Genomic DNA, 230686 nt, shown 5'->3' on the forward strand with positions numbered 1-230686 from the left:
AAATTCAACGGCTTCCTCGCGCTGTACAAGGAAGCGCGCGAAGAGGGCGACTCCAAGGCGCTTGAGGACGAGCAGGCGCTGCCGGCTATCGAACCCGGCGAGCACGCGCCGGTGCGCAGCATCGACCCGACGCAGCACTTCACCGAACCGCCACCGCGCTACTCCGAGGCCTCGCTGGTCAAGGAGCTCGAAAAGCGCGGCATCGGCCGGCCGTCCACCTACGCGAGCATCATCTCCACGCTGACGGAGCGGCATTACGCCGAGCTGCAGCAGCGGCGCTTCTTCCCCACGCCGCTGGGCGAGAGCGTGGAGAAGGTGATGGTGAAGCAGTTCCCGCGCGAGTTCGACGTCGGCTTCACGGCGCAGATGGAAGCCGAGCTCGACAAGGTCGAGGACGGGCAGATGGGCTGGAAGGACGTGCTCGAGGAGTTCTGGGGCCCCTTCGCCCATTCGCTGGAGTCGGTGGACGCCGAGGCGTTGATCCGCGAGGCGCACGACCTCTCGGCGCTTGCCGACGAGAAGTGCCCCGACTGCGGCGGCCGCCTGCTGCCCAAGGGCGGATTCTTCGGGCCCTTCGTGGCCTGCGAGAACCATCCCAAGACCTGCAAGTTCACGCGGCCGCTCAAGGGCAAGAAGGAGCCGCCGGTGCTCACCAAGTATCTCTGCCCGCTCTGCAGCCAGCCGATGGTCGTGCGGCGCTCACGCTCGGGCGAGTTCCTCGGCTGCTCCACCTTCCCCAAGTGCAAGGGCACGCGCTCGATGCCCACCGGCGTGCTCTGCCCCAAGGACGGCGGCGACATCGCGGCGCGGCGCTCCAAGAAGCGCGGCAAGGCCTTCTACGGCTGCGAGAACTATCCCAACTGCGACTTCGTCTGTTGGGACAAGCCGGTGCTGGAGAAGTGTGCCGAGTGCGGCTTCGAAGGCGCGGAGGCCAAGAGCAACAAGACCCGCGGGCATTTCCGGAAGTGCCTCAAGTGCGGGAATGAGTGGGACGTGCAGGTGGCCGAGGGCACGGAAGGCGCGGAGGCCGTGCCGGCGTGACGATGCGACGCGAACTCCACGTCGTCGGAGGCGGCCTCGCTGGCAGCGAGGCCGCCTTTCAGTTGGCGGAGCGCGGCCACCAGGTGCTGCTGCACGAGATGCGCGGTGCCAGCGGCAACCGCGGCACGCCGGCGCATCGCACGGAGAGGCTCGCCGAGCTCGTGTGCTCCAACACCTTCAAGAGCACGGACGTGAGCAACGCCCACGGCCTGCTGAAGGCGGAAATGCGCGCGCTGGGCTCGCTGATCCTCGAGTGCGCGGATGTGGCGCGGATTCCGGCGGGGACGGCCCTGGCCGTGGACCGCGAGATTTTCGCGGCGGCGGTGCAGGCCCGCATCGAGGCGCATCCGAACATCACCATCGTCCGCGACGAAGTCACGGCGCTGCCGGACGTGGGCATCATCGCCACCGGCCCGCTCACCAGCGACGCGCTGGCTGCGGCGATCGCCGCGCGGCTGGGCGAGCGCTCGCTGGCGTTCTATGACGCCATCGCGCCGGTGGTCGCCGCCGAGTCCATCGACACGTCCATCGCCTTCCGTGCGGCGCGCTGGGGCAAGGAGACGATGGCCGAGGCGGGGGCAGAGGGAGCGTATCTCAACTGCGCGATGAACAGGGACGAGTACGACGCCTTCATCGCCGCGATGGTCGAGGCCGACCTGTACCATTCGCACGAGTTCGAGGACATCCCGTACTTCGAGGGCTGTATGCCGGTCGAGGAGATGGCGCGCCGCGGCCCGGAGACGTTGCGCCACGGTCCGATGCGCCCCGTCGGCCTGCGCGATCCCCGCACGGGCAAGCGGCCCTGGGCGGTGCTGCAGCTGCGCCAGGAGGACCGCGCCGGCCGGATGTGGAATCTCGTCGGTTGCCAGACGCGGATGCGCTACCCCGAGCAGACGAAGGTCTTCCGGATGGTGCCGGGGCTGGCCAACGCCGAGTTCCTGCGCTTCGGCAGCATCCATCGCAACTCGTACCTGAATGCGCCGCGCGCGCTGACGCCGCAGCTCTCGCTCAAGGACTCGGCCACCACGCTCTTCGCCGGTCAGCTCACGGGCGTGGAGGGCTACACCGAGAGCACCGCCACCGGATTGCTGGCGGGCATCAACCTCGACCGCTTGCTACGTGGCGAGGCGCCGGTGCTGCCACCGCCGACCACGATGCTGGGCGCGCTGTACCGCCATCTGCGCGAGGCCGACGCGGCGCACTTCCAGCCGATGAATGCCAACTTCGGGTTGCTCGAGGAGCTGGCCGACCCGCCGCGGGACAAGGCGCTCAAGCGCGAGCGCTACGCCGAACGCGCGTTACAGGCGCTGGGGTCGTGGCGTCTGGAGTATGGCATCGTGCCCGCCGCCGTCACCGGAGTCCCCCTATGAAGACGCTGCTCAAACTCGTTATTCTCGTCGCCGTGTTGGTCCTGGGCGGCGCCTATCTGTACGGCCGCGGGCTGCCGCGCGACCACATCGTCTCGAGCAACGTCCTGCTCGTGGCGCCGGCGGATTCGGTGTACAAGATCATCCGGAACATCGAGGCCACGCCGAGCTGGTGGAGCGACGTGAAGTCGGTGTCGAGGATCCAGGGGGCGCCGCGCGAGGCGTGGGTGGAGGACCTGGGCGCGGCGGGGAAGATCGAGATCGAGATCACGCGGGCCGTCCCGAACGCCTCGATGGTCGTGACCATCCTCAACGCCGACGCGCAGGGCTGGGGCGGCGTGTGGTACTACGAGGTGCGCAACACGCCGGCCGGCACCGAGGTTACGATCACCGAGGAAGGCTTCGTGGACTCGCCGATCTTCCGGACGCTGATGAAGCTGCGGGGTAAGCACCGCACCGTGGACTCCTACCTGCGTTCGCTGGGTGCGCATTTCGGCGAGCACGTCACGCCGCGGCACGGCTGAGGCGATGGCTGCGGACGCCGCCGCCGGCGCGCCGCCGCGTGACGCGCTCGTCGCCGAGTTCCTGACGCATCTCGAGAAGGAGCGCGACGTGTCGCCGCACACCGTGGCGGCGTATGCGCGCGACTTGGGCGAGCTGGCCGCTGTGCTGGCGCGGCACTTGGCCGTGGACGAGGTGGACTGGGCGACCGTAGACCGGCTCGCGCTGCGGGCCTGGCTGGCGCATCTCTCGCGGCGCGGGCTCTCCAAGCGTTCCAGCGCGCGGGCGCTCTCGGCGGCGCGCAGTTTCTTCCGCTGGTTGCATCGCAACGACCTCGTCGAGGCCAATCCGGCGCGGGCGGTGAACTCGCCCAAGCTCGACAAGCACCTGCCCGGCCACCTCGACCGCGCGCAGGTCGAGACGCTGCTGCAGGCGGCGGCCACGCGGGCGCAGGAGGGGTCGTTCACCGCCGTACGCGACGTGGCGATTCTCGAGCTGTTCTATTCCGCCGGCCTGCGGCTCTCCGAACTGCGCGGCATCGATTGCCGCGACCTCGACCTGCTGGCCGGTGCGGTGAAGGTGCGGGGCAAGGGGCGGAAGGAGCGCATCATCCCCGTGGGTGGGCCGGCGCAGCGGGCGCTGCACGAGTACGAGCGCGTTCGCGACCAACTCGTCGCCAAGGTCGGGGCCAAGGCCGATCGCGTGGCGTTCTTCCTGAGCTCGCGAGGCGCGCGCCTGAGTGCCAAGGCGCTGCACAACGCCGTCACCGCCTCGTTGGGTGAGGTGGACGAGGGCGCGGGGCTTTCGGCCCACGCGCTGCGGCATACGTTTGCCACGCATCTGCTGGATGGCGGCGCGGACCTGCGGGCGGTGCAGGAGTTGCTGGGGCACGCCAGCGTGAGCACGACGCAGATCTACACGCATACCAGCGTGGAGCGGCTGAAGCAGGTGTATCGCGGGGCGCATCCGCGGGCTTGAGGAGGTGGTCGGTTTGCGTGGCCTAGGTCACGCTTGGGGGGCGCGAGCAAGGTTGCTCTTGACAGCCCCCCCCCATAGCGTGTCGAAACGGGCCGGACCAAGTGAGTCCTCGTGCACGTGGATCAACTCTCAGGAGGAATGCAAATGAAGACGCTTCTCCGTGCGATGGCGGTAGGCTTGTTGATTCTTGGTGTGGGTGCCCTTGATGCAGGTGCTGAGGGACACGACGAGGGTTGCTACATCTGTGGTGGCGATACGAGCTGCGTGATTCGAGATCATCACGATGCGGAGTGCAAGGGGGTGTGTGGCATTCATTCATATGCGGGGGGATGCACGTTGGTAGGGCCGTGCCCGCAGGAAACCATTTGGTGCTACCAACCTTCGTAACGTCCAAGTGAGAGGTTAGGCCCAACCTCACCGGCGTACATCGGTCGGGCGTTTGGGAGGATGCACCATCAGGCATTCAAGCAAGGGGGCGCGTGATGGCCAAGTGGGTGGACACGACCGCGAATATCGTGCTCGCAGTGTCAGCGGCGACCGTCGCTGTCCTGTTGCTGTTGCAGCCCGCGAGAACTCGCGCCCCTAGCGGGTCGCGACCGCCTGCGGACGTGCCTGTCGCCGACGCGGGAACGGAGGCTCTCAACGGCCTGTTCCCGGCAAGCGTTCGCGCCGGCACTCGGATGGTTGTTTTCGTTGACGTAGAGTGCCCGTACTGTGCGCGCTATCACGAGACTGTGGATCGAATTTCGAGAGAGCTTCCCGGGGTCTCCGTCGAGATTGCGCACTTCCCGCTTCCGCAGCACCGTTTCGCTCGGTCTGGTGCGCTCGCGCTCGAGTGTGCACGCGAGTTCGGCCACCTCGAGGCGTTCTTGACCGCAGCATACGCGACCCAAGACTCACTAGGGCTGCTATCCTGGGCACACCTTGCTAATCGCACGCCGATTGACAGCGGACGTTTCCGAGGCTGTATTGAGTCTGGGCGGTACGAGGCGACCGTCGCCCGGCATCTCGAGGTGGCTCACCTGATTGGGGTTCGTGGAACGCCCACGGTTGTTGTCGGTGCTACGATGTTCGGCCGCCCGCCATCGTTTGAAGAGTTGGCGCGGTTAGTCGGCGGCGAGGGAGAACGGCAGTAGGAACAATTCGGAGAACCGCTGTCCGTGCCCTTCGCCTCGTGTATGCTCTCGGAGGTCCGCAATGAGTTCGTGCGCACGACACTGCCTCACCGTTGCCGCGGCTGTACTGGCGATGCTCTGCGCACAGCCGACCTCGGCCAACGCACAGTCCAGCGTCACCGTGTCCATCGTCGACCAAACAGGCGCCGCCGTCCCATTCGCCTATGTGTCCCTGGTCGGCCGGTCGTCGCACACGGCGGATGACAGCGGCCGCGTGAGCTTCGACACGCGTCGCCTTAACGAGCTGCGCTTCAACGTCCGGCGGCTGGGCTACTATCCGCTGGATACCACGCTCAGCAGTCGCAGCGTAGACACGGTGACGCTGCGAATGCGGCCGATCGCGAGGTCGCTCGACGCGGTGACGGTCTCGGCGCGGCCTGAGGACGTCCTCACGCAGCGCGGCTTCTACGACCGGATGATGCGCGTGCAGCGCGGTGCAATGACGGCGGACTTCATCGGCCCCGAGGAGTTGAACGCGCGCAACCCGATGACGGTCTCGCGCGCGCTCAGCGGCTCCCGCTATGCCGCCTCGAGAACCGTAGGCGGCGGGCGTGTCGGGCGGGTGATCATCACCGGACGCGGCGGGTGCTCAATGTCGATTCTCGTGGACGGTCTTCCGATAACTCAGAGCACCCAGGACATCACGCGGGGGGATCCGACGTCGATATCGCCGGGCGGGACTCGGCAGACTGGACAGACCTACGAAGAGGCTCGCCTGCCAGACATCGACGAACTCCTACCCGGGTCGGAGATACTTGCAATCGAGATTTATCCGAGCGTCGCGAACGCGCCGGTCGAACTGCAACGGGTCACCCAGCGCGGCTCCTGCGGCATCGTCGCGATCTGGACCGGGGGGCGCGGGAACCCGTAGGGCACTGTCCCCGGGTGGCCACAGGCGAAGATGCAGAGGGGCGAAACCTGTATATTCCCCCAATGCCACTCCCCGTCTTCCACGCCACGACCATCCTCGCCGTCCGCCGCGACGGCAAGGTCGCCATCGGCGGCGACGGCCAGGTCTCAGTCGGCGACACGGTGATGAAAGCCGGCGCCGTGAAGGTGCGTGCCCTCAAGGGAGGCCGCGTGCTGGCGGGCTTCGCCGGGGCCGCCGCCGACGCCTTCACGCTCTTCGAGAAGTTCGAGGAGAAGCTCGAACGCCACCCGGGCAACCTGCCCAAGGCCGCCGTGGAGCTGGCCAAGGAATGGCGTTCGGACCGCGTGCTGCGGCGCCTGGAGGCCCTGCTGGTGGTGGTGGACGCCCAGCACGGCTTCGTGATCAGCGGCAACGGCGAGCTCATCGAGCCCGACGACGGCCTCCTCGCCATCGGCTCGGGCGGCTCCTACGCCCTCGCCGCCGCGCGCGCCCTGCTGCGCGAGACGACGCTGCCGCCGACCGAAATCGTCAAGCGCGCGCTCACCATCGCCGGCGAGATCTGCGTCTACACCAACACGCACATCACCGTGGTGGAACCCTCGGCCTGATGACGGGACCGCGCACCGAACAGGCGCTGGCCCGCCTCGCCGATCTCACGCCACGCCGCATCGTCGCCGAACTGGACCGCTATATCGTGGGCCAGGCGGAGGCCAAGAAGGCGGTGGCCATCGCCCTGCGCAACCGCTGGCGGCGCCAGCGCGCGCCGGAAGGCATCCGCCAAGAGATCGCGCCCAACAACATCATCCTCATCGGCCCCACGGGCGTGGGCAAGACGGAGATCGCGCGGCGCCTGGCCAAGCTCTCCGGCGCGCCCTTCGTGAAGGTCGAGGCCTCCAAGTTCACCGAAGTGGGCTATGTGGGCCGCGACGTCGAAGGGATGGTCCGCGATTTGGTCGACAGCGCGATCGAGATGGTACGCACCGAGCGCGAGACGGAGGTCGAGGACCTCGCCAACGACCGCGTGGACGAGCGCCTGCTGGACCTACTGCTGCCGCCGCCGATCGCGACGCCGGCCCGCCCGGCCAGCGAGGCCGAGCGCGTGTTCGTCGCCGGCCCCGAAGGCAACGTGCAGCAGGAGCAGACGCTAGCCGAAGAGCGGCACAAGCGCACGCGCGAGAAGCTCAAGCAGTTGCTGCGCGACGGACAGTTGGAGCAGCGCGAGGTGGAGGTAGAGGTCGCCCAGCAGCCCCCGGCGATGGACGCGCTCTCGCAACCCGGCGCGCCGGAAGGAATGCAGAACTTCACCGATATGCTCGCCGACTTGCTGCCGAAGCGCACCAAGAAACGCACGGTGAAGGTCAGCGAGGCGCGGCGCATCCTGCTGGACCAGGAGTTCGACAAGCTCATCGACCTCGACGACGTGGTCGTGGACGCGATCGAACGCGTGGAGTCGTTGGGCATCATCTTCCTCGACGAGATCGACAAGATCGCGGGCGGCAAGGGTGACTTCGGCGGACCGGACGTCTCGCGCGAAGGCGTCCAGCGCGACCTGCTGCCGATCGTCGAGGGCAGCAACGTGCAGACGCGGCACGGGATGGTGAAGACGGACCACGTGCTGTTCATCGCCGCCGGCGCCTTCCACGTCTCCAAGCCCAGCGACCTGATTCCCGAGCTGCAGGGACGCTTCCCGATCCGCGTGGAGCTCAAGCCGCTCACCGAGGCGGACTTCGTGCGCATTATGACGGAGCCCGAGAACGCGCTCACCAAGCAGTACGCGGCGCTGGTGCAGGCGGATGGCTGCGAACTCAGCTTCACGCCCGACGGCATCGCGGCGATCGCCCGCATTGCGGCGCAGGTGAACGCGAAGATGGAGAACATCGGCGCGCGGCGCCTGCATACGGTGATGACGACGCTGCTCGAAGACCTGCTCTACGACCTGCCGGACCGCGGCACCGCGCCGGAACTGGTGGACGCGAAGGTGGTGAAGGCGCGCCTCAGCGCCATCGCCGAGGACGAAGACCTGCGGAAGTACATCCTGTGAGGACGCCGATGCGCTCGTTGCACCACGCCCTGCCGTTGCTTGCTGCCCTCGCGCTCGCCGCCTGCGGCGAACGGCGCGACATCTCCGACCTCGCGGCGGGGCAGGCGCCCTTCAACGAGCTGCGCGGCACCAACGTCGCGACGCTGCGCGCCGGTGAGGTGCGCGCCTTCCGCCGTAACGCCGAGCGCAGCCCGCTCGAGGGCTATCGCGAGCAGGTGGGGGCCTGGGACGTGCTCTACGCCGTGCGCGGGTACGACGGCTCGGACGGCAGCTATCCCGCCGAGGACGTGCAGATCCTTGAAGTAGAGGCGACGCGCGAGTGGCCGTCGGATTCCGTCGCCCTGGCCACCTGGGAAGGCACGGTGCGCGACATCCGCAACGCGACCGGCGCGACGCCGCACTGCCTGACCATCAGCGGGCCGGGCTTCTCGCTGCGCGTCGTGGAGTTCGACCGCGGCGGCCAGTGGCGCCTCGCCGCGTCAGTCGCGCCGTCGGTGCGCCTGCCCAACCGCCAGACGCTCTCGGCGCGGCACGCCGTCGCCGTGCGGAGGCTCTCGCTCACGGAGCGCTTCCCGGAGCAGGGTGGGGCCAACCCGGATTCGCTGCCCACCTGGACCCGCACCGAGTGCCCCGGCCAATGACCGCGCACCGCGACTTCCTCGCCCTCACGGACTTCTCGCCGGCGGAGCTGCGCGCGCTCTTTGCGCTCTCCGACCAGATGCGCACCGGCGCGTACCGCAAGCGCCCGCTCGAGGGAATGGCGCTGGCGATGCTGTTTATGAAGTCGAGCACCCGCACGCGCGTGTCGTTCGAGGTCGGGGCCTGGCAGCTTGGCGCGCACGCGCTGTTCCTCTCGCCGCGCGACGTGCAACTGGGCCGCGGCGAACCGGTGGCCGACACCGCCCGCGTGCTCGACCGGATGGTGCAGGGAATGATGATCCGTACCTTCGCCCACGCCGACGTCGAAGAGTACGCGCGGCACTCGCAGGTGCCGGTGATCAACGGCCTCACCGACCTGCAGCATCCCTGCCAGATCCTCGCCGACTTGCTCACGGTGCAGCAACACCTTGGCAGCTTCGAGGGCAAGACGATCGCGTGGATTGGCGACGGCAACAATATGGCCAACAGTTGGTGCGACGCCGCGCAGTTGCTGGGCTTCACGCTGCGCCTGGCCTGCCCGGAAGGCTACGATCCGGACCCGGCGATCCTTGCGCGCGCCACGGCAGGCGGCAACGTGCAGTTGCTGCGCGACCCGCAGGCCGCCGCCGATGGTGCCGATGTCGTCACCACGGATGTGTGGGCATCGATGGGGCAGGAGGAAGAGCAGGCCACGCGCGCCAAGGCCTTCGCGCCCTTCCAGGTGAATGCGGCGCTGATGGCCCGCGCGAAGCGAAACGGCATCTTCCTGCACTGCCTGCCCGCGCATCGCGGCGAGGAAGTCAGCGCCGAGGTGATCGACGGCGCGCAGAGCCGCGTGTGGGACGAAGCCGAGAACCGCCTGCACGCGCAGAAGGCCGTGATGGCGGTGTTGATGGGCGGCGAGCCCCTGGGCTGAGCGCCGCGTGTACGCCGTGATCGGGGCGGGGCCGATGGGACTCGCCACCGCGCGCGTCCTGCAGAAACACGGCCTGCCGTTCACGGGATTCGAGCTGCACGCCGACGTGGGCGGACTCTGGGACATCGCCAATCCGCAGAGCACGGTGTACGAGAGCGCGCATTTGATCTCGTCCAAGCGGATGACGGAGTTCGCCGAGTTCCCGATGCGGGACGAGGTGGCGCCGTACCCGCGGCACGATGAGCTCCGGCGCTACTTCGCCGACTTCGCCACGCACTTCGACCTGCGGCGCCACTACGAGTTCTCCACGCGCGTCGTGCGCTGCGTGCGCGCCGCCGAGGGCGGATGGGACGTCACCACCGAGCACGCAGGCGCGCAACGCACGCGACGCTTTGCCGGCGTGCTGATCGCCACCGGCACGCTGCACCATCCCTACCAGCCGGCGCTGCCGGGCCACTTTGCCGGCACGCTGATGCACTCGGCGCAGTACAAGTCGCCGGCGCAGCTCGCAGGCCAGCGCGTGTTGGTGATCGGCTGCGGCAACTCCGGCGCCGACATCGCGGTGGACGCGGTGCGCAGCGCGGCGTCGGTGGATCTCTCGGTGCGCCGCGGATATTGGTTCCTGCCCAAGTTCCTGAAAGGCCGCCCGATCGACACCTTGGGTGGGCTCATCAAGTTGCCGCGGCCGCTCAAGCAGCGACTCGACGGACTGATGGTGCGGCTGGTCGTAGGCAAGCCCAGCGACTACGGCCTGCCCGATCCCGACTATCGCCTGTACGAGTCGCACCCGGTGATGAACTCCCTGGTGCTGCATCACCTCGCGCACGGCGATATCACGGCGCGGCGCGACGTGGCGGCGGTGGAGGGACGGCGCGTCCGCTTCACCGATGGCGCGGAGGGCGAGTACGACACCATTCTCCAGGCCACGGGCTATGCGCTGCACTATCCGTTCGTCGCGCGCGAAGAGTTGAACTGGGCCAGCGGTGGCGCGGCACCGGCGCTCTATTTGAACGCGATGCATCCCACCGACGACAGCATCTTCCTGATGGGGATGGTGGAGGCCAGCGGACTCGGCTGGTAGGGACGCTACGAGCAGGCGGAGCTGGTGGCCTTGTACCTGAAGGGTCTCGCGGCGGGGCATCCGGCGGCGCGGGCGCTGCAAGCGGAGAAGCGCCGCAAGTTCGCCGAGCGCGTGGACGGCGGGTTCCGCTACCTCAAGCTCGACCGGATGGCCTACTACGTGCACAAGGACAGCTATCTGCGCGCGCTGCGTCGGCACATCCGCGCGCTCTCGCGCTAGCCGATCGTGGACGACGCGATCCCGCTCAAGTTCGATCCCTCGGGGCTGATGGTGCTCAACGCCATCGTCGCGCTGATGGTCTTCGGCGCGTCGCTGGACCTGCGGATGGCGGACCTGCGTCGCGTGGCGCAGCGGCCCAAGGGCGTGCTCGCCGGACTCTCGGCGCAGGCGCTGCTCACGCCGGGGCTCACCTGTCTGCTCACCTGGGTGTTCCGCGTGGATCCGGCCCTGGCGCTGGGAATGATCCTCGTCGCGGCCTGCCCCAGCGGCGCGCTCTCGAACGTGCTCACCTGGCGCTCGCGCGGCAACGTCGCGCTCTCGGTGGGGCTGACGACCGTATCCAGCCTCGCGGCGACCGTACTCACGCCGCTGAACTTCGCGCTCTACGGCTGGCTGAATCCGCGCACGCGCGAGCTGCTGCAGGAGGTCTCGTTGCCCGTGGGTGGCATTCTCGCGCAGGTGGCGCTGGTGCTGGCGTTGCCCGTGCTGCTCGGGATGCTTGTGGGCGTGAAGTTGCCGGCGGTGGCCGAGCGGCTTGAGCGGCCGCTGCGGCAGCTTTCGTTTGTCATCTTGATTGCGTTCATCGCGGGTGCGTTCTGGGAGAACCGCACGCTGTTCGTGGCGCGCTTCGGCGACTTCTTCTGGCTGGTGGTGCTGCAGAACGCGATGGCGCTCGGGCTCGGCGCTTGGGTGGCGCGGCTCGCGCGCCTGAACGAGGCGGATAGCCGCGCCGTCACGCTGGAGGTGGGCATCCACAACTCCGGCCTCGGCTTGGCGATCCTCTTCACGTTCTTCCCGACGGCCGGCTCGATGATGCTGATCACGGCGTTCTGGGGCGTGTGGCACTTGGTGAGCGGCCTGCTGCTCAGCGGTTACTGGGGCCGGCGGCCTCCGCTCCCGGCGGCCGCGTGACGGCCAAGCGCATCCTCATCACCGGCGCCACGGGCTACGTGGGGCGCATCGTGGGCGCGCGGCTGGCGCAGGAGCATCACGTCGTCGGCACGGACCTGCGCGTCGTCAGCGACCTCGGCTTCGAGACGCTCGCGATGGACGTGCGCGATCCCGCGCTCGCCACGCTGCTCACGGACCGCGGCATTACGCACGTCGTGCATCTCGCGTCCGTGCTCGAAGGGCGCGGCGACCGTGCGGTCGCCTACGACATCGACGTACAGGGGACGAAGAACGTGGTCGACTCCGCCCTCGCGGCGGGCGTGCGGCACCTCACCGTGGCCAGCTCCGGCGCGGCCTATGGCTACTTCGCCGACAACCCCGACTGGATCGACGAGGACTTTCCGCTGCGCGCGGGCTTCGCGTTTGCGTATGCCCACCACAAGCGCCTCGTCGAGGAGCTGCTGGCGGGGTATCGTGCGACGCACCCGGAGCTCGCGCAATTGGTGCTGCGCATCGGCACGGTGCTCGGCGCTGGCACCCAGAACCAGATCACGGCGCTGTTCCAGAAGCGTCGCATCCTCGCCGTGCGTGGCAGCGACTCGCGCTTCGTGTTCATCTGGGACGAGGACGTCGCGGGCGCCGTCGCGCACGGCGTCGCGGGCGACCGCACCGGCATCTACAACGTCGCGGGCGACGGCGCGCTGACCATCCACGAGATCGCGGCGCAGCTCGGCAAACGGACGCTGGTGTTGCCGGCCTTCGTGCTCCAACAGGCGCTCGAGATCGGGCAGTTCTTCCATCTCAGTCGCTACGGCCCGGAGCAGTTGGACTTCCTGCGCTACAGGCCGGTGCTGAGCAACCGGCGGCTCAAGGACGTGTTCGGCTACCGGCCGGCGAAGACGTCGGGAGAAGCGTTCACCGTGTGGGCGCAGGCACAGCGGCATCGATGAATGGGCGGGAAGATGAAGCTGGGCACTGAATACTCGACTGTCCGGGTGGGCGACATCGCGCCCGATTTCACCTTGCCGACCGACGCCGGCGAGCCGCTCACGCTCTCGTCGCTGCGCGGCAAGCGCGTCGTCCTGTTCTTCTATCCCAAGGACTCGTCGCCGGGCTGCACGATCGAGGCCTGCGGCTTCCGCGACCTGGTGCCGCGCTTCAAGCGACGCGGTGTGGCGGTGCTGGGCATCGCACCGGGCACCGTGCGCTCGAAGGCGCGCTTCAAGGCGGCGCAGGGTCTGAACTTCCCCCTGCTCAACGACGCCGAACAGCAGGCCGCCGAGGCCTACGGTGTGTGGCGGGAGAAGCTGCTCTTCGGGCACCGGTATATGGGGGTGATGCGGACGACGTATGTGATCGGGACGGACGGCCGAGTGGAAGCCGTCTGGGAGCACGTGGAGCACGAGGGCCACGCCACGGAGGTGGACGCGTTCCTACGAGGGGCGCCGCCGCCGGTCCGGGCGTCCCAGGTCGGGCGAGCGGCCAAGAAGAAATAGTCGTAGGTTGGAGGCGATGTCGGACGCCTTCCTGTCCACCCTCCAAGCCGCCCTCGGCGACGAGTATGTCGTCGAGCGGGAACTCACGGCTGGCGGGCAGAGCCGCTTGTTCCTCGCCAGCGACGCCGAGTTGCCGCGCAAGGTCGTCATCAAGCTGCTGCCGCCGGAGCTCGCGGGCGAGGTCGCGCTCAAGCGCTTCAAGCGCGAGATTGCCGTGCTCGTCAAGCTGCAGCATCCGCACATCGTGCCGATCATCGGGATGGGCGCCACCGACGACATCATCTGGTACGTGATGCCGTACATCCCCGGCGAATCGCTCGAGGAGCGCCTCCGGCCCGGCCCGCTGCCGCTGCGCGAGGGGTTGCACGTGCTGCACGAGGTGGCCGATGCGCTGGCGCACGCGCACGAGATCGGCGTGGTGCATCGCGACCTCAAGCCGGCCAACGTGCTCTTCCAGTCCGGGCACGCCGTGCTGGCCGACTTCGGCGTCGCGCACGCGCGGCTGGAGATGATGCGCGAGTCCAGTGGCGTGCCGCTGGGCACGGTGCGCAAGAGCCTGGCCGCCAGCGGCGGCCGACTCACCGACAAAGGCTTTGCCGTCGGGACGCCGGGCTATATGGCGCCGGAGCAGTTCCACGGCGACGACCCCGCCGACGCCCGCGCCGATGTGTACTCGTTGGCGATGCTCGGTTATGAAATCCTCACCGGTCGCGCGCCCTTCGCCGAGTACCGTGGGGCGCGGTTGATGGTGGCGCATTTCACCGAGATGCCGCGCCCCGCGCACGAGGTGAACGCCGAGGTCCCGGAGCCGGTGGCGCGGTTGTTCGAGCGCGGAATGGCGAAGGACCCCGACCAGCGATTCGCCGACGCCGGCGAGTTCCGCGAGGCCTTAGGCGCTCACTGGTAGGGCCCGCGCGCCGAAGAGAGGGATCGTTTCCTCGGGCCGAAGCGGATGCGAGAGCAGGAAGCCCTGCACGTGCTCGCAGCCCATCGCGCGAAGCTGCGCCAGCTGTGCTTCCTGCTCCACGCCCTCGGCCACCACGTCCATCGACAGGCTCTTGGCCAACGCGACTACCGAGCGGACGATCTCCAGACACTCTGTGCTCACGTCCATCCGTCCGACGAAGTAGCGATCGATCTTGATGCTCGCGATGGGCAAGCGGTGTAGGTAGCTCAGCGACGCGTGACCGGTACCGAAGTCGTCCATCAGGATGGCGATGCCGCGTGCGCGCAGCGCCTGCAGCACCGTCCGTGCCGTGTCCTCGTCGTGCAGGATGACATTCTCGGTCACCTCGAGCCGCAGGCGGCGCGCGTCGAGTCCGGTGGTCGCGAGGGCGCGCTCGACGATCTCCACGAGCGCGGGATCCGCCAACTGCTTGGCCGCCAGGTTCACGCTCACCCAGGGCGCATCGGGGCCGTTGGGCGCGAGTTCGGCGAGGTGGCGGCAGGCTTCGCCGATCGCCCAGGTGCCCAGCGGCACGATCATCCCCGTCTCCTCGGCCACCGGCACGAACTCGCCCGGGCCGAGTAGGCCGCGCGTGGGGTGCGCCCAGCGCAGCAGCGCTTCGAAGCCCGCCATCCGCGTGGGGCTGCCCTCGCGCGCGGTGAACACCGGCTGGTACCAGACCATCATCTCGCCGCGCGCGATCGCCGTGCGCAGGTCGTGCTCCAGCGAGGCGCGGTGCCGCACGCCCTCGCGCATTTCCGGCCGGTAGTGCGTGTGGCGAGCGCCGCCGAGTCCCTTGGCTTCGGTCATCGCGAGTTCGGCGTTGCGCAGGTAGTCCGTGGCTGATTCCACGCCCGGCTCGTGGAGCGCGATGCCGATGCTTGCCGTGACCGGCACGTCGTGGGTGAGTACGTGCAGCGGCTCCTGCAGCACCAGTGCCACGCGATCGGCGACGCGCTCGACTTCTTCCGGTTCGTGGACGGCGTCGAGGATCAGCAGGAAGACGTCGCTGCCGAGCCGGGAGATGACGTCGCCCGGGCGGACGGCCGTCGCGAGCCGACGGGCGAAGGTGCGGAGCAGTTCGTCGCCAGCGCCGTGGCCCAGCGCGTCGTTATGGCCGGTGAACCGGTCGATGTTCACCATCAGCGCGGCGAAGCGGCGCTCGCCCTGGCGCCGCGTACGCGAGATGGCGCGGCGCAGCAGGTCGAGCGCGAGGGCGCGGTTGGGGAGGCCCGTGAGCGTGTCGTAGAACGCCTCGCGGCGCACCTGCTCCTCGACGCTGCGTTGCGCCGTGGCGTCGCGGACGGAGCCCGCCACGCGCAGCGCACGCCCGGTCGCGTCGCGGACGATGATGCCCGTCCACTGCACCGTCATCCAGTGGCCGTTCTCGTGCCGCAGGCGGTGTTCGCTGCTGAAGCGCACCCCCGTGCCGGAGGTCTGCGCGGCGATGTCCACCTGCACCTGGGCGCGGTCGGAGGGATGCACGCGGCCCAGCCACTCTTCCGTGGAGGCCAGGACCTCATCGGCGGTGAGCCCGAGCATCTCCCGCCAGCGTGGGGAGAAGCGGATGTGATCGTCGGCCAGATCCCAATCCCACAGTGCCTCGTGGGCACTGCGCGCCGGGAGCAGCAGCCACTCGGCGCTGGTGCGCGTCGGTCGGCGCAGGGCCGCGTCGAGGTCGGCCTGCGAGGGAACCACTTGTTGTGCGAGGCGCTCGGTGGCTCGGAGCCGGAGGTAAAGCCACGCGCTCAAAGCCCCGGTTGCAGCGAGCGCGATTGAGAGGGCAAGAACCAGCATCAGTGGAGGTATCGGTCGAGAGGAAGTCTGCCTTGCCCGGAGAAGTAACCTAGGGCAACCTCGGAAAGACTGCGGTATCGGCCGTCACGTTTCAAGACGAATTCCGAGTCATATTCTTGCCAGTGCAAAGCAAGCGAACAGTGCCGCGAAGTAGACTGACGCCTGCCGTTCCGGCATATTGAAGGCTCCCCAGTTCGCCACCCAACGAGTCCTGAGCAATGACCGCGAGCACGAGCCTCAAGCGCACGCCCTTCCACGCCCTGCACCTTGCCGCCGGCGCCAAGATGGTGCCCTTCGCCGGCTTCGAGATGCCAATCCAGTATCCGAGCGGCATCACCGCCGAGCACAACGCCGTGCGCAAGAGCTGCGGTGTGTTCGACGTGTCGCATATGGGCGAGTTCATCGTGCGCGGCCCGCAGGCCATCGACTTCGTCACGTACGTCACCAGCAATGACGTCGCGGCGCTCAAGGACGGCCAGGTGCACTACTCGGGGATCCTCACGGAACGCGGCACCTTCGTGGACGACTGCCTCGTCTACCGCTACGCCGCCGACCACCTGATGATGGTCGTGAACGGCTCCAACAAGGACAAGGACCTCGCCCACATCCAGCAGTACAAGGGCAAGTTCGACTGCACGCTCGAGGACGTGAGCGACGACATCGGCCTGCTCGCCGTGCAGGGCCCGCAGGCGCAGGAGATCCTCCAGGCGCTGACGCCTGCCGCGCTCGACGACATCAAGTACTACTGGTTCACCGAAACCACCGTCGCCGGCGTGCCGATGACGCTCTCGCGCACGGGGTACACCGGCGAGGACGGCTTCGAACTGTACCACGGTGCCAAGGACTCCGAGAAGCTCTGGGCGGCGCTGATGGCCACGGGCCGCATCACGCCGACCGGACTCGGCTGTCGCGACTCGCTGCGCCTCGAGATGGGGATGGCGCTCTACGGCAATGACATCGACGACAGCTACACCCCGCTTGAAGCCGGACTCGGCTGGCTCGTCAAGATGAAGAAGGGCGACTTCGTCGGTCGCGCCGCGCTCGAGGCGCAGAAGGCCGTTGGCGTCCCGCGCAAGCTCGTCGGCTTCACCTTCGAAGAGAAGGCCATCCCGCGCCACGGCTACCCGGTGTTCGTGGGCGGCGAGCCCAGCGGCGTGGTGATGAGCGGCATTATGAGTCCCAGCGTCGGCTGCGGACTCGGCACCGCCTATGTGCCCACCGCGCACGCCAAGGAAGGCAACACGCTCGAAGTCGAGATCCGCGGCAAGCGCGTGGTGGGGACGATTGTCGGGTTCCCGTTCTGGAAGCAGGGGACGGTGAAGCGTTGAACTCGGACGGATGACGGATGACGGACGCCGTCAGCATCCGTCATCCGTCATCCGTCCATCTCTGGGTTAAGCAATGAGCGTCCTCATCACCCTCACAGATGTCGAGCCCGCCGTCCGCCTCAACGCCCTCCTCGAGGCCGACGGGCTGAAGACGACGATGGTCTCGCCGCTCGACGACCTGCCGAGCGAGATCCGGAAGGCGCGCCCGGAGGTGATCGTCTTCACCGGCAGCCTGCTCGACCCGCAGACGCTGGCCATCGCGCGCGACCAGATGTGGGGCGGCGCGGCGGTCATCGGACTCGCCGATGTCGGCGACCCGCAGCTCGAGGCCAAGCTGCGCAACGTGGGCTTCGCCGACGTGCTCGCCAAGCCGGTGACGCCGGAAGCCCTGCGGCAGAGCGTGGAGGAGTTGCTGGAGCGCGCGCGCATCACGCGCGAGACCGGACTCTGGGGCGAGAGCGAGGCAGTGCGCCAGGTGCTGGTGGCTGTCGGGCAGATGGCGCCGGTTTCGAGCACCGTGCTCATCGAAGGCGAGAGCGGCACCGGCAAGGAACTGGTAGCGCGCGCCATCCATAAGATGTCGTCGCGGCGCAGCAAGCCGTTCATCGCCGTGAACGTGGGCGCGCTGCCCGAGACCTTGCTTGAGAGTGAGCTCTTCGGCCACGAGAAGGGGGCCTTCACCGGGGCCGCCGAGCGGCGCATCGGGCGCTTCGAGCTGGCCAACGGCGGCACGCTGTTCCTCGACGAGATCGGCGAGATCCCCGGCAACGTGCAGGTGAAGTTGCTGCGCGTGCTCGAGGAGCGCGAGGTCACCCGCGTCGGCGGTACGCAGGTGATTCCGGTCGATGTGCGCGTCGTCGCGGCGACGAACCGTCCGCTGCGCGAGTCCGTGGCGATGGGCGGCTTCCGCTCGGACCTGTTCTACCGCCTCAACGTCCTGCGCATCTACTTGCCGCCGCTGCGGGAGCGCCGCGAGGACATCCCGCTGTTGGTGCGTCGCTTCGTGCAGGAGTTCGCGCAGGAGCACGGCCGCGAGTTCCACGGCATTTCGGCCGAGGCGATGCAGGCGCTGGTCAACTATGCGTGGCCGGGCAACGTCCGCGAGCTGCGGAACTTGATTGAGTCGATGGTCGTGCTCGCGACGGGGCGGGAGATCGGGCTTGCCGACATTCCGGCCGCGATTCGCGAGGGCGGGGGCGACCGCCTGCTGCCTGTGCCCGTCGGCGCCATCCTCCGGGAGGAGAGCCGGGCCGAGGGGCGGGAACTGGAGTTCATCGTCCGGAGCTTGGTTGAGGTGAAGCTGCAGCTCGAGGAGCTGCGCCGCCGGGTCGATGAGGTGCGGGCCGAGCGGGACCAGTGGGCGGCGATGGCTTCAGGTGCGGGGGTTGGTCTGGCGGGGGCGGGGGGTGGTCCCGGACTCGGCGTGTTGCCGGGACTCGGTCACGGGGGGATTGGGCACGGGGTCGTGCCGGCGGCGCCCTTCGGCGCGTTGGCAGGGGGGGTCGAGCCGCCGGGCGCGACGCCGCCGACGGCCGTGACGATTACCCCCGGGATGACGATGGCCGAGATCGAGAAGGCGGCGATCCTAGCCGCGTTGCGTGAGACGAAGGGGAATCGTCGTAAGGCTGCTGAAATCCTTGATATCGGGGAGCGAACTCTCTACCGAAAGCTCAAGGAGTATCAAGTTCCTGAACAGTTTGGGGAGTGAATGGGGCGTTTTTCGCCTGCAGCCCCTTCCCAAGTGACTAGATATTGCACAGGTTGAAGGGTGCGCGGTGGACTTGTCCGCCGTGCAGCCTAGGCCGACTCCCACCGTCTCGCCCCAGGAATCCGTGACTCGTTCGCATCAGCCCGCTTCAAGCGAGGTCAGCCCGCTGATTGCAGGCAGCGTGCTCCCGCTCCAGCGTGCGGAGGAGTTGATCGCGACGTTGAAGGACGTGGTGTCCGCGCGGATCACCGCGACCGAGAACGGGTCAGTGGATGCGATCCACGTGCTCGTGACGGGCGACACTCCGGCGAAGGCCGTGGTGCGGAACATCGAGAGCGCGCTGATGGCGCAGCTGGGGCTCAAGGTGGATCATCGAAAGATTTCGGTGGCGGCGACGACGCGCCGGCCGGTGACGGGCGAACAGCCGATCGTCGAGGCGCCCTCGGCGCCGCGAGCGGGCATTGGGCGCCCCGTGTACTTCGAGGATGTGGAGCTTCGCGGTTCCCGCGCGCGCGGCGTGACCTGCAAGGTGACGCTGCGGATTGGGGCCGAGCAGTTTGCGGGCGAAGCCGAGGAGACCGTGCAGAGCGACCGCAGCCGCGTGGATGTCAGCGCGCGCGCGGCGCTGATGGCGCTCAGCCTGGCCGGTCCGACGGGCGGGATTTTTTCGCTCGAGGGCGCGAAGCTGATCACCGCGTTCGAGCGGGAGTTCGTGTTTGCGGCGGTGATGGCGCGCAGCGGTCGGGAGCAGGTGTTGCTGACCGGGAGCGCGGAGGTCCGCGATAGCGCCGAGACCGCGGCCGTGCTGGCCGTGCTCGATGCGACGAATCGATGGATGGCGACGTTGGCGGCCGGCGAGACGATGCCGGTGATTGAGGAGCGTCGCGGTCTGCGGTAGGGATGAGTAGGTGTAGGGAACGGAAGGACGAGCGGTCAGAAGGGAAGCGAACCGACGAAAGAGGTACCCCTCGTTCTCTCTGAGAGGAGAGGACACAAGCGGTGCGCCTGACGGCGCGACGAGCGGAGCCGACCTGATGTGATGGGCACCTGGAGACGGGTGATCTCATTGACGGGAGGTGATTCTCGATGACGTACATCTGTTCACTCTGTGCCGCGCTGGCGGCGTTTGTGATGGGTGATTCGCAGAGCTGGGCATAAGAAGGTGCGAGGGCGAGGGGTCCTCCGGTTAGCATCAAAGGAGACGCATGAGGTCCTCTGGGGTGGAGCGGATTGTCGAGGTTGTCGTCGCGGGGGCCATGGTGTCCATCGCGGCTTTTTTTGCTTTGGGTGACGCTCCGAGCGCTTACGACTGGCAGGCCGCAGGTTTCTTCACAGGACTTGGGATTCTCGCGGCTGCTCTGTCGTACCCCGTAGGGCGCGCGACGTCAGGAACCATAGGCTTTCTGCCCTACCTAAGCATATCCATCATCGCGCCAAATCTCGCGGCGGTTCTCTCTGTTGCGATCAGTACGGCATTTGCGGAACTCATTCAGAAGCGCGCACGGCAGAAAGCTGCCTTCAACATCGGTCAGCACACGTTTGCTATCGCCTGTGGGATCTGGGTATACCACTCGCTGGGGGGCACGTCGGTCATCGCTGGCGGTCCGCGAGTCTGGCCGTTTCTTGGTCTCGCTGCGACATACTTTGCGCTCAACAAGCTTGCGGTAAGCACCGTAGTCGCTAAGACCGCCGGTGATAGTGTCCTTCTTCACTGGCTGAAGAGTGTGCGAGGGTCTAGCCTTTACGACGCACTCTCTCTGCCGCTGGTCGTCGTTCTCTCGTTGGTGTTCGTTTCGAAAGGGGCAGCCTGGACAGCGGTTGCAGCGCTACCGATGCTGGGCATTCGTCAGCTCTATCGCATGGTCTTCGCACTTGAGAAGATCAACGAAGAGCTGTTGCAGCTAATGGTGGCCTCAATCGAAGCGAGGGATCCCTACACGTCTGGTCATTCGCAGCGTGTGGCGCGATACGCGCGCGAAATTGCCCGTTCAGCTGGGTTGAGTGCCAAGGGCATTGAGCGTGTCGAGATGGCGGCGCTCCTTCACGACGTCGGCAAGATCCATGAGGAGTTTGCCACGATACTAAGAAAGCCCGGCAGGCTGACAGTCGAGGAGTTTGCTCGCATGAAGCTGCACCCCGTCAGGAGCGCCGACCTCGTGGCAAAGGTATCTCACTTCCGAGACCTAGTGGCGGTAGTGCGCGCTCACCATGAGGCCTGGAATGGCACCGGATATCCCGATCAGCTTCATGGCGACGCGATACCACATCACTCACGAATCATCGCGATAGCTGACACTGTCGATGCGATGACGACATCTCGTCCGTACAGGGCCGGAATGACACCTGCTCGGGTGCGAGAGGAACTCGCAGCTGAGAGTGGGAGGCAGTTCGACCCACGCATCTGCGCTGCATTGCTGGCTCCCGCGAACTGGACTCGTCTCGAGCAGACGATCACATCGGCTCAGGCGGAGTTTCCGGCCAATGAGTCCGGTGTAGAGGGGCAGGGAACGAACGGCAACACGGGAGAGTTCGTTTCGGCGTTAGTCTCAGCTTAAGGCGGCGAGTTCGATGTAGAACGGGGGCACGGGAGGGCGACTGGACTCCCTGAATCGGCGCATGTGGGCAGAGGCAACTTGGTACGCTTTCGAGTCGTCGCCGAGAGTCTTGAGTCCTCGCACGGTAAGTTCCACGGCAAAGTGGCTTCCAATCATGCCGTACGATTTCGGCGCAAGCTCAAGCAACTCATCAGAAAGCGCTGCGGCTTGTCGCGACATCCCCGATTTCGCGAAGCAGTAGCACGCGAGCGATAGCTCGCCGAGTTTGCTCGGTACGTCGCCAAACCTCCGTGCTATAGGCAGTCGCTCGCCGATGCGAACTGCGACCTTCTCGAACAATCCCATCTGCATCCAGAGTCGATCCTGCGCGTGCACCGCAGATGTTCGTGTTGTACCAAAGGCTGCTACTGAATCAAGTTTCATCCCCTTGTCTATCCACTGCTCGGCCCGGCCTGTGTCACAGTAGTCGAGAAACAGAAACGAAAGCGCGTCTGCAGCGACCCGAGCTAAGTGCGGAAGCCCGTGTTCAATTGCGATCGCGAAGGCCGCTTCACCTCGACGAGCAGCGCCCTCGAGGTCGCCAGCGTGTCGAAGAGCATTGCACGCAACTCGCTCGATGTGACAGCGCTCGGCCACATCTGCGGAATCGGGCCACTGAGCTGGCGACTCAGACACAGCAGCAACAATATCCGTTGCGCACCCCAGTTCGGATGCGCCAATCACTCGGGTCAGCCAAGCGGCAACGCTTGGAGCGTCCAGCTTATCCTCCAGCCTTCGTGATTCCTCAACAAGTTCCACAAGAAGAGAGCGGTTGTGTCTGTTCACGGCAAGGCGAGCTCCGACAAGACATGCGCGCAGTCTAGACTCTAGCCCGAGCTGTCCGCTTCTTGCTAGAGAAGCGATCTCCGCCACCGGTCCATCGCTCAACATATCAAGTCGCAGTTCTGCCTCGCCGACCGTCACTAGAGCCGAGAGACGCTCAGGCGCCAACCTAGGATCACGTAGAGCTGAGGACTGGAGGCATTGTTTCGCCACCTCAAGCGCCGTGGCAGGATCGCCGTCGAGTAGGTGGGCGCGAGCGCGGCGAGCAGCGATTCGCGCGTGAGGCGCAGGCGAGCTCGCAAGCTCCGCGAGGCTGTCGAGGCTCGAGAGCGTCTCTGCGACCAGTCCTAGTGCGTATAGAGTGTCTGATGCGCCAATGAGATGCTCAAGTGCGCGCTCCTTCTCGCCGGCAAGGTTTAGCAAGTGGGCAACGCGACGTGAGAGGGAGATGTCATCAACGTGCGCTTCCCGCTCTAGGTCTTCGGCGCACTCGAGCGCGAGTGCCATCGTAAGGGTGGCAGGAGTACTTGACACGACAGCTTCCTTCCAGCAGTCGTGCAGCTGTAAGACGCCAGTGTCGCGAGCGGAAATCATCCCATCGAGTTCGAGAGTTTCTATGGTGTGTTGAAGTGATTCGTGGCTAGTAGCGCACAGTCGGCGCAGACGCGCCAGGGTAGCTGTGTCCCCTAGAAGAGTGATAAGTCGCAGCGTCCGTACTCCGAGCTCGGACAGGGATGCCAGGCGAGAGCTGATTACTTTCTGAAGTGTGTCCGGTAGGAGCTTCGCCGCCACGGCAAGTGACTGGGACAGCGACAGTTCACGAAGGAAGAGCGGATTGCCGCCAGCAGCCTCTACAACGCGGTCCAGCGAGTGCCCGCTTGAAGTGAGATGAAGCTGCGCAAGAGTCTCATGAGCAAGAGTGCGCGACTCCGCCCGGGAGAGGGTGTGGATGCGAACGGTGGTGTGTGCAGACTGCGATAGAGGTGCGCTGAGACGAGCGAGCGCTTCCGGTCGGTACGCACATATCATTGCACAGTTCGTAGAAATCGCAGCGAGTTCAAGTGTGCCGATGAGCACCGCTGAGAATTCATCTGCCCAGTGCAGGTCGTCAATTGTTACAAGCAGCTTCCCCTCCTCCGCAATCGCACGGATGAGACGGCTTGCTGCAGCGGCAATGTGGTCTCGAGTCTGCGCCACCGGACCTGCAACAGCGCCCGGGTCAAACGATCCATCATGATATACGAGCTTGCGAAGAAGGTTGATGTCATTCGGTGGGGCGGCCGCGGCACCTGGAACATCCAGCAGCTGTCTAAGTAGGCCTTGGAAGAGCGCGAGCGGCAAAGTGGTCATGATTGGTTCGGCACTGACTGCAATCGTTCGCGTTCCTCGCACCCTCCCGAACTCTCGGGCCTCGGCAAGTAGCCTCGACTTGCCGATGCCAGGCCCACCGATAAGGTGTGAGTGCGTGCTTTTTCCGGCGATGGCGCCCTCGATGCAGGCAGTGACGATCTGCATGGTGGACTCGCGACCAATCAGCCGTGTATCTCGCGCTGAAGGTGCGGACCAGTCCGCTCGCCTTTCAGCAATGCGACGGCGCATCGAGAGAGCTGGCTTGCCCAGTTCCGATGAGATGTGGCCGACCTCCGTCAGGTACTCATCGAGAATCCCCAGCGCTGCCACCTTCGACCCTTCCATAGCAGTCGCCTCAGCGCGCGCCAACGTCGCCTCCTCATTCAACGGATCCGATCGCAAAATCACCTTCGCCCACCGATCCAGATCCGCCCACCGCCCCTCCCGACGCGCCTGAACCACCTGCCGCTGCGCCGCCCGCCGCTGCTGCGCCTCCACCTCGCTCCGCACCCCGTCAAACCACTCCAGCACCTTCTCCGGCATCCGCCCACTAAACGTCGGCCCCAACGCCAACGACGCCTCCACCACCTCCGCTGGCGCCGACTCCGCCCACTCCGCCGCCAAACACTCCCGCAAATCACTATCCACCCGCGACGGATCCAGCCGCAGGAACTCCCCCTCCTCGTCAAACACCAACCCCTTCTGCCGGAGCCGATACAGCATCTGCCGCATCGCGTGCCGCCGCGCGTCCTCCTCACCCGTGGGCCAGAAGACCTCCAGCAGCTCCTCGCGAGGAATGCGCTCCCCGGCTCGCGTGGTCAGGTACAACGCCAAGGCGAACATCGCCTCGGTGTTCATCCCGATCTTCCGCGACCCGACGTGGATCTCGGCCTTCCCCAGCACGCGGACCCGCACGAGGTCCGGCTTCACCGGTTTCTTCGCCATAGCACCATATCCTCGCACCCCCCGTCACCCGCCCGTCACTCGGCGGATTCTGCGCCTGGGGGCAGCAGTCCGCTAGGGATGCGAAACGCGCCGCCGGTCCTGAGGACCGACGGCGCGCGTGACTGCCGTGAGACGCGGGATCTACCGCCCGGAACGCCCGCCGAGCCCGAGGATCTGCTCGATCCCCACACCCTCGGCCTCGGCCTGGAAGTTGAGCACCACACGGTGCCTGAGCACGCTGAAGGCCACGGCGTCGACGTCCTCGAGGTCAGGGACCGCGCGGCCGTCCATCGCGGCACGCGCCTTGGCCCCCAGCACGAGGTTCTGCCCAGCGCGCGGACCGGCGCCGAAGCTCACGTACTTCTTCACCGCCGGCGTGGCCTCGGGCTCGCCAGGCCGCGTCGCGCGCGCGAGTCCGACGGCATACTGCACCAACGACGGCGGTGCAGGCAGACGACGCACCAACTGCTGCATCTCCAAGACCTCGGCGGCCGTCAGCACCGGCTTCACGACGCCCTTCTGCACGCCGGTGGTGGTGGAGACGATGTCCTCTTCCTCACCGACGCTGGGGTAGCCCATCCGCAACTCGTACATAAAACGGTCGAGCTGCGCTTCGGGCAGGTGGTAGGTGCCCTCCTGCTCGATGGGGTTCTGCGTCGCGAGCACAAAGAAGGGCTCGGGCAAGGTGTAGGTCTTGCCCGCCACGGTCACCGTGTGCTCCTGCATCGCCTGCAGCAGCGCGGCCTGCGTCTTCGGCGGCGCACGGTTGATCTCGTCGGCCAGCACGATGTTGCCGAACACGGGACCGCGCGCGAACGTGAACGCCCGCTTGCCGGTGCCGTGGTCCTCCTCGAGCAGCTCGGTCCCGGTGATGTCGCTGGGCATCAGGTCGGGTGTGAACTGGATGCGGCTGAACTCGAGGTCGAGCGCCTGACTCAGCGTCTGGATCAGCAGCGTCTTGGCGAGCCCCGGCACGCCGACCAGCAGCACGTGGCCCCCGGCGAGCACTGCCGACGTAAGCATATCGACGATCTCGCCCTGGCCGACGATGCGCTGCGCAATCTGCCGCCCCATCTCGCGACGGGCCTCGGCGAGGCGTGCCAACAGCTCCAAGTCTCGCGCGTCCGCGGCGGCGTCGCGCACTGCAGTCTGGCTCACGGGCTCTCTCGGAATGGGTCCGGCGGGGGGTCCGGCAATCTAACGCGCGACGCCCGCAAGTCGCTCAACCCATCGGGATTGGGGAGGCAGAAGCCGCGACAATCGACCACATTGAGAAGGATGCCACTTCCCGTTCTGCCGAAGCCCGCCGCCGACGCCATCGCGGAGCCGGCGTGAGTCCGTTGCCATCCCACAGTGGCCCCAACCGCGCGCCGTCCACCCGCAGCGTCCAAGTCGGGTTCTTCCTGTTGCTGCTGGTCTGCGCCGCCCAGCTCGCGTTCTGGATGTGGGACGAGTGGCGCTACACGCAGGTGATGACGGAGCGTCTGGCTGAGGCGCTCACCGCCACCGGGGCGGGCGCCGAGCAGATCGCCCAGCTGGGCCGCGAACGCGCGCAACGCCTCAACCGCTACGCCTGGGAGGGTGCGTTCTTCCTCGCCGTGCTCCTGGCCGCGATGGCCGTGGTACTGAAGGCGCTGCGCGAAGAGGCCGAGCTGCGCCGCCGGCAGGAGCGTTTCCTCGCCGCCGTCTCGCACGAGTTCAAGAGTCCGCTCGCCAGCCTGCGCCTCTCCGTGGAGACGCTCGCGCTGCGTGAGCCCGCCGCCGCCGAGCGCGCGGAGTTGATGCGGCGCATCGTCGTGGAGCTGGGACGGCTGGAACGGATGGTCGCCAACACGCTGGACACCTCGCGCCTGGCCAGCGGCGGCGAGGCGCACCCCGAGCAGGTCGCGTTGGACGAGGTGGTCGCGGAGATGAACGAAGAGCTCGCGGCGTTCGCCGACGAGTGCGAGGTGCGCGTGGAGACGGCGGTGTCGCACCGCTTGGTGGTGCACGCCGACCGGGATGGCCTGCGCACGGTGGTGCGCAACCTCCTGCACAACGCGATCAAGGCGAGTCCGCGCGGCGGCGTGGTGCAGGTGCAGGCGCAGGCCGAGGGCCACGACGTGGTGCTCGAGGTCAGTGACGACGGTGTCGGGTTCCCCCCGAGGGAGGCAGCGCGGTTGTTCGAGCAGTTCTATCGCCTGGAAGGCGACGGTCGCGGACGGATGCAGGGCACGGGCCTGGGATTGTATCTCGTCGAACGCCTGGTGACGCACGCGGGCGGCCGCGTGCGCGCCCAGAGTGCCGGGCACGGGCTTGGCGCGGTCTTCACGGTGCGCTGGCCGCGTCCGGCCGAGGAACGCTCGTGAGCGCGCCCGGCGGTGCCCGTGTGCTCCTCGTGGAGGACGAGCCGAATCTCGCGCGCGGCATCCGCGAGAACCTCGTGCACGAGGGCTACGCGGTGGACTTCGTCAGCGACGGGCCCAGTGCCCTGGCGCAGGTGCGCGCGCACGACTACGCCGTCGTCGTGCTCGACGTGATGCTGCCGGGGATGGACGGCTTCACCGTGTGCGAGACGCTGCGTCGGGAGGGCAACGACACGCCGGTGCTGTTCCTGACGGCCAAGGGCGGTGCGCACGACCGCATCCGCGGGCTCGAGGCCGGCGGCGACGACTATCTGCCCAAGCCCTTCCACCTGAAGGAGCTGCTGCTGCGAGTGGCAGCCATCGTCCGGCGGCGCACGCGCTTCGATGCGCTGCTCGGCAGCCGCGAGCTGCTGCGCTTCGGCGGAAACGAGTTTGACTTCACCAGCTTCCGCGGCCGCAACTGGGACGGCCAGGAGCAGCAGCTCACGCCCAAGGAAGCGCTGATCCTCGCCGAGCTGGCCAAGCGCGACGGGCGCGTGGTGTGGCGCGAGGACCTGCTGGAGCGCGTGTGGGGCGGGGAGGTGCTGCCGAGTTCACGCACGATCGACAACTTCATCGTGAAGTTGCGGAAGCGCTTCGAGCGCGAGCCGGAGCGGCCGCGGCATTTCCATACGGTGCGCGGCGTGGGCTACCGCTTCACCGCTGCCGGCGAGGAGCCCAGCGAAGGCTGAATGCACGAACGCCGCACCCGAGGGCGCGGCGCTGTCATTCACTGCGGCGGAGCGGCTCCTACTGGACGACGAAGGCGACGCGCTGCTCGACGGGATGGTTGCGCGCCGGCATCGTGGCGACGGCCACGTAGTGTCCGGGCTGCGGATCGCGCCAGGACTCGGCGAAGCGTAGCGTGTCGCTGGCGCGCAGCACGCGCATCTGCACCGCCTGCGTGAACATCCGGCCTTCGCTCCAGCGCCACACTTCGCGGCCGAGCGTGTCGAGCACGACGATGTCGTGCGTGCGTCCGTCGTTGAAGAGCAGCTCGAGCTTGCGCGCGCTGGCGTTGGTGACGTCGAAGCTGAACTGCACGCCGTCGTTGACGGCGACGTCGAGCGAAGGCGCGAGCGGCGCGCGGGAATCGATCGCAGCGTTGCGCTTCACCGTGCGCTCAGTGGTTCCTTCACTTCGTGGACGAGGCCCGCACGCGAATGCGAGCACTGCAATGCACACGAGGGTGAATGGAACCTTTTCACGCATTTGGACCGCACCGGTGGGGAGTGGTGGCTAACTTATCAACAGTTGGACGATTCGTCAAATGCCTAGGTCACGGCTAACTGAATACGCCACGGCCACTTGCCTGCTAGTCACGAAAATTCGTCCAGATTTCGCGGGCCGTGGAAAACCAGTCTTCTGTGTCTGTTCGGGTTTCGTGAATGGTCCCTCGCCGCGTGGACGCACTGCGGTGAGTGGAGGTCACGGCCGCGCACGCAAGGTGGGTGTTTTTTGCTTGCGAAAAATTTCACAAGCCCCTATTTTTCGTGGCTGAAATGGAACAGGAACCCCGTCGAGACGACGACCCGTTAGCCCGGGTCCGAGGAGGGGCTTGGGGAGCGGGTTCGCTGGGGGCCGCGGGCAAGTACGTGGGCCTCGGGTTCCAGATGATGTTGTCCATCCTGCTGTTCCTGTGGGTGGGGCAGTGGGTGGATCGCTGGGCCGGTACCAAGGGCCTGTTTATGCTGCTGGGCGTCTTTGTCGGGGCGGGGGCCTCCTTCTACTCGATGTATAAGAGCCTGATGGCAGACCAGGCCCGCGAAGAGGCGGCCGAGCGGGCGCGGAAGGGCAAGTGAGGCAGACGGCCGGATTCGTGGCCGTGGCGGCGTTGCTGGTCCTCGGCGGCGCCTGGGGCCTCGCGGCGCTCAAGCCGGAGCTGGCGCGGGCGTTCTGGGTCAGCGCGGGGATTGCGATGCTGGTGCAGGTGCTGGCGTTCTCGGTGGCGCGTCCCTTCGTGCGGACGAACCCGATCGCCGGCTGGGGCCTCGGGGCCCTGCTGCGGTTTGCGGCGGTGGGCATTCACGCCGTGGTGGGAGCGAAGGCGCTGGGGCTGCCGTTCGGGCCCGCGCTGATGAGCCTGGTGGGATTCCTGTTCGTCACGATGCTGGTCGAGCCATTCTTCCTGAAATGATCAAGATCCGTACGCTGGTCGCCCTTGCCCTTGCGCTGTTCGCGTCCGCCGCGCCGCTGCGCGCGTCCGAGCCCGCGCAGGGCGAGAAGGTCGACATCATCACGCCGCACATCACGGACGGGGATCATATGGAGATCCCCTGGATCCTGCCCCCGTTCTTCAAGGAGATCCATCTCCCGAAGTACGAGGCGCTGCAGTTCCACGTCGGTGGCGTGCTGGTTGACCTCTCGCCGACCAAGCACGTGTACTTCCTGCTGATCGGCGCGACGCTGCTGGTGCTGCTGATGACGTCGATCTCGCGCTCGCTCACGCGGGCCCGCGCGGCGGGCACGGCGCCCAAGGGCGCGGCCAATGCCTTCGAGGCGATCATCCTCTACATCCGCAACGAGGTGATCCTGCCCAACGTCGGCCACCACGGCGAGGGCTTCGTGCCCTACCTGCTGACGGTGTTCTTCTTCATCCTCACGCTGAACCTGCTCGGCCTGGTGCCCTACGGCGCCACCGCCACCGGCAACATCTCGGTGACGGCCACGCTGGCCCTGCTGACCTTCCTGACGGTCGAGATCGCCGGTATCCGCGCCAATGGCTGGGGCTACCTGAGCACGATCTTCTACTGGAACAAGGACCTGCCGGTCGTGATGCGGCCGCTGATGTTCATCATCATCTCGCCGGTGGAACTGCTCGGGAAGTTCACCAAGCCGTTCGCGCTGGCGATTCGTCTCTTCGCCAATATGACCGCCGGCCACATCGTGCTGCTCGCGATGATGGGCCTGTTCTTCAGCTTCGGCCTCCCGATCGGCGTCGCGCCGCTGGGAATGGCCGTGGCCATTATGTTCCTCGAGATTTTCGTGGCGTTCCTCCAGGCCTTCGTGTTCACGCTGCTGTCGAGCGTGTTCATCGGGCTGATCCGGGAGGCGCACCACTAGAAGACGTGAGAGTTGAGACGGGAGACTTGGGGGCGCGTCCCTCACGTCTCAAGTCCCAAGTCTCACGTCCGTAACTCGGCGAGTGCCGGGTGAAGCTCGCTGAGTCCTCGGACTCGCCGGCGAGCAGCGCAGTAAGACGCGCGCTGGACCACGCTGCACCACACACCTCAAGGGTTTCTTCAATGATCTCGCTCGTTCCGATGCTGCAGGAGGCCGCGGTTGCGGCCGGTAACAACTCGGGTCTCGCGATGCTCGGTGCCGCCGTCGGCGCCGGTCTCGCCGTCGTCGGTGCCGGTATGGGCATCGGCCGCATCGGCGGCTCGGCCGTCGAAGGGATGGCCCGTCAGCCGGAAGCGGCTGGCAAGATCCAGACGGCTGCGCTGATCCTCGCCGCTTTCATCGAAGGCGCCGCGCTGTTCGGCATCGTCGTCGCGTTCTCGATCCAGGGCAAGTTCTAAGCTGGACCGGTGTGCCGGAGCACCGCTCGGTGCTCCGGCGCGCCACCCGGGTGCCGCGCAGGCCGGCGCACCCGTGACGTCGCGCTGGCCCGGCGACGTCGACCATCACCCGACGCAGCTCCCGATCCTCCCTCGGCCTCGCGCCGATTTCCTCTCGGATACTCCGATGCGCACGCTCCTCTCCGCCGTTGCCCTGCTCCTCCTGACTGCCTCGCCGGCGTCCGCCGCGGCCGAAGGCGGCAAGGTCAACCTGCTCCTGCCGCACACCGGGCTGATCTTCTGGACGATCGTCGTCTTCTTCGTGACGTTCTTCCTGCTCTACAAGTTCGCCTGGGGCCCGATCCTCGCCGCCGTGCAGGGCCGCGAGCAGGCGATCCTCGACGCGATGGCCTCGGCCGAGCGTGACCGCAACGAGGCGGCCAAGATGGTCGCCGAGCAGAAGGCTGCGATCGAAGCCGCGCGCACCGAGGCGCAGCGCTACATCGCCGAGGGCCGCGCGACGGCCGAGTCGATGCGCGCCGAGATGCTGGAGCAGACGCGGCAGCAGCAGGCCGAGCTGCTCGAGCGCGCCCGCAAGGAGATCGAGTCCGAGAAGTCCAAGGCCATCGACGAGCTCCGGCGCGAGGCGGTGGACCTAGCCCTCGCCGGCGCCGGCAAGCTCGTCGGGCAGAAGCTCGACGCCGCCACCGACCGCCAGATGGTCGAGCAGTACCTCGCCTCGCTCGGGAAGAAGTAAATGCGCGAGTCCTCGATCGCGCGGAACTACGCCGAAGCCCTGCTGACCCTTGCCGGCAAGGCGAAGGACACGGCCGGCTTCGGCGCGCTCATCGGCGCGCTGGGCGACGCGGTGAGCGGTGACGCGCAGCTGCAGCACTTCCTCGAGGCGCCGCGGATCAGCGCCGCGCAGAAGGGCGCGGTGCTGGGCAAGGCGCTGGCCGACAAGGCGCCGCGCAGCTTCGTGCTCTTCGTGCAGAAGCTGATCACCAACCGCCGGCAGATGCTGATCCCGGCGATCGCCACCGAGTACCACGACCTGCTCGATGCCGCCGAAGGCCGCGTGCACGCGCGCGTGACCGTGGCGCGCAGCTATGACGCCGCGGCGACGGCGTCGCTGGCCAAGGCGCTGAGCGCGGCGATCGGCAAGACCGTGGTGCCGCACGTGACGGTGGACGAGCGCATCATCGGCGGCGTGGTGGTGCGCGTCGGCGACCAGGTGATGGACGGGTCGATGCGGCGGAAGCTCGGCAAGCTGCGCACGGCGTTGGTGGGCGCGCGCTAGGCGACCCCCCGCCCCGAAGTGCAATCGGAAGGCCATCCGCGAAGGGTGGCCTTTTCGTATATGGGGGCTCCCCGCTTGACAGGTCAGTGATAATACCGAGTATTACTCCTATGGCCGACGCCTCCCCGCTTGCCCGCATCAGTATGACGATTCCGCCGGACGCGCTCCGGCGGGCCGACCGACTCGCGAAGCAGGCCGGCCGCTCGCGCAGTTGGGTGCTGGCCGAGGCGGTGCGGCGCTTGGAGCTGTCGGAGGAGGCGCCAGCTCCATCACCATCGAGGGCCCCCGCGTCCATCCCGCCACGTCTCGACGCCTCGCGTCGTGCGCAGCTGCGTGCGGACCTCGCGCTCACGCCGCTCGAGCGCGTCCTCGCCGCGGAGCGGACGGCACGCGAGGTACCGCGGCGACGCTTTGCTGCGCTGTACGCGGGCTTCGATCGCTTCGAGGACTATCTGGAATGGAAGCGCTTGGAAGCGACCGGCCTCCTGTAGGCCCGCCGTTCCGTACGGAACTCGCCGAGGTCTGCTGGCGGCTCAATGCGACCGGTGCCCGCTATCTCGTGGCGGGGGCGCGCGCGCTGCAGCTCTGGGGCAGTGCCCGCGCCACGCGCGACATCGACATCCTGATCGAGCCCACCGAGGCCAACGCTCGGCGCGTGCTCGATGCGCTGTCGACGATGGGGTACGGCTTCGCCAAGGAGTGGGCGGCAGCCGAGGTGGCGAGGAAGTTCGTGACCATCATCGGGGATGACCCGCGCGTGGACATCCTCACCGTGGCCTGGAGCGTCCGTTACCGCGACGCGGTACGCAGCGCCGAGCATTTCGAGCTGGAGGGGGTCGAGATTCCCACGCTGTCGCTCGAGGACCTGATGGCATCCAAGCGCACGGGGCGTCCGCAGGATGACGCAGACCTCGTGGTGCTGGAGGAGATTAGGCGGTTGCGTGGTTAGCTTTCACGGTGCTTTCGCAGCCGGGATTGCCGTGACGGATAGCTCGGGACCGCTCGACCGCCGCTCGTTCTTCTCGCAGGGCCTCACCCGGGCCCTGCGCGAGCTCGTGGGTGCGGTTGAGCACAAGGTCGTGCAGTCGCAGTACCTGCGGCCCCCGGGCGCCTTGCCGGAGGCGGCGTTCCTCGCGGCCTGCACGCGCTGCGGGGCCTGCGCGGACGTGTGCCCGGTGCACGCCATCACCAAGCTGCCACCGAAGGCGGGCTTGGCGGCCGGGACGCCGACGCTGGACGTGGGCCTGACGGCCTGCCTGATGTGCGAGACGATGCCCTGCGCCGCAGTCTGTCCGACGCCGGCGCTGGACGTGCCGCCCTGGGGCTGGCGCGATGTGAAGATGGCGCAGGTGGAGATCGACACGGGGCGGTGTATCACGTACCGCGACGTGGAATGCGGGATTTGTGCGCGGGTCTGCCCGGTGGGCGAGGACGCGCTGAAGATGGACGACCGTGGTCGCCCGGTGATCGGGGCGGCCTGTACCGGCTGCGGGCAGTGCTTGAACGCGTGCGTGACGACGCCGACAAGCCTGAGTGCGCGGCCCTTGGAGATGCTCTGATGAAGCCAGGGTCTGGCCCTCAACCGGTGCGCGTGGTGCCCAAGCCGTGGGGGCACGAGGTGATCTGGGCGCACACGGACCAGTACGTGGGCAAGCTGCTGTACGTGAAGGCCGGGCACGCGCTGTCCGTGCAGTACCACAACACGAAGGACGAGACCCTGCACCTGCTGCGCGGCGAGATGACGTATCGCATCGACCGCGGCAACGGGCTGGAGGAGTACCCGCTGCGCGCCGGCGAGAGCTTCCGGAACACGCCGGGGCAGATCCACCAGATGGAAGCCATCACCGACTGCGAGGTCCTCGAGGCCTCCACGCCGCACCTGGACGACGTGGTGCGGCTCACCGACCGCTACGGACGAGAGGGGACGAGCGCACCGTGAAAGTGATCATCCCGTTGGCCGGCAAGGGCACGCGCCTGAGGCCGCACACGCACACCGTGCCCAAGCCGATGCTCAAGGTGGCCGGCAAGCCGGTGATGGACTACGTGATGGACGACGTCGCCAAGCTCACGGGCGTCGAACAGGTCGTCTACATCACCGGGCACCTGAAGGAGAAGGTCGAGGCGCACGCCAAGGCGACGTACTCGATTCCGGGTGTGTACGTGGAGCAGAAGGTGCAGGACGGCACCGCCGGCGCGGTGGAACTCGCGCGGCCGTACGTGGACCAGCCGGTGCTGATCATCTTCGTCGATACCATCTTCGACGCCGACCTGTCGGTGGTGGAGACCAGCGACGATGACGGCATCATCTGGACGAAGGAGGTCGAGGACTATCAGCGTTTCGGCGTCGTGGTCACCGACGCCAACGGCCATATGACGAAGATCGTCGAGAAGCCGAGCACGCCGATCAGCAAGCGGGCGAACATCGGGCTCTACTACATCAAGAACTGGAAGCTGCTGTACGAGGGCATCGCCCACACGCTGCAGCAGCCGGCGAACAAGGGGGAGTGGTATCTCACCGACGCGTTCCAGTATATGATCGACCACGGGGCCAAGATCCGCGTGATTGACGTGGGCGGCTGGTACGACGCCGGCAAGCTCGACACGCTGCTCGAGACGAACCGCACGATGCTCGAGAAGGGCCGCGCGGCGCAGATGGGCACGGTGAAGGACTCGAAGATCATCGAGCCGGTGCGGATCGAGGCAGGCGCAGTGGTCGAGGGCTCGACGGTGGGGCCGAACGTCGTGATCGGGGCGGGGACGTCGGTGAGGGGCTGCACCCTGCGGGATACGATCGTGGGGGATCGCTCGACGCTGGATGGCTGCACGCTGCACGATTCGATGATCGGGGACTCGGTAGTGCTCGAGGGGGTCACGGGGGCGGTGACGCTCGGGGATAATGCTGAGGTGAAGCGGTAACGGCGGTTCACCACAGAGGGCACAGAGGACTGCGAGCTACTTTTCAACGCAGAGACGCAGAGGGCGCAGCGAACGGCAACAGCAAGTGCTTGGGGGGTCCGCACCGAGGGATTGGTGCGGGCCCTCGTCGTTTCTGGTGCGCGGTGGTGATGGGAGGGGCAATGGACTGAGTACGGCGGAGGTGCAGGCCGCGGAGAAGCTTTCGTCCTATGGCTATCGCTGGCGTCGCCGCCCATATTCCGCCCCAATGCGACTCCCGTGGAACGAGATTCGGCCGCGCGCCGCGGCCTTCGCGAAGAAGTGGGCGGGTAAGGGCTACGAGAAGGGCGAGACCCAGCTCTTCTACCGAGATTTCTTCGACGTCTTCGGGGTCCCGGTGCAGCGCGTGGCACAGTTCGAGCGACCGGTCAAGGCGCTCGATGCCGGGAAGTCGGGGTTCATCGACCTCTTCTGGAAGGGCGTGCTGCTCGTGGAGCAGAAGAGCAAGGGCCGTGACCTGGCGTCGGCGCGCGAGCAGGCGCTCGACTACTTCCCGGGGCTCAAGGACAGCGAGCTGCCGCGGTTCCTGCTCGTGAGCGACTTCCAGAACTTTGAACTCAAGGACCTGGTCACCGATGCTTCGGTGAGCTTTGCGCTGGCGGAGCTCCCCAAGCACGTCGAGAAGTTCGGATTCATCCTCGGCGTGGAGAAGCGGGCCTTCGACGACCAGGATCCGGTCAACATCAAGGCCGCAGAGCTGGTCGGGAAGATCCACGACCGCCTTGAGGAGTCCGGCTACACGGGGCACGACCTCGAGGTCTTTCTCGTGCGCCTGGTCTTCTGCCTGTTCGCGGACGACACGGGTATCTTCGAGCCCCGCGAGAGCTTCCTCGACTACCTGCAGCACCGGACGCAGGACGACGGGTCGGACCTCGGGCCGAAGCTCGCGCTGCTGTTCCAGACGCTCAACACGCCTGAGGACCGGCGCAACAGCACGCTCGACGAGGACTTGGCGCGGTTCCCCTACGTGAACGGCCAGCTGTTCAGCGATGCGATCTCGATCCCGTCGTTCGATGCACCGACGCGGAAGCTGCTCCTCGAGGCCTGTGAGTTCGACTGGGCCGGCATCTCACCGGCCATATTCGGCTCGCTGTTCCAGTCGGTAATGGACGCCAAGGAGCGCCGTGCGCAGGGAGCGCATTACACCACCGAGAAGAACATCCTCAAGGTCATCAAGCCGCTGTTCCTCGATGCGCTGTGGGCGGAGTTCCGCCGGCTCGACGCACTCAGGTCGGATCGGCGCAAGCGGCTGCTCGAGTTCCAGCAGAAGCTCGGCACGCTGCGCTTCCTCGACCCGGCCTGCGGCTGCGGCAACTTCCTCATCATCGCCTACCGTGAGCTGCGCACGCTCGAGATCGAGGTCTTGCGCGCGTTGCGCGGCAAGTCGGATCAGCTCGAAGCTGACACCGCGGTGCTGTCCGTGGTGGACGTGGACCAGTTCTTCGGCATCGAGTTCAGCGAGTTCCCGGCGCGCATCGCCGAGACGGCGATGTGGATGATGGACCACATTATGAACAATCGGCTGTCGTTGGAGTTCGGGCAGTCGTATGCGCGTATCCCGCTGCGGAAGTCGCCGACGATCAAGCACGGGGATGCGCTCGAAATGGACTGGGCGGAGGTGTTGTCGCCGGAGCGCTGCAGCTATGTACTCGGCAATCCGCCCTTCATCGGGAGCAAGTTCCAGAGTCCGGAGCAGCGTGCGCAGGTGCGGCGCGTGGCAAACCTCGGCGGCAGCGGCGGGTCGTTGGACTATGTGGCCGCGTGGTTTATTCTCGCGGGTCGCTATGTGGGGGCGAGGCCGATTGGCATTGGATTCGTGGCGACGAACAGCATCACGCAGGGCGAGCAGGTGGCGCAGCTGTGGCCGCTGCTGTTCGAGCAGAGCAAGCTGGAGATTGCCTTCGCGCACCGGACCTTCGCGTGGGGCAGCGATGCGCGGGGGAAGGCGCACGTGCACGTGGTGATTATCGGGCTCGCGCGCGCCGAGCACGCGCCGCCGGCGCGCCGGCTGTACTCGTATGAGGACATCAACGGGGAGCCGTTTGAGAGCGTGCATTCGGTGTTGAGTCCATATCTGTTCGATGCGTCGCAGTTGGCGAATCCGCACGTGGTGGTGGCGGAGGTTTCGCGGCCAGTCAACGGCTTGCCGCGTCTGCTGAGCGGATCGCAGCCCATTGATGGCGGTCACTACGTCTTCACTCCCGATGAGCGCAGGGCATTCCTGAGGCTTGAACCCGAGGCTCGGCCGCTCTTCCGGCCGTTCGTGGGCGCGGAAGAGTTCCTGAACGGAGGCGAGCGCTATCTCCTGTTCGCGCGCGATGCTTCGCCCGAGACGCTGAAGCGGCTTCCGATGGTCAGGGAACGCGTTGCGGCGGTACGGACGTTTCGTCGAACCAGTAAGCGAGAGGGCACGCAGCAGCTGGCGGACACGCCGACCCTATTCCAGGTCAACGTGATTCCAGACTCGACGTTCCTGGTCGTGCCCGAGGTGAGCTCGGAGCGTCGCGAGTATATCCCCATTGGCTGGCTCGAGCCGCCGGTGATACCGAGCAACCTTGTGCGCGTGATGGAACAGGCCACCCTGGGCCAGTTCGGGCTCCTCACGTCAGCGATGCATATGAGCTGGATGCGTCACATCGGTGGCCGGCTCAAGAGCGATTATCGCTACGCCATCGGGCTCGTGTACAACACGTTCCCGCTACCGGCCGGTGGTACCGCCGTGCTCGCCCAGATTGAACCGATGGCGCAGGCCGTGCTCGATGCCCGCGCCGAGCACCGGGAGGCCACCCTCGCCGACCTCTACGACCCCGACACGATGCCGTCCGCGCTCCGCAGGGCGCACCAGGCCCTCGACCGCGCGGTCGAGCGGCTCTACCGCAAGGCACCGTTCAAGACCGACCGCGAACGCGCGGAGTACCTGCTGGGCTTCTACGAGAAGATGGTGAGCCCGCTCGGCGTCGGCGCAGCCCCGCGGCGCGGGACGCGCAAACCGAGAGGCTAGCGGGACGGGGAAGAACTCGCCGTCGAAAGGTGGGGCTTGATGAAATATGACTATGGGTTATATTCCAATCAGTTATGTCGCTCAAGCCACTTCAATTGCTCCGTGAAGCGCGCGCCGTGACACAGGCCAGCGTAGCCGCTGCGATGCGGTTGACCCAGCCCGCCGTGTCAAAGCTCGAGCGCCGCGCGGACGTGTCGGTGCGAGCGTTGCGCGACTATATCGCGGCGCTCGGCGGGACGCTCGAGGTGACTGCGAAATTCACGGACGGTGCGGTTCCGCTGCTCGATGCTGACGAGACGTACGTGTCGCGAGTTCCGCTGCGAAAGGTCGCGGAGCGCCGGCCCGCGTGGGGCAATACACTGCCCCCTGACTGGATCGCCGAGATCGAACGCGTGCGTCGCCTCACGCCAGAGGACCGCCTCGAAGAGGCCGCTGAGCTCTCGGCGTTCTTGGCGGAGACGCGACGTGTTTGAGCCGCCGGTCTTCCGTCGGTTCAGGCCAGGGGTGTTGGCCGAGGCGCTGACTCGCCATCAAGTGGACTATGTCTTGGTTGGGGCCCTGGCGGGTCGCTTGGCTGGACTGCCACGACTCACGGCGGATGCAGATATCACCCCCGCGCTGGATCGTCCCAACCTAGAGCGCCTCGCCGCCGCCCTCCGCGAGCTCAATGCGAAGGTGTACACGCAGGACCTGCCAGAGGGGCTTCCCTTCGATTGCTCCGCGCCGATGCTCGCGCGGGCTGAGGTGTGGAACCTGACCACAGACGCCGGTCGCGTGGATGTGCTGTTCAAGCCTGTCGGGAGCTCCGGCTACGCCGGCCTGATGGAGGATGCCATCGAGTATCCGGCCTACGGCACCACGCTCTGGGCGGCATCGCTGCCTGCACTGCTCAAGATGAAGGAAGCGGCGAACCGTCCCAAGGATCAGGACGATGCGGCCGTTATCCGCGCGATGATCGAACGCGACGCCCGGCAGGGCTGACGGGTCGGGTTCCCCTCGACCTCCGTCGGTACCAGATTCACCGGGTCAGGACCCCACCGAAATCTCCGGAGCGCACGTGACCGACGCGATGGATCGCCGCGACCTGCTGAAGCAGGCGCTGGCTGCAGGCGCAGGACTCGCCGCCGCATCCGCCCTCACTCCGCTCCCGGCGATCGCCGAGTCGATTGACGCGGTCCGCGCCCCGCAGTCCGCGCCGCCGCGGGCGCGTGGCGTGGCGACGATGAAAGGCGTGCCCTTCGAGCCGCGCGCCACGGTGCGCTTCGCGATCGTGGGCACGGGGCTGCGCGGGCGCTCGATCCTCTCCGAACTACTGGCGATCGACGGCGTGCAGGTCGTTGCTCTCGCCGATATCGTGCCCGAGAAGGCCGCACGCGCCGTGAAGATGTGTACCGACGCCGGACGTCCGGAGCCAGCGATGTACACGAATGGCGAGCGCGATTACGAACGCCTCGTGCAGCGCGACGACATCGACTTCGTCTACACGGCCACGCCCTGGGAATGGCACACGCCGGTGATGCTGGCCGCGATGCGCGCCGGCAAGCACTGCGGGACCGAGTGCCCCACCGGAATCACGCTGCAGGACCTGTGGTCGCTGGTGGACGAGAGCGAGCGCTCGCGGCGCCACTGCCTGCAGTTGGAGAACTGCAACTACGGCTACAACGAGATGCTGGTGAACCGCCTCGTGCACGACGGCGTGTTCGGCGAGATCCAGCACGGCGCGGCGGCCTACATCCACGACCTGCGCACGATCCTCTTCGAGACCCGCGACGAGGGCCTCTGGCGCCGCGACTGGCACACGAAGATCGACGGCAACCTCTACCCGACGCACGGGCTGGGGCCGGTGGCCTGGTATATGGACATCCATCGCGGCGATGCCTTCGACTACCTGGTCTCGATGAGCACGGAGGAGCGCGGCCTCACGCTGCACCGCGAGGCGACGGTCAGCGACCGTAGCGATCCCAAGTGGCGCGAGCGCTACGTTACGGGCGACCTCAACACCTCGCTGATCCGCACCAAGCGCGGCCGCACGATCCTGCTGCAGCACGATGTCTCCAGCCCGCGGCCCTATTCGCGGCTCAACCACGTGGCCGGCACCAAGGGCTGCTTCGAGGACTACCCGGCGCGCATCTATATAGAAGGGCGCGGCCAGTCCCATCGCTGGGCGGCGATCGACGAATACAAGCGCACGCACGAAGACCCGTTGTGGACGAACATCGGCGAGATGGCTCGCAACAAGGGCGGCCACGGCGGGATGGACTTCGTGATGATGTGGCGGCTCGTCCAATGCTTGCGCGAGGGCCTGGTGCCGGACTTCGATGTGTATGACGCGGCCGCCTGGAGCGCGCCGCTGCCGCTCTCGCAGATGAGCGTGGCGCAGGGCTCCCAGCCGATGAAGTTCCCGGACTTCACGCGTGGCGAATGGGAGAAGGGCAGGGCGTAGTCCACGAGGCATCCGTCATCCGTCATCCGTCCCTTCACAAATGCGCCTGACTTCCCTGGACTGGACGATCGTCGCCCTTTCCCTGACCGTCGCCTTCGTGCCGGCGCTGCTGTTGGCCCGCCGCGCCGGGAGCAGCACCAGCGAGTTCTTCACCAGCGGGCGCGCGGCGCCGTGGTGGCTGATCGGCGTCTCGATGGTCGCGACGACATTCTCGACCGACACACCGAACCTGGTCACAGACCTCGTCCGTGGCGGTGGCGTCGCCGGCAACTGGGTGTGGTGGGCCTTCCTGCTCACCGGAATGGCCACGGTGTTCTTCTACGCGCGGATGTGGCGGCGCTCGGGCGTGCTGACGGACCTCGAGTTCTATGAGATCCGCTACTCGGGCCGCGCCGCGAGCTTCGTGCGCGGATTCCGCGCCGTCTACCTCGGCCTGATCTTCAACGTGGTCATTATGGCCACGGTGAACCTCGCGGCGGCCAAGATCGCGTCCATCCTCCTCGGTTGGCCGATGTGGCAGACCCTGGCGGTCTGCGCCCTGCTCAACGTGGCCTTCGCGGTGGTCAGCGGACTCTGGGGCGTGCTCGTCGCGGACTTCATCCAGTTCGGCATCGCGATGGCCGGCTCGGTGGCGGCGGCGTACTTCGCGCTGCAGCGGCCAGAGGTCGGCGGTCTCGCCGGACTCTTCGCACAGCTGCCCGCCCAGACGGTGCAGTTCCTGCCGGACTTCTCCGACTGGACGGTCGCGCTCACGGTGTTCATCCTGCCGCTGACGGTGCAGTGGTGGTCGGTGTGGTACCCGGGCGCCGAGCCGGGCGGCGGCAGCTACATCGCGCAGCGGATGCTCGCGGCGCGCAGCGAGCAGGATGCGCTCTTCGGCACGCTGTTCTTCAACGTGGCGCATTACGGGATGCGCACCTGGCCCTGGATCATCGTCGCGCTGAGCTCGCTGCTGGTGTTCCCGTCCCTGGACGACATCGCGCGCGCCTTCCCGGACGTACCCCGCGGGATGATCGGCAACGACATCGCCTACCCGGCGATGCTGACCTTCCTGCCGGTGGGCTGGCTGGGCCTGATGGTGGCCGGCCTGCTCTCGGCCTACGTCTCGACCATCGTCACGCACCTCAACTGGGGCACGAGCTACCTCGTGCACGACCTCTACCGCCGCTTCGTGCAGCCCGACGCCAGCGAGACGCATTACGTGTTAGTCGGGCGCCTGGTCACGGCGGCGCTGATGCTGCTGGCGGCGGCGCTGACGTTCTATCTGGAGACGGCGCGGGCGGGCTTCACGCTGCTGCTCTCGATCGGCGCGGGCACGGGCCTGCTGTACCTGCTGCGCTGGTACTGGTGGCGCGTGAACGCGGCGGCGGAAGTCGCGGCGATGGCGGGGTCGTTCAGCATCGCGGTGGGCTTCGAGGTGGCACGGCGCCTCGGCTTCGAGGTGCCGACGCACATCGTGCTGCTCATCACGGTGGCCGCGACGACGGTGATCTGGACGGGCGCGGCGTTCTTCGGGCCGCGCACGGACGCCGGGGTGCTCGACCGCTTCTACCTGCTGGTGCGGCCGGCGGGCCCGGGCTGGCGCGAGGTGCGCGAGCGCGTCGGCGTGGCGGCGTCGCCGGATTCCTTCGCGCAGGCACTCGGCGGCTGGGTCTGCGGCGTCCTCTTCGTGTACGCCGCGCTGTTCGGCGTCGGGGCCTTCCTGGCGGGCAACACGACGCTGGCGGCGCTGTGGGCGGCGGTGTTCGTCGTCTGCGGCAGCTGTGCGTGGCGGATCGTGATGGGGTTCCGGCGCAGCGGCTGATGCACGCGACGTTGGCGGTCATTCTGGCCCGCGGGCTCGGTACACGGCTGCGCCGCGATGATGGCGCGACGATGAGTACCGAGCAGGCGCAGGCGGCGGAGGCTGGCCATAAGGCGCTGATGCCGCTGGGCGGACGCCCGTTATTGGACTATCTGCTGCACAACTTGACCGAGTCCGGAGTGCGCGACATCGTACTCGTCGTGCCGCCCGGCGACTCGCCGTTGCGGCAGCGCTATGATGTGGACCTGCCGCCCACGCGCCTGCGTGTGCGCTTCGCGGTGCAGAACGAGCCGCTGGGTACGGCCCACGCGCTGCTTGCCGCACGCGATGCCGTCTGCGCGCCGCTGGGCGCCCCGGCCGACGCCGACGGCCGGCGACACTTCCTGATGTGCAACGGCGACAACCTCTACTCCGCGGACGCGCTGCGCGCGCTGGTGAACGCTGACGGGCCGGCGCTGGTGGCCTATGACGCCGAGGCCCTGGTGCGCGAGAGCGGCATCGAGGCGGAACGCGTGCGACGCTTCGCGCTCGTGGACAGCGATGCCGCGGGGTTGCTGCGGGAGATCGTCGAGAAGCCGGACGCTGGACATCCGCTGCTTGCCGCCGCCTCGCCGCGCGTATCGATGAATCTCTGGCGCTTCACGGACCGCATCTTCGACGCCTGCCGCGGCCTCGAGCAGTCGCCGCGTGGCGAGTTCGAGTTGGCGGACGCAGTGCGGGCGTCGATGCAGGCGGGCGAACGCTACGCCGCGATTGAACGGGCCGAGGCGGTGCTGGACCTCACGCAGCGTCGCGACGTCGCCACGTTGGAGGCGCGCCTCGCCGGCGTGCATCCGCGCCCGTGATGCGCCGGCTCTTCGTGCCGGGGCGCATCGAGCTCTTCGGCAAGCACGTGGACTACGGCGGCGGCGTGTCGATGACCTGCGCCATCGACGAGGGCATCACGGCGGAGGTCGAGCCGGTGGACGTGCCGGTGATCGACCTCGAGGACCAGAAGACCGGCCGCCGCGCCCGCGTGCCCTTGCGACGCGACGCACGGCCCGGCGGTGCACACGGGGGCACCTACATCGCCGCGGTGGCGCGGCGGCTGGCGCGCGACTTCGGGCCGCTGCATCGCGGTGTGCGCGTGGTTTCGCAGAGCAGCCTCCCGCGCTCGGCGGGTCTGTCGAGTTCCAGCGCCTTCGTCACGATGCTCACGCTCGCCGTGGCTGAGGCGAACGGGCTCACCGAACGCGCGGAGTGGGTGGAGCATCTCTCGGACCGCCTCGCCTTGGCGGAGTACTGCGGGGCGGTGGAGACCGGCGGCGCGTTTGGGCCGTGGGCGGGGGAGCGCGGCGTGGGCACGCGCGGCGGCGCGCAGGACCACGTGGCGATCCTCTGCAACCGCGCGGGGCGCGTCGGTGCGTTCGGGTATCTCCCCGCCACGCTCATCGGCGAGGCGACGTTTCCGCCGTCGTGGGCGCTGCTCGTGGCGGTGAGCGGCGTGCGGGCGACCAAGACCGGCGCGGCGCAAGCGGACTACAACCGCGCGGCCGACCTCATCCACGGCTTGCTCAAGGCCTGGAACGGCGCCACCGGCCGCAGCGACCGCTCGCTGGCGGCGGCGCTGGCGTCGTCGCCGACGGCGGCCGAGGCGCTGGAGCGTCTGGCCAACCGCAGCGGCGACGCTCCGTTGCTGCTGGCGCGCCTCGCACAGTTCCGCCGCGAGAGCGAGCACGTGGTGCCGGGTGCACTGGCTGCGCTGAGTGCCGCCGATGGTCTGGCGCTGGGCCGCTGGGCGGTGGAGTCGATGCAGGGTGCGGAGTCGGCGCTGCGCAACCAGGTGCCGGAGACGTCGTTCCTGGCGCGCGCCGCGATGGCCAGCGGCGCGCACGCGTCGTCGGGGTTCGGCGCGGGCTTCGGCGGTGCGGTGTGGGCGATCTGCGATGCGCGCAAGGCCGACGACGTGCGCGCGCGTTGGCGCGAGGCGTACACGCGGGCGTTCCCTGCGCGCGCGGCCAAGAGCGACTGGCTGCAACTGTCTCCGGCGGACGGCGTCCGCTGGCTGAGCTAAGACGCGCCTAGCAGCAGCGCGCGCCGGGCTTCTCGTACCTGGCGTTGAGCCGTTCGCTGAGGAAGTCCCGCTCGCAGAGCGGCTCCCGCCCCGGGTGATGCGCGCGGACGTGCGCGACGTAGGCCGCGTAGTCCGGCGCACCGATGATCCGACGCAACAACGCCGCGGCGCGCTGGATCCACGTGGACCCAGCGCCCTGCGGCGTCGACGGGTGGGACGGGGCCGTCACGGCCGCGCCTTGCTCCCGTTCGGGCCGATCGTGCGCTCGAAGAGCTCAAGGATGCGACGGTACTCGTCCGTCCACGAACTCGGGCGCACGAAGCCGTGGTTCTCCACCGGATACACGGCCATCTCCCAGCCTTCTTTGCCCAGCTCGATAAGTCGCTGCGCGAGCTGCACCACGTCCTGGAACTGCACGTTGGTGTCGACCATTCCGTGCGCGATCAGCAGCGGGTCATTGAGGCCTTCGGCGAAGAAGATCGGCGACGAGCGGCGGTAGGAGAGCGTGTCGTCCTGCGGGAGGTTGAGGATGCGCCCGGTGTAGCCGTGGTTGTAGTGCGCCCAGTCGGTGACCGAACGCAGCGCGGCGCCGGCACCGAAGTACTCGCCCTTGTTGAACAGGGCCATCAGCGTGATGAAGCCGCCATACGAACCGCCGTAGATGCCGATGCGCTCGGGGTTGATCCCGAAGTTGGCGGTGAGGTACTTGGACCCACTCACGTGGTCGTTCAGGTCCCACCCACCCATATGGCGATAGATCGCGGTACGCCAGTCGCGGCCGTAGCCCGCCGAGCCGCGGTAATCGATGTCCAGCACCGTGTAGCCGCGCGAGGCGAGCAGGTGGTGGAACATATATTCGCGGGAATACGTGCTCCACCAATTGTGCACGTTGTGCAGGTAGCCCGCGCCGTGGACGAAGATCACGCCGGCGCCGTTGGCCTGCGCGCCGACGTCGCTCGGGCGGTAGATGCGCGCCGGCACTGGCGTGCCGTCCTCGCCGGGGACCATCACGATCTCGGGCTTGATCCAGGCGTGGCGACGGAACTCCTCGGTGGTGCTGGTGGTCAGGCGCGTCGTCGCGGCCTGGCCGACGCGGCCGAGGTAGAGCTCGGGCGGGGTGTTGGCATCGGAGTACACGGTCACGTAGCGCTGGCCGTCCGGTGCGTAGACGACGCTGTGGCCGCCGTCGCCGGCGGTGACGCGCGTGCGCGCGCCGCCGTTGATGCTGACGCGGTAAGCCTGCCGCGTGAACGGCGACGGCTCGCTGGTGCTGAGTTCGAAGCTGCGGCCGTCGGCGGAGATGTCCACGCTGAGCACTTCCCAGCGGCCGCTGGTGATGGCGGACTTGTCGCTGGCGTCGGGCCGCACGGTGTAGAGGTGCGCGTAACCCGTGCGCTCGGAGACGAACCAGATGCGGCCGTCGGGCGTGAAGCCGTTGCAGTTGAAGCAGGGGCCGTTGACCCAGGCCTCGTCGCGCAGGTTGTCGACCATCACCAGCGCGCCGCCGGCGGAGGCGACGCTGTACAGCCAGCGGTGCTTGAAGTCGGCACTGGTGACGGCCACGACGGCGAAGCGGCCGTCGGCGCTCCAATCGCCGACGTTCACGCCGCCGACTTTGGCGCTGGTGTCCGGCGCGAGCTTGAGCCAGGTCATCGTGCCGGAAGCGAGGTCGAGGTGACCCACCTTCTGCGTGCCCTGCGCGTCGCCGACCTTGCTGCGGCCGGGAATCATTCGCGGATACCCGTCCACGGTGATGTAGTCGGGGACGTCCGAGCCCTTGGTGCCCTGCGCCGGCGTGATGGTCGAGACCAACGCGCTGCGGCCGTCCGGCGACACCGACAGACCCGTGATGCGGTCGCCCTGCGGAATCCACACCACCGGCAGCGCACGGCCCTCGGCCTCGCGCTGTGCGGCGCGGCGCAGCGAGTCCGCGCGCAGCTCGTCGCGTACATACTCGAGCAACACCTTCTGCTGCTCGGCCACCGCCGCCCGCTGCCCGCGCGGGGCCTCGGGGTCGCGCGGCGCGTTGCCGACGCGCAGGTCGGTGAGCTGGCGCGTCAGGCCGGTGCCGACGTCGAAGGCGTAGGCGTTGTTCTCGCGCACGAAGTACAGCGTGCGGCCATCCGGCGCGATGCGCGGGGCGCTCTCGTTGGCCGCCGTCTGCGTGACGCGGCGCAGCGTGACGCGCTGCTGCACGCGCTCGCGCAGCCAGATGTCGCCGTTGGCGGCGAGGGCCTCGAGGCGGCCGTCGCGCGAGCGCGGGCCGGTCACGAGCTGCGGCAGCACGGAGTCCATATGCGCATCGGTCACGAGTTCGGGCGTGGCGCCGGCGCGCGGTGCGATGCGGTAGGGCTTCAGCGACTCGTGCCAGGCGGCGCCGGGCTCCAGCCAGCGGAAGTACACCCACTGCCCGTCGGCCGTCCATCGCACCTGCGCCGGTTCGCGGCCGTACAGCTCCGGCCCGCGCATAATGTTCGCGACCGAGAGGTCGAAGGCGGACTGCTGCTGCGCGGCAAGCGGCGCGGCGAGGACAAGGGCAAGTGCAAGGGCGAGAGCACGACGCATTTCGGGTATCCGATTCAGGGATTGAACTGCGGTTCGCTGCGACTCCACGCCGTCACGCGGCGTGCATTCGCGGCGAGGTCATCAGGGCTTACGCACCGGCCACCACGCGTGCTGAGCGCACGTATGGCGTCTCCGTCGACCCGGCGGGCCGGCGTCCGCTGAGCACGCCATACCAAGTGCGCACGGAGTCGGCGATGATCACGAAGGTCGCGAGGAGGAAGAACGCCGCCACCGCGGTGTTGACGTTGTCGTTGAGGATCAGCCGTGCCGCACCGGCGGCGTCAGCCACCCCGGGCACCACGGCGCCCGCCGCCACCTGGTCGCGCACCCACTGGGCGTGGCTCAGGAAGCCGATGCGCGGATTGGGATCGAAGATCTTCGTCAGGCTGGCGGTGCCGGTCACGATCACCAACCACACCATCGGGATGAGCGTCACGAACACGTAGCGCACCTTGCCCATCCGGATGATGATCGTCGTGCCCACGCAGAGCGCGACGGTCGCCAACAGCTGGTTGCTGATGCCGAACAGCGGCCACAGCGAGTTGATGCCGCCGAGCGGATCGGTGACGCCCTGATACAGGAACCAGCCCCACATCCCGCAGACCATCGCCGAGGCGAGCACCACCGCGGGATACCAGCTCACGCGACCGAACGGCTCCCACAGGTGCTTGCCGAGGTCCTGCAGCATAAAGCGGCCCACGCGCGTGCCGGCGTCCACCGTGGTGAGGATGAACAGCGCCTCGAACATCAGCGCGAAGTGGTACCACAGCGCCATTGACGTGTCGCCGCCGAGCACGGAAGCGAAGATCTTCGCCATTCCCACCGCCAGCGACGGCGCGCCGCCGGTGCGGGAGAGCAGAGAACTTTCTTCCACCTGCGCGGCGAGCATCGTCAACTCGGCTTGGTCGAGCACGAAGCCCCAGGTGCGGATCACTTCAGCCGCGCCCTCGACCGTCGTCCCGATGATGCCGGCCGGCGCGTTGATCGCGAAGTACACGCCCGGCGTCAGCACGCAGGCGGCGATCAGCGCCATCACCGCGACCAGCGATTCGGTGAGCATCCCGCCGTAGCCCACCATCCGCGCGTCGGCCTCGTTCTCCAGGAGCTTGGGCGTCGTGCCGCTGGCGATCAGCGCGTGGAAGCCGGAGATCGCACCGCAGGCGATGGTGATGAACACGAAGGGGAAGAGCTTGCCGGCGAACACCGGACCGGTGCCGTCGATGAACTGCGTCACGGCCGGCATCTGCAGCGGCGGCAGCACGAGCAGGATGCCCACCGCGAGCGCGAGCACGACGCCGATCTTCACGAAGGCCGAGAGATAGTCGCGCGGGGCGAGGAGCAGCCACACCGGCATCACCGACGCGGCGAAGCCATAGACCATCACCGCCCAGGCCAGCGTGCGCGCATCGAGCGTGAACAACGGGCCCAGGGTTGGGTGCGCGGCCGCCCACTGCCCGGCGTACAGCGCCACCGCGAGCAGCACGAGGCCGATGATGCTGGTCTCCAGCACGGCACCGGGACGCAGGTAGCGCATATACACGCCCATCAGCATTGCGATGGGAATCGTGAGCCCCACCGTCACTGTGGCCCACGCGGAGTCGCGCAGCGCGTTGACCACCACCAGCGCCAGCACGGAGATGAGGATGATCATGATCCCCATCACCGCCACCAAGGCCGTGTAGCCGGCAATCGGGCCGATCTCTTCCTTGGCCATCTGCCCCAGCGACTTGCCGTCGCGGCGCACCGACGCGCAGAGGATCACGAAGTCCTGCACCGCGCCGCCGATGGCCACGCCGACGATGATCCACAGCGCGCCGGGCAGGAAGCCGAACTGCGCGGCCAGCGTGGGCCCCACCAGCGGCCCCGGTCCCGAGATGGCCGCGAAGTGATGCCCGAACACGATCCAGCGGTTGGTCGGCACATAGTCGCGGCCGTCCGCCAGACGCTCGGCCGGCGTGGCGCGCGTAGCGTCCAACGCGAAGATGTTCGCGGCGATGATCTTCGAGTAGAAGCGGTAGCCCACCGCGTAGGTGCAGATCGCGGCGGTGAGCAGCCAGGCGGCGGAGATGGTCTCGCCGCGGCGCAGGCCGAGGTAGGCGAAGGCGGCGGCGCCGACGAGCGAGACGGTGGCCCAGACGAGTGCGGAAAGCCAGCGGGGCATCGGGAGGGACGGAAGGGGGAAGGCCCGAGCGAGTCGCGAGGTCCGCCAATCCTACCGGATTTCACCGCCCACGGGGAGGCCTGAGCGTTGGGGAGCAGGTGCGCTTCCGTTAGATTGACGGTCTATGCGGCTCGCCCTCCCCGTCGCCTCACTGCTGCTCCCGGTCCTGCTGGGGGCCCAGACGCCTGCGCCGCGCGCGCGGCCGCTGGAGGCCTTCGCGGCCGAGCGGGTGGCGGTGACGCCGGTGCAGTTCTGGCGCGCCGATAGCATCGGCTGGAGCGTCGCCGCCGTTGGCGACGCGCAGCGCGCGGCGGTGGATTCGGCCATCGCCCGCGTGTTCGCGGAGCGTGGGATGGGCAATCGATGGGCCTTCGCCGCGGACGTGGTGCGCAGCGCGCGGCGAAACCCGACCATTCGCAGCGATCCTTCTTCCCTGGGCGCGGGACGCTGGCGTGGCGCGCCACCGGCCGCCGGCGAGGCCGTCCCGCCGCTGGTGGCCGACAATCTTCGCATCGTCTCGGCGCTGGGCGATACGCGCTATGCGCTGATTCCCATCGAGCTGCGTGGCGAGGGCGACTTCGCCGTGCTGCGGCTCGTGCTCGTGGACACGCGGATGCGCGTCGCCGTGTGGACCGCTGACCTTCTCACCGACGCCTCGCGCGACGTCGCGGCCGGACTGGCCGCGTCGCTGGCCGACCTCGTCGTCGATCCGTAAACCTCCCCCCTCGCAATGTCCAAGTCCCTGAACGTCACGCTCATTCCCGGCGACGGCATCGGTCCCGCCATCACCGACGCCACCGTTCGCCTGCTCGCCGCCGCTGGCGCCGACATCACCTGGGACCGGCAACTCGCCGGGATGGCCGCCGTGAAGGAACACGGCGATCCGATCCCCGAGGCCACGCTGGAGTCGATCAAGCGCAGCAAGCTCGCGCTCAAGGGTCCGCTCGAGACGCCGGTGGGCAAGGGCTTCCGCTCGATCAACGTCGCGCTGCGCAAGGAGTTCGACCTCTACGCCAACCTGCGGCCGGCCAAGACGGTGCTGCCCGGCGGGCGCTTCGACAACGTGGACGTGATCCTCGTGCGCGAGAACACCGAAGGGCTGTACGTCGGCGTCGAGAACTACGTGAAGATCGGCAGCGACCCGCACGCGGTGGCGCAGTCGGTGGCCATCATCTCGCGCGTCGGCGCCGAGCGCATCGTGCGCTACGCCTTCGAGTACGCGCTGAAGCACGGGCGCAAGAAGGTCACCATCGTGCACAAGGCCAACATCCTCAAGTACTCGCAGGGCCTGTTCCTCGAGGTGGGCCGCGAGGTGGCCAAGGAGTACGAGGGCCGCGTGGCCTGCGACGACAAGATCGTCGACGCCTGCGCGATGGAGCTGGTGATGCGCCCCGAGAAGTTCGACGTGATCGTCACGACGAACCTCTTCGGCGACATTCTCTCGGATCTCACCAGCGGCCTCGTCGGCGGCCTCGGGCTCACGCCCGGCGCCAACATCGGCTACGACTGCGGCATCTTCGAGGCCGTGCACGGTACCGCGCCGGACATCGCGGGGCAGGGCATCGCCAACCCGACGGCGGTGATGCTCGCCGCCTGCCAGTTGCTCGACCACGTCGGCGACGGGGCACGCGCCAACCGCATCCGCGCGGCCATCGAGGCCGTGCTGCGCGAACGCAAGACGGTCACGCGCGACGTCGGCGGCTTGGCCAGCACCGACGAGTACACCGACGCTGTGATCGCGCGCCTCGCCAAGGCCTGAGCGCGCGGTGCGACTGCTCCAAGTCTCCGACGTCCATTTCGGGCGCCACGCCGTCGAGGCGTACACGGACGCCGTGCAGCGGCGCGTGGCCGGGCGGCGCTACGACGCCGTCGTCGTCGCCGGAGACCTGACGCAGCGCAACTTCCGCGGCCAGTTCCGCGCCGCCAAGCAGTGGCTGGACGCGATGCGCGCCGAAGTGCCGGTGCTGACGGTGCCCGGCAACCACGACGTGGCCTGGTGGTGGAAGCCGGTGGGCGTGGGCGTCGAGGCTCCGCTGCTGGCGGGATATCGCAAGTGGATCGATCCGGAGCTCGAACCCACGCTGCATCTGCCCGGCGTGACCATCGTCGGGCTCAACTCCTGCCACGGCGTGCGCACCTACACGCTCACGGCGCGCGCGCGCGACCTCTCCGTCGTCGGTGCCATCCGTCCGGCGCAGTGGGCCAAGGCCAAGGCTGCGTTCGACGCCGCGCCCGCCGGCGACCTCAAGGTGCTGGTGTTCCACCACAACCTCCTGCGCGGTGACCTCTCGCGACGCTGGGGCCTGGTCAACAAGGCCGACGGCATCGGCGAGGCGCTGGAGACCGGCGCCGACCTCGTGCTCAACGGCCACGACCACCAGACGCGCATCGAGGCCATCGAGCTGATGGGCCGCAAGATGGTCGTCTCGCACAGCACCAGCTTCTGCGAGCGCACCCGCGGCGGCCTGCCGGCGGCCTTCCAGGAAATCGAGGTCGAGCCCAAGCGCCTCGTCGTGCGCGCCTGCGTCTGGAGCGACGAGATGCGTGAGTTCACGCCACGCAACGACCGGGTCTTCCCGCGGTGAGCGAACAGCTCGGCTTCTTGCTCGACGCCGTGGCGGCGCCTGCGGCGCCGGATGCGACGGACACGCCGCGGTCCGTCCCGGATCCCGACGAGCGCGACGAACGCGACGAGCAGGACGCCGAGGACGCCGAAGCGGCGGCGCAAGCCGCTGACGCCCTGCTCGGCCGCCTGCGCGGACTGGGCCTGGCCCACGTGAAGTCGCTGGTGCTCACGCGCAATCGCAGCGTCGTCGTGTCGCTGAAGGGCTACGAGCTGCGCCTGCACGAGGGCTTCTGCGCGGCGCCCACGGAACTGCACGCGCAGATCGTGCGCTTCGTGATGGCCAAGAAGCCTTGGGAGCGCCAGACCGCGCGACAGGCCATTCTCGCGCATCCGCTGCCGCTGCACACCAAGCCGCCTCGCGCGCCGGAGCGCACGCACCCCGAGGACGAGCCGACGGCCGAGCGCTTGGCCGAGTGGCACACGCGGCTCAACGGCGAACGCTTCGGCGCCAAGCTCCAGAGCATTCCGATCCGCGTGTCGCGGCGGATGCTGCGGCGGCTCGGGCATTACGCGCCGAGCGTGCAGGGCGGGGGGCCGGAGATCGCGATCAGCGCGCGGCACCTCCGGCGCGATGGCTTCGCCAGCGCCGTGGAGACGTTGCTGCACGAGATGGTACATCAGTGGCAGCACGAGAATGGAATGCCCATCGACCACGGGCTGGACTTTCGGCGCAAGTGCCGCGAGGTCGGGGCGCTGCCGAGGGCCAGGCGGGCCGTCTGATGCCGACCGCGCTGCGACGCGCGTTGGTGCTGCTGGTGAGCCTCACCCTGCCGCTGCCGCTCACTGCACAGCGCGTGCTCGGTACGGTGCTGAGGCCAGACTCGACGACGCCGGCACCGCAGGTGCTCGTGGAGTGGCGCGTGGGTCGCGGGGCGCCGCAGCGCGTCCTCACGGACAGTCGCGGGCGCTTTGCGATCGTCCTGAGCGCGCCGGACAGCGTGACGCTGCGCGTGCTGCGGCCGGGCTTTCGTGCGCAGCAATGGCCTGCGCTGTTCGTGGGGGCCACGGCCACGCTTGAGCCGCGCCTCGTGCTGCAGGACCAGACCGTCGTGCTCGCGACGGTGCGCGTGGACGCCCGTGGGGCCTGCACCGGTCGCGCGGACGGTGCGGGGGTGACGCTCTTTGAACAGGTGCGCGTCGCGATTCAGTCGGCCAGTCTCGCCGAGCGCGACCCAATGCTGCGCATCGAGGCGGTGGAGTACGAGGGGGAGGCGACAGCGTCGGGCGCGCTGGTCGTCCGCGATTCGAGCCTGCGCCTCAGTCCGGGCAGCGTGCAGCGGAGGCCGGCGGCGCTGGATTCGATCTTCCGTTTCGGCTACGTGCGCCGCACCCGCGACACCTCGTACTACGAGGCGCCCACGCCGGACGTCCTCGCCGACGCGCGCTTCGCGAACGGCTACTGCTTCGCGATGGTGCCGGCGGATTCCGCGCCCGAGGGCCTGCACGGCGTGCGCTTCGTGCCGCAGCGACGGCCCGGCCCGGGCATCGCCGACATCACCGGCACCTTCTGGGTGGACCGCGACCAGCTCTTGCTGCGCACGGTCGAGTACAGCTACCTCAACGTGCCCGCGCACCATCGGGCGAACGGGCTCGGTGGGCATCTGGAGTATGCCGTGCTGCCAAGCGGGCACTGGCTGCTGCGTGAGTGGGTCGTCCGGATGCCGAACCTGCGCGGTGGAATCAACCTCTTCGCCCAGGGCCTGACCGTGTTCGGGGTCTACGAGGACGGCGTCACGCTCTTCGCTGACTCCGCCGGCGCGGCGCTCGCGGCCCGCCGGCCTGTGCCCGGGCGTTAGATTTCGGAGTCCTTCATCCCGACCGCCGATGGCCTCCGATCTCGATACCCAGTCCTTCCTCGCCTCGCCCCAGCTCAAGCCCCGCGACGGCGACCTGTTCAACATCGATGCCGCGCTGACCGAAGAAGAGCGCGCCATCCGCGACTCCGTCCGCGCCTTCGTGGACGAGAAGGTCCTGCCGATCATCGGGCAGTGCTACGTGGACGGCCGCTTCCCGAAGGAGCTCATCGCCGAGATGGGCGAGAACGGCTACCTCGGTGCCAACCTGCCGGAGCAGTACGGCTGCGCCGGACTCAACAACGTCGCCTACGGCCTCATCAACCAGGAGCTCGAGCGCGGCGATTCCGGCATCCGGTCCTTCGCGTCGGTGCAGAGCTCGCTGGTGATGTACCCCATCTATGCCTTCGGCTCCGAGGCGCAGAAGACGCACTGGCTGCCCCAACTGGCCAAGGGCACGAAGATCGGCTGCTTCGGCCTCACCGAGCCCGATTACGGATCGAATCCCGCCGGGATGATCACGCGCGCCAAGGAGCAGAAGGACGGTTCGTGGATCCTCAACGGCGCCAAGATGTGGATCACCAACGGCTCCACGGCGCACGTGGCGATCGTGTGGGCCAAGACCGAGGATGGCGACGAGGCCGGCAAGAGCATCCGCGGCTTCGTCGTCCCCACCGACAGCAAGGGCTTCAAGGCCAACGGTCAGAAGGGCAAGCTCTCGCTGCGCGCCTCCGACACCAGCGAGTTGGTGTTCGACAACCTGCACCTGCCGTCCGACGCCATCCTGCCGAAGAGCGGCGGCCTCAAGAGCCCGCTGATGTGTCTGACGCAAGCGCGCTTCGGCATCAGCTGGGGCGCGATCGGTGCGGCCATCGCCTGCTACGAGGAGGCGCTCAGCTACTCCAAGGAGCGCGTGATGTTCGGCCGGCCGATCGGCGGCTTCCAGATCCAGCAGGTGCGCCTGGCCGATATGCTCACCGAGATCGTGAAGGCGCAACTCGTCTCGCTGCACCTCGGCCGGATGAAGGACGCCGGGACGTTCACGCCGCAGCAGGTCTCACTGGCCAAGCGCAACAACGTGAACATCGCGACCGACATCGCCCGCGAGGCGCGCCGTCTGCTCGGCGGCAACGGCATCGTCGCCGAGTACGCGTCGATGCGCCATATGGCCAACCTCGAGAGCGTCTACACGTACGAGGGCACGCACGACATCCACTCGCTCATCCTGGGTCAGGCGGTGACGGGGATGAACGCGTTCGGGGGCTGAGGCCCCAGACCAGCGGCGTGGCGGCCAGCGTGAGCAGCACGAAAGGCCACAGCCGCCCGCGCCAGAACGCGTAGTTCGTGAGCAGCTGTTCCCACGACTTGCCTTCGAGACGACCGATCGTCGTCTCGAAGGCAATCGTCATTGCAGCAAGCAGCGCGCCCATTCCCAACAAGCGGCGCAGCCGCGTGCCTGGCGCGATGCGGAAGATCGTTCGGGTGACGATAAGGATGATGAGCACGCCGAGGATGGCGCTCAGGACGTCGGCGAGGCCGTGGTCGAGGAGGCGCTTGAGGCCCAGTTCCCGCGCGATGCCGTTGAGGGGCATCAGCACGGCGAGGAGGAGCCAGGCGGCGAGGAGGCGGCGGTAGGACACGGGGCTCTCGGGGCAGTGGTACGGACACGATGGGGACGTCGCCACGCCGATGCTGTCGGGTGGGACGCCAGCGTGACGTGAGGGAACCCCCTCCCTTGCCGAAAGCCAGGTGGTTGCGTAGTGTACCAGAACACCAACACACTAGAAATATGCGCCCCCACGTCCGAATCCCGTCCGCGCCAGCGCTGTTGATTGTCACGCTGCTCGCCCTCGCCGCCTGCAGCGTCAGCGACCGTGCTCCCGGCGGCCCACCGGAGTGGGCGTTGGCGCAGGCGCCCCTCCTCGCCGTCGGCGACACGGAGGACAGCGACTCGGCGGTGTTCAGCCGCATCACCGACGTGCGACTGCTCCCCAGCGGCACGCTCGCCGTGGCCGACGCGGGCGCGTCGGCGGTGCTGCTCTTCGATGCGCAGGGAGTGCGGACGGCGAAGCTCGGACGCCGCGGTCGCGGGCCGGGGGAGTTCGCCGGACAGATCTCCCTGGCGCGCCGCAGCGACGATGCCGTCGCCGTGTGGGATCCCTCGCAGCGGCGCTGGTCGGAGGTGCGGGTCGGTCGCGCGAGCGTGGAGTCGCTGCCGGATTCGCTCGGCGATGCCGCGTGGGCGCACGCCGGAGTCGTCGTGCTCGGTGAGGGCCACGTGCCCGAGTGGGCGCCATCGTTGCTCCGCACGCTCGCCGATTCGCTGCCGGCGATGCGCCTCGCGTTCCTGGACGAGACCTCGCTGCTGTGGGTGAACACGGATGCCGGACGCCGTGCTTGGCGGGCTTACGATGGCATCACGGCCGTCGGCGCGCTCAACCTGCCTGCGGGCTTCCGCCCGACGCAGTTCCGCGCCGATCGCGTGGTCGGCATCCAAGCCGATTCGATCGGCCTCGAGCGCGTGATGGTGTACGGCTTTGCGCGGCCTGCGGGCATCGTGCCTGTGCGCGGCGCTGTGGCCACGCCGCCGGCGGACTCAGGCCAGCGCGCGACGCTGACGGCTGCGATGCGCAACGCGGTGGTCGCGCAGGAAGTGCACTATGCGCAGCACGCGCGGTATACGATGCGGACGGACTCCCTGATGCTGGAGATGCCGCCGGGCGCGACGCTGCGCATCATCGAGGCGGACGCGCGCTCGTGGCGGGGCGTGGGGACGGTGGCAGCCACGGGGTACAGCTGCGGGCTGTACATCGGGATCGCGCCGCCGCGCGGCTGGGGGGAAGGCGCGCCACAGTGCGCTTGGCGCTGACGCTGCCGAGCGGACCTACACCCGCGCCCGCCCGTAGCGCTCCTGCATCAGCCCGCGCAGCCACATCGGCATATGGCGCAGCGCGAACACCACGGTGCGGTAGCGCTTGCCAGGAATCACCACCGTCGGCCCGCCACCAAAGGCCTGCTCCAGCGACTCACGCACGACGCGATCCGCGTTCAGCCACGCCCAGCTGGGGATGCCCTTGGTCTTATCGATCTGCATCCGGTCGTGGAACTCGGTGTGCGTGAAGCCCGGGCACAGCGCCTGCACGCGCACGCCGGTGCCCGCGAGTTCCTGGGCGAGGCCCTCCATAAACACGCGCTGATACGCCTTGGTGGCGCAGTAGTTCACGTTGCCCTGGCTGGCGGTGAACGACGCCACCGACGCCACGGTGATGACGAAGCCCTCGCGGCGTTCGATCATCTTGGGGATGACGGCGCGCGTCAGCAGCATCGGCGCCATCACGTGCAGCTCGAGCATCGTCGCCTGCTCGCCCACCGGGCGCGTCGCGAGCTTGCCCTTGGTGCCGAAGCCGGCGTTGTTCACCAGCACCATCAGCCGCTCTTCCTTGCTGAGCTTCTCGGCCAGCGTGCGCATCGGCTCGTCGCGCGAGAGGTCGGCTTGGTGCGCCGTGGCCGTGATGCCGTGCTGCTGCGAGAGTTCCTCGGCCAGCGCCGTGAGGCGGTCGAGGTCGCGCGCGACGAGGAGCAGGTCGAAGCCGCGCTGCGCGAGCTGCAGGGCGAACTCGCGGCCAAGTCCGGCGGAGGCGCCGGTGACGCAGGCGAGGGGGCGGGAGAAAGCCTGATTGGTATTGGTCACGGGCCTAATCTATCATTCTCGGGCGATGGGCATCATCAAGGCGTCAATCCCCCTGTTCTTCCTGCTGATCGCCGCCGAGCTCCTGTGGAGCCGGGCGTCGGGCCGGCGCGTGATGCGCCTGAACGACTCCCTCAGTGACCTCAGCTGCGGGATCCTGAGTCAACTCTCGGGCATCTTCACCAAGCTGTTCACGATCGGAATCTTCATCTGGGTCGCCGATCGCTGGGCGGTGCAGCGCTGGCTGCCGGCGATCCCCGAATGGCCAGAACGCGCGCCGATCACGGCCGCCGAGGCATTTCCCTGGTTCGGCGTGGACGCCGCAGCGCTGCTCAGCTGGGCCGCGGTGTTCGTGCTGGTGGACTTCTGCTACTACTGGAGTCATCGCTTCGCCCACGAGATCAACATCCTCTGGGCCGGCCACGTCGTGCACCACTCCAGCGAGGAGTACAACCTGCCGGTGGCGCTGCGGCAGAGCGCGCTGCACGGCCTAATGAACTGGGTGTTCTATATGCCGCTGGCCTTCGCCGGCGTGCCGTGGCGGATGTTCGTCGCCTGCAATGCGCTCAATCTCATCTACCAGTTCTGGATCCACACCCGCGCCGTCGGGCGCCTGTCGCCGCTGGGCGAGTACGTCCTGAACACGCCCTCGCACCACCGCGTGCACCACGGCGTGAACCCGAAGTACCAAGACAAGAACTACGCTGGCGTCTTCATCACCTTCGACCGCTGGTTCGGGACCTTCCAGGTGGAGGAAGAGGAACCAGTCTACGGCATCACGAAGCCGCTGCGCAGTTGGAACCCGCTCTGGGCCAACGTCCACGTCTTCGTGCAGATCGCCAAGGACGCGTGGAGGGCGTCGCGCTGGCGCGACAAGCTGCGGATCGTGTTCGGGCGGCCCGGCTGGCGCCCGCCCGAGCTGGGCGAGATCGAGCGTCCAAGGGAGGTCAGCACAGAGACCTTCGTGAAATACGACCCGCCGGTGCCCGCGCCGCTGGCGTGGTACGCCTTTGCGCAGTTCGTGGTCGGGCTGCTGGGCGCCATCCTGGTATTGCGCCACGCGGAGCTCGTGCCGCTCGGTATCCTGGCGGTCGCGGCGTTCTTCGTGGCGGTGACGCTGACCGGTGTCGGCGGCGTGTTCGAGCGGGCACGATGGGCGGGGACCCTGGAGACGGCGCGGCTGCTGACGATGCTGGCCGCGTCGGTCGCGGTGCTCGTGCTGGGCATCGGGCCACTCTGGCCGGCGTACTTGGGAGTGGTGTTTGCCGTTGCCTCGCTGGCCGTGTTGCGGCGGTACCGCGGGGAGATGACCAGGCTGGAGTTGGCGCCGTTGATGTGAGGCAGGGTGTTTTACGGACCTTTCCCGTCCAGCAGTTCACGGAAACTGGCGAATGCCATCGGGAAGTGATGTGCTTCGAGGATCGCCTTGGCTTGGTCAGCTTCCTCAATGCTCAAGACACCACACCTGACTATCTGGAGGATAATCCCCGGGGTAGTCACGATCCGGCTCGTGCCGATCTTCTGGATGGCGACCCGCCGGAAATGCCGGCGCTGATCGGAGCCGAGCAGCCATTCCGCGTCGTTTGCGGCAAGCGCCAGGCACTCGGCTTCACCCTTCCCCATCTCGTCCTTGAGCTCTGCATAGGTGGCGAAGGCATCCGGCTGCTCGACCCGCACGAGCCGCAAGCTGCCATCCGCAATGGCGCCTTCGATGGCCACACAGTGGCTGCGATCGCGAATCGTATGGAGCACCGCTTCCGGAAGTACGAACTTCAGCTCGGTCACGAGCGGGGATGCCGCGTAAAGCCCCGTGCGCACGAGGTTCGTGAGGACGTCCGTGTAGAGGACGACGGTGCGGGGCACGCGACTCACACGCCGTGCGGAGCGTCGTCTTCCACCCCAGCGGTAGCGATTACGCGGTCTATGTCCTGTTCCCTGACACCTGCCATCCCCAGCAACTCGACGAGCTTTGGGCGGGTGATTTTCTCGCGGCGATACACCTCAAGCGCGAGGCCGACGAAGCGTGGGTTCGGCGGGGGCGGGGCATTGGCGGGTTGCTCTCCCTGATCCTCCAGCTTGAGCAGGATGCGTAGGTCCTCGATGCGGCGTTCCTCGTCCTCCTGCCGCAGGCGCTGCATCTCCGGTTCGGAGATCAGGCGCAGGTGCTTCAGCCGGAAGATCATCGCGAGCGGGCTCACGCCGAAGCGCTCGGCGAGCTGCATCACGTCGTAGAGCTGGATGTCTTGCGAGCCGGGTTCGGAGCGACTCTCCGCGACCAGCGCGTCCGATGCATCGGAGCCGTCGAAGATCGCCGCCGAGAGGCGGGAGGGCTGGCCCTTGCCGAGCTCGGCGACCGATTCGCGCACGCCTTCTTCCGGTAACAAGAACGCACCCGCGAAGGCGTTCGCGCGCATCTCGCGCAGGTTGTCGCGTTCGGAGTGTCGGCTGACCTGTCCGGGCGTGTCGTGGTCGAGCAGGATGTGCGCGTACTCGTGGGCGAAGGAGAATCGCTGGCGGTTGGCGTGATGTGCTCGGTTGACGGCGACGAGCGGGAGGATGGCATTTCCGATCAGCGTGAAGCCCGAAATGTCATCGTCGAGTTCGACCAGCGCCGTGGGCACGCCCTGCGATTCGATCAACTGCGCGATGTCGGGCACCGGTACGCGACCTAGGCCGAGCCGTTGGCGCTCTTCCTCCGCGATGCGGTCGCCTTGGCTGATTGCGTCCCAGCGGGTGCCCGGTTGCCCTAAGTCGTAGTTTGCCACGCCGCGCCGCGTCCGTTCGATTCCTGCCAGCCGCTCGAGGTTCCGGCGTTCTCGGGCGATTGCCAGGCAATCGCGAACCTGCGGCGGCACGCCGCTGCCCAAGGGTGCGGTCGCGCGGAAGAGTACGCTGAGGGCTTCGTCCTCGTCGAAGGTGGGCTGGAGGAAATCGCGCAGGTCGCGGCCGACGAGGCGGGCGATGCGTTCGAGTTCGAGGCTGGAGACCTTGCGGTTGCCGGCTTCGATCTGGACAATGGCGGAGCGGGGGATGCCGAGCTCCTCCGCGAGGTCCGCCTGGGTGAGGTTGGCGGATTCGCGGGCGGTGCGGATGCGGGAGGCGAGCAGGGATTCTGGGGAGGGCATATATCGTTGCAGCATATGATAATAAAATCAGACTCTTGTTGTCAATATACGGATTGATAGTTGACTTTTGTCGCATCGTGCAGCTATTTGGTGTGTGATTTCTTTCGCGAGCACCTCCAGGATGTTGCGCAGGTCACAGTCGATGGTTGCATTCACGTTGGGTTTTCCGACAGGACTCAAATGAACAGTGGCGTAGGGTTGTCCACTTTCGACGAAGACTTCAGGCTGCTCACAGGGAATCAGCCCTTCCCTTGGCAGCGCGCACTGTATACGCGCTTTGTCTCCGGTGACTTTCCGAAAGCTTGCGACCTGCCGACCGGTCTCGGGAAGACGAGCGTCATCGCACTGTGGCTGCTGGCGCTTGTAAAAACCCCCAAGCTGCCCCGCCGCCTCGTCTACGTTGTCAACCGGCGCACAGTGGTTGACCAGGCCACCGCCGAGGCCGAACGAATCCGGGAACAGCTCGTCGCGGCGGGTGCACAGCACCTGCGTGACGCACTTAGCGCACTGGCTGCCGTGAATACGGAGTATCCGCTCGCGATCAGCACGTTGCGTGGTGAATTCGCTGACAATGCGGAGTGGCGGCGCGATCCATCACGCCCCGCCGTCATTGTTGGCACCGTCGATATGGTGGGCAGTCGCCTGTTGTTTAGTGGTTACGGCTGTGGTTTCCGCAGCAAGCCATTGCACGCGGGTTTCCTCGGGCAAGATGCGCTGCTTGTGCACGACGAAGCGCATCTCGAACCCGCTTTCCAGTCGCTTCTCACTGCCATCGCCAACGAGCAACAGCGCGGCCGAGACCCCCGTCCGATCAAGGTGCTCGCGCTCTCGGCTACGAGTCGCACGGAGTCGGACTTCACGCTCGACGAGGCGGATCTCCGCAACGCAGTGGTGAATCAACGGATCCACGCAAAGAAAGGTCTGCAACTCCATTCTATCGACGATCGAAAGGATCTGCCGGATACTGTCGCCGCAAAGGCTGGGTCGCTCGAAGGAAAGGTCATAGTCTTTCTCTCGTCAGTGGAGCATGTCGAAAAGTGCGCGCGAGCCCTGCGAAAGGCGAAGAGAAACGTCGCCACGTTGACTGGCACTATGCGCGGCGCGGAGCGGGACGAACTCGTGAAGCATCCGGTGTTCGCACGTTTCCTTCCGCGACTTGATGCAAGCGTGCAGTTACAGGAAGGCACCGTGTTCCTCGTCGCGACGTCGGCGGGCGAGGTGGGCATCGACCTGTCGGCTGACCATCTCGTCACCGACCTCCCGCCGTTCGATGCACTCGCGCAGCGGCTGGGTCGTGTCAACCGCTACGGAGAAGGTGACGCCGAGGTGCACGTGTTCTGCGAGCCGTTGGAGGCGCCTCCGGAGGTGAAGGCCGACGGTGAAGGGGACGACGAAGACGAAGAGAAGCTCGGCAATCGTAAGGATGACTACGGGCGTGCACGGTACTTCACGAGGGCGCTCTTGGAAGAATTGCCTGTGCGCGGTGATGGGCACTATGACTCATCTCCCGCTGCGCTGCGCGCGCTCTCTCGTGACAAGCGTCTCAATGCCGCAACGCCCCAGCCCGACATCCACCACGTCGACGCACTGCTGTTCGACCGTTGGTCGTACACCACCATTTCTGGCCCGCTACCGGGCCGTCCTCCAGTCGCGGAGTACCTTCGCGGTAAAGCCGAATGGGAAGCGCCTCGTACCACTGTCGCGTGGCGCCGCGAGGTAGCGTGGCTCGGGGCTGAGCACCTCAATGGCGACTCACTCGACGACTTCCTCGCCGACTACCCGTTGCGGAGTCGCGAGACGTTGAGTGACGCCACCAGACGCGTGGTGAGTCATCTCGAGAAGTTGGCCGTGCGAGACAAGGACGATTCGCGTCTCGCTTGGCTCGTCCGCTATGACCGACCGGCCGAGATCGTGAAGCTCGGCGAGCTCGTTGATCGCTACGACTCAAAGAAGAACCCGACGCTCGACAACGCGACGGTCGTACTGGCGCCGGAGGTCGGTGGCCTCGACGGGGGATTGCTCGATGGCGCTGCGGAGTTCGACCAGGCCACCAACTACGATCTCGGCTCCAAGACTGACGAGCGCATCGTCCGTGAGCGGGAGGCCGCCAGCGACCCGCCAGAGGGTATGCGCCTGGTGCGCGCGGTCAAGCGCACGACCGACGATGATGACGACGTGGAGTGGTGGCATCTCTACACGGCATCACGGCGTGCTGACGATGAAGGCTCACGTACCAGCTCGAAGGAGTTGCTGCTCGACACCCACCTGCAGCGCACTGGGAAGTGGGCTGCGCGCATCGCCCAACGCCTTGGCCTGCCAGAAATGCAGTGTATGGCGCTGGCGCAGGCGGGACGCGCGCACGACCTCGGAAAAGGCCGCCGCGTGTGGCAACGTTCCATCCAACGCTTCAAAGAGCCGCCGCTCGCTAAGGGTCGTATGCAACCGTTGTTGCTCGCTCACTTTCGTCACGAACTGGGTTCGTTGCACGATGCTGATTTCAGCAGCCTGAGCGAAGACGCCACGGACCTCGCTATGCATATCGTCGCCACGCACCACGGTCGTGCGCGGCCACACTTCCCCGTTATCGAAAGCTACGATCCGGAGGTCAGCGACACGGATACGGCTGGACTAGTGCGCGAGGTGCCGTTGCGATTTGACCGGCTGCAACGCCACTACGGTCGCTGGGGGCTGGCGTGGCTCGAATCGATTCTGCGGGCCGCTGATGTGCTGGGTTCGGAAGACGACGAGGTGGCCGAATGATCCGCATCAAGGTCGACCTCACTAACCCAGGCCAGTTCTTCGGTTGTTGTGGTGTATTTGAGCTGGCGCAGCGGCTTTGGCCGGGAGCGACGGCGCACTTTGATGATACGCACTTCGTGGTGTCTCACGGTGACTTGAAGGATCTTGTTGAGGAAACGGCCAAGGCGTCGATCGAAGCGTTGGAGCCCGCCAATCAGACCTCGTCAGCATTACGACTGGCTGAGCCATTCGACCTGCGACTCGATTGGTGGAAAGTCGAACGCGGCCTGAAGACTTGGGCCGGGCGTATGTCGGTCGACCGCATCGCGATGAGCCTTCAGCGAGATCTCCCGAACACGCTGGGCAACGGTTTTTTCGATGATGGTCACGTCGTCTTGGGTGCCGACGGCAAGAAGGTTGAACCGTACTATTTCGACGGAAGACGAGGAGCGACCGCGCTGCCGCTCGACGTCGGATTCTCGTCGGACGCGCTCTCGATGGAAACGGTGGCCTTCAGCGCCACGGAGTTCTTCACATTGGTCGGACTCCAACGTTTCCGTCCTGTTGATGTGAAACTGCGCGTCTACCAGTATCGTGCATGGCGCGCGTCGTTCCCCGTCACGCTTGCGGCGCTGGCGGCGGCGAACGCACTGCCCGACGGTGGGTCGTTGTTCCAGTTCGAGAGCGCATTCCGCACTGATCAGCGTAAGCACAAGGCATTCTCACCCGCGATTCCCGTACATGGAGACGGATATGAGTGAAACGAAGATTGAGACGTGGCTCGAAGACTCTGCTGACGCGCCTGCGGCCATCGTGCTGCGCGAGTACCTGACGCCGGTAGAGGGCAAGGACGGCGTCTTCTTTCCGCCGACGTTCGCGGCAGCCGAGAACTCCAAGGAGTTTCCCGGCGGGTACAATATCAACGAACTGGCCAACGGCGAGAATGTCTGCCTCGTCGATACGGTCGGCTCGCAAGCCAACCGTATCGAGCCGATGTTCGCGACTGGCGACTACGCGGCGCTTGTGCCGCAACTCGTCGTCGAGGCTGGAGAGAAGCAGGTCAGCATCCTCGATGCAGGTCACCGTGCAGGGGACGCGATCGTGCGCTGCACCGAGCTGCAAGACGCGCTGCAGAAGGCGTTCCAATCGCTGAAGAGAGGCGACGCCGTGCCGTTGGCGAAGCTCGCCCCCACTTCGCTCGTCTTCGGTGTGTGGGATTCGCGCGATACGCAGGCAAAGGCCCCTCGCTTGCTCGCCGCCACTATCCGTGCCTTCAACGTCGGGAAGCTGACTCGCTCGGCGCAGTACAACCCTGCCGTCGAGTACGTCGAAGAAGGGTTGCTCGACGAGACGGAGAACAAGGAAGCGCTCAAGGCCTACTCGGAGCGTGGCTTCCGTCACGTGCCGGCGTCAAACACGCACGGGGGTGTCATCGCGAGGGGCGACATCCGACGCGAAGTAACACTTCAGATTGCGGCGCTGCGGCTCCTCCGCGGTACGACTGACGATGAGACGAAGAAGCTGCGCGCCTACCTGCTGGGGTTGGCGCTGGTTGCCTTCACGAAGCCAGCGGTGGGGTTCTTGCGCCAGGGCTGCAACTTGGTGCTGGACGGAGACAGGGTGCCGGAATCAACGGTGGTTTTCGCCGACGGTCGACGCGAGAGCTCGGGGCTTACACACCATGCGGCACTGGCATTTGCAAAGAAAGCGGCTGCAGCTTTCGGTGTGGGCGAAAGCAAGATGGTCAAGTTCGATACGAAGCTCGCGAAAGACGAGACGACCGGCGAAGGCAAGAGGGGAAAGAAGGGTAAGAAGATCGAGAAGGCGAAGGCCGGATGAGTCGTCACCTCGTGCTGTCTTTCCGTTTCCTCTCGCCGTGGTTCCACGGGCGGGGAGATGAAGGCGCACCCGAGTGGCCACCTTCCCCGCTGCGCGCGTTTCAGGCAGTGGTAGCGGCTGCGGCGCGCGCTGGCACCTTAGAGTCGACCCGCGGTGCGCTGGCTTGGTTGGAGCAGCGTACGGCGCCGCTCATTCTTGCTCCCGAAGCCGTTGAGAGTGCTGTGGGCTATCGGCTCTCGGTGCCGCACAACGCGATGGACATCGTGGGCAAGCAGTGGAACAGGGGCGACGAAGGCAACGCGGCCGAGCACCGGGCAATGAAGAACGTGCGACCGCACAGCCTGCCGGACGAAGCCGTCGTGCATTTTACGTGGCAGCTTGGGGACGACGTGACCGCCGTACCTGCCCTGATTGCTGCCATTCGCGGCGTTGTGGCGCTCGGATGGGGCGTCGACCTTGTCGCGGGCGATGGAGCCGTCGTCGATGATACGCGGCTTGTCGCGATGTCTGCGTCGTTGAAGGTCTGGGAGCCACGCCGCGACGGACGCCACAATCTGCGCGTACCGGTGAAAGGAACCCTCGACGATCTCGAGAAGCGGCATATGGCGTTTCTGTCTCGTACCAGCCTTACGGACTCGACGCTGCGTCCGCCGCCAGCGCTGTCCGTATTCGCCATCACGCGTTACGCGCGGAGTGACCACAGGTCGTTGGCAGACGTCGCGGTCTTCTCGTTGATGCGTCCCGAGTCGGATACCTTCCGTGCCTTCGACACTGTTCGTCGGGGTAAGGTCGTGGCTGGACTGCTGCGCCACGCGGTGCGGAGGGCTGCCGAGCGCGCCGGCTGGGATGAAGCACGCGTGCATAAATCCGTGCTGGGCCACGGAGATGGCGATGAGGCTCGCCTAGTGCTTGTGCCTGTCCCGAGTATTGAACCGCGAGGCGCCAACGCTGAGACGCTGGGAGCCGTGAGGCGCGTGATGGTGTTTTCCACCGACACGGACAGCTCAGACACAATGTGGTCCGAGCGAGCACTGGGTGGTATGGATCTCATCGACGAGGAAACCGGTGAGGTACTGGCCGTACTCGCGGCGACGTCGCCAAATGATCGCGTGCTAAGGCGTTACGTGGCTGAAGCCACGACTTGGACTACCGTGACCCCCGTCGTGCTGCCCGGACACGACGACCCAGGAGGGCTGCGAGACAAGTTGCGCAAGACAAGGGACAGCGAAGAGCAGCGCGCGTTGCTCGAACGCCTCAGGAAGCGGCGTGAGGCGTTGGTGCGCAAGGCTCTCCTTCACGCCGGTCTTGGAGATGAACTGGCCTTCTCGGCGAGCATCGAGACAAGAGAAACGGGTTTTCTCGCGGGTGTTGAGAAGGCTTCGCGTTACGCCGTACCGAGCCATCTCACGGCATCGCCACGGCTCCACGTCAAGCTGACTTGGCCTGTGAAGGTGGCGGGTCCGCTCTGTATCGGGCGAGGCCGGTTCTCGGGATTGGGTTTGTTCGCGACGGTGGCTACGTGACTCCTCTCACCCCCACCCCTCCACCCCCAACCCCGGCACCCGCCGGAACTCCCTCACGTTCCCCGTCGCCACCACCAGCCCGTGCGCCAACGCCGTTGCCGCGATGACGAGATCCCGCTCACCGATCGGCGTACCGACGTGCGCCAGCGCGAGTCGTGCGTGCGCGTGATGTTCGGCAGCCTGCTCGTCGAATGGCAGGATTTCGCAGGCGGCAAGGAATGTCGCGAGTCGTGCGCGTGCGACCGCTGGGGTATGCCCCCTGATCTCGCCATACCGGAGTTCGGCCAGTGTCATCGAGGCCAGCGTGACGGTGTCTGGTCCGAGGTCTGCGAAGCGACGCACCGTCGGAAGGTGACCGCGCAGGATATGCACGCAGACGCTCGTGTCGAGGAGATACCTCATTCGTCCTCGAAGTTCACATCCGTCCCGCCAGGTGGGAGGGGAGGCGGCACTTCAAAGTCGGCAAACAGGTGTGCATCGGTGAGTAGCCCTTCAATGAAGCCCTCGGGCCACTTGCGCCGCTGGACCGGCTCAAGAATCACGGCGTTCCCTTCTCGGCGAATCTCCACCTCGTCCCCCTCGAATCGGAATTCCTTGGGTAACCGCACGGCCTGCGACCGTCCGTTCCAGAAGAGCTTGGCTCGAGCGAGTTTGCTTCGCTGCTCGGAGTCGACCATCAAAAACCTCGAATTATAGTACGTGATATATACCAGTATATACCGTATCACTGGAATGCGCTAGATGGCAGAATCTCCCGCAACCCTGTCACCCGACCTCGTCCCCGCCCGGATGGTCAACGAGTTCGTCTATTGCCCGCGACTCGCATACCTCGAATGGGTGCAGGGCGAGTGGGACGACAACCTTGACACCATCCAAGGCCGGTTCGTGCATCGGCGCGTGGATGACGAGCCCGCCACCGATGTCCCGGCACCGGAGGAAGCGGATCCGGAATGTCCGCAGGCGGCGCGCTCGGTGATGCTCTCGTCGCCCGAGCTTGGCGCAATCGCCAGAATGGATCTGATGGAAGTCGCGGGCAAGCGCGCGACGCCCGTGGACTACAAGCGCGGTGTGGCGCCGGACCTACCGCAGGGCGCCTATGATCCCGAGCGCGTCCAGCTCTGCCTGCAAGGCTTAATCCTGCGGGACAACGGTTACGAATGCGACAGTGGCGTGCTCTACTTCGCCGCGTCTAAGACGCGCGTCGAGATTCCGTTCGACGACGAGCTGGTCCGCCTGACGCGCGAGTCCGTGGAAGGGCTGCGGAAACTCGGCGAAGGCGGACGGATGCCTCCGCCGCTCGTGGACAGCGCGAAGTGCGTGCGCTGTTCCTTGGCGGGCATCTGCCTGCCCGACGAGGTGAATCGGCTGGCGCACCCCGAACTCCCGGCCGAGACGCGGCGCTTGGTCCCGGCACGCGATGACCGGATCCCGCTCTACGTGCAGGCGCAGGGCGGCACCATCGGCAAGCGCGACGAGCGGTTGAACATCTATGTGAAGGGCCAGCCCACGGAGGAAGTGCGGCTGATGGAACTCTCGCACGTGGCGGTGTTTGGCAATGTGCAGGTGACGACCCAGGCCTTACGCGCTCTCTGCGACCAGGACACGGCCATTGCCTATCTGAGCTATGGCGGTTGGTTCTATGGAATGACCACGGGGCTCGGGCATAAGAACGTGGAGCTACGGATCGCGCAACACAGGACCGTCGAGTCAGGTGAGAACTTGGCGATTGCGCGGGCCTTCGTGTCGGGAAAGATCCTGAACCAGCGTACGCTGCTGCGGCGCAACCTGCCCGAGCGTGACGTCAAGCTCGTCGGCCGCCTCGCCGTCTATGCTCGGCAGGCGCGGCATATCCCGGAAGTCGCAAGCCTGCTGGGCGTCGAAGGGATGGCTGCGAAACTCTATTTCGAAGGGTTCTCCCGGTTATTCCGTGGGGCAGGGGCGTGGGCGGGCTCCGTGTTCGCGGCCGCAGGGCGAAACCGCCGTCCACCGCGCGACGAGGTGAATGCCGTGCTGTCGTTCCTCTACGCGATGCTGACGAAGGACTGTACGCTTGCGGTGCACTTGGTGGGGTTCGATGGGTACCGCGGATTCTATCACGCGCCGAAGTACGGTCGGCCGGCGCTTGCCCTCGATCTGTGCGAGGAGTTTCGCTCGTTGGTTGCGGATTCGACCTGCATCACGCTCTTCAATCAAGGTGAGGTGACGGCGAAAGATTTCGTGAAGCGGGCGCGGGGAGTTGCCCTGACCCCCGCTGGTCGCCGCGCCGTGATTGCTGGGTACGAGCGCCGGATGAACCAGTTGGTTACGCATCCCGTCTTCGGTTACACGATCAGCTATCGGCGGGTGGTCGAAGTTCAGGCGCGCTTGCTGAGGGCGACGGTGCTCGGTGAGGTTCCCGCGTACCGTCCTTTCACCACCCGGTGATCCGATGCGGCACATCTATTTGGTGGCATACGATGTCAGCGAGGACAAGCGCCTGCGTCGCACCTATCGGAAGATGCGCGGTTTCGGCGATGCCCTGCAGTACTCCGTGTTCCAGTGCAACCTGTCGGATGTGGAGCGGATGAAGATGGTCGAGGCTTTGAGCGGAATCATCAAGCACGACGAGGACCGCGTGATGATCGTGGATGTCGGGCCCGTGGACGGCCGCGCCCGTATGGCGTTCGATTATCTCGGGGTACAGCCGGAGGGGGAAGCGGAGCGCGATGCGGTCATTGTCTGAGGCTACGCGAGCGGTGAAGTGGCGTGATGCCGCGCATACCTGCTCGCGTGCGCTAAGTGACGCTCCGGTAGGCACTTGTAATGTGACGTTGCGATCTGTATGCTTTTTGACAATTGAAAGACCGACCCGCTCGCGGTGTGGGTTGGAAAGTGTTGCCCGCCAAGGGGTTGGGACCCGGGCGGTTTCCGTGCTCTGATGAGCACGGCTCCATTGAAGCCCGTCCTGTGGAACATCGGCGCCACCCGTGGCGTGCTGTGTTTCCGTGCTCTGATGAGCACGGCTCCATTGAAGCAAGGACATCCCGGTCATCGGCGGCGCGCTCGCCGGCGTTTCCGTGCTCTGATGAGCACGGCTCCATTGAAGCTCCTCCGTCCTGATGCCCGGGCTTTCGGAGGCATCTATCGTTTCCGTGCTCTGATGAGCACGGCTCCATTGAAGCCGCGTCACCGTGACGTCGCCCAGCGTCAGCGTCACCGTGGTTTCCGTGCTCTGATGAGCACGGCTCCATTGAAGCCGCCGACCCTTCGTCGCTGTCGTCATGCCGCCACCGTTTCCGTGCTCTGATGAGCACGGCTCCATTGAAGCTGGCGCGAGTGCTGAGGACAAGGCGCGACGTGCAGAGTTTCCGTGCTCTGATGAGCACGGCTCCATTGAAGCCGTGACGGATCACGGCTACGGCAAGGCCCAAGGCTCGGTTTCCGTGCTCTGATGAGCACGGCTCCATTGAAGCGCCGACAAGCTGTTGCGCGAGGTGGACCGCCGCATCGTCGTTTCCGTGCTCTGATGAGCACGGCTCCATTGAAGCAGGCGTTCGCGCGTGAGGATTTTACTGGTTCTGCGCGAGTTTCCGTGCTCTGATGAGCACGGCTCCATTGAAGCAGCTGAGTTCTGGCGAGATTATCCGGGCGCTGATGGCGTTTCCGTGCTCTGATGAGCACGGCTCCATTGAAGCGGACGCTGGGACGCCGGACGATGGCGCGCAGCCGGAGAGTTTCCGTGCTCTGATGAGCACGGCTCCATTGAAGCCTGACGCCATCCTTGCTGCGGTGCATCACGACACCGGCGTTTCCGTGCTCTGATGAGCACGGCTCCATTGAAGCATCGTGCCCCCCGCCCGAAGCGGCGCCGCCTAGGCTCGGTTTCCGTGCTCTGATGAGCACGGCTCCATTGAAGCAACAATATGCGGCGCTTCCGCGTGGCAGAGATCTCGGGTTTCCGTGCTCTGATGAGCACGGCTCCATTGAAGCGTACCCCTCGACATCAAGCCCGCTTCCGACTCTTTGGTTTCCGTGCTCTGATGAGCACGGCTCCATTGAAGCCTGCCCGTCCCCCCGGGGGTCCTCGAGGATGAACGGGTGGTTTCCGTGCTCTGATGAGCACGGCTCCATTGAAGCACCAACATCCACAGCGCCCACCACGGGATGTCGATGAGGGTTTCCGTGCTCTGATGAGCACGGCTCCATTGAAGCCAGGTTGTGCCGGAAGCATTCGCCTGCCTCCCCATTGTTTCCGTGCTCTGATGAGCACGGCTCCATTGAAGCCCTTCGGGGCAGCGGGCAGCCGCGAGCGTACGCTTGGTTTCCGTGCTCTGATGAGCACGGCTCCATTGAAGCGACGCCTGCCGCACCTACGTCCGCGCCGCGCTGGCAGAGTTTCCGTGCTCTGATGAGCACGGCTCCATTGAAGCTGTCTCGCTATGTGTCGCTGACTCAGACGTGCTCGGTTTCCGTGCTCTGATGAGCACGGCTCCATTGAAGCGGCGCACTGCGGACACGTCGGCAGCGGCGAGGAGCTGTTTCCGTGCTCTGATGAGCACGGCTCCATTGAAGCACGTACTTCACCTGGCGCGGCGCGCCGGCCGGGTTGCCGTTTCCGTGCTCTGATGAGCACGGCTCCATTGAAGCAGGCCGCAGGCCGTGCGCAGCCCGCGCGACCACGTGAGCGTTTCCGTGCTCTGATGAGCACGGCTCCATTGAAGCTCGACGCGGTAGCCTGCAGCCGACCACGCCACGCCCGTTTCCGTGCTCTGATGAGCACGGCTCCATTGAAGCCGCCTGAGTGTCCACCCCATCGGCGTGCGCCTAGACCTGTTTCCGTGCTCTGATGAGCACGGCTCCATTGAAGCACCTCCATACCGTCGATGCCTTCGATGATGGCACCGGGTTTCCGTGCTCTGATGAGCACGGCTCCATTGAAGCCCGATCCCCCGTCAGGCGGTGGACGCAACGCTCTACGTTTCCGTGCTCTGATGAGCACGGCTCCATTGAAGCCTTGCGTGTCCTCCTGCCGCGTGAGCGGCTTGTCGTTGTTTCCGTGCTCTGATGAGCACGGCTCCATTGAAGCCCTCAGGAAGATTTCGTCGATGCTGCTTCGGTACGCGAGTTTCCGTGCTCTGATGAGCACGGCTCCATTGAAGCCTGGACCTGAACCTGATGGAGGCGTGGTTCGAGGACCGTTTCCGTGCTCTGATGAGCACGGCTCCATTGAAGCCCTGCCGGACATCGCGGACTGGCGGGCGGGGAAGGCGTTTCCGTGCTCTGATGAGCACGGCTCCATTGAAGCTATGCAGGCGGGGTAAGCAGCCCAAACTTCTACGCGGTTTCCGTGCTCTGATGAGCACGGCTCCATTGAAGCTTGGCCCGCTGCAACAGGTCGTCGCGGACCAGCTCCTGTTTCCGTGCTCTGATGAGCACGGCTCCATTGAAGCCGACGCGCCCCCGCCACCTGCGAACGAATCGACTACAATGTTTCCGTGCTCTGATGAGCACGGCTCCATTGAAGCGTGAGCGCCGTGGTCACGTTGTCCGCCAGCGTCGCGGTTTCCGTGCTCTGATGAGCACGGCTCCATTGAAGCGCTGTTCACGCGCGACGACGACCTCGACCTGCTGCAGGGTTTCCGTGCTCTGATGAGCACGGCTCCATTGAAGCACGTGGTCCATCACCATGCTGTCGCTGCGCCGCACCAGTTTCCGTGCTCTGATGAGCACGGCTCCATTGAAGCACGTCGGTATCCGACCCGCTGTTGGTGTACCGCAGGCGTGTTTCCGTGCTCTGATGAGCACGGCTCCATTGAAGCCGCGCGGGCGCTTTCTTCGATGCTGCCGACTTCCGAGTTTCCGTGCTCTGATGAGCACGGCTCCATTGAAGCGCAGGACTGCTACAAACCCCCCCCCCTAAATGGCGAGGGTTTCCGTGCTCTGATGAGCACGGCTCCATTGAAGCAAAGGGGCTGAAACCGGCTTCGGCGCGGTAAGCCAGGTTTCCGTGCTCTGATGAGCACGGCTCCATTGAAGCCCGAGCATCGCCTTTGCGTAGGCGACCTGACGCGGCGTTTCCGTGCTCTGATGAGCACGGCTCCATTGAAGCCACGTTCGCCCGCACGATGGCAGCCGCGAGCGGCGGGTTTCCGTGCTCTGATGAGCACGGCTCCATTGAAGCCTTCTGGATGGCGGTGCTGGTCATCGTTACGCGGCCTCGTTTCCGTGCTCTGATGAGCACGGCTCCATTGAAGCGCTGCTCGACGCGCAACTCCAGCGGCTCCAGCCTCGTTTCCGTGCTCTGATGAGCACGGCTCCATTGAAGCAACGAAGCAACGTTGATCGTTCAGCGTCTCATCTTGTTTCCGTGCTCTGATGAGCACGGCTCCATTGAAGCCGTAAAACACAACGAGAAATGTCGCAACGTGGTCAGGTTTCCGTGCTCTGATGAGCACGGCTCCATTGAAGCCCACGGCCATCGCGGTGCTTCCGTCGGCGACGACGTTGTTTCCGTGCTCTGATGAGCACGGCTCCATTGAAGCGTCGCGGGAATCAAAAGCGAAGTTCGGGATGTGACGTTTCCGTGCTCTGATGAGCACGGCTCCATTGAAGCGCGGTGCGCTTGACGCTACCCATCACGCGCCCGACATCGTTTCCGTGCTCTGATGAGCACGGCTCCATTGAAGCCGCGCCGCTCGCGGGGAGGGGGGGACGTGACGCGACGTTTCCGTGCTCTGATGAGCACGGCTCCATTGAAGCGCACCTCGACCACCTCGAACCCCTCGCCGTAGGTGATGTTTCCGTGCTCTGATGAGCACGGCTCCATTGAAGCGATGAGGAGGACCGCACGATTTACGTGAGCGATGTCGTTTCCGTGCTCTGATGAGCACGGCTCCATTGAAGCCCGATGCCTAGGCTTCCGCTGTCGGCCCGTGAGGCGGTTTCCGTGCTCTGATGAGCACGGCTCCATTGAAGCGCCGCGAAAACACACCTCGGTCGTGCCGGGGGTCGCGTTTCCGTGCTCTGATGAGCACGGCTCCATTGAAGCTTGCGCGTCCGCACCACAGGTCTAGGCCCACCGCCCGTTTCCGTGCTCTGATGAGCACGGCTCCATTGAAGCGTGCACATCTTCCGCCCCCTGCGCCGCGAGCCGCGACCGTTTCCGTGCTCTGATGAGCACGGCTCCATTGAAGCCGCGCCTATGCGAAGTCCGTGGAAGCGGAAAACCCGGTTTCCGTGCTCTGATGAGCACGGCTCCATTGAAGCCACGAGAAGAAGGCCGGGGATATGGCGCCCAACCCTCGTTTCCGTGCTCTGATGAGCACGGCTCCATTGAAGCTCGCCCTTATAGACGAGGCGCGACTCGATCTTCGCCGTTTCCGTGCTCTGATGAGCACGGCTCCATTGAAGCCTTGTCGGGTTGGTTATATTGCTCGATAATCGCCACGTTTCCGTGCTCTGATGAGCACGGCTCCATTGAAGCATTGAACCCGTGCGCACGTGCCACGCGATGCCCACGGTTTCCGTGCTCTGATGAGCACGGCTCCATTGAAGCGACCATCGTGAGGTCCGCCGTCGCCACGAAGTTGAGGGTTTCCGTGCTCTGATGAGCACGGCTCCATTGAAGCGGTCGGCTGCCGTACACGATCGTCCCGGAACGGGAGTTTCCGTGCTCTGATGAGCACGGCTCCATTGAAGCGGCGTTGAATAGCGCGCGCGGAACGCATCGGCATATCCAGTTTCCGTGCTCTGATGAGCACGGCTCCATTGAAGCCCAAGGCGTCGAGTCGCCAGTTGTCACCGCCGGTGTAGTTTCCGTGCTCTGATGAGCACGGCTCCATTGAAGCCGCCGCAGCGGAGCGTCCGGCGCTGGAGGCCTCGTCGACGGTCGAGGAGGCCAGCGTGCGCCTGGAGGAGGCGTTCCCCGGCGCGATGCGCGTCCTCGGGGACGAGGGGGAGAACCGCCAGAACCTGACGGCGCTGCTGGCGGGGATGCGGCGCGCGGCGGACCGGCTGGAGCGCGGGGTGGCGCGGATGGGGCGGGAGCTGGAGAAGCGCGGCATCGCCAACCCCGACGCCTATGCGGACGAGCGCGACCTGCTGGGGGACGCCTCCTTCGATTTCGGGGCCAACGTCGCCGTGGACGACCTGGCGTTCCAGGCGGCGTTCCGCGGGAGCCCGCACACGTTCGACCGACTGAGCACGGCGAATGTCGGTACGGGTGCCGGCAGAATGCGCGGGTGGGGCATCTACCTGTCGCTGTCAGCGGACAGAACGGCACAGGCAACAGAGATTCTGGGCACCGTGGTTTCGGTGAAAGCGAAGCGACCGCCGGCCTTCTGGAGAAGTGGGAGGCCAATGGCGCGTGGCCTCAGGTGACGGGGCAGGCCATCTACAAGGCCGTGGGGCACGGTGACGAGGCAGTGCTCACATCTGGCGAGAGGCGGGGATTCCGGGCCTGATCTATGCAGACCGGGACGGCACGCGCAACCTCAGTGATGTTCGACGCGGACCTGGTGACGATTTCGCACGTCAACGGCGAGCCCGTGACGGCGCAGGAGCGGACCGACTCCTCGAACGGGCGCAGGGGGGGGGCGGGCAGGACGCCAGCGCCGCGCGGCTGCTGCAGCGCATCGAGGCGACCCCGAAATCCCGACCTACGCCGGGCGGATTACGGTGGGCGAGCGCCGGTTCTACGACCACGAACTGTCGTCGCTGGAAAGCGAGAGGCCCGCTGGTATCTCCGGGGAATCGGATGCCTCGTTCGGCGCCCGTCAGTCTGAACCCCAGCCCGCAGCGAGCCTCGGAAAGAAGATGGTGGACGCGGCGCTGACTGTCAGTCCTCTGGCGCAGCGCGATACACGCACCTTCCGCTCGTCGCGCCCCAACGCCTTCTACCAGCGCGGGGTCGGCGCGCGCACCATCGCCCTGATGCGCACCGCCGACCGCTCCTCCTTCGTGCACGAGGCCGCCTTGGACCTGATGCGGGATCTGTCCCAGCGCCCCGGAGCCAGCGCACGGCCTCCGCCCACGCCCGCTCCCCCGATTATCTTTCCCGCTGCACTCTCAGCCGAGATTCCCAGTGAAGATTGCCGTCTGCCTCAAGCGCGTCCCCGATATGGACGTCCGCTTCAAGATCGCCCCCTCCGGCAAGGCCGTAGATGAGACGGGGCTGAAGTTCGATATGTCCGACTTTGACGGCTACGCCGTGGAAGCCGCCATCCAGATCACTGAGAAGGCCGGCGCTGGTGAAGTGACCGTAATTTCGCTGGGTGGCGACGTCGTGCAGGAGACCCTGCGCAAGGCGATGTCGATGGGGGCGCACCGCGCGGTGCAGCTCAAGCACGACGGAGCGTCCGTCGATTCCTTCGCCGTCGCGACGGCGCTGGCGGCCGAACTCAAGGACGGCGGCTACGACCTCATTATGTTCGGCCGGATGAGCATCGACACGGCGCACGGCGCTGTGGGTGCGATCGCCGCCGAGCTGCTCGGCCTGCCCTGCGTGACGGCGATTTCCAAGCTGGAGCTCGAGGGCACGACCGCGAAGATGCGCCGCGAGCTCGAAGGCGCCTACGAACTGGTCGAGTGCGCACTGCCGGCCGTGGTGACCATCGACGAAGGCATCGCGCGGCCGCGCTACCCGTCGCTCAAGGGGATTATGGCCGCCAAGAAGAAGCCGCTGGACGTGAAGCCCGCGCAGTTGCCCGCCGAGCGCCTCGCGCTCGACGCGATGGCGCTGCCGCCGGAGCGCGCGGCCGGCAAGATCATCGGCGAGGGCCCGGATGCGGTGCCTGAGCTCGTCCGTCTCCTCAAGGAAGAGGCGAAGGTTCTCTAATGTCGAACATCCTCGCATTCGCCGAGACGCGCGGCGGAGAGCTGCGTCGCGCCGGCCTCGAGGCCGTGGCCGCGGCTCGTGTCATCGCTGACGCCAAGGGCGGCCAAGTGCACGCCGTGCTCTTCGGAGCGGCTGGCATCGCTAAGCACGCCGCCGCGCTGGGCGCACACGGCGCCGACGTCGTGCTCGTCGTCGAGCACGCCGGCTTCACGCACAACAACCCCGAAGCGGTGAGCGCCACGCTCGCCGACAAGGCGAAGGGCGGCTACGCCGGTGTGGTGTTGCCGGCCTCCGCGACCGGCAAAGACGTCGCGCCGCGCGTCGCCGCCAAGCTCGGCGTGCCGATGGCCTCCGATGTCACGACGCTCGCCGTCGGTGGCAATGGCATCACGGTCACGCACCCGGGCTACACGGGCAAGGTGATCCAGACGCTGACGCTCACGGCCACGCCGGCCGTGGTCAGCGTACGGCCGGGCGCATTCCTCCCCAAGGAGAACGCCAAGGCCGGAACCGTCGAGACGCTCGCGCCCTCCGGCGACCCCAGCGCCACGCGCGTGAAGGTCACCGAGACGGCAGCCGGCAACGCCGCCAAACTCGACCTCGGAGAGGCGCCGGTGATCATCTCCGGCGGCCGCGGACTCAAGGAAGCGGCGAACTTCAAGCTCGTCGAGGACCTCGCGGCGGCGTTCGGCAACGCGGCGGTCGGTGCCACGCGCGCCGTCACTGACGACGGCTGGCGTCCGCACTCGGACCAGATCGGCCAGACGGGTCGGTTGGTGTCGCCCGATCTGTACGTGGCCTGCGGCATCTCGGGCGCGATCCAGCACCTCGCGGGGATGCGCACGTCCAAGACCATCGTCGCGATCAACAAGGACAAGGACGCGCCGATCTTCAAGATCGCCGACTATGGCATCGTGGGAGATGTACTGACGATCCTGCCGGTGCTGACGGAGGCGGTGAAGAAGGCGAAGGCCTGAGTCAGCCACGGAAGGTGAACGAGTCCGAAGGGGACCCTCAGGGGTCCCCTTCGTCATTCTCCGACGAAGTCGTTCCCATTGGTGCGCGTCCGTCGCGCGCAGTAGCTTTTTCGCTATGCCCCCCGTCAACGGACTCTTCCTCGCGATCATCGCCCTCGCGCTGGGCTTCTTCGCCTACAACGCCCAGCGTCTGGTCGGCTACCTGCGCCTCGGACGCCTCGACGACATCCGTTGGAATGCCATCCCTACGCGCGTCGGCAACTTCCTGCGCATCGGCATTTTCCAGGAGAAGATCTTCCGCGACTCGATCGCGGGCCCGATGCACGCCCTCATCTTCTGGGGCTTCTGCGTGCTCGGCGCCAGCACCACCGAGTTCCTCATCGCGGGGGTCCTCCCGAGCTTCAGCTACGCCAACTTCCTGCCTGAAGCGGCGTACCGGCTCTACGTGCTCAGCCAGGAGGGCTTCGCCGCCATCGTGCTGGCGATGGTCTCCTTCGCGCTCTGGCGCCGCCTGACGCGCCGCGTGCCGCGCCTCGAGGGCGCCGAGACGCATCCGAACGACCCGCTGCTGATCCTCAGTTGGATCGCGGCGCTGATGATCACGATGTTCTTGGCCGAGGCCTTCCACTTCATTGCCTCGCCGGACGAGATGGCCAGCGCCTTCCCGGTCAGCTATCCGATCGCCAAGACGCTGCTCCTCGTCGGATTCCGCGAGGGGATGCCCGCGCCGCAACTGATGCACGCGCTGTTCTGGTGGGCACACGCGCTGCTCGTGCTCGGCTTCCTGAACTACCTGCCGTACTCCAAGCACCTGCACGTCGTCGCCTCGCTGCCGAACACCTTCCTCTCGAACACCAGCGGGCCGGGTGCCGTCGGCACGATGCGCCCGCTGGACTTCGAAGGCGCCGACGCCGAGCAGTTCGGCGCGTCGGACGTGGAGCACCTGAGCTGGAAGTCGCTGCTCGACGGCTTTGCCTGCACCGAGTGCGGGCGCTGCACCAGCGTCTGCCCGGCCAACACCACGGGCAAGCTGCTCTCGCCGCGCAAGATCATGATCAACGTGCGCGAGCGGCTCGAGGCCAAGCTGCCGTGGATGGAGCAGGGCGCCGGCGGCGTCGCCACCCTGCGCGCCGACGCGCCGGCCGGGCTCGCCGACAAGCCGCTGCTCGGCGGGTACATCACCGACGAGGAGCTCTGGGCCTGCACCTCCTGCCGCGCCTGCGTCTACGAATGTCCGGTGAGCATCGACCAACTCAGCGTCATCAACGAGCTGCGCCGCAATCTCGTCCTCGCCGAGTCGCGCTTCCCCGAAGAGATGATGCCGGCCTTCGAGTCGCTGGAGACCAGCGGCTCGCCTTGGGCGTTCGATCCCGGCGACCGCGCCAAGTGGGCGGAGGGGATGCACATCCCGACGATGGCCGAGATGGCCGCGCGCGGCGAGTCGCCCGAGGTGCTGTACTGGGTGGGCTGTATGGGCTCCTTCGACGACCGCGCCAAGAAGACCACCGTCGCCTTCGCGCAGATCCTGCAGGCCGCGGGCGTGAAGTTCGCGATCCTCGGGCAGGAGGAGAAGTGCAACGGCGACCCGGCGCGCCGGATGGGCAACGAGTACCTCTACCAGATGCTCGCCAAGGACAACGTCGAGACGCTGGGCAAGTACGGCGTGAAGACGGTGGTCACGGCCTGCCCACACTGCTTCCACCAGCTGGGCAACGAGTATCCGCAGTTCGGCGGTGAGTACGACGTCATCCACCACTCCACGTACATCGAGCACTTGATGGCCGAAGGCCGCGTGCCGATCCGCGAGGAGCTGCACGGCCCGGTGCGCTCGTTCACCTACCACGACTCCTGCTACCTCGGCCGCTATAACGACGTGTACGATGCGCCGCGCGAGACGCTCAAGCGCGCCCTGCCGGTGATGAACCTCGTCGAGATGCCGCGCAGCAAGGACAAGGGCCTCTGCTGCGGCGCCGGCGGCGGCCGGATGTGGATGGAGGAGACCGTCGGCAAGCGCATCAACGTGGAGCGCGCCGAGGAAGCGCTGGCGACGAAGGCCGACGCGGTCGCGGTGGCCTGTCCGTTCTGTATGACGATGATGGCCGATGGCGTGAAGGCCAAGGGCGCCGAGGTGCCCGTGTACGACATCGCCGAAGTCGTGGCGCAGCAACTGCGCTGATGTCCGACTCTGGGACGCCCTCGCTCGTCGAACTGCCGCCGGACCACCCGAACCTGCCGGTGAAGCCGCCGGTGGTGTTCATCGTGGCGATGCTCATCGGCTTCGGTGTGCACTGGCTCAAGCCGATGTCGGCGCGCCCGGAACGCTGGGGCGGGCTCGGCATCATCTTCACCGGCATTGCCGTCGCGCTCGGCGCCTGGGCGTGGTTGGCCCTCAAGCGCCACCACACGGATGTGCGTCCGTGGAAGCCCACCACGGCCATCGTCACCGACGGGCCCTACGCGCTCACGCGAAACCCGATATACCTCGCCTTTGCGCTGCTGCAGGTGGGTATCGGTCTGTGGACGGACACGCTGGCGGTGGTGCTGATGGCGGTGCCTGCCGTCGCCGCGACCAACAACTGGGTGATCGCGCGGGAGGAAGCCTACCTGTCACGCAAGTTCGGTGCGCCCTACGAGCGCTACCTCACGCAGGTGCGACGCTGGATGTGACTTCCAATTAACAGGGTTGAGGATCGCAATGCTAACGATGCAAAGTCCAGTTACGCCAGAGATCCCGACACTCCTTGAGCAGCTCCTCGACGCTTCCGCGGGCCGAACTGCAGGAGCAGCAGCGTTTGCTTGGGCAACTCCTCAGGGCGTTCGCTTGCTCCTGCAGGACAAGGAGTTCAAGTCTTTCCTCGACTCCAGTTCTTTCGAGATGGTGGTCGGTGTCGATGCAATTACCACGCCGAAGGCGATCTCGCTTCTTGCGGAGTTGATGAAGGTTCACGCGGGCCTTCGAGTCAAGGCATTTGTGCACGAGCGCAAAGGCTCGATATTTCACCCGAAGGTTAGCTGGTTTGCCGGCAGTTCAGGAGGGGCTCTCCTGGCAGGATCCGGAAACCTGACTGTAGCGGGCCTTCGCGCGAACTGGGAAGCCTTTGCGCAGGTACGACTCGACAAGTCACAGCTAAAGTCAGTTCGCAAGAGCTGGGATTCTTGGGTCCTTGCTCACAAGAGCTTCCTGCGAGATCTCACGGACCCTCTGGTGGCTGCGGCCGTCGCGTCGAACAAGTCGTCATTTGCAGCCAAGCCCATTCTCGAGGCTGAGTCAGGTCACCTTGACTCGTCGACGCATCTTGGCGACGAGGTGGACTCGGTACTGTTGGCCGAAATTCCGAAGGGTTCAACGCGGTGGAACCAGGCGAACTTCAGCCGAGACGTCTACACAGGCTACTTTGGCGCGAAGGTCGGGTCACGACGAAGGATTGTGCTTCAGCACGTGAATGCTGACGGAAGCGTTGACGCAGTCGAGAGCCGGCCGAGCGTCGACGTCGCAAGTCACAACTTCCGATTCGAGCTTGGTGCCGCGTCGGGATTGAACTATCCGGCTGTTGGTCGGCCGACTGCAGTGTTCATCAAGACTCAGTTCGGAACCATCTTGTACTCGCTTGTCATGCCTGACGATGCGCGCTACGACGACCTTCAGGAGCTCCTCAATAGCCTTGCGGGTGTGACACCCGGAAGAATGCGCCGGGTGACCATTGGATTGGCGCAACTCCAAGTGGCAGTGCCAAGTCTGCCAATCCTCTCCGTATCCAGTGTCGAGGACTAGCCTACGGCGAGCAGATGAATATCTGTTCTGCCTCACTGGATGCTCTTAGGGCGCGCGATCGCGAATTCAGCTTGCTGTGGCGGAAAGCCCCGGCCGACACAATTCGCACGCTCGCGAATTGCCCGTGCGCGAGATCGGCAAGCGTGGAGAGGTCGATAGTGCGTGGATGCGACCCCGCGGCCTTGTCAAACGGAGAGTACGACAGCACAAGCGGACAGTCGTGGCGGCGAGCGAGAGCAAACAGTTGCCTAAACGCGTCGGGTGCCTGCGAGCGAATCGAAAACGGTGACTGGTGTCGATTCGCACGGTAGACTCCGCGGCTCGGACGCGCGTCGCCTAAGTTCGATTGCGTAATCATCGGTTCGTCTCTCAATGCGAGCGTCTCCAGGACGTGGTAGTATCGACTGTAGTGGTCTCGAGTATACGGAGGGTCCGCATAGATGACCGAGTACTCCTCGTCGCGTCGTGCTAGAAACTCCCGGTAGTCCGCTCGTTCCGCTCGGCTAGTCGGACGCCCCTCACTTGCATTGAACCGTTCAACCGCGGCCGCGAAGTGTGCGTGTACGCTTTTGTTGCGTTCCTGCAGAAGCTTTTCAACGACGTGGGGCTTGTATTGGCCAGCTCTTGTCCGGAGGCTGATCGGCTGCGCGAACTGCTTGCCAATCGAGCTGACTGCGTGGCTAGCTGACGACAGCACTGCACCCACCGCCACGTCCCTGGCAGATCCGGACTTGCGGTGGGCGAAGTTCAACAAGAGGTCAATCTCAAACGCTTGCGCGAAGGAGAAGTACACACCACCAAAATGCCGTAGCGCGAGCGTTTGAGGTGCGCCCCAAAGGTCCGCCTCCCTCAAACGGCGAACGGTGTCATGAAGCACCTCGACGGAGGCGGGCGTGCGCACCCCCTGGGCAGGCAGTGTCAGCAGGGGGCATTCGGCTAGGAAGTCCGCCAAGCGTTCGAACGATCCTGTAGCGGCGGCTTGCTCGAGCGATGCTTCGTACTTGATTAGCGGCTTGATGCAGTCCAGTACGACCTGCAACTCGGGACTCGAGCGCAGTAGCTGATCCCGACTTGGTGTGGTCAGGCCGGCCGCTCCGCCGATAAACAGAGCGTTGGCTAGTACCCTGGCGTACTCCTGGATGTCTACGGCTATCACTGGACGTTCGCGAGACAAGGAATGCGCGACGGTTCCTGATCCTGAGAAGAGATCGACCGCGCGACCTTTGGGTGCGGCATCTCGAATGCTGCCGATCACCGCGTCCAGGATCCGAAGCTTTGATCCGAGGTAGTGTATCGGCCGGAAGGGCAGGTGCTCCGACGGCGAGAGTGCGTATTTCCGGTCCATGCGGGAGTATTGAGGTACAGGTGCCGTACCAGGGAGCGTCCAGTGTTCGCTTGTGGAGCAACTTCAATTTACATTATCGGACATGACGAGGACTGGGCTTGGCAAGGTTGAGGCACTTGGCCGTGGCGACCTTTCGAATCGCACGCCGTTCTTAGAGGTGCGCAAGCATTCATTCGGCGAGCGCGAGACTCGGTCTTGGGTGGTGCAGGGTGAGAATAGCGAAGTCCTTCGTGCGCTAGTGGAGAGTCAGCCACGAAGTGTGCGCTGTGCATATCTGGACCCGCCGTACAACAACGGTGAGAACTACCTGCACTATTCTGATGATGTCTCGCACGTTACGTGGCTGCGAGACATGCGCACGCGATTGGCTCTTGTGCGAGAGCTTCTTTCAGAGGACGGCAGTCTGTGGATATCAATTGATGACAATGAGCTCCACTACTTGAAGGTAGAGGCTGATGCAGTGTTCGGACGGCAAAACTTCATATCTACCGTGGTTTGGGAGCACCGAACGACTAGGGAGAATCGGCGCGCATTTTCACCCAATCATGAGTACGTGCTTGTGTATGCGAAGGATGCACGTGCCTTCGCGCGCACGAGAAATCTGTTGCCATTGACCCCCGAGGTCTTCCGCCGGTATTCAAATCCGGACGGCGATCCTCGAGGCCCATGGCAGTCGGTTTCCGCGAATGTGCAGGCGGGGCACGCAACCAAGTCGCAGTTCTATGCCTTGCGTGCGCCGAACGGCCGACTTCATCGACCTCCGAAGGGAAGGTGTTGGGTATATTCAGAGGACAGGATGCGGGAACTGATCGACTCAAAACAGGTATGGTTTGGCTACGACGGCAATGCTGTGCCACGAATCAAGAGATTCCTTCGAGACAAGGTGCGTGGGTTAGTCCCTCAGACTCTATGGCGGGCTGCGGAGGTGAGCACGACCTCGCAGGCGAAGCGCCATCAGATGGCATTGCTGCCCTCGATTGAAGCGTTTGATACACCAAAGCCTGAGGGGCTTCTGCGGCGAATTGTGGAGATCGCCACGGACCCAGGCGACTTGGTTCTTGATCCGTACCTCGGTTCTGGCACGACCGCAGCGGTGGCGCTCAAGACCAATCGACAGTTCATTGGCATCGAGAGAGGTGAGCATGTCGTATCACACGCGGTGAAGAGACTGCGGGAGGTGATTCGCGGTGAATCGGGAGGAATCTCAGTCGATGTCGGTTGGAACGGCGGAGGAGGCTTCCGTTTCGGGCGACTCGGTAGCCGACGGGATTCAAGGGCAACGCTCGGCGGTTAGCCAACGCAGTTCGTGATTATCGTCGAGTTGTACTGCGACATTTGCCTGTTCGTCGCGAAGCGTAGTGTCACGCGCGTCAAAGTCCGCTGAGCACTTTGGTTGTCGTGGGAGGCTCCGCCCACTTAACTCAAAGGCGTTTGTGCCGCAGCTCGTAGATCGTAATGCTCGGCTTCTTCTCGTGCGGCTGCGGGTCTACGCGCAGCGTCGCGCGCCAATCGAAGCCACGCGCCGTGGCCAGCTCAAGAAACGACGACAGTGCCACGCGTCCTTGGTCCGCCAGCACAAACAGACCGCCGGGCGCCAGCGTCCGCGTCACCGCATCGAGCAGCAGCGGCGCATAGCGCAGCTCGTAGAGCACATCGGCGGCGAACACCAACGCGAACTGCCCGAGGTCCGCCGGCATCGCGTTCCAGTCCACCATCCGCGTGCGGACCGCGCGTCCCAACGTGCGCTCAGCGTTGTGTGCCGCGAACAGCAGCGCGTCCTCGTAGTAATCGGTCGCGAGCACGTCGAAGCCCACGTGGCTCGCGGCGATGCTCGGTACGCCGAGCCCGCAGCCAAGTTCGATTGCCGCCGGCGCCGCGCCGCGCGAGACGGACTCCTGCACCGCCGGCATCGCCCACAGCGCCTCACGATTGGTCAGCAGGTACGCCGCGAGCACGTCCGACGACGCCCACAGGTCGGCCCAGTACGGCAGCCGCTCGTCGCGCACGTAGTCGGCCTCGGAGATGAGGTCGTCCGAGTTGCGTGGCTTGAGCACCTGCACGTCCAGGCCTGGCAGCGACACGACCTGCTCCGCCAGCACGAACCGTCGATGAATCGCCTCGGGAACGTCGCGCGGCGCACTCACAGCGTGCACTGCTCGCCGAGCCCGGCATCGTCGCCGAGGAGGAAGGCGTGCAGCGTTTCGCCTGCGGCGACGGTCGTGGCGTCTTCAGGGACGATGAGCAGCGCGTTGGCGAGGGACATCGACGTGAGGATACCGGAACCCTGCGGTCCCGTCAGCCGCGCACCGAGCCGGCCGTCCGCCCGCGGCGCGACGATGGCGCGGTAGAAATGCGTGAGCTTGGCGCCGATGCTCACAGGCTCCTCCAGCGTCACCGGCACCGGGCGGCGATGCACGCGAGTGTGCCCGAGCATCCGGCGCAGCGCCGGGCGCACGAAGAGTTCGAAGGTCACCATCGCGCTCACCGGATTGCCCGGCAGCCCCACCCACGGGATGCCGGCGACGCGACCGAAGCCCAGCGGCGCGCCGGGACGCATCCGTACGCGCCAGAAGTCCAGTGCCGTTCCCATCGACTCGATTGCCGTGCGCGTGTGGTCGTGCTCGCCCACCGACACGCCGGCGGAGGTCACGATCAAGTCCGGCGCGGCATCCACGGCGCGCTGCAGCAGCGCACGCACGGCCTCGAGCGAGTCCGGCGCGTGCCCAAGCGCGATCGGCTCGCCGCCGTTGAGCCGCACCAGCGATTCCAGCGTGTACCGGTTGCTGCTGACGATGCGACGTCCCGCCAACACCTCGGCGAAACCATCGAGTTCCACGAGCTCGTCACCGGAGCCGAGGATGGCCACGCGCGGGCGGCGATGCACCGGCACGGCGGCGAAGCCGATGCTCGCCAACACGCCCACCTGCGCCGCGCCGATCGGCGTGCCGGCCGGAATGGCGACCTGACCGCTGCGCACGTCTTCACCAGCGCGGCGGATGTTCTTGCCGATGTCGCGGTCCTTGCGGACCTGCACCGTGGCCGTGCCGGCGTCGGTGTCCTCGACGCGCACGACCGAGTCGGCACCGGGCGGCATCGGCGCGCCGGTCATTATCTGCATCGCCTCGCCGCGCGCCAGCGCCCGCGGGACGGCGGCGCCGGCCGCGATGCTGCCCACCACCGGCAGCGTCCGCGGCGACTGCTCGCTGGCGCCGGCGACGTCGGCGCCGTGGACGGCATAGCCGTCCATCGCCGAGTTGTCCCAGTGTGGGAGCGTGATCGGCGAGACGGCGTCGGCGGCGAGGACGCAGCCCACCGCCTCGGCCAGCGGCACTGAGACGGACGGCAACGGCTGGACCGACGCGACAATGCGCGTCGCGGCCTCGGGGACGGTGAGCATCAGCGGTAGAGCAGGGTCATCTGCGAGAGCCAGTCGAGCAGTGCGTCTTGCACGCGCTCGACCTCCCGCGTCGGGACGGTGTGGTTGTTCGCCAGCATCGAGAAGAGCAGCACGCGTCCGTCGGCGGTGGTGACGTACCCGGAGAGCGAACGCACGCGGTCGAGCGTGCCGGTCTTGGCGCGCACGTTGGCGGCGGCCAGGGTGCCGCGGGTGCGCTCGCGGATGGTGCCGTCCACGCCGCCGACGGGCAGCGACTGGAACCAGCCGTCGAAGTCCTCGCGCTGCCGCATTCGGTCGAGCAGGCGCACGATGGCCTCGGGCGAGAGGAAGTTGTGTCGCGAGAGCCCGCTGCCGTCGCGCAGCACGGCCATCGACGAGTCGATGCCCCAGTCCGCGAGCTGCCGGCGCACCACCGCAAGCCCGCTGTCGGCGGTGCCGACCCCGCTGCGCTCGAGGCCGAGAGTGCGCAGCAGAATCTCGCCGATTTGGTTCTGCGAGGGCTTCTGGAACGCCGCAAGGATCGCAGGCAGGGGCGGCGAGCGGTGCGTGGCCAGCGTGGCGAGGCCTGTCGTATCGGCGATGGTGTCGCTCACCACGCCGCCGGCGACCGTGATCCCGCGTTCGCGCAGCGCCTCGGCGAACGCCTCGAGGAATGCGGCGTTCGGGTTCCGCAGGGCCACGTTCACCACGACCGAGTCGTTGGCCCGCACCGTGCCGTCGAGCTGCAGCAGCGGATGCGCGCCGCGCAAGTCGTAGCTTGTCACCACGCGCGAGCGCTGCATACAGCAGTTCTGCACCGTCTGGACGCTGACGCGGCCGAGCCGAGGCAGCGTCGTAGTGGGCGCGGTGAGCACACGCACCGGCGTGCCGGGCCGCGCCCCGCCGTACACGGTCACTCGCGCGAATCCCTCGTTGAAGAGCAGTTCGTCCACCGGGGCGGCGTAGCCGGCGTTGAGATCGTCCCAAGCCCAACCACGGCCCAGCGTGTCGCCGGGGAAGGTGTTGGCGCCGGAGATGAGTCGGCCCGTCACCCGCGTGATGCCCCGCGCGCGGAGCGAATCGGCCAGCGCGCGCAGCGGTGCCATCGCGTCGCCGCTGAGCGAGTCACTCACGGACGGGTCGCCGCGGCCCACGACGACGAGGTCGCCGCTCAGGACGCCCTGTCGCGGCGTGCGGCCGAGCACGCGCGTGCTATAGCGGTAGTCCGCGCCAAGCTGCGCCAACGCCACCGCGCCGGTGACGAGCTTGGTGTTCGATGCTGGTACGAAGAGCTTGCCCGCGTTCCGCGAGTACAGCGTGTCGCCGCGCTCAGGGTCCACGATCAGCACGCCCCAGTGCGCCGAACGGAACATCGGATCGTCGATGAGCGAGTCGGCATACGCCACCAGCCCAAGTCGCGTCGCCCGCCGCGGCGGCCGCGTCATCTCCGTGGTCTCGGTGATGATGATGCCGCCCGGCACCGCCGTGTCCACCGGCGGCAGCGACTCCGTCAAGATCCGCGGCCGCAGCACGGCCGTGTCCGCCGGCGCCGGATCGCTCGCTGGCGCCGAGCGCGACGCCTGGCATCCCGCCGCGACGAATGCCGCCAGCGATGCGAGCAACAGGGCGCGCTGTCCTTGCGTCATTGCATCACCTCAGTCTCGATCCAGGTTGCCAGCGCCGCCAGCCAGTGCGAATCATCCAGGTGAAAGATCGTACCCGGGAACCCGTCCGGCGGCGCATCGGTGAGCATTGCGCGCCACGCGTCCGGAACGGCGGCTTCCGCCGGCCACAGCGGCGCCGGATGCGCCGCGCGTCGGTGCACTTCCACCTTCGGCATCGGCGAGCGCTTGAAGCCCTCGCAGAGCACGAGGTCCGCGTCGGCGAGATGCCGCCGCACGATCTCCTCCGGTGCGAGTTCCTCCGCCCACCGCTCCACCACGGCGAACTTGTCCGGCGACGCCATCGCCACGCGCGCGGCCCCGCCCTCGTGATAGTGCCGGTACGTATCCGTGGTGGCCGGATCGATGTTGAACGTGTGCGAACCGTGCTTGAGCGTCATCACGCGGTGCCCGCGCCGCGTGAGCTCGGCGCAGAGGCGCACGACCAGCGTCGTCTTGCCCGCGTGCTTGCGGCCGACGATGCCAAGCATCGGCGGAAGGCGCTCAGTCACGGGCCTGCCCCGCGAGCGCGGAAAGGTCGTCCGGCGTGTTCACGTTGCTGAACAGACGCAGCGGATCGCCGAAGTCCCTCACCCGCGTCACCGGCAATCGCCGCACGCGCACCTGCTCGTGGAAGCCGATCACGCGCAGGTCGCCGGCGTCCAGCGTCTGCGAGACGGCATTCAAGCAGCGCTGAGAATACCAGGCGCAGAGCGGCTCCACGCCGCGTCGCGAGCCATCGCTTTCGGGAATCACCACGTCCACTGCTTCATCACCATCCTCGCCGAGTCGCCGCATCTCGCCCAACAGCGCGGCTGAGACGAAGGGCATATCCCAAGCCACGAGCAGGATGTCGTCGTCGGCCTGCGCCAACGCCGCGTGCAACCCGCCCAGCGCGCCGAGCCCCTGGCGCAGATCCGCCACCGTGCGCAGGCCCGGAATCCACTCCGCGGCCCCGTCGGCGTTCGCCACGAGCAGGAGCTCGTCCGTGACCTCACGCAGCGCCGACGCCACGCGGTCGATGATGCGGCGGCCCTCCACGCGCTCGAGGCCCTTGGGCGCCCCGCCGAATCGCGATGCCGCGCCGCCCGCAAGGATCACCCCCGTGCAGCTCACGGGCGCCACACCTGCGGCTGGCCACTCACGGCGCGTCCGAGCAACACCATCCCCGCCGCCTTCGCGATTTCCACGGCCATCGAGCTCGGCACGCTGGGCGTCGCCACCACCGCGATGCGCGCGCGCGCTGCTTTGAAGGCCAGCTCGCCGGAGATGCGTCCGGTCACCAGCAGCATCAGGTCGTCGGGCCGCGCGCCCGCGAGGATGTGTGCGCCGAGGGCTTTGTCCACCGCGTTGTGGCGGCCGATGTCCTCGGCGTGCGTGAGCAGCGTCTGGCCGTCCGTGAGCGCGGCGGCGTGGATGCCGCCCGTGTCCTTGTAGCGCTCGCCGCGCGCGAACAGCTCCTTGAACAGCGCCCGCGTCTGCGCGAGGTCAGGAATCGCAGGCAGGCTGCTGCGCCGCGGCACGTTGGAGAGCGAGCCCAGGATCGTCGTGACCGCGCCGCAGCCCGAGGCCAACACGCGGCGGCGCTCCTGCCCCTCCACCGTCCGGTACCGGTCTTCTGGCACGGTCACCCAGAACCCGGGCTCCTTGGCGCAGGGGCGCATCGAGAGCAGGTCGGCCTTGGCGTCGATGTAGCCCTCGCCGAAGCACCAGCCCACGACGAGTTCCGGCAGCTGCTCTGGCGTGCACATCCACGTGACGGCCGGCTCGCCATTGACCTCGAGCCAGACGGGAGTCTCGTCCACCGCATCGAGGCGGGGCGCGCCGTCCGGCAGCGCCGTCATCCCGGTTCGACCTCGGCCCAGAGGTTGGGCTCCTCGGATATCCGCACACGCAGCACCCGCGTCGCGTCGCCCAGCGCCGCCTGCACCTTGCGCGCGATCCACCAGGCCACGTTCTCGCTGGACGGAATCTCCCTGCCTTCCGCGAACTCAGGCACATCGAGCACGAGGTTCTTGTGGTCGAGGGCCTGGAACACTTCACGCTGCATCGCGCGGTCGAAGGCCATCAGGTCGGCGCAAAACCCCGTCAGCGGGTCGATCTCACCGCCGATGGTGACGTCCACCGTGTAGGTGTGGCCGTGCCAGTTGGGATGCGCGCAGACGCCGAAGACCTCGGCGTTCTTCGCTTCGTCCCATTCCGGGCGGCGGTAGCGGTGCGCCGCAGAGAAGACGACGCGGCGCGTCAGCGTAGCGCGCATCGGCTCAGCGGCCCCACACCCGCGCGATGCCCAGCATCAACGTCGTCTGGCCCACCCAGGGATTCTTGCGGTTGGAGCCCAGGATCGATTCGTCGATCGTCGAGCCATCCTCGGTGAAGCTGTTCGGGTAGTTCATCCGGTAGAGCATCCGCGTGAGCTCGGCGCGCCACTCCCAGTCGCGGCCGGTGACGCCACGGAGGTTGAGTCCGTACGAGACGTGCAGCTTGGGGCCGAAGCGGTACTCGCCGATGTCGTAGCTGTCGTTCCACGAGCCGATGAACCCCGTGTTCAGGAACAGCCGCGGGGCGATCCCGTTCCAGGCCTTCTCGCCGGTGAGTGACGCCGCGAGGCCCATATCGAAGAACATCAGCGGGTCGCGCCGCGTCCCCACGTAGCTCTGCGGCCCGCTGAAGAGCGGGTCGCGGATGTTGCGCTCCGCCGTCGGCGCGAGTCCGGCGCGCATCGTCAGGAAGAACGCGCTGGGAAAGTCATAGTCGTACGCCGCCGCCAGGACGAGGCTGCCCTTGGGCCCCACGTCCGCCGGCTCGCTCACGCTCGCGAGGTAGCCGAGGTACGTGGTCAGGATATGCCGCCCCGGCGCGTCCACGTAGGGACTCTTCTCGGGCAGGTGACCCACGACCTGCGCGGACGCAGGCGTGGCGGCGAAGGAAACCAGGAGCGCGGCGAACGCGCGAATACGGTAGGTCACGCAGGGACTCCAATCAGTCGCAGGTCGCGGCCCGTCATCTCCGACGGCCGGTCGACGCCGAGCAGCGAGAGCACGGTGGGGCCGACGTCGCAGAGCGCACCGCCGCTCCGCAGGGGCACCGCCTCGCCATCCTCGACGATGAGGAAGGGAACAGGATTCGTGGTGTGGGCCGTGTGCGGCCCACCGGTTGCAGGGTCCAGCATCATCTCGCAGTTGCCGTGGTCGGCCGTGATCAACAACCGCGCGCCGCTCTTGCCAACCGACGCGACGATGCGCGCCAACTGCTCATCCACCACCTCGCAGGCACGCACCGTTGCCGCAAAGTTGCCGCTATGCCCGACCATATCGCCGTTGGCATAGTTGCACAAAGTGAACTCGTGGGACTTCGACTCGATCGCCTTGCAGAGCACATCGGTGATACCCGGCGCGCTCATTTCCGGCATCAGGTCGTAGGTCGCCACCTGCTGGCTCGGCACGAGGATGCGCTCCTCGCCCCGGTACGGCACTTCGTTGCCGCCGTTGAAGAAGTATGTCACGTGCGGGTACTTCTCCGTTTCCGCCGTGCGCAGCGTGCTCATCCCGGCGTCTTCCAGCACCTCGGCCACGATCTTGGCCATCGAGAACGGTTCGAAGGCCACCGGAAGCCCGAAGGTCTGGTCGTACTGGGTCATCGTCGCCACGTGCAGGCGCGGGCGGTCGTCCACGTCGAAGCCGTCGAACTCCCGGTCGGTGAGCGCCCGCACGATCTGCCGCATCCGGTCGGAGCGGAAGTTCCACGTGATCACCGCGTCACCGTCGCGCATCGGGGCCAGCGGCGCGCCGTCGCGGACGATCACCGCCGGCTCCATAAACTCGTCGGTGACGTCGCGCTCGTAGTTGCCCGTGATGAATGCAAGCGGATCGCGGGCGGTGGGCCCGCTGCCGCGCACCGCCGCATCGTAGCACTTCTGCGTGCGCGCCCAGCGCCGGTCGCGGTCCATCCCGAAGTAGCGCCCGCCGATGCTCGCCACCTCGGCGCGGCCCTGTACGCGCGTGAGGAGTTCGCGGACGTAGCCGAGGCCGGAGCGGGGCAGGGTGTCACGGCCGTCGAGCAGCAGGTGCAGCGCCACGCGTGGCACGCGCTCGCGCGCGGCCAATTCCACGAGCGCCAGCAGGTGGTCGTCGTGGCCGTGCACGCCACCGTCGCCCACCAGGCCCAGCAGATGCAGGGTGCCGCCGGACTTCCGCACCTGCGCGCAGGCCGCCCGCAGGGCGTCGATCTCGAAGAACGTCCGCTGGCGGATGCTCTCGCCGATGCGCACCAAGTCCTGCATCACCACGCGGCCGGCGCCGAGGTTGAGGTGGCCGACCTCCGAGTTACCCATCTGGCTCTCGGGCAGGCCCACCGCGAGACCGCTGGCGTCGAGCAGCGTGCGCGGCGCGCGCGCCCACAGGCGGTCCCAAGTCGGGGTGTGCGCCGCGTGGATGGCGTTGCCTTCGGACGAGTCGCGGAAGCCCCAGCCGTCGAGAACGACGAGCACGACGGGGCGGTCCACCCGGGATGCCATAGTTGGCCAGTGCCAGTAAGGGGGTATAACTTCGCATAGCGTCGCGCGACGAGTGGCACGACCACCCGCGCAATCTATTCTCGCCCACGCCCCCCTACCAGCGATGCACCTGCTGCGCCGCCAACTTGCCGTTGCCCTGCTCCTCGCTTCGCCGCTCTCGGCGCAGCAGGGACGCCTCACCGCCGACGTGGACGTCTCGTCGTCGCCCGGTGGTGGCATCGTCGCCACACTGCGCAGCGGCACCACCTGGCCCACCGGAGCCACGCGCAACGGCTTCACGTCGGTGACGATCGAGGCCTGGATCGACGCTTCGCGCTTCGCCGGACCCCGCGACTCCTTCCCGGTGACCATCGGCGGGACGGCCAACCTCCGGATTCGGCAGCAGCCATCGCTCCAAGGGGCCATCCTCGGGAGCTTCCGGGCCGGGGCCGGAGTCCGCATCCTCGAACGCCGCGAGACCTGGGCTCGGATCCGCCGCGAGGTCTGGGTGCCGTCGGGGTCGATTGTGGTGCAGGCTGCGTCCGCCCCGAGCGGCGCCACCACGACCCCAAACCGGCCGCCGACGCCGCCGCCGATCACCGGCGCCCCAGCTCCCACCGCTCGGCCGGGAGCCCAGCCAGCCGCACCGAGCGCGGGTGCTGGCGCCAATCCGCCTGCTACCACAGGCCAGACGACCACAGGGGGCCAGCCGGGAGCGGCCAGCCAGTCGACGACCCCTGCCTCTGCCGCGCCAGCCGCTGGAGCGGCGCCGAGAGCCACCGGACCCGCCGGATCGCTCCGGTCCGAACGGTCAGCTCAGCTTCGTCAGGGGCCCAATGGTCCACTACTTGGGCAACTGGAAGCGGGTGCCGTTGTGACCCCGCAGACCCGCGACCGCGGTTGGGTCAAGATTCAGCTTGAGGCTTGGGTGCCGGAGTCGCTGTTCGTCCCCGCGGACACGGCATTCGGTTCCGCGCTCACCGCCGCGGACCTGCGAGCCAACCCCGACGGTCATCGGGGCAAGATTGTCCGTTGGGAGGTCCAGGTGGTGGGGATGCAGACCGCCGATCCCCTCCGACGCGATATGGAACGGGATGAACCCTTCCTCCTCGCGATGGGCCCCACCGGCGAGGACGCGATCCTCTACATCACGGTGCCCGCGCGGATGCTCGACGAGGCACGGGCGCTCCAGCCCCTGGCCAACGTGCTGCTGACCGCACGCGTGCGCACGGGGCGTTCAAACCCCACCGGTGCGCCCATCCTGGAACTCATCTCCATCGTACGAAAGTAATCCTGTTCATTCGGTCAGTGACCCGAGCTGACCATTTAGACAGTTTTGACGGGTATTCCCCGTGTGTCCGAGCAAGTGTACGATTTGCTATGCTCGACCGACGACGACGATCCGTTCCTATCGCCCTGTTGTTCGCTGCCGCCCTCTCGGGCTCCGCAGCCGGCCAGGCCGCCGCATCCCCGCAGCATCAGGCCCGAGACGCCGCACCAGCGATCCCAGAATCCCTCCGCGGCCATAGCGGGCAGCTCCGCGCCTACGTCGCCGCCCCCGCGGCAGACACCGCCCGCACCATCGCCGCCGGGCCCTCCGAGCCCCCCACACTCATCCCGCCGGTCTACACCTTCCGCGACTCTGCCGGGGGTGGCGTCTTTCACTTCATCACGCTGCTCCCCTTCGACCGCAAGCGGGACGGCCGCGTCGGCGCCTATCGCGTCGGCCGCTGGCCCGCCGAGCGCCGCCCGGCCCGATCGCCGCAGGACGCACTCCCGGCGGGCTTCATCGCCGTGACGCCGGAGATGCAGTCCCTGATGATTTCCACGCACTTCACGCTCGGCGACTTCCTCCCCGAACGCGATGCGCAGGCCGAAGTTTGGCCCAAGCCCTTGGTCTTGGAACTTCGGTTGGTCGACAAGCTCGAGCTCATTCTGACCGCGCTCCGGGACTCAGGCATCGCCGCACCGCGCCTCCGGATGATGTCGGCGTTCCGCACCCCGAACGTGACGCTGGGCGGCGCCCGCACGGCCTTGTCGCCCGATTCCCGCCACCAGTACGGGGACGCGGCAGACTTCATCGTGGACGCTGACGGCGACGGCCGCCTCGACGACCTCGACCGCGACGGTCGCCGCGACCTCGGCGATGCCCGCTGGCTGGTCCGGGTCATCCGCGCCATCGAGGCGGAGCACCCCGACCTGGTCGGCGGCATCGGTGTCTACCGCCGGGACGGTGGCAACGGACACTTCCTCCACGTGGACACCCGGGGGGAGCGCGCGCGCTGGGGATTGCAGTAGCTTCAGGAATGCACGAGATCCTGCGCGACCGCATCCTGCGCCGCCTCGAGGCCCTGCCCGAGGATCGACTCTACCAGGTGCTCGATTACGTCGAGTTCCTCGAGTCCAAGTACGCCCAGCGCCAGGCCCCGGCGCCCAACGTGCTGCAGCGCTTCGCCGAGGGCGTCGAGGACACCCTCCGCGCCGGCAATCTTTCGGCCTCGACGGTGGCCGAGGCGATGGGCTTTATGAGCAAGGCAATGGGGGTGCTCAGCGGCGTGGCCGCCGCCGGCGCGTCGATGGCCGGTGACATCGTCGGCACTGCGCAGGCCAAGCCGGGCGCGCCGCCGGCCGCGGCGCCGCCGAAGCCGACCTCACCAGAGGCCCCTCCCTCGCTAGATGAGAAGGACCGCTCCGGTTTATCTTGATAGATGGGCCACCCATCTGACCGCATTCGCGCCGACGCCGCGCTGACTTTCGACGACGTACTCCTCGTCCCGCGGCACTCGCTCGTCCACCCGAAGGACGTCTCCACCACCACGCGCTTCACGCGCGGCATCACGCTCCACGTCCCGCTCGTCGCGGCGGCGATGGACACCGTCACCGAATCCGAGATGGCCATCGCGATGGCTCGGGCCGGCGGCATCGGCGTGCTGCACAAGAATATGGCCATCGACCGCCAGGCGGCCGAGGTGGACCGCGTGAAGCGCTCGGAAAGCGGGATGATCCGCAACCCGATCACGCTGCAGCCCAGCGCCACGCTGCGCGAAGCGGTGGGCCTGATGGCCCGCTTCCGCATCAGCGGCGTGCCGGTGGTGGACGGCAACGGCAAGCTGGTGGGCATCATCACCAACCGTGACCTGCAGTTCGAGCGCCAGCTCGACCGCCCGCTTAGCGACGCGATGACCAAGGACGGCCTCATCACGGCGCCGCACGGCACCTCGCTGGACGAAGCCGAGCAGATTATGGGCAAGCACCGCATCGAGAAGCTGCCCGTCGTCGAGAAGGACGGTCGCCTCATCGGGCTGATCACCGTCAAGGACATCCACAAGCGCCGCCAGTACCCCAACGCCGCCAAGGACGGCGAAGGGCGCCTGCTCGTCGCGGCGGCCATCGGTGCCGGCGGCGACTACCTGGCGCGCGCCAAGGCCCTCATCGATGCCGGCGTCGACGCGCTGATTGTCGACACCGCCCACGGGCACTCGCAGGGCGTGCTCGACGCCACCGCCAAGGTGCGCGAGGCATTCCCCAGCGTGCAGCTCGTGGCCGGCAACATTGCCACCACGGCCGCCGCCAAGGCGCTGGTCGAGCGCGGCGTGGACGCCATCAAGGTCGGCGTCGGTCCGGGCTCCATCTGCACCACGCGTGTGGTCACGGGCATCGGCGTCCCGCAGCTCACGGCGGTGATGGACGCGGTCGCCGGCGCCGGTGACGTCCCCATCATCGCTGACGGTGGCATCAAGTATTCGGGCGACATCGTGAAGGCCATCGGCGCCGGCGCGTCCACCGTGATGATGGGCTCGATGCTGGCTGGTACCGAAGAGTCCCCGGGTGAGAGCATCCTCGCCGAGGGCCGCCGCTTCAAGATGATCCGCGGGATGGGCTCGCTGTCCGCGATGCAGGACGGCAGCGCCGACCGGTACTTCCAGGACGGCGAGATGAGCGCCAAGAAGTACGTGCCCGAGGGCATCGAGGGACGCGTGCCCTACAAGGGTCCCGTCGGCGACGTGCTCTACCAGATGGTCGGCGGCCTCCGCAGCGGAATGGGCTATGCCGGCTGCGGCAGCATCGACGAACTGCGCACGCAGGCTGAGTTCGTGCGCATCACGCCGGCCGGCCTGCGCGAGTCGCACCCGCACGACGTGACCATCACGCGCGAAGCGCCCAACTACTCCGTGTAGAGGTCGCACGCGTGCACGACCTGCTGACTGTTTCCCTCGTCCGTCGCGAGGCCATTGCCCGCTTGGCGGGGGAGTTGCATCCCGGGATGACCGTGGCGCTGTCTACGCATATCAACGCCGACGGCGACGGCTGCGGGTCGCAGACGGCTTTCGCCCGACTCCTCGGCCAGATGGGCATCCGCGCCATCATCGTGAACCCGACGCCCTACCCGGAGCTGTTCCGCTGGCTGCTTGGCGAGGACGTGGAGGATCGAACGGCCGAAGGCGTCGAGGCGATTGCTCGCGTGGATCGCGTGGTCGTACTCGACATCTCCGACTTGGGGCGTCTCGGCGGTTTGGCTGACGCCGTGCGCTCGAAACCGCAAGACGCGCTGGTCATTGACCATCACCTGCCGGGCGCCGAGCCGCCGGGTGCTGTGATGCTGAGCGACACTGCCGCTTGCGCGACGGCGGAGCTCGTCTACGACTTCGCGCGCGAACGCGGCCTCAGCATCACCACGCCCATCGCCAAGTCGCTCTACACGGCCTTGGTCACCGATACCGGCGGTTTCCGTTTTGGCAACACCTCACCCCGCTGCCTCGCTGTAGCCGCCGACCTGCTCACTCACGGCGTGGACCCCGAGCAGATGTACGCAAGCATCTATGGCAGCGTTCCGCTCGGGCGCCTGCTGCTGTTACGGGATGCGCTCGATACGCTGGAGGTCGATCTCGTGAACGGATTGGCGTGGGTTTCGATACGGGCGGGTGCGCTTGAGACGTATCGCATCGGTACCGAAGACCTTGATGGCATCTCCGAGTATCCGCGCAGTATCGCTGGCGTGCGCCTGGCGATGCTGTTCCGCGATCTCGGTCACGGCCGGGTGAAGGTGTCGTTTCGCAGCACGGCGGGCGTGGACGTTCACCAACTCGCGCAGTCGCTGGGCGGCGGCGGGCACGCCCGCGCCTCAGGTGCGTTGATTGCGGGCACCTTGGAGGAGGTGACGGCGCGGGTCCTCGCCGCTGCTCGCCGTCAGACCTCAGGCGCCTGATGTGTCGCAGCACTACGGGCTGGGGATCAGACCCTGCCAGTAGGTATTGATGTTGAAGTTGATGGGGTCGACTTCGTAGTAGTGCCCCTTGATGAAGTGCCCGGTCGTGGGGAAGTACGGAGGCGGATTCACGCCGGCGCAGGCGTCATACTGGTAGCGCTTGATGTACCCGCGACCGTCGGTGATGCCGACCGGGCCGCGCGATTGCTGGATGATGCCGCCGGTCAGGAACAGGCATCCACGCTCGTTGTTCGCACCTTGGCAATCCTCCACGTCCGTCGGGCCCCGGTCGTACTGATTCGCGGTGAATTGGTTCAGGGCGATGACGACGGCGTGCACGACCTCGTCGCCGCCGCGGTTGTTCCAGGTCCGGTACGACCCGGTGGTCCCTGGTCCTGGTCGCCACGGAGAGTTGAGTAGGTTGTGTGCCATCACCACGTTCTGGCCGCTGATGAGTCCCAGGAGGTCGCGGGCGGGCGAGTTGCACGGCACGCCGCTGCCGGGATTCGTGACGTAGGTGATGTTGTCGGCGATGATGATGTTGCCGGTCGCGGCGAGCGTGACCGAGCCGCGGAGCTTTCCGCTGATGGCGACCTTGCCCGTGACGTGGATGACGCCCTTGAAGTTCGGGTTCAGGGCGCGCGAAAGCGGCCAGAGGAACGCGGCGTCGCGCGGGCGGGCCGCCGTGACACGGGAATCGACCGCCCCCGTCCACTGCACCCACTCGCCCATCCCCCAATCATCGCGTCCGGCGATGATGCCGCCATTCGCGACACGGAACGTCCCGTAGGGGTTGGCCCCCGTGTTCACGTTGTCGTTCAGGCGGTCGTCGCCCCCGAGGAAGCAGAAGCGATTCTGCCCGTTGTTCGGTGCCCACGGCCGCTGGTCAGACGAGTTGCTGGTGCCGGTATGGCGCCCGAAGGTCTTGAAGTGGGAGTGCGACCCCGTACCGCTCGCGAGCGTGTGCCCGCAGTTGCGCGAGCTGCGCAAGCCGTTGGTGCCCCAGTTGCCCGTGGTATCGGCCACCACGAACCACGCGTCCGAATTGTTGAACACGCGATACACCTTGAAGAAGCCCTCGTCGACGCCGGTCGAGTCGCCGTCGCCATTGAGGTCGACGGCGACGAACTCGATGCGCATCGTCGCCTGGCCCGCCCCGCCGGCCGTCGAGCTCGTGAAGGCGGTCCCGCCGGCGGCGGCCTGCGTTTGTAGTCGCGCCAGTTCCGCCGTCTCCGGGAACGGGATCTCCGCAGCGTTCTCTTCGTAGCCGGCCATATAGTTGCCGCGGTTTCGGTTCGTAATCGTACCGGCGGTCTTGAGCGGGCCCCAGAAGGTCGCGCCAGGGGCCACGTTCTGCAGAATGATGTTGTCGTTCGAGTGCACGGGGCCGTACAACACGTCGTTCGCGCCGAACACGATGACGCCTTCGAAGTCCGTGAAGTACGAGTACTTCGCGAAGCTTTCCTGCCGCACCTCGAGGCGGCGCACGACGCGGTTGCCGTGCGCATCCTGCGCGATCGCCACGATGCTCCCGAACACGCCGTACTGGCCTGTCGAGATGCCGCTGGGGCCGATGTACGTGGTCCGCGTGACGCCCGGAATGGTGCTGCCGGCCGCGTCGGTGACGGTCACGCCGTTCTCGTACACGACGAATCCGCTATCAGGGTAGAGGGCCTTGTTGCCGTTCACCGCCGAGCGGGCCTGCTCGAGCCCGGCGTCCGCGACGCTCTCCAGTAGCGATAGCCGGTCGTGATACTTCGACACGAGCGCGGTGTTGAGGCCGAGGAACGAGGCGCCGGCCGCGATGGCAGCCACCGCCATAAAGACCATCATCACGATAGCGAGCGCGATGCCCGGACGCGCCCGCAGGCGTCGGCGAATCGCGTGGATACGGGTCTTCGTCATGGGATCGTCACCTGATTGCTGATGCGTTGCTGCGAGAGTGTCGGCGTGCAATCCTGCGCCGCGACCGCGTAGCGGTACGTGCTGTCCGGAATGACGTTCGGGTCGTTGAAGATCAGCAGGGTGTCGCCACCAGGGAGCGCGAAGATCGGCTCGCCCCAGTCAGCGATGCTGCCGAAGCGGCGCCAAATCAGATAACGCTCGACGTCGCGTTCACCGGAGTTCTCGTCGACGGAAGGGGCGAACGTGAGGCGGGCGTAGCGAGTGCTGTCGGGGCTGATGCCGGCCACCGCGGTGATCGCCGACGTGAAGAGGGGCTCGTCACCGCAGGTGCGCGTGGAGGACAGCCCCACATTCGGGAGCCGAATCAGGCGGGTCAGAGCCCGGGTCTGTTCCCCCGCGGCCGTGCCAGCGCGGCCATTCGTCACCGTGAAGCTGACCCGGATCGCGCGCACGCTGTCGATCCGCGCGAAGGAGCCCGTATCGCTGTTGGACAGGTGAATGGGGCGCTGGTGTCGCCACGGGAGCGACGCCCGGGGCACGGTGTCGATCCACGTACTGGCTGCCGTGGCGAACGCACGGAAATACCGGAAGAACGGCTCTCCGGGCGTACGCAGGATGTTCGTCGACACCACCTCCGGCGCGAGGTTGTTGATGCGCCGCCAGAGGATGTAGTCGTCTGTGCGCGCCGTCGATGAATCGCGGCCGAAGTAGAAGGTGATGGTCTCTGCCGCCGAGTTCACGCCGCCGACGGTGTAGTTCGTATCCGGATACTGCACGCCGCCCGAGAACGGGATGGTGATCTTCGACGTGGTGCGCATCGCCGAGACCGCGCTGTCCGGCGCATCCGCGGAGAAGTACACCGCCTCCACGTCGCCCGGGGTGTTGGTCCAATAGTTGGCGTTGAAGACCAGCACGCTGTCAGCGATGTACACCAACTGCGGCTGGATGTCCGGCGCCCCTGCGCCCGACGTGCGCAGGTCCTTCTCCATCTCGTTGAGCGCGAAGCGACCGTTCTGGTACATCGCCGCCCGTTCGCCGCCGAGCCGGAACCGCCGGCTCTCGCTGCGCAGCATCGAAAGTGCACCGGCCATCATAAAGCTGAAGATCATAATGGCGATCATCATCTCGACGAGCGTCATTCCGCGCCGCGCGCGCGCCCCACGGGCCCTCACGGTGCCGCCACCGTGATGGTCCGCGCGATCGGGGCACGGAGCACCGCGCCCGTGACCGTCACCGTGACCTTCTTGTAGTTCTGCACCGAGTCCTGGATGTGCAGGATGGCCGTCGTGCGCGTCAGGTCCAGCATCGTTGCGAAGTCCGTCTCCGTCCCCGCGTAAAGGGAGTCCAACGCACCGTAGCGTGGGTCCGACAGGATCTCGTCCGTCCGGTCGGTCACGAGCTGCAGCGCGGCCTGCTCAAGGTCCGCCCGCGCGGCCGTATGCATCGTCCGACCCGTCAGTGTGATCAGTGACAGAAGCACGACTGTCAAGATGGTCAGCGCGACCACGACCTCGACCAAGGAGAATCCGGATCGGCGCATCAGAAGATCTTGTTCCAGGAGCCAATCGCGTACGAGTAGGCAGATGCCCGCCCGGTGGAACGCTCGACGACCACGAGTCGTGAATGCTGCGGAAAATTCCCGCCCGGCGTCATCGCCCGCGAGGAGGTGAGGTACACGCCCCCGGCTTCGCTGGCCGAGCCGTCGCGCCGAAACACCACCGCCGCGCTGCCGTTCACCACCCGCGTGAACGTGATTGCGCTGGTGAGACTGCCGCGAGGTGGCGCGTTGCCAATCCCGAACACCACCGACTCGCCCAGCGGTACCACCCGCGTGTGCTCGCCCACGTCGATGCTGCCGTTATTGTTGCGGTCCTCGTGCACGCGGACGTGGCGCGCCGTCGTGTCAAACGTCACGATCACATCGTGCTGCTGCGTCAGGGCCTGACGCTGGGCGGTCAACACCGTCGTGCCCACGAGTTGAATCGCGGTGTTCACCCGCGCGCCGGCAATGTCGATGCGCGGCAGGGCAATCATCACGAGTACCCCTACCATCACGAGCACCATCGCGAGTTCGGCAAGCGTGAATCCGTGACGTCGTGATTGAAGCATCGCAAACCTCCTCTACCGAAGAGCGGGAGCGCCCGGGTGAACCGGTGGCACACGGCAAGCCTGCCGCCGAAGCACTCCCGTCCCACTGGGCATACTACGCGCCAGCCACCGGGCGGGCAACGCGAAACTATCACATCGTGGTAGCCACGGGGCCCACCGTACGCGGGCGACGGCGCGGGTCCGGGACGGCCCACAACTATATTGAAGGGAATCTACCACCAATGGAGTTCGCTCGTCATTATGTCTGACACCCTCCAGGCCCGCCTCGCCGAGGCGCTCGCCCCGCTCGCCAATCCCCGCACCGGCGCCTCGCTATACCAGACGCAGCAGGTGCGCGACATCGCCGTCACCCGCGACGGCAAGGTCCGCGTGACCCTGCTGCTCGCTGCCAACGACGACCCCACGCTGGCGCGCCAGGTGCGCCAAGCCCTCGAGCGCGTCGACGGCGTCGCCGAGGTCCGCGTGGACGTGAAGGACAGCGCCGAGCCGGCCCCGGGCGGCCAGTACGCGCCCGAGGGCAAGCCCAACCACGTCGCCAAGGCGCGTGCCCTCCCCGTGATGGGCGAACAGGCCCCGCCCCGCACACCCGCGACTCCGCAGCCGGTCGCCTACCCACAACTCGGTCGCATCATCGCCGTGTCCTCCGGTAAGGGTGGCGTGGGCAAGAGCACCGTCACGACCAACCTCGCGATCTCTTTGGCCAAACAGGGGTATCACGTAGGGCTGATGGACGCCGACATCTACGGCCCGAACATCCCGCGGATGATGGGCGTGGACGAAGCGCCGCCGGTGGTGGACGACAAGATCCAGCCGCTGGTGGCCCACGGCGTCAAGGTCATCTCGCTCGGTTTCCTCATTGAGCGTGACCAGCCCGCCATCTGGCGCGGCCCAATCGTGATGAAGATCATCACCCAGTTCCTGCGCGATGTGAACTGGGGCCGCTTGGATTTCCTGTTCGTCGATATGCCCCCGGGCACGGGTGACGCGCAGCTCTCGCTGGTGCAGGCCACGCAGGTGGCGGGGGCGATCATCGTCACCACGCCGCAGGAAGTCGCCGTCGGCGACGCGCTCCGCGGCGCCAAGATGTTCCAGCGTGTCGGCGTGCCGGTGCTCGGCGTCGTCGAGAATATGAGTTACTTCGAATCCCCGGAGACGGGGAAGCCGATGGCCATCTTCGGGACGGGCGGTGGCAAGCGCCTCGCCGACGAACTGGAGGTGCCGCTGCTCGGCGAAGTGCCGCTATACCCGCCCGTGCTCGAAGGCGCGGACCGCGGCGCGCCCATCGTGGTCAGTGGGCCCGAGTCGACGGCCGCCCGAAAGCTCACCGAGATCGCCGGTCGCATCGTCTCCGCACTGGGGGTGGGTGCGCCGGCCTGACCTCAACCCGGAGTCAGGATGGACGAACGGATCCGCGTCGCCACGCTGCAGTACCACATCCGCCAGGTCGAGACCTTCGACCAGTTCGCCGCCCAGGTCACGGGCCTCGTCGAGACGGCCGCCGACTACAAGTGCAAGCTGGTGCTCTTCCCTGAGTACTTCACGCTGCAGTTGCTCACGCTCGGTGACGTCCGCTCCGACATCAAGCAGCAGGTGCGCCGTCTTGCCGGCTACGTCGAGCGCTACGTGGAACTGTTCAGCGCGCTCACGAAGAAGCACAAGCTCTACGTCTGCGCCGGCACCATCCCGGTCGCCGAGGACGACGACATCTACAACGAGAGCTTCTTCTTCGGCCCCGACGGCTCGCACCGCGTGCAGCCCAAGCTGCATATGACGCGCTTCGAGAACGAGGAGTGGATCGTCAAGCCGCGGAGCCGCCTCAAGCTCTTCGACACCGCGCTTGGCAAGGTCGCCATTGCCATCTGCTACGACGTGCAGTTCCCCGAGATCGCGCGCGCCGCCGCGCGGCGTGGCGCCAAGATCCTGCTCGTGCCCAGTTGCACCGACGACCGCCAGGGAATGCTGCGCGTGCGCTACTGCGCGCAGGCCCGCGCCATCGAGAACCAGATGTTCGTCATCACCTCGCACACGGTGGGTTCGCTGCCGATGGTGCCGGCGGTGTCGCTCAACTACGGGCAGGCGGCCATCCTCACGCCCAGCGACTTCCCCTTCGCGCGCGACGGCATCCTCGCCGAGGGCATCCCCAACCAGGAGACGATGGTCATCGCTGAGCTGGAGATGGGCGCCATCCAGCGCGCGCGCTCCTCGGGAACGGTGTTGCCGCTGCTCGACTCCGAGCGCACTGCGAGCCTGGTCGCCGAGGTCGACGAGGAGTCGCTGTGATTTCGCCGGACACCCCGCCGCGACGGCGCTATGTGAAGGTGCGCCAGGTGGAGTCGCGCGACTTTCCCGGCATCACAGCGCTCTGCAACCGCACCTACCCGAACTCTCCGCCGTGGAGCGAAACGCAGCTTTCGCGGCACCTCGAGATCTTTCCCGAGGGCCAGCTCGTCGCGGTGGACCGCGGATCGGAAGTCGTGGGCTACGCCGCCAGCCTCATCGTCTTCTGGGACGACTACGAGATGCATTCGCCCTGGAAGGAGTTCACCGACAGCGGGATGTTCACCAATCACGACCCGGCCCAAGGGCGCACGCTGTACGGCGCCGAGGTGATGGTGCATCCGGAGATTCGCGGCAGCGGCATTGGCGGCAAGCTCTATGAGGCCCGCCGGGCGTTGGCCGAGCGACTCGGCCTGCTACGCATCCGTGCCGGCGCGCGTCTGCGTGGCTTCCACAAGCACGCCGCCAAGATGAGTGCGGAAGAGTATGTGCGCCGCGTCACCCGTAAGTCGTTGCGCGACCCCACGCTGTCCTTCCAGATCAACCGGGGATTCCACGTGCTCGCGGTGGTCCCGGGCTATCTCAAGTTCGATCCGGAGTCGCTGGGCTGGGCTGCAGTCATTGAGTGGCTGAACCCACAGGTGGCCACGCCGGCCGATCGGGCCGCCGTGCCACGCTGGTAAGCCTTACTTCGCGCTCGCCTCGGGGCGGGCAGGAACCGGTCGGCGCGCTGCGGCGATGCCGCCAATCGGCGTAGGCGTCTGCCACCCGCCAGCCGTAGCCACGGGAGCGGCCGGGCGGCGCTGCGAGAGCCGTAGCAACACGATGGCACCGAGGCCAGCCGTTGCCGCCACCCAGGTGACACCGAGCGCGAACGCGCGCGCCAGGATCGCCGCGCCACCGGCGGACTGCAGCGCCGCCGCGAGGATCCACGGGGCGAAGAGCACCACGGTCCCCGGCACCAGCGCGCGCAGCAGGGCGGCGCGGTCGTTGCCGCTGGAGTGCCGGAAGGCCGCGCGGCCGAGCAGCAGGGCCACCGACAGCCAGCCCAAGGTCACGAGGCCGACCATCGCGATCGGAGCCGCCACCAGCACGAAGGGAATCAGCAGGATGCCGACCAAGGTCACCGCGAGGGCCGCGGCCGCGAGCAAGACAATCGGGAGGAAGCCGAGCTGGCCGGCCACGCCTACGAGGAAGGCCTTGCCAAAGTCCTGCTCCAACACGCCTGCCACGGCGTCGAGCTGCCGGCCCGACAGCACAAGCGCAATCAGGGCCAGTGTCAGCACCATCACACCCCATCCGCCGGCCAGCGTCAGTGCCTCGGCCGTGCTGCGCGGCGGCGGCGCCACGCGCGCGGCGGCCACGGGCTTCGCGCCAATCGCCCCGCGCACGCGGCCGCCCTCGACGATCACACGGCCGCGCCAGGCGCTGGCCGAGCCGTGCACGTCGGCACCGTCGCGGACCGTCACGTCACCGAAGATGGCGCTGACACTGCCGAGCACCGTGCCCCGGATGTCCGCATCGCCACGCAGGACAACGACAGGGCCGCGGACGGTATCGCCCGCGGCCACGAGGCCGGTCTCGCCGACTTTATAGAAGCCCCGGAACTCGCCGCTCAGTCCGAGCGCGCGCAGGGCAGAGGTGGTGGAGTCATCCAGGGCGCCGACGCTGGTTTGCGCGGTAGCCGGAACGAAGGCCGCGACGCCGAGGACGGCGGCGGCACTGAGGCGGAGCAGGAGTCGCATTGGCTCAGCCCCGGTTGGCGCGAGCCGCCGCAGCCAGCCGGCGGAAGGCGAGCACCGCGAAGATCGCGGTACCGGCCAGGGCAGTGGCTCCAGCCGCGACGGTCGTGCCGTCGCCGAGCGCCCCGACCGCCGCGCGGACCGTGGCGCCGATGGCGCCCCAAGCCCCGCGTCCACCCTGCTCGAGCGCCGCGCCGGCGCTCCAGCCCAGGAGATCCATCCGGAACGCCAGCCACAGCGCCGTTCCCGACACCGTCGTGGCCGCGATGCCCGCCGCGGCCGCCGCCAGCACCCGCATTCCCGTGGTCTCGGGAATGAGGCGCCGCGCTGAATCCGCCAGCGCCACGTGCCACGGTTCAATGACCTGCACCTGCGTCATCACGCGATCGGCAAAGCCGTGCCGCGGTGCGAAGTGGGGCAGGGCATCCAGCTGTCCCGCGATGCCCTGGAGCGTCGCGAGTTGCGCGCTGCACTCGGGGCAGGTCTCGACGTGCGCCTTCAGCGGCGCCAGGCCGAAGCCGGCGTCGCTGTCTACCAACAGGTCGAGTTCTTGGGGAAGCAGGTGGCGGTGGTGCATTGGGTCTCCTGAGGCGTGTACGCGGGGCGGATGGAATCGGTTTCAGCCTTGCGGGTGGGAGGGGGGAGGTGGGGAGGGGGGTGAGGGCGGGGAGGCGGGAGGTGTGAGGCGGCTGGGAGGAGCGAGATGGCGGTTCGGACTCTGTTCGGTATCATCTCCCAACCATATCCCCTCTCCCAACCGTCTCCCTTCTCCCCTCTCCCTGCCGTCACCCTCCTCCCCCTCTCCCATCTCGCGCTATTCCCGAAGATGCTCCAACTCATCCCTCAACTGATGTCGTGCCCGGTGGATGTACGTCTTCACCGTCCCGAGAGGCAGGTCGAGCGTGGCGGCGATTTCCTCGTAACTCCGCCCCTCGACGTGCCGGAGCATGATGCAGTTTCGGTACTCCGGCCTGAGCTTCGCGATGGCCCGTTCGATGATGGTTCCCAGTTCGCGGGAGGCGAGTTCATCGAGGGGGGATTCGCCTTGGTCGGCGAGCTCGAAGGAGCTGGCTTCGATCTCCGAGGCGGTGCTGGCGTGCGGCGAGCCGTCCATCGAGATGGTGTCGAGCTGCCGCTTGCGCAGCGCGTCGATCGCGACGTTGTTGGCGATCTTGAACAGCCAGCTCGAGAACTTGAACTCGGGCCGATATTTGTCGAGGTGGTTGAGGACCTTGATGAACGAATCTTGCGCGAGGTCCTCGGCGGCGGCGCTGTCGCGCACCATCCGGTAGATGAGCGAAAAGACCGGACGCTCATAGCGCCGGATCAGCTCACGGAACGCGCTCTCGTTGCCGCGCTGGGCGAGGCTGACGACGTCCGCGTCGGGAAGGTTAGGAAGATCGAGGGGGGAGCGCGCCATTCTCTGGACAGAAACTTGCCCGGCGTGAGCGTAACGGGCAACTTTCCTCTCTATGACGACAGCGCTCGACCACGAGGCGCGCGAGGCTGACGCCGCCGCCGAGGGCGCGTCGGTGCAGGGGAAGCGCACCTATGTGCAGCGGATCTTCTCCGAGATCGCGCCGCGCTATGACCTGCTGAACCGCCTGCTTTCGTTGGGCATCGACCGCCGCTGGCGGAAGGTCGCGCTCAAGCGCCTGTCGTGGACGCAGTCTCCCCAGGGCGTGTATCTCGATCTCTGTGCGGGAACGCTGGACGTGGGCACCGAATTGTCCAAGCGCGAGGGCTTCGAGGGCAAGATCGTCGGGGCGGACTTCGCACAGCCGATGCTTGCGGCCGGCCTGGGCAAGGCGCCGGCGGACGTGCTCGTGCCAGTCGTGGCGGACGCGATGGCGCTGCCGTTTCGCAACGACGCGTTCGACGGCGGCATCGTGGCGTTCGGCATCCGCAACGTCGCCGATCTCGGCGCCGGCCTGCGCGAGGTGCATCGGGTGCTCAAGCCCGGCGCGCGCTTCGTGATCCTCGAGTTCTCGACGCCGCGCGTGCCGTTGGTGCGCGCGCTGTACCTGTTCTACTTCCACCGCATCCTGCCGTTGATCGGGCGCCTCATCTCCGGTCACCGCACGGCCTACACCTACCTGCCGCGCTCGGTCGCCAACTTTCCGGAGACTAAGGCGCTGGCGGCGAGAATGACCGAGGCCGGATTCCGTGACGTGCGCTTCGAGACGCTGACCTTCGGCATCTCCGCCGTGCACGTCGGCACCAAGTAAGCCTTCCGCCCCCCAGCCGTGACCCAGACGCTCGATACCCTGCAGGAGTTCATCGCCGCCATCGAGGCCCGCGGCGAGCTCGTGCGCATCACGCGGCCGGTGAGCGTGCACCTCGAGATGTGCGAGATCGCCGACCGCACGATGAAGCTGCCCGGCGGCGGCCCGGCGCTGCTGTTCGAGAAGCCCATCCTGCGTGATGGATCGGCCTCGCAGTTCCCGGTGGCCATCAATCTGTTCGGGTCGATGTCGCGGATGGCGCTTGCCTTGGGTGTGGAGCGGCTCGACGAGCACGGCGACCGCATCACCAAGCTGATGGACCTGAAGGTGCCCGAGGGCTTCCTCGGGAAGCTGCAGTTGCTGCCGCGGCTCTTGGAGATTGCCAAGTTCCCGCCGCGGATGGCCTCCGGCACGCCGGCTTGCCAGGAAATCGTCTGGAAGGGTGACGACATCGACCTCGACAAGTTGCCGGTGCTGACGACCTGGCCGGAGGACGGCGGCCCCTTCCTCACGATGACGGCGGTTGTGAGCAAGGACCCGAAGCGCGGCATCCGCAACGTCGGGATGTACCGCGTGCAGCAGATGGGCAAGCAGCACGTCGCGATGCATTGGCAGCGGCACAAGACTGGCGCCGAGCATTGGCGGCAGATGGCGGAGAAGGGCGAGAAGATGCCGGTGTGCATCATCATCGGCTCGGACCCGGCGTCGATGTACTCGGCCAGCGCGCCGCTGCCGCCCAACGTGGATGAGTTCATCTTCGCGGGCTTCCTGCGCAAGGCGCCGGTGAGGCTGACGAAGGCGCTCACCTGCGATCTCGAAGTGCCGGCCGATGCAGAGATCGTCATCGAGGGCTACATCGACCCGCGCGAGGAGCTGGTGGTGGAGGGGCCCTTCGGCGACCACACGGGCTACTACTCCGAGGCGGACCTGTATCCGCGTGTGCACGTGACCGCGGTGACGATGCGGAAGAACGCGGTGTACTCGGCGACCATCGTCGGGCGCCCACCGATGGAGGACTATTACCTCGGGCACGCCACGGAGCGGATCTTCCTGCCGCTGCTCAAGCTCACGACGCCGGAAATCGTGGACTACCATATGCCAGCCGAGGGAGTGTTCCACAACCTTGTGCTGGTGAGCATCAAGAAGCAGTACCCGGGCCACGCCTACAAGACGATGAACGCGCTCTGGGGCGCGGGCTTGATGTCGCTGGCCAAGGTGATCGTCGTGGTGGACGACTGGGTGGATGTGCGCAATCCGCAGGAGGCCTGGTGGGTGGCGCTCAACAACATCGACCCCGAGCGCGACACGCGCTTCACGATGGGGCCGGTGGACGTGCTCGACCACGCGAGTCGCGCGTTCACCTATGGCTCGAAGATGGGCATCGACGGCACCAAGAAGTGGCCCGAGGAAGGCTTCACGCGGAACTGGCCGACGGTGATCGAGATGGACGCCGAAACCAAGGCCAAGGTGGACGGCTACTGGGCGTCGTTGGGGATCGAGAAGCCGTGAGCACGACGGCCACGCATCCAGGCGGCGGCCGCGAGGGGCAAACCTTCGCGGGCGAGGGGCGCATCGCGCGCTGGATGAGCTTCGTGAAGCTGCCGCACACCGTGTTCGCGCTGCCGTTCGCGCTGGTGGGCGTGACGATCGCGTCGCTGGAGTGGGAGATCACCTGGGCGATGCTTGGGTGGGTGGTGCTGGCGTTTACGGCGGCGCGATGGGTGGCGATGGCGGTGAATCGCATCGTGGACCGCGAGTTCGACGCGCGGAACCCCCGCACCGCGCAGCGCGAGATCCCGCGGGGCGCTATCCACGTGCGCGACGCCTGGATTACGGTGGCGGTGGCCGCGGCGCTGTTCGTGTGGGCGTCGGCGCAGCTCAATCCGCTGTGCCTGTACCTCTCACCGCTGGCCTTGGCCTGGGTGTGCTTCTACTCGTTCACCAAGCGCTTCACGCGTTACGCACACCTCGTGCTCGGCTTGGGTCTCGCGATTGCGCCCGTGGGCGGCTACCTCGCCATCACGGGCGTGTGGAGCGAGCCCTGGTGGTTGCTCATCGCCATCACGGTGGCCGTGATGACCTGGAGCGCCGGGTTTGACGTGCTGTATGCATTGCCCGATGTGGAGTTCGACCGCGCGCAGGGGCTGCATTCGATTCCGTCGGCCGTCGGGGTGCCTCGGGCCCTTCAGATCGCCCGGGCGATGCACGCCGTCACCGTGCTGGCGCTGGGTGCCACGGTGTGGGCCTCCGGGCTGGGCTGGTTGGCGTGGGCCGGTGTCTCGGTGGTCGGCGTGTTGCTCGCCTACGAGCACTCACTGGTGCACAGCGACGACCTCAGCAAGCTCGACGCCGCGTTCTTCACGATGAACGGCGTGATCTCGATGAGCTTCTTTGCGTTCGTGCTGGCGGACCGGATGTTCCTGCGATGACGCGGCCACTCGTGAGCGACGCGCCGTTGGTGATGGCGATTACCGGCGCGAGCGGGGCGCCGTACGGCATCCGGCTGCTCGAGCAGTTGCTCGTCGCCGAGCGGCGGGTGAGTCTCATCGTGAGTTCGCACGGGTTCCGTTTGTTGCGCACGGAGAGCGAAGTCGGCGACTTGGCTGGCCTGCGTGCGGCGGTGGGCGCGTCTCGATTCGACAAGCTCGTCACCGTGTATGACGATGGCGATCGCGGTGCGGCGCCGGCGTCGGGTTCGTCGCTCGCGGGCGGGATGGTGATCTGCCCCTGCTCGATGGGGACGTTGGCAAGCATCGCGGCGGGGACGTCGCGCTCGCTGGTGGAGCGCGCGGCGGATGTGGCGCTTAAGGAGCGGCGGCCGTTGTTGATGGTGACACGCGAGACGCCGCTGTCGCTGATCCACATCGAGAATATGCGGCGCGTGACGCTGGCGGGGGCGACGGTGATGCCGGCGGCGCCGGGGTTCTACAATCGACCGACGACGATTGACGAGATGGTGGATTTCATCGTGGCGCGGGTGCTGGACCATCTTGGCGTGCCGAACACGCTGGCCCCGCGGTGGGGCGAACCCGCCGGCGACTGAGGCTGAGGCGGTGGCCGACGCGATTCGCATCGGGCTGATTTCCGATACGCACGGCCTGCTGCGCCCGCAGGTGCACGAGGTTTTCGCCGGCGTCGATCGCATCCTCCACGCCGGCGACGTGTGCAGCGACACGATCCTGACCGAACTCGGCTTGATCGCGCCGACGCAGGCCGTGTTCGGCAACTGCGACGACCCTTGGGATCCGTCGTTGCGCGAGGCGCTGGACGTGGACGTCGGCGGCCTGCGCATTCACGTGCAGCACGGGCACGAGTTGGGGCGGCCGAAGCCGGCGCGGGTGGCGGCCGCCTACGATGCCGACGTCTGCGTGTATGGACACACGCACCAGCAGGTGATCGAGCGCGTGGACGGGCGCCTCATCGTGAATCCCGGTGCCGCGGGGCCGCGGCGCTTCGATTTGAGGCCTTGCGTGGCGATCCTGACAATTGCGGACGGCGTCGCCGACGCGACGCTGGTCGAGCTCGAGGGCTAGCGCGCCTTCGGCGGCGGGCCGAAGGCCTCGACCGCATCAATGAACGTGTCGGGGTTGATCGGCTTGGCGAGGAAGGCTGCGGCGCCGAGCATCCGCACGCGGTTCTGCATCGCCGCATCGGTGGTGGCGCTGACGATGAGCACTGGAATCAGTGCGGACTTGGCCGACTGCTTGAGCTTGGCGAGCGTGGTCGCACCGTCGCCGGCGGGCATCTGCAAGTCGAGCACGATGAGGTCAGGCGCGGGCGCGCGCATCGCGGCCATCAGGGCGCTGGCGCCGTCGTAGGCGGGGAAGGCCTGATGGCCCGCAGCCATCAGCATCTGGCAGGCGAGCTGGGAAAACTGCCGGTCGTCGTCGGCGACAAGGATGCGCATCCGGGGAAGTTCGGCCTGCGGAGCGCAGGCCGCAAGCCGCACGGATCAGCGCGGCGGGCCGCTGCGGCGCAGGTGCATCTCAAGGGTCCGCTGCGGCGGAGCCCCCGCGCGTTCGTAGTAGCCGACCTCGTGCCAGGTCGAATCGGTGAGCGCAATCACGTACCGCACGCGCCCGCCGGCCACGGGGAAGCCCCAGATTACGGTGTCCGGCTTCAGCTCGATGTCTGGCTCGAGGGAGTTGCCATCCCGATGCGTACGCATCCGCACCTTGCCGGCTTGGGGGTCGAACCAAATCGTCGCCGCCGCTTCGAAGACGATGGCATCGCTGCGCGGATCGCGACCGGTGCCGCGGATCTGGATGATGCTGCCGCGCGCGCCGAAGACGATATCTTCGTGTTGGCGCACGGAAATCGGCTCGCCGGGGCCCTCCCAGGCGCGGGCGTCACCTATCCACTGCCCGACGATGCGCTGGATGGGCGCGAGCGCCTCCTGTGAGCGGCGCGTGAGCGCGGCGGAGTCAGGGGCCTGTGCGTGGAGCGGGGCAGCAGCGACGACGAGCAGGATTGCGAGGCGGTACGGCACGGCAGCACTCCGAGGCAAGAGTCATCGTGATGGTCGCCAGAATCTGTGCGCCGGTACGCGTCGACGCTTGAACGAACGCGACATCGCGCTCACGGTCGCACGTTGCGATGCTCGATGGCGTGGAGGCGCTCGGCGACGTCGGTGGGCGCGAGACCCACCATCGCGCGGAACTCGCGTGCGAGATGCGCGTGGTCGGCGTATCCGGACTCCGCCGCGATGGCGGACCATCCAGCGTCGTTGCCCATCCGCAGGGCGATGGACTCACGCAAGCGGCGGATGCGCGCCCACTCGCGGAGTGTCAGGCCGGTCGCAGCCACGAAGCGCCGCTGCAGTTGTCGCAGTCCGAGGCCGGCTTCTGCGGCCACGTCGGCCATCGTGACGTCGCCGCGGCTCCGGACGATGCTCAGCAGGGCACGGCGCACGCCGGCATCCGGCGTGGTCCACTGCGGCTGTCGCGCGAGGAGGGCGGCATCGAGCGCGGCGGTCACTCGCCCAGGCTCGAGCAGTGCAACCGCATCGAGCAACGACGCGGCCCAGGCGACGATGGCTGGATCGGCGGGCCCCACGCGGTCACGCAGGGCCGGCGCGGTGAAGCCGAGCACGGTGGCGCTGGAGTCGGGCCAGAGGCGAAACCCCCACATCTCGCTGTGCGGACGCAGCGGCGGTTGCATCGCGGTCACGCGCGGGCCGGTCCAGAGAATGCGCGGCCCGGGCAACGGCGTGGCAAGCACTGCGATGGAGGTGCAACCGTCCGGCCATACGGTGAAGGGCGCGGCGTCCGCGGCGATGTCGTCCACCGAGAACCGCCAGTAGTTGAGGACCCACGTCCGCAGGGCGGGCGCGACAGGAAACTCCTCGTAGCGCTGCGACGCCATCAGGCGCTCCGCGCCGCGGCTGCGGTGATCGCGCCCAGCGGCAGTGTGCGCTCGAACTCCGCGGCATACTTCCGGAACCACCCGGCGACGAGCAACACTTCGTCGACTTCGTGGCCCGGCACGGTCTGCGCCTGCCGTTGGCTGCGTGCCCCGGGCACTTCGAGCGCCTTCGCCTCGAGCGCGGCCTGCTCGGCTGGCGTGCGCGGCGCCGGGCCTTCGGCGCGCACGACCCCGCGCTTGATCACGTATGCACGATCGTCGCCCTTCACCCCGGGCACCACGTAGGTGAAGCTCAGCGACTCGAGCGCGAAGCGCAGGCGCGCGAACTGCTCGCGAAGCGACTCGAGGCGCTGGAGCTTGTCGCGCCAGAAGGCGGCGCGTTCGAAATCGAGCGCATCGCTGGCCTGTTCCATCCGGCCGCGCAGGAGGGTGACCGGCGCATCCTCGCGGCCCTCAAGGAATCCGCGTGCGGCGGCGAAGGCGGCGTCGTAGTCGGCGACGCGCACGGCGCCAACGCAAGGGCCGAGGCAGCGGCCGATCTCGTAGCGGATGCAGCCCGGTGTGCGCGAGGGGAGGTCGAGAAGGTCGGGTTGGTCCGCGAAGACCATCGGCGTATCGAGCGCACAGTCGCGCAGGCCGAGTGCGTCGTTGAGTTCGCGGATGGCCTCGGCGAGCTGCACGGCGCCGCGGAAGGGGCCGAAGTAGGTGCCGTGCTCGTCGGTGCCGGCTCCGCGCACGACGTGCAGGCGCGGGGCGGGGCCACGCGAGATGCGCACGAAGGCGTGGTACCGCGCGTCGCGCTTCATCGCGACGTTGTAACGCGGGCGCAGTTGCTTGATGAGCCGCAGCTCGCGCAACAGCGCCGCGAACTCGCTGGGCAGCGGCTCCCACTCCAGCGTGGCGGCTTCGCGCAGGATGCGCGCGCCTTTGTCACGCGGGAACTTGGCGCGGAAGTAGCTGAGCAGGCGGGTGCGCAGCGCCTTGGACTTGCCGACGTAGATGACTTCGCCCTCGGTCGAGGTCATCCGGTACACCCCGGGGACGTCGCGCGCGGTGTCCTTCACGAGCGCGAGCATATTGTCGATCCGCATCTCGACGTCCTTGGGCGGCGCGAGCGGGCCGCGGCGGCGACGGCGACTCACTTCTGGCAACTCCGGCACCAGACGGTCGAGCGTCCCTCGAGCTTGTGCGTCTCTTGTAGGGTGGCACCGCAGCGCACGCAGGCCTCGCCGCCGCGGCCGTACACCTTGAGCTCCTTGGCGTAGCCGCCGCGTCCGCCGTAGGCGTCCTGGAAGTCGCGGAAGGTCGTGCCGCGAAGTGCTATGCTCGCCCTGAGGATCTCGCGCAGGGATTCGAGCAGCCCGGCGGCCGCGGCGCGCGTGATGGCACTGGCGCGCCGCGACGGGCGGATGCCGGCGCGCCACAGGGCCTCGTTGGCGTAGATGTTGCCCACGCCGGCCAATCGCTTCTGGTCCATCAACACGGATTTCACGGCGCGGCTCGACCCCCGAAGGATTCCCGAAAATCGCTCCGGGGTGAGGGCTGGGTCAAGCGGCTCGGGTCCGAGGCTCGCGTCCCAGGCGGCGTAGCGCCCGTCGGGCATCAGTTCGAGCGTCCCCAGGCGACGCACGTCCACGTACTCGAGCAGGCGCGCGTCCGAGAGACGGAACTGGACGCAGCAGTAGGGCAGAGGCGGGGGCGGGGCGTTCGCGGGTCGCTGCGGCGTCGACGCCACGTTGATCGCACTCTCGGGCCCCGATGTCGCCCGTGCGGTGTCCGCGGCATCCCCTGCGCCGCGCAGGAGCAGTGCGCCCGTGAAGCGCGGCGTCACAACGATGCGAGCAGCGCCATCGAGTGCGATCACGATGGACTTGGCCCGCCGCGACACGCCGAGTATCGGGCGCGTGATGCGGCGCATCGCGTCCGGGGTGATCGGTCGCAGGCCGCGGACGACATCGCCGCGGAGGACGGTGATCGTACGGATCCGCGCGCCGCGCAACGCGGCGTCGAGGTCGCGGGCAATCGTTTCGGTTTCGGGAAGTTCAGGCATCGGGCGTCCTCAGGCGTCGCGCCCAGCGAATCGCTGCGCTCGACCTGCGGTCAGCGCGCGAGTTCGCGCCAGCCGATGTCGCGGCGGAGCTGCCGCCCCGTGAACTGCACGCGCTCGGCGTATTCGCGACTCTTCGCCTGCGCTTCGGCAAGCGTCGGAGCGACAGCCGTGACCGCGAGCACGCGACCGCCAGCCGTCACCAACTCGCCAGCCGCGTTACGCGCCGTGCCCGCGTGGAACACGGTGACGCCAGGTTCGGTGGCGGGCAGCGCGATGACATCGCCGCTGCGGGCCGTGCCGGGATAGCCCTCGGCCGCCACCACCGTCGTGATCGCCGCACCGCTCTTCCACTCCAGCGGCGGCATCGCCGCGAGCGACCGCCCTTCGGCAATCGCCTGCATCGGCTCGAGTAGCGACGAGGCCATCATCGGGAGCACGGCCTGCGTCTCGGGATCGCCGAAGCGGCAGTTGAACTCCACGACCTTGGGGCCGTCCTTCGTCAGCATCAGGCCGGCGTAGAGCAGGCCGGTGAACGGACAGCCCTCGGCGCGCATCGCGGCGAGCATCGGCAGGATGATCGTCTGGCGCACGCGCTCGACGAGCTCTGGCGTGCAGGTGGAAACGGGCAAGTACGCACCCATCCCGCCGGTGTTGGGCCCGGTGTCGCCTTCGCCGATGCGCTTGTGGTCCTGTGCGCCGAGCATCGTGAGGGCCTGTGTGCCATCGGTGAGGGCGAAGAGGGAGAGTTCCTCGCCTTCCATATACTCTTCGATCAACACCTCGGCGCCGGCGTCGCCGAAGACCTTGGCGTCGAGCATATCGTCCACGGCGGCCTCGGCATCGGCGACGCTCATCGCGACGATCACGCCCTTGCCGGCGGCAATGCCGCTGGCCTTCACGACCACGGGAGCGCCGAGTCGGCGGATCTCGGCCTTGGCTTCGGGAATGGTCGTGAACGTACGCGCGCTGGCCGTGGGGATGCCGTGCTTGAGCATCAGCTCCTTGGCGAAGCGCTTGGAGGTCTCGACGCGTGCGGCGGCGGCGGTGGGGCCGAAGATCGCGCGGCCGGCGGCGCGGAAGCGGTCGACGATGCCGAGCGAAAGCGGAGCCTCGGGCCCGACGACGGTGAACGTGACCTGCTCACGCTCGGCGAGCGCGAGCAGGCCGTCCACGTCAGTCGCCTGCACGTTGATGCAGCGGCCGAGCTCGGCGATGCCGGGATTGCCGGGGGCCGCGAGGATCTCGGCGGCGGGGTGGTCCTGCTTGAGCTTCCACGCGAGCGCGTGTTCGCGCCCGCCCCCGCCGACGATCAGGATCTTCACCGCGCTCCGCCCTTCATCGCGTCGGTGAAGGCGTCCTTGGCGCGCTTCGCCGTGTCGGCGAGCTTGTCCACGGCGGCCTTGGCCTGGTCGCCGTAGTACGAGGCGCCGCGAGTGATGTCTTCGCCGAGTCCGTCGCCAGGCTTGACGTCAGCGCGCTTCACGTACTCGCCGGCGATGACCTTGGCGTAGTCGCCGCTGGCCATCCAGCGCTGCAGCTCGCCCGCGCGCACGGTGAAGAACGGATGCGTGCGGAACGCGGTGTTGATGGCCTTGAGCACGGTGTCCCAGGCGGAATCGTCCACCTCGTACTCGCGGGACTGGGCCTTGAAGGCCTCGAGGTCGAGCGTGTCCCCGAACTCACGGCCGCCGGCCATCTTCATAAAGCTCATCAGCACGACGTCCGGATCCTGGGTGCCGAGCAGCGCGGCGCGATCGCAGGAGAGTTCGCTCTTGCGGTACCACTCGAGCAGCGCGAGCTGGAAGGGCAGGATGGCGATGCCGGCGAGGAAGGGCAGGTTGCCCATCCCGAGCATCAGGATGATCTGGGCGATAGTGCGGTAGGTGACGTGCCCGCTCATCACGTGGCCGAGTTCGTGCGCGAGAATCACGCGCAGTTCCTCGCGCGTGAGGTGCTCGATGGCGGCCGAGTTGATGACGACGAAGGGCTCGCCGAAGCCGACGGCGCCGGCGTTGATGGTCGGCGTCTGCGTGACGTAGAGCTGTGGGCGCGTGGGCCAGTCGAGCGTCTGCAGGACCTCGGTCCAGAGCGCGTCGAGCTGCGGGCGCTGCGTGGGGCCGACGCGCACGGCCGACGCGAGGAAGAGATGGCGCACGCCGCGCTCGCCGAAGGCCTTGGCGAAGGCGTTGATCGCGGTGTCGAAGCCCGGCAGCGCGCGCATCGCCGCGAGGGCGGCGCGGTCGGCGGGATGCTCCCAAGTCTGGGACGCGATATCGGTCAGGACGGTGCGCGCCATCGTGTACTCCTTGGGGCTCAGAGCCCCTTGAACGCCTGCTCGAGGTCGGCGAGCAGGTCTTCCACGTCTTCGACGCCCACGGAGAAGCGGAGCAGGCCATCGGTGATGCCGATCTCCGCGCGTCGTGCCGGTTCCACCGAGGCGTGCGTCATCCCCGCCGGCTGACATACCAACGACTCCACGCCGCCGAGGGATTCAGCCAGCGTAAACAGCTTCAGGCGGGTGACGACGGTGTTGGCATTGGCCTTGGATCCCGTCTCGACGGACACCATCCCGCCGAAGCCGCTCATCTGGCGCTCGGCCAGCTCGTGCTGCGGGTGGCTGGCGAGACCCGGGTAGAAGACGCGCTCGTCGCCGAGGCGCTTGGCCAGCCAGGCGGCGACGGCGCGGCCGTTGCTGTCGTGGGCCTTCACGCGCAGGGCCAGGGTCTTGGTGCCGCGCAGGGTGAGCCAAGCATCCATCGGGCCGGGGACGGCGCCGGCCGAGTTGGCGTTGAACTGCAGCTTGGCCGCCAGCTCGTCGGAGTTGGTGACGGCGACGCCGCCGAGCAGGTCGGAGTGGCCGTTGAGGTACTTGGTGCTCGAGTGCCAGACGATGTCGGCGCCGAGCGTGAGTGGGGCCTGGAGGATCGGCGACGCGAAAGTGTTGTCGACGATCGAGGTGGCGCCGGCCTTGTGGGCGACCTCCGAGATGGCCTTGATGTCCGCGAGCTGCATCAACGGATTGGTCGGCGTCTCGATGAAGATCGCGGCGGTGTTCTTCTTCACGGCGTCCTGCACCTTCTGGACGTCGCGCATATCGATCCACGAGATCTCGATGCCGAAGTTCGTGAAGAGCTTGTCGAGCTGGCGGTAGGTGCCGCCGTAGACGTTGCTCCCGACGATGATGTGGTCGCCGGCCTTGAGCATCAGCATAATGCTCGTGAGGCAGCCCATCCCTGAGCTGAAGGCGAAGCCGTGCTGCGCGCCTTCGAGCGCGGCGACGTTGCGTTCCAGCGCCTCGCGCGTGGGGTTCTTGCCGCGGGCGTACTCATAGCCCTTGTTGACCCCCAGCGCCTCCTGCGCATAGGTGGAGGTCTGGTAGATCGGCGGCATAATCGCGCCGCAGGTGGGATCGGGGCGCTGGCCGGCGTGGATGGCGCGGGTGCCGACGCGCTGGGCGAGGTCTTCGGCGAAGATCTTGGTCATACAGGGAATCTACCTCGACTCCCTCGCCGAGGCAGTCTGGGTGAGCAGATCTTCGAGCGCGGCCAGGCGGAGCTGGATCTCGTGCAGTGGCGCCGAGCGCATCCGCAGGAAGAGGCCGATGGTGGCGAGGGTGGCACCGAGGGCGCAGAAGGCACCGACGGCGAGGATGACCGGCACGAGCGCGGCGAGCAGGGCGCCGAGGGGTGCAGCACCGCCGGCGGAGAGCTGCAGCGCCCAGCGGAACTGGGCAACGCCGAAGGCGATGAGCAGCACGACAACGAGGCCGGTGGCGATCCAGCCGACGATCGTGAGGCGGCGGAAGAGCCGATCGCTGCGCTGCTCGGCCTCGATGCGGCTCCAGGCGCGCGCGATGGGGGATTCAGGAGTGGCGTGCATCAGGTGCTCCGAGAGAGAGAAGGTGGGCGAGGCGCTTCTTGGCGTGGTGCAGGCGGGTGCGCACGGTGTTGATGGGCACGGCGGTGACGTTGGCGATCTGCGCGTAACTGAGGTCGTCACGGAAGCGCAGGATGAGCACTTCGCGTTGGGGCGGCGGCATTTCGTGCATCGCGGCGTCAATCCGCCCGGCATCGAGGTGGTCCAGCGCGGTGGGCGTATCGTCGGACTCGTCATCCGTCGCGATGGCGTCGAGCGGAGCATCGACGACGAGTTCGCGTTCGCGGCGGTGGCGGCGCAGCCAGTTGAGGGCACGATGCCGCGCGCTGCGGAAGAGCCAGACCTGGAACGCGGCTGGGTCGTGCAGGGTCGCAAGATGGCGATACACCGCGAGCCAAGTCTCCTGGAACAGGTCGTCAGCGTCGTCCCCGACGAGTCCGGTGAGATAGCGCAGCAGCGCCTCGCCGTGGCGCTGCATCAAGTCTGCAAACGCGCGCTCGTCCCCGGCCTGTGCGCGGAGCACGATCAGGACTTGCCGAACGCTGTCCGGGTTTGGAGCCGACTGCGGAGACGTGCGCTCGGTGGATGCCATCGCCGCTAAAGACACGCGCGGGGTCAGCGAAGTTCAATGGCCACGGGCTCAGCGGCCCGGGGATCCCGCCGACGCCCTCAGTGCCCGCAGTTGTCGCAGTCGGGGCCACTCTTGGCGGCCCGCCGCGCGCGCACGAAGTGCCGCACGAGGTACGCGACGGCACCGATGACGATCGCCGCGACAACCAGCGTGTCCGCGCTCATCCGGCGAAGCCCATCGCGCGGCCGACCACGATCACCAGCCACGCCATCACGTAGGCGAGCACGAGCATATAGCCGAACTGGATCGCCGCCCAGCGGCGTCCGGTCTTGCCGCCGCCGGACTCGCGCACGGTGACGGCGACGGTGCTGATGCACATCAGCGCATACACATAGAAGACCATCAACCCGACGGCGATGAGCGGCGTGTACAGCGGCGTGCCGTCCGGCTTCACCTGCGCGCGCAGGCGCTCGCTGAGCGCGGCCTCGTCCTCGCCGCCGACGCCGTAGATGGTGCCCATCGTCGAGACGAACACCTCACGCGCGGCGAAGCTGGCGACGATGCTGACGCCGATCTTCCAATCGTAGCCGAGCGGTGCGACGACGGGCTCCACGGCGTGGCCGAAGCGGCCCAGCACCGAGTGGGCGAGCTGCTGCTCCTGCTGCGCGGTCTCGGGAAGCGTGTCGTCGAGTTGGGCCTTGGGGTACGTGGCCAGGGCCCAGAGGACGATGCTGAGGGCGAAAATGACCGTGCCGGCGCGACGGAGGAAGACGGCGCAGCGCTGCCAGACGGACACGGCCAACGAGCCGGGCGAGGGCAGGCGGTACGACGGCAGCTCGAGCAGCATCGGGCGCACGGGCCCCTTGAGCAGCGTGCGGCGGAACGCGAAGGCGATGACCAGCGCGGTGAGCGTGCCGAGCAGGTACATCACGAGCATCGTGACGCCCTGCAGGTTGAGGCCGGGGAGCAACGGCAGGGCGGGCACGAAGGCGCCGATGAGCAGCGTGTACACCGGCAGGCGCGCCGAGCAGGACATCAGCGGCACCACCATAATGGTGGCGAGGCGGTCCTTCGGGTCGTCGATGGTGCGCGTGGCCATAATGCCGGGCACGGCGCAGGCGTAACCCGAGAGCATCGGGATGAAGCTCTTGCCGTGCAGCCCGACGCGGCGCATCACGCGGTCCATCAGGTACGCGGCACGCGCCATATAGCCGGTCTGCTCAAGCAGGCCGATGAAGGCGAAGAGGATGGCGATCTGCGGAAGGAAGACGATCACGCTGCCGACGCCGGCGAAGACGCCGTCCTCCACCAACGAGCGCAGGTCGCCCTCGGGGAGCAGGCCGCCGGCCCAGCCACCCATCGCGACCGCGGCACTCTCGAAGAGATCCTGCACCGGCGCGGCCCAACTGAACACGGACTGGAAGACCATCGCCATAATGGCCAGGAACAGCAGCGGCCCGCCGATGCGGTGCAGCAACACGGCGTCGATGCGGTCGCTGAGCGAATCGCCGGTGCGGACGACGCGCTCGACGCAGCGCGAGAGCACGCCGCCGATCCAGGTGTAGCGCAGCTCCGATTCGAGGCGGTGCGGGACGTACCCGGCGGCCTTGAGTGCGGCGCGCGCCGCCTCAAGACGCTCGGTGAGTCCGGGGACGTGCACCAGATGCGGTTCGTCGCGGCTGACACCGAGCAGGCGCAGGGCTTCCATTCCCGCGGCGGCGTAGTTGATGCCGCCGCGCTCGAGCAGGCCCTGCAGGGGCGCGAGCACGACGTCGACGTCGGGCGGCAGGTCGAAGCGGCGCATCGGCGCGGGGAGCGCGGCCGCCGTCACCAGCGCGCGGCGCAGCGGCTCGAGGCCCTCGCCGCGATGTGCCACGGTGGGGATGACCGGCACGCCGAGCTCGTGGATCAGCGCGGGGACATCGATGCGAATGCCCTGTCGCTCGGCGACATCGAACTGGTTCAATGCGATGACCACAGGAAGGCCGAGCTCGAGCACCTGCGAGGCGAGATAGAGATTGCGCTCAAGGTGCGAAGCATCGGTGACGACGCAGACGACGTGCGGCCGGTAGTGCGCGTCGTCGCGGCCGAGGAGGACCTCGAGGGCAATCTGTTCGTCCGGCGACCCGGCGGAGAGCGAGTACGAGCCGGGCAGGTCGAGGATGGTGGCGCGGCGTCCGTCAGGGAGCGGGGAGCTGCCTTCGACGCGTTCGACCGTGACGCCAGCGAAGTTTCCGACGCGCTGCCGCAGCCCGGTGAGCGCGTTGAAGAGCGTGGTCTTGCCCGTGTTGGGATTGCCGATCAGGGCGACGCGCAGGGTGTCGGAAGCGCCCGGCGCGGCGGGGCGCGGCGGAGCGTCCACGTCAGGACGCCGCGCGATCGTGCGGCTGGACGGTGATGCCCTGGGCGAGATCGGTGCCGAGCGCGAGGCGCGTGCCGCGGACGTCGACGAGCAGGCAATGGCGCCGGTTGATTACCGAGACGGTGGCGCCTTCGTAGACCCCCATCGCGCGGAGGCGGCAGGCATCGCCGTCGGCGCAGGCAATGGCGAGCACGGTCGCGGGGCGCCCCGCCTCGGAATCGAGGAGCGGGCAGCTGCAACCAGGAAGCGTGCGCTCGGAGCCGTGCATTCGCGTGTCGGGGAGGTAGTTCCGCAGATGAGAATAGTTCTCATCGAGGTGTATTGGAGTCTAACCGAGCCCTTCTATGGCTCGCAAGAGAGGGGAACAGAATGGTCAGGATTCCCCGGGCCGCTATGTTGCCTCCGTGCCGTCACTCGACGATCTCAGAACCCCGGCGCTGCTGCTCGACCTCGACCGCGTGGATCGAAACCACGCTCGGCTGGACGCTCACCTGCGATCCTTGGGCGTCCCGCTACGCCTGCACGTGAAGACGGCCAAGAGCGTACCGGTCCTGCGACGGCTACTCGGGCCGGGCGATGCCCCCGTCACGGTATCGACGCTGCGCGAGGCCGCTGCCTGCCTCGACGCGGGCTTCACGGACATCCTCTACGCCGTCGGCATCGCGCCGCAGAAGCTGCCGGACGTCGCCGCACTGCAGTCGCGTGGCGCCGCGATCACGGTAATCCTGGATTCAGTCGCGGCGGCGCAGGCGCTGGTGGCGCACCGCGATTCACGGGGCCGCGGGATTCCGGCGCTGATCGAGATTGACAGCGACGGGCACCGCGCCGGCGTGGCGCCCGAGGCGCCGCTGCTGATGGACATCGCGCGCATCCTCGGCAACGACCTGCGCGGCGTGATGACGCACGCGGGCGAGTCGTATCACTGCGTCACGGCGGAGTCCAAGCGCGCGATGGCGGCGCAAGAGCGCGACGCGGTGCTGCGCGCGGCCGAACGCCTGCGCGAGCACGGGCACGCGGCTCCGGTGGTGAGCGTGGGCTCGACGCCGACGGCACACTTCACGGACGACCTCAGCGGCGTGACCGAAGTGCGCGCGGGCGTGTACGTGTTCCAAGACCTCGTGATGGCCGGGCTCGGCGTCTGCGCGGTGGACGACATCGCGCTTTCGGTGCTGGTGACGGTGATCGGTCACCAACCTTCGAAGGGGTGGGTGATTACCGACGGCGGCTGGATGGCGCTCTCGCGCGATCGCGGCACCAGCGCGCAGGCGACGGACCAAGGCTATGGCCTCGTGTGTGATGTGGACGGGCGACCGCTGGGCGATGTGGTGATGGTCGGGGCCAACCAAGAGCACGGGATGCTGGCGCGGCGCGACGGCGCTGCCTGGGACGTCGCGTCGCTGCCGCTGGGCACGCGGCTGCGCATCCTGCCCAATCACGCCTGTGCGACGGCGGCGCAGTACGACCACTACGAGACGATCGTGGGTGGACAGCTCACCGGTGAGCGCTGGCCGCGCTTCAACGGATTCGCGATCGACTGAGCGGGCGCTGTCCCCAAGCCCTAGGGCGCGGCTGGGTGCGGGCGAGGCAACACGGCCGCGGGCGGGTAGAATCCAGCCAAGAACCAACTCCACACAGAGGACTCCGATGCGTCTGCGATGGTTTGCGTGTGCGTTGATGGTGGCGACGGCGGCACTGGCGGCTCCCTCGGCAGCGGAAGCGCAGGGCCAGGCCGTGGCTCCCGACAGCGTCAGCGAGATCCGCCTCCGTGACGGCACCGTGCTCATCGGCCGAGTGGTGAGCGAAACCGAAACGACTATCGTGGTGCTTACGCGCTCGGGTGCACGCGTCGAGGTGCCGGTCGCGCAGATCGTCTCGCGGCGCGAGACCGTGGCGCGTGCCGGCGGCGAAGTGTGGCCGGACGACGAGAACGGGAGCCGGCTGTTCTTCAGCTCGACCGGACGGCCCGTGCCCAAGGGCGAGGGCTATGTCTCGAGCTATTGGCTGTTCTTCCCCTTCGTGGGCTACGGCGTGACAGAGCGCTTTACGATTGCCGCCGGCACGCCGGTGATCCCGGGCGCGATGGGCGAGATCTTCTACATTGCGCCGAAGTTCACGCTCTATGACGCGGGCGACCTCTCGCTCTCGGTGGGGGCGCTGTCGTTCTTCCTCACCAAGGAGATCGCCGAGGGGAATGCCGGCATCCTGTACGGCGTGGGCACCTACGGCTCGCGGGACAACGCGATCACGCTGGGCGCCGGCTGGTTCTACGCCGCCACCGACGACTTCTCGGGCACAAGCAACGAGCCGGTGTTTATGCTCGGCGGCGAACGTCGCATCTCGCGGCGCGTGAAGCTGGTGACGGAGAACTGGCTCGCGGTGAACCCGGGCGTCTCGGGAATGTTCAGCGGCGGCTTCCGCTTCATCGGGGACAGGTTGTCGGCGGATCTTGGCTTCGCCGGGATGACGGGCGTGGAATCGGCGTGCTGCCTGCCGGTGATCAACTTCGTGTGGAACTTCGGCGGGCAGGGAGCGCGGTAGTCGGCGTCCCTGCGCGCGGAGCTCAGGCGAGCGCCTCGCGCACGCGTCGCCACGCGCGTCCGACAGCCCATCCCGCGATTGCCGCGAATTCTTCCACGCTCGGCGCGGCCTGCTGCCCGAGTGAGCGCAGGATGCGGCTGCGCATCCGCATCACCAGCGGCGTGCCGACCTGGATGGCATTGAAGTACGGGTCGTAGCGCGTGCCGATGCCCTCGATGAGCGCCGCGGTGCGCGCGAAGTAGACGAGGTCCCGCGGCAGGATGACGGGGAAGTCGTACAGCGAGGCCATCACGCGGTCGGCGAGCATCGTCTCGAGGCGCTGCTGCGTGGTGGTGCGGCGGACGCTGAGCTCGACGAGGATGCCGGCGAGGCGACGGATCTCGGCAGGGTCGGCGCCTGGCGTGACCAGGCCCATCGCGGTGAAGCCTTCGGCGACGGCGACCGGATCGCGGCGGATGGAGGCGAAGACGGTGCGGATCAGCGAGAGCCGCAGCTCCTTGGGCACGCGCACCATCATCCCGAAGTCGAGCAGCACGAGGCGACCGTCGTCGGTGACGAGCAGGTTGCCGGCGTGCGGATCGGCGTGGAAGAGACCGTCGACGAGCATCATCTGCACGTAGACCTCCATCACCAGCGCGGCGAGGCGCTGGGCGTCCACCGACCTGCCCTCGAGGCGATCCACGCGGCGGCCGTCGATGTACTCAAGGACAATGACTCGGCGGCGCGTGAGCTCGTGCATCACTTCCGGCACCAGGACCCGCGGGTTGCCGCGGAAGTTGGCGCGCACTTCGGTGGCGTATTCGGCCTCAAGACGGAAGTCCATCTCCTCGGCGATGCGTGTGGCGAACTCCTCGACCAGCGCCTGGAAGCCGAGCACGTGCGGCACCGGCCAGCGGCGTGCGGCCCACGCGGTGATGCGCCGCGCGGCGCGCAGGTCGCGGGCGACGGTGGACTCCACCCCGGGCCGCAGCACCTTCACCGCCACGTCCTGCCCGCGCCAGCGGGCGCGGTGCACCTGACCCAGCGAGGCGGCGGCCAGCGGCGCACGATCGATGTGCTCGAAGGTCTCGTCGGGAGGCGCGCCGTAGGCCTCGGTGAGTTCGCGCGAGATGGCCGTCCACGGCACCGGCGGTACCTGGTCGGTGAGCGTGCCGAGCGTGGCGAGGTACGGTTCGGGAATGAGGTCGGCGCGGGCGGAGAAGACCTGCGCGAGCTTTACGAACGTGGGACCGAGTGCGGCGATGCGCGCGACCACCATCTGCGCGTGCCGGCGATGGAACTCCGGCGTGCGCGGCATCGGCGCGCCGAACCAGAACCAGCGGCGCTGGTCCCGGAGCACAGAGAGGACCAGCGGTCCGAGGGCGAGAAGGATGCGGAGTGTGTGCACGTCCTACAAACGCGGGCTACCCCGCACGCAGTGCCTCGCCCGGGTCGATCCGGCTGGCGCGCAGCGCCGGCAACCAGCAGGCGCCGAGGCCGACGAGCGTGACGGCCAGGGCCACCGAGAGCATCGTGGCCGGGTCGTGTGGCGGCACGGCGAAGAGCAGGCCTTGGATGAGCCGTGCGAGGGCGAGCGACCCGGCCACGCCGAGCGCGAGCCCGATGCCGAGCAGCGCCCCGCCCTCCCCGAGGATCATCCGTTGGATGCGACCCGGCTCGGCGCCGAGGGAGATGCGGATGCCGATCTCGGTGGTGCGCGCCTGCACCGAGAAGGCGAGCACGGCGGCGATGCCGATGGTGGCGATGACGAGGGCGAGGATGCCGAAGCTGCCGACGAGCAGGGCGTTGAGGCGACGCGGGCCGATGCTCTCGTCGCGGATGGCGTCGAGCGGCAGGACGTTCTCGATGGGCTGGGCGGGAGCGATGGACCGCACGATCTCGCGTGCAGCGGGAGCCAGTGCGGTGGGATCCACGTTGGCGCGCAGGACGATGGTCCCGGCCGGGAAGATGGACTGCTCGGTCGGCAGGAACACGGCGCCGATGGGCGCGGCATCGAGTCCGCCGTCCTTGGTGTCGGCGACGACGCCGACCACCGTGCGGAACTCATTCTCCGCCATCCCAATGAACCGCAGGACGTCTCCCGTCCACGCCAAGCGGCGCCCGACGGCGCTCTGGTCCGGCCAGAGCCGCGTCGCGAGCGTCTGGTTGATGACGACCACCTTCTCCGATTGCGCGGCATCCGTGGACTGCAACGCGCGCCCTTCGATGATCCTGATGCCCGCGGCGCGGAAGTAGGTCGGGTCGGCGGTGCGATACTCCGCGGTGGGAATCGGCTCGCCGGGGTTCTGCGGGCGGCCCTCCACCTTCAGCTCGAGCTGGAACCCCGCGCGTCGCAGCGGCGTGGTGCTGCCCATCCCGACCACCTCCACCTGCGGCAGCGCGTCGAGCTCGGTCACCATCTGCGCGTGACGCTGCCGGGTGATGACCGGATCGTCGGCGGTGAAGTCGAAGGGGACCTCCATCGTCAGCACGTTGTGCGTGTCGAGGCCCGGATCGACGGCGGCGAGGCGCTGCATCGAGCGCACGAGCAGGCCGGTGCCGGTGAGCAGGATGACGCTGACCGCGACCTGTGTGACGACCAGGACCTGCTGGAGGCGGCGACGGCGGCGGCCGCCGCTGGACTTGGCGGTGCCGGCCTGCAGGCCCTGCGCCAGCGCGTTCTCGTCGCCGATGCTGGGTACGAAGGAGAGGAAGAGCGCGACGAGCACGGCGAGGCCGAGCGTGAAGAGCAGCACCCAGCCGTCCACCGCGATCTCGTCGGCGCGGGGGCTGACGCGGGCGGCGATGGCCGAGAGCATCCCGACGCCAGCGTAGGCGATGGCGATGCCGAGGGCGGCGCCTCCGAGCGCGAGCACGAGGTTCTCGGCGATGAGCAGGCGGCGGATGCGCTCGCTGCCGGCACCGAGGGCGGCGCGCAGGGTGAGTTCGTGCTCGCGGCGCACGCCGCGCATCAGCGCGAGGTTGGCGACGTTGGCGCAGGCGATGATGAGCACGAAGGCGGCGACGCCGAGCAGCAGGATCAGCGTGAGGCGGGCATCGGCGGCCAGGACTTCCTTGAAGGGCGTGACGCTGACCGAGTAGCCGGAGGCCTTGTCGTACATCTCCGGGAACTGCTCGTGCGCGCGCGAGGTGACCAGGACGACTTCCTGCCGCGCTTGGTCGACCGTGGCGTCGGGCGAGAGGCGGGCGATGACCTCGGTCATCCGGTGCGTGCGGCCGTCCTGCATCAGCGCGCTCACGTGGTGCTCGCTGATGCTCATATTCATCAGGGCGTCGAAGCGTCCCGGGAAGAACGGCGCCGACTGCAGCACGCCGATGACCTCGACGTTGCGCCCGCCGATGCGCAGGGTGCGTCCCACGACGTCTCCGGCGCCGCCGAAGTACGTCTGCCAGTACTGGTGCGTGAGCATAACGACCGGCGCGGCGCCGGCGCCGTCGTCGTCGGCGTTGAAGGGCCGTCCCATCACGGGGGCGAGGCCCATCACGCTGAGGTAGTTGCCGGTGACGAGGCCGACGTCGATCTGCGAGGCGCGGTCCTCGTCCACGAAGTTCAGCGTGAGCGGCGAGTACTCGGCGATCTGCCCGAGCGTGCTCGCGTCGCGGCGGAAGTCGTTGATCTCCGGTACGGAGAAGGCGATGGCGTCGCCGGTGGCGGCGATGGTGTGGCGGAGGTAGACGAGCTGGTCGCCGTCGCGGTGGGGCAGGGGCTTGAGCAGCACGCCGCGCACGACGGAGAAGATGGCGGTGTTGGCGCCGATGCCGAGGCCGAGCGTGAGGATGACGGCGATGGCGAAGCCGCGGGCGTTGGCGAGGCTGCGGAGGACGTAGCGGAGGTCGAGGCGCATCGGGAAGCTCGGGGGGAGCGGGCGAGTTCTTTCGGCTACGAAGAAACTACTCCATCAGTCCCCGGATTGTTGCCCGTGGCGGTCTCTTGCCCCGTCGCGCGCCCTGCGCCCCCTTTACGCCGTCGGTAAGTTCCCCTCACGATGCCTTGGATCCCGACCTTCCTGAGCCTGCTCGCGGTGACCGGCGTGCCGCTCGCGGTGATTGCGCTACTGGCCGGTTCGGGCCGGGGCTTGGGCCGCGTGTTGCCGGTGCTCGTGAGCTTCGGAGCGGGGGCGCTGATTGGTGCGGCGGTGTTCCACCTGCTGCCCGAGGCCTACGAACGGCATCCAGCGGTGGGCTTCGTGGCGCTGAGCGTTGCGGCCGGCCTGGTGGGGTCGTACGCGGTGGAGCGCTGGCTGCACCGCTTCCAGCACACGGCGCACGAGGCGCCGCCCCAAGACGCGTCGCTCAGCGCCTTCGACGACCCGTCGATGGTGGCGGTGAGCTTCGGTGCGGATGCGGTGCACAACTTCGTGGACGGCGCGCTGATCGCGGCGGCCTTTCTCGCGGGCACGGGGCCGGGTGTGGCGACGGCGATGGCGATGCTGGCGCACGAACTGCCGCGCGAGGTGGGTACCTTCGGCGTATTCGTGCACTACGGCACGCGCCCGCGGCGGGCAGTGGCGTTCACGGCGCTGAGCGGTCTGTTGGCCTTCGTCGGCGCGGCGCTGACGCTGTGGCTGGGTGAGGAGACGGCGCACGCGGCCGAGGTGGTGGTGCCGGTGGCGGCGGGGTCGTTCCTGTTCGTGGGCGGGGCCGTGATGGCGTCGCAGCTGAAGGCGCAGCGCACCTGGGACTTGCCGCGGCAGCAGGTGATGGCCTGCGCCGCCGGCTTCGCCCTCTCGGCCGCCGCGACGCTACTGGGCGGCGGGCACTAAGCGGATCCGAAACGACGACGCCCCCGGCACCTGACGGTGCCGGGGGCGTCGCGGCCTGCCGGAGTGCGGATTACGAGATCGTCACCTGCGCGAGGTTCTGCAGTGCTTGCTGCAGGTCGCGGATCTTGTTGCGGTCGCAGGCGTTGCGGGCCTCGGTATCGAGCGTACCGGCGACGCGCTGCAGCGCCTGCTGCCGCTCGCTGCCTGTGGCGCGCTCGGCGTTGCTGATGGCGTTCCGGATATCGGTGACGCGCGAGGCGGTGAGGCAGCCGTTGCGCTCGGCCTGGTCGAGATACGCCTTGGCCAGCGCGAAGCTCGGCGGCCAGGAGAGGCGCGGCTGACCCTGTGCGTTGAACTCGGCGAAGCGGACCGTCTTGGCCGCGTCGATCTCGTTCTGCGTCAGGTGCTGGCTCGGCGTGAGCTCGGCAATGTCGATGCCGCGGGCGATCTCGGACGAGACGATGACGCCGTTGTACCAGTAGGTGGACCAGGCGCCGCCCATCTCCATCCGGTTGGCGTTCACCGGACCGCGGTCAAAGAACGCGATCTCGTACGGGTTGCGCGCGTCCGTCCAGTCGAAGACGGAGACGCCACCCTGGTACCAGGACTGCACCATAATGTCGCGGCCGGGCACCGGCACGAGCGAACCGTTGTGCGCGACGCAGTTCTCCTGGTCGGTCTGGATGGTCGGGATCTTGAAGTAGCTCTCGAACACCATCTTGCGGTTCTCGATGCGGAAGATGGCGTTGGCGCCCCACTCGTAGTTGTCGGTGGCGCGGCACTTCGGCGCGCCGCCGCCGCCCCACTCGTCCGAGAAGAGGATCTTGCTGCCGTCATTGCTGAATGTGGCGGAGTGCCAGTACGCGAAGTTGGAGTCGGCGACGGCGTCGATGCGCACCGGGTTCACCGGATCGCTGATGTCGAGCAGCAGGCCGTGGCCTTCGCAGGCGCCGCCGGCGAGGCCGAGGGCCGGGTAGACGGTGATGTCGTGGCACTGCGAGGTGGGCGAGACCGGGCCACCGGGCTGGGCGCCGCCGCCGATGAGGCGATCGACCACGCCTTGGATGCCGGCACGCAGTGCGGCGGAGTCGGCGCCCGTCGGGGCACCGGAGCCGCCGCGGGCACGGACCACGGAGTCGAGCTGCGCGCGGATGAAGCCGGCGCCGAGGACGAGCGGCAGGCCGGTCTGGGAGTTATTGACGACGAAGGCGCCGGCGGCGCGTGCGGAATCCGCACGGCTGAGAGCGACGGTCCGCTCCGCGGCGGTGGGTCCGTGCTCGTGCGGCTGGCTGAGGCCGGTGAAGATGTCGGCCCGGTTGACGATGGCCGCGGCGGCCGGGTTGGTCAGCGGGACCTTGATGATCTCGATCTTCATCAGGGACGAGCGCGGATTCTTGTCCGGCGTCTCGTTGATGCAGCCCTCGAGTTCGGAGTTCTGCCGCACGGGTGCGGAGCCGGAGACGTAGATGTAGATGTTCTCGCGGTCGCGCGGGTTCTCGACGACGGTGTGCGTGTGCGAGCCGCGGCAGGTCTGCACGCCGGCGACAAGGCGGGGCTCACGGATGTTGCTGATGTCGAAGACGCGCACGCCGCGGAAGCGCAGTGGGTTGGACTGGCCGGTGGGCGCCTGCGTGCCGCAGTCGGTGCGGCCGTTGAAGGCCTCGGCCGAGAGGAAGAGCAGGTTGCCGTAGACCGAGACGTCGTTCTGCGAGGCGGGGCAGGTGACGGCGGCGACGACGGTGGGGTTGGCCGGGTTGGAGATGTCCCAGATCACCGGACCGTTGTAGTTGCCTTGGATGGCGTAGTTGCCGGTGAAGGCGAGGTCGGAGTTGGTGATGCCGAGGAAGCCCTCGGGCGACCGGGCCGTGCCGACGATGCGCATATTGCTCGTGGCGACGCCGGCATCGAAGAGGCCGGCGGCGAGGCCGACGCGGCGGTCATTGCGGAAGGCCTCGCCGGTGGGGCCGCGCATCTGCTGGGCCGTCGGCGTGGTCTCGACGCTGCGCTGGCTGCAGGCAGCAACGACGAGCGTCGCGACGGCAAGCGCGAGTCGGGTGAACGAATGCTTCATTGGAACCCTCTGCTGAATGTGGTCGAGCTAGGGGACAACAACGGTCATTCCGGCGGCACGCCGCCGCGTTCGAGCAGCATCTGGAGCATCCGGCGGATCTCGGTGGACTGGTCCACCTCGACGTCGGCGGCAAAGCGGAAGACGGTCTCGTCGATGGCACCGCCATCGCGGATGAGTTGCTGGACCATCGTCACGGCGCCGCGGTGGTGCGAGATCATCCGTTGGAGGAAGAGCAGGTTGAAGGCCTCGCCGCGGGCGGCATCGAGCTCTGCCAACTGGGCCTCGGAGAGCATCCCGGCCATCGTGCCGTGGTCGTGGTGCATCCCGTGGCCGGCGCGTTCGTCGGCGGTGGCAGCGGGCGGCGGCGTGAGGACACCCTCGCGGCTGACACGCGGGAACGGGCGGCTGCGGTCGGCCAGCCAGCGCTGCATCAGCGTGATGTCGTCGGTCTGGGCGTTGATAATGCGCGCCGCCAGCGTCGCCAGCTCGGGGTCGCTGGTGTGTGTCGGCACCCACCGCGAGATGAGAATGGCCTGCGCGTGATGGCCGATCATATCGGTCATAAAGCGCAGGTCGGCCTCGGTGTATGGCAGGCGGATGGAGTCGGCTCGGATCTGGTCCTCGAGGGACCGGACCTGGGGGGCGCCGCCGGCTCCGCCGCGGGGGGCACAGGCCGCCAATGAGGCGGCCAGAAGCAACAGGATGGGGAGAGATCGCATTCCGAGGATACTAATGATTGGACACCCGAGACGCGGTCGGGGTTGCTCCCAATCTACCTCGGACGGCGGCGGTCGGTTTCAGCGTCGTGGGTCAGCCCGCGCGCTCCAGAGTGAGCGTGTAGCGTCCGGTTTCGCCTTCGCTCAGCGAGTTGGCGTAGATGCTGTACCGGCCGGCCCGCTCCAGCGTGAACGCGATCTGCGCGTCGGTGGTGTCGGCGCCAGGGATGTCGTCGTTGCTCTCGATGAGCGCGCCGTCGGCGGTCCGGAGGCTGAGGTAGGCATCGAAGTCGGAGGAGCGCATCGTGATGATGATGCGCTCACCGGCGCGGCCCTCGAACGTGTAGGCGTCGTAAAAGGTGCCGTCGTCCTCGAGCACGCGATCGCCCTCCTGCAAGGTGCCGGAGACGGTCTGTCCGAAGGCGATGTCGCGGGTGGCCCGTGCGTCGCCGCTGGCCGTCGCGCCGCCGCCGAGCACCTCGGCCGCCGACCCGCCACCGCTGCCGTCTGCGCTGACCTCGAGCGAGTACTCGCCGGTCTCGCCGCCTTCGAACGAGCTCACCAGGATGACGTAGGTGCCCGCACGCTCGGCCGTGAAGCTGATGCGCGAGTCGAGGTCGTCATCGTTGTAGTCATCGTTGGAATCGAGGGCATCGTCGCCGCCGAGCAGCCCGATCCGCAGGAAGCTGTCGAAGTCCTCTGAGCGCTGCGTGACGGTGACGCGCTGGCCGGCGGTGAGGTCGAGATACCAGGCCTGCACGTGCGCGCCGTCCTCGAGGGTCTGGTCGTCGGCGGCGAGCGCCGCGGTCACGGTGCGTCCGACGCTGAGGCGACGTTGCGCGTTGACCGGCTGCGCGAGCACGTCGGCGACGGACATTCCTTGCCCCTGGGCCGGGGATGCAACGGCCAGCGTGTACTCGCCCGTCTCGGCCTCGGCGAAGGAGTTCGCGCGGATCACGTAGGTGCCGTTGGACGGCCAGGTGATGCGAATGCGTGCGTCCGAACCGCCGGCGCCATCGTCGTTGCTCTCGAGCTGGTCGCCGCCGTGGCGGCCCACCGCGAGATAGGCATCGAAGTTGGAGGAGCGCAGTGTGATGATGGCGGTCTCGCCTTGGCGACCTTCGATGTACCAGAGGTGGTAGTGCGAGCCGTCATCGAGCGTCGGGTCGCTGGCGGCGAGGGCGGCGGTCTTGCTGTCGCCGACGCGGATCATCCGATCGCGGTTGACGGGCGCGCTCCAGGAATCTTGCGCGGCAAGGGCGAGCGGGGTGCCTAGCGCGGACGCGAGGAGGGCCAGCGTGGCGATCGAGCGGGTAGAGCGCATAGGAGACCTGTTGGCGAGAGAGAGGGGTGCACTACTTGGTGCCGGCCGCGGCATCGTCACTGCCGCTGGCCCAGCTGACTTCGAGGCGATACCGCCCGCTGGCGCCGGCGGCGAAGGTGTTGGCGAGGATCACGTACGTCCCATTGGCCGGGAACGTGAAGCTGAGCTGGGAATCGGTGTTGCCGCCGGAGTCGTCGTCGTTGGCGAGGAGGCGCTGTTCGCCGTGCCGCCCGATGTGCACGTAGGCGTCGAAGTCAGACGAGCGCAGCGTGATGACCACGCGCTCGCCGGCGCGCCCTTCGAGATACCAGGCATCGAAAGGCGAGTCGTCGGTGAGCGTGCACGAGTCGGCGCCGAGGCTGCCGGTGACGGGCGTACCGACGGTGATTCGGCGGGCCGGATCGACAGGCATCGCGAGCACGGCGGCGTTGGACATCGCGCTGCGAGTTGCTGCCGCGACGCCCCCGCCGCTCGCAGCACCGCCGCTCGGCGCACCTCCGCTGGTGACCTCAAGCGTGTAGGCGCCCGTGCTGCCGGGCCGCAGCATATTCGCGATGATCACGTAGACGCCGTCGCGCGGCAGGATCTGCGTGATGCGCGCGTCCGTGCCGCCGGCGCCATCGTCGTCGGTGGCCAGGGTGGCCGTGCCGCCCTGCACGCCGAGGTGCAGGAAGGCGTCGAAGTCGGCGGACTTCATCGTGATGGTGACCTGCTCGCCGGCGCGTCCTTCGTAGAACCAGGTCCCGAAGGCCGTGCGGTCGCGCAGCACGGGGTCCGACTCGGCGAGCCGTCCGCGGGCCGTCTGGCCGATTCGCAGCATCTGCGGCGCGGCGGGGCGCGCGGCGAGCACTTCGGCGATCTCGACGTGGGCGCGGCCGGCCCCGACCCGCAGCGTGTAGTCGCCGCGGGCGTCCTTGCCGATGGCGTTTGCCATCACGACGTAGCGCCCGGTGCGCGGGAAGGTGACGGTGAGGCGGGCGTTGGTGCCGCCGCCGCCATCGTCATCGTTGCCGATGATGCTGTCCGTTCCGGCGATGCCGATGCTGAGGTAGGCGTCGAAGCCGCTGGCTTCCATATCAATCTGGACGGTCTCACCGGCGCGGCCCTGGAGCACGTAGCCGTTGAAGGGGGTGTTGTCGGTGCGCACGGGGCTACGCGCACTGAGCGTGCCACGCACGGGCTGTCCGGCCGCGAGGGCGGGGAACGAATCGGCCACCGCGAGCACGTCGCGATCGGTCATCGCGGTCCAGTCGATGCTGCTGCCGTCGCGCATCTCGAGCGTGTAGCGTCCGCGTCCGTTGGGCCGCAGCGCGTTGGCGACGACGGCGTACATCCCGTTGGCCGGGAGCGCGAGCGTGATGCGCGCATTGGTGCCGCCGCCGGAGTCGTCGTCGGTGGCGAGCACCTGCTTGCCACCCACCTGGGCGACGTGTAGGTAGGTGTCGAACTCCGCCGATCGCAGGTTGAGGGTCACGCGCTGGCCGGCGCGGCCCTCGAAGTACCACACCTGGAACGGCGAGGCGTCTTCCATCGCCTCGGTGGCCTCGGCGAGGTTGCCCTCGACCGACTGGCCGATGCGGATGCGGCGATCGGTCGGCGCGCGGCCGATGACGTTCGCGGTGGCGACGGTCGGGAGCCCGGTGCGGATGCCGAGCGTGTAGGATCCGCTTGCATCGCGACCATAGGAGTTGGCGAGGATGACGTAGCGTCCGGTGCGCGGCAGCCGCGCGACGATCAGCGCGTCGCTGTTGGCGCCGGAGTCGTCATCGCGCGCGACGACGGAATCACTGCCGGCCATACCGAGGGCGAGGAAGGCGTCGAAGTCCGTGGACTCCATCGAGATCTCGACGACCTGGCCGGCGCGTCCCTCGAAGCTGTAGGCGTCGAATGAGGATCCGTCGGTGAGCAGGGCGCTCTCTGCCGTGAGCGAGCCGCGCACGGTTCCGCCGATTTCGAGGCGCGGATGCTGATCTGCCATCCGCACAGCCTCGGCGAAGGTGACCTGCACGCGCGCGATGCTCTCGAAGGCGAGCGTGTAGTCGCCGAGCGCTGCCTTGTGGACGGCGTTGGCGACGATGGTGTAGTTGCCGTCGGCCGGAAGCTCGATGCTGATGCGTGCATCGGTGCCACCGCCGCCGTCGTCATCCTGGCGCACGGACTGCTGGCGGCCGTCGACGGCGCGGGTGAGGATCAGATACGGGTCGAAGGCCGACGAGCGCATCGTGATGGAGACGCGCTGGCCTTGGGTGCCGCGGAAGGTCCAGGCGTCGAAGCGCGTGCTGTCGTCGAGGACCGGTGAGCCGAGCGTGAGCGCACCGGTGATGGTCTCGCTGAGGCGAATCTCGCCGCCGCGTCGGCGCGTGGGGGTGGGGCGCGGCGCGGCGGAACCGGGTGCCGGCGCCGCCGAGCTGGGCGCGGCGGCGGGAGGGCGTCCGCCGGCTGGCGGCGGCGGTGGCGGTGGTGCCGCGCCAGCCGGCGCGCCGGTGCCGCGGGTGGGGCGCGCCCCGCCGACGCTGCTGCGCGAGGCCACGCGCCGCGCAACGGAGTCGCGGAGTGACGGCACGACACCGGTGATGCCCCACTTGTGGTCGAAGGGCTGCACCTGCGGGACCTGCGCCTGGTTGGTCTCGGTGGAGACGCGGTCCACCACCCACATCCCGAGCTCGGCCAGGGTGACGTTGCCGTCGCCGTTGGCATCGGCCATTCCGTAGAGCCCGTTGAGCAGGAAGTAGGTGAAGGCGCCGTGCCCTTCCCACTGGTCGCCTTCCTGTGAGTCCTGCGTGCCCTCGCTGGAGACGAGGCGTCGGATGTTGGGACCGAGCGTCTGCGCAGCGCGGCTGAGCTGGTTGGAATTGAACAGCGTGCCCGAGCGGCAGGCGTCGAGGATCAGCAACACCGGGCTCTGGCCCGGCAGATAGCTCACTTCCTTATTGATGTCGTCGAGCGAGATGCCGCGGCGCGCGATGTTGGCGCTGTCCGCGTCGTGGGGCATCAGGTAGCCCTCGACGTTGTTGTGCACCTCTCGCACGCCACCGTGGCCGGCGAAGTACACGATGAGCTCGTCGTTCTCCTGCGTGGCCTCGACGAGCGATCGGTAGGTGTCGAGAAACTTCTCGCGCGTGGCATCCTGATTGAGCAGGATGACCATCGTGTCCACGTTGGCGGCCGAGGCGGGCGAGCGGAGCCAGCCGACGAAGGCCATCGCGTCGACGGAGGCGTAGCGCAGCTGCGGTATGCGCCGGTCCTGGTACTGGTCCACCCCGACGATGAGGGCGCGTCGCTTCCCGGTAACGCGCTGCTGGGTGCTGCGTTGCGGGATGACGCCGCGGGTGCCCGGGTCCTGGGCGGCGACGGGGACGGCATCGAGGCCCGCGGCGAGGGCGAGGACGAGGATGAGGCGGAGCGCGGCGCGCGGGGTCATCGGACGAAGGCGGTAGGGAAGGGCCGACGCACTAACCTGCGACGGCTTGCAGAGGGGGGCAATGGGCGGACGGCGCTACTGGTGCAGCATCCACTTGAAGTCCCGCCCGGCCGGGCATTCCACGAGCCGCGGACCCCACGTGGATACGGAGCCGTCAGTGAAGCCGGCACGCGCGTAGAGCCGCGTGGGGCCGGCCACCACGAAGGTGAAGAGATCGCCCCAGGGCGAGACGTCGCCGCGGAAGATGCCTTCGGCGTAGACGGCGATGTAGAGGCTGGTGCGGTTGTCGTAGTGCACCTTGCAGGCGGTGCTGTTCCGCGCGGCATTGCCGGAACTGAACTTTGAATCCGGCGGCAGCTCGCCCGGTTCGCCTCGAATGTTGACACCGCTGATGGCGCGGATGTTCTCATCCTGTGCCGGATCGCTGGTCCCACGTGCCGTGGCCGCCCGATCGCGGGCCTTGCCGGCCGGCTTCCCCTGGCCTGCAAGCGGAGCTGCGGCGACTGCCAGCGTGATGAGGGCAGCGAATGCGCAGGCGGCGTGACGGACAGCTCGACGGGGACGGACCGGCATCATATGGAAGGGCTCCAGCGGAAACGAGAAGGACGAGTCACTAGCGCGCATAGTGCATAGGGCGTGGGCGGCGACGCAACCATCGTGTGTCACCGTCTGCAATCGCTGTGACGGGACCGGATTGCGCGACGATGGTATTCGTCGCTTCTTCTATGTGTTCCATCGGTTCCGGCGATGGCGCGCGCGATCTCGGTGACGTGAATCACGAGGGCACGCTCGAGTGCGGAACCGTGGAATCGAAGCGGAACACGCGGTGTAGCAGGCCGCGACCTCAACGACTGCACGCCACTCCCCACCTCGTTCCCGACGCAATGCATCGCCCGATCGCCCGCTGCCTCTGGCTCGCCAGCTTCGCCGTCATCACGTCATCTACCGTCGCCGAGGCGCAGACCAAACGCGCCGTGCTTGTCGGCATCAACCGCTACGACGCCGTGAGCGCCCCGGCTGGATCGCAGCTCGCTGCCACCGCGACGACGCGACGCATCACGAACCTCAACGGCGCGCTGAACGACGCGACGGCGATGCGCGACCTCTTGGTCGGACGCTTCGGGTTTCCGGCCGCCAACGCGCGGTTGATGACGGACGGCGAGGCGACGCGTGACGCGATCATCGCGGCCGTGAACGAGACGTTGGCGCAGTCGCAGCCGGGCGACGTGGTGGTGTTCTTCTATGCAGGGCACGGCTCGCAGCGGCGCAACACGCTGTCGCCGAGCCCGAGCCGGCTGGACCAGACGATCGTGACGGCCGATGCCAACATCGGCGCCTACGACATCCGCGACAAGGAACTCGGACGGCTCTTCAATCCCTTCCTCGACAAGGGCGTGGAGCTGATCCTGATCTTCGACAGCTGCCATTCCGGTTCGATCACGCGCGGCGGTCTCTCGCAGGCAGTCGAGCGCTGGGCGGCAATCGACGAGCGCGATGCCGCCGACCCCGGGATGGCACGCGACGAGTCACCCGATCGCCGCGGTGCGCTGGTGATCTCGGCGGCGCAGGACTATCAGAGCGCGTTGGAGCGACCGGACGCGACGGGCAATCCGCGCGGCATCTTCACGGTGTCGTTGATCGAGACGCTCAACACCGTGCCGCCCGGCGAGTCGGCGGTGAACGTGTTCCGCCGCCTGCGCGCACGGATGCAGATGGACGGCGTGCCGCAGGAGCCGGTGCTCGACGCGACGATGCAGCGCCAGCAGCGCCCGGTCTTCGGCGGCGCGTCAGCGGGCGACGGCAGCACCTCGGTCGCGGTGCTGCGCGTCTCGTCGGGCGGCGTAGAGTTGCAGGGCGGGCCGGCGTTGGGCATCCGGCCGGGTGCGGTGCTGCGCAAGCTCTCCACGGGCGCCGACTCGAGCATCCGCGTCACGGTGGACAGCGTGCTCGGCATCAGCCGGACGCGCGGCCGCGTGACCACCGGCTCGGCGAACCGCGTGCAGGTCGGTGACTTGTTCGTGCTGGAGCGTTGGGTGTCGGCGCCCAGCGCGGGAATTACGCTGTATGTGCCGCCAAGCGGGCCCGACCGCGCGACGCTCGAAGCGGTGGCGGATTCGATCAGCGAACTGCGGGGCGAGGACGGCATCGAATGGCTGGACGACCTGGCGCAGCTCCCTGCCGACTCACTGCCGTTCTTCGTGATGCAATGGACGGGTGCGGGCTGGGAGCTGCGTCAGAGCGGCGGTGCGGCCATCGCGCTGCCGCGGCGTCCCACGGCCGCGGTGCTGCGTGAGCGCTTGCTGCGCGCCAAGGGCGATGCGCCGGCGGCGCGATTCTTCCTGAACCTCCCTCCGACGGCAGCAGTGGCGTCGCAACTACGCGCCGCGTTCCCGAGCGGGAGCTCGGTGGTGCTGGGCACGGAGCTGGCGACGGCGACCTACGCGCTGGTCGGCCGCATCGGCGGTGCGGGCATTCAGTACGCGCTCGTGCAACCGACGGCGTCGCAGGCGTTGGCGCAGACCTCGCCGCTGCCGCTGCGCACCGACTGGACCGAGCTCGGTGACGGCGACGCGAGCGGTTTGCGTGAGCTGACGGACAAGGCCTTCACGCTGGCGCGGGTGCGCTCGTGGTTCCTGCTCGAGGCGCCGCCGGGGGGCGCGAGCTTCCCGTACCGCCTGGCATTCCGGCGCCTCTCGGACAACGCGCTGCGTACCGAGGGCGAGTTCCGTGCGGGCGAGACCTATGAAGTGGAACTGGTCGCCGATTCAGCGGCGGTGACGAACCGCATCGAGCGCCGCCGCATCTATGTGTTCGCGATCGACTCGCACGGCAACGCCGGATTGGTCTACCCGCAGGGGGCGAACGTCGAGAACCGCGTGCCCTTCGACCGCGGACCCGACGGGCGCTGGCCGACGAACATCCCGCTGGGCCCGCAGAGTCAGTTTGGAATCGGGGCGCCGTTTGGCGTCGACTCGTTCCTGCTGCTGGCTTCGGACGAGATCATCGAGCCCTGGGCCTTCGAGTGGTCCGGCGTGCGGAGCGCGACGCGCGGAGCCGGCTCCGGTCCACTGTCGGATCTGCTTGGGGGCACGGGTACCCGGACCCGAGGCACCGTGACCCAGGCGCCGCTGAGCTGGTCGCTGGATCGCGTTGTTATCCGTACTATTGACCGTTGAATTTCCATCCACTGTCTCACCTCACACCATCCAATCCAATGCACTCGCTCCGTTCGCTCATCGCTCGAAGTCTCGCCGCGCTGCTGGTGGCCGGCGTGGTCGCACCGGTCCTCGGCGCCCAAGCGCTCCGTGCGGCCGACAATATGTACACGGTCGAGGAGCTGCGGAGCATCGCAGACCAGGTGATCCGCGATCGCGTGCAGCGCTTTGGGCGCGACACCGACCCGCAGCGTCGGGCGGATATCGGCGGGCTGATCAACACGATCCAGCGCACGGTGGGTTACAGCGCGCACCCGCTGAAGTGGGAGATCGTGATGGACTCCTCGTTGAACGCCTCGGCGATCCCAGGCGGCGGGATGCTGATCAACGTCGGCCTCGCGCTGTACTGCGACCAGTACGCCGGCCCGCGATCGGGTAACGACGCGACGCGTAAGCGGCGCATCTATATGGGATGCCTGGCGGCGGTGATCGGCCACGAATTCGGGCACCTTGAGCTCGGTCACACCGAGAACCTCGGCCAGACGATCAATCGTCGGCAGGAGATGCAGCGACGGTTGCGAATGGCCTCGAAGTTCAGCGAGGCGGTGCGTGACTCGGTGCTGATGGCGGCGACGCGCTTTGAGCGGAACCAGGAGCTGGAGGCGGACCGCGCCGGTGCAATCTACATCCTGCGTGTGGGCTACGAAGTGCAGGACGCGATCGACCTCTTTGACTCGATGGACCGCGACGAGCGCAACAGCCCGGCGTGGCGCAACCGCATCACCTGGACCGGAGGTCACCCGCGCTCGGCCGAGCGCGTGGCGATGCTGGAGATTGCGCGTGGCGAGCTGAAGCTGCTGCAGCGCGACTACGACGACGCGATCGCGCTGATCCAGGCCGAGGAACTGCCGGACACGGCGCTGGCGATGCTGGACCGCGTGTTGGCGGCCTTCCCGAACCTGGCGGCGGCGCGGCACGCACGCGCGGTGGTGCTGGCGCAGCAGTGGCTGGCCGGTGCGGACCCGAGCGAGCTGCGCGTGCGCCCGATGCTGCCGGCCTACGACGCCCGCTTTATGGGCTCGATCCGCGGTTCGAACCCGAACCAGGGTCGGGCGGCCCGAGCGCCTGCCCGCGAGGCGTTCACGGCGCTGTTCCACCGCGACGCGCATCCGTACACGCTGGCGAACCTGGCGGTGATCGAGGCCTACGACGGCGACATCAACGGGGCCATCGAGAAGGCGAACCTCGCGGCATCGAAGGCGCCGCGTGACCCGGCGGTGCTCAACAACCTCGGCATCGTCTTGTTCCTCGCCAACCGCAACGCCGAGGCCAAGGACGCCTTCCAGCGTGCGGAGCAGGCGGCGGGCAACAATCCGTCGCCGCAGATCCTGTTCAACAACGCGCGCATCGCGGCGGCCACGGGTGACAACGCGTCGGCCGCGCGCTACGCCAGCCGCTACCTGCAGCGTGATCGCGGGTCGAACTGGTCGCGCGAGGCGCAGACACTCGGCGGCACTGGCGGCGGCAATGCCGGTGGCAACGCGGGTGGTGGTAACGCCGGCAGCGCCGCGCCCGCGGCGCGCACGGCGCCGATGCCGAGCATCAACGGCGCGGAGCTCGGTGCCGCGCGCTCGCGCCTCGTGGCAGCGCTGGGCGAGCCGGACGGCGGCCAGGACGCGGCGGGCACGGTGTGGCGGTATCCGGCCCGCGGCCTGACCGTACTGCTCGACGAAGAAGGCCGTTCGAAGATGTTCATCGTCGAAAGCCGCGCCGGCGGAGCGCTCGGCGGCGTGACCGTCGGCGACCGATACGACGCGGTCACCCGCGCACAGGGCCAGCCGGATCTGGAGCAGCAGGCGCAACAGGGGACGGTGTACCGCTGGAATCGCGGCGGCTGGAACCTCCTGACCATCGTGAACAACGGAGCCGTTATCGCCGTCGGTGCTGGCCGAAACTGAGTATGCGTGAAGTAGTTGCAGGACTCGTCCTCCTCGCCGCGGCGGCTTCGCCGCTCGCGGCGCAGGAGCGGCGGGGGATCGTAGAGATCGAGCACCGCAGCGGCAACGCGCGGTTCATCTACATCGACGGAACGCGCGCGGACACGAGCGAGGTGGGGGCGAACCCCACCGTGCGCGTGCCCCGCGGCGTGTCCGTGCAGGTGCGCGTGGTGGGGACGAACACGGCGCTGTATCGCTTCGGCACCAAGGCGGAGGTGCAGCCGGCGCCGGACCTCGACGCCGTGCGGTCGTTGGTGCTGCGCTCGGCGCCGTTTATGCCCGAGCTGCGCACGGTGGCCTCCGCGCTCGGCGGGCGCGGGGGCGAGGACGCCGCCGAGGCGGAAGCCGCGATGGCCGATGCCGACCGACGGTTGCTGGAGGAGACCACGCTCGGGGTACGCAATGCACTCGGGCGGGTGGACCGCGCCGTATACGGGCGTGCCGGGCTGCAGCAGTACCTGACGACGACGCTGTATGCGCTGGAGCAGATGCGCCTCGGTGAGCGGCCGGAGACGGCGGCGGAGGAGTTGCAGGCGCTGCTCCCACAGCCCGTGGCCTGCGGCGATGATGCCCCGGTGCGGCTACGCACGGCGCAGGAGCTGCTGGCGGGCGTGTTTTCGGCGGCGCGCGCGCAGGCCGAGCTGAGCGATGCCATCGGCGGCCCGGCGTACCCGGGGCAGCTCGCGTGGCGCAGCGCGTACGACACCGCGTTGGTGGTGGAGGCGCGGGCGCACGACGCGCTGGCGGAGTTTGAGTCGCTGGTGGGCACCGCGTACCGCCTGGAGCGGTTGGCTGGCGTGGTGGCGGGCGCGTGCTCCGTGCGCGACGTCGGCAGCGCGACGCCTGGCCTGACCAGCGGCAGTACGATCACCGTGACAGTGACGCCGCGCAGCGAAAGCGAATTGCTCCGTGTGGCGGACCTCGGCTCGGCCAGCTGGACGGTGACGGTGCAGCGCCGCGTGATGCTGGGGACGGCGCTGAGCATCGGCGGGGCGGTGTCGCCGCAGGCGCTGTTCCCGATCTACGGGACGTCGGCGGTGGGCGGCGGGTACGAGGTCGTCGAAACGGGCGCGGTGGATGCGCGCTTCGGCGCCGCAGGGATGTTGGGCTTCACCTATGGCGTGTTGGACCGGCGCGAGGAGAACGGGACGGCCATCTGGTTCCCTGAGTTCGCGGTGACGGCGGTGCGGAATCCCGGCTTCGGCGTGGGCGTCGGCTATAGCTGGAACACGCTGCGCCTCGGCGTCGGTGGAATGTGGACTCGCCGTCGCGTGCTCAACGGTACGCCAGTTGGCACGTTGCTCGCGGATCCCTCGGAGCTGCGCCAGACGGATTCGTACGGGCGCCCGGAGCTGTATCTGTCCCTGTCCGTCTTTGACTGGTCGCCGTTGGCGCGTCGGTTGCAGTGAGCGCGGTCCGCGGCCTGCGCCGCACGTGGAGTGTCGTGGTCGCGCTTGCCCTCGCCTGCGCGCCGGCGACGCGGGCTGCGCCGGGCGCGCGCGCGATCGACGCGCGCCCGGTGCTGCACATCGTCTCCATCGCGATCGAGGACTACGCGCCGCCGCTGGAGCGGCAGCCCGGCGCGCTGCAGTCGGCGGTCGCGCTGCGAGACTCGCTGCGCGCGGTCGCAGGCGCTGTGTATGCTGTCCGTACGCACGCGCTCAGCGGGGCGGGGGCCACGGCGACTGCCGTCCACGCTCTCTTGAGCACCATCGCGCGGGACATTCGCGCCGACGACCAACTGTTCCTGTACTTCCGGGGCGCCGGTAGCGCCTCAGCCCTGCACCTCGCAGATGGCGGTACGCTGCGGCCCAACGAGCTCGGCGGCTGGCTGGCCAAGCTGCGCAGCCGAACGCAGGTGGTGGTGCTCGACGCCGCGGATGCGGCGGGGTTCATCCACGCGATGCGCCCCAAGCTGACGGCGCCGCGCGAGGCGCTGCGTGCCGCCCGTGACCTCACGGCGTTTGGCGTGCCGGGCGCGCCGGTGATGGTGTCGGACCTGCGCGGCCGGCAGCAGACGGCACTGGGCGTCGAGTTCCTGCGCGCCTTGGGTGACGAGCGGCGCGCCGCGCGGGTGGTGCTGGCGTCGGCGTTGGCCACCCGCGTGCTCGAGCGGATGGACACGCCGGTGATGGTCTATCAGTCCGGCCGCGACCTCGTGCTCGGCGCGCGAGCCGAGCCGGCCGCGCTGGCCGATGCCGCGGCCATCCGGGACACGACGCCGTGGCGGACCACCTGCGGCGCATCCTGCCCGATGATCACCGTGACGGCGGTGGAACAGCGCATCACGCTGGTCGGGCGCGCGCCGGAGCTGGCGCCCGATGCGCTGGTGTTCGTGAACGGCCGGCGCGTGCGCTGGATGGGTGACCGCTTTGAGGTGGAACTGCCGCCCGGAGCGCTGCGCCTGCCGCTGCGCGTGCGCGCGCTCTTGCCCGACGGCAGCCGCCTGGAGCAGGCGCTACCGCCGCCCTGAGACGCTAGAGCACCACGGCGGTGCCGGAGGCGCAGACCATCAGCATCCCGCCCGACTTGCCGACGGTGATGTTCTCGTAGTCGAGGTCCACGCCGACGACGGCGTTGCCCCCCATCGCTGCGGCTTCCTCGGCCATCTCCTGGAGCGCGACGTCGCGAGCCTTGCGCAGCTCCTCCTCATAGGCGCCGGAGCGTCCGCCGACGATGTCACGCACCCCGGCGAGGAAGTCGCGGAAGATGTTGGCGCCGAGGATGGCTTCGCCGGTGACGATGCCAAGGGTCTTCTTGACGGGGCGGCCTTCGATGGCGGGCGTGGTGACGAGCAGCACGGGATGAGTCCTGGTAAGAGTCGCGGGAAAGTGCATCACCCCTTGCCCCGCGTCCAGCCGGGCGTTGCTTTCAGCCTATGGCCTCGACGCTGCTCGCCCTGCTGGACGACATCACCACGTTGCTCGACGACGTCGCCGTCCTGAGCAAGGTCGCGGTCAAGAAGACGTCGGGCGTGGTCGGGGATGACCTCGCGCTGAACGCCGAGCAGGTGACGGGATTCAAGCCGGACCGCGAGCTGCCGGTGGTGTGGGCGGTGGCCAAGGGGTCGCTGGTCAACAAGGCGATCCTGGTGCCGGCGGCGCTGCTGATCAGCGCCTTCGCGCCGCGGCTGATCGTGCCGCTGCTGATGATCGGTGGCGTGTACCTCTGCTACGAAGGCTTCGAGAAGGTGGCGCACAAGCTGCTGCATCGGCGCGACGCCGAGGAGCAGGCGCGGCGGCTGGAGCGCGTGGCGGCGCTGGCGCACCCCGAGGTGGACCTCGTCGCGCTCGAGCGCACGCGCATCCGCGGCGCCATCCGCACGGACTTCATCCTCTCGGCGGAGATCGTCGTCATCGCGCTAGGGACGATGGCCAACGCGCCGCTCGGACAGCAGGTGGTGGCCCTGAGCCTGATTGGCGTCGGCATCACCGTGCTCGTCTACGGCCTCGTGGCGGGCATCGTCAAGCTCGACGACCTCGGCACGCAGCTGCTGCGCGCAGAGGGCAGGCACGGCGTGGCGGCGTCGAGCCGCGCCTTCGGTGCGGCGATCCTGCGGATGGCGCCGTGGCTGATGCGGACGCTCTCGGTGGTGGGCACCGGTGCGATGTTCCTCGTGGGCGGGAGCATCGTGGCGCACGGGCTGCCGGTGATTGCAGGCCTGCTGGATCACGTGACCGACGGCGGTGGCGGGCTCGGCGGGGCCTTCGTGAAGTTGTTGCTCGACGCGTTGGTGGGTGTGCTGGTCGGCGCGGTGATGGTCGGCGCCGAGGCACTCGTGCGACGTCTACGCCGCCTCCGGGACCCACGCGCGGGCTAGTCCCCGCAGCTGGAGCAGCCCGACCATAGCAAAGAGCAGTCCGATGCCGCCGAGGAAGAGCACGAGCACGTCCATCCCCGGCACGAGTACCGAGTTGGCGGGGTCCGCTGGGTCCACGTACACCGGGTGGCGGCTCCCCGGAGCGTAGCGTGCTTGCAGGGTTTCGGCGCCCGCACTCGCGTCGGGGAACGTGTTGAGGCCGAACGACAGTCGCCGGCCCTCGTACGCCGCTCCTTCCCAGGTGTAACGATAGTGGACCCTCGGACGCCATTGCTTCCGGCCGGTGCGCGCTTCGACGCCTTGCGTGAGGGAAGTGTTCAAAATTTCTGCATCCACGGCGACCCAATGCATCGATGCGCGCCCGCTGAGCACCTCTCCTGTGCTCCACATCACTACTCCGATGCCCGCGACTGTCAAACCCGTGAACAGCACGGCTGCGGCAACCGAGGTCTGCTCGCGTAGCTTGCTGCCGGGCGACGTCAGTGCCTGCCAGAAAGCGGGCGGAGCGAGGAACAGAATCAAGCCGAGCGCGCAGAACCCGAGTCCGCCGAGAAGGAGCGATTGGACCATCGCGAAAATGTACGCGGAACCCGCGTAGCCAGCACGCGGCGATGAGGGTAGAATCCCAAACTCCTCAGCCCACGCTATGTCCCGATTGGTCGACCCGCGCGCACTCGTCGCCGCGCTGCTGCTCAGCATCGTCCCCGCGCCCACGTCGGCGCAGAATGCACTGGATCCCGAGGTCGCCGCTGCCGACGCCCGCCGCGTCGCGGGTGATACGGTCGGGTTGGTCGCCCAGTATGAGCGCGCACTGCAGCGGCTCGAAGCCGCGCCCGCACCGAACGCACGTTCCATAGAGCAGGCACTGCGCGGGCTGTCGATCCTGCACTTCCGCCAACGCAACACGGCGGCGGCGCTGGCATACCAGGAGCGCCTCGCCCCGTTGATGGACTCGGTCGCCGGCCCACAATCCTTGGCGACGGCGCAGGAGTGGCACAACCTGGGCGTGCTGCGCTCGATGGCCGGGCGGCAGGACGATGCGCTGGTAGCCAGCGAGCGTGCGCTGGCGGTGCGTGAGCGCGAGCTCCCGGCGGGCGACGCGCTGACGAAGACGACGCAGCGCCAGCTCGCGACCTCCCTGCGCGACCGGGCGCGTCGCGCCGCACAGTCCGGCGCGCTCGTGAATGCCTGGAACGACTATGACCGCGCGATGAAGCTCTCCGAGGCGGCGGACGGACCGGACGCCGAGCCGACGCTGCAGGCACTGCTCGGGCTCGTGCAGCTTTTCGACGCGATCGGCAGGTCGGGAGACTCGCAGGTGCTGATGGCCGTTGGGCCGCAGCGTGCCGTCGCCGTGGGAGAGCGCGCCCTCGCCGTGCTGCAGCGCGAGTTCGGCGCGGATGACCAGCGGGTGCGCCGCATCGCCGCGGACCTCGAAGTGATGCGCACAGGCGCAACGGCGATGTCGATCGACCCACGCGCCACGCGCGATGCGGCGGCGCGGGCCGCAGCGGCCGCGGAATCGGCCTACGGCCCCGACACGCGAGAGACGGCGCAAGCGCTGCTGCGCCTCGGCGTGGCGCAAGGCGACCTGCGCGAGTTCGCTGCGGCCCGTACCACGCTCGAACGCGCCTTGGCGATCCGCACGCGCACGGACGGCGCCGCATCGGAGCCGGTGGCAGAGCTCCAGCGCCGGCTCGGCGATCTCCTGCGCGCCGAACGCCGGATGCCCGAGGCGCGCGCGCAGCTCGAACGTGCGCTGGCGACCGCCGAAGGCGCGCTCGGCCGCGACGCCGCCGGCCTCGCGCCTTTCCTGCGGTCGCTCGCCGGCCTGATGGGCGACCTCGGCGATCAGCAGCAAGAGCGGGCTCTGGTCGCGCGGGCCGATCGCGTCGAAGGGGCCGCGACGGCCGGCGCTGGAAGCCCGGAGGCTGCGCTGCGCGACGTGCTGCGCGCGACCGAGCTTGAATCGCGCGGCGACCGCGCCGGGGCACGTCGGCTGCGCGAGGGCGCGCTGCGCACGCTGGAGCCACAGTTTGGACCGAGCCACATCATCGTGGCGACGGTGCAGTTTGCGCTGGCGCGGGACCTCATCGCGCTGGAGGACTACGCCGGCGCCGAGCGACTCGTGCGGCGCGGGATGGAGACGGCGGCGAACACTTTCGGCGTGGAGTCGCCGGAGTACGCCGTGGCGATGACGATGCTCGCCAGCGTCGCGTCGGCGCGAAAGGACTATCCGGAGGCCGAACGCCTGCTGCGGCAGGTGGTCGCGCTCAACGACCGCACGCTCGGGCCTGGGCATCCACAGGGCTTCGCGCGGCGCTTCGACCTGGCGGACGTGATGCTCACGCAGCGCAAGTTCGATGAGGGCGGACGCTACGTGCTGGAGTCGGCGACGCTCGTGGACCGCTACGCGCGCGAGATCCTGCCGACGCTCTCGGTGGCCGAGCAGCAGGCATTCCTTGAGACGACGCTTCCGTACGCGACGGCCTTCCTGTTGATGAGCGCGCACGCCTCGCCGGATCTCGTGCCCGCGGCCTACGACCGCTTGGCCGGCTGGAAGGGCCTGCTGCTGCGCGGCATCGACCGGCAAGCGGCGGTGGCGCGGCTGGCCGACGATCCGCGCGCGCGGCAAGACGTGCAGCGCGTGTCGGTCGTGCGCGGCGAGCTAGCGTCACTCGTGCAAAACGTATCGTCGATGGAACCGGCGGCGTACCGGCAGCATCTCGAGCGGCTCACGAACGAGAAGGAACGCCTCGAGCGCAGGCTTGCCGAGCTCGTGCCGGAGGCGCCGGATGCTTGGCGGGGCAGCGCCGCGCTGAGCGCGCAGTTGCCACTGGGTACGGCGTTCGTGGATGTATTCCGCTCCGGGGCCGGCACGCAGGCGCGCTACGACGCCATCATCACAGTCGCGCGCCGTGCTCCAATCAAGGTTGACCTCGGTCCGGCGGCGCGCATCGAGCAGCGCGTGGCGGCCTGGCGCACGGCCGTGACCGGCGATCGCTTTGCCATCGACGAGTTCTGGGCCTTGGTGAGCGCGACGATCGATCCGATCGCGCGGGCGCTGCCGGAGAAGCTCGCCTTCGTGTGGATCAGCCCCGACGCGCAGCTCTCGCGTGTGCCGTGGGCGACGCTCGCCGCGTACAACGACCGGATCAAGGACGCGCAGGCGGCACAGGTGCCGTCGGCGCGGGCGCTGGTGTCGTTGTTGGCGGCGCCGACGCTAGCAGACGGCGGCGACCTCGTGCTGGTGGGCGACGTGGACTTTGAGGCGGGCCCGCGCGCCGCGCAGCGCCCGAGCACGCGCTGGACGCCGTTGCCTGGCACGGGGACCGAGGTGCGCGCCATTGCATCCATCGCCGACAGCGCGAAGGTGCCGACGCGGCGCGTGGCGGGTGCGACGGCCACGCCGAGCGCGGTGACGCAGGCCTTGGTGGGTGCGCGCGTGGCGCACCTCGCCACGCACGGCTTCTTCTTTGGCGAAAGCGAGGCGGTGTACAACAGCCGTGGCGTGGTGGGCGTGGCGCCGGCGGGTCTGAACGCCGCGCCCGCCTCACGCAATCCGCTGGCCGAGAGTGGGCTCGCACTCGCAGGCGCCAACGTGAACGCGGCAGGGAACCTCACGGCCGAGCAGATCCTCGGGCTCGACCTGCGCCGGCTCAAGCTCGTGGTGCTCTCCGCCTGTGAGACGGGCCGCGGCGCCGAAGTCACGGGGCAGGGTGTGCTCGGCTTGCAGGCGTCGCTGCTCGCGGCCGGCACGCGGGGGATGCTGATGAGCCTCTGGAAGGTGCCGGACGAGAGCACGGCCTTCTTGATGGAACGCTTCTACATCTACTACCTCGACGGCTACGCCGCGCCGGTGGCGCTGCGTCAGGCGCAGGGCGACGTGCTCGGGCGCGAGGAGTTCAAGAACCCCGTACACTGGGCCGGCTGGGTGTTCGTGGGCGGGCGCGACGGCTGAGCCGCCGCCCCGCGCTCACCGCGTGCTGCGTTCCACCCAGCCGTGCAGCGCGCCGCCAACGAGCAAGGTGCCGACGGCCGCGAGGATGACGCTGGGGCGCTGCCAGATCACGAACAGCGTCATCCAACTGCTCAGCGCCGCGAACACCACGGGCGTGAGCGGATACAGCGGCGTGCGGAACGGGCGTGCGAGGTCGGGGAGGCTGCGGCGCAGCTTCATCAGGCCGGCGACGGCGAGCAGGTTCATCAGGTTGAGCACGATGCCGGCGTAGGCCAGCACCGCCTCGAAGCTGGCCGTGGCGATCAGCAGCGCGATGAGCCCGAGCTGCAGCGCCACCGCGCGGCGCGGCACGCCGTCACCGCTGCGCGCGCCGAGCCAGGCCAGGCGCGCCGAGCCCGCGCCGACGGCCTGCGTCACGCGCGAGCCGGCCAGCAAGAAGCCGCTGATCGTCGCCACCAGCACCAACGCAATCAAGGCGCTCATCAAGCGGCCGCCCGTGTCGCCGAGGATGCGCTGACCCGAGAGCGCACCGACCTCGACCGTGCCGCGCAGCGCGTCGAGCGGCACCGTGCGCAGGAACACCCAATGCAACAGCAGGTAGAGCAGGGCTACCAGGAGCACCGCGCCGACCACGGCGCGTGGAATCGTGCGCTGCGGTTCGGTGACTTCGCCGGCCACGTAGCCGATGGCGTTCCAGCCGGTGTAGGCGTACACCACGTAGATGAGCGAGATGGCGAAGGGCGCCGTCGCCATCTGGCGCAGGGACTCGGCGTCTGGCGCGAAGGAGATCGGCTCGCGCGGACCGATGGCCAGCCCGGCGACGATGAAGGCGACGATGATGAGCAGTGTGCTGCCGGTGGTCGCGACCTGGAACTTGCGGGCCAGCGAGACGCCGGTCCACTGCACCAGTGCGACGACCGCCAGCACGCTGACCGTGGCCAGCATCGGCGCGACCGGGACCACCTGCGCCGCGTAGCGTCCGAAGGCGATGGCGGCGATGGCGATCGGCGCGGCGAAGCCGGCGGTCATCGAGACGAAGCCGCCGATGAAGCCCAGCCGCGGGCTCCAGGCTTCGGTGAGGTACACGTACTCGCCGCCGCTGCGCGGGTACATCGCGCCGAGCTCGGCGTAGCAGAGTGCGCCGCTCAGCGCGAGCAGGCCGCCGATCACCCAGAGCGCCAGCAGCGCGAAGCCGCTGGAGAGGTCCATCACCTGGAATCCCAGCGAGGTGAACACGCCGGTGCCGACCATATTGGAGATCAGCACGGCGGTGGCCGAGGGGAGGCCGAAGCTGCGGGGCGCGGAGGTGGTCACAGGCAGGAAAGCTACGCGCCGGCGGCCGGCTCGGGCACGCGTCGCCGGTCGACCCGAACCGACTATCTTTCCCCGGTCCGTCTCCGAGTCACTCCAGCAGCGTTCGCAATGGCCACGATCCTCCAGTCCCTGCCCGTCGGCGCGAAGGTCGGCATCGCCTTCTCCGGCGGCCTCGATACCTCCGCGGCCCTCCATTGGATGCGCGCCAAGGGCGCGATTCCGTTCGCCTATACGGCCAACCTCGGGCAGCCGGACGAGTCCGACTACGAGGAGATCCCGCGCAAGGCGATGGCCTACGGCGCCGAGAAGGCGCGGCTGGTGGAGTGCCGCCACGAACTCGTGGCCGAGGGCATCGCCGCGATCCAGAGCGGCGCCTTCCACGTCAGCACCGGCGGACAGACCTACTTCAACACGACGCCGCTGGGCCGTGCCGTCACCGGCACGATGCTCGTGGCCGCGATGCGCGAGGACGACGTCCACATCTGGGGCGACGGCTCGACGTTCAAGGGCAATGACATCGAGCGCTTCTACCGCTACGGCCTGCTCACCAACCCGGCGCTCAAGGTCTACAAGCCCTGGCTGGACCAGGCCTTCATCGACCAGCTCGGCGGCCGCAAGGAGATGAGCGAGTACCTCGTCGCCAACGGCTTCGAGTACAAGATGAGCACCGAGAAGGCCTACTCCACCGACAGCAACATCCTCGGAGCCACGCACGAGGCCAAGGACCTGGAGTTCCTCGACAAGGGGATGCACATCGTGCAGCCCATTATGGGCGTGCCCTTCTGGCGCGACGACTGCGCGGTGAAGAAGGAGACGGTGAGCGTGCGCTTCGACGAAGGCGTGCCGGTGGCGCTCAACGGCAAGACCTTCCCGTCGCTGCTCGACCTGTTCTACGAGGCCAACGCCATCGGCGGGCGGCACGGCCTGGGGATGACGGACCAGATCGAGAACCGCATCATCGAGGCCAAGAGCCGCGGCATCTATGAAGCGCCGGGAATGGCGCTGCTATTCATCGCCTACGAGCGCCTCGTGACGGGCATCCACAACGAGGACACGATCGAGCAGTACCGCATCCACGGCAAGAAGCTCGGCCGCCTGCTGTATCAGGGCCGCTGGCTCGACCCGCAGGCGCTGATGCTGCGCGAGAGCGCCCAGCGCTGGGTGGCGCGCGCCGTCACCGGCGAGGTCACCCTGGAACTGCGCCGCGGCAACGACTACTCGGTGATGGACACGACCAGCCCGAACCTCACCTACAAGCCCGAGCGGCTGACGATGGAGCGCGGTGAGGAGTTCTTCTCGCCGGCGGACCGCATCGGGCAGCTCACGATGCGGAACCTCGACATCGTGGACACGCGGGAGAAGCTTGCGATGTACACGAAGACCGGGCTGCTCAAGAGCGGCGGGACGAGCGTGCCGCACCTGCCGGGGAAGGGCGAGTAGGCGCTTCGCCGTCAGCGAATGCGGAAGCGGTTCGAGATGAGCGTCCCGTGGTCGGTGGGATAGTGGATGTAATGCGGGCCTTCCAGCCACGCGGTAGAACTGGTGAAGTAGAGGAATGCGCCGATGCTGTGAAGTGTAATCGTGTCCGTGCGCACGGATTTCGGGCCAAGAATCTCGTGCGTCGAGTCTGCGCAGTCTTTGAACGCCCCCCACCCGGCAATGTGTGGTCGTTCCTCGCTTTGGACGCGGACCAGCGGATGCGCAGTCAGTCCACTTCCGCACACCGTGGTCCGCACCTCGTGCTCGCTGTCGTTGAAGAGACGAACGATGAGTTTCACTTGGTAGGTGTGCGGAACCGTATCTACCTGAATTCGCAGAAGCTCGTAGCTGCCGGCTTCCGTGCGAACCCGAATTGAAGGCTGGCGTTCAGTCGGTGCCTCACAGGAGATGGCCAAGGCTGCAATCACGGCGATCGCGGGGAGTCTCAAATCCCGTTTTATCCTAAGCGTCCTCGGCGACATCACTTCAGCAGGTACTCCACCGTCGCCACCACGCGGATGGTCTTCTTCACCTGGCTCGCCTCGCCGATCCCTTGCGCCTGGTCGCGCGGCAGGATCTCGAAGTAGCCCTGATTCGCCTGACGAATCCCACCGAGCGACGAGCCGGCATCAGCCGCGAACTGCTGCGCCGCCTCGCGTGCCCGCGCGGTGGCCTGCGCGATCATCTCCGGCTTGAGTGCGTTGAGCCCGGTGAACACGAACGTCGGGCCGCCATTGCCGTACTGCTCGCCGCTGGAGAGCACCACGCCCTCGTTGACCAGCTCGGCCACACGCTGGCTCGCGGCCGCCACGACCTCCGGTTGCGTCGAACGCACCAGCACGGTCTGCGTGATCAAATAACGCGGCCCGCCCATCTGCCCGCCGTACTCATTGGCCTGCTTGTCGCGGACGACGAAGTCCTGCAGGGTGATCTGCGTGGTGTCCACGCCGTGCCGCGCAAGAAAGCGCCGCACGCGCGCGACGTTGGTCTGCAGCTCGGCGTTGGCGCGGGCGAGGTCGTTGTCCGCCGAGACCAGCCGAAGCGGCCAGATGGCGAGATCGGCGACGGCTTCGCGCTCGGCCACGCCCTTCACGGTCACGTAGCGCTCGGCGGCCTTCGCGCGCACCACGCCGTGGCCGGCGAGGAAGCCACCCAGCGCAATGCCAAGGGCCAGGATCACGGACGAGGCGGGAATGCGTTCTGGGAGTTGCATCAGCGGAGGGCCTCGAGCGTGGGTGGAGATTGCCGGCGCATCTCGGCGAGATGGCGCAGAATGCCGAGCAGCGATCCGCCCTGCGGGTACGCGATATCGGCGATGGCAAATGAGCCGTCGCGCCGCACCAGAAGGAACACGGCGTCAGGGATGAGCGGGATCTGGCCGTGGCAGTCGCCGAGGATCTCGACCATCACGGTGTCCGCGCGCTGCGCGCTGCGGCCGGTCCGGTAGGTCTCGCAGGGATCCTGGCTGTTGGAGAAGGGGTCGAAGTCGAGCCCGACGATCTCTTCGGTGCTGGCCACTGCGGCGGCGCGGTCTTCGGCGAGCGCACGGGCGAGTTGCGGCGTGAAGAACGCGGCGACGGCAGCCACCGGATCCCACTCGGCGCTGCGCTCTTCCTCCTGCTCAAACTGCGAGTGGTACACCGCGAGGAAGCGGTCTACGAAGGCCTTGGCGTCGTCCTGCGCCTGCGCGCTGGAGGGCAGCAGCAGGGTCGCGGCAAGCGCGGCGGTAGCGAGACGACGAAGCTGAGCGGAGGCGGAGATCATCTTGACCGAAATGTGTGAGGGGGAAGCTTCGCTCCGGCGCGGCACGCTCGCCAGTCGGCGGGGCCCCCGGCTGACGGCAGCCGTCATCCGAATGCGCGTACGCGGATCGGGATCGGCGGCTCCACCGCGTCCTCGATCCGCACGCGCAGCGCCGAGAGCTCCTGCGGCACAATCGGCACCAGGCGCCGGTACCCGATGGTCGTGCCGCGGTGCAGCACTCGCCATTCGCGCCCATCAAAGCCTTCGACCACGTGCCGCGCCACGCGCTGGCCTTCGCGGATGTCCTCGGCGAGGTCCAGCGTGTGGACGCTGGCCGGCCGCGCGAAGTAGCGCAGCGCCTCGGCGCGTCGCGCATCCTGCGGCGTGAAGCGCGAGCTCGCGCCCGCCGTGCGCTCCTCGGCGAAGCGGGCGTCGAGCCGCGCCCGCATCGCGCGCAAGCTGGCGACGTCGGTCTCGTGCAGCAATCCGGCTGGCGCCGGTGGCACGTTGAGCAGGAGCTTGGAGTTCCGGCCCACTGAGCTGAAGTAGAGATGCTCGATGTTCTCGCCGGAGCGCACGCGGGCGTCCTCGGCTGGATGGTAGAACCAGCCGGGCCGGATGGACACGTCCGTCTCGCCGGGCCGCCACACCGTGCCGTCGCGGTCGCCTTCCTGCAGCGAGCGTATCACCTCGGCGCCCTCGAGCCCGGGCACGGGTACGATCTCCGGCCGCACCGTGGACCAGTTGGTCTCGCCGGCGACGCCGATCTCGTTGCCAATCCATCGCAGGTCCGGCCCGGCGTCGGAGAAGATCACCGCCTCGGGCTGCAGGCGCTTCACCAGCGCCCACACGCTCGGCCAATCGTACTGCTGGCGCTTGCCGTTGGGGCCTTCGCCGTTGGCACCGTCGTGCCAGACTTCGTGGATAGGGCCGTAGCGCGTGAGCAGCTCGGTGAGTTGCGCGGCGTAGACGGCGTTGTACGCGGGCGAATCGCCGTAGGTGGGATGGTTGCGGTCCCAGGGCGAGAGATACACGCCGACGCGCAGGCCCTCGGCGCGGCAAGCGTCGGCGAACTCGCGCACGAGGTCGCCCTCGCCGCCACGCCACGGGCTGCTCACCACGCTGTGCCGAGTGGTCGCGGTGGGCCAGAGGCAGAAGCCGTCGTGGTGCTTGGCGGTGAGGATCATCGCCTTGAAGCCCGTCTCGCGCGCGACGCGCGCCCACTGCCGTGCGTCGAGCAAGGCCGGGTTGAAGATTTCCGGCCGTTCCGTGCCGTCGCCCCACTCGCGATTGGTGAACGTGTTCACGCCGAAGTGCAGGAACAGCGCGAGCTCGTCCTGCTGCCAAAGCAGCTGACTGGGGCTCGGACGTGGGCGGGGGCTGACTGCGCCGGCGCCGCGCGACATCGCGTGCAGAGCCGCATCGACCTCTGCCGCTTGGAGCGTGCGCGCTCCTGCAATCCCCGCGCCAGCCGCAGCCAGCGACGCCACGAACCCGCGCCGCGAGACGCTCACGGCAGCGTGATCTCCTGCCGCAGGCGGATGTCCTTGCTCGACGCTCCCACCATCACGCGGAACACGCCCGGCTCGACGACCCATTGCATCTCCTCGTTGAGCAGGCGCAGGTGCTCGGCGCCGAGCGTGAACTGCAGCGTGCGCGATTCGCCGGGCGCGAGCGTGACGCGCGTGAAGCCCTTGAGTGCAATCAGCGGCTGCGCCACGCTGGTGAGCACGTCGCGCACATACAGCTGCACGACCTCGGCGCCGGTGCGCGCGCCTGTGTTCGTGACGCGCAAGCGCACGTCGACCTGCACGGAATCCAGCGGCGCGACGCGGCGCGGCGTCAGCACGAGGCTGTCGTAGCGGAATGTCGTGTACGAGAGTCCGTGCCCGAAGGGGAACAGCGGTTGGCCGCTGAGGTCCAGATAGTCGTCGCCGCGACCGGTGGGCTTGTGGTCGTAGGTGAGCGGCAACTGGCCTTCGGCGAGCGGGAAGGTGATGGGCAGGCGCCCTGACGGCGAGACATCGCCGAAGAGCACATCCGCCACGGCCCGGCCGCCCTCTTCACCCGGATACCACGCGAAGAGCACCGCGCCGACGTCGCCGAGCCAGTCGGACATCGTCACCGCCGACCCGCCGACGATGACGACGACCGTCGGCGTGCCCGTGGCCGCCACGGCGCGGATGAGTGTTTCCTGCGCGCCGGGCAGCCGGAGGCGCGCCCGATCGCGGAACTCACCTTCCTCGATGCCCACGACAACGATCGCGACCTCGCTCGCACGCGCAGCCTCGACGGCCTCGGCGATCCGCGCTGCCTCGTCGCGTTGCACGCCGTAATCCCACACGAGCTTGAGCCGTGCGTTGCCCGTGCTCTCGAAGTATTCGAGGCGAATCTCGTGCGAACCCGGCGCCAGCGCCGCTTCCGCGAAGCTCACGCTGTACGAGCGCTTAAACCAACGGTCCACCACGAGCCGGCCGTCCACCCACAGGCGGTAGCCGTCGTTGCCTTCCACTCCGAGCCGCGCGCCGCCTTCCGGCACGGTGACGCGGCCGGTCCAGCGGCCCGAGTACCAGTCGTAGGGAATGCCGGGGGCAGGCGAGTTGAGCGTCCAGCCGAAGCTCACCTGCGCGTCAGTGCGCATCACGCGAGGCGCGCCGGTGAGCGCATTGTTGTCCCAGAGCTCAGCGCGCAAGCCGACGCGACGCTGGCCCGCCGAGTCGTGCGCGAACGCGGACGCGGGCACCACGAGATGCCGCGGTGAAAGCCGCGGCACGCCGGGCGCATAGCGCACCGTGGCCGCCGAGCCCGCGCGCTCGCGGATGCCTTCCAGCATCGTCACCGGTGCGATGCCGGGGCCGGAGTAGCCGCCGAGCCGCACGGTATCCGCCTCGGCGCCGATGACGGCGATGCGCCGCAGCCCAGTGCGCAGCGGCAGCGTCGCGTGCTTGTTCTCGAGCAACACCAGCGAGGCCTGCGCCGCTTCGCGCGCGAGCTCGCGGTGTTCCGGATGGTTCGCCCAGTAGTGCGCGCTGTCGGGCCAGATGCGTGTATCATCGAACAAGCCGAGCGCGAACTTGGTCCGGAGCACGCGTGCGACGGCGCTGTCGATCACCGCGTCAGGCACTGCGCCGTCCGCGAAAGCACGCAGATACGGCCGGTGCTCGGGCCACGAGGACTGGAATACCACGTCCAGCCCCGACGCAAAGGCGTGTGCCGTAGCCGTGCGCGTGGACGCTTCGGTGCGGTGCAGGACCGTCGCGCCGCCGGTGGCCGCGGCGTCCGAGATGATGAAGCCGCGGAAGCCCCAGTCGCGCTTGAGCGTCTCGCCGAGCAGGTAGCGGCTCTGCGTGGCCGGCGATCCGTCCACCGAGTTGTACGCCGTCATCACCGAGCGCGCGCCCGTTTGGTCAATCAGCGACCGGAAGGGCAGGAAGTGCTTCTCTTCCAGCGCGCGGCGCGAGACATCGATCGGGTAGCTGTCGCGCCCTCCTTCGCCGATGTTCGCCACGAAGTGTTTGGGTGTGGTGATGATGCCCAGCCCCTCGAAGGCCCGCACGTGCGCGCGTCCCATCACGCCAGTGAGGTGCACGTCTTCGCCGAAGGTCTCCTCGACGCGGCCCCAGCGCACGTCGGTGGCGAGATTCACCACCGGCGAGAGCACCATCCGGATGCCACGGCTGCGCGTCTCGCGCGCGGCGGCGAGGTGCACGCGGCCGACGAGTGTGGAGTCGAAGGTCGCGGCCAGCGCGATGGCCTGCGGAAACACCGTCGCGCCCTCGCGCATCAGTCCGTGCAGGGCTTCGTCGAACGGGATGATCGGGATGCGGTGCCGCGAGCGCGTGGTGAACCAGCGCTGGATGGAGTCCACCTTGGCGGCGTGGGCACGGGCAGCCTCGCGCGGCGCGATGCCATCGGCCGCGCCGATCTGCAGGCCGAAGATTCCCGCCGAGTAGTCGTGTGCCGGTGTGGCGAGGTCGCCGGGGATCATAAAGAGCTGCCAGAACTTCTCCTCGCGGGTCATCTGCGCGAGCAGTTGTTGCACGCGGCGGTCTACGTCGGCGGATGCCGCCTGGCGCGGCTGCTGGGCCGCGAGTGGCCCTGCAACACAGAGCAACAGCGCGGCGCGGCGGCCCAGCGCGAACGTCACCGCCCGACCCGCGGCAGGCCCGGCAGGATCCGCTCCGCATTGCCGTAGTACACCTTCCGCAGCACCTCGTCCGGCAGGTCAATGCCGTATAGCATCCAGAACGCGTGGTAGCCGCGGTAGTACTCGAAGTAGTCGTCGCGCGTCTCGAACACGCGCCAATAGTACGGGTACTCCTCGGGCTGGTACGAGTCCTTGCCGAAGAGGATGCGGTCCTGGTACTTCACGAAGAAGTCGTGCATCGCGCGCGGCTGGCGGCCGATGTCATACAGCACCGCGCCGACCTCGAGCAGCATATTCGGCATCTCGTCCATCATCCGCGAGAGCCGAGGCAGGTCGTTGGCGTACCAGGCCATATGCGCCACCACGAAGGTCGTGCGCGGATTGCGCTTGATCATCCGGTCGCGCTCCTGCGCCAACTGCTCGAAGCTCGGGAACTCGTCGCCGTAGCGGCGATTGGGGAACAGCGCCAGCTCGAGCCAACGCTCGTTCTTGAAGTCGATCGGCTGCCAGAATTCGGCCGGGTCCGCGGTGTGGATGAAGATCGGGATGTTGAGCCGCGCCGCCGCCTGCCATACCGGGTCCAAGGCGGGGTCGTCGATGGCGAGGCGCGAGCCGTCCGCCTTGCGGGTGCTGAGGCCGAGGCCCTTGCCGATCTCGCCCACCCCGACGGCGCCGGCGGCGATGTCGGCCTCGAGCGCGGCCACCGCGCGTTCGGCCCAGCCAGGGCCGACGTTGCTGAAGTCGATGCCGGTGAGGAAGCGGATGCGGTCGCGCATCGCCGGATGCGCGCGGACGACGGCGAGCTGCGCGCGCAGCGACTCGCCGCGCGTGTTGTTGGCCGCGACCATCACGCCGAGGTTCATCGCGTCGAACTCGCGCTGCAGCGCGTCGAGTTGCTCGGCGCTACGGATGGCCGCCGGATGGCCGTGGAAATCCACCGCGGGGTACTTGGCGCGCGGCACGGGCTGCGCGGCGGAGACCACCGTGTTGCGGGGCCGGTAGTCGAGGATGCTGGGGGCGGGCATCGTCGGAGCGCGGCAGTTGCGCGGCCGGATTTCGGTCATCCCCGGCGGGCATTCCTCGCCGGCCTGGATGGTGACGCCGCCTTGGCCGCTGCCGGGTTGGGCCACGAGGAGGGCGGGGAGGAGCAGGAGGAGGGCGAGAAGGCGCATCCCAATAGGATAGCGCGCCTACGCCGCAGTGCCTACCGCTGGACGACGATCGAGGTGACGGGGTACTGCGCGGGGTTGCTCAGCCGGATGCCGAACTTTGGGTTGTAATTCAGCTGTACCCGTTCGCCGAGCTCGAGAATGGCGATGGAGCCGCGCACGGTGCCCAAGCTGGTGCGGTCGCGCACGATGACCGGGACACGGTCGCTGGCGCGGACCCAGATGGAACCTTCAGGCGTGCCGCCGATAATCACATCCGACACCTTGTCGCCGTCATATTGGATGTCCGCAACCTCGCCTTCGAGCGTCACGCGCTCGGGCGCGAACGGGCCGACGCAGCCGGCCGTGGCGAGCAGGGCGCCAAGGAGCAGGAACCGGGGTCGCATACCAGCTCCTACCCTCGCGCCACGCCCCACGTCACGCGCTTAGATTCCGTCCGACCCCTTCGTCCCCCGGGACCGCGGAGACCCAGATGAGCAGCAGCACCACCCCGATCGCCTTCGACCCCTACGCCGAGCGCCTCTTCAAGGCGCGCAGCATCATCATCAGCGGCGGCATCGACCAAGAACTCGCCGAACGCGTCACCGCCCAGCTCCTGGCGATGAGCGCCGAGTCCAAGGTGCCGATCACGATCTACCTCAACTCGCAGGGCGGCCACGTCGAGGCCGGCGACACGATCCACGATATGATCAAGTTCGTGGACGCCCCGGTGCGCATCGTGGGCACCGGCTGGGTGGCCAGCGCCGGCGCGCTGATCTACGTGTCGGTGCCGCGCGAGCGTCGCTTCTGCCTGCCGAACACGCGCTTCCTGCTGCACCAGCCGGCCGGCGGCACGGGTGGCACGGCCTCGGACATCGCCATCGAGGCGCGGGAAATCCTCAAGATGCGCGAGCGCCTCAACAAGATCTTTGCCGAGGCCACCGGACAGTCGCTCGCGCGCATCGAGGACGACACCAACCGCAACTTCTGGCTCGATGCCGACACGGCGATCGAGTACGGGATCGCCGGCAAGATCATCAAGTCGGTGACGGAACTGGCCTAAGCCGCCGCGCAATGACATCCGCGAGGCGGCGCGCCGCCTCCGGATGCGTCCGCAGCCACAGCTCCGGTTCGATCAGCTCCAGTTCCATCAACTGCCACGCGCCGTCGTTGCCTCGTACGATGTCCACGCGCCCGTAGGCCGGCGCGGGCTCGCAGGCGGCGATGGCGCGCTGTGCGAAGGCCACCAGCTCGGCCGACGGCTCGATCGGCTCCCAGCGCCCGCCGTGGTCATCCTGCACGCGGAAGTCGCCTTCCTTGGGCAGCTTCCGCACCCCGTGCGTCACCTGCCCATCGATCACCACCAGCGTGTACTCGCCCTCGTCGGTGATCTGCTGCACGAAGGGCTGGAGCATAAAGGCCTCGGTCGCCCTTAGCGCCGCGATGCGCGCGTCCACGGCGTCGGCGTCGGCCGCCGAGACGCGGTAGGTGTGCCGAGCCGTGCCGGAGATGCAGGGCTTGATGACGGCCTCGGCCCAGCCGGACGCGGCGAGCACGGCGCCCAACGGACGCGGATCACCGGCCTCCAAATACACGCTCGGCACGATCGGAATGCCGCGCCCCTCGAGGTCGGCGAGGTAGTGCTTGTCGAGGTTCCACCAGATGGTCTTGGCGGAGTTCACCAAGCGCACAATCCGCTCGACGCGCCGCAGCCAGGCGGTGAACTCGTCAATGCGCTCGAAGTAATCCCAGGTCGTCCGGAACACCGCGAGGGGATACTGCGCCCAATCCACCGACGGGTCCGCCCAGTCCACGCGGTCGGCGGCGATGTCGTGTTCGGCGAGCCCCTCCTGCAGCAGGGCATCGTCGTGCAGGATGTTGCGGAAGTACCAATCGTCGGCGGCCGGCTCGCGGCCGACGTAGCGATGCTCGCTGAGCAGGGCGATGCGGAGGGGCTGCGGCATCGCGGAAAGCTAAACGGCGTCCGAGACCGGCAAACAGGCGGCGGGCCGCCAGCGGGAGCAAATCGCAGGGGTCGCGGGTTCTTCTGGCTGTTGCCGTAGCACCCCACCTGGACGACTTGGAGACCCCTGATGAGCGACGCGAAGTCGAAGACCGGCGGAAAGTGCCCCGTGATGCACGGCGGCAGCATCGCCAAGCCCGCCGCCGCCCGCAGCAACCGCGACTGGTGGCCCAACCAACTCAACCTCGGCATCCTGCACCAGCACTCGGCGCTGTCCAACCCGATGGGCATCGCCTTCGACTACTCCGAAGAATTCAAGAAGCTCGACGTCGAGGCGCTGCGGAAGGATCTGATTGCGCTGATGACCGACTCGCAGGACTGGTGGCCGGCCGACTACGGCCACTACGGCCCCTTCTTCATCCGGATGGCCTGGCACGCGGCGGGTACGTACCGCACCGGCGACGGCCGCGGCGGCGCCTCCGGCGGCACGCAGCGCTTCGCCCCGCTCAACTCCTGGCCCGACAACGGCAATCTCGACAAAGCCCGCCGCCTGCTGTGGCCGATCAAGCAGAAGTACGGCAACGCGCTGTCTTGGGCCGACCTCTTCGTGTTTACCGGCAACTGCGCCATCGAGTCGATGGGTCTGAAGCCCTTCGGGATGGGCTTCGGCCGCGCCGACATCTGGGAGCCCGAGGAAGACATCTACTGGGGCTCCGAAGCCGAGTGGCTCGGCGACAAGCGCTACGAGGGTGACCGCGAGCTGGAGAATCCTCTGGCGGCGGTGCAGATGGGCCTCATCTACGTGAATCCCGAAGGCCCCAACGGCAAGCCCGACCCACTCGCCTCGGCCCGCGACATCCGCGAGACGTTCGCGCGAATGGCGATGAACGACGAGGAGACCGTCGCGCTCACCGCCGGCGGCCACACCTTCGGCAAGATGCACGGCGCCGGCGACCCGGCGCTGATGGGGCCGGAGCCCGAAGGCGCGTCCATCGAGGAGCAAGGCCTCGGCTGGAAGAACGCCTTCAAGAGCGGCAAGGGCGAGCACACCACGACGTCGGGCCTCGAAGGCGCCTGGACGCCCACGCCCACCAAGTGGGACAACAGCTACTTCGACACGCTCTTCGGCTGGGAGTGGGAGCTGGTGAAGAGCCCCGCCGGCGCGTGGATCTGGGAGCCGACTGACAAGGAAGCGGCGCGCACCGTGCCCGACGCGCACGTGCCCGGCAAGAAGGTGCTGCCGGCGATGTCCACCGCCGATATGGCGATGCGGATGGACCCGGCGTACGCCAAGATCTCCAAGCGCTTCCACGAGAACCCCGACCAGTTCGCTGACGCCTTCGCGCGCGCGTGGTTCAAGCTCACGCATCGCGATATGGGTCCGCGCGTACGCTACCTCGGGCCGCTAGTGCCGAGCGAGGAGCTCATCTGGCAGGATCCGATTCCGGCCGTGAATCACAAACTGATCGACGACAAGGACATCGCGGTGCTCAAGACCAAGCTGCTCGGCGCTGGCCTCTCGATCTCGCAGCTCGTCTACACGGCCTGGGCCTCGGCGTCCACGTTCCGCGGCTCGGACAAGCGCGGCGGTGCCAACGGTGCGCGCATCCGCCTCGCGCCGCAGAAGGGCTGGGAAGTGAACCAGCCGGCCAAGCTGCAGCACGCGCTGGAGATCTTCGAGACCATCCAGCAGGAGTTCAACGCGGCGGCCAAGGGCGGCAAGCGCGTGTCGCTGGCCGATCTAATCGTGCTCGGCGGCTGCGCGGCAGTCGAAGCGGCCGCCAAGAAGGCGGGCATCGGCATCACGGTGCCGTTCACGCCGGGCCGGACGGACGCGTCGGCGGAGCAGACGGATGCGGATTCGTTCTCTGTGCTCGAGCCCATCGCTGACGGCTTCCGCAACTACCAGAAGGCGCAGTACACCGTGTCCGCCGAAGAGCTGCTGGTGGACAAGGCGCAGTTGCTCACGCTCACCGCGCCCGAGATGACCGTGCTGGTGGGCGGGATGCGGGCGCTGGGCGCGAACTTCGCCGGCACCAGGCACGGCGTGTTCACCGACCGCCCGGAGACGCTCACGAACGACTTCTTCGTGAACCTCCTCGATATGGGCACCGAGTGGAAGTCCACCTCGGCGTCGCAGGACACCTTCGAGGGGCGTGACCGTCGCAGCGGCGACGTGAAGTGGACGGCCACGCGGGTGGATCTGGTGTTCGGCTCCAACTCGCAACTGCGCGCCATCGCCGAGGTCTATGCCCAGGCCGATGCCAAGGAGAAGTTCGTGCGCGACTTCGTGGCTGCGTGGAGCAAGGTGATGGAACTGGACCGCTTCGACCTGGCGTAAGCCGGCCGATGCCGGCGCGGGATTACCGCGCCGGCATCACCGCCATACACTCGATCTCGACGAGGGCGCCGGGGATCACAAGCGCCTTGACCACCACCGTGCTGCGTGCCGGCGGGCTGGTCGGCCAGAACTCGCGGTAGGCCGCGTTCATTCCCTGGAAGTCCGCCGCCTCCACGAGGAACACAGTGCAGCGCACGGCGTTCTCCATCGTCGTGCCCGCCATCTCCAGCACGCGCTTCGTGTTCTCCAACGCGAGGCGCGTTTGCGCGCCAATCGACTGGTCCTCGGCGTCGCGGCGCATTCCGAGCTGGCCGGAGGCGTAGACCATATGCCCGACGCGGATGGCCGGCGTGAGCGTGGCGGAGGGATTGCCGAGCGCTTCGCGCGCCGGGGCCGGTGCCTGGGCCTGGGCGGGGGCAGTCGCGGCCAACGCGAGGGCGGTGAGGGCAAGGAGTCGGCGCATCGTCATCTCGTGGGGTTCGAGGGAGTGGAGAAGGCGAGCGTCGCGGCTTTGAGCGACGCGTCGTCGTCGGCGAGCGGAGCAGGCGTAGCGGGCATTCCGTTCAGGCGCATCAGGTACGCGACGATGTCCACGTAGGTGCGCCGCGTCAACGTGCCGGGCTCTTCTTCCGGCATCGTGCTGCTGATGATATCGAACAAGTCGTAGGCCCGCTGGCCGCTCCAGCGCGTCTTGAAGTCCGCGGAGGACATATCCTCGGACGGATGGCAGGACTGGCACTGCGACACGTACCACTCGCGGCCGCGGGCGACCTGCGAGTCGGTCTGGATGGCGGGGAGCAGGCGCGCTGCGCGCTCGGGCTGGGCGCCGCCGATTGCGAACGGCGCGAGCGCCGCCGCGGCCACCAACGGGATGAAGAGTCGGGACGTAGGCATCGGGGCGGAAGCTGGCGTCATCGCAGGGGCGAAGCAACCCTCTCGCCGTTTGCGCCACGGGCGCCCAGAGACCATCTTCGCCGCTGGCCAACTTCTCCATCTCGCAATGACTGACGGTCCTGACGAAACCCGCGCGGAGCTGAAGCGCCGCGAATTCCTCCGCCTCGCCGGCCTCGGTGCTGGCGCCCTCGCCACCGGTGCGGCGATTCCCGCGCCAATCGTGGCTCAGGCCAGCGCCACGCGCCGCGCCGCTGCCTCCTCGCGCGTGGTCGTCGTTGGCGCCGGCGTCTGGGGCGCGAGCACGGCGCTCGAGCTCGCCCGCAAAGGCGCGCAGGTCACGCTGGTTGACCAGTACGGCCCCGCCAATTCGCGCAGCACCAGCGGCGACGAAACCCGCGGCATCCGCTCCAGCTACGGCGACCGCGCCGGTGAGACGGGCGTGCTGTGGACCCGCTGGGCCCGCGAGGCTATCGCCCGCTGGCAGGCCTTTGACGCCGAGCACGGCCCGCGCTTCGGCACGCGCTTCTTCATCCGCACCGGCGACGTCATCCTCCGCGAACGCGTGGAGCCCTTCGCGACGCGCACCGCCGAGCTTTGGGACGAACTCGGCGTGCGCTACGAGCGCCTGACAGCCGCCGAAGCCACGCGCCGCTGGCCGACGATCAACAGCAAGCCGTACTCCGTCATCCTCTACGAACCGGACGCGGGCGTCGCACGTGCGCGTGCGTCCACGCAGGCGCTCGTGGCCCTCGCCCGCGATGCTGGCGTCACCTATCGGACGGGGCGCGTCACGCCCGGTGAGATCCGCAGCGGTACGATGCAGTCGCTGCGCCTCGACGACGGCAGCACCATCGGCGCCGACGCGTACGTGTTCGCCTGCGGTCCCTGGCTGCGCAAGGTGTTCCCGGACCTGCTCGAGGACCGGATGCGTACGCCGCTGGGCCACGTCTGCTACTTCGGCACGCCGGTGGCCGACGAGCGCTTCTTCGCGCCCAACATCCCGAGCTGGAACGTCCCCGGCGTGACGGGTTGGGGCGCGCTGCCGATCGACTCGCGCGGCTTCCGTGTACGCGGGGCCTTCGCCGCCCCGCCGCCGCCACGCCGCGAGGGCGAGCCCGAGGCGCCGCCACCGCCGCGCCCGGCGCCAGACCCCACCGCGCAGGACGCCGACCGCAGCTCGCGCTGGTCCAGCGAGGATCGCATCGCCGGCTCGCGCCGCGTGCTCGAGCGCGTCTTCCCGCTGCTCGCCGAGGCGCCGCTGCTCGAGACGCGCAGCTGCCACTACGAGAGCACGGCCAACCGCAACTTCATCGTCGACCGCCACCCCCAGGCCTCCAACGCCTGGATCACCGGCGCCGGCCAAGCCGAGGGCTTCAAGTTCGCGCCCCTGCTCGGCGAGTACGGCGCCAAGCGCATCCTCGGCGAATCTACCGACGCCGCGCTCGACGACGCCTTCAAGTTCCCGACGCAATCGTACACCGCCGCCCCTTCCGGAGACGACGAATGACCTCACGTGTGATGCTCGGCGCCCTCGCCATCGTGCTCGCGGCGCCACTTGCCGCGCAGGCGCCGGTGAACGACCGCCCGAATCCGTACCGCACCGTCGAAGGCTGGGCGAAGATGCCCCAGGGCCGCAGCTGGGGTTCCACCAGCGCCGTAGCCATCGACCGCGACGGCGTGAGCGTGTGGGTGGCCGAGCGCTGCGCGGCCAACAACTGCGTGGGCTCGGACCTCGACCCCATCCTCAAGTTCGACGCCAACGGCAACCTTGTGCGCGCCTTCGGCCGCGGGCAGGTCGCCTGGCCCCACGGGATGACCGTGGATCACGAAGGCAACATCTGGGTCACCGATGCCCGCGACAATCTCGCCGCGCTGCGCGCCGAAGCGGGCGAGGGCGGGCAGATCGATTCCACGCGCCTATACGGCCACCAGATCCTCAAGTTCTCGCCCGAAGGCGTGCTGCTGATGACCCTCGGCAGCCGCGGCGGCGCGCGTGAGCCCGGATACTTCTGGCAGCCCAACGCCGTGCTCATCGCGCCCAACGGCGACATCTGGGTGGCCGAGGGGCATTCGTCGCAGCCCGGCTCCAGCGCGCGCGTGCTCAAGTTCGATCGCACGGGCCGCCTGCTGCTCAGCCTCGGCTCCACCGTCGGCAAGGGCGAGGGGCAGTTCGACCAGCCGCACGCGCTCGCGATGGATTCGCAGGGGCGGCTGTTCATCGCCGACCGCAGCAACAATCGCCTGCTGATCTACAACCAGCAGGGCGTGCTGCTCGACACCTGGTACCAGTTCTCGCGCATCAGCGGACTGTTCATCGACGCCAACGACGTGCTCTACGCGGCGGATTCCGAGTCCGGCTCGATCGCGCCGACGCGTCCGGAGTGGAAGCGCGGCATCCGCATCGGCAACGCGCGGACGGGTGAGGTCACGGCATTCATCCCGGACCCGGTGGAGCAGACCCGCAACACCAGCGCCGCCGAGGGCGTGGCGGTGGACCGCAACGGCGTCATCTACGGTGCCGAAGTCGGTCCACGCGCCCTCAAGCGCTACGAACGCGTTCCTTAGTCAGGAAGGCGCAGGGCCACCAACGAGGTGTTGGCGCCGGCCCCGGTAGCGAAGACGATGTACTGCTTTCCGCGATGCATAAAGGTCATCGGCATCGCGGTGGTGCGTGAGGGAATCTCCACCGCACCGACTTCGCGGCCCGTGGCCTTGTCCACCGCGAAGATCCGCGGCGGCGTGTTCGGCACGCCGCCCGAACGTCCGGTGCCGTAGATCATCAGCGTCTTGGTGACGATGATCTGCGCCTGTCCGCCTGCCGGACGCGGCGGCAGCGTCACGCCGCGGAACAGCGGGTCGTTGCTGGTCACCGGGATCCAGCCGCCGTTCGGCAGCCAGAAACGCTTCTCCCCGGCGCGCATATCGTAGGCCGTGATCCCGCCGAGTTCCTTCGGCTTGAGGATCGACACGCCGTGCAGCATCGACGCGGCCGCGCGGCCGCCGAAGCCGCCGCCGCGCGATTCCGGCGCCACGTAGCCCGGCGGCGGAGGCAGCGCGCCGATCAAGCCGCAATTGTCGCGCGGCGAGCTGTAGTTGAACTCCGAGCAGGGATCCTTCTGCAGCGAGATCGTCGAGAGGCCGCTGAGCGCCGCCACGTAGAGCATCCCGGTCTCGAGGTCCATCGCCGCACCGCCGTCGATGTTCACGCCGCCCGACGCACCCGGCGCGTACCAGGAGCAGCGCAGGCCCGTCGGACCGCTGCCGTCGGCCAGCACCGCCGGAATGAAGTACGGTCCCATCCGGCAGCGCCGCGCCATCGCCAGGGCCGAGTCGCGGATGGCCGGCGTGTAGTCGATGACGTCGCTCTCGAGCAGGCCCTGCTGCGCGTAGGGCTCGGGTTTGGTGGGGATCGGCTGCGTCGGGGACGCGCGCTCGCCCGGCACGTCGCTCTGCGGCACCGGTCGCTCCACGATCGGCCAGATCGGTTCGCCGGTCACGCGGTCGAAGGTGTAGATCCAGCCCTGCTTCGTCGTCTGTGCAATCACCTTCCGCGGCCGCCCGTCGATCACCGCGTCGTAGAGGTTCGGCGCCTGCGGCGTGTCGTAGTCCCAGATGTCGTGGTGCACCATCTGGAAGTGCCACTTTCGCTGGCCGGTGCGCGCATCCAACGCCACCAGCGAGTTGCCATAGAGATTGTCGCCGGGGCGATGGCCGCCGTACTCGTCCATCAGCGGCATCCCCACCGGGATGTAGACCATATTCAGCGCCGGGTCGGCCGAGTAGGTGGCCCAGGCGTCGTTCTTGCCCACGCCCTCGTCGCCCACGCGCGAGCCGCGCTCCCAGGTCTCGGCGCCGAACTCGCCCGGCTGCGGCACGAGGTTGAACAGCCAGAGCTGCCGACCCGTGCGCACGTCGAAGCCGCGGATGTAGCCGGGCAGGTTGCGCACGCGGATCGGGTAGTAGCCGTGGATGCTCGAGTTGCCCACGACGATGACGTCGTTGACCATAATCGCCGGCGAGCTGTTGGCGATCTGTCCGTGCACCGGGTCGATGCCCACCGTGCCGTCGGCGCCGGTGCGCGTCACTGGGTCCCAGCCTTCGCCCGGCCGCGCGCGCCGTGCCGGCGCCGCGTCGGAGATGATCAGCGAGCCCGTGTCGTCCACCGCCAGCGGCACCAACTCGAAGCCCAGTCCCGCCTGCAAGTCCACCACGCCGTTGCGCCCGAAGTTCGGGTCGGGAATCCCCGTGCGCGCGTCCAGCGAAACCATATGGTAGCCCGGCGTCACGAGGATGATCCGCTCGATCGTGCCGTCGGTCCAATAGGTGAGGCCGCGTCCCGCGAACTGTCGCGGCGCCTTCTGCCAGCGAATGCCTTCTTCAAGGCGATACGACCACAGCGTCTCGCCCGTCTCGGGATCCAGCGCCGCCGCGATGCGCCGCGTCGTCGCCACGGTGAAGAGCCGCCCGTTGGCGTACAGCGGCGTCGTACGGTAGTACTCGTCGCTGCCGAACGCCGAGGCGTTCCACTGCCAGGCGACCTCGAGTCGGTTGAAGTTCTGCGCGTTGATCTGCTCCAGCGGCGAATAGCGCGAGCTCCAGGCATCGGCGGCCCAGACGCGCCACTCGCCGGCCACGTTGCCGCGGGCGTCGGGCAGGGCCACGCGGCCCACGCCGCCAGGGGCCGTCGTCGGCCGCACGTGCTGCGCGGTGAGTGGCGCTGCGGCGCCGAGGGCGAGGAGGGCGGCAGCCAGCGCGACGCAGGGGACTCGGCGAATCATTGCAACTCCGTGGTGGGGCGGGGCGGGCCGCCCCCTCCGGCGGCTAGCGGGCCGGCGCAGAGGGGACGGAGTCAATGCGGATACGATGCAGCGCCGCGGCGTCCACCGCGAGGGGGCGCGCGCCGGTGGGCATCCGGTTGATGCGCAGCAGGTAGGCCGTGACCTGCACGTACTCCTCGTCGCTCATCGTGCCCGGGTCCGTCTTCGGCATCTCCTGCTTGAGATAGTCGAAGAGGGCGCCCAACGACCTGCCGTGCCACTTGGCGATGAACTCTCCGCCCGCGTGCTGCGTGGGCGTGTGGCAGGACACGCAGGCCATTAGGAAGACGTCGCGGCCGGCGTCGGCCTGGGCGCGCGTGTACACGCCGTCGGCGGTGTGGCGCGGATCATCCGGCACGACGACCGCCACGACGGCGGCCAGCAACAGGGCAACGAGCAATGGCACGACGGTCAGGGCCTCGTCAATCGCAGGATCAACGGCCGCAGCGCCAGTGCCGCGGCCAGCGCGACGGCGCCCAGCAGGGCCACGCGCATCGCGTACAGGAGGAAGCTCGCATCCAGCGCCGGAAGGGCAAGGGTCAGCTCGTGCGCCGCCAGCTCCTCCCAGCGCTCGGCCATCCAGTGCCAGGCGCTGTGCGCCACGAGGGCCGAGCCCACCCAGGTGACGAGGTGCCCGCGCTCCACCGGCAACTTCCGTCGCAGCGCCGTGAGCGCCACCAGTGCCACGCTCAGCACCAACACCTGCCCCAGCTCCACGCCGATGTTGAACGCCGCCAGCGCCGTGAGCAGGTTGCCACCCGCGTACTGCAACTGCTCCTGCAGCGCGAACGAGAATCCGAAGCCGTGGATGAGTCCGAAGCCGAAGGCCATCCGCCACCGGCGTTCGAGTCGCGCTTCGTCGAGCAGCACGTTCTCCACGCAGAGCCAGAGAATCGACGCCGCGATCGCCGTCTCCACCAGCGGCGGGAACCACAGCGCCGTGGGAATCGCCCCCAGCGCGGCCGCGCCCAGCGTGATCGAGTGCGCCACCGTGAACGCCGTCACCACCGCCACCAAGGGACGCCAGCGCCGCACCGGCAGCACGAGGCAGATGACGAACAGCAGATGATCCAGCCCGCCGAGGATGTGCCAGAAGCCTTCGGCGAGGAACTGGCCCGCGCTCTGCCACCAGCGCGGGTCCAGCGTGACGACGCCTGGGTCGCCGGTGTAGCGCAGCGTGCGCACGCGGCCGTCCGGCAGCACCAGGTGGAGCACGCTCGAGGTCCGGACGCCCAGCCGCGCCAGCGCAGGCCGCAGCGCAAGCCGCGCATCTTCGCGCGGAATGCTGAACTCCAGCCGCACGTCGAAGTGCGCCTGCCGCCACGGGATCGCCAGCGTATCGCCCAGCTCCGGGGCGGCGAAACTCGCCTCGGCGGAAGCGAGGGATTCGAAGCTGCGGTCATCGGGCAAGGCGAGGCGCGTCGCGCGCACACGGGCCGCGGGCGTGGGCACGCCATCGGCGCTGAGCTCCACCGCCTCAGCCAGCCACAGCCGCGCCGCCTCGGGGAGCAGGGCGCGCACGCGGACCATATCCAACCTGCCGTCCGCCCGCTCCGGGAAGTCCAGGTCCCGCATCGCCTCCAGCGGTACGCGCAGCAGCAGCGTAAGCGTGGTGTCGCGCGGGACCACCCACGCACGCAGGGCCACGCGCTCCGGAATCTCGTGCGAGTCCAGTGCGCGGGGCATCGTGGTGGCCAGCAGCAGGCTGGCGAGGAGCAGCAAGCGTCTCTGGTGCATCGTCGCGAGGAGATATAGCATATGGCACGCGCGGATTCACGCGTCGCGCTGGATCCAGACCACGTCCTCGGAGCCCGGATGTCCCGCAAGAGAACGTCCATCCTCGCCGCCGTGTTGGGCGCCGTCATCCTCACGCTGGCCATCGGCCAGGCGCGGCTCAGTGCCTCGCTCGAGCGGCAGCCCGTACAGGCGCCCGTCTTCGAAGTGGACCCCTTCTGGCCCAAGCCCCTGCCCAACGGCTGGGTGATCGGCTCGGTCATCGGCGTCGGCGTGGACTCGCGCGACCACGTGTACATCGTGCACCGCCATCAGTCGCTCAACGCGCGCACCGAGATCGGCGCCGCGCAGGATCCGCCGACCGGCGACTGCTGCAGCCCCGCGCCGCCGGTGCTGGAGTTCGACCCCGAGGGCAACCTCGTGCGCGCCTGGGGCGGCCCCGGCGAGGGCTTCACCTGGCCCAACTCCAACCACGGCATCGCCATCGACCACCGCGACAACGTGTGGATCGGCGGCAACGGCCAGGGCGACTCGCACATCCTGCAGTTCACGCGTGACGGCCGCTTCGTGCGCCAACTCGGCGAGCCCGGTCGCCCCGTGAACAGCCGCAGCACCGAGTGGTTCGGCCGCGTGGCCAAGATCTCGTTCGATCCCGCCGCCAACGAGGCCTTCGTCGCCGACGGCTACGGCCACAAGCGCGTCGCCGTGCTGGATATGACCACCGGCGCCATCAAGCGCTTCTGGGGCGCCTACGGCAACGCGCCGCTCGACACGAATATGGGGCCCTACGACCCCGACGCGCCGCTCGCGCCGCAGTTCCGCAATCCCGTGCACTGCGCCGAGCCGTCGGTGGATGGGCTCGTGTACGTCTGCGACCGGCCCAACAACCGCATCCAGGTCTTCCGCCGCGACGGCTCCTTCGTGAACGAGGTGCGCATCGCGCCGCGCACGCTGGGCGACGGTGCCGTGTGGGACATCGCCTTCTCGCGCGACGCCGAGCAGCGCTACCTGTACCTCGCCGACGGCAAGAACGAGAAGGTCTACGTGATGGACCGGCGCTCGCTCACGGTGCTCACCAGCTTCGGCGGCGGGGGCCGGCAGCCGGGACAGTTCTTCGCGGTGCACTCCATCGCCACCGACTCGCGCGGCAACATCTTCACCACCGAGACCTACGAGGGCAAGCGCGTGCAGCGCTTCGTGTATCGCGGCGTGCGGGCGGTGACGCAGCGCGATCAGGGGCCGCCCTGGCCGGTGCGCTGAACCCGCCGCAGGCAGGGCTGAGGGACGCGGCGCAACCGCGCGAGACCGCCTGATGCGCATCGTCGGAGGGAAGTTCGCCAACCGCGACCTCACGTCGCCGCTGGACTTCCGTGTGCGGCCCACCGCCGAGCACGTGCGGGCGGGGACGCTGGACCACCTCACGCCCGACCTCGCCGACGCCTCCTGCCTGGATCTCTTCGCCGGCACCGGTGCCCTCGGACTCGAGGCCATCTCCCGCGGCGCCACGCGCTGCGACTTCGTCGAGACGCGCCCGGCCAGCCTGCACGCGCTCAAGGCCAACATCGCCGCGCTGCGCCTCCGCGAGCGCACGCGCGTCTTCAAGAAGGACGCCGTGCCCTTTGCTGCCGCGCTGGACGAGGGTGCCTACGACATCGTGTTCGTGGATCCGCCCTACGGCTCAAAGATGCTGGACCACGTGATCGACTCGTGGCTGCGCAAGCGCTTCAGCAAGATTCTCGTCGCCGAGCACGAGCGTGCGCACTCGCTGCCGCCGGGAGGCAAGCGGCTGGACTTCGGCGAGACGGTGGTGTCGGTGTATCGGCGGCCGCCGCTCAAGGGCGCGCGGGGGTAGGTCTGCCCGTCCCTGCGAGGTAGTAGTGGTTCTCTCCTTCGTCCGCGAACTCGCGCAGCAACGCGAGGCCAGCGGCGTCCAGTGCGGTGGCGTACGCAGCCGCGCCGAGCCCGTGGGACGCCTTGCCGGTGAGGACATCGTTCCACCTAGCGGGGACCGCCGGCGCCGTAAACAGGAACTCACCGCCCGGCGCGAGGCAGGCGCCCACGCGTTGAATGAGATCGCGCTGCGCATCGGGTGGCAGCAGGAAGATCACGCCGATGGCAATCACGGCGTCAAAACGGCGACCGAACATCGCTGATGCCGTAAGATCCTCGCACTCGCTTTGGAACTGCGGAAAGCGCTCTCGGAAGCGGGCCAGCAGCGTCGGCGACGCGTCGATGCCCCACACGGTGCAGCCTTCGCGCGCCAACTGCTCCGTGACCGGCACGCCAGCGCCGCAACCGAGCTCAAGCACCTCGGCGCCGGGACGAAGCGATCGCGCCCACGAGGACACCGCGTCGGCGCCGATCCCTGCGCCTTCGCGCAGCGCTTGGTACGCTTCGGCTGCCGCCTCGTACCCGCCTGAGGCGTCAGCGCCTGGTCGTGAGGGCATCAAGGCATCCTCCGACTGGGGCTACGAGGCAGCGAGCACGGACACCGCCGCCGCGTTCGCCGCGAGTCGCGCGAGGACGAGCAACCCAGCGAGCGTGAGCCCGCAGGCAACGACGAGGGTGACACCGCGCCCCGGTCGGAAGAGCGGACTGCCGTCGGCCCGCGACGGGATCGCGACGCTCGGCGCGCGACCGCGCAGCACCCACGCGACGTGGAGCGCGGCGAGCAGGAAGAGCGCGCCAGCGACGGCGCCGGCTAAGAGTCGCACGAGATCTCCACGTGTCTGGATGCTTCATATGGAACGCGCGCCCGCCGCCCGGTCGCAATGAGCGCTCGAGCCGAGAGCTGGGCTCGCGTGCCGTGATGGAACGCGACCTACTCGGGCGTCCGTGTGGCTTGGAGCGCCCCCGAGGGGCAGCGAGCGACCTGTTCGGCGATTGCGTCGGCGGATTCGTGCTCCAGCTGGATCCAGCGTTTCCGCTTTACGTCGAACACGCGCGGGAGCCCGCGCACGCAGCGCCCGGAGTGGGTGCAGACGTTGGGGTCGAAGGTTACGGTGAGGCCAGGGACCTCGTAGATCTGCAGGCGCTTGGTCATAGGGTGCCTCCTCGAGGAGCGAGTCTCGTTCTGCTACCGCGTGCTGCTGTCGTCGGGAGCCGTGGATGCGACCTGACGGATATGCACCGCCAGCCGCCAGTACAGGATTCCGTTGGCGAGCACGGCGATGATTGCACTTATGGTGTCGAACGGTCCCGGTCCGTCCGTACTTCCAGGAGCGGTCGCTTCGAAGTAAGCCAGGGCGACCGCCAGCAGCGCGACCATCCCGACGAACACGCGAATCCCCAACACCCACGACAGCGCGACGTACCTGCCGAGGAAATCCATCCCCGGGTCCCCACCGTTCGCGGCGTAGGCCAGCAGGGTGCCGAAGACAAGGATGATGACGTTCGCGACCGCGGCGACGTGGTCCATCGCGGTCGCCGGGAGGGCATACTGCAACCCAAACTCGACGATGAGCGAAACGACAACCAAGAACGCGAGCACATACTTCAGCGCGGCGCGAGGCGGCAGGGGGCCTGCGGCGAGCTGCTGCTTCAACGCGGATACATTCCAGAAGAACATACGCTCGCTCCGGTCAAGCTAAGGTGTGAAGCTGCCGTGAGCGCTTCCCAGAGAACGCGGTGGTGGGGCCTCGGCAGGCCTTCATCAAGATGAGGCTCAGGCGCCACGACCGCTACCGCCCCTGCGGATGCCGGCAGCAAGCTTCGCTATGCGGCCGTGGCCTTCGCGGACCCGCTCCACTGCCGCGCCAGCGAGCTTGCGAGCATCCCGTACGCCACGAACACGCCTGCGGAGAACGCGAGCACGATCGGAATGGCCACAGGGGCAGTCGGGGCGGTCGCGCGGCCAACAGGCGATGTCAACCACGCGACACCGAACATCAGCAGCCCAAAGCCTGTGCTGGCGCCTGGAACGGCCATCACGCGAGTCCGACGCAAGAGGGCGAGTGCGATGCCCCCGATCGCGCCATAGATCGTGCCGAGCAAGACTACCTCGAGCGATCCGCCCCAAGAGAAGCGCGTCGGTGCTCCGGTAATGAAGGGCAGCGCTGCCATAGCCAGCCGCCCGCCGACGCCAAGTACGCCGAGGCCAGCGACCGCACCTGCGAGAATTGCGCTCAAGTCCGACCGCCAGTGCGACATTGTCTTGCGGCCTCCGGGGTGGGCGGCCGCGAGGACCGGCCGTGTCATCGGTTTCTGCAGCAACTGCCTCTGCGCTCGTCGGCAGCAAGCGTCGCGATACTTCAGGCCACCACACCCACACGCCACAGCCAGACTGCCGCGACTCCCACCACGAGGGCTTCGCCGGCGACCCACATCCACTGACGCGCGTCGTGCCCGTCGACCATCAAGCCCATCAGGCGTACGACAAGGGCGCCCGCGACGAAGTACACAGCGACGGTCGGAACGAAGGTAGACCAAGGCCGCAGTGACGTGCGTGCGAGGAAGACGAGGCCAACGCCGAGAACCATCCCGCCGCGAATGCGTCGTTCGATTGCCTGGAACGTATCAGTGGCAGGCTCGGCACCGCCTGTGAGGCTGCCAAACCAACCGGGGAAGACGGCCATAACGACCCCGAGGCAGACGAGCACGACGCCGAGGATCCGTGGCAGCGACATCGAAAGGCCTCAACTGGTGATTGAAGGACGTGAGGGAGTGCGCGGGGGAGCCGTCGGTTCGTCGGTCGGACGCGCGTAGGTGACAGTCTTCCCTAAACTGCACGGACTACCTCAGTTCCGCGACTTCGCCCGATGCCTTGGCGGGAGGCGCGGGACCGTCCGCTGCCACCAGGGTGTGTCGGGGGATGCCCGGCGCGCCGCGGCTACGCAATGCGCCCCTCCGCATCCATCGGCAGCACGCGTGGAGGCACCCAGCGATCGAGCACCACCATATGGTTCACTGGCACCGGCGTCCATCGGGGATCGTTCGTCAGGCGCTCTGATGAAACGACCGTCGCCTCGCCCTCGTCGGTCGGCCGCCGTTGCGGGAACGACAGCCCGGCCGGCTCATACAGTTCGCCGTGCAACAGGTAGAGCGTCTCCGGCACGGCTCCCGCGCCTGTGGCAAAGCGGCTGACCGCGATGTGATTCCCGTCCGTCACGGCGACGTTGAGAAAGCTCGGGTCACCGCGGCCGTATCGCGCGGCGATGTCCACCACCCGCGCGATCGCCGCCGAGAGCCGCTGCGCCAGTTCGAGCGCCGCGCTCCCGTCGCGTCCCTCTGCGCCCGCGGCATCGACCGGGCAGCCGTGCCGCACGATCTCGTCGACGAACACGGCGAAGAGATGCTCGGTATCGGTATTTCCGCGCACGATGCCGAAGGCTTCGTCCGTCAGGTCCTCCAGCAGGCGCCGGCGCAGTTGGCGGAACCCCCCGATCATCCCGTTGTGCATCAACAGGTAGTTGTCGTACGCGAAGGGATGGCAGTTCGCGAGGTCCACGCCGCTGCCGGGCGTCGCGGCGCGCACGTGGGCCATTACGCAGGCGCTGGTGACGACCTTCGAGATGCTCTGCAGGTTGCGGTCACTCCAGGCCGGCGTGATCTGGTGGAAGGTCGCCGGCTGGCTGTGGAGGCGCGGCGCATACCATCCGATCCCGAAGCCGTCGCCGTTCAGCGGCTCGGCGCGCTCAGTGGCGTGCGCGCTCTGGTGGATCAGCGAGTGTTCGGGCTCGGTGACGAGCGTCGAGAGCCGGACGGTGGGGCCGAGGTAGAGTGTGAAGCGGCACATAGGCACTAGTATGCACCGAGATGGCTTGGGGTGCATCGGTGGCAGGCTTTCGGCGCCGTTCCGGCTGCAGCACACGACGTGACCAGCGGTCGCGCGCCAGCGCATAGACCTGTGCGCAGGCGGTCGCCGTGGAGTCCTGCCAGCCTGCGACCAGGCAGTCGAGCGCCGCGGCGCGTTCCAGGCGCTCAGCGCGCGTGGCGTCGAGGAGCTCGGGATGCTCACCGAGCTGGCGCATCAGTTGTGCGGCTGCCCGTACGTCGGGTCCAAACCGCCCTGTCGCGAGGAGGAAGACTGCGGCGAACTGATCGGCGTCCGCTTCGCCGCTCCCTGACGCGACTTCGCCTAGCTCGTCGGCGACGGCGTGGCCGAGTTCGTGCGCCAAGATGAAGCGGGCGATGCTGCGCGGCGCGTCCGAGAACTGCACGGCGTAGCCCAGCATCTCGTCGCACAGCAGGATCTCCGCGGTTTGCTCCAGCCATACGGCCTCTGCGGACTCCCCGCATCGCTCCAGGCGGACCGTAATGCGACGCGGCAAGGGACGCAGCAGCACCAGGACTCCACCGAGGTCATTCGCCGCTTCAAGCGCGAGGTCGCGAACAGCCGACGGGAACGAATCGGAGCGCAGCACCCAACCATTCGCCGGGGAACTCGCGAGGTGATGCGGTCCGGATTGCACGCTGACGCACGCGAGGCAAGTTGCGACGAGGGCAAGGCAGATAGACCGCGCCCGTAACACGGTGGGATGCCTGTTCACGCGAGAATGTGGGCGGAGCGACCTGCGGCTTCGGGCATTCAGGGCGTCTCGTTAGGTGGAAGTGTCAAGTGAACTGGGGCAGGATCCCTCGCCGGCAGCGAGCGTCGTTATGGCGCCGCGCGCTTGAACCTGAGTTCGTGCCAAACAGATGCTGGTCTCACCTACCGCCGTAGCGCTCCAGGTACACTAGGTCGTCCTCCGAATCGGTGCGGGCCACGTACACCGTTCCGGCGCCGAACCCAACGACCACCGCACCAGCACGTAGGGTGGCTGTGCCAATCAATCGGCCTGCAGCGTCAAAGATGTCGTACTGCCACGTGCGATCAGTCGCTGCGTGACTGCGGCCAATCCAGATTTCACCTTCAGGTGTGGACAGGACGGTGGCGGCGATGAACGGTGGCATCATTCTCGGGAACGCCTCGTCGGGAAGCTCCGGTGCTTGCCTCTGCGGTCCGCTGCCGCCGCCTTCGCGGAGGGCGCCGACCCGGGCGCCTTCGATGCGCCTTCGATACGCAGCCCGCTCTTCTGCCGACACGGCAATCGGAGTGAATGCGATGTCTGTACCACGTCGCACGTTACCCGCTGCGTCGATGATGTCGACGCGGAACGGATCGTGATGCACGACGACAACCTGTCCCTCGGGAAGCACCGTCCAGGCGTCGAGATGCGGGAACGGCGTGACGGACCTGGCGAGCGAGGCGACACCGCTCGGGAGGGTGAGCCGCACGCGTCCGCCATTTGATATGCGCGTGATCGCCTCGGAACGACCATCCGCGGGATTCCAGCGGACGACCGCGACCGAATCGATGAACGCGCCACGCTCTTGGTCGAACCCGCTACCCTCGAAGTAAAATCGGCCTTGCCGGTCGGTTCCCCGCGCACGAGCCAGTCCGCCCGGCACTCCGCCGGTGGGCATCGGGAGCGACGTTGCCGCAATCCGTCCGTCGGCTGACACCCCGAGAATGCGACGAAGCACCGGGTCCACGACCCACGTGGTCTCTGCGATGCCACGCAGTGGCGCCGTGGGAAATCGGTACTCGCCTGGCCCTTCTCCTTGGCGACCTACAGCGCGTCGCGTGCCTGCGGTGAAGTCGACCAGCACAATGCTGCGGTCCATCTGATCGGTGACGAGCGCGCGCTGACCCGGAAGCTCGCGCACGCCAGCGATCATCGTGAACGGCTCTTCAATCGTTGCATCGGGGCGGACCGTGAGGTCCAGCCGACGCTGGGGCGATGCAGAGGCGATAGGCGGCAGCGCCAAGATGAGAAACAGTCGGAAATGCAGCATACGTGCTCCGGGGGGCAGGACGGCAGGCGGTTGAGCGTCCTGCGTCGACGATGGGGACACCGTCACACGGAGCAACGCCTGCGCCGCTGAGCGCGCGCAAATGACTCCGAAGTGGCTCTCGGTTGGACACAATCTGCTGGCTGTATGGTTCCCTCCGGTTGCCGCGAGCCTGCAGGGTCGCCATAGCGTCAAGTTGTGCTGCAGGCGATCAAAAAGATGCGGTGCCGAAGGCGCCGCTACCATAGCCGACCGTCAGCACCAACTCTCGTTAGCCGAGCCTCGCCGCGAAACCGTCGGCTGCTATTGCGTCCTGGAGTAAATTTCGACTACCTGATCACCGTCTGGCGTCTCGGCGAGCGCGGCGATTCGCGACGGGCCGATGGCCCGTAGGCGACGTCCCTCGGGAAGTCGAACGCTGCCCAGCAGCGCACCGGTGGCGCTGCGATGCTCCCAGGTCTCGCCTTCTGCAGACGTAGTGCGCTGGAGCCACACGCCGCCGCGAGGATCGCCGAGCATGCTCAGCACGGGTGGCAGTGTGCGCGGGAACGTGGCAAGTACGCGCGCCCGTGCGCGCAGTGGGGCGAAGACGGCACCGTCAGGAACTGCGCTTTCAAGCCACGCCTCTCGATCGGCACCCGACACCTGATGGGGCGCGGTGGGGCCAGCGAAACTTCCGACGCTTCGGCCGCTGAGAGTGCGGAGCTCCACCTGATTGGTCTCGGGCGTCCACACCGCGATGACACCCGATGCCGCGACGGCCCACTGCGGCTCGGCGACGTAGGGCGCCGGAATTACCATAATCGGCGCACCGCTGGCCTCAAGGCGAAGCGCACGTGGCGCACTCTCCCAAGCGTACACGGTGTCTGTCCGTGTGCCCGCGATGCGGACAAGCGCTCGCGTGCTCGAGAATGGAACCCTGTACTCCAGCAGCGTGTCGGCGCCCGTCACGAAGATCCGCCGACTGGTCAGCGCCGGAACCATGCGGGTGCGAATGACGCGACCGGCGAAGTCGTACGTGGTGAGGCGGCCGGCGCCGTAGTCGAGGACAGCCACGGTCTCATGATCGAGGATCACGTCCGATGGAGCCCGGACCTCGCCCGGACCGTCGCCTTCGCGGCCGAAGTGCGCCGAGCGTGTCGCTTCGAATATATGGATCGCTGAGTCTGGTGGTGTCACGATAGCTACGACGCCGTTCGAGACCGACATGGCGCGCACGGCACCCGTGACACGGTCATCGGCACCGAGAGTCTTCTCGAGGCGCGGAACGGTTTGCGCGCTGGCTTCGAGAGCACTCGCAGCTAGGCAAGCGCCGACAAGTCCTGCGAGGCGAGCCGACCAGCATCCGGAACCGATCTGCATCGCTGTCCCCTCCTCAGAAGATGGTTGCTGCGGCCTAACGTGTGCTCTGCTGTGAACGCTCCAAAAAGAAGGGTTTGGCGGGGCGTCCGCAAGCAATCCTAGGCCACCGGCGGACGCCCCGCCCAACCCAATCCGCACCTGCGGCCGTCGGCAGCAAGCGTCGTTATACCGTGCGCGCCGATACCAAGTGGGCCAACCTCGGCAGCAAAGCCCGGGTTGAATCGGTGCTTGTTCGCGTCGATGTCGTCGTGATAGGTTCTCGAAAGGTCCGTGGCGCCCGCTGTGGACAGCAATCGTGAGGCCGACCAGGGCCGAGAAACTCTTCCCCAGCAGGAGTGGCATTTGCGCGTACTCGCTCATGCGTTCTGCCAGCCGCGCCTGGCATTGTCGGCCTACGTGCTTGGCGCATTGCTGGTCCTTGCCTCGCTGGGCTGCCGAGTCGGCCCTGAGGCGAGCGGGACAATTCAGGCAGTGTTGGTCGACTCGCTGATGCTTGAAGAGACCGACTCCGTGTTCGTCGGTCGAACCGGCGGACTCGCTGTCGATGATCGTCGACGAATCCTCGTGGCCGACGCGGTAGCGAACGCTTTGCTCGAGTTCGACTCGACAGGGCGTTTCGGCCGACGCTATGGGGCCGCGGGTCGAGGTCCGGGCGAGTTTCGCGGCATCGGCGATGCGATTCTTTCTCGAGCGGACGGGCAGCTCACACTTACTGACTACTCCCTGCGTCGGGTGACCACGTTTCACCGGGACGACGGCCGATTGCTGGGCACGCGCGCTTTTGATGGAAAATTGGGCAGCCTCGCGGGTGCCGACGGAAGGATCTGGTACGGAATCTTCGATCCGGTCAACGCGCGAGCCGTTGCCGTGGAGCAGTTCGCGGGATTGGTCACGACGGACACGACGCCCATTCAAGCGAGCTTGGTCGCGATTCCCAAGGAGTATCTGACAGTTGAGTCGCTGAACGGCATATACGGCTTCGCGAGTGTGGTCGCGTGGGGAGACACGGCTTTCGTGGGGTTCGCCGCGTCCCCTTTTCTCTTGCTTGTGACCGCCGATGGCGCCGTCGTGGACACGGTGCCACTGCCGGCCCGAACGAGGCGTGGTGTTCCTCCCAATCTTGCGGCCATCCTGAGCGACGTCAGTCTCCCGCTGACTGAGATGTACCGTGCAGCGTCCGGTCTGATGCGATTGCATCGTCGCTCCGACGGTTCCGTGGTCACAATCCATCACGACACCGAGATCGCCGGTCGACTGCTCTCCGCGCGAGTGTTCGCCGGAGTGATCGCCCCTGACCGCTCGCGCGCGTGTATGGATGCCGAGATTCCGGTCTCTTCGGACGCCATTCCTTGGACGGCGATGCAAGATGACTTGCTGTTTGTACTTGACCACGTGGTGGACGACGACGCCCCCAGGCCGCGACTGATGGTGCGAGCATACCGACTGGATACAAGCGAGTGCTCGTGGACACCACTTCAGGGAGACGTCCCACTGACGGGAGGTGTGAAGCGATGAGCAGTCCAATCCGGATTCCGCTGTGCTTGCTGGTATTCGCGCTGGTCGGACCGACGCCGATGTCGGCGCAGGATCGGCTGCCTCCGGACAGCAGCGCGATTCGGCGGGCCCACTGCGCCGCTGCTAGCCTACCCATTGTGAAACAAGCGCTGGACTCGGCCCGTCCTCCGCTGCTGCTCGTCGGGGAGCAGCGCCTCGGGCCGGTCCGTCGGTTCCCATCTTGCTCTCAAGCTCAGGAGCGAGACGGCTCGCTTGAGATCCGATTCATCCGTCCGTTCGCCGCGCGCGAACTCTATGGCGAGGCGGGTCGCTTTGGCGCCGTGATGCTCGACAGTTGGCTCCCGACGAGTCGCGCTCCCTGACGAGGTGAGATGAGTCCGCGACTGAGCGACGGCGACGGTGTGCTGCGAGCGGAAGTCCTGTGCCTTTGCTCAGCTACCATATCACGAGCTGCGCTTCGGCCGCCGGTGGGAGTGCAGCCGCAGCACTGCGTGCCCGCATGGCCAGCATTCGACTTGAGGCGGACTCAGTAGTAGAGCGTGAACTACACTGAGCTCTACGAATCGGTATAACGTGTGCTTCTGCTGCAAGCGCTCCCATAGTTGGTATGAAGCGGCGGCTGGACCTCCGCCCATCCACGGGTGCAAGGTTCTGCCCCATACCATCTACCGTGCTCGCCGTCTCGCGACGGGGCACACTGCGGAGGCCAGCCGCCATGGATATGATAGGCATCGATCTCCACAAGCGCGAGAGCCAGCTCTGCATCCTCGACGGGCAGGGCGGCGTCACCGAACGACGCATCGTCACGAGCCGCGACCGCTTCACCGCGGTGCTGGGCGCGCGTCCGCCCGCACGCATCCTCGTCGAGGCGTCGACCGAGAGCGAGTGGGTCGCGTGCCACCTGGAGGCGCTGGGCCACGAGGTGGTCGTCGCCGACCCGAACTTCGCGCCGATGTACGCCACGCGCAGCCGGCGGGTGAAGACGGACAAGCGCGATGCGCGGACCCTGGCTGACGCGCTCCGGCTCGGCGCCTATCGTCCGGCGCACCGCGTCTCGGCGGCGCGGCGGCATGTGCGCGCCGAGTTGGCGGTGCGCGAGGCCTTGGTCCGCACACGCACGCGATGCATCGCGCTCGCCAAGGCCCTCGTGCGCCGCGACGGCCTGCGCGTGCCGAACAGCACGGCCGCGTGGTTTGTCGAACGACTCACCGCGCTCCCGCTCTCGCCGGTGCTGGCGGCCGAGCTGGCGCCGCTGGTCGCGATCCTCGCGCCGCTGAACGTGCAGATCGCGGCCGCCGACGCGCGCATCGCGGCGCTCGGGCGGACGGACCCGATCGTCGCGCTGCTGCAGACGGCCCCCGCCGTCGGGCCGGTGACGTCCAGCGGCATCGTCGCGATCGCGGAGGACATCGGCCGGTTCCCGTCGGCGCACCAGTTCGAGGCCTTCCTCGGGTTGGTGCCCGGGGAGCGGAGCTCGGGCGAGAAGCGGCGACTCGGCCACATCACGAAGGCGGGCAACCGGCGCGCGCGCTATCTCCTGGTCGAGGCGGCGTGGCGCATCCTCCGCTCCAAGTCAAGCGACACCGCGGTGTTGCGGGCGTGGGCGCAGCGCATCCTGCTCCGCCGCGGCACGAAGATCGCGGCGGTCGCGCTGGCGCGGCGGCTCGCGGGCATCCTCTATGCGATGTGGCGGGACCAGCGGGCGTACGACGCGAGCCACCTGCGGATGCCGCAGCCCGTGCCGGCGTCCGCCGCATGATCGATGGGTAAGTGCAGGACCTGCGTGGGATCGAGATGACTGAATCGGGAGTGGCGAGCGCGACGCATTTTATGGCCGCTGGTGAGAGCCGACCCATAGTTGGCGCCGCCCCTCCTTCGCAGACCCCAATGCGCCGAGGCCACGGGCCTCACGAGCGAGCGCGAACAGAAGGATGAGCAGCACCTCGAGCAGCGCAGGCACAACGGAGAACTGCAACAGCGTCAACGCACCTGGGGCTTGACGCGGGCCGCCGCTTCACAGAAAGATGCGGTTGCGGGGCCTCGGCAAACTTTTCAACAAGATGGAGCCGAGGCCCCACAACCGCTACACTAGCTGCGCTCGTCGGCAGCAAGCGTCGTTATGCGCCGCCCGCCCTAAAGGTCTGCAACATGCGCGCTGTACGCCTGCAGTTCCGCTGGCCCGAGGCCGCTGGAGGCAGCAAATGGTATGCCAAGAGAAGGCACGAAGCGCGATGGTCCGTGCACCTTCGTACTCCCGTTCATGGGGCGCTTCTTTGAGTAACTCAAGACACATAGGGCCCGCGCTCGCGTGATGCCAACGTAGAGAAGGCGCGCGGCCTCGGAAACCTGTCCAGAGTACTTTGCTCGGTACGGTCCCGGAAGGATCTCGTCCTCGAGTCCCGGGAGGAACACAGCTTTCGCACTGAGCCCTTTGGAGGAGTGAAGCGTCATAATTCTCACCCGCCCAGCCGGGTCATACTCAGGAGGTAGCTCAGAGCCGATGCGAGCAAAGGCGTCTCGAAGCACTTCTCGCACGTGTTTCGGACCACGTGCTCCAAGGACGTCCCTGACCTCTTCGAGCGTGAAAGCGTCTGGCAACGCATCCGTGAATGATCGCCACTCCTTGAGCGCCGGAGCAGGTAGGTGAGCGCTTACCAGTGCCTCGATCTCTGCCTTCCTGGCACCAAGCGTATCCGCGAGCGTCCATCCGGCGACAGATGCGCGAACGGCAACAACACCATCCAACGCCTTGAGCTGGCGTGTGCTGAACGCAGAGGCAGTGCGAGTGGGCGTGAACTGATCCGCGAAGTTCAAGTGATGAGTGTGACACGCGTCCGTGATGTCAGAGCAGATCTTCATGCCAACGCCTGCGCGAATCCCCAACAGAGTGCGGAGAGCCACGTAGTCCTCAGAATCGCTCATTGTGCGCAGGAGAGCGTACACGAAACGTGTACCGTCCTCATCCGCATATCCACTGCTCGATTGCACCTCCGCCTTGACGCCAGCTTCCACCAAAGCCGTGAGCAGCGGACCCGCTTGTGCATCTCGGCTCGAGATGAGGACTAGGATATCCTCAGGCGCGGTTCCTTGAGTAAGCAAGGCCTTAACGGACGCCGCGACGGCCTTTGCCTCCGCAGTCACGTTCTGAAACGCCCAACCGAGGGCCTGACCCGGCACCGGTGGGGTGCTAGCCTTGTAAACAGACTCTTGAACTTTGGGAATGCGCTTCGGTGGGGGGAAGGACGCTAGGACGGAGGTCGCTGCGGCAAGAATCTTCTCGCTGCACCGGAAACAGTGCTGTAAGACGTGTGAGCCGGCACTCTTGTGGCGTAGCAGAAAGTCCTGAATGCCCTCTGGGTAAGCGTGGCGGAACGAGTAGATGCTCTGGTCGTCGTCCCCGAGCGCAAAAACCACCACTCCCATAGCCGCAAGCAGGTCAATGAGTTCGATATCTGCGCGATTCAGGTCCTGATACTCGTCGACGATCAGATGCTTCAGTCCTGTGAGTACAACAGGATCAAGTGTACCGGCTTTGATTTCGTCCACGCATAGTCTGACCGGCTCACCGGGCAGGATGAAAGCATACGTCTGCGTGGCTCGCCGGTAGAAGGCGGTAAACGCGGCCAGTTCGCCGGGAGTAATCGGAACTTTGGGCAATGATATGTGAGGAGCAGGAGGCTGTCCCGTACTCCATTCCGACTCAAAGTAAGCGCGTAGCTCGCGCGCTCGGGTAAGCGTGCAGCCGATTGACTTCGCCAACTCCTCGTCGAACACGAACCGCTGCTCCCATTCATCAAAGCACGCGCGGCCGCACGGGGTAGTACGACAGCTTCTTGCCGGCCGACAGGATCGTCAGTGCCAGAGAATGCAGCGTCGTAATTCGTGCCTTCTCAATGCCAGGAACCGTCGCGCATCTCTTCCGGATGCCATCACGAAGATCCTCGGTCGCAGCGTTAGTGAAGGACACCGCCCAGATTGCCTCGGGCGGCGTCCCACTGGCCACGAGCCACCGAATTCGTTCTGCGATCGAGAACGACTTTCCGGATCCGGGCCCTGCAACGAGTCGAACCTGATTGCTGGTGTCGTGTGCTGCGGCGTCTTGGACCGCCTTGGCGGCAGTGAGCTGAGCTTGCGTTACTGGCACGAGGAGTCTGACTCAGGTTAGGAGCTGGCTGGTGCGCATAACGTGTGCTTCTGCTGTGAACGCTTCAATAAGAAGGGTTTGGCGGGGCGTTCGCAACCGACCTAGAGCAATCACGAACGCCCCGCCAAACCCAACCGCACCGCGTTCATCGGCAGCAAGCGCCGCTATACGCCCTCCACGAACTCGCGTGAGACATCCGTGAATCGGGACCGTCTAGGGAGCTAGCGCCCTCAGGCTACCCACATGAAGAGCGAAGGCTGACGCAAGAGCATCGCAGACTGCGCAGCTGATCCGAGTGAGGAACGATATGCTCGGGTTGCAACAGCGCACTCGCTTTCGCGGTTCCAGCCCGGCCCTGAGTACCCAAGTTGACACGGTCTGTATCCGAGGGTGAGCTTGGGTGGAGTGCTTGGCGCAGGCCAACGCAACAAGTAATTGCACGGGGGGTAACAAAGTCGACCGGAAACCTTTGTGCCAAAATGACGTACTGCCACTCGTGTGTAGACACAGACGGAAGCGTGCGTCGAAGTGTGTGCGGCAACTCTTGTAGCGAGGACTCGATACTTCGATGTCAAAACTGAGCATTTTGCTCGTGTCGCTTGCTTCCGTCGCGATCAGTTGCGATTCGCCCACCGGGGTTGATCGCGAACTCGTGGTGCAGCTGGATCCTACGTGGGTCGGCGGCGAGTCGAGTTCGCGCGTCGACTGGAGCACGCGCCAGTTCATCCTGCCTGGCAACGTGATGGCAACTTTGCCGATTGCCCGAGCTGAGTCAATCGCGACTGCATTGTCCGCGATGCTTGCCGCCGACGCGATCGTAGGCAACATACGCGAGACGCTCGAAGCTGATCGTGGCGGTCAAATTTCATTCAACGATCTGACTCCGTGTCGGCGCCTGACCTATACGATCTCACCCGCCAATGCCGAAACACCAGGATTGTCATTGTATCAGCGCAGATCGCTTGCGAGTCAATGGGCGGTGCCACTCTGTAGTTCACGAGGTGACGCTATCATTTCAGTTTCTATCGCAGACGCTCCGTTCAGTGGACAGATATCGGAGGAAGGCATCACGTGGGATAGCGAAGAATCAGCGTCCGGCGCTTTCCGGCTGACTGGAATGCGTCCGACTTATCCAAGCGGACTTCCTCTATCTCCTGAAGAAGCAGCTAAGTTCCTATATATGCAGTTGGGGACGCGAATAATTCGCGGCCCTGACCTTGTCAGCCAATACGAAGAGACGAACATCGCCCGTTCGGCACACTGCGGTAGTTGGAGGTTTGTCATCGAGACTTCGCTTGATGTTTCCGTTGCCGACGGCGGAAGTGTGACCCGCGACGCCTTCTATCTCCGCCGCCATCCTTCGTGCATCTCAGATCAGATTGCTGTATTTGTCGAGCGAGATTCCCAGCCGACGACGTTCTGGAGCTATCGACTTGTAGGAAGTCAATTGGATAGCGTCCTTGTCCAGCTGAATCTACCGACCCGATTCACTCGAGTTCTCTTCTAGCGACCTCTGGTCGGCAAGAAGACGTAGTGGGGGTATGAATCGGCCCGGGTTTGCCGGAGGCTCCACATCGTGAGAGGTTGGAGCCATGCCCAGACGTTCCCCATTTTCGCCTGAGTTCCGCGAACGCGCCATCCGGATGGTGCTGGACCAGGCCCCGCAGCACGGCTCCCAGTGGGCCGCGATCCGCTCGATCGCCGAGAAGGTCGGCTGTCACCAGGAGACCCTCCGGAACTGGGTCCGCGAGCACGAGCGGAACACGGGCGTGCGACCCGGCCCGACCACGGACGACCTCGCGCGCCTCAAGGAGCTCGAGCGCGAGAACCGCGAGCTGAAGCGCGCCAATGAGATCCTGAAGAAGGCGTCGGCGTATTTCGCCTTGGCGGAGCTCGACCGCCGACCCAACTGATGGTGGCCTTCATCGACGCGCACCGCGCGGCGTACGGAGTCGAGCCGATCTGCGCAGTGCTGCCGATCGCTCCGTCGACCTACTACGAGGCGAAGGCGCGCGCGCGCGACCCGTCGCGCCTGCCGGCCCGCAGCCGCGCGGATGCGGCGCTCCGGCCGGCGCTCCAGCGCGTGTGGGCGGCGACGCGCGGGCGCTACGGGGCGCGCAAGGCCTGGAAGCAGCTCCGCCGGGAGGGCCGCGTGGTGGCGCGCTGCACGGTGGCGCGCGTCTTCAAGGCGATGGGCCTGCGCGGGGTGGTGCGCGGGCGCCGGGCGACGACGACCGTGCCCGAGCCGGCGGCGCACCGGCCGCAGGATCTCGTGCAGCGGAACTTCACGGCGACGCGCCCGAACGCGCTCTGGGTCTCCGACCTGACGTACGTGCCGACGTGGCGCGGCTTCGTGTACGTCGCGTTCGTGACCGATGCGTACTCGCGCCGCATCGTCGGCTGGCGCGCGACGACGACCCTGCGGACGGACCTCGCGCTCGACGCGCTGGAGCAGGCACTCTACGACCGCGCGCTCGACGGCCCGCTCGTGCATCACAGTGACCGCGGGTCGCAGTACCTGGCCATCCGCTACACGGACCGGCTGCTCGAGGCCGGCATCGAATCCTCCGTCGGCAGCCGCGGTGACGCCTACGACAATGCGCTCGCCGAGTCGATCAACGCGCTGTACAAGGCGGAGGTCATCCATCATCTCGGACCGTGGAAGGGCCTGGAGGACGTGGAGTACGCGACGCTCGAGTGGGTGGCCTGGTACAACAGCCAGCGCCTGATGCAGCCGCTCGGGGACATCCCCCCGGCGGAGTACGAAGCGCAGTATTATCACGCCCACGCCGCATCCGCGGCCGTGGGACTCAACTAACCGAGTCTCCGGGAATCCCGGGCCGATTCAGTATGCATATCCCCACTACGTCTGCCTTCCGACTAGGGTACACGCTGCGGAAGTGCGGGTGGTCGGCGCGCGGGTCGTCTCGGACTGGGCGATGTCGGAGGGGTTCCAGAGCGCAACGACTCCATGCAGTTTGGATCATTTGGCTGACAAGAGCCGGTGTTCACATGAATCATCAGGTCTGCTGAGCCCGTCACCCCTTGCGCGTCGACGACCGATACTCCGAGGCTCCGAAACGACGCGGGCGTGTCAAAGCTGTGCTGAAACGAACTGCCCGATCCAGCGTACTCTCCGTCGAGGTACCACGAGAAGGTGAAAGGGGGGGTGCCCGCTGTGGCTGTAGCATCCCACGAGTTAGTCACCCACGGATAAACGTAGGATGGGCCTGAGATGGTGACGGGCACGGGTACGTTCACAACCATCGTGCTTGTCAGCGCGATTCCGTCAGCAGTTAGCTGGTCATTCCGGATAGTGTGAGTGCCCACCGTTGAGAATGTTCGCGTAAGCGTCGCTCCTGTGTCCGCGGTCTGCTGCACTCCGTCGACGAACCAGCGAAAGCGATAGCCAGTGGTGTCCCAATCAGGAATCACGCGCCAGGTGCTCGATGCGTTCGGCGCGATAATGTTGTAGCCCGTGATGGTGCCAGGCGAGCTTGATATCACAACCGGCGTGCGGACGAAAGCCTCAGAGTACTGCTGCTGCGGAAATCCATGGCCGCTCGGGTGCAGGATTCCGGAGAAGTACCGGACGTGCAAGCTGTCCTGCTCCTGCACCTGGCTACTCCACGAGTTGCCGGCTCCCCACGTCAAAGTTGCGGACGCACGGTAGACATTGTGGAGCGGATTGCCTCCGGGATCCGGATAGTCCGCGATCATGTCGAACGCAAACTCCGCGCTTACAAAGAGGAAAGTCTCGAGCGGAACCCCCGCGGGGCCCGTCGCATTCTTGATCCAAATTTCTGCCTCTCCCGGAGAGGCGTAGATCCACGGATTCTTTGACTGTGGAACGTCTAGCGTTACCGCGCCAGTGAGCGTCCGATACATCTGACTCACGACCATTGGACATGACTTGAGCATCGTTGGCAAATCGTACTGGTGCACCTCTGTGCGCCAGCCAGTAGATCGATTGACTGCGCATGCTTCCTGATAGACAGAGTTGTAGCCGCCTCCGCCTGCGCATGCCGAGAGGAACGCCATTGCGGGAACAACGAATAGGTGAGCAGGAGTGAGCCGCATGATCAGTTCTCCTTCGTCACGGGATCAACGTCCGAAACGAAATCAGGCCGTCTACTGAGTGCGGCCGATCGCTCTGAGGCGCTTGCTCTTCGTAGTGGGGCAAGGCGAACAGTCTCGCGCCCATCGTTCGGTCCGCGAGTGTCGCGCCGGAGTCCAACCGCGGGCTGGCGCCATCCTTGAAAGTGCCCAACGAGGACGGACGTGGCCCGTCGAGAAGCACTTCCTTGCGCGGTGCGAAGGAGAACGTCGTTCGCGAGCGAAACATCCCAGACGGCGTTCGCCGCCGAGAAGGGCCGAGAGCGAAGCAGTAGTCGTGGAGCTGCAGCGACAAGCGTGCCGGTTCTCATCGATGCGGTCACCGCAGCGTCTTCCGGCGCGACGGGAATGCGACCGCCAACTGGCACGCCGAAGAAGAAGAAGTTGTGAAGCCCGGGAGCAGAGATGCGTCCTTCATGTGTGCGTGCGTCTCCAGCGAGAGCAGACACTGCCACCAGGACCTCCTGCGTGCCGCCGTAGCAAAGCCCGACGAGCCAACGCGAAGCGGTCATCTTCTGAATCAGTGGATCAATGTGTTCCGCGGTCGGCTCGTACGCGCTCACCGCGTAGTACGCTCGCGGGCATGGTTGCAGGTCGTCAGCGTGAATCTTCGCGCCACGATCGCGCTCTGCGACTGGGCGAACGAAGCCGACAGTGCTCCGCCACCAGGCTATGGCGAGCTGCTTCGCATCAGACTCGGAGATCTCGCCCGGTGCCTGCAGGGCGAGCACGAATCGTCCCTCTGCATCTAACTGGCTCTGTGCCTCGACAGTAAGAGCGGCACGCAATTCACTCTCCGTGGCCGCCGTGGGAAGCTTCGCGTCTGCGCACGCGAGTACTCCCGCGAGCTGTAACGCAACCACGGCGGTAGCGTGTCGTCGACTCAACGTCATAGCGCCTCCAATAGGGTAGAGAGTTTGCAAGGCCGCATGAACAAGAATGACGTCTGCTTCTGACAGAGTGACGCGCGAGCGAGACGGCAGATGTCCGCCTTAAGTCAGATTATGCCTTCTCCGCCAAGATCTTGTCGCCTTGCATCACGAGGATGAATGACGGGCGCGGAAGGCGCAAGTAGCCTAGGTCAATACTGCGAAGGCGAGAGCGGCGCTGCCGAATGCAAGCGGGACCGTCAAGGGCGCGGCGTAGGGACGGCGCTGTCGCGTCAATCGAGGTGCTGGCGTCTAATCGTGCAACAAGTTGAGCGGCCAGAAGCGTCTGGGGCCCAATTGTCACAAGTGGTGGCGCTACGACTTGCGTCTGCACCAAGTCACTGGCACCTGTGCGCCGAACGCACGATGATACACACACGATGGGTCGAGTAGACGAGAGGAACTGCGGCCCGACGAGAGGCCGTGCTCGCGGGTGCGACCTGAGTCAGCTGAAGGCCATATTTGTGAACGGCACAGCGTTCGTGCTATTGCCCTGTGTCTGCGGTGAACCCGCGGCGTGCGTATAACGTGTGCTTCTGCTGTGAACGCTTCAATAAGAAGCAGTTGTGGGGCGGCCGCTAGGCCGTCCCATGCTTCAACAACCGGCCGCCCCACAACTGCATCCGCACCGCGTTCATCAGCAGCAAGCGTCGTTATGCGCCGCGCACGCTAGCGACGCGGGCACTCGCTGCCTGGCTGGAGTGCGATGCGAAGCGTGTCAGAACGATTGGGCTGCAACGTGAGCGTGCGCACGACGGGCTCGTAGCCGAGGCGGCGGATGCGCACTGTGACGCTTCCGGCGGGCAGGGAATCGAGCAGGAACCCGCCAGTCGAGTCGCCCCATGCATGCCGCTCATACGGTGCGATGACGGATGCTTGCGCCATCGTCACCGCGCCGTTCGATCGCGCGTCGGTCACGGTGCCGAGCAATCGAGCCAAGCCGGACGCAAGTGGTGCGGCCGCTGGCAGTACCGCCGGCGCGGACGGGATAGGCTCCGCGAGACACTGCGGCGGCATATCAAGCATTGGATCGAATCCGGGCGTGCGTACGCAACTCGGAATGCCGAGCAGTACGAAGCTGTAGACTGCTAGGATGTGTCTAGTGCGCATAACGTGAGCTTCTGCTGTGAACGCTCCAATAAGAGGGGTTGGGCGGGGCCTCCGCAACCATCCTAGGGCATCCCGGAGGCCCCGCCCAACCCACTCCGCACCGCGTTCATCGGCAGCAAGCGGCGTTATAGCGCGAGTCATCGGCGGCGCGCGGTCGGTCGGAGCGCGCGACAGCCTGCGGCTACCTTGAACGCCGGTCGAGCGTTCCGTCGAGTGACCGGCGCCGTTGGCGCCAGATCCAGAACCAGCCGCCCATCGGCAGAAGGGCGACACCGAGCGTTCGCCACCCGCCTGGCGTGGGGTCGAGCGCGACATTTCCCAAGGCCGCGAGGCAAAGCGCGACGCAGAAGATCCACATACCGAGTGCTGTGCGTTCAGAGAGTCGCGTAACCATGGAGTCCTCTTGTCGAACAGGTGGTCGCTATAACGTATGCTTCTGCTGTGAACGCTCCAATAAGAAGGGTTTGGCGGGGCGTCCGCAACCGGCCTAGGCCATCACGGGCGCCCCGCCAAACCCAAACCGCACCGCGTTCATCGGCAGCAAGCGTCGTTATCGCGCCGCGTCGCGAATCGATCCCAGCCATGTGGCGGCGGCAAAGGCTGTTCGCACGTCGGCGACTGCGGCGCGCGCGCTGGGAGAGTCAGTCGCAGCAACAAGGAAGCGGCTGTTGTCGCCGAACATCTCAAGAATGATGAAGTCTGTATCGCGGTAGCGGAACTCGCAGAAGTCATCGGGCGAAGGGCGGAACGGGCGATACCGACGCGTGAGGGAGGCGCCGGCCAACTGGGAAGGCACGCGGCACGCAGCGAGGCGGCCGCCCAAACCGTTTGGCACCTCGAAGCTGAGGTCGGAAACATCCCAAATCTTCATTGCGACGAGATAGTCGGTTGTCGCGATAACGTGTGCTTCTGCTGTGGACACTCCAATAGAACGCGCGGGCGCAGCCCGCGCCATCCATACCGTGGCCATCAGCAGCAAGCGTCGTTAGCCGGCACCCGTCCGCCGCGCCGCCCGTCGTTCGCGGATCCAGCGCCGCACCGAGTCGGCGTCGGCGGCGAGCCGAGTGGCGGTTGAGGCCAGCGAGTCCTGCGCGCCCGCGAGCGAATCCGCGGGCGACAGCGGTCGGAGCCAGGCGATCGAATCGCCCTCAAAGCTTACGGCCGCGCCCCGCGAGCTGGAGACCACGCCGCTCAGCGGCGCGGCGTAGTGCTCCGTGCGCTCTTCGGCGCAGCGGAGGGTGTCGTCGCGGAACGCGAAGTGCTGCCGGAGTCGACCGGTCTCGCCGTAGAACGTGACGCGGTAGCGCTCGATGCCTGAGGCCATCCGGTCAAACTCGAGCGAGGCGCCCTCCGCAGACATCCCTTCGAGCGAGTAGGTCTCGACAGCCACGCGCGTCGTGTCGTCGAGGAGCGCCAGGCAGCCTTCCGCGACGCGCTGCTCAGTCAACTCTTCCGCGCTCGCGGCGGGGTCGGGCGACGGGGTGCACGCAAGCCCGGCGAGCCAGGTAAGAATCGCGGCAGTGCGACGAGCCATGCGTTCCATCCTCCGCGCGTGTCCGGCTAACGTGTGCTTCTGCTGCAAGCGCTCCCGTAAAATGCGGTTGTGGGGCCGCTGCAATCCTTCCATAAAGTGAAGCAGCGGCCCCACAACCGCTACCGCACCCGCGCTTGACGGCAGCAAGCGTCGTTAGGCCGCGCGCGACCTTCTCTGCGCAGCGCCACTTGGGTCTATCGCTTCTTCCCGCCGACACCAGGCGCCGCCGTGATCTGCCGCATCCACGCGGCGATCTGGCGTGCGTCGAGTTCCTTCTCGGACCTGAGCTCTACACCACGCGTTGCCTTGCCCATCGCCACCGGGGTCACTGGCGGTACGGGCTTGAGAGAGACGCCGTTCACGAACATGAGCTTGACATGATTGACAAATCCTCCGCAACAAAAGCACCAACCGTCCCCAACGCCATAGTACGCCATGCCCCACTTCACTGCGCGTTGCAGGCCCGGGAGCGTCTTAGCCGCCAGCGCGTCGACTCGCTCCGCGATGTCGCGTTGCGGCTGCGGCAAGCTGGCGATGTACGCTAAGACCGGCGCGTCACCGTCCGCCGCCTTCGCGGGGCTGGCCTTGCCGGTGAGCATGGATTTCTTCAACGAGGGCGATTTACCAGATGCCGTCTTGCGCTTGGCCGCCTTCGGGGCGGAGACTGCGGCGCTCCTGCCTGTCTTCTTGGCGGGCATACTGTGCTCTCGCTCCTCAACGGCGGGGTCGGCCTAACGTGAGCTTCTGCTGCGGACACTCCAATAGAACGCGCGGGCGCAGCCCGCGCCATCCATACCGTGGCCGTCGGCAGCAAGCGTCGTTATCGCGCTTGCCGCGTTCGTCAGTCGATCCGAAACCGGAGGCGTTGGCGTCGCAGGCCTTCTCGGAGGAGCCGGATGCCCTTGGGCCCGACGCCGTGGAGCGCGGCGAGCTCAGGCTCGGACCAGCGCGCGAGCTGGGTCATGGTGCGGATGCCGGCATGGTGCAGCGCCCGCAGGACCGGCCCACCGACCCCGTGGGGGAATGCCTCTTCGTTCGGATGTGTCGTCGAGCGTGGCTTGGTCATGCGTCAATGCGTCGCGGTCGCGATAACGTGTGCTTCTGCTGCGAGCGCTCCCATAAAATGCGGTTGTGGGGCCTCGGCAAACCTTACAAAAGATGAAGCCGAGGCCCCACAACCGCTACACTAGCCGCGCTCGTCGGCAGCAAGCTTCGTTATAGCGCACGCGCCAATGTTTCCTGACGTTCAATGTGCAAACGCGAAGTCAGCGCGTCCGAGCGCATCACGATTCGGCGGAGTCATCATCGTCTCCATCATCGGGGAGTCCCTCAAAGTGTGCGAAGCGTCTCTTCGCGAGTGACTGTAGGCGCTCACTCTGCACAAGAAGAACTCGACGCAAGCCAGGTGCTACCTTTCTCTCGCTGATGATCTGCGCGAGACGGGCGAGCGTAGCGGCTCGACGAGCGATGCGGACGTCTGGATGGCTGCGAAGTGCGATGACGCTGTCGCTTACGATTCGTCCGCGGAACGACGCTGGCAACTTCGCCTTCTTTTGCGCTGCAGGGACCTTTTCGTTGAGCACCGCGCTGAACTCGGAGTTCTCGAGGACCTTGATGTACACGGTAGCTTCGAGTCGGTCGAGCAACTCCTTCACCGCTGGGTCGTTGGTCTTCTTGCCTTCGAGATCCGGAAGGGGATAGAGCTCAACCTCGTACACTTCGAAAGGATCGAGCACACTCATCGCCACAGCGTCAGTTCGCTGATTCGTTAGGTGCCTGCCGACGCGCCCGCTGAGCTTCTCGCGTGTCTGTCCGACGTAAATGGGCTCGCCGTCGTAGTCGTAGAACACGTAGACGCCAAACGTGTAGGAACCCAGTCGAACCTGCTTGCCTGAGATTGGATCCTTGACCTGTTGGTCAAGAAACGCCTTGAGGGCTTTGCGAAGCTCTGCTGTATCCAGTGGCGGATGCGAGACACTGTCGCTGATCGGAGCGCTGTTCTGAACGGGCTGCTTGCTCTTGCTTCCCATCTCACCCCACCGCCATGAGAGAACGAGTCAACAACGGCTTGAAGAGATTCCGTGCTAGGTGACGAACCACCGGGACCGCAACGCCGTCACCGGCGAGGTGATACGCGGCGTTGTAGTTGCTCGGAAGCTTGTACTTGTCCGGTAGTCCCATCAGCCGGGCTACTTCACGCGGCGACAAAAGTCGACTGCGAACCGACCTGCCTTCGACAACCAGTAGGGTTTGCCTGCTCGACCCACCGCCAGGCGTGCGCAGGCAGCCTGCGATACCGTCAAATCGCACTTCGGCACGCTGAATTTTCTCTCCGGTCGGAGCGACTCGAGTCCGACGGTAGATCGTGCCGACTTGACGTTGCCCGGATTTCATCGCGTCCTTCACTTTCGCCGCGTTGAGCGGCGACATCATTGCGAGCAGCTGAGCGGTCTTCTCTTCTGAATTCCACTCCACGCCGCTCGGGTTTTCCTCAATGATCTCAGAGAGACTCTTTCGAGCGCCTCGTGGCATCGGGACCTTCCACCAAATCCACTTCTGTTTCAGGTTGGACGGTAGCGACTCGAATGCGGCGACGACGGCCTGTGAATGCCAAGCGTTCACAGGAGCGGCAGACACAAGCTCTTCCGGCACATTGGCAGACTCGTGAACGCCAACGATGAAGAGCCTCGGCCGAGACTGTGGCAAGAAGTGCACGGCATCGATGACCATTGCCCCGACACTGTAACCCTCTTCCACGAGTGCCCCAACGATGGAGGCAAAGTCGCGCCCACGATTCGAGGTGAGCGTGCCATAGACGTTCTCGAGAGCGACGACGCTCGGAGCGCGCTCCTGTTCGTTCAGTTGTGCGATGATGCGCCAGAAGGACCAAAACGTCCCTGACCGCCCGCCCTTGAGGCCGGCTCCGTTCCCTGCAAGCGACAAGTCCTGGCACGGGAACGAGGCCCATGCCAAGTCTGCGTCTTCAGTGATCGAGTTCGCGCTCAGCTTGCCAACGTCACCGAGAACGAGCTCATCGGCCGGGCTGAAGTTCGAGCTGTACGCCGCCGCCTTCGTCCGATCTATGTCGTTGGCGAGCAAGCACTTCCAATCCGCTCCGAGCCCAAGGCGCGCCATTCCCGCACCGGCGAAGAACTCCAGAAATGTGAACGTGGGTTCGGGCATATGAATGCGGCGGAGGGCGGAAGAAGCCTGAGAGAAGTACGGCCGAATATAGGCCGAAGTCCCGTTAGCTGCAATCATTGGATTGCATACCGAACCAGACTAACGCGTGCGTACTCCAGAGCTTCAACCTTCCGGAGGGTGCAGCGTCGAGTCCTTCGCGAAGACGTAGAACTCGCCCTCACCGACCACGTGCCGTCGGTAGAAATCTGCGTTGCTGAGCATCTTGGCGGCCTCTCCCGGATTGGTCACGGGGAGAACGGGTGGCCAAGTGATGACTTCCTGGCCGATGAGATGATCGGGAACCGCTTCCCATCGACCACCCTCTAGAATGATGAAAGCTCTTCGCTGCGCCATGACTCTCTCGGTCGCTATAACGTGGATTATCCGAAAAACGAACACAAACTCCCCTGCTTATTCCCCCGACTATCCTTGCAGGGAACTCACACTATCCCAAACCTCACTCCACGCTAACCCCCTGCGCAAGCACGATTTGTGCCGCACGCCTAGGCCATTTCGTACCCGGCTATCTTACCGCGCTATGCTGCAGGCAACTCGCACTATTCCATCCACATCCTTCGACCTCACCAAGCCAGAAAAGGGGCACGGACCATCGGTCCGCGCCCCTTCTCGCCCTTCCATATCTTTTCAGCCCAGCCGAAAAACCCTACCGCGTAGCCTGCGGCGTCCGCCGCGTCGCCGGATTACAATCCCGCCACTGCCCCGGCTGCCCACCCGGACCAGCAGGCAACGGATCCATAATGTCACGCGGCATCCGCTCCGGGTCCTCGCTGGCCAGGTACGCCAGCATCGCCACGAGCGTCGCGTTGTTCTTCAGGTCGTACTCCACAACCTTATCGTACGTGTCGCGGTCGGTGTGCCAGGTGGTGAAGCTGTAATCCCAGCTGAGCGCGCCAAGGTTGAACGCGGGCGCCTTGTGACACACGAAGCTGGCGTGGTCGGTGCCGCCGGTGGCCTGCCCACCAGTGGGGTTGAAGCGGATCCACTGGGTGATCTCGCTGGGCACCTGCCCGAGATACCGCTCGATCCGCTGCGCCGCGCCAGGGAACGGACCGGCGCTGAGATTGACGACGCGGCCGGTGCCGTTGTCCTGATTCCACAGCGCCTGCAGGCCACGCACGACTTCCGGATGATCCTCGCTGAACGCGCGCGAACCGTTGAGGCCCTGCTCCTCGCCGCTCCACAAGCCGACGAGAATGGTGCGCTTGGGATTGGGATACACCTGACGCAAGATGCGCAGCGCCTCCATCATCGTGATGGAGCCGGTGCCGTTGTCGGTCGCGCCAGACGACGAAGACCACGAGTCGAAGTGCGCCGAGAGGAGCACGTACTCGTCTGGCTTCTCGCTGCCGCGGATCTCGGCGACGACGTTGAACACGGGACGCTCGCCGACGATCTCGCTGTCGGTGAAGGCCCGCACGCGCGGGCCCTGGTTGTTGCGCGCGAGACGGAACAGCAGCCCGTAGTCCTCGCAGCCGACGGCGAACGCGGGCAGGGTCTGCTGCGGCGACCCGAACACCTTCTGGATGCCGGGATAGTTGCTGAACTGGTGGGTGAAGACGCCGAGCGCGCCGGCATCCTTGAGCTTCTGCCACACGTTGCGGCCGCCGCTCATCGCGACGTTGAGCTGGTTCCACTCCTGCTGCATCGCTGCCTGCGCCGCAGTCACGCGGTCGCGCTCCTCAGGCGTCGCGAACTCGGCCCACTGGCCGGGCGAACGGCAACTGAGCCGCGGTACGCTCATCAGGAAGAACTTGCCGCGCACGTTGGGCAACCAAGCATCAAAGGCCTCAGGCGTGCTGATGCCCTCAGGATACGCGATGACCTGGCCCTCGACAGGACGGCGCATCCCGGGGCTGTAGGTGAGCGCGTAGGCCTCGAGCGAACGCACGCGCGGGGTGAGCAGGTCGATGTGGGTGACGCCACGCTTCCAGCCGAGCCAGGTGCCGTACTGCTCCTTGCGCGCGGTCACGCCCCAGCGCTGGAAGGTGCTCACGGCCCAGTTCTGCGCCGCATCCATATGCGGGGACGCGGTCATCCGCTGCCCGAGCGAGTCCATCAACTGCTGCGCGAGGCTCATCGCCTGCGAACGGTTCATCCCCTCGTCCCACATCCGCTGGATGATGGGATCGGAGGACGGCGAGCGACGGATGTACGTGGGGACGCTGTTGACGTCGATGGGATCGGCCATCGGATTGCGCGCCCCCATCGGGGGACGGGCCTGGCCGGCCGGCTGCTGCGCGGCGAGCAGCGGCGCGACGAGCGCGACCGCTAGCAATGCTCTGACGAACACGGACTTCTCCTTGCAAGTGTGGTGGAACGGTTCCCTCAAACCTTGACGCTGAGTCCATCCGCCAACGAACTACGATACGCCTTCCAGGCCGGCAGCATTCCCACGAGCGTGCCGGCGACGACAACCAATCCAAGGAATCCCCACGCGGTGGCGCTGAGTGGCGCCATCGCGAGCGCGAGTCCGTAGCGCGACTCGATCGCGCCGGACGCCAGCGCCAAACCAAGGTACACCAACAGGACGCCGGCCACCGCGCCGCTGAGCGCGAGCAGCGCCGACTCGCTCACGAGCAGGGCGGAGATGGTGCGGGGTCCGGCGCCGACGGCGCGCAGCACGGCCATCTCGCGGCGTCGGCTCTCGAGCGAGGCATACAGGGCCACGCACATCCCGATCAAGCCGACGAGCAGCGTGAACAGGCTCACCAGCCGCAGCGCGGCCTCGGCGTTGCCGACGACGTCCCAGAGCTGCGCCAAGGCTACGCCAGGCACGATGGCAGTGAGCGGGTCGACGATGTCCTCGTTCATCTCGCGCTGCAGGCGCAGCGTCTCGAAGCGGTTCTTGGTGCCGACGAGGAAGGCGGTGATCGGCGGCTCGGCGTCGTGCAGGTGGTCGTCCGGCGGACCCATCGGCAAGCCGCCGCGATGCGCCTCGGCCTCGTGCATCGCCTCCAGCCCCTCGAGCGTCACGTACAGCGCGCGGTCGATGGGCGTCACGGTGCGATTGATGATGCCGACGACCTTGAACGGATGCACGTCGTGCTCGGCGAAACTGACGTCGGCGATGCCGTGGGCGAGCACGACCTCGCTGCCCAGCGTGTAGCCGAGCCGCCGCGCCACCTCGTGGCCGATGGCGACTTCGTCGTTGCCGCTGGGTGCGCGGCCCTCGGCGAAGGTCACACCCTGGTCGCGGAAGCGGTAGCGCTCGAAGAACGCGCCCGTCGTGCCGATGACGCGGAAGCCTTTATGCGAATCGCCGAGCGAGTAGGGAATCGTCCACGCCACGGCGGGATGCGCACTGTAGCGTTGGTAGGTGGCCCACTGCACGCTGCCGGAGGGCGTGGCCATCCCGAAGACAGTGCTGAGCAGGACCTGTGTGGTGCCGCCACGCGCGCCGACGATGAGATCGGTGCCGCGGATGGTGCCGGCGAACGAGTCACGCACGCCGCTGCGCAGGTGCTCGATGCCCACCAGCAGCGCGACGCTGAGCGCGATGCTGGCGACGGTGAGCGCCGAGATGGCGACGCGGGCGCGCAGGGACCGCGCGGCGAGCCCGAGCAAGAACATCACGCCGCCAGCTCCGTGGACGCCCGGTTGAGCGTCGCCAAGGCCAGCGTGCGCCCGAAGCGCTCGGCCAGCGCGAGGTCGTGGCTCACGAAAAGCAGCGTGCTGTTGGCCGCGGCCACCGAGGCGAAGAGCAACTCGAGGAAGCGGTCGCGGCGGTCGGCGTCCAGCGCCGAGGTGGGTTCGTCGCAGACGATGAGCTCCGGCGCGCCGATGAGTGCGCGTGCGACGGCCACGCGCTGCTGCTGGCCAACGGAGAGTGCGGTCACGGGCTTGTCGATTAAGGCCGTCAGTTCGAGGCTGCCGGCCAGGCGGTCGGCTTCGGCGAGCGGATTGGCGCCGCCGAGGCGTGCGCGCCGTGCCGCCGAGAGCCGCAGCGGCAGCAGGATGTTGTCACGCACCGAGAGGTACGGGATCAGGTTGAACATCTGGAACACGTAGCCGATGTGCGCGGCGCGAAAGCGGTCGCGTCCGGCGGAACCCATCGCGCCGAGGTCGCTGCCAAGCACCTGCACGCTGCCAGTGACGGGCGCGAGCACGCCGGCGACGAGGCCGAGCAGGGTGGTCTTGCCGCTGCCGCTGGGGCCGTGCAGGAACACGCGTTCACCGCGGGCGACGTGCAGGGCGGCGATGTCGAGCACGGGCGCACTGCCGCGGTACGCGAAGCGCACCTCGTGCAAGGCGATCGCGGGGTCGGTCACCGGCCTGTGTACGGGCGCATCGAGAGCCCTTCGATCGTGAAGCCGACGGACCCGTAGGGCGAATCGTAGTTGACGATGCGCAGCGTGCCTTCCATCCACACGGCATCGAAGAGCGCGAGCTTCACCGAGCGGCCGCCGGTCATCGTGACGAAGGCCATCTGGTTGGGCGGCGGCGGCGGGGTGTGCACGCAGGCGCCGTAGTACGGCACGAGCAGGAACTCGGCGCCTTCCTCCATCGCGTCGTCGAGCGGCACGATGAAGCCGGGGACCCGCACGCGCTGGCCGTCGAGGCGCCTGAGCGTGTCGGGCGCGGTGCCCTTTTCGTAGTCGAGCTGGCCGAGCAGGCGCCAATCGACGGGTACGGCGCTCTGCACCGCACTGGCGGGCGCCGAGGCTGGTGCCGGGGCCGGCGCGCGGGTCTGCGCCGCCGAGGTGAGCGGAAGGCTCGCGGCTGAGGCGCAGGCGAGGACGAACGCGACGCGTCGCATCATCGGCGCGTCACCGCGAACTCCGCCACCATCTCGGTGCGGTCCCACTGCAGCGCGAGCAGGCCGCGGCCGTTCTCCTCGCGCACGCTGATCGTGAAGGCCTCGACTTCATTGGCCAGCGGCCGCGCGCGCAGCGGGATGCGGCCAAGGTCACGCGCCTGGTCGTACTGCTGGCCGTTCTGGCCGGTCTGGCGATTGATGATCAGGATGCCGCCCGTGGCCTCGGGGATCGAGTACAGCGTGTACTCGCCCGGCGGCACGACGAGCTCGCCGAAGCGCAGCTCGGTGTCGGTCTTGAAGTGCGTGGCGCGGTTGGCGCCGGTGCGCCAGAGCTGGCCGTAGCGCACCAGCGCGCCCCAGATGTCGCGGCCGCGCTTCATCGGCACGCCGTAGTCCAGCGTGAACGTGGCGCCGAGCACGCGGGTCTCGCCGCCGCCGCGCCCGGAGAGCTCGCCGACACCGCGGCCGGTGGCGTCACGGTTGGCGAAGTCGCGCGCGAGCGCGACCACATCGGAGTTGCCGCTGCGCGTGACGATCAGCGCGCGCGTGGTCGCGCCGGCGTCGAGCGTGCGGATGGAGCCGTCGGGCAGCACGGTGAGGCGCATCGTGCCGCGCGTGGGGTGCGTGACGGTGGCCGAGTCGCGGCCGATGAGCGCCAGCGGGAAAGGGCTCACGCGCTGGCCGCTGAGCATCGGTGCGCCGACGGTGCTGGCACCGCTGCTGCGCAGGCGGCGCAGCGCCACGTCGAAGGGCCAATGCACGAGGTCAATGAACGGCAGCCACTCGGCGGGCGCGGCGACCATCCGCTCCGTGCGCTCGGCGGCCTGCGTGGTGATGTGCAGCGAATCGCCGTGCTTCATATATCGCACCGTGCGCGTCTCGGCGCCGGTGGTGGGGTTCAGGTCCACGACCGTGAGCGAGGTCAGGTTGCCGCGGGCGTCGAACTGCGCGCGCTGGCGTTGCAGCGTGGTGCGCGGGGATCGCGTGACGACTTCTGCTTCGATGACGTTGCCGGTGCGGATGATCCGCTCGACGGAAATCGTGTCGACGCCGAGACGGGCGGTGAGCGTGGACGTATCGGGGCGCGCCTGGGCGCCGAGGGCCGCTGGGGCCGTGGCCACGAGGGCAAGCAGGAGGAGTCGCATAGTAAGAATTCTACGCCACAGGGCCCCCCTTCGTTGCCTAGAGCGGCGGCATCGTCCGGCGCACGCTCTGGACGAAGCCGAGGCGCGAATAGTCCCCGAAGCTCCATCGGCCCGTCAGATCCTCGCCGCCGAAGACCTGGTCGCGGATGGCGCGGTCCACCCAGCCCAGGCGGATGAGGGTTTCGATCTGGCCGATGGTCTCCTCGATCCAGTCGGCCTTGGCCCGCAATTGCGCGACCGGGTCGTCCAGGCGCCCGCGGTGGGCGTCGAAGAAGCGCTCCGGGTGCCAGCTGGCCACTTCGCGGAGGGCCAGCACCTGCGCGCGCAGGTCCTCGTCGTGATGCGCGATGCGCACCTTCACGCCGATGAACAGGTCGCCGCCGAAGACCGTGCCGCGCTCGGCGTCCCAGACCACGTGGTGGTCGTCGGAGTGGCCCGGGGTTGGGCGAAGCGTGAGCGCGTCATCGGCGAAATCCGCGAGCGGCTGCGTGAGCTGCCGTCGCCGGCCCCAGGTGAAGCGCCGGTAGAATCCCACGCGTTCGGCAGCGCGGAGACGCCGCTCCGTGAGCGCCGCGCGTTGCACGCCGATGCCGCGGGCGATCAGCGCGGGCAGGCCGCCCGCGTGATCCTCGTGCGCGTGCGTGAGGATCGCGCCGCGCACCGGATGCGCGTCGAGCCAGGCGCCGAGGGCCGGTGCGGCGTTGGGGAAGGCCGCGTCCACGAGCACTTCGCGCGTGACGAAGGCACTCACCGCGTAGCCGACAAGGCGGCTGCGCCAGGAGGAGAATCGCAGTTCGGTGACGTCGCCGTGCGAGAGGACTAGCATACTCGCTGAACGATACCCGCGGAGCCGAGTCTCAGCGCACACCCAGCGGCGCCGGGCGCGACGATTGCCGGGGACCGCGTCGGAGAGTACATTTCAGGCGTTGAGGCAAGTGACCGGCGCCCGGCCATCAGGTCGGGCGTCGGGTCTTTTTTTCGCCCCCCGCGACATCCCTTTCCGAGGGTAGCCCCGTGATCGAGGCGCTCAAGCAGAAGCTCACCGACGAGGCGGAGAAGCTCCGCATCGAACTGAACGTCACGCTCCCCAACGAGATCCGCAAAGCCGTCGAACTCGGCGACCTGCGCGAGAACTCGGAGTACAAGGCCGCCCTCGAACGCCAGCAGTTCGTGCAGGCGCGGCTCGGGCAGCTCACGCAGCGCCTGTCCAAGCTCTCCAGCATCGACGAGTCGCAGATCGCCAGCGACGCCGTCGGGATGGGCTCCAAGGTGACCGTCGAGGACCAGGACTCCAAGGAGCGCGAGGAGTACCACCTGATCTTCGGCGACGCCGAGGACTTCGAGGACGGGCAGGTGACGATGTCGTCGCCAATCGGCCGCGCGCTTCTCGGCAAGAAGGTGGGCGAGGTGGCACTGCTCAAGCTGCCGGCGCGCACGCGTAAGCTGAAGGTCGTGAAGCTCGTGACGATTCACGAGGACATCTAGCGTCCGCTAGGCTCGCTCAGCACGGAGTCGAGGAGGGCGCGCAGTCCGGCGTCGCTGGCGCGCACGGGCCCCATATGCCGCCAGCGCAGCGTGCCGGCGCGGTCTACGAGATGCGTGCTCGGCACGCCGAGCGCCCGGAACGTGAAGGACGCGCGGTCGTCGGGATCGAGCCAGAGTTCGTAGCTCGCGCCGAGTTCGCGCGCGAAGCCGGCGATCATCGCGGTGTCGGAACTGACGTCAATGCTGACGCCCACGATGCGTAGGCCACGCGCGCCGAACTCGCGGTGCAGGGAGTCGAGGGCGGGAATCTCCTCGCGGCAGGGCTTGCACCAGGTGGCCCAGACATTGAGCATCACGACGTTGTCGCGCTGCTCGGCGAGCGTGACCGGCGTGCCGTCGAGGCGCTGCGCGGCGTAGGCCGGCGCCGGCTGGCCGACGGCGACGACTCCGCCGCGGGCGGGCGCATCGCCGCAGGAGGTGAGGGCCGCGACCGCTACGGCGACCGCCACCGAAGCCGCCACCGAAGCCGCCGCCGCGACAGCGCCGCGCGCGCCGCGCGTCCCACGCCAACCCCAAGCCATCACTCGCTCCGGCGGTACGTCGCGGCCTTGATCGCGCTCGGCGTACCCGGTTCCGTCCACGCGAGCAGCAGCCCGTCGGCGATGCGGGTCATCCGCGGGAATCCGCTGGACCGCGCCGCGCTGGACTGGCTCACGACCACGGACTCGCCGCGCGTGCCGTCGCGTGCAACGCGGCGCAGGCGCACACTCGCAGAATCGCCGCTGCCAATTTCGAGCCAGCTCACGTACGCCGCGCCATCAAAGAGTTGCAGTGCCACGCGGCCGGCGGGCCTGCCGTCGTCCACGCGCAGGGGCGCGCCGAAGCTCGCACCGGCGTCGTACGAGAACGCGACCTGCACCTTGGCGCTGTCGCGGGCGCCGGTGAACCAGGCCACGGCGACGGTGTCGCCATAGGCCTGCACCATCGGGCCGTTCACCGGGCAGAAGTTCACTTCCCAGTTGTCGGCGTGCACGCGCGTGGCGGGGGTCCAGGCACCATCCACGAATCGGCTCACGGCGATGTCGCGGATCTCCGGCGTGCCCTCGGTGCGATCGCGGAACGCCACCACGGGCCCGCGCGTGGTCATCGCGGCGCTGGTCTGGCAGCAGTCGCAGACGCGTGTATCGATCACGGTCTTCGTCTGCGGGCGCATCGTGGCGCTCCACGAATTACTCGCCAGCGTCATCGGCGTGCCGTGCCCGCCGCCTCCGTGCGCGTGCCCGCCGCCGAGGTTGTGGCCGCCGTCAAGGAAGAACACCTGCGCGCCGTCGGCGGTGGGCAGCACGGACACAAAGCCGTGCTCGGCCTCGATGCCCGCGCGATGCGGCGTCACCGACGCGGACCACGTCGCCCCGTCGTCGCGCGACTCGGCCATCCGCACCTCGTAGGCGTAGCGCGCCGTGCCGTTGCGCTGCAGCCAATGCGCCAGGAGCCGGCCATCGGCCAGCGCGGTCACGGAGGGGAAGTCGGCCCAGTTCACGAACAGGTCGCGGCGGCGCAGCACTTCGCGCGGCTCGCTCCACTGGCCATCGTCACCGCGCACGCTGAGGCGCAGCGCGTGGCCTTCACCGGTCACCGGTTCCAGCCAGCTCATCACCACGCGGCCATCGGGCGCCGTGTGCAGATTGGGCTCGCCGGCGCCGGCGCCCGATGGCGCGTCGATCGCCGTCAGCGCATAGCGGTGCAGCGGCGCGTCAGGTGCATCGGGCGTGCAGGCGAGCGCGGCAAATACAATGAAGGGCGTCCAGCGGCGTGCGGCGTGCATATCAGGGCGTGATGGTGAAGATGTCGGCGATACTGCGTTCATACTCCTGCACCGCGTGCTGGATCCCGGCATCGGTCCAGCCCAGCGTCGCGGCCATCCGCTTGGCAATGCGCGGGGCCACGCTGCGGCCTTGGTCGCGCAACTCGAACGCAAGGAAGGTACGCCGGATCATCACGTCGGCCAACGACTCCGCGAACTCCTGCGTGACGGCGCGGTCGACGTCCACCTCGCGCCAGGCGAGCTCGGGCACGATGCGCACGTCGCTGCCGCTCTCGGGGGCGCGCGCGCCGGGCAACGGCGCCTCGGCGGTGTCGCAGCGGCGACGGCCCATCCCGAGACGTTCGAGCGCGGCGTCCACGATCTGCGCGGCCTGCGGGCGGTACGTCGTGAGCTTGCCGCCGGTGGCGGTGAGCACGCCACGGCGCGTGACGTGCACCGCGTGCTCGCGCGAGGCGCTCGACGGATTGCCGGTGTTGCCCGCGGCCACCAACGGCCGGATGCCCGCCCAGGCGGAGACGATGTCGTCCTCGCCCAGCCGCGCATCGGGGAAGAACCGATTGCAGGCGTTGAGGAGGTAGCGCACATCGGCGCGCGAGGCGCGCACGCGCCGCGGATGCTCGTCGGTCGGCGTGTCCGTCGTGCCGATGATCGTGTGCCCTCCGCTGGCCGGCAGCGTGAACAGCACGCGCCCGTCGTCCGGCGAGAGCATCGTCACGGCCGACACATTGCCCACGCGCGCCGCCGGCACGGCGATGTGCACGCCCTTGGTGCCGCGCACGGCCGGGCCGGCCTGCGGATCCTCCATCCGCGCGATCTCGTCCGTCCAGGGACCGGTGCAGTTCACGACGAGGCGCGCGCGCACGTGCACGCTGTGCCCGCCGATGAGGTCCTGCACCTCGACTCCGTCGCAGGAGCCGTTTGCGTTGGCGTAGGTAAGGCGGTGCACCGGTGCGTGATTCATTACCACAGCGCCGTGGGCGACGGCATCGAGCACGTTGGCCAGCGTCAGGCGCGAATCGTCGGTGCCGGCATCCCAGTAGGTGGCGCCGCCAAGCAGTTGGTCGCGCGCGAGCATCGGCTCGGACTCCAGCACCTGTGCCGCGCCCAGCCGCCGGTGCCGCCCGACGTTCCGGAACGTGGCCAGCGCGTCGTACATCGTGAGCGCCGCGCCCAGCTGCCAGCGCTTCACCCGCGCGCCGCGGTACACCGGCCAGGTGAACCGCAGCGGCCGGACGAGGTGCGGCGCGTTCTGGAGCAGGCGCCGGCGCTCCTGGCTGGACTCCCACACCAGGTGCAGGTAGCCGTGCTCGAGGTAGCGTACGCCGCCGTGGATGAGGCGCGAGGAGCGGCTGGAGGTCCCGGCGGCGAAGTCCTCGGCTTCCACCAGCGCCACGCGCAGGCCGCGGCGGGCGGCGTCGCGGGCCACGCCGGCACCGGTGATTCCCCCGCCCACGACGACGAGGTCGAAGCGGTCGGCGGCCAGCGCCGCGAGGCGCGCGGCCCGGGGGGAGGGCGGGGAAGCGGACATCGCTTGGACGATAGCCCCGCCGCCCCCACGGGGATAGGCGGCAGCTACCTTTATGGTATGCCTATCTATGAGCCGGGGCGGCGCATCGCGATCATCGCGGGCGTGCGGACCCCATTCGCCAAGGCCGGCACCACCCTCAGGGCGCTCAGCGCGATCGAGCTTGGCAAGATCGCCGTCAGCGAATTGGTGCATCGGACCGAGTTGGACCCCAAGAGCCTCGACCTGCTCACCTTCGGCACGGTCATTCCCAACGTCACGGCGCCGAACATCGCGCGTGAGATCGCACTGCTGCCGCTGCTGCCCAAGGGCGTGGATGCCTTCAGCGTCTCGCGCGCCTGCGCCTCGGCGAACCAGGCGATCACCGACGCCGCCGACCAGATTGCGCTGGGCCACGCCAGCATCGCCATTGCCGGCGGCGCCGAGTCGCTGTCGAACGTGCCGATCCTGCACTCGCGCGGCTTCTCCGACGCGCTGGTCGCGGCGAGCAAGGCCAAGACCCTGGGGCAGCGCGTACAGGCCTTCTCGAAGATCCGCGGCAAGGACTTCATCCCAATCACGCCGGCCATCGCCGAGCCGACCACCGGTGAGACGATGGGCCAGAGCGCCGAGAAGATGGCCAAGCTCAACGGCATCACGCGCGAGGAGCAGGACCGCTTCGCGCTGGCCTCGCACCTGAACGCGGCCGCCGGCATCAAGGACGGCCGCCTCAGGGCCGAGATCGCGCCGGTAATCGCCGGTCCCAAGTACGAGGCGGTGACCGACGACAACATCGTGCGCGCCGACACCACTTTCGAGGCGCTCTCGGCGCTCAAGCCGGTGTTCGACAAGCGCTACGGCAGCATCACCGCGGGAAATGCGTCGCCGCTCACCGACGGTGCGGCAGCGGTGCTCCTGATGCGCGAGGACGTCGCCAAGTCGCTGGGCTTCACGCCCAAGGCGTACATCCGCAGTTACGCCTACGCGGCGCTGGATCCGGGCGAGCAGTTGCTGCAGGCGCCGGTGCTGGCCGCACCCAAGGCGCTCAAGCGCGCCGGTCTCACGCTCGCGCAGATGGATCTCGTCGAGATGCACGAGGCCTTCGCGGCGCAGGTGCTCAGCAACCTGAAGGGCTTCGAGAGCAAGGAGTGGGCGCAGCGCGCCGGCGCGAGCGAGGCCACCGGCACGGTGGACCGCAGCAAGCTGAACGTGATGGGCGGCTCGGTGAGCATCGGGCACCCGTTCGGCGCCACGGGCGCGCGCATCCTCACGACGCTGGTGAACGAGCTGGGCCGCCGCGGCGGACAGTTCGGCCTGATGACCGTCTGCGCGGCCGGCGGGCTCGGCCACGCGATGGTGGTGGAGCGCGCCTGATGCCCAACGCACTCAGCCTGGAGATGGTGGACGGCGTCGCCGTCATCACCTTCGACCTCAAGGACGAGAGCATCAACAAGTTCTCGCCAGCCGTGATCGACGAGTTCACGGCGATGATCGAGCGCCTCGACAAGGACGCGTCGGTGAAGGCCGCCGTGCTGATCTCCGGCAAGCCGGGCACGTTCATCGCCGGCGCCGACATCGACCAGTTCCTCGAGTTCAAGACGGCCAAGGACGCGCAGACGGCCAGCGCGTTCGGCCACACGATGATGTCGCGCATCGAGAAGGGCCGCGTGCCAGTGGTCGCCGCGATCGAAGGCGCCTGCCTCGGCGGTGGCCTGGAGTTCGCGCTGGCCTGCGCGTATCGCATCGCGGCGGACACGCCGAAGATGGTGCTCGCGCTGCCGGAAGTGCAGCTCGGCTTGATCCCCGGCGCCGGTGGCACGCAGCGCCTGCCGCGCCGCGTCGGCCTGCAGGTGGCGCTGGATATGATCCTGACCGGCAAGAACGTGCGTGCCAAGAAGGCCCTGCAGACAGGCCTCGTGGACGAGCTGGTGCACCCGAGCATCCTGCGCAGCCTCGCCATCGAGCGCGCCAAGGAGCTCGCGGCCGGCACCATCGCGCGCCAGCGCGACGACCGCAAGCACGGCGCCAAGGAGATGTTGCTGGACGACAATCGCCTCGGCCGCGCGGTGGTATTCCGGCAGGCGCGCGAGATGACGCAGAAGAAGTCCAAGGGCCACTACCCGGCGCTGTTCGCCGCCATCGACGCCATCCAGGCCGGCTACTCCGGCAGCGAAGCCGAGGGCTTCGCCGAGGAGGCGCGGCTCTTCGGCGAGATGGCGATGACGCCGGTGTGTAAGCAACTGATGTTCCTCTTCTACGCGACCACGTCGCTGAAGAAGGACGCCGGACTCGGCGTTGACGTGAAGGGCAAGCCGGTCGACCGCATCGCCGTGCTCGGCACAGGCTTTATGGGCGCCGGCATCGCCAGCATCAGCGTGGCGCAGGGCGTACCGGTGCGCTTCAAGGACACGTCGCCGGCGCAGGTGGCCAAGGGCGTGGCGGCGGTGCGCGACGTGATCAAGGACCGGCTCACCAAGCGCCAGATCACGCGGCAGCAGTTCGACGACCAGATGTCGTTGGTGGCCGGCACCACCGACTACACCGGCTTCGGCCGTGTGCCGCTGGTGATCGAGGCGGTATTCGAGGAGTTGTCGGTGAAGCACAAGGTGCTCGCCGAGACCGAGACGGTGCTGCCGCCGGACGCCATCTTCGCGACTAACACCAGCACGATCCCGATTACGAAGATCGCGGCGGCGAGCAAGCGCCCCGAGCAGGTGATCGGGATGCACTTCTTCTCGCCGGTGCACAAGATGCCGCTGCTCGAGGTGATCGTCACGCCGCGCACGGCGGCGGAGGTTGCGGCGACGGTCGTGGACTTCGGTCGCCGCATCGGCAAGACGGTGATCATCGTGAACGATGCGCCGGGCTTCTACGTGAACCGCATCCTCGCACCCTACGTGAACGAGGCGGGCCTGCTGCTCGACGAGGGCGTGGCGGTGGACGCGATCGACAAGGCGATGGCGCAGTTCGGCTTTCCGGTGGGGCCGATCAACCTCATCGACGAAGTCGGTCTCGACATCGCCGGCAAGAGCGGCGCGATTATGGCCGAGGCCTTCGGCGGCCGGATGACGCCGAGCGTGGCGCTGCGCCAGGTGCTCGGCGCCGGCCGGCTGGGCCGCAAGGGCAAGAGCGGCTTCTACGTGTACGACGAGAAGGGCAAGCGAGGCGACGTGGATGAGAGCGTCTACCAGATCTATCCCGGCGGCGCGAAGCGCACGCAGGTGCCCAAGGAAGAGATCCAACGCCGCCTCAGCCTCGCGATGGTGAACGAGGCCGCACGCTGCCTCGAGGAAGGCATCATCCGCTCCGCCCGCGACGGCGACATCGGCGCGGTGTTCGGCATCGGGTTCCCGCCGTTCCGTGGCGGGCCGTTCCGGCACATCGACGCGGTGGGCGTGGCGGAGGTGGTGAAGCAGCTCGAGGCGCTGGATGCGAAGGCGTCGGGCCGGTTCACGCCGGCGAAGCTGCTCGTGGAGATGGCACGGGAGGGGCGGACGTTCTATCCGGCTGAGGGGAAGCGGGTTTGAGTTAATGACGGATGACGGATGACGGATGACGGATGACGGATGACTGATGACGGATGACGGATGACAAGGGACGGATGACGGATGCTTCTTTGGCGGAACAGGCGGGCTTGCCCGCGGAACTCATCAATTCAGCGTGAAATGAACCGACTATTCCTCGTGGTAACGGCTGCCGTACTTGTCTTGCATCCGTCCTCCGTCATCCGTCCCCTACACGCCCAACAAACCCGCGCCGAGTCCAGCGCCTACACCGCGACCTCGAGCCACGCTGACGTGCTCGGCTTCCTCGACTCGCTGCAGCGCGCGCATCCGGATGCCTTCGTGCGCGGGGAGATCGGAACGTCAGGGCAGGGGCGTGCGCTGCCGTACCTCCTGATCTCGCGGCCGCTAGTGCGCGATGCGGCCGAGGCGCGGCGCAGCGGCAAGCCGATCGTGTACGTGCAAGGCAACATCCACGGCGGCGAGGTGGAGGGGAAGGAAGCCCTGCTGGCGCTGGTCCGTGACCTGCTGCGCGACGCGCGGCCCAACGTGCTGGATTCCATCGTGCTCGTCGCGGTGCCGATCTACAACGCCGACGGCAACGACGCCTTCGGGCCGCAGGAGCGGATGCGGGGCTCGCAGAACGGGCCGCAGCTCGTCGGCAACCGGCCCAACGCGCAGACGCTGGACCTGAACCGCGACTACATCAAGGTCGAGGCGCCGGAGACGGCGGCATCGATGCGGATGTTCGCGCTGTTCGATCCGCACGTGTTTATGGACCTGCACACGACCAACGGGTCGTATCACGGCTACGCGCTCACCTACTCGCCGTCGTTGCATCCGGGTGCGATGGATCCGGTGCTGGCGCCGGCCGGTCCGTTCACGCGCGATACGCTGCTGCCGCTGATCCGCCAGCGGATGCAGGCGCGGCACCGCATCGAGACCTTCGACTACGGCAACTTCACCGGCCGCGACGACGTCACCAATGCGCAGAAGTCCGGCTGGGCCACGTATGAGCACGTGCCGCGCTTCGGCACCAACTACTACGGCCTGCGCAACCGCATCTCGATCCTCAGCGAGGCGTACTCGCACGATCCCTTCGAGCGCCGCGTGCTTGCGACTTACCACTATGTGCGTGAGACGCTGAGCGCGGTGGCCGAGCATCGTGACGTGGTTTTGGCGCGCACACGGCGCACGGGGATGCCCGCGGCGCTGCCGGCGTCCACAGCGGTGCCGATTCGCGCGCGGATGACCACGACGCCGTTCACGGCGCCGATTCTCGTCGAGACGCTGATCCCGACGGGCGACTCGATCCGCTACGAGCCCGGGCTGCGCCGCGGCTTCCGGCGGTCGAACGTGTTCACGGCCGTCGAGATGCCGGTGTACGACCGTTTCGAGGCCACCCGCACGCGCACGCTGCCCACCGCGTGGCTGGTGCCCGGCGACGACACGGCCTTCGTGGCGCGTCTGGGCCTGCACGGCCTCGAGCTCACCGAGATCAGCTCGCAGGGCGGCTCGGCGGGCACGGTGAACGCCGAGCGTTTCATCGTGGACTCGATCATTCGCTCGCCGCGCAACTTCCAGGGGCACAACGAAGTGCGCCTTGAAGGCCGATGGGAGCCGACGCGCGTGGACCTGCGCGGCCGTTTCTGGCTGGTGCGTGCCACGCCGCGGCAGGCGCTGCTCGCCGCCATCCTGCTCGAGCCCGAGAGCGATGACGGGCTCACGACCTGGAACTTCCTTGACGCCGCGCTCCGCGTCGGCGCGCCGCACCCGGTGATGCGTATCATCGGACCGCTGCCGCGCACGCTGCGCTGACCCTACACCTTCCCAATGCTCCGTAAGTCACTGCTGTACCTGTCGCACCAGCCGCAGATCTTCCGTTTCGTCCGCAACAACGGCCTGGCCAAGAGGTTCGCCTCGCGCTTCGTGGCCGGTGAGACCATCGCCACCGCCTGCGATGCCGTCGCCGAGCTCAAGGCCAGGGGTATCGCCGCCTCGCTCGACCTGCTCGGTGAGTCGGTCACCAACGCCGCCGAGGCCCGCGAGACCGCGCGGCAGTACCTCGAGCTGCTGGACGAGATGCAGCGCCGCGGCCTTGAGCTGAACGTCTCCGTGAAGCTCACGGCGCTCGGGCAGGACATCGACGACGCGCTCTGCGAAGAGAACATCCGCGCGATCCTCGCCAAGGCCGGGGCGCAGGGCGGCTTCGTGCGCCTCGATATGGAAGGCTCGCCGTACACGCAACGCACGCTCGACTTCTTCGAGCAGAAGTTGCGTCCCGGCTTCCCGGACACCGTGGGCGTCGTGCTGCAGAGCGCGCTGCGCCGTACGCTGGATGATGTGCAGTGGAGCATCGAGCGGCAGTGCCGCGTGCGCATCTGCAAGGGTGCGTATCTCGAGCCGGCGACGGTGGCGTTTCCTGCCAAGAAGGACGTGGACGCCAACTACGTGATGGCGATGCATCGCCTGATGGAGCACGGCAACTATCCGGGCCTCGCGACGCACGACGAGGCGATCATCGCCGAGGCCGTGCGGTTCGCGAAGGCCAAGGGCATCGCGCCGGAGCGCTTCGAGTTCCAGATGCTCTACGGCGTGCGCCGCGACCTGCAGGAGCAGCTCGTGCGCGACGGCTGGCGGATGCGCGTGTACGTGCCCTTCGGCACGCAGTGGTATCCGTACCTGATGCGACGCCTCGCCGAGCGCCCCGCCAACCTGGCCTTCATCACCGGCAACGTGATGAAGGAAATGGTGAAGCGCCGTTGAGCCGATTCCTTCCCGCGGACCACGCCAAGGGCGACGAGACCACCGTCGGCGGCTACGAAGCCGTGCACGCGCGGCCGGCGGCGCTGGATGCGCGGGACGGATTCTCGTACAGCATCGCGCGGATGGCGGACCTGCTGGGCGATGATCCGCGTGGCGCCTGCGGTGCGTACCTGATGTTCCTGCGTTGGCGGCGCATCGGCGAGGAAGGCGTCGAGGGACACCTCGAGACTGCCTACCTCGAATTCGGCGCGACGCGTGAGGCGGCGCTTGACGCCCTCGGGGCCTGGCGGATTGCGCGCGCGCAGGCGCTTCTCGACGAGCTCCTGCCGTGAGCGCGCGCGAGGGCATCGTGATCGAGGGCACGGGCGGCGTGTGGCAGGTGCGCACGCGCGACGGCGAGTTGCTGCCGGCGGCGTTGGCCGGACGGCTCAAGCAGGAGGACCGCGACCACGTGAAGCTCGCCGTCGGCGACCACGTCAGCGTCGAGCCTGAGGAGAGCGATCGGGGATGGCGCATCGTGGCCATCGGGCCGCGACGCGGCGTATTGGCGCGCCGCGAACCTGGCGGCCGCTACGGCGAACGCGTGCTCGCCGCCAACGTGGACCAGGTCTGCGTGGTGTTCTCCGTCGCGAATCCCGAGCCGCATCCGCGGATGATCGATCGCTTCCTCGTGACCAGCGAGGCCAACGACCTCGAGGCGCACGTGGTCTTCAACAAGGTGGACCTCGCCAGCGACGATGCGGAGGTGGACGCGCTCGCGCGTCCCTACGAACGCGCCGGCTACGCCGTGCATCGCACCAGCGTGAAGCGGAACGTGGGTCTCGACGAGCTGCGCGGCGTGCTGCACGGCAAGGTCACCGCCGTCACCGGCCCCAGCGGCGTGGGCAAGTCCTCGCTGCTCAACACCCTGCATCCCGGCATCGCGCTGCGCATCGGCGAGATCTCGCAGAGCGTCAACAAGGGGCGCCACACCACCGTCGGCGCGAAGCTCATCCCGTTGCCCGACGGCGACGACGGTTACCTCGTGGACACCCCCGGCCTGCGCGAGATCGCGATGTGGGGCCTGCCCTCGGAGTCCCTGGACCAGTGCTTCCCCGAGTTCCGCCCTTACCTCGGCGAGTGTCGCTTCCAGGACTGCTCGCACGAGGTGGAACCCAGCTGCGCCGTCCGCGCCGCCGTGGACGCCGGCGCGGTGGATGCCGGCCGTTACGAGAGCTATGTCAAACTCTTGGGGGAACTCAAGCTGTCGGAACGAGTACGCTAGAGCGTCGCTCTTCCCAACTGACCCCCTTCTCGCCTCGCCCAATGTGCCGCAAGTCGCTGTTGCGCATCCCGCCGTCGCTGCGCTCGCTGCTGATGTTGCTGTTGTTGCAGTTGCTGTCCCCTTCCGTCTTCAGTCTTCCGTCCCAAGCGCCTGCTTCCCCCGGCGCCGCCGACTTCAACGCCGGGATGGCCCATATGCGCGCCGGCAACCCCGACCGCGCCGAGCGAAGCTTTGAGCGCGCCATCGAGAAAGAGCCGCGCAACGGCACCTACCATCTTTGGCTCGGTAACGCCGTCGGCCAGCAGGCCCAGAACGCCAGCGTCGTGCGGCAGCCGTTTATGGCGCGGCGCATTCGGAACTCTTTCGAGCGTGCGGTGGCGTTGGACCCCAACCTCCTCGACGCGCGCGACGGTCTGATTCAGTTCTACCTCGCCGCGCCGTCGGTGATGGGTGGCGACGTTAACAAGGCACGTGAGCAGCAGGCCGAGATCGCCAAGCGCGACGTCGTGCGTGGCCACATCGCCGCCGCGAACATCGCCTGGCACGGACGCGACACCGTGGCCACCGAACGCGCCCTCCGCGCCGCCGTGGCCGCGGCGCCCGACTCTGCCGCGCCGGTCTTGAGCCTCGGCGCACGCCAGTACAACTGGGGCCGACCGGCAGACGCCTTTGCCACGTACGAGGGATTCCTGCGGCGGCATCCGCAGAACATCCCAGTGCGCTACCAGTATGGGCGCCTCGCGGCGCTGACCGGCGAGAATCTGACCACCGCCGAGCGGCATCTGCGCGGTATTCTGGCGGTGGAGGAGTGGCCGCCAAACAACTTCTCGCCCAGCAAGGCCGCCGCCCACGCGCGACTCGGCGATGTGCTGCGGCGGCAGGGGAAGCGTGACGAAGCGCGGGCGGCGTACAACACTGCGCTGGGGCTCGACGCAAACTTGCAGCTCGCCAAGGACGGGCTGCGCGCGCTCAACTGATCGTCCCGCAAACGCGGCTGACGTGAGATTCGCGTGGACTTCGCGGTCAGTGGATCCCCGCTCGCCGCGAAGCTAGGGACTCAGCCGCTCGATCTCCCAGCCCTTGCCCGTCTGCCGGTACCGCAGCCGGTCGTGCAGCCGGCTCTCGCGGCCTTGCCAGAACTCGTAGGACTCGGGCGTGAGACGATACCCACCCCAGTGCGGCGGCGTCGGCACGGCATCAGGATACTGCGCCGCCAACTCGGCGTGCCGCCGTTCGAGCGCATCGCGACTCTCGATCACCGAGCTCTGCGCCGACGCCCACGCCCCCAGCTGCGATCCGCGCGGCCGCTGCACGTAGTACGCCGCCGACTCCTCGGCGCTGACCTTGGCGATCGGCCCGCGGATGCGCACTTGCCGCTCCAGCGGCGCCCACCAAAAGCACAGCGCCGCCCGAGCATTCGCGCCCAGTTCCAGCCCCTTCATCGAGCGATAGTCGGTGAAGAAGACGAAGCCCCGTTCATTGGCTTCTTTCAGCAACACCATCCGCACATTCGGCGCCCCATCGGCGTCGGCCGTCGCCAGCGCCATCGCATTGGGCTCGTGCACCCTGGCCTCCTGCGCCTCGCGGAACCAACGCCGAAACTGCAGCAACGGATCCGCGTCAACATCGTCGCGGCCGAGGCTGGCGTGGCGGTACTCCTGCCGGAGGTGAGTGAGGTCCATCTAGAGGAGGGAGGAGGGAGGTGGGAGGGGGGTGAAGGTAGGGCGAGGGGACAAGGAGGAAGATAAGGGAAGGCGGCCGAGGGACGATGGTACCCACCCCGTCTCCCAACCCTCTCCCACCTCCCAACCCTCTCCCATCTCCCCCTCTCCCCGCCGTCACCCCCCTCCCCCTCTCCCTCCTCCCACTGGAAGCCCACACAATTCCCATCCCCCGGAACCGGTACCCCCCACCACCGATTTATGCCAAGTTCCCTATGGTGACCGAAGAACTTGCCCAATCCACCGAGGCGCACGACGCCTTCAGCGCCCTCGCGCTGACGGCGCTCGACGACGTCTATCGCTTTGCCCGCTCGCTGACCCGCGACGAGGCCGACGCCGAGGACGTCGTGCAGGAGACCTACCTGCGCGCCTTCCGCAGCTGGCAGACCTTCCAGATGGGCACCGACGTGCGCCGCTGGCTCTTCACCATCGCCCGCAACGTGTTCCTGCGCTCGCGCGAGCGCGGGCAGCGTGAGGTGACGCTCGACGACGACGGCGCCGAGGCCGTGGATGCGGCGCAGGCGCGCACCGCCTGGCTGCGCCGCGGGCTCGATCCGCTGCTCGCGCGCGCCGATCTCGCGCCCGCCATCAACGACGCGCTTAACGCCATCCCCGAGACCTTCCGCTCGGCGGTGGTGCTCGTGGACCTCGAAGACCAGTCCTACGAGGACGCCGCCGCCGTGCTCGGCGTGCCCGTCGGTACGGTGCGCTCGCGGCTCTTCCGCGGCCGCAAGCTGCTCCAGGAGCAGCTCCTGCTCCACGCCCAAGACCTTGGCATAGTCCCCACACCCGGCCCAGACGGGAGCCACTGATGACGTCCCACGACGACGGCGCACCGATCAAGGATTGCCGCAACGCGATGGACAAGCTGTTCGACTTGCTCGACGGTGAACTCACCGACTCGCGCGAGCGCGAACTCCGCCGGCACATCACGTCCTGCCCCGATTGCTTCACGCACCACGACTTCGAGCAGCGCTTTCTCGCGGCGTTGCACGCCGCCAAGTCCGCCAGCTGCGCACCGGGGTCGCTGCGCGACAAGCTGATGAACGCGCTGCGCGCCGAAGGCCTGACGCGTTGAGCGCCGAGTGACGCCCGCTTCGCCCGATTCTTCCCAGGCGCCGGCGGGTACCGCCGCACATCGCAGCGAGGCCGCAGGCCTGGGCGCCCTGCGCTGCGCCGTGCTCACCGTCAGCGATTCCCGTACGGCAGCCACCGATGAGTCCGGCCCCCTGGCCCGCCGCCTCCTTGAGCACGCCGGCCACGAGATCACCCTCCACGACCTGCTCCCCAACGATGAACCCCGCGTGCGTGCGTTGGTGCAGGACTGGCTCGCCCGCGGCGACCTCCACGCCATCGTCATCACCGGCGGTACCGGCCTCGGCAGCAAGGACCGCACGATCGAGGCGGTCACGCCGCTGTTCGAGAAGGAGATTCCCGGCTTCGGTGAGCTGTTCCGGCTCCTGAGCTACCAGGAGCAGATTGGTACCACGGCGATCCTGAGCCGGGCTGCGGCCGGCAGCGCCAAGGGCGCGGTGATCGTGTCGCTGCCGGGGTCAAGCAAGGCCGTTGAGCTCGGGCTGAGTCGAGTGTTGATTCCGGAACTGCGGCATTTGTTGCGGGAGATCGGCAAGTAGCGGACGGATGGTGGATGACGGATGACGGATGGCGGATGACGGATGACGGATGAGACCTGCAACTACATTGCGGAATGAAAATCTACTCGTGGAACGTGAACGGGCTGCGGGCCGTCATCCGCAAGGGTGATTTCCAGAAGTTCATCGCCAAGCACAAGCCGGACATCCTCTGCCTGCAGGAGACCAAGGCCGAGCAGGGCCAGGCGGAGGTGGACCTGCCGCAGTACGAGGAGTACTGGAACTCGGCGTCCACCAAGGGCTATTCGGGCACGGCGATCTTCTCGCGCGTGAAGCCGCTGTCGGTCAGCTTCGGCTTTTCCAAGGCAATCGCCAAGCAGTACCGGCTGGTGGACGGCGAGGGCCGCGACAGCAACGACGAAGGTCGCGTCGTCACGGCGGAGTTCGCGAAGTTCTACGTGGTGAGCGTGTACACGCCCAACGCCAAGGATGACCTCAGCCGGTTGCCGCTGCGCGAGAAGGCTTGGGACCCGGCCTTCCTCGCGCACTGCAAGGCGCTGGAGAAGAAGAAGCCGGTGATCTTCTGCGGCGACCTTAACGTCGCGCACACCGAGCTCGACCTCGCCAATCCCAAGCCGAACGTGGGCAACAAGGGCTTCACCGATGAGGAGCGCGCCGGCTTCCAGGCCTTCGTCGACGCGGGCTTCGTGGACAGCTTCCGCCTCTTCACGCAGGGCAACGGCCACTATTCGTGGTGGAGTCAGCGCGCCAACTGCCGTGCGCGGAACATCGGTTGGCGGATCGATTACGTGATGGTGTCCACGGCGCTGGCCAAGCAGGTGAAGGCGGCGCAGATCCACACGGACGTGATGGGCAGCGATCACTGTCCGGTGAGCGTCACGCTCAAGTAGCGCACGAGGGCCCGAGCCCCCGTGCGGCGACGTTCAGCTCTGGAGCTCCAGCGTCCAGCGAATCGGCAGGTTCGGATCCAACGTGTCGCGCACCGAGCAGTACTTGGTGATCGCTAGCTCGATCGCCCGCTCCGCGTGCACGCGCTCGACACCCGCGCCCTTGATGTAGTAGGCGATATCCACCGCCACCACGCGCGACGGTACGCCGTTGGCGCGCTCGCCGGTGACCTCGATGCGCAGCGATTCCACCGGGGTCCGCCGCTTGGCGAGGATCTCGGTGACGTCCACGCCCGTGCAGCCGGCCAACGCGATCATCAGGGTGTCCACTGGGCTCGGTCCGGCGACGCCGCGCCCGTCCATATGGATCGTCGGGCCGCCGCTTGCACGGCCAGCGTCAAACTGCTGATCGCCCGTCCAGGTGATGACCGTCTTCGTCGGCGGCTTGCCCTGCGTCCCTTCAGCCATTCACTCGCTCCACAGTCAGTTGCCCAGCCCCATCCGGAGCCGGTCGAGCGCGATGCGCCCATTCGTGATCACCAACAGCGGATCCCGCAGCGTCCCCGGATCGCTCAGGGGGTCGTGCTCGAGAATGATGAGATCCGCCTCGTATCCCTCAGCAATCCGTCCGATGCGATTTCCACTCCCGAGCAACTCGGCGGCGCCGCTGGTCGCCGTCGCCAGCGCATCCTTCGGCGACAGCCCGAGTGCCGTGAAGCGCATCACCTCGTGCGCAATACGCGTCGTGCTCTCGCGGCCGTAGTCGGTGTCGGCCCCGGCGGCGATGCGCACGCCCAGTGCGTGGGCGCGGCGAATCACGTCCTCCAAGCGCGGCTGCATATGCTGGCCGCGCAGTTCCAGTACCGGGTCCGAGTAGTCGCCGCCGGGCGTGGTGAGGTCCACCACGGTGGAAAGCGTCGGCACCAGCCAGACGTTGCGATCCTTCATCAGGCGCAGCGTGGAGTCCGAGAGGTAAGTGCCGTGCTCGATGCTCTTCACGCCCGCGCGCACCGCCGCGTAGGCGCCTTCGTCGCCGTGCGCGTGCGCCATCACCGGGAGGTTGGCCTTGCTTGCCTCCTCGACGATCACGCGCAACTGCGCCTCGGTGTAGGTCTGCTGGCGCGGATCGGTGTCGGGCAGGCCGGCGCGCTCGGTGCCACGCGTCTTGATCCAGTCTACGCCTCGCGCGGCGTTCACCTGCACGACGAGCCGCAGTTGTTCCGGCGTCTGCACGCCGCCGGCCAAGGGGCCAAGCCGCGCGTCTGCGAGGATCGTCTCGCCGAGCTGGGGCGTCACGAACACGCCCGTCGCGACCATATCCGGCAGCACCAGGTGCCCCGCCCGCGCGATGTCGCGCAGCGCAACGTCCTGGTAGTTCGGCACGCTGGCGGAGCGCACCGTCGTCACGCCGCTGTGCAGCGCACGCCGCGCATCGGCCACCGTGCGGATGTGCGTGTGCACGTCGATCATCCCCGGCGCCACCCATCGGTCGGCGGCGTCGAGCACGCGCGCGCCAGCGGGCACCGGCCCATTCACGCGGATGCTCTCGATGCGCCCGCCGCGCAGTACGATGGTCACGTTGCGCAGTCGCGTATCCGAGACGCCGTCCACGACGTTGGCGCGCGTGATGGCGATGAGTTCCTGCGGCAACTGCGCGGAAAGCGGCGCGGCAAGCAGCAGGGCGGCGAGCAAGGCAAGTCTGCGCATCGAAGTCATCCGATTCGGGTTCCGTTTTCCACCGGCTGGTCCACTTGGAGCAGCACGACGTCGGTGGGCGAGGGCATCGCACCGAGCACCAGCACTTCGCTCTTGAAGCCGGCGATGCGCCTCTCTCCGAGGTTCACGGCAGCGATCACCTGCCGTCCGACCAGCGACTCAGGCGAGTAACGTTCGGTGAGCTGCGCCGACGAGCGCCGCAGCCCCAGCCCCGGCCCAAAGTCGATGGTTAGCTTGAGCGACGGCTTGCGTGCCTCAAGGAACGGCTCCGCTGCGAGCACCGTTCCCACGCGCAGATCCAGCTCGGCGAACTGTTCAGGGGTGGCCACGTGTTAAGGTATTGGGGCGAAGACTGAAGACGGAAGACTGAAGACTGAAGACGGAAGGTAGGTGCAGTTTGCTTCTTCCCTCTCCCAACCGTCTCCCTTCTCCCGGCCGTCTGCCCTCTCCCAGCCCTCTCCCCTCTCCCGCCTCCCCGCCGTCACCCCCCTCCCCCCTCCCATCTCCCGACCCGAGTCCAAGCAAGGAATGTCCCAATACCCCCGCCACATCTTCGTCTGCACCTCCGGCAAGACCTGCAAAGCCGCCGATTCCGCCGCCACCTTCGAGGCCCTCAAGCACGCCTGCCGCGACGCCGGCATCGCGCAGTCCGTGCGCGTGAACCACGCCGGCTGCTTCGCGCAGTGCGGCCACGGGCCGATGGTCGTCGTGTATCCCGAGGACGTCTGGTACCACGGCATCACCGTCGAGAGGGCCCAGCGGATCTTCACCGAGCACCTCGTCGGGGGCACGCCGGTGGAGGAGTACCGCTACATCGCGCCGCCGGGCGACAACAAGCTGCCGGGCACCTGATGCCGGCGCGTCACCCGCTCGAGGGCCTGATGGAGCCGTACACGCGACACGTGCTCGTGTGCACAGGCGGCTACTGCACCGCCGACCGCGGCGGCCGCGCCATCTACTCGCTTCTCGCGCGCCTGCTCGAGCGCGAGGGCCTGCTCTTCGGTCCCACGCGCGTGAAGCGCAGTGAGGCCCCTTGCCTCGGTGTCTGCACCGGCGGGCCGATCGTCGTGGTGTATCCCGAGGGCACCTGGTACGCCGACGTCACGCCGGCACTGCTCGAGCGCATCGTCGTCGAGCACCTGAAGGGCGGGCGCGAGGTCGCCGAGGCGGTCTTTCACCGCTACGGCCCGGCGCAGTGACGCAGCGGCCTGGGCCGTGTTCGCATCGCCCGGTCCCAGCCCAGTGGACGCCGCGCCCCGCGGGCGCGACATTTCCGCAGATGAATCCTGATCTCACCAGCGTGCTCTACGAGCGCAAGATGCCCCACGGCCCGCTCGTCCGGATTCGCCGCGTGCCGGCCGCCACGACCGGCGCCGTGGCTGCGGTGATCGAGGTGGACCGCCGCGCCGGTACGCCGCGCGAGGCCGAGGGCGGGATTCCACCGGCCCTGATGGCCGTCGAAGGGGAGAGCGAGGACGCAGTCGTCGCCTCGCTACTCCCCTTCGCCGATGATGACTCGGCGGTGGCGCGCCTGCTCGCCACTCGCGGCATCAGGTAACGCTAGGCCGCCATCGCCTGCAGCTTGGCCACGCGGTCGGCCGTGGCCGGGTGCGTGGAGAACAGCGACATCATCCCGCCGCCCAGCGCCGAGAGCGGGTTGGAGATCGCCAGCGCCGCCGCAGCCGGCGCCACGTCCATCGGAATCCGCTTGGCGTAGGCCTCGAGCTTCTGCAGCGAGCTCGCCAGCGCCAGGGGCTTGCCGCTGATCTCGGCGCCGACCTTGTCCGCCTTGAACTCGCGCTGCCGCGAGATGGCCGACTGGATGAGCGCGGCCGCCAGCGGCGCGACGAAGAACATCACCAGCGCGCCGACCATATTGCGGTTCCCGTTCTCGTCGCGGCCGCCGAACCACAGCGCCATCTGGCCGAGCATCGAAATCGCGCCCGCCATCGTCGCGGTGATCGTCTGCAGCAGCATATCGCGGTTCTTGATGTGCGCCAGCTCGTGCGCGATCACGCCTTCGAGTTCGTCGCGGTTCACGAGCTTGAGCAGGCCGGCGGTCACGCAGACCACCGCGTGCTCCGCGTTGCGGCCCGTCGCGAAGGCGTTGGGCTGCTCGTGCGGCGCGATGGCCAGCGTCGGCATCGGCAGTCCGGCGCGCTGGCGCAGGCGGTCGGTCATCTCGTACAGCTCCGGTGCCTGCGCGGCAGTCACCACCTGCGCCTTGTACATCCGGAGCACCATCTTCGAGCTGCTCCAGTACATAAAGACGTTCATCACGCCGGCGAACAGCAGCGCCACCACCAGCCCGCTCTGGCCCCCGACGACACCACCCACCGCGCCGAGGAGCGCGGTCATAGCCGCCATCAAAGCGAAGACCTTCACGTTGTTCATCTCGAACTCCACCAAAGGGTTACGGGCAGTCTGCCAAGGCGGCAGCAGTCCCGAGAATCTGGGTATATAACCCCGCAACCCCCGTGCCAGTTCGCGGCGAACCAGCGTCCTGCGCGCACCAATACCCTGTACTCGAAGCGGAAGTCTCTCGGGATCGCCACGAAGTCTGTAGGGGGTGTGCGCCGACGCCAGGGTTTGCTCGCGTCGCTCGGTCGCTGGTGCGAATTTCAGCGCACGTCCACCGCAACGTCCAGCGTCCAACGCGGTCGACCCTCGAGGCGCGCGGCGGCGTCGAGGCGCAACAGGCCGTCGAGCGCGGACAGGCTCACGCCCGCCGCCGACGCGCGGTTCGCCGCGTGTGCGAATTCGCTTCGTGCGCCGGCCCAGCCCTGCTCGACGAAGATGCTGCGGCGCAGCATCTCGCCCTGCCAACCGACTTCGCCGCGCGCCAGCCAGAAGCTCTCGCCCTGGACCTCGCCGGCGCGGTGCGCGTGCAGGCTCGCCGGGCCGCCGAGGTAGAACCGCCGCTGGACCGGCAACGCACCGGACGATGTACCGGCCGCCGCCACCACGCTCAGATGTCCTCGGCTCATCAAACCACGCGCGAGCCGCGACTCGCCGCGCACGCGTGCATAGGGGAGCGGCCCATTCGCTGCCTCCGCCGATAGTTCACCTGAAAGTTGCAGCGTCCGCGGATTCACACCGAGCACCGCGAGGACCTTCGATTCCGCGCCGGCATACGTGCCTGCTGACGCGGGTGGATTCGGCGGGAAGCGGCCGCCGCCCAGCCAGTGCGCCAACGATTGGTCGCCCCCAGTCCGTGCCGGTTCCTGCCGCTCGACGAAGGCCCGCCACTCGAACGCGCTGCCCGACGCGACCGGGATGCGCCGACTGCCGATTTCCGTCCCGTGGGCACGATAGTAGATGCCGTAATCGTTGCCGACGAACAACGCGCCCGCGGAGGCCATAAGGCCGAGCGGGTGTCCCCAGTCATTGGCTGCAGCCAGGCGGCGATAGACGCCTGCGCGCCGTATCGTTGCGCTGCCGGTGCGTCGGACGCTCAGTTCGGCGCCCGGCTCCCAGTCCCCGCTGCCGATGCGCGCGCTGCCCGTTACCGCAAAGCCGCGTCCGAGCGGACGGTCGCCGCGCACACCAAGCGAAACGCCCTCCACCCGGTTGAATCGCAGCATCCCGTCGCTCATCCCCCAGGTCCACTCGGTCTGCTGCGGCGACCACTCGGCTTGGCGCTGCATTGCGGTCGCGCCGGACACCTCGCGCCGCAGGCGGTCAAAGTTCGTCTCGGTAAAGAACTCCTCAGACGAGTCAAAGATGCTCGGTGGCAAGTACTCGTTCTTTAGGAGCGACGATTGGTCATTCGGAATGAACACTGTCACGCGTGTGCCGGACACGCGCTCACGGGTGCGTCGGATTGCCGGTGTGCCTGGCGCAACGGGCGCGCTGACCGTCCCACCCTGCGCCACCGATTCGTACGTGAACGTCTGCTCGATCGAAATCGTCACGCGTCCGACCTTCGCGGTGCCTTCGGCGCGCAGGGCGCGCGCGCGCGGCAGCCAGAACCGCTCCCCGTAGAGTCCGTGCTCCACCACGATCTCTTCCACGCGACCCCGTAGCGGCCCCAAGGCCGCAGCGATCCGCTCGTCGTCTCTCGTGATCTCGGGGCGTAGGAACGGGAGCAAGTCAAACGTGTGGCTCGGGCGGTATGCGGCGCGCACCAGCGCTCCCGTGCGCTCGTCGAGCCAGAGTGAGCCGACGATCAAGTGCGGCGCAGGATAGCGCGGAGTTACGAACATCTCACGCAGCGGCACGGTGGTGCCGCTCGGTAGCGTCAGGGTCAGTCGTCCGCCGAGCGAGAACTGATACAGTGAATCGGAGCCCGGAGCGAGCGGGTGGCTGACCCACTCAGCAGCCGACCGCCGTGCGTCGGCGACTTCGCTCATCGGCCAGAGTTGGTCGCGGTTCGGCGCGTAGGGCAACGTGAAGACGATGCCTGCCGTCGCGGGAGTAGGTTCCATTTCGCCGTCGATCGGCGCGACGCCGCGCCCGGCGAGCAGTTCTGCCGTGGCCTCGATGCCGCGGCCCCATCGGACGCGTGCGACGCTCTCGAACCGCGCCGCAAGGCGAGTGCGTCCGGCCGGGCCGTACCCGTCCAGTCCGGCGAGTCCGATGCCGGCCGACCAACGCTGCCGCGCCACGGCCGTGTATGACGCGAGCGCTGAGTCCTGCTGGTACCGCTGCGCTCGCGCTCGGACCAGCAACTGCGATGTCTCGGCGGAGTCCGCGACCGCGACAGACGCCACCTGAAAGGCGAAGGTCAGCCCAAGGACGAGTGACATATTCACGCTACGCCGCGACCGCCACTTCGGTTTCCCTAACGAGCGAGTGCTTCAATCAGCAAGTGAGCGCCCGGCTCGGTCTCGTGCTCGGCATCCCAATTGAAGACTTTCCGTTGTTCATCTCGCAGTCCGCTAAAGGGTTACGAGCAGTCTGCCCCCTCGGCGGCGTTCCAATTCGGGCTGCACAGGTAGCTCGCAACTCCTTGCTCCTTCGCCGTCACGGCGCGCGTTCCGCGTGCGTCCCCTTTGTTTGGCGCACTGACCGTGGCTAGGTTGCACGCACGATGGCCAACGACTTTGACGCGCGCCGGAAGTTCCTCGACGTCGCTTCCAAATACCTGCTCGAGACGCCTAAGAAGGCCGCGCCGGAACCGGCGCCCTTCGTGCCGCCTCGGCTCACCTTTACTGCCCTGAAGGAGATTTCGATGTCCCGTTCCCGCGACCGCATCCTCGCCAACCTCGAGGAGATGTACACCGAGGCCTTCAAGCGGGCGAAGGAGAGCGGCGACGAGGCGCAGATGGCGTCGCTGGACTTCGCGTACCGGCGCGAACAGTTGTACTTCGAGATCCTGCTGGACGTGCGGGATGCGGTGGAGCGGCGTTGAACTCCCTTCGGCATTCCGAGTAGATTGCTCGTGATGCGTCGCACGTTCGCTGTCTTGCAGGCACTGTGGCTCGCGCTGTTGATCGCCGAGCCAGCGAACCTGCACGCCTGCGATATGCACGCGGGCGGGCACGCAGCACACACGGGCCCAGCCTTCGCAGCCGCAGCGGAGCGCGCTGACGCAACACACGACGAACACGCGCACCACGGGCATCACGCCGAGTCGCTTGATGAGGATTCGGTTCCTCCCACGCCCGATGATGGGGCCGGCTCCGCCTGCCAGTGCCTTGGTGAGTGCTGCGCGGCAGCCGTCGCGGCGCTGGCCGCTACCCCGGCGATACCCGTCGCGGTGCCAGTCGACGCACCGGCGCCACGCCGCAGTGCCGCCACCCGCGCCGTTCCGCGTGCGCCGGACCTCCAGCTTCCGTTCGCGAACGCACCGCCCGCAGCCCTGACGACCTGAGTCGTTCGCCCGCGGCACTGTCGTCGCGCGGCGCGTCGTCACCTCTTGGCTGCTGGAGCCACACACAATGTCGTCCCTCATCCGCGCCGCGCGGCGGTTCGTCGCGCGCGCGCTCCTCGTCGTCATCCTGCCGGCCACGCTCGCCGCGCAGGGCAACGCGGCCCTCACGGGTCGCATCCTCTCTGTCGACGGCAACCGTCCGCTGGCCGATGTCATCGTCCGGCTCGACGGCACGCCGCGCGGCGCCACCACCGGCGCTGACGGGCGCTATCGCATTCCGTCGGTGCCTGCCGGCGAGTACGTCGTTGTCGCCCGCCTGCTTGGCTACGAGGAGGCCCGTCAGGCCATCCGCGTGGTCGACGGGGTGCCGGCGACGCTCGATCTCACGATGCGCCGCAGCGCCGCGGTCGTGGCGCCGGTCGTGGTCTCGACCACGCGCGAATTGACGCGTGCGCAGAACAGCACCGTCACCATCGACGTGCTCGACGGACTCGAAGTGCGCCGCACGCGGGCCGCCCATCCCTCGGGCCTGCTGAACCGCGTGGCCGGCGTGCGGGTGAGCGAACTCTCCGGCGAGGGGCACTCGCTGGCGATGCGCTCGCCGATCTCGACCAAACCGCTGTTCCTCTACTTGGAGGACGGCATCCCGACGCGCCCGACGGGCTTCTTCAACCACAACGCGCTCTACGAAGTGAACATCCCGCAGTCGGGCGGCGTCGAGATCCTCAAGGGCCCGGCGACGGCGCTCTATGGATCGGACGCCATCGGCGGTGTGGTGAACGTCCTCACGCGTCCCGCGCCGGCCACCCCAGAGGCAGAACTCGCGTTGGAAGGCGGTGGCTTCGGCTACTCGCGCGCCCTCGGCTCGGCCGGCTGGTCGCGTGGCACGCAGGGCCTGCGGCTCGACCTCAACCTGACGCGCTCCGACAACTGGAAGGATGCGGCGCCCTTCGATCGCACGAGCGCGACGCTGCGGCACGATCTCGCCACGCGCGGCGGCTGGACGTTTCGCTCCGTGGCGGCGTTTACCAAGGTCAACCAGCAGGACGTGCCGGCCATCAACCTCACGCAGTTCGAGGGCAACCGGGCGCTCAATCGGGCCCCGATCGCCTTCCGCTCGGCCCAGGCGCTGCGCGCATCGGTCGCAATGGAGAAGGAGTTGGGTGCCACGCTGCTGAGCATCACGCCGTTCGTGCGCGACAACGTGATGGAGCTGTTGCCCAGCTGGCAGTTGACGTTCGCGCCGCAGATCTGGGACACGCGCAACCGTTCGCTCGGCGTGCTCGCGAAGCTGCGACGCGACCTGCAGCCCTGGAATACCCGCGTGGTCGGCGGCGTGGACGTCGACTACTCGCCGGGCTCCTTCTCGGTGCAGCGCATCACCGTCAGCCCGACCGGGCCAGACAATGTCTACGCGACCTACACCTTGGCCGAGATGCAGTACGACTACGACGTCACGTACTTGCAGGCGTCGCCGTACCTGCACGTCGAGACCTCGCCACTCACCAAGCTGCGGGTGGACGTCGGCCTGCGCGGCGACCTGAGCGGTTACGACTACCGGACCCGGCTCGCTCCGCTGGCGACCGGGCCGTTCCGCCGGCCCGAGGACACCGACGTGCGCTACGCCCGCGTCAGTCCCAAGCTCGGCGCGGTCTACGAGTTCACGCCGCGTCTCGCGTGGTACGGGTCGTATCGCCAGGGCTTCCGCGCTCCGTCGCAGGGACAGCTTTTCCAGCAGAACTCGGCGGCCAACACCGTCGACCTCAAGCCGGTCACCGTGCAGAGCGTGGAGACCGGGCTTCGCGGGCAGCTGGGCGCGCGGATCGCCTTCCAGGCCAGCGTCTACGATATGACGATCAGCAACGACATTCTCACGTTCGTGACCGCGAGCAACACGCGCGAGGCCACGAATGCCGGCGAGACCCGCGCCAAGGGCGTCGAAGTGGGCGTCACGGCGATGCTGTCGTCGCGGCTGCGGCTTGACGCGAGCTATAGCAACGCCTCGCAGCGCTACGTGCGCTGGATTCCGCAGGCGGCGCGACCGGCGAATCCGCCGACGCCGGCCGTGCCCGAGGTGAACTACTCCGGCAACTTGATGGAGCAGGCACCGCAGGATCTCGCGAATGCGTTGCTGACTTGGACGCCCGCCGCGCTGAAGGGTGGCCGGCTCGCCGTGGAGTGGTCGCACACGGGGCGCTACGCGATGGATCCGGCCAACGCCCGAACCTACGGCGGACACCAGGTCGTGCATCTGCACGCCAATGCCTTCGTGATGCCGTCGGTTGAGCTCTTTGCGCGCGTCACCAACCTCGGTGACCGCGGGTTCGCCGAGCTGGCGAGCTACGATCAGTTCCAAGGGGTGCTGTACACACCGGGCGCGCCGCGGACGGTCTTCGCGGGGATGCGCTACGGCTGGAGTGCTGGAGGGACGCGCTGATGCGTATCGCGTTCGCAGTGTTCTTGGCATCCGTCGTCGCCTGCGCTCCTGAGCGACCGCGCTTCGGTGAGTCCGAGGTGGTCAGCGCGTCCACCGGCGTCGGCGCCGCCCCGATGTTTGCCGTCTCGGCCGATGGGCGAGAGGCCATCGCGTGGGTGAGTGCGGCCGACGGCGGCACCGACGGCGTGCTCCACGTGCGCGTCGGTGACCGCGTGACGGACCTGCGGGACACGTTGGGTCCGATCGAGCCCCACGGCGAGGCGCCGCCGAAACTCGCGTGGGCGCCGGACGGTTCACTGCACGCGTTGTGGGTCGTCGGGAAGCTGGTGCCCGGCCGCCGGTTTCCGGTGAGCGCGCTGCGGCACGCGCGGTCAACCGACGGTGGCGCGACCTGGGATGCCCCGGTGACTGTCACCGACGACACGCTGGTGTTCGGGTCGCACAACTTCCACGCGCTGCACACCGCGGCCGACGGCGGCATCATCGCGGCGTGGTTGGATGGTCGCGAGGGTCGGAGCGCGGCCTTTCTCGCGCGCAGCGACGACGGGGGACGGACCTGGGGCAAGAACGTCCGCATCTCGATGGGCGAGGCCTGTCCCTGCTGCCGGACGGCGATCGCCTCGGCGCCCGACGGCTCGGTGTGGGTGGCGTGGCGCACGGTGCTCGAGGGCGACGTGCGTGACATCGTCGTCGCGCGTTCGCGCGACGGCGGCCGGACCTTCGGCGAGGCGACCCGGGTGCACGCCGATGGCTGGGTGTTCCCCGGCTGTCCGCACGCGGGTCCGTCGATCGTCGCCGACGCGCGAGGACGCCTGCACATCGCGTGGTGGACGGGCAAGGAGGGGCGCGCCGCCGCGTGGTACGCGCGCGCGGATGACGGCGTGAACTTCGGTGCGCCCCAGGCCCTGAGTGCCATCGGGACCCCGCGCCCTGTGCACGTGCAGCTGGACGTGCGTGGCGACACCGTGCTTGCAGCCTGGGATGATGATGTCGGCAACGGGATGCGGGTGTTCGCGCGCCTGTCATACGACGCTGGTGCAACGTTCACGCCGGCCGTCGCGCTCAGCGAGGTTGGTCAGGCCGCGAGCTTTCCGGTCGTCGGGCTGTCCCCGAGCCGCGCAACCGTCGCGTGGACGCAGAAGTCGGACGAGCATCACGCGCACGAAGAGGCTGCGCGCCCCGATATGCGGGATCCCGCCGCGGTGATGGGCCTGCCGACGGTGGGGCAGGCCGCGGTGTTGGTGCGCCGCGCGAGCTTTCGCTAGTCCGCGAGACTCGGCGAGGCATACATACTGCAGGCTACAGAAGCGGGTGCGAACGCGCGCAACAGCGCGCCGTTCGCCCCGCGGCAGAAACGGCTCGTCACTTGGTCGGGCAAGACGCGTAACACGGGTGATCTTGGGCGGGTAGGACGTGTCGAAGGGCTGGTACGACACACTCCACTCCGCTTTGAGGACAGCAACCAGATGCGCCGCATTCTCGCTCTCGCCACCATCGCACTTGCCTCGCTGACGGCCTGCGAGGCCACCGCTCCCACATCCACGCTGCAGCTCCTCGTCGCCGACGAGGACCCGGTCGCGCTCGAGGTCGGGTTCGTTGACGGTCCCTTTGGCACGCCGCCGGGCACGGACCCGCGGGCCCGCTGGCTCGACTGGCCAGAGTCCGTGGTCGCCGGCCGGCCGTTCACGGTGACGGTCCGCACGGCCGGCTCCAGCTGCCGCAGCGCCGCCCGCACTGACCTCAGCGTTGCCGATGCGGGCCGCACGCTCATCGTGGTGCCCCACGATGCGCCGCAGGACGTTGAGATGTGCACGAGCGACCTCACCTTCCTCGAGCGTCAGGTGACGCTGCAGTTCGACACGCCGGGGACCGCGACCATCGTCTTGCGTGGGCGCTACTTCTACGAAGGCGATCCCGCCGAGC

At 67.7% G+C, this 230686-nt stretch carries 214 protein-coding genes, 1 CRISPR repeat array and 1 other annotated feature (2 of these 216 only partly in view); of the genes, 114 read left to right on the plus strand and 100 right to left on the minus strand.

The genetic code is table 11. The annotated features are described in order from the left end of the window. The 16 genes from topA to KF689_02090 all read left to right on the plus strand — a co-directional run. Window positions 1-1041: the final stretch of a type I DNA topoisomerase gene (gene topA / locus KF689_02015; protein ID MBX3132147.1), read on the plus strand. The gene continues 1377 nt to the left of window position 1, outside the view; only the last 1041 of its 2418 coding nucleotides appear in the window; its start codon lies off the left edge, out of view; its stop codon occupies window positions 1039-1041. A gap of 2 nt (window positions 1042-1043) precedes the next feature. After that, a complete protein-coding gene (gene trmFO, locus KF689_02020) occupies window positions 1044-2411 on the plus strand; it encodes a methylenetetrahydrofolate--tRNA-(uracil(54)-C(5))-methyltransferase (FADH(2)-oxidizing) TrmFO (GenBank protein MBX3132148.1) in 1368 nt (455 codons plus the stop codon). After that, window positions 2408-2932, plus strand: a complete 525-nt coding sequence (locus tag KF689_02025) for an SRPBCC family protein (protein ID MBX3132149.1) — start codon at window positions 2408-2410, stop codon at window positions 2930-2932. The genes trmFO and KF689_02025 overlap by 4 nt, the downstream gene beginning before the upstream one ends. Beyond that, window positions 2892-3887 (plus strand): tyrosine recombinase XerC, encoded by a 996-nt coding sequence (locus KF689_02030; protein ID MBX3132150.1) that lies wholly within the window; start codon window positions 2892-2894, stop codon window positions 3885-3887. The genes KF689_02025 and KF689_02030 overlap by 41 nt, the downstream gene beginning before the upstream one ends. Window positions 3888-4369: 482 nt before the next feature. Continuing rightward, window positions 4370-5023: a thioredoxin domain-containing protein gene (locus KF689_02035; protein ID MBX3132151.1), complete on the plus strand. Its 654-nt coding sequence runs from the start codon at window positions 4370-4372 to the stop codon at window positions 5021-5023. Between the two features lie 61 nt (window positions 5024-5084). Next, window positions 5085-5933, plus strand: a complete 849-nt coding sequence (locus KF689_02040) for a hypothetical protein (protein ID MBX3132152.1) — start codon at window positions 5085-5087, stop codon at window positions 5931-5933. A 62-nt stretch (window positions 5934-5995) separates the two neighbouring features. Continuing rightward, on the plus strand, window positions 5996-6541 hold the full coding sequence (gene hslV, locus KF689_02045) for an ATP-dependent protease subunit HslV (GenBank protein ID MBX3132153.1): 546 nt from the start codon (window positions 5996-5998) through the stop codon (window positions 6539-6541). Beyond that, window positions 6541-7974 carry an ATP-dependent protease ATPase subunit HslU gene (gene hslU / locus KF689_02050; GenBank protein MBX3132154.1) on the plus strand — a complete coding sequence of 478 codons (1434 nt, stop codon included), beginning with the start codon at window positions 6541-6543 and terminating at the stop codon, window positions 7972-7974. Before hslV ends, hslU begins: the two co-directional genes overlap by 1 nt. An 8-nt stretch (window positions 7975-7982) precedes the next feature. Beyond that, the gene (locus KF689_02055) at window positions 7983-8615 is read left to right on the plus strand and encodes a hypothetical protein (protein MBX3132155.1); all 633 of its coding nucleotides are present in this window, start codon (window positions 7983-7985) and stop codon (window positions 8613-8615) included. Beyond that, window positions 8612-9529, plus strand: coding sequence for an ornithine carbamoyltransferase (argF, locus tag KF689_02060; protein ID MBX3132156.1), 918 nt, complete (start codon window positions 8612-8614; stop codon window positions 9527-9529). Before KF689_02055 ends, argF begins: the two co-directional genes overlap by 4 nt. A 7-nt stretch (window positions 9530-9536) precedes the next feature. Beyond that, complete coding sequence (locus KF689_02065; protein ID MBX3132157.1) at window positions 9537-10610, plus strand: NAD(P)-binding domain-containing protein; 1074 nt, start codon at window positions 9537-9539, stop codon at window positions 10608-10610. Window positions 10611-10634: 24 nt separating this feature from the next. Then, the gene (locus KF689_02070; protein MBX3132158.1) at window positions 10635-10829 is read left to right on the plus strand and encodes a hypothetical protein; all 195 of its coding nucleotides are present in this window, start codon (window positions 10635-10637) and stop codon (window positions 10827-10829) included. 6 nt (window positions 10830-10835) lie between these two features. After that, window positions 10836-11741 (plus strand): bile acid:sodium symporter family protein, encoded by a 906-nt coding sequence (locus KF689_02075; GenBank protein MBX3132159.1) that lies wholly within the window; start codon window positions 10836-10838, stop codon window positions 11739-11741. Continuing rightward, window positions 11738-12670: an SDR family oxidoreductase gene (locus KF689_02080; protein MBX3132160.1), complete on the plus strand. Its 933-nt coding sequence runs from the start codon at window positions 11738-11740 to the stop codon at window positions 12668-12670. The genes KF689_02075 and KF689_02080 overlap by 4 nt, the downstream gene beginning before the upstream one ends. Window positions 12671-12682: 12 nt before the next feature. Next, complete coding sequence (gene bcp / locus KF689_02085; protein MBX3132161.1) at window positions 12683-13216, plus strand: thioredoxin-dependent thiol peroxidase; 534 nt, start codon at window positions 12683-12685, stop codon at window positions 13214-13216. A gap of 16 nt (window positions 13217-13232) precedes the next feature. Continuing rightward, the gene (locus tag KF689_02090) at window positions 13233-14123 is read left to right on the plus strand and encodes a serine/threonine protein kinase (protein ID MBX3132162.1); all 891 of its coding nucleotides are present in this window, start codon (window positions 13233-13235) and stop codon (window positions 14121-14123) included. Here the strand turns inward: KF689_02090 and KF689_02095 are convergent. Continuing rightward, window positions 14106-15860, minus strand: a complete 1755-nt coding sequence (locus KF689_02095; protein ID MBX3132163.1) for a GGDEF and EAL domain-containing protein — start codon at window positions 15858-15860, stop codon at window positions 14106-14108. The genes KF689_02090 and KF689_02095 overlap by 18 nt on opposite strands. A gap of 317 nt (window positions 15861-16177) precedes the next feature. Between KF689_02095 and gcvT the strand changes: the two genes are divergently transcribed. From gcvT to KF689_02115, 4 genes are all read left to right on the plus strand, one after another. Further along, window positions 16178-17287, plus strand: a complete 1110-nt coding sequence (gene gcvT, locus KF689_02100; GenBank protein MBX3132164.1) for a glycine cleavage system aminomethyltransferase GcvT — start codon at window positions 16178-16180, stop codon at window positions 17285-17287. A 73-nt stretch (window positions 17288-17360) separates the two neighbouring features. Then, window positions 17361-18995, plus strand: coding sequence for a sigma-54-dependent Fis family transcriptional regulator (locus tag KF689_02105; GenBank protein ID MBX3132165.1), 1635 nt, complete (start codon window positions 17361-17363; stop codon window positions 18993-18995). Window positions 18996-19176: 181 nt separating this feature from the next. Beyond that, a complete protein-coding gene (locus KF689_02110; GenBank protein MBX3132166.1) occupies window positions 19177-19893 on the plus strand; it encodes a hypothetical protein in 717 nt (238 codons plus the stop codon). A 322-nt stretch (window positions 19894-20215) separates the two neighbouring features. Then, on the plus strand, window positions 20216-21550 hold the full coding sequence (locus tag KF689_02115; GenBank protein MBX3132167.1) for an HD-GYP domain-containing protein: 1335 nt from the start codon (window positions 20216-20218) through the stop codon (window positions 21548-21550). Here the strand turns inward: KF689_02115 and KF689_02120 are convergent. Together KF689_02120 and KF689_02125 are read right to left on the minus strand one after the other, a co-directional pair. Next, window positions 21542-24667, minus strand: a complete 3126-nt coding sequence (locus KF689_02120; GenBank protein ID MBX3132168.1) for an AAA family ATPase — start codon at window positions 24665-24667, stop codon at window positions 21542-21544. The genes KF689_02115 and KF689_02120 overlap by 9 nt on opposite strands. A 141-nt stretch (window positions 24668-24808) precedes the next feature. Next, window positions 24809-25741 carry a MoxR family ATPase gene (locus KF689_02125; GenBank protein MBX3132169.1) on the minus strand — a complete coding sequence of 311 codons (933 nt, stop codon included), beginning with the start codon at window positions 25739-25741 and terminating at the stop codon, window positions 24809-24811. Between the two features lie 257 nt (window positions 25742-25998). On the opposite strand from KF689_02125, the gene KF689_02130 reads away from it, so the two are divergent. Together KF689_02130 and KF689_02135 are read left to right on the plus strand one after the other, a co-directional pair. Then, window positions 25999-27015: a HAMP domain-containing histidine kinase gene (locus KF689_02130; GenBank protein ID MBX3132170.1), complete on the plus strand. Its 1017-nt coding sequence runs from the start codon at window positions 25999-26001 to the stop codon at window positions 27013-27015. Continuing rightward, entirely contained in the window at window positions 27012-27743 is a 732-nt protein-coding gene (locus KF689_02135) for a response regulator transcription factor (protein MBX3132171.1), read from the plus strand. The genes KF689_02130 and KF689_02135 overlap by 4 nt, the downstream gene beginning before the upstream one ends. Before the next feature lie 58 nt (window positions 27744-27801). On the opposite strand, the gene KF689_02140 is transcribed toward KF689_02135, so the two are convergent. Then, entirely contained in the window at window positions 27802-28167 is a 366-nt protein-coding gene (locus tag KF689_02140; protein ID MBX3132172.1) for a hypothetical protein, read from the minus strand. A gap of 497 nt (window positions 28168-28664) precedes the next feature. Here KF689_02140 and KF689_02145 point away from each other — a divergent pair, with 497 nt between their 5' ends. The 18 genes from KF689_02145 (at window position 28665) to KF689_02230 (ending at window position 44107) form a co-directional block, all read left to right on the plus strand. Continuing rightward, entirely contained in the window at window positions 28665-28853 is a 189-nt protein-coding gene (locus KF689_02145; GenBank protein ID MBX3132173.1) for an AtpZ/AtpI family protein, read from the plus strand. Then, window positions 28850-29188 (plus strand): hypothetical protein, encoded by a 339-nt coding sequence (locus KF689_02150; protein MBX3132174.1) that lies wholly within the window; start codon window positions 28850-28852, stop codon window positions 29186-29188. Before KF689_02145 ends, KF689_02150 begins: the two co-directional genes overlap by 4 nt. Then, window positions 29185-30114 carry a F0F1 ATP synthase subunit A gene (atpB, locus tag KF689_02155; protein ID MBX3132175.1) on the plus strand — a complete coding sequence of 310 codons (930 nt, stop codon included), beginning with the start codon at window positions 29185-29187 and terminating at the stop codon, window positions 30112-30114. Before KF689_02150 ends, atpB begins: the two co-directional genes overlap by 4 nt. A 248-nt stretch (window positions 30115-30362) precedes the next feature. After that, window positions 30363-30572, plus strand: a complete 210-nt coding sequence (gene atpE / locus KF689_02160) for an ATP synthase F0 subunit C (protein MBX3132176.1) — start codon at window positions 30363-30365, stop codon at window positions 30570-30572. A gap of 166 nt (window positions 30573-30738) precedes the next feature. Next, window positions 30739-31308, plus strand: coding sequence for a F0F1 ATP synthase subunit B (gene atpF / locus KF689_02165; GenBank protein ID MBX3132177.1), 570 nt, complete (start codon window positions 30739-30741; stop codon window positions 31306-31308). Beyond that, window positions 31309-31851, plus strand: coding sequence for a F0F1 ATP synthase subunit delta (locus tag KF689_02170; GenBank protein ID MBX3132178.1), 543 nt, complete (start codon window positions 31309-31311; stop codon window positions 31849-31851). It abuts the gene before it with no gap. Window positions 31852-31961: 110 nt separating this feature from the next. Continuing rightward, on the plus strand, window positions 31962-32342 hold the full coding sequence (locus tag KF689_02175; protein ID MBX3132179.1) for a ribbon-helix-helix protein, CopG family: 381 nt from the start codon (window positions 31962-31964) through the stop codon (window positions 32340-32342). Further along, window positions 32309-32800, plus strand: coding sequence for a hypothetical protein (locus KF689_02180; protein ID MBX3132180.1), 492 nt, complete (start codon window positions 32309-32311; stop codon window positions 32798-32800). The genes KF689_02175 and KF689_02180 overlap by 34 nt, the downstream gene beginning before the upstream one ends. Window positions 32801-32831: 31 nt before the next feature. Continuing rightward, window positions 32832-33410, plus strand: a complete 579-nt coding sequence (locus tag KF689_02185) for a 4Fe-4S dicluster domain-containing protein (GenBank protein ID MBX3132181.1) — start codon at window positions 32832-32834, stop codon at window positions 33408-33410. Beyond that, window positions 33410-33790 (plus strand): cupin domain-containing protein, encoded by a 381-nt coding sequence (locus tag KF689_02190; protein MBX3132182.1) that lies wholly within the window; start codon window positions 33410-33412, stop codon window positions 33788-33790. The genes KF689_02185 and KF689_02190 overlap by 1 nt, the downstream gene beginning before the upstream one ends. After that, window positions 33787-34767 (plus strand): NTP transferase domain-containing protein, encoded by a 981-nt coding sequence (locus tag KF689_02195; GenBank protein ID MBX3132183.1) that lies wholly within the window; start codon window positions 33787-33789, stop codon window positions 34765-34767. Before KF689_02190 ends, KF689_02195 begins: the two co-directional genes overlap by 4 nt. 247 nt (window positions 34768-35014) lie before the next feature. After that, window positions 35015-37807, plus strand: a complete 2793-nt coding sequence (locus KF689_02200) for a class I SAM-dependent DNA methyltransferase (GenBank protein MBX3132184.1) — start codon at window positions 35015-35017, stop codon at window positions 37805-37807. A 74-nt stretch (window positions 37808-37881) separates the two neighbouring features. Further along, the gene (locus KF689_02205) at window positions 37882-38280 is read left to right on the plus strand and encodes an XRE family transcriptional regulator (protein ID MBX3132185.1); all 399 of its coding nucleotides are present in this window, start codon (window positions 37882-37884) and stop codon (window positions 38278-38280) included. After that, window positions 38273-38788, plus strand: a complete 516-nt coding sequence (locus KF689_02210) for a hypothetical protein (GenBank protein ID MBX3132186.1) — start codon at window positions 38273-38275, stop codon at window positions 38786-38788. Before KF689_02205 ends, KF689_02210 begins: the two co-directional genes overlap by 8 nt. 88 nt (window positions 38789-38876) lie before the next feature. Beyond that, a complete protein-coding gene (locus tag KF689_02215) occupies window positions 38877-40250 on the plus strand; it encodes a Gfo/Idh/MocA family oxidoreductase (protein ID MBX3132187.1) in 1374 nt (457 codons plus the stop codon). Window positions 40251-40290: 40 nt separating this feature from the next. Continuing rightward, window positions 40291-42054 (plus strand): Na+:solute symporter, encoded by a 1764-nt coding sequence (locus tag KF689_02220; GenBank protein MBX3132188.1) that lies wholly within the window; start codon window positions 40291-40293, stop codon window positions 42052-42054. Next, a complete protein-coding gene (locus KF689_02225; GenBank protein ID MBX3132189.1) occupies window positions 42018-42899 on the plus strand; it encodes an NTP transferase domain-containing protein in 882 nt (293 codons plus the stop codon). The genes KF689_02220 and KF689_02225 overlap by 37 nt, the downstream gene beginning before the upstream one ends. Further along, window positions 42899-44107 carry a hypothetical protein gene (locus tag KF689_02230; GenBank protein MBX3132190.1) on the plus strand — a complete coding sequence of 403 codons (1209 nt, stop codon included), beginning with the start codon at window positions 42899-42901 and terminating at the stop codon, window positions 44105-44107. Before KF689_02225 ends, KF689_02230 begins: the two co-directional genes overlap by 1 nt. A gap of 7 nt (window positions 44108-44114) precedes the next feature. Here the strand turns inward: KF689_02230 and KF689_02235 are convergent, their stop codons facing one another. The 3 genes from KF689_02235 to KF689_02245 form a co-directional block, all read right to left on the minus strand. Beyond that, a complete protein-coding gene (locus tag KF689_02235) occupies window positions 44115-44336 on the minus strand; it encodes a YbdD/YjiX family protein (GenBank protein MBX3132191.1) in 222 nt (73 codons plus the stop codon). Further along, window positions 44333-46672 carry a S9 family peptidase gene (locus KF689_02240; protein ID MBX3132192.1) on the minus strand — a complete coding sequence of 780 codons (2340 nt, stop codon included), beginning with the start codon at window positions 46670-46672 and terminating at the stop codon, window positions 44333-44335. Before KF689_02240 ends, KF689_02235 begins: the two co-directional genes overlap by 4 nt. A gap of 88 nt (window positions 46673-46760) precedes the next feature. After that, entirely contained in the window at window positions 46761-48833 is a 2073-nt protein-coding gene (locus KF689_02245) for a carbon starvation protein A (GenBank protein MBX3132193.1), read from the minus strand. Window positions 48834-48957: 124 nt separating this feature from the next. Here KF689_02245 and KF689_02250 point away from each other — a divergent pair, with 124 nt between their 5' ends. The 6 genes from KF689_02250 to KF689_02275 are packed head-to-tail and all read left to right on the plus strand — an operon-like array spanning window position 48958 to window position 54519. Further along, window positions 48958-49548 (plus strand): hypothetical protein, encoded by a 591-nt coding sequence (locus KF689_02250; GenBank protein ID MBX3132194.1) that lies wholly within the window; start codon window positions 48958-48960, stop codon window positions 49546-49548. A gap of 15 nt (window positions 49549-49563) precedes the next feature. Then, on the plus strand, window positions 49564-50592 hold the full coding sequence (locus tag KF689_02255) for an NAD-dependent isocitrate dehydrogenase (protein ID MBX3132195.1): 1029 nt from the start codon (window positions 49564-49566) through the stop codon (window positions 50590-50592). Between the two features lie 7 nt (window positions 50593-50599). Continuing rightward, window positions 50600-51418, plus strand: a complete 819-nt coding sequence (locus KF689_02260; GenBank protein ID MBX3132196.1) for a metallophosphoesterase — start codon at window positions 50600-50602, stop codon at window positions 51416-51418. Beyond that, on the plus strand, window positions 51415-52179 hold the full coding sequence (locus KF689_02265; GenBank protein ID MBX3132197.1) for a SprT-like domain-containing protein: 765 nt from the start codon (window positions 51415-51417) through the stop codon (window positions 52177-52179). The genes KF689_02260 and KF689_02265 overlap by 4 nt, the downstream gene beginning before the upstream one ends. Further along, window positions 52179-53255 (plus strand): carboxypeptidase regulatory-like domain-containing protein, encoded by a 1077-nt coding sequence (locus tag KF689_02270; protein MBX3132198.1) that lies wholly within the window; start codon window positions 52179-52181, stop codon window positions 53253-53255. The genes KF689_02265 and KF689_02270 overlap by 1 nt, the downstream gene beginning before the upstream one ends. Window positions 53256-53283: 28 nt before the next feature. After that, window positions 53284-54519: an acyl-CoA dehydrogenase family protein gene (locus KF689_02275; GenBank protein MBX3132199.1), complete on the plus strand. Its 1236-nt coding sequence runs from the start codon at window positions 53284-53286 to the stop codon at window positions 54517-54519. Here KF689_02275 and KF689_02280 read toward each other — a convergent pair. Next, window positions 54473-54892, minus strand: a complete 420-nt coding sequence (locus tag KF689_02280; protein ID MBX3132200.1) for a hypothetical protein — start codon at window positions 54890-54892, stop codon at window positions 54473-54475. The genes KF689_02275 and KF689_02280 overlap by 47 nt on opposite strands. Window positions 54893-55041: 149 nt before the next feature. Here KF689_02280 and KF689_02285 point away from each other — a divergent pair, with 149 nt between their 5' ends. Further along, a complete protein-coding gene (locus tag KF689_02285; GenBank protein ID MBX3132201.1) occupies window positions 55042-56121 on the plus strand; it encodes a hypothetical protein in 1080 nt (359 codons plus the stop codon). A 15-nt stretch (window positions 56122-56136) separates the two neighbouring features. Here KF689_02285 and KF689_02290 read toward each other — a convergent pair whose 3' ends face one another. Continuing rightward, on the minus strand, window positions 56137-56943 hold the full coding sequence (locus KF689_02290) for an SDR family oxidoreductase (protein MBX3132202.1): 807 nt from the start codon (window positions 56941-56943) through the stop codon (window positions 56137-56139). A gap of 25 nt (window positions 56944-56968) precedes the next feature. On the opposite strand from KF689_02290, the gene KF689_02295 reads away from it, so the two are divergent. Further along, complete coding sequence (locus KF689_02295) at window positions 56969-58279, plus strand: sterol desaturase family protein (GenBank protein ID MBX3132203.1); 1311 nt, start codon at window positions 56969-56971, stop codon at window positions 58277-58279. A gap of 11 nt (window positions 58280-58290) precedes the next feature. Here KF689_02295 and KF689_02300 read toward each other — a convergent pair whose 3' ends face one another. Both KF689_02300 and KF689_02305 read right to left on the minus strand, forming a co-directional pair. Then, window positions 58291-58803 carry a hypothetical protein gene (locus KF689_02300; GenBank protein MBX3132204.1) on the minus strand — a complete coding sequence of 171 codons (513 nt, stop codon included), beginning with the start codon at window positions 58801-58803 and terminating at the stop codon, window positions 58291-58293. 5 nt (window positions 58804-58808) lie between these two features. After that, a complete protein-coding gene (locus KF689_02305) occupies window positions 58809-60080 on the minus strand; it encodes an ImmA/IrrE family metallo-endopeptidase (GenBank protein MBX3132205.1) in 1272 nt (423 codons plus the stop codon). A 45-nt stretch (window positions 60081-60125) separates the two neighbouring features. Between KF689_02305 and cas3u the strand changes: the two genes are divergently transcribed. From cas3u to cas5u6u, 4 genes are read left to right on the plus strand one after another with little or no spacing between them, the layout of a single operon-like run. Next, window positions 60126-62825, plus strand: coding sequence for a type I-U CRISPR-associated helicase/endonuclease Cas3 (cas3u, locus tag KF689_02310; GenBank protein MBX3132206.1), 2700 nt, complete (start codon window positions 60126-60128; stop codon window positions 62823-62825). Further along, entirely contained in the window at window positions 62822-63565 is a 744-nt protein-coding gene (locus KF689_02315) for a hypothetical protein (protein ID MBX3132207.1), read from the plus strand. The genes cas3u and KF689_02315 overlap by 4 nt, the downstream gene beginning before the upstream one ends. After that, window positions 63558-64643, plus strand: coding sequence for a type I-U CRISPR-associated protein Cas7 (gene cas7u, locus KF689_02320; GenBank protein ID MBX3132208.1), 1086 nt, complete (start codon window positions 63558-63560; stop codon window positions 64641-64643). The genes KF689_02315 and cas7u overlap by 8 nt, the downstream gene beginning before the upstream one ends. After that, a complete protein-coding gene (gene cas5u6u / locus KF689_02325; GenBank protein ID MBX3132209.1) occupies window positions 64640-66166 on the plus strand; it encodes a type I-U CRISPR-associated protein Cas5/Cas6 in 1527 nt (508 codons plus the stop codon). Before cas7u ends, cas5u6u begins: the two co-directional genes overlap by 4 nt. Window positions 66167-66172: 6 nt before the next feature. On the opposite strand, the gene KF689_02330 is transcribed toward cas5u6u, so the two are convergent. Further along, entirely contained in the window at window positions 66173-66568 is a 396-nt protein-coding gene (locus tag KF689_02330; protein ID MBX3132210.1) for a type II toxin-antitoxin system VapC family toxin, read from the minus strand. Beyond that, complete coding sequence (locus tag KF689_02335; GenBank protein MBX3132211.1) at window positions 66565-66843, minus strand: AbrB/MazE/SpoVT family DNA-binding domain-containing protein; 279 nt, start codon at window positions 66841-66843, stop codon at window positions 66565-66567. Before KF689_02335 ends, KF689_02330 begins: the two co-directional genes overlap by 4 nt. Window positions 66844-66907: 64 nt before the next feature. Between KF689_02335 and cas1 the strand changes: the two genes are divergently transcribed. The 8 genes from cas1 (at window position 66908) to KF689_02375 (ending at window position 80729) form a co-directional block, all read left to right on the plus strand. Further along, window positions 66908-68590, plus strand: coding sequence for a CRISPR-associated endonuclease Cas1 (gene cas1 / locus KF689_02340; protein MBX3132212.1), 1683 nt, complete (start codon window positions 66908-66910; stop codon window positions 68588-68590). A gap of 4 nt (window positions 68591-68594) precedes the next feature. After that, complete coding sequence (gene cas2, locus KF689_02345; protein ID MBX3132213.1) at window positions 68595-68888, plus strand: CRISPR-associated endonuclease Cas2; 294 nt, start codon at window positions 68595-68597, stop codon at window positions 68886-68888. A 181-nt stretch (window positions 68889-69069) separates the two neighbouring features. Beyond that, a CRISPR array of direct repeats spans window positions 69070-73992; the repeat unit is 36 nt; unit sequence GTTTCCGTGCTCTGATGAGCACGGCTCCATTGAAGC. 55 nt (window positions 73993-74047) lie between these two features. Continuing rightward, the gene (locus KF689_02350; GenBank protein ID MBX3132214.1) at window positions 74048-74524 is read left to right on the plus strand and encodes a hypothetical protein; all 477 of its coding nucleotides are present in this window, start codon (window positions 74048-74050) and stop codon (window positions 74522-74524) included. A 703-nt stretch (window positions 74525-75227) separates the two neighbouring features. Next, window positions 75228-75980: an electron transfer flavoprotein subunit beta/FixA family protein gene (locus KF689_02355; GenBank protein MBX3132215.1), complete on the plus strand. Its 753-nt coding sequence runs from the start codon at window positions 75228-75230 to the stop codon at window positions 75978-75980. Continuing rightward, on the plus strand, window positions 75980-76957 hold the full coding sequence (locus tag KF689_02360) for an electron transfer flavoprotein subunit alpha/FixB family protein (GenBank protein MBX3132216.1): 978 nt from the start codon (window positions 75980-75982) through the stop codon (window positions 76955-76957). Before KF689_02355 ends, KF689_02360 begins: the two co-directional genes overlap by 1 nt. 115 nt (window positions 76958-77072) lie before the next feature. Then, window positions 77073-79133 carry a 4Fe-4S dicluster domain-containing protein gene (locus tag KF689_02365; GenBank protein ID MBX3132217.1) on the plus strand — a complete coding sequence of 687 codons (2061 nt, stop codon included), beginning with the start codon at window positions 77073-77075 and terminating at the stop codon, window positions 79131-79133. Further along, the gene (locus tag KF689_02370; GenBank protein ID MBX3132218.1) at window positions 79133-79624 is read left to right on the plus strand and encodes an isoprenylcysteine carboxylmethyltransferase family protein; all 492 of its coding nucleotides are present in this window, start codon (window positions 79133-79135) and stop codon (window positions 79622-79624) included. Before KF689_02365 ends, KF689_02370 begins: the two co-directional genes overlap by 1 nt. A gap of 154 nt (window positions 79625-79778) precedes the next feature. Further along, window positions 79779-80729: a hypothetical protein gene (locus KF689_02375; protein MBX3132219.1), complete on the plus strand. Its 951-nt coding sequence runs from the start codon at window positions 79779-79781 to the stop codon at window positions 80727-80729. Window position 80730: 1 nt separating this feature from the next. Here KF689_02375 and KF689_02380 read toward each other — a convergent pair whose 3' ends face one another. Next, a complete protein-coding gene (locus KF689_02380; GenBank protein MBX3132220.1) occupies window positions 80731-82074 on the minus strand; it encodes a DNA adenine methylase in 1344 nt (447 codons plus the stop codon). An 82-nt stretch (window positions 82075-82156) separates the two neighbouring features. Between KF689_02380 and KF689_02385 the strand changes: the two genes are divergently transcribed. Beyond that, on the plus strand, window positions 82157-83368 hold the full coding sequence (locus tag KF689_02385; protein ID MBX3132221.1) for a site-specific DNA-methyltransferase: 1212 nt from the start codon (window positions 82157-82159) through the stop codon (window positions 83366-83368). Window positions 83369-83495: 127 nt separating this feature from the next. Here the strand turns inward: KF689_02385 and KF689_02390 are convergent, their stop codons facing one another. Genes KF689_02390 through gpmI form a run of 9 tightly spaced genes read right to left on the minus strand, consistent with a single transcriptional unit; the run spans window position 83496 to window position 91627 of the window. Beyond that, window positions 83496-84218 carry a class I SAM-dependent methyltransferase gene (locus tag KF689_02390; protein MBX3132222.1) on the minus strand — a complete coding sequence of 241 codons (723 nt, stop codon included), beginning with the start codon at window positions 84216-84218 and terminating at the stop codon, window positions 83496-83498. Then, on the minus strand, window positions 84215-85471 hold the full coding sequence (locus KF689_02395) for a molybdopterin molybdotransferase MoeA (protein MBX3132223.1): 1257 nt from the start codon (window positions 85469-85471) through the stop codon (window positions 84215-84217). The genes KF689_02390 and KF689_02395 overlap by 4 nt, the downstream gene beginning before the upstream one ends. After that, window positions 85471-87096 carry a D-alanyl-D-alanine carboxypeptidase/D-alanyl-D-alanine-endopeptidase gene (dacB, locus tag KF689_02400; GenBank protein ID MBX3132224.1) on the minus strand — a complete coding sequence of 542 codons (1626 nt, stop codon included), beginning with the start codon at window positions 87094-87096 and terminating at the stop codon, window positions 85471-85473. Before dacB ends, KF689_02395 begins: the two co-directional genes overlap by 1 nt. Next, window positions 87093-87623 carry a molybdopterin-guanine dinucleotide biosynthesis protein B gene (gene mobB / locus KF689_02405; GenBank protein MBX3132225.1) on the minus strand — a complete coding sequence of 177 codons (531 nt, stop codon included), beginning with the start codon at window positions 87621-87623 and terminating at the stop codon, window positions 87093-87095. The genes dacB and mobB overlap by 4 nt, the downstream gene beginning before the upstream one ends. Then, a complete protein-coding gene (locus KF689_02410) occupies window positions 87616-88212 on the minus strand; it encodes a molybdenum cofactor guanylyltransferase (GenBank protein MBX3132226.1) in 597 nt (198 codons plus the stop codon). The genes mobB and KF689_02410 overlap by 8 nt, the downstream gene beginning before the upstream one ends. A gap of 11 nt (window positions 88213-88223) precedes the next feature. Then, entirely contained in the window at window positions 88224-88955 is a 732-nt protein-coding gene (locus KF689_02415; GenBank protein ID MBX3132227.1) for a formate dehydrogenase accessory sulfurtransferase FdhD, read from the minus strand. Further along, window positions 88952-89371: a 6-carboxytetrahydropterin synthase gene (locus KF689_02420; protein ID MBX3132228.1), complete on the minus strand. Its 420-nt coding sequence runs from the start codon at window positions 89369-89371 to the stop codon at window positions 88952-88954. Before KF689_02420 ends, KF689_02415 begins: the two co-directional genes overlap by 4 nt. A 4-nt stretch (window positions 89372-89375) precedes the next feature. After that, on the minus strand, window positions 89376-90080 hold the full coding sequence (locus KF689_02425; protein MBX3132229.1) for a hypothetical protein: 705 nt from the start codon (window positions 90078-90080) through the stop codon (window positions 89376-89378). Beyond that, a complete protein-coding gene (gpmI, locus tag KF689_02430; protein ID MBX3132230.1) occupies window positions 90077-91627 on the minus strand; it encodes a 2,3-bisphosphoglycerate-independent phosphoglycerate mutase in 1551 nt (516 codons plus the stop codon). The genes KF689_02425 and gpmI overlap by 4 nt, the downstream gene beginning before the upstream one ends. A gap of 103 nt (window positions 91628-91730) precedes the next feature. Here gpmI and KF689_02435 point away from each other — a divergent pair, with 103 nt between their 5' ends. From KF689_02435 to KF689_02455, 5 genes are all read left to right on the plus strand, one after another. Next, window positions 91731-92897: an SH3 domain-containing protein gene (locus tag KF689_02435; protein ID MBX3132231.1), complete on the plus strand. Its 1167-nt coding sequence runs from the start codon at window positions 91731-91733 to the stop codon at window positions 92895-92897. Window positions 92898-93025: 128 nt separating this feature from the next. Continuing rightward, window positions 93026-93904, plus strand: coding sequence for a hypothetical protein (locus KF689_02440; GenBank protein ID MBX3132232.1), 879 nt, complete (start codon window positions 93026-93028; stop codon window positions 93902-93904). A gap of 8 nt (window positions 93905-93912) precedes the next feature. Then, on the plus strand, window positions 93913-94311 hold the full coding sequence (locus KF689_02445; protein MBX3132233.1) for a hypothetical protein: 399 nt from the start codon (window positions 93913-93915) through the stop codon (window positions 94309-94311). Window positions 94312-94314: 3 nt separating this feature from the next. Beyond that, window positions 94315-95784, plus strand: coding sequence for an IMP dehydrogenase (gene guaB / locus KF689_02450; protein ID MBX3132234.1), 1470 nt, complete (start codon window positions 94315-94317; stop codon window positions 95782-95784). An 11-nt stretch (window positions 95785-95795) separates the two neighbouring features. Beyond that, window positions 95796-96812 (plus strand): bifunctional oligoribonuclease/PAP phosphatase NrnA, encoded by a 1017-nt coding sequence (locus KF689_02455; protein ID MBX3132235.1) that lies wholly within the window; start codon window positions 95796-95798, stop codon window positions 96810-96812. 12 nt (window positions 96813-96824) lie between these two features. Here the strand turns inward: KF689_02455 and KF689_02460 are convergent, their stop codons facing one another. The 4 genes from KF689_02460 to KF689_02475 are packed head-to-tail and all read right to left on the minus strand — an operon-like array spanning window position 96825 to window position 100826. Then, a complete protein-coding gene (locus KF689_02460) occupies window positions 96825-98717 on the minus strand; it encodes a hypothetical protein (GenBank protein ID MBX3132236.1) in 1893 nt (630 codons plus the stop codon). After that, entirely contained in the window at window positions 98714-99856 is a 1143-nt protein-coding gene (locus KF689_02465) for a hypothetical protein (protein MBX3132237.1), read from the minus strand. The genes KF689_02460 and KF689_02465 overlap by 4 nt, the downstream gene beginning before the upstream one ends. 29 nt (window positions 99857-99885) lie before the next feature. Further along, window positions 99886-100257, minus strand: a complete 372-nt coding sequence (locus KF689_02470) for a prepilin-type N-terminal cleavage/methylation domain-containing protein (protein MBX3132238.1) — start codon at window positions 100255-100257, stop codon at window positions 99886-99888. Beyond that, on the minus strand, window positions 100257-100826 hold the full coding sequence (locus KF689_02475; protein ID MBX3132239.1) for a prepilin-type N-terminal cleavage/methylation domain-containing protein: 570 nt from the start codon (window positions 100824-100826) through the stop codon (window positions 100257-100259). Before KF689_02475 ends, KF689_02470 begins: the two co-directional genes overlap by 1 nt. 240 nt (window positions 100827-101066) lie before the next feature. Here KF689_02475 and KF689_02480 point away from each other — a divergent pair, with 240 nt between their 5' ends. The 3 genes from KF689_02480 to KF689_02490 are packed head-to-tail and all read left to right on the plus strand — an operon-like array spanning window position 101067 to window position 103786. Further along, the gene (locus tag KF689_02480) at window positions 101067-102203 is read left to right on the plus strand and encodes an Mrp/NBP35 family ATP-binding protein (GenBank protein ID MBX3132240.1); all 1137 of its coding nucleotides are present in this window, start codon (window positions 101067-101069) and stop codon (window positions 102201-102203) included. Between the two features lie 18 nt (window positions 102204-102221). Then, entirely contained in the window at window positions 102222-103106 is an 885-nt protein-coding gene (locus KF689_02485) for a carbon-nitrogen hydrolase family protein (GenBank protein MBX3132241.1), read from the plus strand. Then, entirely contained in the window at window positions 103103-103786 is a 684-nt protein-coding gene (locus KF689_02490) for a GNAT family N-acetyltransferase (protein ID MBX3132242.1), read from the plus strand. The genes KF689_02485 and KF689_02490 overlap by 4 nt, the downstream gene beginning before the upstream one ends. Window positions 103787-103789: 3 nt before the next feature. Here the strand turns inward: KF689_02490 and KF689_02495 are convergent, their stop codons facing one another. The 3 genes from KF689_02495 to KF689_02505 all read right to left on the minus strand — a co-directional run bounded on the left by KF689_02495 (window position 103790) and on the right by KF689_02505 (window position 106265). Then, window positions 103790-104848: a hypothetical protein gene (locus KF689_02495; protein MBX3132243.1), complete on the minus strand. Its 1059-nt coding sequence runs from the start codon at window positions 104846-104848 to the stop codon at window positions 103790-103792. Window positions 104849-104852: 4 nt separating this feature from the next. Then, window positions 104853-105422 carry a hypothetical protein gene (locus KF689_02500; protein ID MBX3132244.1) on the minus strand — a complete coding sequence of 190 codons (570 nt, stop codon included), beginning with the start codon at window positions 105420-105422 and terminating at the stop codon, window positions 104853-104855. A gap of 237 nt (window positions 105423-105659) precedes the next feature. Beyond that, window positions 105660-106265: a sigma-70 family RNA polymerase sigma factor gene (locus tag KF689_02505; protein MBX3132245.1), complete on the minus strand. Its 606-nt coding sequence runs from the start codon at window positions 106263-106265 to the stop codon at window positions 105660-105662. A 52-nt stretch (window positions 106266-106317) separates the two neighbouring features. Here KF689_02505 and ubiE point away from each other — a divergent pair, with 52 nt between their 5' ends. The 5 genes from ubiE to KF689_02530 are packed head-to-tail and all read left to right on the plus strand — an operon-like array spanning window position 106318 to window position 110603. Beyond that, a complete protein-coding gene (gene ubiE, locus KF689_02510; GenBank protein ID MBX3132246.1) occupies window positions 106318-107073 on the plus strand; it encodes a bifunctional demethylmenaquinone methyltransferase/2-methoxy-6-polyprenyl-1,4-benzoquinol methylase UbiE in 756 nt (251 codons plus the stop codon). An 18-nt stretch (window positions 107074-107091) separates the two neighbouring features. Continuing rightward, window positions 107092-108579, plus strand: a complete 1488-nt coding sequence (locus KF689_02515) for a menaquinone biosynthesis decarboxylase (protein ID MBX3132247.1) — start codon at window positions 107092-107094, stop codon at window positions 108577-108579. Continuing rightward, entirely contained in the window at window positions 108576-109499 is a 924-nt protein-coding gene (gene ubiA, locus KF689_02520) for a putative 4-hydroxybenzoate polyprenyltransferase (protein MBX3132248.1), read from the plus strand. Before KF689_02515 ends, ubiA begins: the two co-directional genes overlap by 4 nt. Further along, a complete protein-coding gene (locus tag KF689_02525) occupies window positions 109496-110113 on the plus strand; it encodes a UbiX family flavin prenyltransferase (GenBank protein ID MBX3132249.1) in 618 nt (205 codons plus the stop codon). The genes ubiA and KF689_02525 overlap by 4 nt, the downstream gene beginning before the upstream one ends. A 10-nt stretch (window positions 110114-110123) precedes the next feature. Continuing rightward, on the plus strand, window positions 110124-110603 hold the full coding sequence (locus KF689_02530; GenBank protein ID MBX3132250.1) for a metallophosphoesterase family protein: 480 nt from the start codon (window positions 110124-110126) through the stop codon (window positions 110601-110603). Here KF689_02530 and KF689_02535 read toward each other — a convergent pair. From KF689_02535 to KF689_02595, 13 genes are all read right to left on the minus strand, one after another. Further along, window positions 110600-110977, minus strand: a complete 378-nt coding sequence (locus KF689_02535) for a response regulator transcription factor (protein ID MBX3132251.1) — start codon at window positions 110975-110977, stop codon at window positions 110600-110602. The genes KF689_02530 and KF689_02535 overlap by 4 nt on opposite strands. Window positions 110978-111022: 45 nt before the next feature. After that, complete coding sequence (locus KF689_02540; protein ID MBX3132252.1) at window positions 111023-111559, minus strand: hypothetical protein; 537 nt, start codon at window positions 111557-111559, stop codon at window positions 111023-111025. Window positions 111560-111648: 89 nt separating this feature from the next. Continuing rightward, window positions 111649-112434: an AraC family transcriptional regulator gene (locus KF689_02545; protein ID MBX3132253.1), complete on the minus strand. Its 786-nt coding sequence runs from the start codon at window positions 112432-112434 to the stop codon at window positions 111649-111651. Further along, window positions 112434-113576 (minus strand): UvrB/UvrC motif-containing protein, encoded by a 1143-nt coding sequence (locus tag KF689_02550; GenBank protein MBX3132254.1) that lies wholly within the window; start codon window positions 113574-113576, stop codon window positions 112434-112436. The genes KF689_02545 and KF689_02550 overlap by 1 nt, the downstream gene beginning before the upstream one ends. Then, window positions 113573-114484: a bifunctional DNA-formamidopyrimidine glycosylase/DNA-(apurinic or apyrimidinic site) lyase gene (mutM, locus tag KF689_02555; protein MBX3132255.1), complete on the minus strand. Its 912-nt coding sequence runs from the start codon at window positions 114482-114484 to the stop codon at window positions 113573-113575. The genes KF689_02550 and mutM overlap by 4 nt, the downstream gene beginning before the upstream one ends. Window positions 114485-114534: 50 nt before the next feature. After that, the gene (gene purD / locus KF689_02560) at window positions 114535-115806 is read right to left on the minus strand and encodes a phosphoribosylamine--glycine ligase (protein MBX3132256.1); all 1272 of its coding nucleotides are present in this window, start codon (window positions 115804-115806) and stop codon (window positions 114535-114537) included. Further along, window positions 115803-116780 (minus strand): M48 family metallopeptidase, encoded by a 978-nt coding sequence (locus KF689_02565; protein ID MBX3132257.1) that lies wholly within the window; start codon window positions 116778-116780, stop codon window positions 115803-115805. Before KF689_02565 ends, purD begins: the two co-directional genes overlap by 4 nt. A gap of 17 nt (window positions 116781-116797) precedes the next feature. After that, a complete protein-coding gene (locus tag KF689_02570; GenBank protein MBX3132258.1) occupies window positions 116798-117967 on the minus strand; it encodes a PLP-dependent transferase in 1170 nt (389 codons plus the stop codon). 9 nt (window positions 117968-117976) lie between these two features. Then, window positions 117977-118363, minus strand: coding sequence for a hypothetical protein (locus tag KF689_02575; protein ID MBX3132259.1), 387 nt, complete (start codon window positions 118361-118363; stop codon window positions 117977-117979). After that, window positions 118347-118952, minus strand: a complete 606-nt coding sequence (locus KF689_02580; GenBank protein MBX3132260.1) for an RNA polymerase sigma factor — start codon at window positions 118950-118952, stop codon at window positions 118347-118349. The genes KF689_02575 and KF689_02580 overlap by 17 nt, the downstream gene beginning before the upstream one ends. Before the next feature lie 77 nt (window positions 118953-119029). After that, window positions 119030-119155, minus strand: coding sequence for a FeoB-associated Cys-rich membrane protein (locus KF689_02585; protein MBX3132261.1), 126 nt, complete (start codon window positions 119153-119155; stop codon window positions 119030-119032). Next, complete coding sequence (gene feoB / locus KF689_02590) at window positions 119152-121293, minus strand: ferrous iron transport protein B (GenBank protein ID MBX3132262.1); 2142 nt, start codon at window positions 121291-121293, stop codon at window positions 119152-119154. The genes KF689_02585 and feoB overlap by 4 nt, the downstream gene beginning before the upstream one ends. A 1-nt stretch (window position 121294) precedes the next feature. Further along, window positions 121295-121561, minus strand: a complete 267-nt coding sequence (locus KF689_02595; GenBank protein MBX3132263.1) for a ferrous iron transport protein A — start codon at window positions 121559-121561, stop codon at window positions 121295-121297. Between the two features lie 136 nt (window positions 121562-121697). On the opposite strand from KF689_02595, the gene KF689_02600 reads away from it, so the two are divergent. Together KF689_02600 and KF689_02605 are read left to right on the plus strand one after the other, a co-directional pair. Further along, the gene (locus tag KF689_02600) at window positions 121698-122831 is read left to right on the plus strand and encodes an alanine racemase (GenBank protein ID MBX3132264.1); all 1134 of its coding nucleotides are present in this window, start codon (window positions 121698-121700) and stop codon (window positions 122829-122831) included. A 106-nt stretch (window positions 122832-122937) separates the two neighbouring features. Next, window positions 122938-123831 carry a hypothetical protein gene (locus tag KF689_02605; GenBank protein MBX3132265.1) on the plus strand — a complete coding sequence of 298 codons (894 nt, stop codon included), beginning with the start codon at window positions 122938-122940 and terminating at the stop codon, window positions 123829-123831. Window positions 123832-123853: 22 nt separating this feature from the next. Here the strand turns inward: KF689_02605 and KF689_02610 are convergent, their stop codons facing one another. Together KF689_02610 and KF689_02615 are read right to left on the minus strand one after the other, a co-directional pair. After that, window positions 123854-125218 carry an AarF/ABC1/UbiB kinase family protein gene (locus tag KF689_02610; protein MBX3132266.1) on the minus strand — a complete coding sequence of 455 codons (1365 nt, stop codon included), beginning with the start codon at window positions 125216-125218 and terminating at the stop codon, window positions 123854-123856. Window positions 125219-125234: 16 nt separating this feature from the next. Then, window positions 125235-127676, minus strand: a complete 2442-nt coding sequence (locus KF689_02615) for an ABC transporter permease (GenBank protein ID MBX3132267.1) — start codon at window positions 127674-127676, stop codon at window positions 125235-125237. Between the two features lie 141 nt (window positions 127677-127817). Between KF689_02615 and KF689_02620 the strand changes: the two genes are divergently transcribed. Further along, a complete protein-coding gene (locus KF689_02620; protein ID MBX3132268.1) occupies window positions 127818-128594 on the plus strand; it encodes a ZIP family metal transporter in 777 nt (258 codons plus the stop codon). Between the two features lie 70 nt (window positions 128595-128664). Here the strand turns inward: KF689_02620 and KF689_02625 are convergent, their stop codons facing one another. The 5 genes from KF689_02625 to KF689_02645 all read right to left on the minus strand — a co-directional run bounded on the left by KF689_02625 (window position 128665) and on the right by KF689_02645 (window position 136750). Continuing rightward, complete coding sequence (locus KF689_02625; protein ID MBX3132269.1) at window positions 128665-130665, minus strand: hypothetical protein; 2001 nt, start codon at window positions 130663-130665, stop codon at window positions 128665-128667. Between the two features lie 44 nt (window positions 130666-130709). Next, entirely contained in the window at window positions 130710-131384 is a 675-nt protein-coding gene (locus KF689_02630; protein ID MBX3132270.1) for a DUF305 domain-containing protein, read from the minus strand. Between the two features lie 91 nt (window positions 131385-131475). Continuing rightward, window positions 131476-132705, minus strand: coding sequence for a PPC domain-containing protein (locus KF689_02635; protein ID MBX3132271.1), 1230 nt, complete (start codon window positions 132703-132705; stop codon window positions 131476-131478). A 31-nt stretch (window positions 132706-132736) separates the two neighbouring features. After that, window positions 132737-136126 carry a caspase family protein gene (locus tag KF689_02640; GenBank protein ID MBX3132272.1) on the minus strand — a complete coding sequence of 1130 codons (3390 nt, stop codon included), beginning with the start codon at window positions 136124-136126 and terminating at the stop codon, window positions 132737-132739. A gap of 75 nt (window positions 136127-136201) precedes the next feature. Continuing rightward, window positions 136202-136750 carry a hypothetical protein gene (locus KF689_02645; GenBank protein ID MBX3132273.1) on the minus strand — a complete coding sequence of 183 codons (549 nt, stop codon included), beginning with the start codon at window positions 136748-136750 and terminating at the stop codon, window positions 136202-136204. Window positions 136751-137010: 260 nt separating this feature from the next. Here KF689_02645 and KF689_02650 point away from each other — a divergent pair, with 260 nt between their 5' ends. From KF689_02650 to KF689_02665, 4 genes are read left to right on the plus strand one after another with little or no spacing between them, the layout of a single operon-like run. Continuing rightward, window positions 137011-139302: a caspase family protein gene (locus tag KF689_02650; GenBank protein MBX3132274.1), complete on the plus strand. Its 2292-nt coding sequence runs from the start codon at window positions 137011-137013 to the stop codon at window positions 139300-139302. A 38-nt stretch (window positions 139303-139340) separates the two neighbouring features. After that, a complete protein-coding gene (locus tag KF689_02655) occupies window positions 139341-141239 on the plus strand; it encodes a M48 family metalloprotease (GenBank protein MBX3132275.1) in 1899 nt (632 codons plus the stop codon). 2 nt (window positions 141240-141241) lie between these two features. Further along, window positions 141242-142687, plus strand: coding sequence for a hypothetical protein (locus KF689_02660; GenBank protein MBX3132276.1), 1446 nt, complete (start codon window positions 141242-141244; stop codon window positions 142685-142687). Next, window positions 142684-143751 carry a hypothetical protein gene (locus tag KF689_02665; protein MBX3132277.1) on the plus strand — a complete coding sequence of 356 codons (1068 nt, stop codon included), beginning with the start codon at window positions 142684-142686 and terminating at the stop codon, window positions 143749-143751. Before KF689_02660 ends, KF689_02665 begins: the two co-directional genes overlap by 4 nt. A gap of 4 nt (window positions 143752-143755) precedes the next feature. On the opposite strand, the gene KF689_02670 is transcribed toward KF689_02665, so the two are convergent. Beyond that, on the minus strand, window positions 143756-144115 hold the full coding sequence (locus tag KF689_02670; GenBank protein ID MBX3132278.1) for a heavy metal-binding domain-containing protein: 360 nt from the start codon (window positions 144113-144115) through the stop codon (window positions 143756-143758). Window positions 144116-144156: 41 nt separating this feature from the next. Here KF689_02670 and KF689_02675 point away from each other — a divergent pair, with 41 nt between their 5' ends. Then, window positions 144157-145098 carry a DUF808 domain-containing protein gene (locus tag KF689_02675; GenBank protein MBX3132279.1) on the plus strand — a complete coding sequence of 314 codons (942 nt, stop codon included), beginning with the start codon at window positions 144157-144159 and terminating at the stop codon, window positions 145096-145098. Here the strand turns inward: KF689_02675 and KF689_02680 are convergent. After that, a complete protein-coding gene (locus tag KF689_02680) occupies window positions 145066-145668 on the minus strand; it encodes a DUF3592 domain-containing protein (protein MBX3132280.1) in 603 nt (200 codons plus the stop codon). The genes KF689_02675 and KF689_02680 overlap by 33 nt on opposite strands. Window positions 145669-145744: 76 nt before the next feature. Between KF689_02680 and KF689_02685 the strand changes: the two genes are divergently transcribed. Then, window positions 145745-149059, plus strand: coding sequence for a CHAT domain-containing protein (locus KF689_02685; GenBank protein MBX3132281.1), 3315 nt, complete (start codon window positions 145745-145747; stop codon window positions 149057-149059). Window positions 149060-149074: 15 nt separating this feature from the next. Here KF689_02685 and KF689_02690 read toward each other — a convergent pair whose 3' ends face one another. Then, window positions 149075-150373, minus strand: a complete 1299-nt coding sequence (locus KF689_02690; GenBank protein MBX3132282.1) for an amino acid permease — start codon at window positions 150371-150373, stop codon at window positions 149075-149077. A 108-nt stretch (window positions 150374-150481) separates the two neighbouring features. On the opposite strand from KF689_02690, the gene argG reads away from it, so the two are divergent. After that, a complete protein-coding gene (gene argG, locus KF689_02695) occupies window positions 150482-151813 on the plus strand; it encodes an argininosuccinate synthase (GenBank protein MBX3132283.1) in 1332 nt (443 codons plus the stop codon). Window positions 151814-151824: 11 nt separating this feature from the next. Here the strand turns inward: argG and KF689_02700 are convergent, their stop codons facing one another. The 7 genes from KF689_02700 to KF689_02730 all read right to left on the minus strand — a co-directional run bounded on the left by KF689_02700 (window position 151825) and on the right by KF689_02730 (window position 159297). Beyond that, window positions 151825-152301 carry a hypothetical protein gene (locus tag KF689_02700; protein MBX3132284.1) on the minus strand — a complete coding sequence of 159 codons (477 nt, stop codon included), beginning with the start codon at window positions 152299-152301 and terminating at the stop codon, window positions 151825-151827. Between the two features lie 32 nt (window positions 152302-152333). Further along, window positions 152334-153065: an SIMPL domain-containing protein gene (locus KF689_02705; GenBank protein ID MBX3132285.1), complete on the minus strand. Its 732-nt coding sequence runs from the start codon at window positions 153063-153065 to the stop codon at window positions 152334-152336. Then, window positions 153065-153616, minus strand: a complete 552-nt coding sequence (locus KF689_02710; GenBank protein ID MBX3132286.1) for a hypothetical protein — start codon at window positions 153614-153616, stop codon at window positions 153065-153067. The genes KF689_02705 and KF689_02710 overlap by 1 nt, the downstream gene beginning before the upstream one ends. Before the next feature lie 83 nt (window positions 153617-153699). Then, entirely contained in the window at window positions 153700-155109 is a 1410-nt protein-coding gene (locus KF689_02715) for an alpha-L-fucosidase (protein MBX3132287.1), read from the minus strand. Next, window positions 155106-157742, minus strand: coding sequence for a glycoside hydrolase family 3 C-terminal domain-containing protein (locus KF689_02720; GenBank protein ID MBX3132288.1), 2637 nt, complete (start codon window positions 157740-157742; stop codon window positions 155106-155108). Before KF689_02720 ends, KF689_02715 begins: the two co-directional genes overlap by 4 nt. Next, on the minus strand, window positions 157739-158914 hold the full coding sequence (locus KF689_02725; GenBank protein MBX3132289.1) for an amidohydrolase family protein: 1176 nt from the start codon (window positions 158912-158914) through the stop codon (window positions 157739-157741). The genes KF689_02720 and KF689_02725 overlap by 4 nt, the downstream gene beginning before the upstream one ends. Before the next feature lie 32 nt (window positions 158915-158946). After that, a complete protein-coding gene (locus tag KF689_02730) occupies window positions 158947-159297 on the minus strand; it encodes a hypothetical protein (protein MBX3132290.1) in 351 nt (116 codons plus the stop codon). Between the two features lie 86 nt (window positions 159298-159383). Here KF689_02730 and KF689_02735 point away from each other — a divergent pair, with 86 nt between their 5' ends. Then, complete coding sequence (locus KF689_02735; protein ID MBX3132291.1) at window positions 159384-159953, plus strand: ATP-dependent Clp protease proteolytic subunit; 570 nt, start codon at window positions 159384-159386, stop codon at window positions 159951-159953. On the opposite strand, the gene KF689_02740 is transcribed toward KF689_02735, so the two are convergent. Further along, a complete protein-coding gene (locus KF689_02740) occupies window positions 159928-160854 on the minus strand; it encodes a hypothetical protein (protein ID MBX3132292.1) in 927 nt (308 codons plus the stop codon). The two genes, KF689_02735 and KF689_02740, sit on opposite strands and share 26 nt — an antisense overlap. Window positions 160855-160983: 129 nt before the next feature. Between KF689_02740 and katG the strand changes: the two genes are divergently transcribed. After that, window positions 160984-163194 (plus strand): catalase/peroxidase HPI, encoded by a 2211-nt coding sequence (katG, locus tag KF689_02745; GenBank protein MBX3132293.1) that lies wholly within the window; start codon window positions 160984-160986, stop codon window positions 163192-163194. A gap of 22 nt (window positions 163195-163216) precedes the next feature. On the opposite strand, the gene KF689_02750 is transcribed toward katG, so the two are convergent. Beyond that, the gene (locus KF689_02750) at window positions 163217-163657 is read right to left on the minus strand and encodes a RidA family protein (protein MBX3132294.1); all 441 of its coding nucleotides are present in this window, start codon (window positions 163655-163657) and stop codon (window positions 163217-163219) included. A gap of 2 nt (window positions 163658-163659) precedes the next feature. After that, on the minus strand, window positions 163660-164088 hold the full coding sequence (locus tag KF689_02755) for a cytochrome c (GenBank protein MBX3132295.1): 429 nt from the start codon (window positions 164086-164088) through the stop codon (window positions 163660-163662). A gap of 106 nt (window positions 164089-164194) precedes the next feature. Between KF689_02755 and KF689_02760 the strand changes: the two genes are divergently transcribed. Continuing rightward, on the plus strand, window positions 164195-165595 hold the full coding sequence (locus KF689_02760) for an FAD-dependent oxidoreductase (GenBank protein ID MBX3132296.1): 1401 nt from the start codon (window positions 164195-164197) through the stop codon (window positions 165593-165595). 11 nt (window positions 165596-165606) lie between these two features. Beyond that, window positions 165607-166653: a hypothetical protein gene (locus tag KF689_02765; protein ID MBX3132297.1), complete on the plus strand. Its 1047-nt coding sequence runs from the start codon at window positions 165607-165609 to the stop codon at window positions 166651-166653. On the opposite strand, the gene KF689_02770 is transcribed toward KF689_02765, so the two are convergent. The 3 genes from KF689_02770 to KF689_02780 are packed head-to-tail and all read right to left on the minus strand — an operon-like array spanning window position 166650 to window position 170642. Then, window positions 166650-168866, minus strand: a complete 2217-nt coding sequence (locus tag KF689_02770; protein ID MBX3132298.1) for a PQQ-binding-like beta-propeller repeat protein — start codon at window positions 168864-168866, stop codon at window positions 166650-166652. The two genes, KF689_02765 and KF689_02770, sit on opposite strands and share 4 nt — an antisense overlap. A 43-nt stretch (window positions 168867-168909) precedes the next feature. Beyond that, complete coding sequence (locus KF689_02775) at window positions 168910-169311, minus strand: cytochrome c (GenBank protein MBX3132299.1); 402 nt, start codon at window positions 169309-169311, stop codon at window positions 168910-168912. 5 nt (window positions 169312-169316) lie between these two features. Then, window positions 169317-170642 carry a HupE/UreJ family protein gene (locus KF689_02780; GenBank protein ID MBX3132300.1) on the minus strand — a complete coding sequence of 442 codons (1326 nt, stop codon included), beginning with the start codon at window positions 170640-170642 and terminating at the stop codon, window positions 169317-169319. 21 nt (window positions 170643-170663) lie between these two features. Here KF689_02780 and KF689_02785 point away from each other — a divergent pair, with 21 nt between their 5' ends. Then, window positions 170664-171899, plus strand: a complete 1236-nt coding sequence (locus tag KF689_02785) for a hypothetical protein (protein MBX3132301.1) — start codon at window positions 170664-170666, stop codon at window positions 171897-171899. A 52-nt stretch (window positions 171900-171951) separates the two neighbouring features. Continuing rightward, complete coding sequence (locus KF689_02790; protein ID MBX3132302.1) at window positions 171952-172491, plus strand: RsmD family RNA methyltransferase; 540 nt, start codon at window positions 171952-171954, stop codon at window positions 172489-172491. Here the strand turns inward: KF689_02790 and KF689_02795 are convergent. From KF689_02795 to KF689_02840, 10 genes are all read right to left on the minus strand, one after another. Further along, window positions 172472-173086, minus strand: a complete 615-nt coding sequence (locus KF689_02795) for a class I SAM-dependent methyltransferase (protein MBX3132303.1) — start codon at window positions 173084-173086, stop codon at window positions 172472-172474. The genes KF689_02790 and KF689_02795 overlap by 20 nt on opposite strands. Window positions 173087-173107: 21 nt before the next feature. After that, the gene (locus KF689_02800) at window positions 173108-173353 is read right to left on the minus strand and encodes a DUF3995 domain-containing protein (GenBank protein ID MBX3132304.1); all 246 of its coding nucleotides are present in this window, start codon (window positions 173351-173353) and stop codon (window positions 173108-173110) included. Between the two features lie 107 nt (window positions 173354-173460). Then, window positions 173461-173682 carry a (4Fe-4S)-binding protein gene (locus KF689_02805; GenBank protein ID MBX3132305.1) on the minus strand — a complete coding sequence of 74 codons (222 nt, stop codon included), beginning with the start codon at window positions 173680-173682 and terminating at the stop codon, window positions 173461-173463. Between the two features lie 33 nt (window positions 173683-173715). Continuing rightward, window positions 173716-174207, minus strand: coding sequence for a hypothetical protein (locus KF689_02810; protein MBX3132306.1), 492 nt, complete (start codon window positions 174205-174207; stop codon window positions 173716-173718). Window positions 174208-174353: 146 nt separating this feature from the next. Continuing rightward, window positions 174354-174767, minus strand: coding sequence for a hypothetical protein (locus tag KF689_02815; GenBank protein ID MBX3132307.1), 414 nt, complete (start codon window positions 174765-174767; stop codon window positions 174354-174356). Between the two features lie 122 nt (window positions 174768-174889). After that, window positions 174890-175264 (minus strand): hypothetical protein, encoded by a 375-nt coding sequence (locus KF689_02820; protein ID MBX3132308.1) that lies wholly within the window; start codon window positions 175262-175264, stop codon window positions 174890-174892. Between the two features lie 203 nt (window positions 175265-175467). Further along, on the minus strand, window positions 175468-176373 hold the full coding sequence (locus tag KF689_02825; GenBank protein MBX3132309.1) for a class II glutamine amidotransferase: 906 nt from the start codon (window positions 176371-176373) through the stop codon (window positions 175468-175470). Then, a complete protein-coding gene (locus tag KF689_02830) occupies window positions 176273-177001 on the minus strand; it encodes a hypothetical protein (GenBank protein ID MBX3132310.1) in 729 nt (242 codons plus the stop codon). Before KF689_02830 ends, KF689_02825 begins: the two co-directional genes overlap by 101 nt. A gap of 283 nt (window positions 177002-177284) precedes the next feature. Then, the gene (locus KF689_02835; GenBank protein ID MBX3132311.1) at window positions 177285-178481 is read right to left on the minus strand and encodes a hypothetical protein; all 1197 of its coding nucleotides are present in this window, start codon (window positions 178479-178481) and stop codon (window positions 177285-177287) included. A gap of 234 nt (window positions 178482-178715) precedes the next feature. Further along, the gene (locus KF689_02840) at window positions 178716-179591 is read right to left on the minus strand and encodes a hypothetical protein (protein MBX3132312.1); all 876 of its coding nucleotides are present in this window, start codon (window positions 179589-179591) and stop codon (window positions 178716-178718) included. Between the two features lie 465 nt (window positions 179592-180056). Between KF689_02840 and KF689_02845 the strand changes: the two genes are divergently transcribed. Beyond that, window positions 180057-181289 (plus strand): 6-bladed beta-propeller, encoded by a 1233-nt coding sequence (locus tag KF689_02845; GenBank protein ID MBX3132313.1) that lies wholly within the window; start codon window positions 180057-180059, stop codon window positions 181287-181289. 721 nt (window positions 181290-182010) lie between these two features. Then, window positions 182011-183048: an IS110 family transposase gene (locus tag KF689_02850; GenBank protein ID MBX3132314.1), complete on the plus strand. Its 1038-nt coding sequence runs from the start codon at window positions 182011-182013 to the stop codon at window positions 183046-183048. Window positions 183049-183422: 374 nt separating this feature from the next. Here KF689_02850 and KF689_02855 read toward each other — a convergent pair whose 3' ends face one another. After that, window positions 183423-185063, minus strand: coding sequence for an ATP-dependent helicase (locus tag KF689_02855; protein MBX3132315.1), 1641 nt, complete (start codon window positions 185061-185063; stop codon window positions 183423-183425). Between the two features lie 19 nt (window positions 185064-185082). Continuing rightward, window positions 185083-185433 carry a UvrD-helicase domain-containing protein gene (locus KF689_02860; GenBank protein MBX3132316.1) on the minus strand — a complete coding sequence of 117 codons (351 nt, stop codon included), beginning with the start codon at window positions 185431-185433 and terminating at the stop codon, window positions 185083-185085. A gap of 568 nt (window positions 185434-186001) precedes the next feature. On the opposite strand from KF689_02860, the gene KF689_02865 reads away from it, so the two are divergent. Together KF689_02865 and KF689_02870 are read left to right on the plus strand one after the other, a co-directional pair. Further along, on the plus strand, window positions 186002-186940 hold the full coding sequence (locus tag KF689_02865; GenBank protein MBX3132317.1) for a hypothetical protein: 939 nt from the start codon (window positions 186002-186004) through the stop codon (window positions 186938-186940). Between the two features lie 85 nt (window positions 186941-187025). Further along, window positions 187026-188251, plus strand: a protein-coding gene (locus tag KF689_02870) for an IS3 family transposase (protein MBX3132318.1) whose coding sequence is annotated in 2 segments (ribosomal slippage) — window positions 187026-187317 and window positions 187317-188251 — 1227 coding nt in all. Because the reading frame shifts where the segments join, the coding sequence is not laid out codon by codon here. Further along, window positions 187304-187420: a sequence feature (AL1L pseudoknot), on the plus strand. (Overlaps the previous gene by 117 nt.) Window positions 188252-191147: 2896 nt before the next feature. Here KF689_02870 and KF689_02875 read toward each other — a convergent pair. From KF689_02875 to KF689_02935, 13 genes are all read right to left on the minus strand, one after another. Next, complete coding sequence (locus KF689_02875; GenBank protein MBX3132319.1) at window positions 191148-191396, minus strand: carboxypeptidase regulatory-like domain-containing protein; 249 nt, start codon at window positions 191394-191396, stop codon at window positions 191148-191150. Between the two features lie 742 nt (window positions 191397-192138). Continuing rightward, window positions 192139-192510: a hypothetical protein gene (locus KF689_02880; protein MBX3132320.1), complete on the minus strand. Its 372-nt coding sequence runs from the start codon at window positions 192508-192510 to the stop codon at window positions 192139-192141. A 63-nt stretch (window positions 192511-192573) separates the two neighbouring features. Beyond that, window positions 192574-193122: a hypothetical protein gene (locus tag KF689_02885; GenBank protein MBX3132321.1), complete on the minus strand. Its 549-nt coding sequence runs from the start codon at window positions 193120-193122 to the stop codon at window positions 192574-192576. A gap of 194 nt (window positions 193123-193316) precedes the next feature. Continuing rightward, complete coding sequence (locus tag KF689_02890; GenBank protein ID MBX3132322.1) at window positions 193317-193820, minus strand: DUF1801 domain-containing protein; 504 nt, start codon at window positions 193818-193820, stop codon at window positions 193317-193319. Between the two features lie 143 nt (window positions 193821-193963). Then, window positions 193964-194188 (minus strand): hypothetical protein, encoded by a 225-nt coding sequence (locus KF689_02895; protein ID MBX3132323.1) that lies wholly within the window; start codon window positions 194186-194188, stop codon window positions 193964-193966. Between the two features lie 217 nt (window positions 194189-194405). Then, window positions 194406-195152, minus strand: a complete 747-nt coding sequence (locus KF689_02900; GenBank protein ID MBX3132324.1) for a GIY-YIG nuclease family protein — start codon at window positions 195150-195152, stop codon at window positions 194406-194408. Window position 195153: 1 nt separating this feature from the next. Further along, window positions 195154-196305 (minus strand): DNA cytosine methyltransferase, encoded by a 1152-nt coding sequence (locus KF689_02905; protein MBX3132325.1) that lies wholly within the window; start codon window positions 196303-196305, stop codon window positions 195154-195156. 664 nt (window positions 196306-196969) lie between these two features. Next, window positions 196970-198616, minus strand: a complete 1647-nt coding sequence (locus tag KF689_02910) for a M20/M25/M40 family metallo-hydrolase (protein ID MBX3132326.1) — start codon at window positions 198614-198616, stop codon at window positions 196970-196972. Between the two features lie 35 nt (window positions 198617-198651). Beyond that, complete coding sequence (locus tag KF689_02915; protein ID MBX3132327.1) at window positions 198652-199899, minus strand: ABC transporter permease; 1248 nt, start codon at window positions 199897-199899, stop codon at window positions 198652-198654. Continuing rightward, entirely contained in the window at window positions 199896-200594 is a 699-nt protein-coding gene (locus KF689_02920) for an ABC transporter ATP-binding protein (protein ID MBX3132328.1), read from the minus strand. The genes KF689_02915 and KF689_02920 overlap by 4 nt, the downstream gene beginning before the upstream one ends. After that, on the minus strand, window positions 200591-201085 hold the full coding sequence (locus KF689_02925) for a DUF3299 domain-containing protein (protein ID MBX3132329.1): 495 nt from the start codon (window positions 201083-201085) through the stop codon (window positions 200591-200593). The genes KF689_02920 and KF689_02925 overlap by 4 nt, the downstream gene beginning before the upstream one ends. Then, complete coding sequence (locus tag KF689_02930; protein ID MBX3132330.1) at window positions 201082-202227, minus strand: DUF2911 domain-containing protein; 1146 nt, start codon at window positions 202225-202227, stop codon at window positions 201082-201084. The genes KF689_02925 and KF689_02930 overlap by 4 nt, the downstream gene beginning before the upstream one ends. Before the next feature lie 37 nt (window positions 202228-202264). Beyond that, the gene (locus tag KF689_02935; protein ID MBX3132331.1) at window positions 202265-203053 is read right to left on the minus strand and encodes an MBL fold metallo-hydrolase; all 789 of its coding nucleotides are present in this window, start codon (window positions 203051-203053) and stop codon (window positions 202265-202267) included. 188 nt (window positions 203054-203241) lie between these two features. Here KF689_02935 and KF689_02940 point away from each other — a divergent pair, with 188 nt between their 5' ends. Then, complete coding sequence (locus KF689_02940; protein MBX3132332.1) at window positions 203242-203712, plus strand: GreA/GreB family elongation factor; 471 nt, start codon at window positions 203242-203244, stop codon at window positions 203710-203712. Here KF689_02940 and KF689_02945 read toward each other — a convergent pair. From KF689_02945 to KF689_02955, 3 genes are read right to left on the minus strand one after another with little or no spacing between them, the layout of a single operon-like run. Then, window positions 203709-204293 carry a TlpA family protein disulfide reductase gene (locus tag KF689_02945; protein MBX3132333.1) on the minus strand — a complete coding sequence of 195 codons (585 nt, stop codon included), beginning with the start codon at window positions 204291-204293 and terminating at the stop codon, window positions 203709-203711. The two genes, KF689_02940 and KF689_02945, sit on opposite strands and share 4 nt — an antisense overlap. After that, window positions 204293-205537 carry an exo-alpha-sialidase gene (locus KF689_02950; GenBank protein MBX3132334.1) on the minus strand — a complete coding sequence of 415 codons (1245 nt, stop codon included), beginning with the start codon at window positions 205535-205537 and terminating at the stop codon, window positions 204293-204295. The genes KF689_02945 and KF689_02950 overlap by 1 nt, the downstream gene beginning before the upstream one ends. A 1-nt stretch (window position 205538) precedes the next feature. Then, window positions 205539-207065, minus strand: a complete 1527-nt coding sequence (locus tag KF689_02955; protein ID MBX3132335.1) for a glycerol-3-phosphate dehydrogenase/oxidase — start codon at window positions 207063-207065, stop codon at window positions 205539-205541. Between the two features lie 57 nt (window positions 207066-207122). On the opposite strand from KF689_02955, the gene fadI reads away from it, so the two are divergent. The 7 genes from fadI to KF689_02990 all read left to right on the plus strand — a co-directional run bounded on the left by fadI (window position 207123) and on the right by KF689_02990 (window position 215551). Then, window positions 207123-208415, plus strand: a complete 1293-nt coding sequence (gene fadI, locus KF689_02960; protein MBX3132336.1) for an acetyl-CoA C-acyltransferase FadI — start codon at window positions 207123-207125, stop codon at window positions 208413-208415. Continuing rightward, window positions 208415-210568, plus strand: a complete 2154-nt coding sequence (fadJ, locus tag KF689_02965; protein MBX3132337.1) for a fatty acid oxidation complex subunit alpha FadJ — start codon at window positions 208415-208417, stop codon at window positions 210566-210568. Before fadI ends, fadJ begins: the two co-directional genes overlap by 1 nt. Before the next feature lie 180 nt (window positions 210569-210748). Continuing rightward, a complete protein-coding gene (locus KF689_02970) occupies window positions 210749-212362 on the plus strand; it encodes a hypothetical protein (protein MBX3132338.1) in 1614 nt (537 codons plus the stop codon). 15 nt (window positions 212363-212377) lie between these two features. Further along, entirely contained in the window at window positions 212378-213310 is a 933-nt protein-coding gene (locus tag KF689_02975; protein MBX3132339.1) for a proline dehydrogenase family protein, read from the plus strand. Continuing rightward, window positions 213307-213642 carry a hypothetical protein gene (locus KF689_02980; GenBank protein MBX3132340.1) on the plus strand — a complete coding sequence of 112 codons (336 nt, stop codon included), beginning with the start codon at window positions 213307-213309 and terminating at the stop codon, window positions 213640-213642. Before KF689_02975 ends, KF689_02980 begins: the two co-directional genes overlap by 4 nt. Next, window positions 213639-214574: a ribosome small subunit-dependent GTPase A gene (gene rsgA, locus KF689_02985; protein ID MBX3132341.1), complete on the plus strand. Its 936-nt coding sequence runs from the start codon at window positions 213639-213641 to the stop codon at window positions 214572-214574. Before KF689_02980 ends, rsgA begins: the two co-directional genes overlap by 4 nt. A 41-nt stretch (window positions 214575-214615) precedes the next feature. Further along, window positions 214616-215551 (plus strand): tetratricopeptide repeat protein, encoded by a 936-nt coding sequence (locus KF689_02990; GenBank protein ID MBX3132342.1) that lies wholly within the window; start codon window positions 214616-214618, stop codon window positions 215549-215551. A 72-nt stretch (window positions 215552-215623) separates the two neighbouring features. On the opposite strand, the gene pdxH is transcribed toward KF689_02990, so the two are convergent. Then, a complete protein-coding gene (gene pdxH, locus KF689_02995) occupies window positions 215624-216256 on the minus strand; it encodes a pyridoxamine 5'-phosphate oxidase (GenBank protein MBX3132343.1) in 633 nt (210 codons plus the stop codon). Window positions 216257-216513: 257 nt separating this feature from the next. On the opposite strand from pdxH, the gene KF689_03000 reads away from it, so the two are divergent. From KF689_03000 to xth, 4 genes are all read left to right on the plus strand, one after another. Continuing rightward, window positions 216514-217107: a sigma-70 family RNA polymerase sigma factor gene (locus KF689_03000; protein MBX3132344.1), complete on the plus strand. Its 594-nt coding sequence runs from the start codon at window positions 216514-216516 to the stop codon at window positions 217105-217107. Further along, entirely contained in the window at window positions 217107-217373 is a 267-nt protein-coding gene (locus tag KF689_03005; protein ID MBX3132345.1) for a zf-HC2 domain-containing protein, read from the plus strand. The genes KF689_03000 and KF689_03005 overlap by 1 nt, the downstream gene beginning before the upstream one ends. A 7-nt stretch (window positions 217374-217380) precedes the next feature. Then, window positions 217381-217929, plus strand: coding sequence for a MogA/MoaB family molybdenum cofactor biosynthesis protein (locus KF689_03010; GenBank protein ID MBX3132346.1), 549 nt, complete (start codon window positions 217381-217383; stop codon window positions 217927-217929). A 74-nt stretch (window positions 217930-218003) separates the two neighbouring features. After that, window positions 218004-218798, plus strand: a complete 795-nt coding sequence (gene xth / locus KF689_03015; protein MBX3132347.1) for an exodeoxyribonuclease III — start codon at window positions 218004-218006, stop codon at window positions 218796-218798. A 33-nt stretch (window positions 218799-218831) separates the two neighbouring features. Here the strand turns inward: xth and KF689_03020 are convergent, their stop codons facing one another. Genes KF689_03020 through KF689_03030 form a run of 3 tightly spaced genes read right to left on the minus strand, consistent with a single transcriptional unit; the run spans window position 218832 to window position 220840 of the window. Further along, the gene (locus KF689_03020) at window positions 218832-219263 is read right to left on the minus strand and encodes an OsmC family protein (protein ID MBX3132348.1); all 432 of its coding nucleotides are present in this window, start codon (window positions 219261-219263) and stop codon (window positions 218832-218834) included. Window positions 219264-219278: 15 nt separating this feature from the next. Further along, window positions 219279-220502: an amidohydrolase family protein gene (locus KF689_03025; GenBank protein MBX3132349.1), complete on the minus strand. Its 1224-nt coding sequence runs from the start codon at window positions 220500-220502 to the stop codon at window positions 219279-219281. Window positions 220503-220507: 5 nt separating this feature from the next. Beyond that, window positions 220508-220840 carry a tRNA-binding protein gene (locus KF689_03030; GenBank protein MBX3132350.1) on the minus strand — a complete coding sequence of 111 codons (333 nt, stop codon included), beginning with the start codon at window positions 220838-220840 and terminating at the stop codon, window positions 220508-220510. Window positions 220841-221039: 199 nt separating this feature from the next. On the opposite strand from KF689_03030, the gene KF689_03035 reads away from it, so the two are divergent. The 3 genes from KF689_03035 to KF689_03045 all read left to right on the plus strand — a co-directional run bounded on the left by KF689_03035 (window position 221040) and on the right by KF689_03045 (window position 222069). Continuing rightward, a complete protein-coding gene (locus KF689_03035) occupies window positions 221040-221363 on the plus strand; it encodes a (2Fe-2S) ferredoxin domain-containing protein (protein ID MBX3132351.1) in 324 nt (107 codons plus the stop codon). Continuing rightward, window positions 221363-221710 carry an NAD(P)H-dependent oxidoreductase subunit E gene (locus tag KF689_03040; GenBank protein MBX3132352.1) on the plus strand — a complete coding sequence of 116 codons (348 nt, stop codon included), beginning with the start codon at window positions 221363-221365 and terminating at the stop codon, window positions 221708-221710. The genes KF689_03035 and KF689_03040 overlap by 1 nt, the downstream gene beginning before the upstream one ends. 80 nt (window positions 221711-221790) lie before the next feature. After that, window positions 221791-222069: a hypothetical protein gene (locus KF689_03045; protein MBX3132353.1), complete on the plus strand. Its 279-nt coding sequence runs from the start codon at window positions 221791-221793 to the stop codon at window positions 222067-222069. Between the two features lie 2 nt (window positions 222070-222071). On the opposite strand, the gene KF689_03050 is transcribed toward KF689_03045, so the two are convergent. Both KF689_03050 and KF689_03055 read right to left on the minus strand, forming a co-directional pair. Continuing rightward, on the minus strand, window positions 222072-222905 hold the full coding sequence (locus KF689_03050) for a zinc metalloprotease HtpX (GenBank protein MBX3132354.1): 834 nt from the start codon (window positions 222903-222905) through the stop codon (window positions 222072-222074). Window positions 222906-223132: 227 nt separating this feature from the next. After that, entirely contained in the window at window positions 223133-225259 is a 2127-nt protein-coding gene (locus KF689_03055) for a hypothetical protein (protein ID MBX3132355.1), read from the minus strand. Window positions 225260-225543: 284 nt separating this feature from the next. Between KF689_03055 and KF689_03060 the strand changes: the two genes are divergently transcribed. From KF689_03060 to KF689_03080, 5 genes are all read left to right on the plus strand, one after another. Further along, window positions 225544-225864, plus strand: a complete 321-nt coding sequence (locus KF689_03060) for a hypothetical protein (GenBank protein MBX3132356.1) — start codon at window positions 225544-225546, stop codon at window positions 225862-225864. A gap of 33 nt (window positions 225865-225897) precedes the next feature. Continuing rightward, on the plus strand, window positions 225898-226326 hold the full coding sequence (locus KF689_03065) for a hypothetical protein (GenBank protein MBX3132357.1): 429 nt from the start codon (window positions 225898-225900) through the stop codon (window positions 226324-226326). A gap of 67 nt (window positions 226327-226393) precedes the next feature. Next, on the plus strand, window positions 226394-228763 hold the full coding sequence (locus KF689_03070) for a TonB-dependent receptor (protein ID MBX3132358.1): 2370 nt from the start codon (window positions 226394-226396) through the stop codon (window positions 228761-228763). Continuing rightward, complete coding sequence (locus KF689_03075; protein MBX3132359.1) at window positions 228763-230028, plus strand: exo-alpha-sialidase; 1266 nt, start codon at window positions 228763-228765, stop codon at window positions 230026-230028. The genes KF689_03070 and KF689_03075 overlap by 1 nt, the downstream gene beginning before the upstream one ends. A 201-nt stretch (window positions 230029-230229) precedes the next feature. Further along, window positions 230230-230686, plus strand: the 5' portion of a protein-coding gene (locus KF689_03080; GenBank protein ID MBX3132360.1) for a hypothetical protein. The gene runs 26 nt beyond the window's last position; the window shows 457 of its 483 coding nt (coding positions 1-457); its start codon is at window positions 230230-230232; its stop codon lies off the right edge, out of view.

The sequence above is a fragment of the Gemmatimonadaceae bacterium genome (genome assembly GCA_019637355.1).
In the GTDB taxonomy this organism is placed as follows: domain Bacteria; phylum Gemmatimonadota; class Gemmatimonadetes; order Gemmatimonadales; family Gemmatimonadaceae; genus Pseudogemmatithrix.

Bases quoted from the DNA above. Each gene is read 5' to 3' on its own strand.
- trmFO (MBX3132148.1), top strand. From the start codon at position 1,044: ATGCGACGCGAACTCCACGTCGTCGGAGGCGGCCTCGCTGGCAGCGAG.
- KF689_02025 (MBX3132149.1), top strand. From the start codon at position 2,408: ATGAAGACGCTGCTCAAACTCGTTATTCTCGTCGCCGTGTTGGTCCTG.
- KF689_02035 (MBX3132151.1), top strand. From the start codon at position 4,370: ATGGCCAAGTGGGTGGACACGACCGCGAATATCGTGCTCGCAGTGTCA.
- KF689_02040 (MBX3132152.1), top strand. From the start codon at position 5,085: ATGAGTTCGTGCGCACGACACTGCCTCACCGTTGCCGCGGCTGTACTG.
- hslV (MBX3132153.1), top strand. From the start codon at position 5,996: ATGCCACTCCCCGTCTTCCACGCCACGACCATCCTCGCCGTCCGCCGC.
- hslU (MBX3132154.1), top strand. From the start codon at position 6,541: ATGACGGGACCGCGCACCGAACAGGCGCTGGCCCGCCTCGCCGATCTC.
- KF689_02055 (MBX3132155.1), top strand. From the start codon at position 7,983: ATGCGCTCGTTGCACCACGCCCTGCCGTTGCTTGCTGCCCTCGCGCTC.
- argF (MBX3132156.1), top strand. From the start codon at position 8,612: ATGACCGCGCACCGCGACTTCCTCGCCCTCACGGACTTCTCGCCGGCG.
- bcp (MBX3132161.1), top strand. From the start codon at position 12,683: ATGAAGCTGGGCACTGAATACTCGACTGTCCGGGTGGGCGACATCGCG.
- KF689_02090 (MBX3132162.1), top strand. From the start codon at position 13,233: ATGTCGGACGCCTTCCTGTCCACCCTCCAAGCCGCCCTCGGCGACGAG.
- gcvT (MBX3132164.1), top strand. From the start codon at position 16,178: ATGACCGCGAGCACGAGCCTCAAGCGCACGCCCTTCCACGCCCTGCAC.
- KF689_02105 (MBX3132165.1), top strand. From the start codon at position 17,361: ATGAGCGTCCTCATCACCCTCACAGATGTCGAGCCCGCCGTCCGCCTC.
- KF689_02120 (MBX3132168.1), bottom strand. From the start codon at position 24,667: ATGGCGAAGAAACCGGTGAAGCCGGACCTCGTGCGGGTCCGCGTGCTG.
- KF689_02125 (MBX3132169.1), bottom strand. From the start codon at position 25,741: ATGGGGCGGCAGATTGCGCAGCGCATCGTCGGCCAGGGCGAGATCGTC.
- KF689_02145 (MBX3132173.1), top strand. From the start codon at position 28,665: ATGATGTTGTCCATCCTGCTGTTCCTGTGGGTGGGGCAGTGGGTGGAT.
- atpB (MBX3132175.1), top strand. From the start codon at position 29,185: ATGATCAAGATCCGTACGCTGGTCGCCCTTGCCCTTGCGCTGTTCGCG.
- atpE (MBX3132176.1), top strand. From the start codon at position 30,363: ATGCTCGGTGCCGCCGTCGGCGCCGGTCTCGCCGTCGTCGGTGCCGGT.
- atpF (MBX3132177.1), top strand. From the start codon at position 30,739: ATGCGCACGCTCCTCTCCGCCGTTGCCCTGCTCCTCCTGACTGCCTCG.
- KF689_02170 (MBX3132178.1), top strand. From the start codon at position 31,309: ATGCGCGAGTCCTCGATCGCGCGGAACTACGCCGAAGCCCTGCTGACC.
- KF689_02175 (MBX3132179.1), top strand. From the start codon at position 31,962: ATGGCCGACGCCTCCCCGCTTGCCCGCATCAGTATGACGATTCCGCCG.
- KF689_02180 (MBX3132180.1), top strand. From the start codon at position 32,309: ATGGAAGCGCTTGGAAGCGACCGGCCTCCTGTAGGCCCGCCGTTCCGT.
- KF689_02190 (MBX3132182.1), top strand. From the start codon at position 33,410: ATGAAGCCAGGGTCTGGCCCTCAACCGGTGCGCGTGGTGCCCAAGCCG.
- KF689_02200 (MBX3132184.1), top strand. From the start codon at position 35,015: ATGCGACTCCCGTGGAACGAGATTCGGCCGCGCGCCGCGGCCTTCGCG.
- KF689_02205 (MBX3132185.1), top strand. From the start codon at position 37,882: ATGTCGCTCAAGCCACTTCAATTGCTCCGTGAAGCGCGCGCCGTGACA.
- KF689_02215 (MBX3132187.1), top strand. From the start codon at position 38,877: ATGGATCGCCGCGACCTGCTGAAGCAGGCGCTGGCTGCAGGCGCAGGA.
- KF689_02220 (MBX3132188.1), top strand. From the start codon at position 40,291: ATGCGCCTGACTTCCCTGGACTGGACGATCGTCGCCCTTTCCCTGACC.
- KF689_02230 (MBX3132190.1), top strand. From the start codon at position 42,899: ATGCGCCGGCTCTTCGTGCCGGGGCGCATCGAGCTCTTCGGCAAGCAC.
- KF689_02240 (MBX3132192.1), bottom strand. From the start codon at position 46,672: ATGCGTCGTGCTCTCGCCCTTGCACTTGCCCTTGTCCTCGCCGCGCCG.
- KF689_02245 (MBX3132193.1), bottom strand. From the start codon at position 48,833: ATGCCCCGCTGGCTTTCCGCACTCGTCTGGGCCACCGTCTCGCTCGTC.
- KF689_02250 (MBX3132194.1), top strand. From the start codon at position 48,958: ATGCGGCTCGCCCTCCCCGTCGCCTCACTGCTGCTCCCGGTCCTGCTG.
- KF689_02255 (MBX3132195.1), top strand. From the start codon at position 49,564: ATGTCCAAGTCCCTGAACGTCACGCTCATTCCCGGCGACGGCATCGGT.
- KF689_02270 (MBX3132198.1), top strand. From the start codon at position 52,179: ATGCCGACCGCGCTGCGACGCGCGTTGGTGCTGCTGGTGAGCCTCACC.
- KF689_02275 (MBX3132199.1), top strand. From the start codon at position 53,284: ATGGCCTCCGATCTCGATACCCAGTCCTTCCTCGCCTCGCCCCAGCTC.
- KF689_02285 (MBX3132201.1), top strand. From the start codon at position 55,042: ATGCGCCCCCACGTCCGAATCCCGTCCGCGCCAGCGCTGTTGATTGTC.
- KF689_02295 (MBX3132203.1), top strand. From the start codon at position 56,969: ATGGGCATCATCAAGGCGTCAATCCCCCTGTTCTTCCTGCTGATCGCC.
- KF689_02305 (MBX3132205.1), bottom strand. From the start codon at position 60,080: ATGCTGCAACGATATATGCCCTCCCCAGAATCCCTGCTCGCCTCCCGC.
- KF689_02315 (MBX3132207.1), top strand. From the start codon at position 62,822: ATGATCCGCATCAAGGTCGACCTCACTAACCCAGGCCAGTTCTTCGGT.
- cas7u (MBX3132208.1), top strand. From the start codon at position 63,558: ATGAGTGAAACGAAGATTGAGACGTGGCTCGAAGACTCTGCTGACGCG.
- cas5u6u (MBX3132209.1), top strand. From the start codon at position 64,640: ATGAGTCGTCACCTCGTGCTGTCTTTCCGTTTCCTCTCGCCGTGGTTC.
- KF689_02330 (MBX3132210.1), bottom strand. From the start codon at position 66,568: ATGAGGTATCTCCTCGACACGAGCGTCTGCGTGCATATCCTGCGCGGT.
- KF689_02335 (MBX3132211.1), bottom strand. From the start codon at position 66,843: ATGGTCGACTCCGAGCAGCGAAGCAAACTCGCTCGAGCCAAGCTCTTC.
- cas1 (MBX3132212.1), top strand. From the start codon at position 66,908: ATGGCAGAATCTCCCGCAACCCTGTCACCCGACCTCGTCCCCGCCCGG.
- cas2 (MBX3132213.1), top strand. From the start codon at position 68,595: ATGCGGCACATCTATTTGGTGGCATACGATGTCAGCGAGGACAAGCGC.
- KF689_02360 (MBX3132216.1), top strand. From the start codon at position 75,980: ATGTCGAACATCCTCGCATTCGCCGAGACGCGCGGCGGAGAGCTGCGT.
- KF689_02365 (MBX3132217.1), top strand. From the start codon at position 77,073: ATGCCCCCCGTCAACGGACTCTTCCTCGCGATCATCGCCCTCGCGCTG.
- KF689_02370 (MBX3132218.1), top strand. From the start codon at position 79,133: ATGTCCGACTCTGGGACGCCCTCGCTCGTCGAACTGCCGCCGGACCAC.
- KF689_02380 (MBX3132220.1), bottom strand. From the start codon at position 82,074: ATGGACCGGAAATACGCACTCTCGCCGTCGGAGCACCTGCCCTTCCGG.
- KF689_02385 (MBX3132221.1), top strand. From the start codon at position 82,157: ATGACGAGGACTGGGCTTGGCAAGGTTGAGGCACTTGGCCGTGGCGAC.
- KF689_02395 (MBX3132223.1), bottom strand. From the start codon at position 85,471: ATGCTCACCGTCCCCGAGGCCGCGACGCGCATTGTCGCGTCGGTCCAG.
- dacB (MBX3132224.1), bottom strand. From the start codon at position 87,096: ATGACGCAAGGACAGCGCGCCCTGTTGCTCGCATCGCTGGCGGCATTC.
- KF689_02415 (MBX3132227.1), bottom strand. From the start codon at position 88,955: ATGACGGCGCTGCCGGACGGCGCGCCCCGCCTCGATGCGGTGGACGAG.
- KF689_02420 (MBX3132228.1), bottom strand. From the start codon at position 89,371: ATGCGCGCTACGCTGACGCGCCGCGTCGTCTTCTCTGCGGCGCACCGC.
- gpmI (MBX3132230.1), bottom strand. From the start codon at position 91,627: ATGGCATCCCGGGTGGACCGCCCCGTCGTGCTCGTCGTTCTCGACGGC.
- KF689_02435 (MBX3132231.1), top strand. From the start codon at position 91,731: ATGCACCTGCTGCGCCGCCAACTTGCCGTTGCCCTGCTCCTCGCTTCG.
- KF689_02445 (MBX3132233.1), top strand. From the start codon at position 93,913: ATGCACGAGATCCTGCGCGACCGCATCCTGCGCCGCCTCGAGGCCCTG.
- guaB (MBX3132234.1), top strand. From the start codon at position 94,315: ATGGGCCACCCATCTGACCGCATTCGCGCCGACGCCGCGCTGACTTTC.
- KF689_02460 (MBX3132236.1), bottom strand. From the start codon at position 98,717: ATGACGAAGACCCGTATCCACGCGATTCGCCGACGCCTGCGGGCGCGT.
- KF689_02465 (MBX3132237.1), bottom strand. From the start codon at position 99,856: ATGACGCTCGTCGAGATGATGATCGCCATTATGATCTTCAGCTTTATG.
- KF689_02470 (MBX3132238.1), bottom strand. From the start codon at position 100,257: ATGCGCCGATCCGGATTCTCCTTGGTCGAGGTCGTGGTCGCGCTGACC.
- KF689_02475 (MBX3132239.1), bottom strand. From the start codon at position 100,826: ATGCTTCAATCACGACGTCACGGATTCACGCTTGCCGAACTCGCGATG.
- KF689_02480 (MBX3132240.1), top strand. From the start codon at position 101,067: ATGTCTGACACCCTCCAGGCCCGCCTCGCCGAGGCGCTCGCCCCGCTC.
- KF689_02485 (MBX3132241.1), top strand. From the start codon at position 102,222: ATGGACGAACGGATCCGCGTCGCCACGCTGCAGTACCACATCCGCCAG.
- KF689_02495 (MBX3132243.1), bottom strand. From the start codon at position 104,848: ATGCGACTCCTGCTCCGCCTCAGTGCCGCCGCCGTCCTCGGCGTCGCG.
- KF689_02500 (MBX3132244.1), bottom strand. From the start codon at position 105,422: ATGCACCACCGCCACCTGCTTCCCCAAGAACTCGACCTGTTGGTAGAC.
- KF689_02505 (MBX3132245.1), bottom strand. From the start codon at position 106,265: ATGGCGCGCTCCCCCCTCGATCTTCCTAACCTTCCCGACGCGGACGTC.
- ubiE (MBX3132246.1), top strand. From the start codon at position 106,318: ATGACGACAGCGCTCGACCACGAGGCGCGCGAGGCTGACGCCGCCGCC.
- KF689_02525 (MBX3132249.1), top strand. From the start codon at position 109,496: ATGACGCGGCCACTCGTGAGCGACGCGCCGTTGGTGATGGCGATTACC.
- KF689_02535 (MBX3132251.1), bottom strand. From the start codon at position 110,977: ATGCGCATCCTTGTCGCCGACGACGACCGGCAGTTTTCCCAGCTCGCC.
- KF689_02545 (MBX3132253.1), bottom strand. From the start codon at position 112,434: ATGGCGTCGCAGCGCTACGAGGAGTTTCCTGTCGCGCCCGCCCTGCGG.
- mutM (MBX3132255.1), bottom strand. From the start codon at position 114,484: ATGCCTGAACTTCCCGAAACCGAAACGATTGCCCGCGACCTCGACGCC.
- KF689_02565 (MBX3132257.1), bottom strand. From the start codon at position 116,780: ATGGCGCGCACCGTCCTGACCGATATCGCGTCCCAGACTTGGGAGCAT.
- KF689_02570 (MBX3132258.1), bottom strand. From the start codon at position 117,967: ATGACCAAGATCTTCGCCGAAGACCTCGCCCAGCGCGTCGGCACCCGC.
- KF689_02575 (MBX3132259.1), bottom strand. From the start codon at position 118,363: ATGCACGCCACTCCTGAATCCCCCATCGCGCGCGCCTGGAGCCGCATC.
- KF689_02580 (MBX3132260.1), bottom strand. From the start codon at position 118,952: ATGGCATCCACCGAGCGCACGTCTCCGCAGTCGGCTCCAAACCCGGAC.
- KF689_02585 (MBX3132261.1), bottom strand. From the start codon at position 119,155: ATGAGCGCGGACACGCTGGTTGTCGCGGCGATCGTCATCGGTGCCGTC.
- KF689_02595 (MBX3132263.1), bottom strand. From the start codon at position 121,561: ATGCACGGCTCCGAGCGCACGCTTCCTGGTTGCAGCTGCCCGCTCCTC.
- KF689_02605 (MBX3132265.1), top strand. From the start codon at position 122,938: ATGCGTCTGCGATGGTTTGCGTGTGCGTTGATGGTGGCGACGGCGGCA.
- KF689_02615 (MBX3132267.1), bottom strand. From the start codon at position 127,676: ATGCGCCTCGACCTCCGCTACGTCCTCCGCAGCCTCGCCAACGCCCGC.
- KF689_02620 (MBX3132268.1), top strand. From the start codon at position 127,818: ATGCCTTGGATCCCGACCTTCCTGAGCCTGCTCGCGGTGACCGGCGTG.
- KF689_02625 (MBX3132269.1), bottom strand. From the start codon at position 130,665: ATGAAGCATTCGTTCACCCGACTCGCGCTTGCCGTCGCGACGCTCGTC.
- KF689_02630 (MBX3132270.1), bottom strand. From the start codon at position 131,384: ATGCGATCTCTCCCCATCCTGTTGCTTCTGGCCGCCTCATTGGCGGCC.
- KF689_02635 (MBX3132271.1), bottom strand. From the start codon at position 132,705: ATGCGCTCTACCCGCTCGATCGCCACGCTGGCCCTCCTCGCGTCCGCG.
- KF689_02640 (MBX3132272.1), bottom strand. From the start codon at position 136,126: ATGACCCCGCGCGCCGCGCTCCGCCTCATCCTCGTCCTCGCCCTCGCC.
- KF689_02645 (MBX3132273.1), bottom strand. From the start codon at position 136,750: ATGCGCGCTAGTGACTCGTCCTTCTCGTTTCCGCTGGAGCCCTTCCAT.
- KF689_02650 (MBX3132274.1), top strand. From the start codon at position 137,011: ATGCATCGCCCGATCGCCCGCTGCCTCTGGCTCGCCAGCTTCGCCGTC.
- KF689_02655 (MBX3132275.1), top strand. From the start codon at position 139,341: ATGCACTCGCTCCGTTCGCTCATCGCTCGAAGTCTCGCCGCGCTGCTG.
- KF689_02660 (MBX3132276.1), top strand. From the start codon at position 141,242: ATGCGTGAAGTAGTTGCAGGACTCGTCCTCCTCGCCGCGGCGGCTTCG.
- KF689_02670 (MBX3132278.1), bottom strand. From the start codon at position 144,115: ATGCACTTTCCCGCGACTCTTACCAGGACTCATCCCGTGCTGCTCGTC.
- KF689_02675 (MBX3132279.1), top strand. From the start codon at position 144,157: ATGGCCTCGACGCTGCTCGCCCTGCTGGACGACATCACCACGTTGCTC.
- KF689_02680 (MBX3132280.1), bottom strand. From the start codon at position 145,668: ATGGTCCAATCGCTCCTTCTCGGCGGACTCGGGTTCTGCGCGCTCGGC.
- KF689_02685 (MBX3132281.1), top strand. From the start codon at position 145,745: ATGTCCCGATTGGTCGACCCGCGCGCACTCGTCGCCGCGCTGCTGCTC.
- argG (MBX3132283.1), top strand. From the start codon at position 150,482: ATGGCCACGATCCTCCAGTCCCTGCCCGTCGGCGCGAAGGTCGGCATC.
- KF689_02705 (MBX3132285.1), bottom strand. From the start codon at position 153,065: ATGCAACTCCCAGAACGCATTCCCGCCTCGTCCGTGATCCTGGCCCTT.
- KF689_02710 (MBX3132286.1), bottom strand. From the start codon at position 153,616: ATGATCTCCGCCTCCGCTCAGCTTCGTCGTCTCGCTACCGCCGCGCTT.
- KF689_02725 (MBX3132289.1), bottom strand. From the start codon at position 158,914: ATGCGCCTTCTCGCCCTCCTCCTGCTCCTCCCCGCCCTCCTCGTGGCC.
- KF689_02730 (MBX3132290.1), bottom strand. From the start codon at position 159,297: ATGCGACCCCGGTTCCTGCTCCTTGGCGCCCTGCTCGCCACGGCCGGC.
- KF689_02735 (MBX3132291.1), top strand. From the start codon at position 159,384: ATGAGCAGCAGCACCACCCCGATCGCCTTCGACCCCTACGCCGAGCGC.
- KF689_02740 (MBX3132292.1), bottom strand. From the start codon at position 160,854: ATGCCGCAGCCCCTCCGCATCGCCCTGCTCAGCGAGCATCGCTACGTC.
- katG (MBX3132293.1), top strand. From the start codon at position 160,984: ATGAGCGACGCGAAGTCGAAGACCGGCGGAAAGTGCCCCGTGATGCAC.
- KF689_02750 (MBX3132294.1), bottom strand. From the start codon at position 163,657: ATGCGCCGACTCCTTGCCCTCACCGCCCTCGCGTTGGCCGCGACTGCC.
- KF689_02755 (MBX3132295.1), bottom strand. From the start codon at position 164,088: ATGCCTACGTCCCGACTCTTCATCCCGTTGGTGGCCGCGGCGGCGCTC.
- KF689_02760 (MBX3132296.1), top strand. From the start codon at position 164,195: ATGACTGACGGTCCTGACGAAACCCGCGCGGAGCTGAAGCGCCGCGAA.
- KF689_02765 (MBX3132297.1), top strand. From the start codon at position 165,607: ATGCTCGGCGCCCTCGCCATCGTGCTCGCGGCGCCACTTGCCGCGCAG.
- KF689_02770 (MBX3132298.1), bottom strand. From the start codon at position 168,866: ATGATTCGCCGAGTCCCCTGCGTCGCGCTGGCTGCCGCCCTCCTCGCC.
- KF689_02780 (MBX3132300.1), bottom strand. From the start codon at position 170,642: ATGCACCAGAGACGCTTGCTGCTCCTCGCCAGCCTGCTGCTGGCCACC.
- KF689_02785 (MBX3132301.1), top strand. From the start codon at position 170,664: ATGGCACGCGCGGATTCACGCGTCGCGCTGGATCCAGACCACGTCCTC.
- KF689_02790 (MBX3132302.1), top strand. From the start codon at position 171,952: ATGCGCATCGTCGGAGGGAAGTTCGCCAACCGCGACCTCACGTCGCCG.
- KF689_02795 (MBX3132303.1), bottom strand. From the start codon at position 173,086: ATGCCCTCACGACCAGGCGCTGACGCCTCAGGCGGGTACGAGGCGGCA.
- KF689_02805 (MBX3132305.1), bottom strand. From the start codon at position 173,682: ATGACCAAGCGCCTGCAGATCTACGAGGTCCCTGGCCTCACCGTAACC.
- KF689_02810 (MBX3132306.1), bottom strand. From the start codon at position 174,207: ATGTTCTTCTGGAATGTATCCGCGTTGAAGCAGCAGCTCGCCGCAGGC.
- KF689_02820 (MBX3132308.1), bottom strand. From the start codon at position 175,264: ATGTCGCTGCCACGGATCCTCGGCGTCGTGCTCGTCTGCCTCGGGGTC.
- KF689_02825 (MBX3132309.1), bottom strand. From the start codon at position 176,373: ATGTGCCGCTTCACACTCTACCTCGGCCCCACCGTCCGGCTCTCGACG.
- KF689_02850 (MBX3132314.1), top strand. From the start codon at position 182,011: ATGATAGGCATCGATCTCCACAAGCGCGAGAGCCAGCTCTGCATCCTC.
- KF689_02865 (MBX3132317.1), top strand. From the start codon at position 186,002: ATGTCAAAACTGAGCATTTTGCTCGTGTCGCTTGCTTCCGTCGCGATC.
- KF689_02885 (MBX3132321.1), bottom strand. From the start codon at position 193,122: ATGGCTCGTCGCACTGCCGCGATTCTTACCTGGCTCGCCGGGCTTGCG.
- KF689_02890 (MBX3132322.1), bottom strand. From the start codon at position 193,820: ATGCCCGCCAAGAAGACAGGCAGGAGCGCCGCAGTCTCCGCCCCGAAG.
- KF689_02895 (MBX3132323.1), bottom strand. From the start codon at position 194,188: ATGACCAAGCCACGCTCGACGACACATCCGAACGAAGAGGCATTCCCC.
- KF689_02900 (MBX3132324.1), bottom strand. From the start codon at position 195,152: ATGGGAAGCAAGAGCAAGCAGCCCGTTCAGAACAGCGCTCCGATCAGC.
- KF689_02905 (MBX3132325.1), bottom strand. From the start codon at position 196,305: ATGCCCGAACCCACGTTCACATTTCTGGAGTTCTTCGCCGGTGCGGGA.
- KF689_02925 (MBX3132329.1), bottom strand. From the start codon at position 201,085: ATGATGCGACGCGTCGCGTTCGTCCTCGCCTGCGCCTCAGCCGCGAGC.
- KF689_02930 (MBX3132330.1), bottom strand. From the start codon at position 202,227: ATGCGACTCCTCCTGCTTGCCCTCGTGGCCACGGCCCCAGCGGCCCTC.
- KF689_02935 (MBX3132331.1), bottom strand. From the start codon at position 203,053: ATGCTAGTCCTCTCGCACGGCGACGTCACCGAACTGCGATTCTCCTCC.
- KF689_02945 (MBX3132333.1), bottom strand. From the start codon at position 204,293: ATGGCTTGGGGTTGGCGTGGGACGCGCGGCGCGCGCGGCGCTGTCGCG.
- KF689_02950 (MBX3132334.1), bottom strand. From the start codon at position 205,537: ATGCACGCCGCACGCCGCTGGACGCCCTTCATTGTATTTGCCGCGCTC.
- KF689_02955 (MBX3132335.1), bottom strand. From the start codon at position 207,065: ATGTCCGCTTCCCCGCCCTCCCCCCGGGCCGCGCGCCTCGCGGCGCTG.
- fadI (MBX3132336.1), top strand. From the start codon at position 207,123: ATGCCTATCTATGAGCCGGGGCGGCGCATCGCGATCATCGCGGGCGTG.
- fadJ (MBX3132337.1), top strand. From the start codon at position 208,415: ATGCCCAACGCACTCAGCCTGGAGATGGTGGACGGCGTCGCCGTCATC.
- KF689_02975 (MBX3132339.1), top strand. From the start codon at position 212,378: ATGCTCCGTAAGTCACTGCTGTACCTGTCGCACCAGCCGCAGATCTTC.
- KF689_02990 (MBX3132342.1), top strand. From the start codon at position 214,616: ATGTGCCGCAAGTCGCTGTTGCGCATCCCGCCGTCGCTGCGCTCGCTG.
- pdxH (MBX3132343.1), bottom strand. From the start codon at position 216,256: ATGGACCTCACTCACCTCCGGCAGGAGTACCGCCACGCCAGCCTCGGC.
- KF689_03005 (MBX3132345.1), top strand. From the start codon at position 217,107: ATGACGTCCCACGACGACGGCGCACCGATCAAGGATTGCCGCAACGCG.
- xth (MBX3132347.1), top strand. From the start codon at position 218,004: ATGAAAATCTACTCGTGGAACGTGAACGGGCTGCGGGCCGTCATCCGC.
- KF689_03020 (MBX3132348.1), bottom strand. From the start codon at position 219,263: ATGGCTGAAGGGACGCAGGGCAAGCCGCCGACGAAGACGGTCATCACC.
- KF689_03025 (MBX3132349.1), bottom strand. From the start codon at position 220,502: ATGCGCAGACTTGCCTTGCTCGCCGCCCTGCTGCTTGCCGCGCCGCTT.
- KF689_03035 (MBX3132351.1), top strand. From the start codon at position 221,040: ATGTCCCAATACCCCCGCCACATCTTCGTCTGCACCTCCGGCAAGACC.
- KF689_03040 (MBX3132352.1), top strand. From the start codon at position 221,363: ATGCCGGCGCGTCACCCGCTCGAGGGCCTGATGGAGCCGTACACGCGA.
- KF689_03045 (MBX3132353.1), top strand. From the start codon at position 221,791: ATGAATCCTGATCTCACCAGCGTGCTCTACGAGCGCAAGATGCCCCAC.
- KF689_03050 (MBX3132354.1), bottom strand. From the start codon at position 222,905: ATGAACAACGTGAAGGTCTTCGCTTTGATGGCGGCTATGACCGCGCTC.
- KF689_03055 (MBX3132355.1), bottom strand. From the start codon at position 225,259: ATGTCACTCGTCCTTGGGCTGACCTTCGCCTTTCAGGTGGCGTCTGTC.
- KF689_03060 (MBX3132356.1), top strand. From the start codon at position 225,544: ATGGCCAACGACTTTGACGCGCGCCGGAAGTTCCTCGACGTCGCTTCC.
- KF689_03065 (MBX3132357.1), top strand. From the start codon at position 225,898: ATGCGTCGCACGTTCGCTGTCTTGCAGGCACTGTGGCTCGCGCTGTTG.
- KF689_03070 (MBX3132358.1), top strand. From the start codon at position 226,394: ATGTCGTCCCTCATCCGCGCCGCGCGGCGGTTCGTCGCGCGCGCGCTC.
- KF689_03075 (MBX3132359.1), top strand. From the start codon at position 228,763: ATGCGTATCGCGTTCGCAGTGTTCTTGGCATCCGTCGTCGCCTGCGCT.